The following is a 223,622-nucleotide window of genomic DNA, read 5'->3' as shown; positions in this document are numbered from 1 at the left end:
CGCCCATGCCCTCACCGAGCCAGGCGGTGCCGAGCACGACGTCCCGGACCGTGGCGTCCGGGGCGAGGGTGAGCTGCTGCGGTAGCCAGAGCACGCGCAGGTCGCGGCGGTGGGTGACCCGGCCGTCGTCGGGCTCCTCCTGCTTGGTGAGCAGGCGCAGCAGGGTGGACTTGCCGGCGCCGTTGAGGCCGACCACACCGATCCGGTCGGCGTCGTCCAGGCCGAGCGAGACGTCCGTGAGCAGCCGCCCGGCGGCGCCGTACCCCTTGGACACCCGGTCCAGATTGACGATGTTGGCCACGTTCCACCCTTCAAGATCAAGGCGTCCGGGTGCCGGCGGGCACCTCGGGACGCCTGCGTCAAGGGTACGCGGACACTCCGGACGCCCGCGCCGCGCGCCCGCGGGCCGGTGGAAACGAGTCGTCAGCCGACGCGGGCGCCGGCGACCGGGCCGTGCGCGACCCGGGCCTCCCGGCACACCCCGGCGTTGGTCAGCTCGGCGGCGATCCGCTCGGCGTCGGCCGCGTCGGCGGCGAGGAAGACGCAGGTCGGCCCGGAGCCGGAGACGATGCCGGTGAGCGCGCCGGCCGCCTCGCCGGCCTTCAGGGTGTCGGCAAGCGCGGGCCGCATCGCCAGCGCGGCGTCCTGAAGATCGTTGCCGAGCGTACGGGCGAGGACGCGGGGGTCACGTTGACGCAGCGCGCCCAGCAGCGCGTCGGTGCTGCCCAGCGGGGTGCCGGCGGCGCCGGAGCCGCGCAGCCGGTCCAGTTCGCGGTACGCGGCGGGGGTGGACAGGCCGCCGTCGGCGATCGCCACGACCCAGTGCCAGGAGGTGGCTCGGGCCAGCACGGGGCTGACCGCCTCGCCCCGGCCGGTGCCCAGCGCGGTGCCGCCGTAGATCAAAAACGGCACGTCGGAGCCCAGGTCGGCGGCGATCCCGGCCAGCTCGTCGCGGGACAACCCGGTGCCCCACAGCGCGTCACAGGCCACCAGCGCGGCGGCCGCGTCGGCGCTGCCGCCGGCCAGCCCACCGGCCAGCGGGATCTGCTTGCGCAGGTGCAGGCGGGCGTGCGGCAGCACCCCCGCGCAACCAGCCAGCGCGTGTGCGGCGCGGATCACCAGGTTGGAGTCGTCCAGCGCCAGTTCGCCGGTGCCCTCGCCCTCCATGGTCAACGCCAGTGTGTCGCCCCGCCGGGCGGTCAGCTCGTCGTAGATCGAGATGGCGTGATAGACGGTGTTCAGCTCGTGGTAGCCGTCGCGGCGCAGCGGGCCCACCCCGAGGTGCAGGTTGACCTTGGCGGGCACCCGGACCTTCACCGGCCCGAGGGCCCCACGTCGCTCGTCCTCGTCGTCCGGTCGCCAGGCCTCGGTCACGGGGTGATGTCCCGTACGCGCAGGCGGATGTCGAACGGCTTGGCCACGATCAGCTCCTCGGCAGAGTCGGCGGCCAGCTCGTACCGGCCGTCGACCAGGTCGTACGCGTACACGTGCACCGGATTCTGCTCGATCCGCCAGTAGTGCGGAATCCCGGCATCGGCGTAGTCCGCCGGCTTCTCCAACCGGTCCCGCCGTCGGGTGCCGGGCGAGACGACCTCGACGGCCAGCATGACCTGCTCAGCGTCGAAGTAGTGGCTTGTACCGACAAGAGGCCGGCGTAGTAGCACCACGTCCGGTTCAAGGGTGTTGCGGTGGTTGAGCGCCACTCCGACGGCGGTAGCGGGCGACAGATCCAGCGGCGCGTGCTGTCGCAGCCACATCCAGAGCAAGCTGCTGATGTTCTGGTGGTCATAGGTGGGGGAAGGGACCACGACGAGGACTCCGTCACGTAGCTCGACGCGGGGGGCGTCGCCGGGCAGGGCCAGCACGTCCTCGATGGTGTGGTTGGCCAGTCGCTGCCGGACGGGATCCGGGCCCCACATCCCCTGGGCGGCGGGCTCGATCGGCTGCGCGGTCACTCGTACACCTCCTCGGCGGGCACGGCGTCAGCCTACTTCGCGGTACGCGTACCGGCCGGGGCCGACGCGGCGATGGCGGCGAACTGCTCGACGGTCAGTGACTCACCCCGGGCGCCGGGGTCGACGCCCGCGGCAATCAGCGCGGCGGCCGCCCGGTCCGGGCCGCCGGCCCAGCCGGCCAGCGCGGCGCGCAGGGTCTTGCGGCGCTGCGCGAACGCCGCGTCCACCACGGCGAAGACCCTTTCCCGGGGTACGTCGGCGCGGGGCGGTTCGTGGCAGGTGAAGGCGACCAGACCGGAGTCGACGTTGGGCACCGGCCAGAACACGTTCGGCGGCACCTTGCCGGCGCCACGGGCGTGGGCGTACCAGGCGAGCTTGACCGACGGAATGCCGTACACCTTGGAGCCGGGACCGGCGACGAGCCGGTCGGCGACCTCCTTCTGCACCATCACCAGGCCGTGTCGCAGGCTGGGCAGCTCGGCGAGGAGGTGCAGCACCACAGGTACGGCGACGTTGTACGGCAGGTTCGCGACAAGGGCGGTCGGTGCGGGCTCGCCCAGTTCGGCGGCGCGGACGCGCAGCGCGTCGGCGCGGTGCACGGTGAGCCGGCCGGCGTCCGCCCCGGCGTGCCGGGCGACGGTCTCCGGGAGCGCGCCGGCGAGGGTCGGGTCGATCTCCACGGCGTGCACGTGCCCGGCGACCGGCAGCAGTCCGAGGGTGAGTGAGCCGAGCCCGGGGCCGACCTCCAGGGCCACGTCGTCGGGGGTCAGCCCGGCGGCGGTGACGATCCGGCGCACGGTGTTCGGGTCGTGCACGAAGTTCTGGCCGAGCTTCTTGGTGGGCGCGACGCCCAGCCGGGCGGCCAGCTCCCGGATCTCCGCCGGGCCGAGGAGACCGGTCATGCCTGGCAGCGTAGCGACGTGGTCGGGACCGGCCGCCGGGCCGGGCTCACCACGGCCCGAAAGCGCGGTCGCCGGCGGCGGAGATGGCCGCGCACAGCTCGTCCAGGTCGCTGCCGGTGGTCGCGGCGAGCGCGCGGACGGTCAGCGGGATCAGGTACGAGGCGTTCGGCCGGCCACGGTGCGGGGTCGGCGTGAGGTAGGGGGCGTCGGTCTCCACCAGGATCTGGGCCAGCGGGGTGAGCGCGGCGGCCTCGCGCAGGGCGGTGGCGCTGCCGAAGGTGACGGTGCCGGCGAAGCTGAGCAGGTAGCCCCGGCGCACGCACTCGCGGGCGAACTCGGCGTCACCGGAGAAGCAGTGCAGCACCACCGTGTCCGGTGCGCCCTCGTCGTCGAGGATCCGCAGCACGTCGGCGTGCGCGTCCCGGTCGTGGATGACAAGCGCCTTGCCGTACCGCTTGGCGATGGCGATGTGCGCTCGGAAACTCGCCTCCTGCGCGGCCCGCCCCTCGTCGCCGGTGCGGAAGAAGTCCATGCCGGTCTCGCCGATCCCCCGGACCCGGTCGCGGGCGGCGAGGGACTCGATCTCCCGCAGTGCCTCGTCGAGGTCGGCCAGCCGGGGCGCCTCGTTGGGGTGCAGCGCCACGGTGGCCAGCACGGCGGGATAGCGGTCGGCGATGTCCGCGCCCCACCGCGAGGAGGCCACGTCCACGCCCACCTGGACCAGCCGGTCCACGCCGACCCCGGTGGCCACCGTGATCGCCGTGGCGATCGGGTCGTCGGACGGCCCGCCACCGGGTACGCCGGCCTCGCTGACGGTGATGTCCAGGTGGGTGTGGCTGTCCAGCACCGGCCGGGGCAGCGGCTCGGGGGCGGGCGGGAACTCTCCGGCCCGCCGGGCGGCACGCTCGCGGCGGGTTTCAGTCGGCTCGCTCATCAGCGACAGCATCACACACCGGGGCCGTCCATCCGCCCGCCACCCGGCGTTCACCTCGACTACGCCGCGCGACTCTACCGTCGCCCGGTGAGCGAGCTCAGCAGTCCCGCCAGTGAGCGCACCGGGCTTCGCGTGGCGTTCGGCGGCGGCGTGTACCCGGCCGAGGAGATCGCCCGGGGCGCCGCGTACGAGCTGTTCAGCGCCGAGGAGGTGGCCGGCTTCGAGCGGGCGCCGCGCCCGGGCAGCGCCCTGCCGTGGCGTCGGTTCGTGCACGTCACCGAGGTGAGCGTGGTGCACGGGGCCGCCGAACCGGTGGAGGAGCCGGAGACACCGCTGATGATGCCGGCGCACCGGGAGCGCGGCTGGTCGCACGTACACCAGCTCAGCCAGCAGCCGTCCGCGGCGGGTGACCCGGTGTTGGCCGCGGTGCGCGCCTCCGCGGTGGTCCGGCGCGGCACCCGGATGGTGAAGGTCCTCTCGGCCCGGCAGCTCGCCGGGTACGTGCGGGGCTGGCTGCCGCACGGCTTCTGCTACCGGGAGCACGACGTGGCGCACCTGCGTACGCCGTCGGCGACCACGGTGCTGCGCACCGACGGCGACGTCGGGCGGGACGGCTCGGAAGTGGCGTACGCGCTGCGTTGGCGGGCCGCCGACCCGGGCGACTACGACGTGCCGGTGGGCGAGGAGCACCGGGGTCTGACGGCGCTGTCGTCCCGGGACCGGCTGGGCCCTCCGGTGCTGGGCACCGGTTTCGTGCCGAGCAACGGCCAACTCGTCCCGGAGTTCATCACCCGGGACTTCGCCGACCTGCCGATGCCGGCGAACGCGACCCTGCTCGCCTACACCGCCGAGGGGGTGGAGGTGGTGCTCTACAGCTACCAGGCCGAGCAGCGCGCGTGGCTGCGGATGGTGGGGCCGCAGTGGCGGCATCTGCTCGCCGCGGTGCCGGGCCTCTCCCCCGACCAGGAGTACGTGCCGACCGGCGACGCCCCGCGCTCCACCCAACTGGTAGGCCTCTACGGCGACACGGAGTACGAGGCCGTGGCCGACCTGCCCGGCGGGTTCCGGGTGCTGGCGATGACCCGGGCGGCCCGCTATCCGGTGGACGCGGTGGCCCGCCGGGTCCGGTTCGCGCAGTGGCGGGGCGTGTCGTGCCTGGTGCTGCGGGAGGAGGCCGGCTGGCTGCGGTTGCGGCTGCGCCACCCGGACCCGGACGCGGTGATCGCCACCGGCGCGCAGTGCCACGACCGGGGTGTCTACGAGACGTGGGCGCCGGGCACCGAGGTGAGCAACGACCAGGTCATGGACACCCGGTACGCGTTGTGACGTCCCCCGGCGGCCGGCTGCCCTGCCGCCGGGGGCGTCGTACGCTCAGTCGGCCAGTCGGGCGAGCTCCTCGTCGACGATCGACGGGTCGAGCTTGCGGAACACCGGCTTCGGCGCGGCCAGCGGCGTCCCGGCCTCCAGCGGCACCGACTCCCAGCGCGCGCCCACCGTGTAGTCACCGGTCAGCACCGGGTAGGACGGCCCGCCGTCCAGGTCGTCGACCTGCTCGATGACAGGCATCGGCGCGTGCACGCCGGTGCGGCCGAGCAGTTCGTGCACCTGCTGCGCGGAGTGCGGCAGGAACGGGGTGAGCAGCGTGTTGGCGTCGCTGATCACCTGGAGGGCGACGTGCAGGATGGTGCCCATGCGGGGCTTGTCGGCCTCGTCCTTGAGCTTCCACGGCGCCTGCTCGGACAGGTACTTGTTGGCCTCGGCGACCACCTTCATGGCCTCACCGATGGCCTGCTTCTGCCGGTGCCGGCCGATCAGGTCGCCCACCGTGTCGAACCCCGCGCGAGCCACCGCGAGCAGCGCCTCGTCGGCTTCGGTGAGCCCGGCCGGGTCGATCGACGGGATCGACCCGAAGTTCTTCGCGGCCATCGAGACGCACCTGTTGACCAGGTTTCCCCAGCCGGCGACCAGCTCGTCGTTGTTGCGGCGCAGGAACTCGGCCCAGGTGAAGTCGGTGTCGTTGCTCTCCGGGCCGGCGGCGGCGATGAAGTAGCGCAGCGCGTCGGCGTCGTAGCGCTCCAGGAAGTCGCGGACGTAGATGACCACCTTGCGGGACGAGGAGAACTTGCGCCCCTCCATGGTCAGGTATTCGCTGGAGACCACCTCGGTGGGCAGGTTGAGCTGGCCCAGCTCGCCCGGCTCGCCGTCGCGGGAGCCCTCGCCCGAATAGCCGGAGAGCAGCGCCGGCCAGATCACCGAGTGGAAGACGATGTTGTCCTTGCCCATGAAGTAGTACGACCGGGCGTCCTTGCCCTCCCCGTCGGCGGACCACCACCTGCGCCACGCCTCGGGGTCGCCGGAGCGGCGGGCCCACTCGATGGAGGCGGACAGGTAGCCGATCACCGCGTCGAACCAGACGTAGATCCGCTTGTCGGGGCGGTCCCGCCAGCCGTCCAGCGGGATCGGCACGCCCCACTCCAGGTCCCGGGTGATCGCCCGGGGCTGGAGGTCGTCGAGCAGGTTGCGGGAGAACCGCAGCACGTTGGGCCGCCACCCCTCCCGGGTGTCCAGCCACTGGCGGAGCACGTCGGCCAGGGCGGGCAGGTCCAGGAAGAAGTGCTCGGTCTCGACGAACTTCGGGGTCTCCCCGTTGATCCGCGACTTCGGGTCGATCAGGTCGATCGGGTCGAGCTGGTTGCCGCAGTTGTCGCACTGGTCGCCGCGCGCGCTGTCGTACCCGCAGATCGGGCAGGTGCCCTCGATGTACCTGTCGGGCAGGGTGCGCCCGGTGGACGGCGAGATCGCGCCCATGGTGGTCTTCGGCACGATGTAGCCGTTGCGGTACATCCCCTCGAACAACTCCTGCACCACCGCGTAGTGGTTGCGGGTGGTGGTGCGGGTGAACAGGTCGTAGGAGAGCCCGAGGCCGTGCAGGTCCTCGACGATCACCCTGTTGTACCTGTCGGCCAGCTCGCGCGGGGTCACCCCGTCGGCGTCGGCCTGCACCTGGATGGGGGTGCCGTGCTCGTCGGTGCCGGAGACCATGAGCACGTCGTGGCCGGCCATCCGCATGTACCGGGCGAAGACGTCGGAGGGAACGCCGAAACCGGAGACGTGGCCGATGTGGCGGGGGCCGTTGGCGTACGGCCAGGCCACTGCCGCGAGAACGTGACTCATGAGCAGCAAGCCTAGTGACCCGCCCGGGGCATCCGCGAACCAATGGGGGGTGCCGGGCCGCCGGACCGTACCGACCACCCCGCCCATTGGTCCGATTTGTCGTCGACACGCGGTTCACCTGCCCGATCAGCCCGCGCTACCGGTGTGCAATGAACGTCGTGACTGGCAGAGGAGCGGCCCGGGACCACGACGAGCGTCCCACCGGGCCGACGGGCGGCGACGAGTCAGGCCCGGCGTCCGACGCGCCCCGGGGTGCCGGGGTCGCGCCGCACCCCCGGCTGGTCCCCGCCGCCGCACCCGATCGGCCGGCCCACCAGCGGCCCACGCCGTCCGGGCGGGCGGCCGTGCCGCGAAGGGACGGGTCGCCGGAGGCCACCGCGACCCCGGCCCGGCCCACGCCGAAGGCGCCGGCCCCCGTCGAGGTGGAGCCGACCACCGGGGCGCCGGTGGACGCGGTGCCACGCCGGGTGCCGGTACGCCAGCAGGGCCGTCTGCGGGATGCCCACCGGGTCGACGGGGACCGACCACCGGACGACGAGGTCGCGTTCTGGGCGCCGATCGAGGAGGTGCACTGGGACGGCACCCCCGTCCAGGAGGACGTCGCCCCCAAGCGACGCGCCCTGGCGAGGGACCGCCGCGCGGCGTCGCGGACGACAGCGCTGCCGGACCCGCTGCCCGGGCTGACCGCGTTGGTGCTGCTGAGCCTGGTCGCGGCCTTCTTCGCCTGGGTCAGCGCCGGTCCGTTCTGGCTCGCGGTCGGGCACGCGCGCGACGGCACCGTGGTGATCGACCACTGCACCGGCGGCGGTCTCACCCAGCGGTGCCGGGGCATCTTCACTGCCGACGACGGGCGGTTCCTGGCCCACGGGGTGCGCGTCAGCGGCGTACCCACCGGGGGCGACGCGCCCGGGGCGGTGGTGCGGGCACGGATGACCGGCCCGGACGGCGGAACCGCGTACGCCGACACCGGCGCCGGCCGACACCTGCGCTGGCTGCCCGGCCTGCTGGCGGTGCTCGGCTGCACCGCCGGCATCGTCCGCTGGACGGGCTCGGCACGTCTGCCCGGCCGGCGACACCGCCGCTGGGCGGTGGCCGCGGCTCTCGCCGGCCCGGCGCTGATCACCCTCGGCTTCCTCGCCGCCGCCTGGTGACTGCGGCGGCTGTCAGCTGTGAACGATCGTGTAGACCTCGCGGCGGCGCAGCGCGTATTCGGTGGCGACGTCGGTGATGGCGTCCCGGCGGGACCTGCCGGCGGCCTCCCGCTCGGCGACGGCCGCGCGCAGGGCGTCGTCGTCGGGGCGTTCCGGGGCGGTCGCCGGTGAACCGGCCACCACCAGGGTGATCTCCCCGCGCGGATCGCCCTCGGCGGCCCACCGGGCCAACTCGCCGAGGGGACGGCGCAGCACCTCCTCGTAGGTCTTGGTCAGTTCCCGGCAGAGCGCGGCCGGCCGGTCCGCCCCGAACGTCTCGGCCAGGTCGGCGAGCGCCGCGCCGATCCGGTGCGGTGCCTCGAAGAAGACGAGGGTGCGCTCCTCGGCGGCGAGGGCGCGCAGCCGGGACCGGCGGGCACTTCCGCTGCGGGGCAGGAACCCCTCGAAGCAGAACCGGTCACAGGGCAGGCCGGAGACGGCGAGGGCGGTGGTCACCGCGCTGGGCCCGGGCGCGACGGTGACCGGCGCCCCGACGTCCAGCGCGGCCCGGACCAGCCGGTAGCCCGGGTCGGAGACGCTCGGCATGCCGCCGTCGGTCACCAGCGCCACCGCGTACCCGCCGAGGATGACCTCGACCAGTTCGGGCGTACGCCGTTCCTCGTTGCCCTCGAAGTAGGAGACGATCCGGCCTCCGACGGTGATGTCGAGGTCGCGGGCCAGGCGGGTGAGGCGGCGGGTGTCCTCGGCGGCCACCACATCGGCGCTGGCCAGCACTTCCCGGAACCGGGCCGAGGCGTCGGCGGGGTTGCCGAGCGGAGCACCGAGCAGGATCAGGCGCCCAGCTTCGGACATTTCACCCACGGGATCGTCTCCTTCATCGACAGCGAATACCGGTATCAGGGACGACGGGCGCCACACGACACCCTGGCAGCCTACGATCGCCGGGTGACGAGTGCGTCGACAGCGCAGAGCCCGAGCGCCGACCCGGCTGACACGGTCGAGGTGACCGGCGAGCCCAGCCCTGGCCAGGACCCGGCGGCACCACGTGCCGACGGCGGGGGGGTGTCCGCAGGTGTCCGCCGCCGGTTCGCCACCGTCGACGCCCGGATGGACCCGTTCTCGTGGCTCGCCACCGGCGTGGTGGTGGCGATCGCGGCGATCCTGCGCTTCGTGGGCCTGTCCAGCCCCAAGGGCAAGATCTTCGACGAGACGTACTACGCCAAGGACGCGTACGGGCTGATCAGCCGGGGCGTCGAGTGGAACTACAAGGACAACGTCCCGTCTTACGTGGTGCACCCCCCGCTGGGCAAGTGGCTGATCGGCGTGGGCGAGTGGGCCTTCGGCTATCAGGACGCGGAGTCGAAGGTCTCCGTCGGCGGGCACCTGTTCACCACCGCGCCGGAGTTCGGCTGGCGGTTCTCGGCGGCCGTGATCGGCACGCTGTCGGTCCTGCTGCTGGTCCGCATCGGCCGGCGGCTGTTCCGCTCGACGGTGCTCGGCTGCGCGGCCGGGCTGCTGCTCGCCCTGGACGGCTTCCACCTGGTGCTGTCGCGCGCGGCGCTGCTCGACATCTTCCTGCTGTTCTTCGTGCTGGCCGCCTTCGGCGCGCTGGTGCTCGACCGGGACTCCCGACGTCGGCGCTGGGCGCGCGCCCTGGACGACGGGCTCGACCCGAGCCTGCCGGGGCGCGCGGGCCGACCGCCGACCGGCTGGCGCACGTGGCCGTGGTGGCGCCTCGCCGCGGGAGTGCTGATCGGCTGCGCCTGCGCGGTCAAGTGGAGCGCGCTCTACTTCGTGCCGGTGTTCGCCCTGTTCGTGGTCCTCTGGGAGGTCGGGGTCCGCCGCTCGGCGGGCGTCCGCAGGCCCTGGCGGGACACTCTCCTCGACGAGGTGCCCTGGGTGGTGCTGGCCGGCGTGCTGATGATCGGCACCTACCTCGCCACCTGGTCCGGGTGGCTGCTCAGCGACGACGGCTACTACCGGCTGGCGTCGTCGGCGGCCTACCCGACCGGCTCGCTCAGCGACACCCCGGTGATCGGCCCGCTGGTCAACCTCTTCGAGTACCACCGCGCGGCGTACGGCTTCCACGCCCAGCTCGACGATCCGCACAAATACCAGTCCTGGCCGTGGCAGTGGCTGCTGCTCGGGCGGCCGGTGGCGTTCCACTGGTCCGGCGACGGCGCCTGCGGCGCACCGACCTGCGCGTCGGAGATCCTGCTGCTCGGCACCCCGCTGCTCTGGTGGTCGTTCCTGCCCGCCCTGGTGGCGCTGGTGTGGCTGGGCCTGGCCCGGCGGGACTGGCGGGCCGGCGCGATCCTGCTCACCGTGGCGGCCGGGCTGCTGCCCTGGTTCTGGTTCGCCCTCGACGGTCGGACGATGTTCTCGTTCTACGTCGCGCCGGCCCTGCCGTTCCTGGTGCTGGCCGTGGTGTACGTACTCGGCGCGCTGATCGCCCCGGCCGGGGCTGACGTGGGTGAGACGGCGGCCCTGGTGCCCGGCGACGCGGGCTACGAGCGCCGGCTGGTGGGCAGCGTGGCGGCCGGGGCGTACGTGCTGCTGGTGGCGCTGTGCTTCGCGTACTTCTATCCGATCTTCGTGGGCCGGCTGATCCCGTACTCGGACTGGCTGTCCCGAATGTGGCTCGACGGTCGCTGGATATAAGCACCGGCAGGCGACGCGCCGCACAGCGCGACGGAAATCGGGCCCGCACGCGTCTCGCGTGCGGGCCCGACCTCTGACACAAAGACGCGCGCCCCGATCGCCTGCCACGGGGGAAGCGGGCGATTGGGGCGCGCATGAAGAGCTTAACCACCGCGCACCACCGGCACAACGGGTCAACTTGGGTCAGATTTCCGACGGATATCGGCCGGGCCGATACTTGCCATCAGGCAGTTGACCGAGGGTGACCTGGCGTGGACCCAGCGCCCCGAATTGGCCGGCTCGACACCGACGAGGGCCGCCGAGAGGACTGCCGGCCACGCGCCCCGACGCACTAGGCTCGCTGTGGTCGCGTCGCGATCGTGACGGGAGGTGGGGTGCCGTGGAGCTGCTGAAACGGGTCCGGACGATCTGCCTCGCGCTGCCCGAGGTGACCGAGCGCCCCAGCCACGGGTCACCGACCTGGTTCGTCCGGGACAAGAGCGTGTTCGTGACCCTGCACGCCGACGGGCACCACCAGAACGACTTTCCCCACCTGTGGTGCGCCGCGCCGACCGGCGCCCAGGCGGAGCTGACCGCCGCCGACCCGGCCCGCTTCTTCCGCCCGCCCTACGTCGGTGGCCGGGGTTGGCTCGGCGTACGGCTCGACGGCGACGTCGACTGGGCCGAGATCGACGAGTTGTGCCGGGACGCGTACCGGGAGATCGCGCCGAAGCGGCTGGTCGCACTGCTCGACGCCCCCGCCTGACCCGGCCGGTTCCGCGCGTCCCTGACCATCCCGGGACGACCAACCACCCCAGTGATCATCCAAAGTGGATCTCACTACACTGCGGGCCGTGATCAACTTCAGACGATCGGCGGCTGTCCTCCTCGGACTGCTGGCGACCACCGCGCTGACCGGGCCGGCCCCGGCGGCGGCCGACGAGGAGCAGGTGGCCGAGCCGCCCCGGGTCGAGCTGGTGCTCGACGTCAGCGGTTCGATGCGGGCCGCCGACATCGACGGGCGCAGCCGGATCTCGGTGGCCCAGCAGGCGTTCAACGACGTGGTGGACGCGCTGCCGGAAGAGACCCAACTCGGCATCCGGGTGCTCGGCGCGACCTACAAGGGCAAGGACAAGAAGGTCGGCTGCCAGGACACTCAGCAGATCGTGCCGGTCGGGCCGGTCGACCGCACCCGGGCCAAGGCGGCGGTCGCGACGCTCCGACCGACCGGGTTCACGCCGGTCGGGCTCGCGCTCCGCTCCGCCGCGCAGGACCTGGGCACCGGCGCCACCACCCGACGGATCGTGCTGATCACCGACGGGGAGGACACCTGCGCGCCGCCGGATCCGTGCCAGGTGGCCCGGGAACTGGCCGCGCAGGGCACCAGCCTGGTCGTCGACACGCTCGGCCTCGCTCCCGACGAGAAGGTACGCCGCCAACTGCTCTGCATCGCCGGGGCCACCGGAGGCACCTACACCGCCGCGCAGAGCGCCGACGAGCTGACCGGCCGGATCAAACAGCTCGTCGAGCGGGCCGGTGACACCCACACCCGGGCCCCGACCGTCATCGGCGGCGCGAACGCCTGTGACTCCGCGCCGCTGCTCGCCCCCGGCGTGTACGCCGACCGGGAGGCGTTCTCCGAGCACCGCTACTACCGGGTGCCCGTACGCCCCGGGCAGGAGCTGCGCGCGTCGGTGAGCATGTCGCTGGACCGGCCGGTGAACCGGGACTACGGGGTGCTGCTGCGGGCCACCGCCGCGGATGGCCGCGAACTGGTGCGCGGCGCGGACGCCGGCAGCGGCCGGGCCGACGTGCTCTCCGCAGGTCTGCGCTGGTCGGCCACCGCCGACGACGAGGACGCCGACGACGAGAACGCGACCGCCGAGACCTCGACTCCCGTCGTCGAGCCCACCACCGTCTGCCTGGTGGTGAGCAACTCGTTCGCCGCACGCCCGGGCACCGCGGCGACGCCCGGCATGCCTGTGGAGCTGACCATCGACGTGGTCGCCGCCGCCGGGGCCCCGGACGGGCCCGACCTCGGCCGGGGCTGGGTGCTGCTCGCCCTGCTCACCGTGGCCGGCCTGCTCACCGGCCTGATCGCCGGCCTGCTCACCCGCTGGTGGGTCGCCACCTGGAGGGAGAACTGATGCGTACCGCACTGTTCCGGTCACTGGCGGCGCTGCTCGCCGCCGGTGGGGCCGCGCTGCTGCCCGGGGCTGCCGTGGCCGCTCCCACCCCGTCTCCGGGCGCCACGCCGGTGACCCGGGCCGGCACCTCCTTCCTCACCGCCACCCCGATCACGGCCGGCCAACCGGTGCGGGTGGACGCCTCGATCGGCGACCACCTCTACTGGTCGTTCCCGGCAACCGCCGGCCAGGTGCACGAGATCAGCGCCACCGTCACCTTCCCGAAGGCACGCGGCGGCGCCTCCACCTGGACCGTGGACGTGTTCGACGGGCTGCGCCGACGGCAGGCGTGCACCGCCGGGGCGCAGACCCCGACGGTGGACGGCAAGGCGTCGACCGTGACGTTGGGCTGCACACTGCGCGAGGTACGCCCCTGGGCGGAGCCGTGGTCGGCCGACCCGCTGCCCGGCACGTACGTCGTCCGGCTCTCCGTCACCGACCTGCCCGAGCCGGATCTGGGCGCGCCCGTCGACGTGGACCTGCTGGTCGGCGTCCTCGCGGACCGGGGCACCTCGGCCGACGACGGCGCGCTGGCCGCGCCACTGGTGCCGAACACCAAGGCGGGGACGGTGCTCAACGCCGTACCGACGCCCGACCCGGAGGCCGACGACGAGGGCGACTCGCCGGCGGACTGGCTGCCGGATCTCGGCTCGCGATGGATCTGGACCGGCATCGGCGGCGTGCTCGCCGCGGTGGCCGGGGTGGTCGGCTTCGCGCTGACCCGGCGGCCCCGCCGGGCCTGAGCCCGTCCGGCACCCGGTGGCCCCGCCCACGTCGGGCGGGGCCACGGTGGGCTCAGCGGCGTCGCGCGCCGCGGGGCAGCCAGCCGATGAACCGGTCCTGGAGCGACATCACCGGCGCCGCTCGCAGGTCCTCGGCGGCGGCGGCGAGACACGAGCCCAGGTAGACGCTGAGCATCGCCCGGTCACCCCCGTACTCCGCCAGCAGTCGGGTGCGCTTCGTCGCGCACGGCCACTCGTCGCCGCAGGAGCCGCAGCTCCAGCCCGGGGTCGTCGGTGCGTGGTCGTCGGCCCGACCCCTCGGCCGTTCGGCGCCATCGCTCATCGCAGGTCCTCTCCAGATGTCCACGGGACTGGCCAGCTATCGATGGTGGTCCCCCCGGAGCCATCCTGGAGGGCGCGACACGTCCCTCCGGTGTTACATCTTTGCGGTACCTTCTCCCGTCGTGGAAGTCGGAAATCTGACTGTCGAGCGAATGCCTCCGCGCTACCCGACGGTAGGCGGCGGACGTGCGTGACCTCCTGCCGCCGACGGTCGCCGTGGCCGTCGCCGAGACCCACGACTGGACCGGCGAACTCCTCGCCGCCGAACAGGCCTGTCTCGGCGAACGGGCGGTGGAGACCCGTCGCCGGGACTTCACCGCCGGCCGGGTCTGCGCCCGTCGGGCGATGGCCGACCTCGGCCTGCCGGCGGTGGCCGTGCCGGCCGCCGCCGACCGCGCGCCCATCTGGCCCGTGGGGGTGGTCGGCGCCATCACCCACACCACCGACTACTGCGCCGCCGCGGCGGCACGCACCACCGATCTGCGATCGGTAGGCATGGACGCCGAACGGCACCGCGAGATCAATGCGGGGGTACGCCGACTCGTGTTGCTGCCCGAGGAGGAGGAGAGCTGCGCGCGGCTACCCGCCGGGATCTTCTGGCCCGTCGTGCTGTTCAGCGCCAAGGAGACCGTCTACAAGGTCTGGCACCCGGTCGTGGGGAGCTGGCTGGACTTCCACGACGCCCACCTCACGCTGGACCCGGACGCCGGCACGTTCACGGCCCGGATCGCACCGGCGCGGGTGGACGCGGCCGAGGCCACCGATCCCCCGAGCACGATCACCGGCCGGTTCGTGGTCGCCGACGGCCTGGTCCGCACCGCCGCCGTCCTCACCCTGCGCTGACCCCCGCACCGTCCATGCTGGCCAGTACGCGGCTACTCCACGGGCACTGGGACATGAGCCGGCGCGGCGACCGGCCGTTCGGCGACGCACGGTAGCGTCGGCGGGTTCCCGACCACACGTACGAGGCGCCAAGGAGTACGGTGACCCACCCCCACCCCCAGCCCCCCGCCGAGCCGCAGGACCCCCAGCAGCCGAGTCCGGAGCCGCCGACGCAGCCGTTCCCAGCGACACCGCAGCCGCAGCAGTCCGCCGCCGACCCGACGGTTCCGCAGGCGCCGGTGCCACCCAACCCGTGGTCGGCGGCGGCGAACCCGCCGCAGCCGCCGTTCTCGGGCGGCGCGTACCCGCAGGCCGGTGGCGCGTACCCGCAGGCCGCTGGCGCGTACCCGCCACCCGGCGGCCCGGGCTACCCGCTCAAGGCGCCGCCGCCCGTGCCGACGAAGAACTCCAACAGGACAGTGGTGGCCATCGCGGTGACCGCGGCCGTGCTCACCCTGCTCTGCTGCGCGGGCGGCATCGTGGCGGTGGTCATCGGCGCGAACCACGTCGCGGACGAGGTGCCCGAGGCGCTGCCCACCCCGGCGGTGACCCGTGGTGTCGGGCAGCCGCCGGCCACCGCCGCGCCGTCGCCCCGCGCGTCGGCCGCCAGCGACACCCGGAACATGTCCGCCGGGGACACCCTCGTCATCGACGACAACGGCGGCACCGTCGAGATCACCGTGACGAAGTTCAGCACCGCCACCAAGCCCTGCACGTCGTACGGCCTCAAACCCGACGAGGGCATGTACGTGATCGCCGACGTGACGGTGACGGTCACCAAGGGCACCGGCTCGGCGAACCCGTTCTACTTTCAGTGGGTCGCCGCCGACGGCACCGAGACCAATGCGATAGCCGGCATCTTGTCCGGCTGCGGCAAACCGATGCCGGCCGCCAACGACCTGACCGTGGGCACCAAGCGAACCGGCAGCGTCGTGTTCGACGTGCCCGACGCCTCGGGCGTCCTGGAGTACCAGCACGAGTTCGCCACCGCCGGCTCCTGGAAGCCGTGACGTGCCGTCGAGCCGGCCACCACGACGCCCTTGGCGTTGACGTCCGTCATGGCGGGCAGCTCCTGGTCGCACCCCGTGAAGGAGCCGTCGCGGAGGTCCCACCGCACCGTGACCGGGCTGGTGCCGCCCAGGTCGGCCTGGCGTTGGCCGGAGCGCCTCTCTTGCCCGGGGCGTACGGTGGCCGGAGGATGGGGTTGGTGAGCACCGACCGGCCGCCCTCCGAGCCTTCGCTGGATTACCACCTGGTCCTGCCCGCACCTGGTAGTCCTGCGGTGGAAGGCATCCTCGTCGAGGAGTTCACCAGGCACGCCGACTTCACCACGACGGGCCTGCACAGCGCGGGTTGGATGCCGGGCACCGGTTGGTGCAGTGCCGCCTCGCTGAGTCGCGGCCTACGGACCGACCCGGACGTACTCGCCCGGGTTGTTCCCACCGCACGAGTCGACGCGGCGAGCGCCTACCGCCGCCTCGGGGGTGGGGATCTGCCCTCCGAGGCGGCCCTTCGGACGTACTTCCGTGATCATCAACCGATCGCGACCGCCCCGCCACTGCGGCTCGGTCCGACACAGCCCCCGGCGGGCTTCCAGGAACGACGCGTCTACCGCGTCCACTTCGCCAAGGACCTCCGCGCGGATCAGGTCGCGGCCCTCCGAACGACCTGGCGGGCGACTGACGACGGCACGGCCGGATCCGCCGCCGGTGGCCACCGGGACAGAGGCGGCGACCAGTTCACCTGGAACCTGCGACGAGTCGGCCACTCCCTCGGCTGGGGCCTCGACGTGACGGTCCTGCTGAGAACCGGCACCGCCGAGGCGGTGCGCCCGACGCTTACCGATCTGACGAACCTGCTGCGACAGCACGGGCTGATCGCCGTGACGACCGAGCGGTTCGCCTAGGGCCGGTGCACATCCGCGTCGCCGCGCTTGCCTTCAAGATCGGAAAGGCCGTCTCCGACTCGCGGAAACGGCCTTTGACCTGGGGTGGAGCTGAGGGGATTTGAACCCCTTACACCTTCTGCGGGCGGAGATCATCCCGAGTCGGGCACTTCGGCGGCGCGACCTGCGCAACTGTCGCCAAGCCCTTCCGACGGTTGACACAGCTTGCCGGTCGCGGTTGTGCCGGATCTGTGCCCGATGATCTCCGCCCACCCTGGCCGCGCCCTCTAGCCATCCCGTCGGCCTTCGTCCGCACACTGTGGAGTGGGTGGGGCCTGCCTGGTCAAGGTGGAGCACACCACCGTTTGAACGACCTTGACCAGGCAGGCCCTGCCCACTCGGCTTCGCCCGGACGAAGGTTGCCGGGATGGCGCCAACCATCCCAGAGTGCCCGAGCGCCCCGCCGGAGGTGTGCTTCTTCATTCGAGGATGGGTGCAGTCGTACGGCAAGGCATCCAAGCGTCTCCGCGCCGCCACGCTCTGTACAAGCGTTCGAATCATGGCCTACGCTTAATTGTGTCCCCGGCAACCCAGACGCGCACACGCCCGCCACCCTGGCCAGAGTCAACTGTGATCTATAGGCTACGGAACGTGTCGGGTGAACAGATGCACGCCAAGGGGGCTGACGGTGCGCGCCGAGCCAAGATCTACCTGGAGGCGACCACCCGCGCCAACGTCTACTGGGTCAATCCCGCCGACCGCGCGGTTCCGAAGCTGACCTTCCCCTGGTTGAGCGGGGGCAACTTTTCCTTCGACATGGGCGGCGTCTTGCTCGGGGGCGACCTCGAAGGTCAAGAGTTCTTGGCGGAATCAAAGAACTACGCCTCAGCGCAAGACCAGGGAACCCACTATCTCAAGTTCGTCGCCCAGTGCTACCGGGCCTTCACTCTCCGGCCCGAGCGGTGCGACAACTTCGTGTGGATCGCATGGTCTCCCTTCTTGGTGACTCGGTGGGACGAGCTGCAGACCCCAGCCTTCGTGCGAGAAGGCGTACTAGAGCATCGAGGCCGCGTGCTGGGCGAAGCAGACCCCGATCGCGCCCGCGAGCTCGTAGACGACGACACCACCAAGGCTGTCGCGGACAGGCTGCGGATGATGTTCTTAAGTAGCTGGCACGAGAAACTCACGCCGCTACGCCCCGACCTGTTCAACCTGTTGAACTTCGAGAGGGGGTTGTGATGGCTGACGGGAAATTCTCGGCGCGTATTGAAAACGCACTTGCTATCGAAGAGCCCTGGAATAGCGCGAGGGCCGTCAAGGAGATAGTGGCAGCGGAGTTTCACACCCTCGATCCGCGTGTCGAAATCAAGTTTACGGAATACTTCAACCATACTTTTGCACCTGACTTGGTACTGCGGTGGCCAGGGGCGAGTGGCAGCCATGAGCGCTATGTCTACCTCAAGTACAACAGTGAAATAGAGTTTCTGCTCGACGACCTGAGGATGGTCGAGAACAACCGCCCGATCCTGCTTGGGCTTGAAGCCCAGAATTGGCGCGACCCGGAGAGCGCTAAAGAACTTGCTCTCGCCTCCAAAGAGTCGGATACCCTCGTCACCGACCCCGCCGGCGTGGAAACGCTTGCCGAACAAAGTAACAACAAGTTTTTTAGGTTAGTAGGTTCAGCATTCGCACAAGGTGGGCGAGGGCTGGTAAATGAACGCATTGCTCGCTTGGCGACCATGTCGCTGCAGGCGGGGCTGCAGGGTGCGCGTGCAGTTGAGCAGCAGCCCACCGCAGTTGCAGCCATGCTTGTCCAAGAGTTACTACGAAGCGAGTACGCCGGGCGGATTGTGCGGTTGCTGCAGGCCATCTGGGTTGGTTCGGGCGGGCGTCTGGAGGAATTCCCGGGAGATCGTTCGCTAGACGAATACATCCCCGACGACGCCCTGCAGTTCCTGCTAGAGATGGAAGTCATCGACGACAAGTTCTTTTGGGATCGAGTAGGTCAGCGTGTCACCGTCGCTCAACTCAATCGCCTAAAACTGCCGGATGGCTCGCCCAACCTTGAACTCCTCATGCTTGTGAGTAGGCACCGGCTCTGGGCGCGGGCGTGTCGTGTTCGCTCTGAGCAACCTGTTCTCTCTGATGAGGTTCGAGACAAGCCGTACTGGGTGATCGACCGCCACTTGGCACTTAAGTGGCCGAGGTTCGTTGCTTATCTGGCTGCAACAGTCGACCAACTAGAAGATGTGCCCGAAAATCGACACGACGGTCTGCGGTTCCTCGAACTAACGCAGCGAGCTAGCGGCATGATAATCAGCGACTTGGAATGGAGTAGCGATGGCAGGATTCTTCGTTACTCGTCCGAGGACCACGAAGATGTCGCTCACGATCCAGCCGTTTGGGAGTTCGAGCGTGGACTGGGCGCCTACGCTCTAATTCGCAGAGCAGGAATAACCCTTCCTAGCCGTAAGCAACTTTATGCGGACTTCATGACAAACACAGTTGGCGGCAAGGGCGGCACCAAGCTCGTTCTGTCCGAACTACTGCCGCCTAGTTTACAGTTGTTGCGTGATCTGACGAATGAGGAAAATGAACAGCTAGTCGAGCAGTCGAGCGCGCCCGACTACGAGGCGGACGAGCAGCCGCCGACCTTGTTCGACTTGGACTAGCGCCATCTCGGCCCAGCCGTCCACGTATCGAAGCCCCGGCCCACCTATTACTTGCGGTCGGGGCTTCGTCGTGTGCCGCGTCGCCGCGGGCTGCAACCGACGCGCTGGCGGCCGAAGGCCAGAGGCGCGACGGCGGGCCGGTTGGCCCGGCCCAGGTTCGGCGACGCGAGCGGCCGGCAGCGCCGGCCGCCTTGATCTCGTACAGAAATTCATCACACTGGCATCGATCACCTACGTGTCCCGTCACGGCTGATGCTTGACACTCGCGTCCCACCTGATGCTTGCCAAGATCGAAGCCGGCGAGGTGGCAGGTAGCCTGCCGGTGTCGTCTCAATGGCTTGGCGTGAGGACCGGATGATCTCTGAGTACCAGCAACAGTTGCGGGAGCGGTTCGTGGCGGCCCCCCTGATGCCGGCACCTGCGCCGTGGCGACCGTTGCCTGGCCCGTACTCCTCCATCTCTGTAGGCGGGCTGTTTGGCGTCGGATTCGCCTCTCATCCGGTGAGCGGTGATGACCTCCTCATGGTCGTATCGAGCCAAGGCCGTGGTTTGCTCGATGCCTCCACCGGGGCAAAGATCGCCCGGGACCGCGATCCCGACCGGGAACTGTGTGAACCGTCCGGCGCCGATTTGTCCTGCCCGGGCCTGGGGCCACTGGCCGATGTGCAGGTACGCATCGCCGGCCTCTTCGGCGGTGGACTCCACAGCACCACCGAAGACGGCTGGACCCTCGACGTCGTCGCACCCGAGTGGCCGAACCATCGAGTGCTGCTGTCCACGGACGGCGGCCTGCACAGCGGTCCGCCCGGCGGGACCTGGTGGCACATCCTCCACTCGAACTACTCGGAACTGCGGGCCGTTGGCTTCTCCCCCTCGGGCCGCACGCTGGTCATCGCAACCAGCAGCGACGTCACCCTGATGACTCGTCCCGACCACGGCCAATAGCCGAGCCTGCCGACGCCGGGGCATCTCGCCGTCCCTGTCCTAATGTCTAGGCTGTCAAGCATCAGGTGGGACGGATCTGTCAAGCATGTGGTGGGACTAGACACATCGATCACCTACGGATCTTTGCCGCCGGGCTAGTGCCGAGGATGCTCCTCGCATGATGCCGCTAGATGCGCTGCCTTTGCTTTGCATACGCAGACGGCCCTTAACGGCTGAGGGAAACGGTGGGAGAATCTACGCATGTCCCGAGACCAAGCCGCAGCCATACACTCCCCGGTCACCACCCACCCCACTCCCCCTGGCGGAGGTGCAGAGTCACAACTCGTGAGGTCGGCTGCCGGGTGGATAAGGGAGGCGATGAACGCCTGGACGGCGGACGACTATGGAAAGGTAGCCGTTCTCGCACCACTCGCGGTCGAGCACCTAGGGAAGGCTGCCCTATGGCAGAAGAACCCTGTTCTTGTCGTGCCCCTAGCCCCCGAGCACGAAGCCTCCCTTCTCAGCCTCGCAACCCAGCCCGATCTCGCGTCTCCGAAGCTCCGAACGATTGGTCTGTCGATCGTCCTTCGCCGTCTAGACCAGCTACTTGGGGGCGGCCTCCCGGTCGAGGGCAAGCGGCGAACTCGCATGGTGGAGGTCCGGAATGGCGCGATGCATGTTGGCTTGCCAGCGGAATCCAGGAACGTCCTGACCGATTGTCTGACTGTCTGTGACGCTCTGCTTGGGTATTTGGGAGAGGACGCCAGCGCATTCTACGGTGACCATCGCGCTAACGTGCTCACGCTCCTCGACGAAAAGCGCACGGAGATAGGGCATCGAGTCGCAGCTAAGCTCGCTAGGGCACGTCGCCGTCTAACAGAACTTGAAGAGCGGCTTGGTGAAGAGATGTTCAAGGAGACCACGAGTCGCCTTGAAGGATTAGCAGCGGATGTGCTGGTAGGAGAAGATTTCGGTGATGGGCTGTGGGGGGTCGATGCGGTTTGCCCTGAGTGCGGCTCGGGAGGCAAGCTGTTTGGCCATGTCGATGGGGAGTACGAAGTCGACTATGACGTGGAGCCGCTAGGCAACGGCCAGTACGATTCCTTCATCGTCGGCGGGTGGGCGTTGCAACTCTCTCCGCAAACCTTCGCTTGCAACGTATGCAAGCTGACCCTCCATGGCCCTGAAGAGCTGGCCGAGGGAAAGTTGCCAGCGTCTAGACATGAAATCCATCTGAGCGATTTGAGTGACGACTTCGATCCGGAATACTTCGCGGAGTCGCAGTACGGAATTCAGGACTGACCGGGCGCAGATTTGCAGTGGGAGCCAGCTAGGCCCGAGTGATGGTCTCTAGGCTGCGGCTAGTTCGGCCCGGTCCCGTCGCGGCACCGCAGCGGCTCCAGCCTCAGCCGTCAGGACCATCGAGCGCCGCAGGAGTTGAGCCATGTGGCCTACCGCAGCTACCGGATGCCCCGAAGCCGGCAGGTTCGTGCGCCGTGAGCCATCGCTAAAGCCTGTCAGTAGGTGCCGCCCGAACCGCCACGCAGCGAGACCAACTGGTCACCGACTAGCCCGTGGAGCCCGATCCGTAATAGAATACGGGCGGCCGTACCAGAGTACGGCTATAGTTACGTACGCAAGCCGTAACTCTCGGTTGAGCAGGAAGGGTGGCTGAATGTTCGCATTGGTAGTGCGCTTCGATCTGAAAGACGACGAGAGCGCGAAAGCGTTTGACGCGCTTGTCGCAGAGACAGGGATTGAGATCCGCGCACGCGAACCAGGGACGCTGATTTATGCGACGCACTCTGTCGAGGGGGAACCTCTTGCCCGAGTCTTTTACGAGTGCTACGCGAACCGAGAAGCATTCGAGGCGCACGAAGTGCAACCTCACGTGATCCGATTCCACAAGGAGCGCGAACCGTACACGCAGGATGCGCGGGTTGAGTTTCTAACGGTCGGACCTAGCAAGGGCCTCGGTTCACTGAATGCCTGACAGCAACGAGCAAGGCCGACTTATAGCTACGCGACGGCAAAAGCGCGGACTCTCTCAGCGTGAGTTCGCCGAGATGATCGGCCGGTCTGAGGCTTGGCTTTCCCAGGTCGAGCGCGGGGTACGCTCGATCGATCGTGTTTCCATCTTGGAGCGGATTGCGGGTGCGCTCGGCATCCCAATGGCCGAACTAGCTCCGGGCACTGCGGATCCGGAGAGCGCCGAGGTTCCTTCGGCGGCTGCCGCCCTACGCTCGGTGCTAAGTACCAGCTACCTCATGGCAGCGATCCTGGGCAGGGACCGAGAGCTTCCCCTGCCGCAGACGGCCGAGCGAGCCGATCTGTGCTGGACATACGCGCATGCCGCCCGTTACGAGGACCTGGCCGAGCTGCTGCGGGGCCTCCTGCCGGATCTGGAGAGAGCAACACGATCCGCCAGAGGTGAGGCGCGAAAGACGTACCTCACCGAGCTAGCGTCCGCATACCACGCCATCTCAGCCGCACTGTCGAAGCTTGGCCAGCATGAAGCGGCCTGGGTCGCAACCGATCGGGCGTTGCTCGTTGCCGAGCAGGTCGGAGACCCGCTATTGGTCGCCGCTGGAACGTTCCGCCTCGCCTTGGTGTTTCAGGGCGGACGGCAATTCGAGCAGGTTATAAGCGCTGCATCGTCGTCTGCGGCAGCGCTTGAGTCCGAGGTATCGGCGGACAAGCCGGAGACCGTGTCGCTGTTTGGCGCGCTGAATCTGCAACTGGCTGTGGCCTCTGCGCGGCTGGGAGACGACCAAAGGGCTCACGAGTATCTTGGAGTAGCGCGAGAGGCAGCTCATCTCCTAGGGGGCGACCGCAACGATTACGAGACCGAGTTTGGCCCCACGAACGTCCAACTACACGAGGTCGCGGTGGCAGTCGAACTCGGCGACGCCGGGTCTGCGCTCCGGACGGCGGAGCGGATCGACCCGTCCGTCCTATCGTCTGAGCGGCAGGCTCGGCTCCTCATGTACGTGGCACAAGCCTGGACTCAGCGCCGCAGGGTCTCCGAGGCGGTCGATGCGCTTGAGCAGGCCGAGGCGCTAACCCCGGAGCAGGTCAAGGGACACCCGGTGGTCGAGACGATGGTTTCCGACCTTCTACGGATGGAGCCCACCCCTTCTGACCGACTGGCAACCTTGGCACGGCGCGTAGGAGTGGCCTAGCTACCGTCACACGTTCCGAGCTGCACCGAAGGGCGTCCCACAGCGGGGCGCCCTTCTTCATACCAAGATTCCGATCGATGATCCGTATTCAAGTACTAGACACGTACTTTTGTACGGGCTAGGCTGATCCCATCGAACACGGGCAATCGCTCAAGGTGAGCGGGCCCTAGTTGAAGGGAGTCAGTCATGGGACGTCTGCTGCTGGACACCTCGCGGGTGTCGTACGAGGTCGCGGTGAACCCGGTTCCGAAGCTGGACCAGACGGGTCAGCAGAAGTTCGACCGGGAGACGAAGCAGCCGATGTGGGCGGTGCAGCTCTACGCCCTGTCGGAGGGGAGCGCTGAGGTCATCAACGTGACGGTGGTCAGCCCGGTGATGCCGGCGGTGGCTGTTCGTCAGCCGGTGGTGCCGATGGACCTGGAGGCGCTGCCCTGGGTCAACGACCGGGACGGCAAGGTCCGCTCCGGTGTCGCGTTCCGGGCGTCGGCGCTAACCGCGATGGAGACCGCCGCCGTCTAGCGGCCGGGGTTCCTGTTCGGCTCCACAAGAGATGAAGAGGTGGACACGGGGTCGCCGTTGATTGGCGTCGTCTGCGACCCCGCGTCCTGTCCAACAAGGTCCCTAGGTAGGGAGGACTTGTCGTGTCCAAGTCTAGCCAGAGGTCCCCGTTCGGGTGGTCGAACCGTGGGGGCAACAACGTCACTGTCATCGAAGCGCCGGTTGCCCGCTCGTACCGTCGTCGGGCCACTATCGCGTTCTGGGTCACCCTCGGTGTGGTCGGCCTCCTGGCCGCCACGGTGGCCTCTGAGTACATGCACCCGATCCTGGGTGGACTGCTCGGCATCGTCCTCGGCGCGGTGCTCGGCGCGGTGGTGTTCGCGCTGATCGTGGCGTGGCCCGTGCTGCGCGTCTTCTGGCACTGGCTGCCGGAGATCCTGCTGGGCCTGGCCGGCGTCTACGGCTGGACCACGGTGATGCAGTCGACCCCGCTGTGGGGCTCGCTGCTCATCGTCGCCCTGGTCGTCGGCGTCCCCGCCGTGATCGCACCTGTGCGCCGTCGGGTGATGGCCTGGATCTGGTGCCTGATCGTGCGGCACCGGCTGCGGTTGTGCTTCGCGGCGTTCATCGCCACCAACCGGCACGGCTCGCTGCCGCTGATCCTGCTCGCCAAGCCGACCCCGGCCGGTGAACGGGTCTGGGTGTGGCTGCGCCCTGGCCTGTCGCTGCGGGATCTGGAGCAGGACGGGCAGGTGCAGAAGCTCGCAGTGGCGTGCTGGGCCAACGAGGTCCGCGTCATGCGCGCCGGCCGCAAGTACGCCGCGTTTATCCGGCTGGACATCACCCGCCGCGAACCCCTGGCGCACACCGTTGTGTCGCCGCTGCCGGACTACGTCCCCACGGACATCCCGGCCAACGCCCCCACCTCACCGGGCATGCCGCCCGTCGGCCTGGACCTGCCCGACGTGCCGGACCAGCCGGCCGCCGCATCAACCGATGCGCCCCGCCAGCGCAAGCCGCGCAACAACACCACCAACACCGCGAGCCCGAACGGGTTCGACCCCTCCGACTACGCGTGAAAGGACTCACCGTCATGGGTCTGGTTATCGGCCGCTCCGGCGGCGTCACCTCCGGAAACTCCCGCCTCTGGTGCCCTGCCTGCGGCAACGAGCACAACTGGCGCGACATCACCGACGACGGCCGCCGACTAACCGCGACCTGCGGAGACTGCGGCAACACCGTCCGCATCACTCACCGACGCTGATCAACCTGCCGATCGGGCCACCCACCCCCGGGTGACGCCATTAGCACCCCGAACGGCTGACGACATCTAGGGACGGCGCGGGAACGGACCCTCACGGGCCACACCACCCGCGCCCTTCCCTCCCCCACCCGCTTTGACACGTACGTGTCAACCGACCCCGGGAGCCCTGCCATGGACCTCACGGACACCATCGAACTGCCCCCGCAGCCAGACGCGCCGCAGACGGTGCCGGTCGGCGCGGGCCTGTCCATCTTCGACCCGGTCTTCCTCGGCATCGACGAGTTCGGCCACCCGGCCTACCTGCCGATGATCTACCGCAACATCCTCATCGGCGGTGAACCCGGCGCGGGCAAGTCCAGCCTGTTGAACACCATCGTCGGACACGCCGCTTTGTGCCCCGACGTCCGGTTGTGCCTGCTCGACGGCAAGCAGGTCGAGCTGGGTTTGTGGAAGGACGCCGCCGACGTGTTCGTCGGCCCCGACATGGACCACGCCATTCGCACCCTGCGCCGCGTCCAGACGGTCATGGACAACCGGTACTCGTTCCTGCTGGCCCGGCGTCGCCGGAAGATCGGCCCGAACGACCTGTTCGGTCAGATCCTCGTGGCCTGCGACGAGATCGCCTACTTCTCCGCCACCGCCGGAGACAAGAAGGACCAGGACCTGTTCGCCGCGCTGCTGCGCGACATCGTCGCCCGTGGCCGCGCCGTCGGCATCATCGTCGCCGCCGCGACTCAGCGCCCGTCCTCGGACATCATCCCGCCGTCACTGCGGGACCTGTTCGCCTGGCGGTTCGCCGGCCGCTGCACCAACGACGTGTCCTCGGACATCGTGCTCGGGCACGGCTGGTATGCCCGCGGCTTCTCGTCCAACAGCATCGACCCGAACAACCAGGGCGAGGGCTACCTCATCGCCGAAGGCGGCACCCCCAACCGCGTGAAGGCCGCCTACATGACCGACGCCGACATCATCCGCGTCGCCGACTACGCCACCTGGACCCGCCGCCGCAGCGGCCTTGCCGCCCCCGCCGACCTGCGGACAGCGGCATGAGCACCACGACCGCTGTCCCGACCCGCGTCTTGGACCTCGTGCTCATCGGCACCGGCGAGGACATCGCCGCACTGACCGCCATCGCCCGACACGCGGGCGCCCTCGTCTTCCGCTCCGCACCCGCTCTTGTCAGCGACGGCAGGCAACGGGTGATTCTCCGGCTCCACCTGCACCACCGATAGAAGCGGCCGACAGACCGGCCAAGGCCCTGGAAAAGCTGCCCGGTCTGCCGACCCAACCACCGCCCACGAAAGGACGTGGCCGCCATGAACCCTACCCAAAAACCGATCCACACCCCCGCCGCGCTGGCCGACCTGACCCCGGCCGACACCCTGCGCTGCGCCGCCCGCTACCTCGAAATCCGAGGCTGGACCCAGGGCACCTACTACGCCTCGACCGAGGACAACCCCTACCCGCCGGCCTGCGTGTCCGGCGCAATCGGCATGGCCGCACACGGCCACCGCGTGTCGATCCCTCACCACTGCATGACGCGCGGCGGAGCCCGCGACTACACCCACGCGATCGACGCCCTGGCCGCCTACCTCGACTTCAACCAGCCCCAGCCACGGCCCACCGAGGACGACGACGCCACCTGCCCACTGGCCTGGAACGACCGCCCCGGGCAGACCGCCGAGCAGGTCATCTCCACCCTGCGCGACGCGGCGGACGAGTGGGACTGGACCCACGCCACCGAGGACGACCTCGAAACCTACGCCGAGAACGAGTACAGCCAGGAACGGCTGCCGACCCGCGCCGGGTTCCTCGTCTGGCGGGCCACCCGATGAGCACCGTCGCTGCTCTGCCGATCGGCAACGTTCACGCGGTCCTCGACCGCGCCGGTCTCTACCTGGGCCGCTACGGCTGGACCCCCACCGGCCTTTACGACGCCCATGACGCCTGCCCCGCCACGTGCGCCTGTCACCGCACCGGCACCTACCCGGCGTCGATCCTCGGCGCGATTCGGGTCGCCGTGTTCGGCCGCCCCCGCTGGTACCTGACCGGCATCACCGACGCCGACCAGCACGCCTACAGCGCCGCCGTCGAGTGGTTCAACACCTACCTCATCGCCATCGGCCACGCCGGCCTTCACGCCCCGGTCTTCGACTGGGAAACCCTGCCCGGCCGCAAACCGGCCGACGTCATCGAGGCGCTGTGCGCCGCCGCCATCGCCTACCGCAAGCACACCATCCGGAGGGCCGCATGAGCACCGCCGCCCAGATCACCGACGTGACACGTACGTGTCAAAACGACATCTCCACCGCCGCACTCGTCGGCGCGCTTGAAGCCGCCTGGTCCGCGATCCGCGACCAGCACACCGAAGTTCCGGCCGCCGTTCTCGTGGTCGGCTCCGGTTCACCCACCAAGCCGAACCAGGGCATGAAGTGGGGCCACTTCGCCGCCCTGCGCTGGCAAGCCGGCGACACCCAACTCCCCGAAATCCTCATCTCCGGTGAGGGACTGTCCCGCGACCCGGAAGCCGTGTTCACCACGCTCCTGCACGAAGCAACCCACGCCCTCGCCGACGTGCGAGGCATCCAGGACACCTCCCGGCAGGGCCGCTGGCACAACAAGAAGTTCGCCACCCTCGCGGCCGAACTGGGCCTGGCAACGACCAAGGACGACAAGCTCGGCTACTCGCCCTGCACCCTGACCGACCTCACCCGCGCCCGCTACAAGGCCACCATCGCCGGCCTCTCCGTAGCGCTGCGCTTCTACCGCCACCCCGAACCCACGGGCGAGGGCAAGACCCGCACGAACAACAACAACGGCGTCTCGTGCGAATGCGAGTGCCCCCGCAAGCTGCGCATCTCCAAAGCCGCCTTCGACGAAGGCCCGATCGTCTGCGCCGTGTGCTCGGCCGCGTTCCTGCCCGAGGACATCGACCGCGACACCTACGAAAACCCCACCTTCGCCACCGGCAGTGCTCCTGCCGGCGACGACCACGACCAGGACCAGGACCAGGACGACGCCGACGACTCGGAGGACCCGATGGTGTTCTACGACCCGACCGGCGAGCGCTACGGCCTGCCGACCTACCCCTTCAAGTTCGCCCCCGACGGGCTCCTGACCCGCCGGCAACTGCGCACCCGCAACCTGCGCCCCGGCGGCCAAGACCCCGCCGCGCAAATCATGTGGCGTCGCGGCAAGCGCGTCGCCTACCTGTTCCGCCTCGAACTGGCGATGCCCAAGCGCACCGCCACCCCCGCCCAGTTGGCGGCCATCGACAAGGCGCTCACCGCGCGGCGCACCTGCCCCGACTGCGGCCAGGTGAAGCCCTACTACATCCCCCGCCGAACCGGCTCCTGCCTGGACTGCACCCCGGAGGTAACCCGATGAACCCCGCACTCGTCTTCGCGGTCATCACCGCCGTCCTGATCCCGGCGCACCAACTCGCCGACCACATCGTGCAAACCGACGCCGACGCCTCGCACAAAGCCGAGCCCGGCTGGGCTGGCTGGCGTCACCTTCTGATCCACGTGACCACCTACCACCTCACGGTCGCGGCCATGCTCGCCGTCACCGTCACCCTGCTCGACCTGCCGGTGTCCGCCCTCGGACTCACCGCCGGCCTGGCCTTCTCGGCCATCACCCACGCGCTCCTGGACCGCCGCTGGACGGTCCGCCTCATCCTGCACGCCACCGGCTCCGCCGCCTTCGCCGACCGACAGACCCCGGTCTGCGGCATGTACCTCGCCGACCAATCCCTGCACTACGCCTGCCTCTGGGTCTCCGCCCTCCTCATCGCCTGCCTCTGAAAGGGGACACCGTCATGTACCGCTACATGCTCACCTTCTCCCACACCGCCGCCAACGGCAGCACTGACTTCACCGCGCTGGAATACCCCACCGCCCGGCCGATCAGCTCGGTCGAGGACATCCAGCTCATCACCACTCACCTGCACGCCCAGGGCTACACCCAGCCCTTCGTCATGGCCTTCTCCCTGTTCACCCCCGCCCCCATCTCGCAGGCGGCATCATGATGACCTCCAAGAACGGCCGCGTCTACGCCTACATCGGCGCACTGTCCGGCGGCACTGTCTCCGTCGCCGCGAACATCGCTCACTCGTTCATCGCCCCGACCGACGCCCCGGCCGATTGGTCGCCGGAGCCCGGCGCGGTCATCTCCGCGATTGTCTGGCCACTGTTCCTGTTCATCGCCATCGAGATCCTTGCCCGCACGCTCTGGCCGACCGGCTGGGGATGGAACGTGCTGCGCTGGGTCGGGCTTCCGCCCGTCGCCCTGGTCGCCGCGTTCGTGTCCTACCGGCACCTGTCCGGACTACTCGATCACTACAACGAGGAAACTCTCGTCGTCTGGTTCGGTCCCCTCGCCGTGGATGGCCTGATGCTCATGGCCACCGCCGCGCTACTCGCCACCGGAAACCGCAAAACCCGGCCCACCGAAACTGTCCCGGCACCTGCGCCGGCCACCCTCGCCGAGGCGTCGTCACCTGACATCCCCGCCTCGCCGACGGTCCGCCCGGTCGCCGCGACCCCGGCCACCAACCCCGCACCCGAGAACACGCAACCTGTCCACGAACCCATCACCCTGCCTACCTCTGGCGAGGACATCGACACCCCGACGACTGTCGAGCCCACCCCGGACACCACCGACAAGGACCCGACCCCGGCACCCGCCGCGCCTGCGGTAGCCACCGCTGGCCCCGCGCCTGCATTGCTATCCGGAGCCCGGATCGTCGCCAGCGCCCACGAGAAGGCCCACGGTGAGCAGATCACCCCCGGCCAGCTTGCTGTGCGACTGCGCGTCCCCACCGCCACGGCCGCCGACATCCTGACAGCCCTCAACACCCAACCGAGCATCAACGACAAGGCACACAACGGCACCGCCGTGGGAGCCACCGCGTGACGTCCTCGACGTTGCCTCTCGCGCCCGAAACCACCACGGTTTCGGGCACGGGAGCCTCCGCTGAGTCCGCCGATTACTGGCCCTGGGCCGCACCCACCACCACCCGCCGACACGATGACGGCTGGGTACGCGGCCACGACCCCCGCACCGTCGCCTCCGGGCGTGCCCGCGCCCAGGACCCCGACTACCCCGAATGGCTCGGCCACGTTCGCGCCGCGTCGGCCTGTAAGCACCCGATCCGGCTCGCTGGGCAGATCCACGTCAACGACGCCGACGGCAACCGCATGGCCACCGTCGACACCGAGGACATGCCCGACGGCGCGATCTACACCCCCTGCGGCAACCGCCGCGCCGCCGTCTGCCCGTCCTGCGCCGAGCTGTACCGCCGCGACACCTACCACCTGATCAAAGCCGGCCTACAAGGCGACCGGTGGGGACTACCCCCGCTCAACGAGCACATCGCCATCTTCCTCACCGCGACCGCCCCATCCTTCGGGCCAGTGCACCACCGGGTCGTGAAGGTGCACTCCGCGGACTGCCGCAAGAAAGACGGCTGCACCTGCCGGCCCTCCGTGTGCCACCCGTTCGGCCGCACCTGCCGCCACGGTGTCGAGCTGCGCTGCGGCCAGCGACACAAGGCCACAGACACCCACCTCGGTCAGCCGCTGTGCCTGGACTGCTACGACCACACCGGCCAAGTCGTCTGGAACCACGAAGCACCCGAGCTGTGGCGCCGCACCATCCAACAAGCCGACCGGGAACTACGCCGCCTCGGCCGCACCCACGGTGTCGACCTGCGCCGCCGCTACATCAAGGTCTACGAATTCCAGGTACGCGGCGTCATCCACTACCACGCCCTCATCCGCCTCGACGGCTACAACCCCGACTGCCCTGAGGCGATCGTCCCGCCGCCGGCCGTCGTCACCCGGCAGATGTTCGCCGATGCCGTGGAAGCCGCCTTCCTCAAGACGGCCTACACCTCTGCGCCGCACCCCGCCAACGGTGGGCAGGGCTGGCACATCGCCTGGGGCGACAAGGGCCTGGACCTCAAGCACGTCAACGCCCCCGGCACTGACGTCAACCTCGCCCAGATCACCGGCTACATCGCCAAGTACGTCACCAAGAGCACCGAGGTGACCGGCTTGAGCCTGCGCCGCGTCGACGACCTCTCCGTTCAGATCCACGGCGACCAGGCAACGCACCTCGGCCGGCTCATCCGCGCGTGCTGGGACCTCGGCGAGCACCCCGACTACGCCCGGCTTCGCCGCTGGGCACACCAGTTCGGCTACGGCGGACACATCGCCACCAAGAGCCGAGCCTTCTCCGTCACCCTCGGCTTCCTGCGCATGCAGCGCACCATCTGGCGACGCACCGAAGGCCATCCGCACACCTGGGACGACGAACAGACCGAACGGGTCATCTACGAACTCGGATACCAGGCCACCGGCTGGATCACCACCGGAGACGCCCTGCTCGCCAACACCGCCGCCGCCATGGCCCGCGCCCAACACCTCGCCGGCATCGACGCCCTGGCCGACGAACAGGTCACCCATCACAGCACCGCCCAACCCCTGGCCGCTTGACACGTACGTGTCAACGCCTGTGAAGCCGTTCCTTGACAACTCCACAGCGCACGCAACACCCCAACCAACCGACCCCGGAAGGAGCGCCATGCCCACACGCCCCCGCCCCCTGGTCGCGGTCCGACTCATCGGCCCGACCACCACCGTCAAAGCCCACGCCGTCACCATCGCGGCCCAACTCACCGCCCACTACGGCCGCGAACGGGTCATCTGCCGCACCAGCACCCGACCCGCCGGCTACAGCGGCGAAAGCCGCACCTACATCACCATCACCCGGAAGGAGCCACGATGACCGCACCCACCCCCCTGCCGTTGCCGGACCTCTGGTCCATCAGCGACACAGCCGCCTTCCTGCGCATTCCCGTCGGCACCCTCTACCAATGGCGGCACCGCCGCACCGGCCCCCGCGCTTTCAAGGTCGGCCGCCACCTGCGCTACGACCCGGCCGACGTCCGGGCCTGGCTGGAAGACCAGGCGGCCTGACATGGCAATCGATGACCTCTGGTATCTGACCAAGCGTGGCCCCAACAAGGAGCGCTTGAAGTCGAAGCGCTACGGGCGCGGTAAACGGTGGCGCTGCCGGTACGTCGACCGCAACGGCGAAACCCGGGAACGTCTCTTCGACCGCAAGGCCGACGCGGAAGACTGGGACGCCAAGGCCCGAGCCGGGATCGCCGAGGAAACCAGGATCGACCAGGGAGAGCGCCGGCTGACATTCCAGGACTACGGCGAACGATGGCGACTGTCTCGCCAGATCAGTCAGGCCCTCGACTACCAGCGGCACACCGAATCCCGGCTCCGCCACCACCACTACCCGCACTTCGGCGACCGGGCCATCCGCGCGATCACGGTTACCGACGTCCTGGAGTGGGTCGCCACGCTGCTGCGGAACAACGTCGCCCAATCATCGGTGAAGACGTACTTCGACCTGTTGAACAACATCATGAACTCGGCCGTCGCCGACAAGGTGATCCCCGACAACCCCTGCAAGTCGATCCGGCTGCTCGCGATCCTGCGGGGCTTCTCCCGCGCACCGAAGTGGGTACCGACCGATGATGACGTGCTCGCCCTGGTCGACGTGGTGCCCGACGAGTATCAGGCGGCCATTTGGGCCGGTGCGGGTGAGGGACTGCGACTCGGGGAAGTCCTCGGCCTGGAGGACAGCACTCGGTGCATCGACCCGGAGCGTCAGGAACTGCACGTCGTTCAGCAACTGCGGTTTCACAAGGTCGCCTACGGTGGCTTCTACCTCGCCCCGCCGAAGGCAGGCTCAATCGGCGATGTCGACCTGGACGACCACGTAGCCGCCGTCTTCGCCCAGCACGTCCGCGCGTACCCGCCCGCTCTGGTCGAGCTGCCCGACATCACGGCCGGCACCCCCGACCCGGGTAGGGAGCCCAAGCGTCGGATGGTGCCGCTGCTGTTCACCGACGACCAGGGGCGGCCGATCCATGACCAACGGTGGTCGCAGATGTGGCGGACCTGGCGCGACGCGGCCGGCTGGCCCGATGAGGGCACCTTCCACTCCCTGCGGCACTACTTCGCCACCCGCCTGATCACCTCGGGTGCCGATCCCACCGACGTGCAGAACGCGCTTCGGCACTCCAGCCTGCGGATCACGCTGGAAACCTACGTCCACTGGTGGCCAAAGAAGGATCGCCGCCGCAACATCATCAGCGGCGCGCTGCGCGACGCGAGCGCCAAACGAAAACGGGGCCCGAAGGCCCCGAGTTCTCGCTGATTTGTGCCGGATCTATGCCCGCCGATCTTGGTCGGCGGGTTTCCCCAGGTAAACCGTCGTGCTGGTGGAGCTGAGGGGATTTGAACCCCTGACCCCCTCGATGCGAACGAGGTGCGCTACCAGTCTGCGCCACAGCCCCCCACCGGCGAACCGGCTTCGGTCCCACCCGGCTTACACCGGGCGGGCCGGCAGCAAGGCTAACAGGTCGCTGGCCTCCACCGCGAATCCGCCCCCGGTGCGGCGCCGGCGCCAGCACAAAGATCGACTCGACTTCCAGGAAACCGGGGCATCCCGGACGCCCCGACACCGCCATTTCCAGGAAGTCGAGTCGATCAAGCGGGCCGACGATCACGGCGGGTCGTCGATCACGGCGGGTCGTCCATCACGGTGGGTCGTCGATCACGGCGGGCCGACGGGTCAGGCGCCCCGGCCGGCCTCGTAGGGGCGGCCGCGCAGCCCTCCGGAGCGACGGTACGAGACCGAGCCGCCGTTGACGGCCGCCGGCAGGTCTCCGGGGCGGTCGAGGCCCATGGCCGCTCGGCGTACCCCCTCGCGTTGGGCCGCCAGGCGGCGCTGCGCCTCCCTGCGGGCCGCAGCGCGGCGGGCCTGTTCCCGACGGACCTCGGCCTGGCGGGCGGCCAGCCACGCCGCCTCCCGGGCGCGGGCGCGGCGCCGGCGGCGGCCGGCGAGGGCGCGCCCACGCAGGTGTACGACGTACAGGGCGAGCAGCAGGAAGGTGACCGAGAAGCCGATCCAGAAGCCGGGGCTGACGAACAGCACGCCGATCAGTTCGACGACGTTGAGCAGCAGCAGCGCGGCAAGCACCCGGCGTCGGCGGTACACGGCGGGGGTGTGCTGCCTGCGCGGCGGACGACGGCGGGATCGCTTCGGGGCCGGCGGTACGGCGCGCAGGCGGCCGGAGCGGCGGGTCGCCGGGGGCGCGGAGACCGGCGCGGCCAACTTCCCTGTAGTCGCGTCTTCACTCAGAGTGACAATGAGGGAACGCGGCGGGTGGACGGGCTGCCGTCCTGGCACAGTGCGGCGCCGTCGACGGCGGTGGAGCACCCGCGCCGTCGACTGCGCCCGCTCCGCCACCAGCCGCTCGGTGGCGTCGTACCGGCGAACCAACGCCGGGGCCAGGGCGAGCAGGCCGGCGGCGGCGAGGACGGCGAGGAGCACCGAGGTCGGCACCCTCACCCCTCCCGTCACCGAATTCGGAGCAAACGCTCCCCGACCGCAGGATCTTCCACCGATCGCGCCTGAGCACGTAGATCGTCCGGACGGTGAGCGCTTGCCGCAGCTTGCAGTTACTTGAGGTTACGACGCGCCGACCGTGATGCCGCCGCGCCGCGCCGATTCCGTCCGTGGGACGCCGCTACCGCGCGGCGGCGCGTACCCGGTGCCAGCGGGCCAGCAGACCGCCCTCGGCGGCGACCTCTTCGCTCGTCATCGCGTATCCAATGTGGTCCCGCCAGGCGCCGTCGATGTGCATGTAGCGCACGTGGTACGACTCCTCGCGGAAGCCCAGTTTCTCCACCACCCGCCGCGACGGTCGGTTCTCCGGCCTGATGTTGACCTCCACCCGGTGCAGTCCACCAGGGCCGAACGCGTGGTCCACGGCGAGCGCGAGCGCCGTCGGGATCACGCCCTGCCCGGCGACCCGGGCGTCGACCCAGTAGCCCACGTAGCCGGAGCAGAAAGCGCGGCGCACGATGCTGCCGACGTTCAGGTGCCCGACCAACCGGTCCCGGTCGGCCTCCCGCAGGCAGACCGCGAACGGCATCCCCTCGCCCTCGCGGGCCGAACGCCGCTGGTCACGGTGCACCCAGCGGAACGCAGCAGGCGAGTTCAGCTCGTCCCAACTGCCCGGCAGCGACGACTCCCACGGTGCCAACCAGGCCCGGTTGGCCCGCCGCACCTCCGACCACGCCGCCGCGTCGGAGCGCCGGTACGGCCGCAGCAGCACCGGGCCGTCCACCAGCACCACCGGCCAGCCGGGGGCCCGCTCGGGTCCGAAGAGGCTCACCCGCACAGTCTCCCGCGCGGGACCGGTTCCTGCGCAAGTTGACCCACCACGCGTACCGCGGGAGAGCAGACGGGCCCATTCACCGGCGCCGGTCGAGCAGCAGGACGTCCACGGTGGAGCCTGCGGCGGCGGTGGTGACGCGCTCGCCGAGCACCAGCAGCCCGTTCGCCTCGGCGAGGCCGGAGAGGGTGAACGGGCCACCGCGCAGCGGCTGCACGGTGTAACCGCCGCCGCGCCGCTCCGCGACGTGCGCGGGTCGGAACTCACGCAGCCCGCCGGGGGACGACACGGTCTCCAGGAGGTGCGCCCGGACGCTGGGCCGGAACACCGGCTCGGCCCCGGCGAGCAGTTGGATTGCCGGTCGGGCCAGCACCTCGAAGCCGATCAGCGCCGCGCCCGGGTCGCCGGGCAGGCAGACCACCGGCACCTCCTCGGCGCCGACCGTGCCGAACCCGAGCGCGGTGCCGGGATAGAGCGCCACGTCGGTGAAGGTGACCGGCCCGGCCCGGCTGCCCTCACGGCGGGACAGGATCCGGCGCACCATGTCACCGGGACCGGTGCCGGTCCCGCCGGTGGTGATGATCAGGTCGGCGCGCAGGGTCTGGTCCTCCAGCAGCCCGCGCAGTCCTTCCGGGTCGTCGTCGCAGATTCCGACCCGGTACGCCAGTGCGCCCACCTCCGCCGCGGCGGCGGTCAACGCGTGCGAGTTCGCGTCCACCACCTGGCCGGGCTGGCTGCCCCGGCCCACGTCGACCAACTCGTCGCCGGTGGCCACGATGACCACGCGAGGGCTGGGCCGGACCACCACGTGCCCGATGCCGGTGGCGGCGAAGACCGCGACAAGCGCCGGGGACACGTACGTGCCGGCGCGGGCGAGCAGGGTGCCGGCCGGCAACTCCTCACCGGCGCGGCGTACCCCGTACCCCCGTTTGGGGGTGCGGAAGATCTCGACGGCGGCCATGCCCTGGTCGGTCCACTCGACCGGGACCACGACGTCCGCGGCGACCGGCAGCGGCGCCCCGGCGGCCACCGAGAAGCACGAGCCCGGGGTGAGGCGCACCGGCCGCCAGCTCGCCGCGCCGAGGTCGCCGACCACGTTGAGCCGGATGGTCCGCCCGCCGGGCGTGCCGGAGGGGGCCGGGACGTAGCTCGGGCCCCGGCCCCCTCCGGAAATGTCCTCCCAGCGGGCCGCGTACCCGTCCACGGCCGCCTGGTCGAAGGCCGGGAAGGAGTGCGGCGCGACGACGTCCTCGGCGAGGACGTTGCCGTGCGCCTGGGTGAGGTCGAGGTCGAGTGGCGGCAGCGCTCGTAACCTGCGCAGCACGCTGCCCAGGTAGTCGGCGAGCGGCGTCAACTCGTTCGCGGCCGCCTCGGCGTCGGCCGTCGCGGTCATGTACCAGATCCGCCTGCCGCGTCGGCCTTGACAAAGTCGGCCAGCCAGGCACGGAACTCGCTGCCCAGGTCCTCGCGCTCGGCGGCGATCTGCACCACCGTCTGGAGGTAGCCCAGCGGCATGCCGGTGTCGTACCGGGTGCCCCGGTAGACGATCGCGTGCACCGGGACGCCCTCGGTACGCAGCAGCTCCATCGCGTCGGTCAGCTGGATCTCACCACCGCTGCCCGGCTTGGTCCGCCGGATCGCGTCGAAGATCCTGCCGGGCAGCACGTAGCGGCCGAGCACCGCCAGGTTGCTCGGCGCGTCCTCCGGCTGCGGCTTCTCCACCATGCCGGTGACCCTGACGACCTCGCCGATGTCGGTCAGCTCCGCCTCGGCCGGCTCGACGGACGCGATCCCGTAGCGCTTGGTCTCGGCCGGGTCGACCTCGAAGAAGGCGAGCACCACACCGCCGGTGCGGGCCTGCAACTCCAGCATCGCCGGCAGCAGCGGCTCGGACGGCTTGACGAACTCGTCGCCGAGCAGCACCGCGAAGGGCTTGTCGCCGACATGCGACTCGGCGTACCCGATGGCGTGGCCCAGCCCGAGCTGCTCCGGCTGCCGGACGGTGTAGATCTCGGCCAGCTCACTGGGCCGGCGCACGGCGGCCAACCGCTCGGTGTCGCCCTTCTCCTCCAGCCTGGTCTCCAGGTCGGGGCGTCGATCGAAGTGGTCCACCATCGACGTCTTACCCCGACCGGTGATCAGCAACACGTCGCCGATGCCGGCCTGGGTGGCCTCCTCGACGATGTACTGCAACACCGGCCGGTCCACCACCGGCAACAGTTCCTTCGGGACCGCCTTGGTGGCCGGCAGGAAGCGGGTGGCCAGTCCGGCGGCCGGGATGACGGCCTTGACCGCCAGGGGACGGCCGGTTGCGGCGACCGTCGATGAGGGGTTCGCTGAGTGCTCCGACATGCCGCGAGACTATCGGCCACGGCTCTGCCGCGGCGGGTGTGGCCCAGAAGACGCGCCGTCGCCCGGCCCGGGCCGGGCGACGTCGGGGCCGGCCCGCGCGGCGTCCGCGGCGGTGGCCGCCGGCTCGTCTGCCGGATCCGGCCGGGCGTGCGCGGGCCCCGACCGGTTCGATTCCGGTACGCCCGCAGCCGACTCCGACCGGGCGTGGCCGCCCGGCTCCCGCGGGACCTGCACGGGACGGCCGGCACGCGGCAGCCCGTCGGGTGGGCTGACGGCGCCGGCGGGCACCGGTATCTCCCGCGTCGGCACGTCGGGGCGGGCCTCCGCCACGCGGTAGGTGTCCCGGCCGGCCGCCTTGGCCGCGTAGAGGGCGTCGTCGGCGGCTTCCAGCACCTCCCGTCCGGTGCTCCCGTGGTCCGGGTAGACGGCGATGCCCACCGAAACGGTGACCACGATCGGCCCCGCGTACGCCTCGACGGCGATGGGTGTCTCGCGCACCGCCGCGCCCAGCCGCTCGGCGACGATCGCCGCTCCCCGGGCATCGGTCTCCGGTAGGAGCAGCACGAACTCCTCACCGCCCTGTCGGAAGGCCAGGTCGACCTCGCGGATCTCGCCGCGTACCCGCCGGGCGAACTCGGCCAGCACGGTGTCCCCCGCCGCGTGCCCGTACGTGTCGTTGACGTCCTTGAAGCGGTCCAGGTCGAGGGCGAGGACGCTGAGCATCCGGCCGAACCGGCTGGCCCGCTCCACCTCGCGCCGGATCGACTCGCGCAGGTAGCGGTAGTTCCACAGCCCGGTGAGAGGGTCGGTGAGGGAGAGCCGCTGCGCCTCCTCGTGCACACGGACGTTCTCCACCGCCACCGCCGCGTGCCCGGCGAAGGTGCGCAGGGTGTCCAGGTCGTCATCGTCGAACTCGTCCGCGCCCACCCGGTCGTAGAGGGCCAGCACACCGAGCGCCGCGGCCGGAGCGCCGGACTCGTCGAGACTCCTCTCACCGCCCGGGACGGTCGTGGTCGCCCCGCCGAGGGTGGCCGCACCGCCCGGGGTGGTCGTCCCGCCGGGTGTGGCGAAGGGAACCGCGACGTAGGTGCGGCAGCGCGGCTCGCCGGTCGGGACGTCGCTCGGTTCCATCCGGCCTCGCTGCGGCTCGCCGGTCGCGGCCACCGCGCCGACCACGCCGACGCCCACGGGCACCCGCAGGCCCTGCGATCCGTCCGGGTCCCCCGCCGGCCAGCGCCCGTCCAACCCCTCGCCGCACTGCGCGACGAGCACCCCACCGGCCTCCACCAGCAGCACCGCGCCGGCCCGCGCCCCGGTGGCGGCGATGGCGCTGTGCAGGATCACCCGCAGGATGCGTTGCAGATCGTGGGTGCTGGCCAGGGTGTCGCCGAGCACCGCGAGGTGCCCGCGGAGCTGGTCGCGGCTGCTGGTCAGCGCCGCCACGTACGACCCCGTCTCGCGGGTCATCCGGTTGAAGGCGGCGGCCAGCCGACCCAGCTCGTCGTGGCTGCGCACCGGCACCCGGGCGGTCAGGTCGCCGTGCGCCACCCGGTCGACCGCACCGGCCAGCTCCGCCAGGGGCCGGGTGGTCACCCGGGCCAGGCGCCAGGCGGTGAACACGGCGAGCAGCCCGGCCAGTACGACCACGCCGGCCAGCGTGACGTGCAGCATGGGCGGCCGCTCGCTCGGCACCGACAACACCAGCGGCAGCGGCTGGCCCGCCGACGGTCCGATCCGCCGCACGTACCGGCCCTTGGGGGTCTCGGTGACCCGCTCGTCGCTGGTGCCGCCGGCCGCGGCCAGCACCGCGTCGCGTACCTCGCGGGACTCGGTGGTGTGGGTGAACCGGGCGGCGCTCGCGCCGTCGTCGAGCAGGGTGACCGCGACCCCGGTCACCGCCGCCAAACGGGCCACGAAGGCCGGATCGACCAGGTGCGCCGCGGCCACCGTGCCCATGGGAGCGCCGGTCGGGTCGCGGCGGTCGACCCGGGCGGCCAGCGCGCGGACCGGGCCCGCCGAAGCGGTGGCCGGCTCGGAGCAGTCCCGCCAGGGGGTCGGCGGAGCGTCGGGCGAGGCGTACGTGACGCGCCCGTTCACGTCGGTGACCAGCACCGCCGCGGCCAGCCCACGGCCGACGAGCTGGCTGGCGGCGACGGCCGGGTCACCGGTGAGGGCGACCGCGTCGGCGGCGGCACGCAGCTGCTGGCAGAGCGCGTCGACCGAGGTACGCACCGTGGACGCTGCCACCGCGAGGCGCTCGGTGGACCGGCTGCGGTCGACGGCCGTGACGGTGGACGCGACGAAGAACGCCCCGAGCAGGACCGGGCCGAGCACCACCACGAGGAAGGCTGCAGTCAACCGCCCGCGTAGCGTCACTCGGTCCCCCCGGAAGTTCCGCCTCCGTTGCTTGCGATGCTGACACAGAGCAACCGTGGGAGTGGCGTTGCGTCAGGAGTGTTGCGTGCCGGAATTTTCTGATGAAGCGGAAGTGACCCGAGTGACGAAGCGGGACACCCGCGTCGACCTACTCGCCCGCCGCCGGGCCCTGCCCCCCACGGCGCGGGCCGAGGCGGCCGGGCGCGTCCAGGCCGAGCTGGTCGCCCTGGTACGCCGGCTGCGCCCGCGCCTGATGACGGCGTACGTCCCGGTCGGCTCGGAGCCGGGCGGTGCCGACCTGCCGGAGGTGCTGCGGTCGGCGCTGCCGCCCGACGCCCAGTTGCTGCTGCCGGTGCTCCGCCCCGATCTGGACCTGGACTGGGCCGCGTACTCCGGACCGGACGCTCTGGCGGCGGCCGGCCGGGGCATCCGGGAGCCGATCGGCCCCCGCCTCGGCGTGGCCGCGGTCACCGGCGCGGAGCTGGTGGTCGTGCCGGCGCTCGCCGTGGACCTTCGCGGACGACGGCTGGGCCGCGGCGGCGGCTCGTACGACCGGGCGCTGGCGCGGGTGCCCGGCGTGACCCTGACCGTGGTGCCGTTGCACGACGGCGAGCTGGTCGAGGCGCTGCCGGCGGAACCGCACGACCGTCCGGTCCGCGCGGTCGTCACCCCCGCCGACGGGATGCGTACGCTTGACAACGGCCCGGGTACGGCGCACAGTGTCGCGCCCCACACGTCCGCTGGACGAACCCGGGGCGAATGACGCACCATTGGCACTCGAATACGTCGAGTGCCAACTGGCCGAGCCCAGATACCGGAGGAGAACGTGCCCACGTACCAGTACGCCTGCACCGCGTGCGGTCACCAGCTCGAGGCGGTGCAGTCCTTCTCGGACGAGCCGCTGACCGAGTGCCCGGCGTGTGAGGGGCGGCTGCGCAAGGTCTTCAACTCGGTCGGCATCGTCTTCAAGGGCTCGGGCTTCTACCGCACCGACTCCCGCGCGTCCGGTTCTGAGACGACCGCCGGCGGCAAGCCGGCCAAGTCCGAGTCGTCCTCGTCGTCCTCGTCCTCGGGTGGGGATTCCGGGTCGTCGTCTTCGTCCTCGTCGTCCGGTGGGTCGTCGTCCGGGTCCTCCTCGTCCGGGTCCTCCTCGTCCGGATCGTCGTCCGGTGGATCGTCGTCCGGTGGATCGGGCGGCGGCAAGGCGCCGGCGGCCAGCTCCGCGTCCTGACCGCAGCCTTCCCGGTCCGCAGCGAGCAGCGCCGCCCGCCCGGGCGGCGCTGTTCGGCTCAGGCGGCGCTGCCCGGCCTTGCGGCGCTGCCCGGCGCTGCCCGGCGCTGCCCGGCCTTGATCCACTCGGGTTCCAGGAAGTCGGCCTAACCGCGCCGTGTTGATCGCCCGGTTTCCAGAAAGCCGAGTTGATCGAGAAGCGGGGCCTCCTCGATTGCCGCAGCGAGCCCGCTCTCCTGTAGCAGGTCCGGCCGGTCGGTGGGCGTTATCCACAGGCCGGCCGGTTGTCCACAGGCGGCGACGAGGGATCCGCAGTGCGCGCTGTTGCCGGCCTACCGTGCCGCTCTACGGGTGTCACCACGACGGCATCCGGGACGGAGGCGGCAGATGATCACCCGCAAGCTGGATTCCGCACAAGCGTTACGCCCGCTGCGCCGGCCGGTCCTGCCCGGTGGCCGCAGCCTGCTGCGGGCCGGCCTGATCGCCGCGCTGCTCTGCCTGGCCGCCGCGATCCTGCACGCTCCGACGGGCACGCACACTCCGACCGGCTGCCCGGCGACCAACGGCGCGCTCGGGGCGTCCCCCCGGCCTCCGACGCCGTCGGTGATCCACCCCGAAGACGCGGGCCGGGCCCCAGCCCAGCCGCCGCAAGCCCAGCCGTCGCCGTCGCTGCCGCCGCTGCCGTCGCCGCCGCTGCCGACGCCGATCCATCCCGAAGACGCGGACCGAGCCCAGCCGCCGACGGTGACCCGCCCCGAGGACGCGGTCGGGCCGTCAGTCCGAGCTGCCGTGCCGACGGTGGTCCGCTCCGGGGGTGCGGTGTCGAGGTCAGTCCCAGTGTGGGGGGCGTTGGGCGAGGAGCCAGTCGTCGTTGCTGCTGCTCGGCTCGCCCCAGCCGTGGTCGGTGTCGTCCGAGGTCTGCTCGGGCAGCACCACGAAGTCGTCGCTCAGGTCGACGGTGCGGTCATCATCGCCGCGCGCGCCCTGCGTGCCGGGGTCCTCGGTGCTCACGACCGGCAAGACTAGCGCAGGCGACAGCGGTGGGCCGCTCGCCGACCGTTGGCACACGGCTCAGAAGCGACCGGACCGCCGGCTTCGTTGGTAGCGTCGGACGGCGTGACAACCCCCAGCGGCGGCAGCTTCCCGGACGACGACTACTGGCGCCGGCCCGGGGCCGGCGACGGCGCGGCGGCGGACGAACCCGCACCCGCCACCGCACCCACGAGCGGCTACGCGGGTCCGCCCCCGAGCGTGCCGCCCCCGGCCGACTGGCGTCCCCCGGTGCACCTGGAGCCGGCTCCTCCCCGACAGCTTCCACCACAGGACATGGCCGGGCTGGATGCCGCCGAGCAGCGGTCCCAGCGGGTCACCTACGGCTTCGGCGCCGCAGCCGCTGTGGTGCTGGTGGCTCTGGTCTGTTTGCTCTGCTCGCGCATCATCTTCTGAGCGCCTCACCTTCTGAGCTCGCTGAACGATCGGCGCCCAACGAGCAGCGCTGAACGAGCAGCGCCCAACGAGCGGCGCTGAACGATCGGCGCTCGACGAGCAGCGCCGAACGAGCAGCGCCGACGGGTGTCCGCCGATCAGAGGGTGGTGCCCCAGACGGCCTCTGCGCCGGAGTGACCGGTCAGGTAGACGTAGATCAGGGCGGCGAGCGCCAGCGCGACGACCGCCACCGCGAGCACAGGCGTCACCAGCGCCGGCAGCCGCGGCACCCGAGGGTGCCCGCTGGTCGCCACGAGCAGCGCGATGGCCACGATCCCCAGGGGCACGACGATCCGGAACAGGATGTCGCCGTAGCGGGAGTGCTCGAAGATCTGATCGAGAATCTGGCCCTGGTAGCCGCGGGCGACCAGGGCGTCGGTGAAGGCCTCACCGGATTGGACGGCCACGAACGCGGTCACCGGGGCGACGACGGCGAGGATGCCCAGTGCCCAGTCCAGTCGGTGCCGCCAGCGCGGCAGCCCCACGTATCCGATGGCCAGCACCGCCAGCAGCGGGACGAAGACGACCACCGCGTGGACCACGAGGACGTGCACCGGTAGGCCCAGGATCTCCTCGAACATCGACACCTCCAGGTGGATCACGGTGCGGGGACCGCAGCGTACGGACCGCCGATCATCCCCGAGCTCTCGCCCGAAAGACACGCGCGCGACCGCGATCAGGTTCAGCACGGCGCTACCCCGCGCGCCGGTCCTGCGGGCTGTGTTCGTTGCCACCCGGGGCGGACGACGGTTGTCGCTGCTGGTCGTACGTGCTGTCATTGGCGCATGTCAGTTGGCGAGGAGCTGTTGCGGTCGAGGGGCCTACGCGTCACCCGGCCGCGCCTCGCGGTGCTCGACGTGCTCGCCGAGGGTGGTCATCTGGAGGTCGACGAGATCACCCGGCGGGTCCGGGAACGCCTCGACTCGGTCTCCACCCAGGCGGTCTACGACGTGCTGGGAGCGTTGAGCCGAGCCGGGTTGTCCCGTCGGATCGAGCCGGCCGGCAGTCCCGCCCGCTACGAGGCGCGCGCCGGCGACAACCACCACCACGTGGTCTGCCGGGGCTGCGGCGAAATCGCCGACGTCGACTGCGCGGTCGGCAATGCTCCCTGCCTGGAGCCGGGCGTCGCGCACGGCTTCGAGGTGGACGAGGCAGAGGTGACCTTCTGGGGTCTCTGCCCGAGCTGCCAGTCGCGCCGCGCCGCCGACAGCTGAGCCGGCCCACACCGGCGCCGACCAGCGAGCCGTGGCACGCTTGGTCGGTGGACTCCGATGACCTCGGCCTCTTCGGTCCGGGTTCGGTCACGTGGAAGGTGCACGAGGAGCCGATCCTGATCGTCGCCGGCCTGCGCTCGCTCTACCTTCAGGCGTTGCATCCCCGAGCCATGGCCGGGGTCGCGCAGAACAGCAACTACCGCACCGACGCGTGGGGACGACTGGTCCGAACCGCCACCTACGTGGCTACCACCGTCTACGGCACGACGGCCGAAGCGGAGCAGGCGGGGGCGCGACTGCGTCGCCTGCACGCGCGGCTGCGCGCCACCGATCCCGGCACTGGCGAGGAGTTCCGGATCGACGACCCGGCCCTACTGCGCTGGGTGCACGTCACCGAGGTGGAATCGTTCCTCAGCACGGCCCGGCGGGCGGGTCTGCCGCTCACCGACGACGAGGTGGACGGCTACTACACCGAGCAGCGCCGTTCGGCCGCCCTCGTCGGGCTGGACCCAGCCACGGTGCCGGGCACCGCTGCCGAGGTGGAGGCGTACTACCGTGCCGTACGGCCGGAGCTGCGGATGACCCGGGAGGCCGCCGAGACGGCGCTCTTCCTCACCGCTCCACCGCTGCCATGGAAGCTCAGCCTGCCGGCCCGGCTGGGCCTCACCCTCGGCCCGCCGCGCTGGGCGTACCTGGGGATCGCCGGCACCGCGCTCGCGCTGCTGCCCCCGTGGGCCCGACGGATGTACGGCGGGTTGGGGCTGCCCACCACCGAGTTGTCGGCGGACCTCACCCTGCGTGCCCTGCGCCTGGCGCTCGGGGCGGTGCCGCGCCGCTACTTCGAGGGGCCGCTGCTGCAGGCCGCCAAGGAGAGGGCCGAACGGCACGCCGCGACCCCACTGGCAGGCTGACCGATCCCGCCCGGCCGGGAATCACATGCGGGCCGGCGCCCGAGGGCAGGTGCGGGCGGGCCGCGTCAGCCCTCGACGGACCGGTCCACGGCCGCCCACGGCTCCTTGCCAGGTGTCTGTGCCCCGGTTGGGCAGTGCCGCCGGTAGTCGCACCAACCGCAGCGCGGGCCGGGCGACACGGGGAACGCCTCGTCGGCGTCGCCGCCGTCGGCGACCGCCCGCTCGGCGGTCATGATGTCGCGGGCCGTGTCCTCGGCTCGGGTCAACTGGCGGGCCAGCGACTCGACGGTGTGATCGTGGCCGGCGACCGTGCCGGTCGGCAGGTGGTGCAGCTCCACCCGGCGGCACGGTCGGCGGAACACCCGCTCGGCCGCGTACGCGTAGAGCGCCAGCGCCTGCGAGCCCCGGGCGTCGTCGGTGTCCAGCCCGGTGCGGCCCGTCTTGTAGTCGACGATGACCAGCTCCGGGCCCTCCGGCCCGGGCCGCGAGTCGATGCGGTCGGCGCGGCCGTTGAAGGCCAGCACCGCGGTTTTGACCGCCACCACGCGCTCGACACCGAGCGGGTCGGCCTCCGGTTCCAACGTCTCGACGTACGCCTCAAGCCAGCCCAGCGCTCGCCGATAGGCGGCCCGCTCCTGCTCGTCGTCGCGGTAGCCCTCACGGACCCAGGTGCCCTTGAGCAGGGTGGCCAGCGCCTCGGGGCGACGGCGGTCGGCGGGCAGCGCATACCAGTTCTTCAGGGCGGTGTGCACGCTGGCGCCGAGCGAGTTGTGCGCCCACGGCGGGCCCTTCGGCGGTGCCGGTCGGTCGACGTAGGAGTAGCGGTAACGGCGCGGACAGTCCGCGTACGCGCCGAGCTTGCTCGGGGTGCAGACGAACAACCGTTCCGGCATCCCCTCGAAGCCGAGCTGCTCGGCGGCACCGGGGCGCTGCTGAGGGGCCCGACCGCCCGCGGCGGATCGTCCGGCTGAAGAGGCTCGTCGCACGCCTGCGATCCTGCCATCCCCCGCCGACATTTCCGGTGTGCCGGTCAGGCCATGTTCACGTACTGCCTGACGAAGGCCGCCACCGCGTCGGCGATGAGCTGGACGGCGATCGCGGCCAGGAGCAGGCCGGCGATCCGGGTCAACACCTCGATGCCGCCGGGGCGGAGGATCTTCACGATGCCGCCGGAGAAGCGCAGCACGATCCAGACCGCGACCATGACGGCGAGGATGGCCACGGCGATGGCGGTGAAGTCGCCCAGCCCGTCGGCCTGCTGGACGAAGAGCATGGTCGCCACGATGGCACCCGGGCCGGCCAGCAACGGGGTGCCCAGCGGCACCAGCGCGATGTTCGAGGTGACCTGCTGGCTGGGATCGTCGGCCTTGCCGGTCAGCAGTTCCAGTGCGACGAGGACGAGCAGCAGCCCACCGGCGGCCTGCAGTGCGGGCAGGTCCACGTGCAGGTAGTCGAGCAGGGTCTGCCCGGCCACCGCGAAGATCACGATTACGCCGAGGGCCAGCGCGACGGCCTGCCAGGCCGCTCGGTTGCGGTCCCGTGCGGGCAGCGGCCCGGTCAGCGCCAGGAAGATCGGCATCATGCCCGGCGGGTCGGTGATCACCAGCAGGGTCACGAAAACCTCGCCGAACAGCTTCAGATCCACGTGATCAACCTAGTCGCGCCCCGGTGGGCGAAATACGCGGATCAGCCCGAAGCGACCTCGGTCACCCCGGCGGCGACGATCCGCTCGTACGCCTCGACGCCTGTGGTGAACGCGCCGAGCCGGACGCTCTTGTGGGTTCCGTGGAAGTCCGAGGAGCCGGTGACCAGCAGGCCCAGCTCGGCGGCGAGCGCGCGTACGTGCGCCTGCTCGGTCGGGCTGTGGTCCTCGTGGTCGGCCTCCAGGCCGGCCAGCCCGGCGGCGGCCAGCTCGGCGATCAGCTCGTCGGGCACCACCCGCCCGCGTCGGGTTGCGCGCGGATGGGCGAAGACCGGTACGCCCCCGGCGGCCCGGACCAGCCGGACCGCGCGAAAGACGTCGATGTCCTCCTTCGGCAGCCGGTACCGCTTACCCAGCCAGTCCGGGCCGAACGCCTCGCGGGTGTCGGCGACCAGTCCGGCACGGATCAGCGCCTGCGCGATGTGCGGGCGGCCCACCGTGCCGCCGCCTGCCCCGGACAGGATTTCCGGCCAGCTCACGTCGATGCCGTCGGCGCGCAGCAGCGCCACGATCCGCTCGCCGCGCTCCTCGCGGGCGGCCCGCACCCGGGCCAGCTCGGCGACCAGCTCCGGGTGGTCCGGGTCGAACAGGTACGCCAGCAGGTGCAGTGGCACCGCCGGCTGCGGGCCGGACCAGTGGCAGGACAGCTCGGCGCCCCGGATCAGGCGCAGACCCGGCGGCAGCGCCCGCACGGCCGGCGCCCAACCGGCGGTGGTGTCGTGGTCGGTGATGGCCAGCACGTCCAGACCCGCATCGGCGCCGGCGCGGACCAGTTCGGCCGGGCTCAGCGTGCCGTCGCTGGCGGTCGAGTGGGCGTGCAAGTCGATCCGCGGCGCGGGGCCGGTACGCGAGGTCACCTCCCGACGCTACCGAGCAGACCCGAAGCTGGCTCGCGTAGGTGCCGGCCAGCCGTAGGGGCGACCCCTGGAAGAGCTGCGGGCCTCACTCAGGGGCCGGTGACCAGGACCGGCCGGTCACCGGGCTGAAGGCCGGCGACGGGCACCGGCTCGGCCGGTTGCCCGGCACGCACCCGTTCGATGTCGACCTGGACCAGCTTGCCTGCGCTGTCGACGTAGGAGACGTCCGTTCCGGTCGTCCAGGCGACAGCGCCACTCAGCGTGGGGCCGGCCGGCACGGCGTTCAGCGTCGTCCCGAGCCGCTGCAGGTCGACCAGGAGAGCGCGGTCGCTCGCGCCGACCTTTCCGTTCACCAGGAGCCATCGCCCGTCGTCGGACACGCCGCCCGCGCCGTCCAGGCTCAACTGTGTGCCGCAGGCGGTGCGTACCGGTTTCAGAGCCCGCTTCGGGTCGAGTGCTGCCAGGCAGGTCCCGGCGGGCCCGCTCGCGGACACCTGACCGATCAGCCGCCCGTCGGGCAGCGCACCGTAGACGTTCAGGGTGCCCCGCTCGAACACCGGGACCAGCTCCCCCGCGCCGGGCCGCCACAGGGCGTGGGCCGGCCCGTTCCGGTCGAGCCGGATCAGCACGCTGTTCCCGACGAATCGGACGGGTTCCGCGCCGTCCGGGACCGGCGTACGCACCGTGCCGATGAGCTGGGTGCCGACCACTCCCGCCACGAGGAGGTCCTTGCCGTCCCGCCAGGCGACCTGGCTGGCGTCGGGCGCGAGGACGATCTGACCCGCACCGGCCAGCAGCACCTGCACCAGGCCGTCGTCCTGCGCCACCCAGAGGGAACGGCCGGCGGTGGTCGGAGCACCGACCACCAGCAGACCGGCGCCGCTGGGCAGGCTGTGGGCGCGTTCGGCGGGGCCGACGCTGGGCAGCGCCAACCGCTTGCCGTCGGGGTTGATCAGGGTGCCGTCGAGGAGCAGGCCGGCAGGTGTTCCGGGCGACGGCGGGGGTGGGGCAACGGTGGCCGAGAGGAGCGGCCGGACCGACAGGTCCGGATCGCCGATCACGACTGTGGGCGAGCCCTCCCGGCCGGTCTCGTCGGCGAGCTGCGTCATGCCGACGCCGATCAGCACGGTGGTGACCATTCCGAGCGCGACACCGACACTGGCACGCCGGCGCCGGATCCGACTGGCCCGGCGGATGGCCTGACCGGCCGGGTCGGCGGTCAATGGAGGGGTGACGGCAACCTGGTGCGAGAGAGTCTCCCGCACCGCACCTTCCAGCTGGTCACGTCGCACCTGGTTAGGACGCTGCGGACCGCCCGTCAGGTTGTCGGGCCGCCGCGGGAATGCGCTCACTGCTGGTCTCCGGCGCCAGTGCCGACGGGCACGGCCGCCGGAGCGGTAGGCAGCTCGACCGCCGGTGCGATCGGGCGGGGCGCGGATGGGCCGGGTGCGACCGCCCCCGGCTCGGCCCGAGCGGCCGCCGGACGCGGCGTCGCCGCGGAACGACCCCCCGGAACCCTCCCGGCAGAACCAGGTCGGGCAGCGTCGGTGCCCCCGCCGGCTCCGGCAGCGTCGCGACCCCGGCCGGAGAGAGCGGCGTCACGGGGCCGACCCGAGGAGGCGGCGTCACGGGCCCGACCCGAGAGGGCGGTGTCGGTGCCCCGATTCGCGCCGGGGGCGTCGATCAGGTCCGGGGTGGCGGTGCCCATTCGTCGGCGCAGCGTGGCCAGCGCCCGGAAGGCCTGGCTCTTCACCGTCCCCGGCGAGATGTCCAGCAGCGCGGCCGTCTGGGCTTCCGACATGTCCTCGTAATAGCGCAGGACGAGCACCGCCCGCTGCCTGCTGGGCAGCTCCCTGAGGTGCCGCCACAGCAGGTCGCGATCGAGCTGCTGCTCGATCTCGTCGACGCCGGGTCGTTCGGGTAGCACCTCGGTGGGGCGCTCACCGTGCCAGCGCCGACGCCACCAACTCGTCGAGGTGTTGACCATCACACGCCTGGCGTACGGCTCGACCGCCTCGATCCCACCGAGCCGCTTCCAGGCGAGGTAGGTCTTGGTCAGCGCCGTCTGGAGCAGGTCCTCGGCCGTCGCCCAGTCGCCGGCGAGGAGATAGGCGGTTCGGAGCAGGGCGGCGGAGCGAGCCGCGACGAACTCGCGAAACTCCTCCTCCAACGGGTCCCTGCTCGCCACCGCACACCTCCGCACCCATACCGTCCTGGCAGAGTGCCACGTCAGAGGCGTTCCGGTCCATGACGAAAGGTGTGCACTTGCTCCGATGTTCGGACGAAAACTTTCACGCCCCGTCGTCGGCCTTGGCCTCGTCGGCCTCCTTGCCCAACCGCGCCTCGACCGCCTGCGGCTCGTACATCTCTTCCACGACTCGCAGGTAGAGCTCGTTCGGGTTGGGCAGATTCTTGACCTCGCGCAGCGCCTGCTCCTGGCCGGCGGACTCCAGGACGAAGGTGCCGTAGTTGAGCGCGCGGCCGGTCGGGGTCTGCTCGTACTTCATGTCGGTGACTCGGACCAGCGGCATCATGGCCACCTTGCGGGTGACGATGCCGTTGACCACCATGACCCGTTTGTTGGTCAGGATGAACCGGTCATACCACCAGTCGGCGACCTTCCAGGCCACCCAGCCCATGACGGCGAACCAGAGCAGCACCGCGATGGTCGTCAGCGCCCCCACGTTGTTACCGGCGAGGAAGCCGGACAGGTAGCCGAGCACGAACGTCGCCGCGACGCCGATCAGGAGCGGGTTGGTGAGGTGGATCCAGTGCCGCTTCCACTCGCCCCGGTAGCGCTCGGTGGGGAAGAGGTAGCGGGCGACAAGCGAGCTGGGCTCGTCCTCCAGCGGAAGCACCCGCCGGGGAGTCGCCCCCGTCGCGTCGGCACGAAGCCCCGCCAGCTCGTCCTCGGAGATCTGCGGTGGCTGGTAGGCCGCCTCGGGATCACGGATCCAGCCCCGGCCGGACCGCCCTTCGCCGGCATAGCCGGGCCCGTCGCCGTAGCCGACGTCGTCCGAAAGGGACGGCCCGTCGGACAGGCCGGGACCGGCTCCGTAGCCCGGGCCGTCATCCGGCCCGATCCGCGGGATCGGCTCGGTGTCGCGCTCGCGACGTTCCCGGTCAGGATCGTCCGGGTCGAAGGGTGGACCGGAGGGGCTGCCCATCGCCGGTTAGGCGACGAGGCTTGTGAAGAAGTCGCCGAATCCCTGGGCGATGTCCATGATCCCGCCGCCCAGAGACTTGAACACATCAGCCGCAGAGTTTGGCCGATAGGCGACGAAGAAGATCAAGAATGCGATTCCGGCCCAGGTGAGGACCTTCTTGACCATGGCGGGCCATCCTCTCGCGCGGCGCCGGGTCCCATTACCGCAGCGGCACCCAGAGTATCAGTGTGGTGTCGTACAGTGAAGATCTGCGTCCGTTCTCCGTCAAACCGAAAGGTTGTCAAGCCCTCCCGGACAGGTACGGGGACGGTGCGCCGTACACGAGCTCGGGCGGAGTCCACTCGGTCAGGTCGTGCAACACGACCTCTTCCGCGAGGAGATGACCCGCGCTCGCCGGCCAGGCTATCGCATGTAGCCACATTCCCCGAGCCTCGCCGGCGTACGCGCTTCGATCCGTCGGAGAATTAACCAACCACAGTGGAGTCGGGTGCCCGCCGACCCGGATCCTGGCCTGCCCCACGTGCTCGGGGTGCCCCGGACCGGGGTCGGTCAGCGCGTCGACCAGTTCCGGCCCGGGATCGGGGCCGGCCAGACCGGCGAGTCGGGTGCCCAGACCGACGCCCGGCTCCTCGGCCACGAAGACCAGATCCGCCGGCCCGTCGTCGAGCGGCGCCGGCCCCGCGCAGGCCACGGCCGTCGCCCGCACCCCCGTGCGGTCGTCACCGGCGTACGCCACTCCGGTGAGGGTCCAACCGGGCGGTAGCGGCCATGGGCACCACAGCGGCGTCCCCGGTGGACCCTCGGCCGCGGTGATCCGCTCCACCACGCTCGCGATGATCTCCGCTCCGATGTGTTCGGGCACGTGCAACGGCGGCACGGGACCGCAGCGCAGGCACCTCGACTCGGTGTGCATCAGATCCGGCGCCCGTACCGGGCCCCCGCATCTCGGACAACTCACCGCGACACTCACAACTCCACCGTCACCCCGCAACGCCGACACGTCAAGCCGGAACGTCCGATTCGGCCGATGGGGCGAGGGTCAGTCCGGCGGCGGACCGGCGTGGGCACGGATCCACGCGTGCATGGCGATTCCGCTGGCCACACCCGCGTTGATGGACCGGGTCGAGCCGTACTGGGCGATCGAATAGAGCTGAGCGCAGGCGGCGCGGGCGGGCTCGGAGAGGCCGGGCCCCTCCTGGCCGAAGAGCAGCACGCAGTCCCTCGGCAGGGTGCCGGTCTCCAGCGGGCGGGAGCCGGGCAGGTTGTCGATGCCGAGCACGGGCAGGCGCCGCCCCGCCGCCCAGTCGACGAACTCCTCGATCGTCTCGTGGTGACGGACGTGCTGGTAGCGGTCGGTCACCATCGCGCCGCGCCGGTTCCACCGTCGCCGTCCGACGATGTGCACCTCGGCGGCGTTGAAGGCGTTGGCGTTGCGTACCACCGTGCCGATGTTGAAGTCGTGCTGCCAGTTCTCGATGGCGACGTGGAAGCCGTGTCGGCGCCGGTCCAGGTCGGCGACGATCGCCTCGTGCCGCCAGTAGCGGTAGCGGTCGACCACGTTGCGCCGGTCCCCCTCGGCCAGCAACTGCGTGTCGTAGCGCGGGTCCTCGGGCGGGTCCCCCGGCCAGGGGCCCACGCCCACCTCAAGCTGGTCGTCGGTCACGGTCATCAGAGGGTACGGACCGTCGCGGCGTCCGCTGCGGCGGCCCGCCGACCTCAGCCCAGGCCGAGCGCGTCACCCAGCCGGTCCAGGAAGCGTCGGTCGGCGGGGCTGGCCGGGCGTCCGTCGGGGCCGGGCACCGCCCGGCACACGCGGGCCGCGACCGACTGCACCCATTGGCGGTACGCGGCCGAGTCGGCGGGGTCGGCGCGCTGATGCAGGACCCGAACCGCCGCCCGGCACGCGACCAGCAGGTCCACCAGGTCGGTGAGCCGCTCGGCGGGTGCCGGGGCACCGTCGTGGCGGGCGTAGATCGCGGCGACGACGGCACGGACCAGATCGCTGTCGAACCCCCGGCCGGCGGCCACCGCGTCCAGGCCGGCCAGGCCCGCCAGCACACCCCGTTCCGGGCGGCCGGCACCGGGCGCGGCGGCGGCCACGAGCACCCGAGCGGGCAGGCTGGTGAGCAGGTCCCACTCGGCGGCGGAGTAGACGGCGGTGGTCAAGGGTGCGGCGCGGCGGCCGGCAGAGGGCGGCTCTCCAGCGACGGAGTGGCTCATCGGAACCTCCGGCGCCAGCATAAGCCCCGAAAGGGTGACCGACCCCCTCCCCCGCAGAACCTGCGGCGGGGAAGGGGAAGCCCTGTGGCGGGCGGCGGTGCCTGGCCGGCGAGGTCGGGTCGCTCAGCGCGGACCGGGCCACCTCAGCGCGCGTCGGGACCGTCCGCGCGGAGCGGGGAGCCTCAGCGCGGGTCGGGGAAGCTGGGCCGCTCCGGGTCCACTCCCTCGGCGACGGCGCTTGCCGCGTACTCCTTTTTGGGGACCATGACCTTGCGGCGGAAGACGCAGACCATGGTGCCGTCCTGGTTGTAGCCGCGGGTCTCCACCGAGACCACGCCCCGGTCGGGCTTGGAGCCGGACTCTCGCTTGTCCAGCACCGTCGTCTCGCCGTAGATCGTGTCGCCGTGGAAGGTGGGCGCCACGTGCCGCAGCGACTCGACCTCCAGGTTGGCGATGGCCTTGCCGCTGACGTCGGGCACCGACATGCCGAGCAGCAGGGAGTAGATGTAGTTGCCGACCACGACGTTGCGCTTGAACTGGCTGGCCGTCGCGGCGTAGTGCGCGTCCAGGTGCAGCGGGTGGTGGTTCATGGTGAGCAGGCAGAAGAGGTGGTCGTCGTACTCGGTGACGGTCTTGCCCGGCCAGTGCCGGTAGACCGCGCCGACCTCGAACTCCTCGTAGTAGCGGCCGAACTGCATCCTGGTCCCCTTCGACGGGCGGCGATGGAGTTCGGCACAGCATGCCTTACCGATGGTTAAGGCGACGGTCGGGGCGCGGCCCCGGCGGAAATGTCACACCGGTCACTCACCCGAGGGGAGACGCAATGAGCGGCGGGGCCCTCCCCGGCACCCGCCGCCCACGCTCTGATGTGAGGAATTCTGCCCTACGGTGGCGCGGGTTCAACAGAGATCGAGCTCACATTTATCTTTTTGTAACAATACTCTCCGTAACGATGGGCGGGTTGATCAGCGATCTCCGCAGGCCGGATACCCCCTCGTCAGGGCTCAAGTTACCGATTCGTAGCGCTTGACTGGGTGGATCTCCCTGGAACCGCTCCCATCACCGCAGGTCACGCAAGTGCGTCATGCACTTGCGTTCCGCAGGGACGTTGTGAACTGACACAGTTCGATGACCGCCGAGGGCCTCGGGCAGCCCGGCCCACGTTTCGCGCTGGACGACCCGGGAATTCGATACGGTCAGCCCTGGTTCTACGGGACGCAGACAAACCGCGGTGATCGGAGAGTGCAATGGCAACCGTTGAGCTGACCTCGGCGAACTTCGACGAGGTGACCGGCAACGACGGCATCGTCCTGGTCGATTTCTGGGCCGACTGGTGTGGTCCGTGCAAGCGGTTCGCCCCGGTCTACGAGCGCTCCTCGGAGAAGCACCAGAACATCGTCTTCGGCAAGGTCGACACCGAGGCCCAGCAGGAGCTGGGCGCGAAGTTCGACATCCGGTCGATCCCGACGATCATGGCGATCCGCGACGGCGTCATCGTCTTCGCCCAGCCGGGCGCGCTTCCCGAGTCCGCGCTGGAGAACCTGATCGAGCAGGTCGAGGCGCTGGACATGGAAGACGTCCGCAAGCAGCTGGCCGAGCACAACCACTGAGCCGTCCCCGCGACGGCGCGCGAGGGCCGGGCCCGGTTCGGGTCCGGCCCTTCGTCGTACCCGGGACCCCCGCGCGTGATCACCGACCTGGGCAGGCGGAACTGGCCGTCGGTGGGACCCGGCGCGGCCGGTACATCCCGTATCGTCACCACCCGATGGAGACCCTGACCACCCGCGGGCGTACGACCCGACTCGGCGCGACCGCACTCGGCCTCGTCCTGCTGCTGCTCGGCACCTTCTGGGGCAGCGACGACGACTTCCCGTTCGGCCCGTTCCGGATGTACGCCACCTCCAACCCGCCGAACGCACCCGCCCCGGACACGCGCGTGGAGGGGGTGAACAGCACCGGTGCCGTGGTCGACCTCGACCAGAACGCCACAGGCATCCGCCGCGCCGAGATCGAGGGCCAGCAGACCCGGTACGCCGCCGACCCGACGCTGCTCACCGAGGTCGCCGACGCGTACGCCGAGCGCCACCCGGACGCCCCGGCGCTGGTCGAGGTCCGCATCGTCATCCGCTGGCACAGCATTCGCGCCGGCCGGCCCACCGGGCAGCACACCGACGAGACAGTTGTCCGCTGGCAGGTGGCCCGATGAGCGGCTGGCTGACCGAGGCGGTGCCGCGCGGCCGGATCGCCGCCTTCCGCACCCTGATCTACCTCTTCGTCGCCGCCGACCTGGTGGTCTTCACCCCCTGGGTACGCACCAGGGCCAGCGTGCCCGGCGAGCTGTACCAGCCTCTGCTGATCGGCCGGCTGCTCCCACTGCCGACGCCGACCCCGACGGCCGTGGCGGTGATCTTCTGGGCGCTGCTGCTGCTCGCCCTGCTCGCCGCGACCGGCCGCGCGCCCCGACTGCTCGGCTGGTCGGTCTGCGCGCTCTACCTCGAGTGGATGATCATCGCGATGAGCTACGGAAAGGTCGACCACGACCGGTTCGGGCTGCTCGTCGCACTGGCCGTGCTGCCCACCGCCGGCCGAGCGCGCCACGGCGACACCACCCGCACCGAGGCCGGTGGCTGGGCACTGCGGGTCACCCAGATCGCGGTGATCTGCACGTACTTCCTGGCGGCCTGGGCCAAGCTGCGCTTCGGCGGCGTGGACTGGCTGACCGGCTCGGTGCTGGCACGGGCCATCATTCGACGCGGCACCGACCTGGCGGACCTGATCGCCCAGGTGCCGTACCTGCTGATCGTGGCCCAGTTCGGCATCGTGGCCTTCGAACTGTTCAGCCCCGTGGTGTTCCTGCTGCCGGCTCGCTGGCGACTGGCCATGGTCGGCTTCTTCTACTCGTTCCACGTGGTGACAATCGCGACCATCACGATCTCGTTCGCGCCGCACCTCGCCGCGATGTCGAGCTTCCTGCCGCTGGAGCGGGTCCGCCCGCTGGTCTGGGCCCGCCGACTCGCCGGCCGTGACACCTCAGGAGCAACCTCGGCGGACGTCGACACCGCGGCGCCGCCGCCTGATCAGGAGCGGGCAGGTGCCGGCGCGGGCCAGGCACAGCTCGACGATCAGGCCTCGGCGCTCGGACGGCCGGTCGGGCCGTAGAGCCGCTCCCGGGCCTCCTGCGGCAGGGAGCACGCCGCCGTTCCACCGGGAAGGCGGTGCCGGTTGCGCGCCACCCAGCGGTAAACGGGCCAGGCCAGAGCGCGCGCCGGCGGAAACCGCAGCCCCGCCCCGGCGACCCGCCAGAGCGGACCACTCGCCCCGAGTAGCTTCGCGATGGCGTCCGGCCCGGCGGCGCGCGAACCGTCCGCGCCGACCCACTGGACGGCCTCCTCGCACTGCGCGGTCGTCAGGCCGAGCGCGTCCAGATCGGCGAACTGCCAGGGCACCACCCGCGCGGCGGTGGGAATGCGGCGCTCGATGAACTCCGCGCAGCTCGTGCAGAACGCGCAGTCCCCGTCGTAGACGAAGGTCGACCTCTCCATGGTGTCCATCCTCCCCCGCCCAACCGCCCACCGCGCTCCGGTGTCCGGCGCGTCACTTGCGCTCACCTCGTACACGTGTTCGAATAATGGTCATGCGCTGGGACAACCTCACCGCTCCCCCGGCTGAGGGAGACCCCGAGCGGGCAGCGCCAGCGACGCCACCCCTGCCGCTGGCGCTGCCCGGCGCCGTCGTACGCACCTTCGACACCCCCGAGTTCGCCGGGATGACCTTCTACGAGGTGCAGGCCAAGTCCATCCTCAACCGGGTGCCCGGCCAGTCCCGCGTCCCGTTCGAGTGGACCATCAACCCGTATCGCGGCTGCTCCCATGCATGTGTTTATTGTTTCGCGAGAAATACTCACACCTATCTCGATCTCGATGCCGGCGCGGATTTCGACCGGCAGGTGATCGTCAAGGTCAACGCGGGTGAGCTGGTGCGGCGGGAGTTGGCCGCGCCGCGCTGGCGCGGCGCGCACGTGGCCATGGGCACCAACGTGGACTGCTACCAGCGAGCCGAGGGGCGTTACCGGCTGATGCCGCAGATCATCGCCGCGCTGCGCGACTTCGCCAACCCGTTCTCCATCCTGACCAAGGGCACGCTGATCCTGCGGGACCTGCCGCTGCTGCGTCAGGCCGCCGAGGTGACCAGGGTCGGCATCTCCTACTCGGTGGGCTTCGTCGACGAGCAGCTCTGGCGTGGCGTCGAGCCGGGCACGCCGCATCCGAGCCGCCGCCTGGACGCGGTCCGCCGGCTCACCGACGCCGGGTTCGAGGTCGGGGTGCTGATGGCACCGATCCTGCCCGGTCTGAGCGACGGCGACGAGTCGATCGACGCCACCGTCTCGGCGATCGCGGCCGCCGGGGCGACAAGCGTGACTCCACTGGCGCTGCACCTGCGCCCCGGCGCGCGGGAGTGGTACGCGCAGTGGCTCGCTCGGGACCATCCGCACCTCGCGCCCCGTTACCGCGAGCTCTACCGGGCCGGCGCGTACGCGCCGCAGGCGTACCAGCGGGAGCTGACCGCGCGGGTGCGGATCGCCGCCCGCCGGCACGGCCTGCACCGGGGCGAGCTGGGTGACAACCGTCGACTGCCCGAGCCGCCCCCACCGCCGGCCGCCGAGCAGCTGACCCTGCTCTGAGCGAACGGCGGCGTTACAGTCGGCGGGTGCGTACCGCTCAGCAGATCCTCGCCGACTCCGCAGTCATCGCCGTCGTGGGCGCGTCGCGCGACCCGCGCAAGGCCGCGCACGGTGTGCCGTTGCAGATGCAGCAGTACGGCTGGCGGATCATCCCGATCAACCCGACTGTGGACGAACTCTTTGGCGAGCGGGCGTACCCGACACTTGCCGACATCCCGCATCCGGTGGATCTGGTGGACGTGTTCCGGCCGGCGGCCGACGCCGTGCAGGTGGTCCGGGACGCGGTGGCGATCGGCGCCCCGGCCGTCTGGCTGCAACTGGGCATCGTCTCGGCCGAGGCGCGACGGATCGCCGAGGCGGCCGGGATGGACTACGTCGAGGACCGCTGCCTCATCGTCGAGCGCGCCGCCGCCGGCCTGACCCGACTGTCCTGACCTCCGGTCCGCGGGAGGTGAAGGTCAGAGCTTGTACTCCTTGAGCAGGCCGCGAGAGATGATTGTCTTCTGGATCTCCGAGGTGCCCTCCCCGATGAGCAGGAACGGGGCTTCGCGCATCAGCCGCTCGATCTCGTACTCCTTGGAGTAGCCGTAGCCGCCGTGGATGCGGAACGCCTCCTGGACGACCTCGGCGCAGTACTCGGAGGCGAGCAGCTTCGCCATCCCCGCCTCGACATCGTTGCGCTGACCGGCGTCCTTGAGGCGGGCGGCGTTGACCATGAGGGCGTGCGCGGCCTCGATCTTCGTGCCCATCTCGGCGAGCTTGAAGGCGATCGCCTGGTGCTTGGCGAGGGGCTGGCCGAAGGTCTTGCGCTGCTGGGCGTACGTGACGGCCAGCTCGAAGGCGCGGATGGAGATGCCGCAGGCGCGGGCGGCCACGTTGACGCGGCCCACCTCGATGCCGTCCATCATCTGGTAGAAGCCGCGGCCCACCCTGTCGGCGCCGCCGAGGACGGCCGAGTCGGGCACGGTCACCCCGTCGAGCACCATCTCGGTGGTCTCGACGCCCTTGTAGCCCATTTTCTCGATCTTGCCGGGGATGGTGAGGCCGGGCGCGGTCTCGCCGAAGCCCGGCTCCTTCTCCAGCAGGAAGGTGCTCATGTTGCCGTACACCGACTCGGCGCCGGTGTCGGTCTTGACCAGGGTGGCCACCACCGAGGAGTACGCCCCGTTGGTCAGCCACATCTTCTGCCCGTTGAGCACGTAGTTGTCGCCCTCCCGTACGGCGCGGGACCCGATCGCCGCGACGTCCGAACCGCAACCGGGTTCTGACATCGAGAACGCGCCACGCACCTCGCCGGTCGCCATCCTGGGCAGCAGGCGGGCCTTCTGCTCGGCGGAGCCGTGCTGGGAGATCAGGTACGCCACGATGAAGTGGGTGTTGACGATGCCGGAGATCGACATCCAGCCCCGGGACAGCTGCTCCACGACGAGGGCGTACGTGAGCAGCGACTCGCCGAGCCCGCCGTACTCCTCGTCGATGGTGAGGCCGAACAGCCCCATCTCGCGCATCCCGTCGAGGATGTCGGTGGGGTACTCGTCGGCGTGCTCCAGCCGCTGGGCGTGCGGGATGATCTCCTTGTCGGCGAACTCCCGGACGGTCTCCAGGATCGACAGCTGCACATCGGTCAGGCCGGGCGTCTGGGCGAGTCGGGCCATCTCAGCCTCCGGAGATCCGCGCACTACTCATGGGTAACTGAACGCTCGGTCAGTATCGGCCTCCCGACCGCCACGGCCAAGGTGACCAGTCCCCACAACAGCTGTGAAAAGGTTCACCGCTGCGGGTAGCGTCCGGCAAGAAGGACTTTTCCGGCACCGGCAGGAGGAGGACAGCAGTGAGCCACCCGCCACCGTCGGGCCCCCCGGGTGACGAGCCGCCACCGTCACCCTACGAGCCACCGCGAGACCAGTCGCCGTACGCGCCACCGCCGGCCGGCCAGTCGCCGTACCCGCCGCCGCCGGACCAGTCGTCGTTCGCGCCGCCGGAACGCTCTCCGTACGGGCCCCCTGCGGACGAGCCGTCGCCGTACGAGCAGCAGAGACCGCATCAGCCGGCGCACTGGGGGCAGCAGCCGCCGTACCCACCGCAGGGCCCCTACGGCCAGTACGGCCCGCCGCCGTCCGGTCCCGGCCGGGGCACCAACGTGCTGGCGATCCTGTCGCTGGTGTTCGCCTTCGTGTTTCCCCCGGCCGGCGCCGTCCTCGGCCACCTGGCCAAGCGACAGATCCGCACCAGCGGCGAGGACGGCGACCAGCTCGCCACCTGGGGGCTGATCCTCGGGTACGCCTTCACCGCGCTGACCCTGCTGGCCTGCTGCGGCTGGCTGGCGCTCGTCATTTTCAGCAACAACGGCGACAGCGGCGGCTACTGACCCGCCCGGCCGATCAGCGGAAGCGCGCCTCCCGGACGCTGTTGCCGCCGTCCACCACAAGCATCTGACCAGTGATGTACGAGGCGGCCGGCGAGCAGAGGAAACTGATGGCCGCCGCAACCTCGTCCGGAGTGCCCGGTCGACCGACAGGCGTGCCCAGACCCTGCTTGATCTCGGCCATGGTGGACGCCGCCGTGTAGATGGTGCCGGGCGCCACCGCGTTCACTGTCACCCCGTCGGCGATCATCTCCATGGCCAGCGCGCGGGTCAGCCCGACGACCCCGGCCTTGGCGGCGGCGTACGCGGCCTCGGTGGGCAGGGCGTTGACCGGCCCGGCGGTGGCCGCCAGGTTGACGATCCGCCCCCAGCCCCGCTCGGCCATGCCGCCGATGAACGCGCGACTGCACAGGAACGCGGTGGACAGGTTGCGGTCGATCTCGCCACGCCACTCGTCGTAGGTCAGCTGAGCGACGGGACGCAGCACCCCCTGACTGGCCCGGCTCGCCAGACCGGCGTTGTTGACAAGCACCTCGACGTCGCCCAACTGCTCGGCGACCGCGTCGGCCAGCGCGCCGACCTCGGACTCGTCGGTCAGGTCCGCGACGAACCCGGTCACCCCCAGCTCACCTGCCCGCTCATGGATGCGCCGGGTGGTGCTGACGATTGCCACACGCGCCCCCAGGTCGGCGAGCCGCCGGGCGGTCGCGTACCCGATGCCGTCCGCGCTGCCGGCCCCGGTCACCAGGGCGACCCGACCGTCGAGCCGCATGGTCACCGGGTCGGTGAGTGCGACCGGCTCGTCGTCGGGGCCGGTCGCGCCGGCCGCTGTGGCCGCCCGACCGCGGCGGCCCACACCCGGGCGGCTCACGTCCCGTCGGGGTCGGCTGCCGGAACGGTCCGCGGCGCGCGCGTCTATTGCCATGCCAGGGATCCTGCCCGTTACGAACGGCCCGGGCAACGCGGCACCCGGGAGCGGGGGCATCGGGTTTGGCCACCCCTGGCTACTCTGACGGCGCACCCGAGCCGACGGAGAGTTCGCATGACCAATCCCCCACCCCCCGGCGGTTGGACCGACCCCACCTGGTCGGCTCAGCCGTCGAGCGCGCCGCCGGACCCGACCCTGGTGGCCGGCCATCCGGTACCGACCCAACCCGGCCCCGGAAACCCGTACGCGCCGGCCGACCCGTACGCGGGTGGGCAGTTGCCGCCGGGGGCGTACGCGCCGCCCGGCTACCCGCCGCAGCTCGGTTACGGCTACCCGCCGCCGCCGAAGACCAACGGGCTCGCGATCGCGGCGCTCGTGCTGGCGCTGGCCGGCCTGACCACCTGCGGCATCACCGGGCCGATCGGGGCGATCCTCGGTCACGTGGCGCAGAAGCAGATCCGGGCCAGCGGCGAGGGCGGCGAGGGGATGGCGAAGGCCGGCATCATCGTCGGCTGGATCGTCACCGCGCTGATGGTGCTGGGGATCGCGTTCTACGTCGCCGCGGTCATCTTCGCGGTCACGACAGGCAACGACAGCGGCAGCTGACCGGCCGGCGGGTCCGCGTACCGCCGGCTGATGTGCCGGGTCGGCGGCCGGCGGCGGCCGTCCCGGCGTGACCGGTCACTGGGCCGGCGGGGTGAACGACGAGGTACGGCTCATCCCGGCGGCGCGGCCCTTGGCGGCGATCACCAACGCCATCTTGCGGGACGCTTCGTCGATCATCTCGTCGCCGAGCATCACCGCGCCGAGCTTGCCGCCGGCCTCCGAGGTGTAGTGCTCGTACGCGTCGAGGATCAGCTCGGCGTGGTCGTAGTCGGCCTGGGCCGGCTGGTAGACCTCGTTGGCGGCGTCGATCTGGCCCGGGTGCAGCACCCACTTGCCGTCGAAGCCCAGCGCCGCCGAGCGCTTGGCCACCTCGCGGAACGCGTCCACGTCCCGGATCTGCGGGAACGGGCCGTCGATCGCCTGCTTGTCGTGCATCCGCGCGGCCATCAGGATCCGCATCAGGATGTAGTGGTACGGGTCGCCCGGGTAGTCCGGGATCAGGCCGCCGACCACCAGCGACCTCATGTTGATCGACGCCATGAAGTCGGCCGGGCCGAAGATGATGGTCTCCACCCGGGGTGAGGCGGCCGCGATCGTGTCCACGTTGACCAGACCGGCCGCGTTCTCGATCTGGGCCTCGATGCCGATCCGGCCGACCTCGAGACCCAGCGTCTTCTCGATCTGGGTGAGCGTCAGGTCCAGCCACTGCACCTGGGCGGCGGTCTGCACCTTCGGCAGCATGATGCAGTCGAGGTTCGCCCCGGCGCCCTCGACCACCTCGATGACGTCCCGGTAGGTCCACGGGGTCGTCAGGTCGTTGACCCGGACCACCCGGGTCTTACCGGCCCAGTCACCGTCGTTGAGGGCGGCCACGATGTTCTTGCGCGCGTCCGGCTTGGCCAGCGGGGCGACGGCGTCCTCCAGATCGAGGAAGACCTGGTCGGCGGGGAGGCCCTGCGCCTTGCCGAGCATCTTGACGCTGGAACCCGGCACGGCGAGGCAGGACCGCCGGGGACGACCGACTGCGGCCATGGATGTGCTCCTTCCAGCGGCCGGCGGGCACGCCGACGCCACCTGGCTCCGAGGAAAACTTAACGATCCCAAAGGGTGTGGTGACGTCACGGTAACCTCGCGCCATGACCGGGGTGAATGGACCTGTGGAAGATCTCACTGAGCGTCGACTCGTGGTGGTGACCGGTGCCAGCTCCGGCATCGGGCTGGCCGCCGCGGTGAACTTCGCGTGCCGTGGTGACCAGGTGGTGCTGGTCGGACGGGACCCGGCCCGCCTCCAGGCCGCGGCGGAACGGGTACGGGAGACCTCCGGCACGAGTCCCGAGCTGTTCCGGGCCGACTTCGCGGTCCTCGACGACGTACGTCGGCTCGCCGAGCGGCTGCGCGACACGTACGACCGGATCGACGTACTGGCCAACAACGCGGGGGCCATCGCGCTCCAACCGCTCACCACCGTCGACGGCTTCGAACTGTCGATCCAGGCCAACCACCTGGCCCCAATCCTGCTGACCAACCTGCTCGCCGACCGGGTGGGCCGGATCGTGGTGACCGCCTCGGGCGCGCACCGCTTCGGAGCGCTCGACCCGGACGACCTCAACAAGCCGCTGCGCGGTTACCGCCCGATGGGCGCGTACGGCAGCAGCAAACAGGCGAACATCCTGTTCACCGCCGAGGCGGCCCGCCGCTGGCCGGGCATCCCCGCGTACAGCTTTCACCCGGGAGTGGTGCGGACGCGGTTCGCCAACGACAGCAGGCTTGTCGCCTTCGGCATGCGGGTGCTGCCGTTCCGCAGCCCGGAGAGAGCCGCCGAGACGCTTGTCTGGCTGGCCAACCAGGATGCGGCCCGGCTCATCGACGGGGCGTACTACTACAATCGCCGGCCGCGTCGGCCGTACCGCAAGGCCGCCGACCCGCGGCTCGCGGCCCGGCTCTGGGAAGCCAGCGCCGCGGCCGTCGGCGTCGATGGATAGCGTGGCCGCCATGCTGACTCTTGTCGCCGTCGTCGATTATCCGGCCGGGGCCGAGGCCGCCGGGCAGCGCTACGAGGACACCGTGCTGGCCCTGCTCGGCCGCCACGGCGGCCGTCTGGAACGACGGCTGCGCGGCACCGACGGGCGAGCCGAGGTACACGTGATCACCTTCGACGACCGGACCGGCTACGAGTCGTTCCTCGTCGACCCGGAGCGAGTCACCCTGCGCGCCGCCCTCGGCGAGGCAGCCCCGAACACCCGGGTGATCGAGGTCCACGAGCTCTGACCGCCCGGTCGCCGCCGACCCAGGCCGCGCTGCTTCTTTCTCCACTTCATCACGTGGTGACGGCGAGAACAAGACTTGATCTTGACGGGTGCGACGGTCAGGGTCGAGGCATGGAATTCGATGCGACAGCCACCGCGCGAAGGGCCCTCTGGATCGGCGGTGGGCAGTGGGCCGGCAAGTCCACAGTCGCCGTGAACCTGGCCCTGCGACACGGGCTGACCGCGTACCTCTATGACCGCCACGACGCCCGCGGCCACGACGATCGACGCATCGCCGACCGGGTCCGGCGGGGTGAGCCGCCAGCCGGGCCCGATCCGGAAACCACCTGGGTCCGCACGGACCCGGCACGGATGGCGGCCGACACGCTGGCCGCCTTCCCCCGCCGCTTCGCCTGGGTCCTGGACGACCTGAGTGCGCTGGTGCCCGGCCGCCGGGTCGTGGCCGAGGGATGGGGACTGCGCCCCGAACTGGTGGCACCGGTCGTCGAGTCGTTGCGACAGTTGGTGGTGCTGGTGCCCACCGCCGAGTTCCGCGCCCGCCAGATCGACCGACTACCACGGGCGCGCGTGGTCGCCACCGGGGTCAGCGATCCGGAGCGGGCACTGCGCAACCGGTGGGCACGGGACGAGCTGGTGGCGGCGGACGCGGTGGTGCAGGCCGAGCGACTGGGTGTACGGGTGATTCGGGTCGACGGCAGCCTCCACGGCGACCAGTTGACCACTCTGGTGGCGGAGCACTTCGCGGCGTACCTGTGAGAGCCGTCAGCCCTCCAGTGGGGCGGGGTCGGCCGGCAGAGCGGTTGGCGGCGTCGTACGGCGGCCGGCCCGGGCGGCACCCAGCACCACCACCACGACCCCGACAAGCAGCAACGCCATGCCCAGCAGCGCGTACGGGCGGGGCAGCTGACCCAGCCAGGCCCAGCCGAGCAGGGCCGCGCCGGGGGCCTCCAGCAGAATCAGCACGCTCACCGTGGTGGCGGGGATCTTCTGCAGGGCGTAGTTGAACATCGAGTGCCCGAGCAGTTGGGCGCCGGCCACCAGGGCCAGGATCGCCAGCCAGGTCCTCCCGTCGAAGCCTGTCATCCGTACCCCGCCGACCAGGCAGATCATCAGCAGGATCAGCGCGCAGATGCCGTAGCAGATGGTCGTGTAGGTGGTGGTGCTGATGCTGGCCCGGGCCCGTTCACCGAAGGCGGTGTAGACGGCGGCGAACATGCCGCCGGTCACCGCCAGCAGGTCACCGACGACGGCCCGGCCGGAGATGCCCACGTCGGCGCCGGTGGCGATCACCGCTCCGCCCACGGCCACAACGATGCCGATCCAGACCACCGGCGGCAGCCGACGGCCCTGGGCACGGGCGATCAGCCCCTGCCAGACCGGCTGGGTGGCGCCCAGCGCGGTGGCCGCGGCGACCGAGGTGAGCTTGGCGCTCGGCACCCAGGTCGCGAAGTGCCCGGCCAGCGCGACGCCGGAGAGGACGCAGAACAGGCCCTCCCGCCTACCCGCGCCGACTGTCAGCCTGCGGAACTCCGCCCGGCGCCGCGCCAGGGAGAACGGACTCAACACGGCGACCGCGAGCAGGTTGCGCCAGAACGCGATGGCCAGCGCGGGGGCGGCGGCGTACGCGATCAGCGGCGCGGACGACGACACGGCGACCACGGCCAGGCCGACCGCGCCGGTGGTCAACGGATCGAGGGGACGGCGGGATGTTCCAGGGGGCACGGGAAGCAATCCTCACACGATCACGGACAGCACCGACCGTCAGCACTCCGTTACGATCACGCGGGCCGCGTCGGCGACCCCCGACCGCCGGAGGCGCTTCGCCATGCCCAGCTACCAGGCGGTGCTGTTCGACTTCTTCGGCACGCTTACCCGTTCGGTGCAGCGCGGGGCCGCGCACCTCGGCACCGCCGAGTTACTGGGCTGCCCCACCGAAACACTTACCGAGGTGCTGAATCGCACCTACTACGAGCGGGCCAGCGGCCGGTTCGGCAACGCGGAGGCGACCCTGCGGTGGGTGTGTACCGAGGCCGGTGTACACCCAAGTGACCGTGCCCTGCGGGCGGCGGTGGCGTCCCGGCACCGCGCGGTCCGCGCGGACACGCGGCTGCGGGCCGACGCGGTGCCCGTGCTTGCGGCGCTGCGCCAGCGCGGCCTGCGCACCGGCGTGATCAGCGACTGTACGCACGAACTGCCGGCCTTCCTGCCGCAGCTCGCGGTCGCGCCGCTGCTCGACGTCCAGGTCTTCTCGGTGCAGGTGGGGCGGTGCAAGCCGGACGCGGCGCTGTACCTGACCGCGTGCCGTCGGCTCGGGCTGGCACCGGACGAGTGCCTGTACGTCGGCGACGGCGGCAGCCAGGAACTCACAGGCGCCGAGCGCGCCGGGCTGACCGCCGTCCGGCTGGCCGCGCCGGACCTGGCCGAGCACATGGTGTTCAACGCCGACCGGGAATGGCGCGGCTGCACGCTCGGCGACCTGCGCGAGGTGCTGGATCTCGTGGGCACCGACGAGACCGTCGGCGTGGGCACCCTCGGCGTCGGCACGGGCGTCGCCGGCCCAGCAAACTGACCGCGCCGCCCAAACGGGCCGGGGGGCCGGGGAGTCAGCGGCGGCGGACCCGGTGCAGGCGGAACGGCTTGCGGGTGGCGCGGACCGCCGGAGTCTCCCGGGGCTGCTCGGCCTGCGCGTCGGACGGCAGGCCGGCGCCGGTCCGCGGCTCGCCGGCCGGGGCGAGTCGGTTCACCGCGCAACCCTCGGCGGCCCAGCGGGCCACCAGATCGGCGGTCGGGCCGGGAGCGTTCAGGCGCTTGGCCGCCACCAGGGGCGCGGTGGTGTCCCACGCGTCGGTGCCCGGTGCCAGTCGGGTCACCAGGGCCGGCCAGGTGACGATCCGTCCTCCGTGGTCGCCGCGCAGGGTGACCTGTGCCTCGGTCGCGTCGGCCAGACCCGGCGCGGCCTGCTCGCCCGGCCCGCTCACCACGAAGAGCGCGCCCTCCAGCGGGGCGCACCAGAGCGCGAGCGCGGGCCCACCGGACACGCTGACCCAGGCCACCGCGGCCTTCTTCATCGCCTCGTCGACCAGCGGCGTGCCACCGGAGGCATCCTCGTCCGTCACACAGACATTCTCCCGCATCGGCGCCGTCAGTCAGCCCACGAACGGGGGCACGGCGATCTCGCCCCGGGCCACCGGCATCACCTGACCGGCGACTGTCGCGCCGACGGCCACACCGTTCGCCGCGGTCACCGTGCAGGCCAGCGCGGACGGACGGTTCATCTCGATGCCCTGGCGCACCGCGTAGTGGGCCTGCCCCTCGCCCGGCAACAGGCCTGTCGCCACCAGCCAGACCCCGAGCCCGAGCGCCGCCGAGCCGGTCGCCGGGTCCTCCGGGACGCCGAGGCCCGGCACGAAGACCCGGGCGTGCGCGGTTTGCGTGCCCGCGTCCCAGGAGAAGACGCTGAGGTGCGCCACCCCGTACCGCTCCGCTGCCGCCGGGTTCACCCGCGCCCGGGCCACCGCCTCCGGGCGGACCGGCAGGTACGGGAACTCCAGCCCGCAGCCGGCCACGCGAGGTGCGGGCCCGGCGTGGTCATGGTCGTCAGCGACCAGCCCGGCGATCTCCAGCAACGGTTCCGGGTCCAGCTCGGGGCCGAGGGTGGGGCTGCCTCCGGTGAGCGTCGCCCCGGACGCGGTCACCTCGATCGGCAGCACACCCGCCCCGCACTCCTGGGTGACCTGCCCCACACCGAACATCCCGCGTCGACTCGCGGTGACCGCCGCGCCGACGCTCGGGTGCCCGGCGAACGGCAACTCCTCGGCCGGCGTGAAGATGCGGGCCCGGTAGGTGGCCCCCACCTGGGTCGGAGGCAGCACGAACACCGTCTCGGAGAGGTTGAACTCCAGCGCGAGCGCCTGCATCTGCTCCGTGGCCAGCGCCTCCGCGCCGAACACCACGGCCAGCGGGTTGCCGGCGAACGGGCGGTCGGTGAAGACGTCCACGATCTCGTAGGCCAAGGTCGACATGTTGATAAACACTAGGCGCTTAGGCTGGTGCCCGTGAGCACGCCGACCCGGGTCTACATCGCCCGCCTCGCCGGAGTCGCCGTCTTCGATCCGAACGGCGACCAGGTGGGGCGGGTCCGCGACGCCGTGGGACGGCTGCGGGCTACCAAGCGTCCCCCCGAGGTGGTGGGTCTGGTCGCCGAGATGCCGATGCGCCGACGGATCTTCCTGTCCATCAACCGGATCACCTCGATCGACGCCGACGCGGTGGTCCTGGGCTCCGGCACCCTCAACCTGCGCCGCTTCGAGAAGCGCCCGAACGAGCTGCTGGTTCTCCAGGAGCTGCTGGACCGGCGCGTACAGCTCGAACCGGGCGGCCAGCCCGGCGCTGTGGTGGACGTCGCGATGGAGTGCACGCGCGGCGGTGAGTGGTCGCTCAGCCGGGTCGCGGTTCGCGAGCAGACCGGCCGGCTCAGCCGCCGCGGCCACCTCCACCAGGTCGAGTGGGACCGGGTGCGTGGGCTCAGCGGCATCGCCGACAACCGGGGTACGGCGAACCTGCTCGCCGTCCTGGAGGACATGCGCCCCGCAGACCTGGCCAACGCCCTGCAGGACCTGCCCGACGCGCGGCGCAACGAGGTCGCGGCGGCGTTGAACGACGAGCGGCTGGCCGACGTCCTCAGCGAGCTGCCGGAGCACGACCAGGTGGAGATCCTCGCCGCGCTGGACCGGGAACGGGCCGCGGACGTGCTGGAGGAGATGGACCCGGACGACGCGGCGGACCTGCTCAACGAGCTGCCCCCGCCGGAGCAGGACGTGCTGCTCGACCTGATGGAGCCGGACGAGGCCGACCCGGTACGGCAGCTGCTCAAGTACACCCCGGGTACGGCGGGCAGCGTGATGACGTCGGAGCCGGTCATCCTGCCGCCGGACGCCACAGTCGCCGAGGCGCTGGCCCGGATCCGGGAGCCGCAGCTCTCCCCCGCCATCGCCGCGCAGGTCTTCGTGACCCGGGCCCCGCAGAACACCCCGACCGGCCGCTACCTGGGCATGGTGCACTTCCAGGCATTGCTGCGGGAACCGCCCGCCGACCTGCTGGGCAAGGTGGTGGTCAACGACATCGACCCGCTGCGTCCCACCACCCCACTTCCGGAGATCACCCGCCGGATGGCCACCTACGACCTGGTCGCCATGCCGGTGATCGACCGGAGCAACCGGCTGGTCGGCGCCGTGACTGTCGACGACGTACTGGACCACTCGCTGCCCCGGGACTGGCGAGACCGGGACGCCCTGGGCACCCCGGGCACCTCCGACGCGGAACTGGACGGCGACGGTGGCTGAGCAGCGGCGTACGGAGCGGCTGGACCAGCCCCGCGAGCCCCGGGGGATCAAGCTCCCCCGGTTCGACGCGGAGGCGTTCGGTCGCTGGTCGGAGGGCATCGCCCGGGGCATGGGCACCGCGAACTTCATCGTCGTCATGACCGTGGTGATCGCGATCTGGTTCGGCTGGAACACCCTGGCCCCGGCCGAGCTGCGCTTCGACCCGTACACCTTCACGTTTCTCACGCTGGTGTTGTCGTTGCAGGCCAGCTACGCCGCGCCGCTGATCCTGCTGGCCCAGAACCGGCAGGCCGACCGGGACCGGCTGGCGCTGGAGGAGGACCGGCGGCGGGCAACCGCCCAGAAGGCGGACACCGAGTACCTGGCACGGGAGATCGCCGCGCTGCGGATCGCGCTCGGCGAGGTGGCCACCCGCGATTTCCTCCGTTCCGAGCTGACCCGGCTGGCCGAGGAGCTCGACGAGGCGGGGCAGCGCCGGCAACGCCTGGAGCGCCGGCAGCAGGAGAAGGACAGCCAGCAAGAGCGGCGCGCGCAGCGGGCGACCGACGGTCTGGGGTTGGACGAGCCGCGCGACGACCTGGACGGGGACTTCGCCCGCGACGCCCGACCCGACCGCTGATCGACGGGTCGGCTACCGGTCATCGTTTGGCTCACACCACTCGCGGCCAGCGGTCGGAGAGGATGCCCCGCGACGTAGCATTGCGGTCATGTCAGCACCCGTGAGCACCGTCGAGGACGCGATCCAGGCCGCCCTGGCCACCGTCAACGACCCGGAGATCCGCCGGCCCATCACCGAGCTGGGCATGGTCCGGTCCGCCACGATCGACGCCGATGGCGTCGTACGGGTCGAGCTGCTGCTCACCGTCGCCGGCTGCCCGCTCAAGGACAAGCTGCGCGGGGACATCACCGCTGCCGTGGCGGCGGTGCCCGGCGTGGCCGGCGTGGAGATCGACTTTGGTGTGATGAGCCCCGAGCAGCGGCAGTCGTTGCAGTCGCAGCTACGCGGGGGTGGCGCCAGCGAGGAGCCGGTCATCCCGTTCGCCCAGCCCGGCTCGCGCACCCGGGTGTACGCGGTGGCCAGCGGCAAGGGCGGTGTCGGCAAGTCCAGCGTGACGGTCAACCTGGCGGCGGCGCTCGCCGCCCGTGGGCTCTCCGTGGGCGTGGTCGACGCGGACATCTACGGCCACTCGGTGCCCCGGATGCTGGGCACGGAGGCCCGACCGACACGCGTCGAAGACATGATCATGCCGCCGCAGTCGCACGGCGTGAAGGTGATCTCGATCGGCATGTTCACCTCGGGCAACGCGGCCGTGGTGTGGCGCGGCCCGATGCTGCACCGGGCGTTGCAGCAGTTCCTGGCCGACGTCTACTGGGGCGACCTGGACGTGCTCCTGCTCGACCTGCCCCCGGGCACCGGCGACGTGGCCATCTCGCTGGCCCAGTTGCTGCCCAACTCGGAGATCCTGATCGTCACCACCCCGCAGACCGCCGCCGCCGAGGTGGCGGAACGGGCGGGCGCGATCGCCCTGCAGACCCACCAGCGGGTGGTCGGCGTCATCGAGAACATGTCCTGGCTGGAGCTGCCGGACGGCTCGCGGATGGAGATCTTCGGCGCCGGCGGCGGCACGGCCGTCGCCGAGTCGCTGAGCCGGACCATCGGCGCGCAGGTGCCGCTGCTCGGTCAGATCCCGCTGGACACCCGGGTCCGCGAGGCCGGCGACGCCGGCAACCCGATCGTGCTGGCCGACCCGGAGTCCCCGGCCGCGCAGGCGCTCGGCAAGGTCGCCGACCGGCTGGCGCTGCGTCGCGAGTCGCTGCTCGGCAAGCCGCTCGGCCTGAAGCCCGCCGGGCGCTGACCACCCCGAACACCGCCAGCCCGTCGGCCGTTCCTGGCCGGCGGGCTGAGTCGTGTAGGTAGGTGGCCCGGCCCGGCCGCCGCGGCACAGCCCGGCACAGCCCGGCACGGCCGGCACAGCCCCGCACGACCGGCACAGCCCCGCACGACCGGCACGGCACGCCGGGCACGCCGGGCACGCCGGGCACGGCATGGTCAACTCGGGTTTCTGGAAGTCGCGGCATCCGGGCCGATTGAAAGGCCGACTTCCTGGAAACCGAGTTGATCAAGGCAGACGGCAGTCCCGGACGAGCCCAGGGCCGCGGGCGCGAGTCCAGGGCCGCGCGGGCGCGAGCCGGAGCGAGCCAGGTCGCGCGGGGTCGGTCAGGTGGCGTCGTCGTAGCTGGCCCGGGGAGCCGGCGCCGGCGCGGAGCCGGTGGCCGTGCCGGGCCGGGCGCCGTTCGACCGCGGGTCCACGGCGTTGGCGACGTCCTTCAGCTCGTTGTGCACGCCGCTGACGTCGGCGCGCAGGTTGTCATAGACGCCCTGCATCGGCTTGCGGATCGCCGCCTCGTCCTCCTCGCTGAGGAGGTGCTTGCGGATGAAAGCCTTCGGGTGCAGATCCTCGAGCTGGATGTCGGTGCCCAGCTCGCGACTGAGGTCGCCGGTGGCGTTGCGGGCCATGTCGCGCAGATTGCGCACCATCCGCAGGCCGTCGTTGATCACGGCAGGCAGCCGATCACCAAAGATCAACAGCGCCAGGAGCAGCAGCGCCCCGACTTCCCACATGTTCAGGTTCTCGAACATCCCGCGGGCCTCCTCTCGGCGTCAGCAGCAAGACTACGCACGTCGGACGGCTTTCCGGCAGGGGGTGACGCGCTGTTCACTTGGCATCCGCGGCGAGGGTCACCGACGTGTTCTGTCGAGTGGACCCCCGCCGGAACTCGACGGTCACCACCGAACCCGGGGCGAACTTGCGGACCAGCGCGATCAGGTCGGTCGGCTCGGTCATCGGCCGGCCGTTGAGCTTCAGGATCACGTCGCCGACCTTCAGCCCGGCCCCGGCCGCCGGCCCGGAGGGCTCCACGGCGGCCAGCCGTACGCCCCCGTTGGCGCCCGCGCCCGGGCCACCCACCTGGGCGCCGATGACCGTACGACGGGCCTTGCCGGTGCCGATGATGTCCTGGGTGACGCGCTTGGCCTGGTTGATCGGGATGGCGAAGGCGAGCCCGATGTTGCCGGCCTCCTGCCCCTCGGCCACCAGCGACTTGATCGTGGAGTTGACCCCGACCACCCGTCCGGCGCCGTCGACAAGTGGGCCTCCCGAGTTGCCGTGGTTGACCGCGGCGTCGGTCTGGATGGCCGCGTAGTAGCGCACCGGGCCACCCGGCTCGCCGGCCTGCATCGTCCGGTCCAGGGCGCTCACGATGCCGGCGGTGACCGTGTTGGCAAGCGACAGGGGTGAGCCGACGGCGAGCACCGGGTCGCCGACGGCCAGCGCGTCGGAGTCGCCGAACTCCACAGGCCGCAGCCCCGTCCGGTTCACCTTGATCACCGCGATGTCGGACTCCGGGTCCTGGCCGACCACTGTCGCCGGAGCGGAGGTGCCGTCGTTGAAGATCACCGAGGCCTTGCCGCTGCTGCCGGCCACCACGTGGTCGTTGGTGATCACGTGACCGTCGGCGCTGGCGATGAAGCCGGAACCCTCGCTGGTCCCGCCGAGGCTGCTCACCCGGACGGTGACCACGCTGGGCAGGACACGTTCGGCGACTCCGGCCAGAGACTCCGGCTTGCGCTGGGCCAACGCCGGCGGGTCCGCGACAGGCGCACCGAGCACCGTGCCGGCGGCTGCGCCGCCGCGTACCGCGAAGGCGTAACCCAACGCGCCGCCGAGCGTGCCCGCCAGCAGCGCGGTGATCACCGAGATGAGCAGCAGATGGCGCAGCGTCGGTCGGCTCGGCGCGTCCGGGTCGGTGACCGGCTCGGGTTCGGTCCCGGCCACCACCACCCCGGGCACCACCACCGCCGCGGGTGCCGCCGGGTCGCGCCACGGATCGCCGAGCGCGTCGGACCACCAGGGCGACGCACCGGCCGCTGGCGCGGTGTCGCTCCCCGGCGTGGTCGGCGGCCCCACTGGCGGGACCCCTGCCCCGGGCGGGCGAGCCGAAGCCGGAGTCTCAGCGCCCCGCCGCCAATCCCAGCCGTCGGTCACGTCGGTGCCCTCCCAGTCCGTCCCCGGATTCCGCGCCGGCGTCGCCCGGCCACGGTTCGGCGCGGTCGAGGCTGACGGAATACCGCTTCCAGGATTGCACGGATGCGCGCGGTGGAGTCAGCGGTTGCCTCCGGCGATCGCGAGGGGGCGGAGGCGCGGCTGCGCCTCCCGCCGGTCGCCTCTACGCTCACAGTGCCAACCCGCCCCCGCACCACGCACCGCCCGGAGGTGCCCCATCGCCACGGTCGCCGGTTCCGGCGGTTCGACGACCCAGGCCCAGCAGTTCGCCGAGTCGTACGTGACCGAGGATCTCGTCCTACGCACCGCCCGCAGCCTGGCCCACGAGGTGGGCCTCGACGCGGTCACACCCGGAGCAGGGGCTGCGCTGCGGCTGTTGGCCGCGGCCGGCAACGCCCGCGCGGTGGTGGAGATCGGCACCGGCACGGGCGTGAGCGGTGTCTGGCTGCTGCGTGGCATGCGCGCCGACGGCGTGCTCACCACCATCGACGTGGAGGTGGAGCACCAGCGGATCGCCCGCCGGATCTTCAGCGAGGCCGGCTTCGCCGCCGGCCGCACTCGGATCATCACCGGTCGTGCGCTGGACGTGCTGCCGCGGCTCGCCGACGGGGCGTACGACCTGGTCTTCGTCGATGCCGAGGCGACCGGGTTCCACGCCTGCGTGGAGGCTGCGCTGCGGCTGCTGCGCCCGGGCGGCGTCCTCGCGCTCAACGGCATGCTGGCGCACGGTCGGATCGCCGACCCGGCGGCCCGGGACGCGGCGACGGTGACGGTCCGCGAGACGATCAAGGCGGTCCGGGAGTCGGAGCACTGGATTCCCGCGCTGCTCCCGGTCGGGCACGGGGTCCTCGCCGCCGTGAAGTGCTGACCGTCAGTCGAGGCCGGCGAGCCAGCGCAGCAGCGAGCGGACGCCCCAGCCCGTCGCGCCGCGGGTGAGTTCGGCCTGGTCGCCGTCCGCCCAGGACGGGGCGGACATGTCCAGGTGCAGCCAGCGGTCCCGGAGTTCGCCGGTGAACTCACGCAGGTAGAGCGCGGCCACCACCGACCCGGCGCCCTGGGTGGGCGCGCTGTAGAGGTCGGCGATCTCGCTGCCGAGGTATTCGACGTAGTCGGTGTGCAGCGGCATCCGCCAGGCCGCCTCGCCTGCCGCCGCGATCGCGGCCAGCAGGTCGGCGGCCAGGTCGTCGTTCTCGCTGTAGAGGGCTGCGGTGCGCTTGCCCAGCGCCACGGCGTTGGCGCCGGTGAGGGTGGCCAGGTCGATCAGCAGGTCGGGCTTGAGCTGCCGCACCGCGTACGCCAGCGCGTCGGCGAGGACCAGGCGGCCCTCGGCGTCGGAGTTGGTCGTCTCGCTCGTCGTCCCGCCGTAGTGCCGGATCACGTCGCCGGGTCGGAACGCCGAGCCGCTGACCATGTTCTCGGCGAGCGGGGCCAGCGTGGTGACGCGGACCGGCAGGCGCAGCGCCGCCGCGCCGAGGGTGGCGGCGACGACCGCTGCCGCGCCGGCCATGTCCTTGCGCATCAGCTTCATCGCCGGCACGGGTTTGATCGAGAGGCCGCCGGTGTCGAAGGTGATGCCCTTGCCGATCAGCACCACGTGGGTGCGCGCGTTCGCGGGATGCCAGTCCATCTCGACCAGCCGCGGGCCACTTGCCGAGCCGCCGCCCACGGCGAGGATCCCACCGAAGCCCTCGGCGGCCAGCTCGGCCGGGCCACGCACCGTCAGGCGGAGGTCCGGCAGGTCGGCGGAGGCGGAGGCCACCTGGTCGGCGAACCACTGGGGGGTCTTCACCGAGGAGGGGGTGTTGGTGAGGTCGCGGGCGAGGTGGGTCATCGTGGCGGTGGTCCGCGCCGTGGCGACGGTGCTCTCGTGGGCGGCCGGGTCGGCGACCAGCAGGTCGACGCCGTCGAGCGCGGGCGGGTCGTCGGCGTCGGTCATCCGGAACCGGTACGAGGCGAGCAGCAGCCCCTCGGTCAGTCCACGGACCGCGGCCGGAGTCACCTCGCCGGGCAGCGCGATAGTGATGTGCGTCTCATCTGCCGCGGCGCGGACCAGAGCCGCGCCGGCGTCCCGCCAGGACGACTCCCCGCCGTCGCCGATGCCGAGCAGCACCAGTCGGCCGGGACCGCGCCCGGGACGCAGATGGGTAAGGATCTCGCCGGGCCGGCCGCTCAGTCGGGCGACCGGTACCAGCGCGGCAGCCTCCTCGGCGGTGCCGTCCGGGAGCGCCACGGCGGTCGGCACGAGCTCGGCCGGGGCGTCGCCCTCCATCGCCGGCTCGGCGGGCCGGACCGGCAGGACGAGGACATCGAGCCGCTGGGACTCGGCGAGCGGACGGATGGCGAGCACGCGGAACCGCACCTCCAGGAAACGTCGCAGAGTGGGACCGGGGCATCGCCCGCCCACACCGATGAAGACCCTGAGCCACCGGCGATCCCGGTGGCTCAGGGTCCAGGAAACGCTCCGGGCGACGTACGCCGTCCGGGTCGTTCCTCACTCAGCCGGCGGCTGCCTTCAACGCGTCACCGAGCGCGTTGGCCTCGTCGGGAGTCATCTCGACGACGAGCCGGCCACCGCCCTCCAGCGGGACTCGCATGACGATGCCCCGACCCTCCTTGGTGACTTCCAGCGGACCGTCGCCCGTCCGCGGCTTCATCGCCGCCATGTTGTCTCCCCTCAGACCTACACCAGGGTCGGTGGGTTGCCCCACAGCCACTTCTTCACGACCACCCGCAACTGTCGCGGGGGTGTCGACAGACGATTTTCCCTGATGAACACCGCCGGACCCAAACCGGAGCAGCATTGATGTAACAGCATCTAGCTTATCTTGAGAAGGCCTGTCACAATGTGCGGTCATGCAGGCACGGTCGGCACTCTTCGACCTGTACGGCGACCACCTCCGACCGAGAGGCGGCCGCGCACCGGTCGCCGCCCTGGTCAAGCTACTGGCGCCGCTGGGAATCGCACCGCCAGCCGTTCGCACCGCCGTGTCCCGGATGGTGCGTCAAGGCTGGCTCGACCCGCTCCGGCTGGCCTCCGGACCGGGATATTCGATCACACCAAAAGCCGCCCGCCGACTGGACGAGGCGGCGGCCCGGATCTACCGGACCGGCCGGGTCACCTGGGACGGTCGGTTCGACCTGCTCGTGCTCGAGGCGCCGGGTTCCCGACGGGACCGGCAGCGACTCGCCGCCACCCTCAGCTTCCTCGGCTACGGCACCCTCGACGAGCAGACCTGGGTAGCCACCCGGCCCGCCGAGGATGTCGACCTACTGCTGGCCGAGGCCGGCATCCGGTTCGAACGGTTCACGGCCTCGCACTTCTCCGGCACCCCAGGCGCGATGGGCGTCGTCCGCCGAGCCTGGGACCTGGCCGAGATCGGCCGCGCGTACGAGCGGTTCGTCGCCGACCAGCGCCCGCTGCTCGGCGCGGTCACCGTCCGCAGCACCGACGAGGAGGCGTACGCGGCCCGGTTCCGGCTCGTGCACGCGTGGCGTACCTTCCTGTTCCGGGACCCGCAGCTGCCCCCGGCGCTGCTCCCCGAGCGCTGGCCCGGCACGGCCGCCGCCAGCTTCTTCGACCGGCACGCGGCCCGCCTGCGTCCGGCCGCCGACCGGTACGTCGAGCAGTGCCTCGACGCCGGCAACCGCATCGTTCGACAGAAGGGTCGTTAGACACGTGACCGAGCCGTTGCTCGTCGACCGGACCGACGCCGTCGTCACCCTCACCCTGAACCGGCCGCAGGCGATGAACGCGCTCGACCTGGCGCTCAAGGAGGCCCTGCGGGACACGCTGGCCGAGCTGGAGACCGACCGGTCCTGCCGGGCGGTCGTGCTGGCCGGGGCCGGTGGGGCGTTCAGCGCCGGGCAGGATCTGCGCGAGCACGTGGCCACCCTGGGCAACTCCTCCGGTCCGCCGCTGGACACCGTGCGGGCGCACTACAACCCGATCGCCGCCCGGTTGGCCAACCTGCCCAAACCGGTGGTGGCCGCGGTCCGCGGGATGGCCGCCGGGGCGGGGGCCTCCCTGGCCTTCCTCGCCGACATCCGGATCGGCGGCCCGAGCACCAGCTTCCTGATGGCCTTCGCCAAGGTCGGTCTGGCCGCCGACACCGGCGCATCCTGGACGCTGCCCCGGCTGGTCGGCCACGCCAAGGCCGTGGAGTTGCTGATGCTGGCCGAGCCGGTCCGCGCCGAGGAGGCCTGCCGGCTGGGGCTGATCACCCGGCTGACTGACGACGACGAGCAGGTGCTGCCTGTCGCGCAGGAGCTGGCCACTCGGCTCGCCGCGGGCCCCACCGTCGCGTACGGAGCCATCAAGCGGCAGCTCTCCATCGCCGACGCCGGCACCCTCGCCGACGCCCTCTCGGCCGAGGCGCAGGCCCAGGCGATCTGCGGCGCCACCGCCGACCACCGGGCTGCCACCCTCGCGTTCGTCGCCAAGCAGAAACCGGTCTTCGAGGGACACTGAACGCGATTCGCACCCCGCCCTTACCGTCCTCGTACGCGGGCCGCCTAGCGTCAGACCGCATGAGCGATCGTGAAGCGGTGGCGCACCTGCTGCGTCGGGCCACCTTCGGGCCGACCGCCGACGAGGTGGACGCGGCCGAGCGGGCCGGGCCGGCGGCGACCCTGGACAACCTGCTCGCCCCGGCTCGGGCCGACCGGGGCGCGGCGGCCACCCCACCGCCGGCCCTGCCCGCCGACCCGTACGCCGGCCTGACCAAGGAATCCACCCGCGAGCAGCGCCAGAAGGCCAACGCCCAGCGCAAGGAGCAGCTCCAGCAGGTGACCCTCTGGTGGCTGGACCGGATGGTCGCCGCCGAGGACGGGCTGACCGAGAAGTTGCTCTTCTTCTGGCACGGGCACTGGGCCACAAGCGCGCAGAAGGTCAAGTCGGCGCGGATGATGCTGGGCCAGTTGGACGCGCTGCGCCGCCACGGGCGCGGGCCGCTGACCCCGCTGGTCGCCGCGATGGTGCGCGACCCGGCTCTGATCGTCTGGCTGGACGGGCAGAAGAACACCCGCAAGGCGCCGAACGAGAACCTGGCGCGCGAGCTGATGGAGCTGTTCACCCTCGGCATCGGCGCCTACACGGAGGCCGACGTGAAGGCCGGCGCGCGGGCGTTGACCGGCTGGACTGTGGACCGGCGCTCCGGCGTCGCCCGCTTCGAGGCCAAGCGGCACGACCCCGGGGAGAAGACGATCCTGGGGCAGACCGGCCGCTTCGACGCCGAGGCGTACGCCGGACTGCTGGCCGCCCAACCGGCGGCGGCGACGTTCGTGGCCGGGCGGCTCTGGTTCCGCTACGCGGGCACCGACGTCCCGGCGCCGGACGGCCTGGCCGGCGCGGACACCGTGGCGACCCTGCGCACGCTGTTCTCGTCGCCGGCCTTCCCCCAGACCCGGGGAACCCTCGTGAAGCAGCCGGTGGAGTGGCTGGTCGGCGCGCTGCGACAGCTCGGCGTCCGGCCGTCCGCGCTGCCGGAGCAGCAGCGCAAGCAACTGCTCTCCGGCCTGAACGCGCTGGACCAGGTGCCGCTACGGCCGCCCAGCGTGGGCGGCTGGCCGGCCGGCGCCGCGTGGCTGACCACCTCCTCGTTGCAGGCCCGGCTCCGGATGGCCGGGATGCTCGCCGCCGCGGCCACCCCGGCGGTGCTGGCCCGGCTGAGCGCCGCGCCCGCCGCCGGCCGACCGGATGCCCTGGCCCGACTGCTTGTCGTCGACGGCTGGGGCGCCCGCACCCGGGCCGCCCTCGCACCGTTGGCCGGCGAGCCACGGAAGCTGCTGGCCGCCGGCCTGGTCAGCCCCGAGTACACAGTCAGCTGAGCGGAGGAGTCGAGAAATGGACGCCCTGACCCGACGCAGGTTCCTGCTCACCAGCGGGGTGGTCGGCGCGGGCGCGTTGGCCGCCGGCGCCGGCGCGTACGGCCTGCGGGACCTGTTGGACACCGCCGGAGACCGGGACCCGCAGTCGCGCACGCTGGTGCTGGTCACCCTGTACGGCGGCAACGACGGCCTGAACACAGTCATCCCGTACGGCGACCCGGCCTACCGGGCGGCCCGCCCCGAGCTGGCGTACCCCGACGGCGAGGTGCGGCGGCTGGACGACGACTTCGCCCTCAACCCGGCGCTGGCCGGACTGCACCAGCGCTGGTCGAGTGGCGGGCTGGCGATCGTGCGCGGGATCGGCTACCCGAAGCCGGATCGCAGCCACTTCCGGTCGATGGACATCTGGCACACCGCGCAACCGGACCGGCCGGGCAACACCGGCTGGCTCGGCCGCTGGCTGGACGGGGCGGGCGGCGACCCCCGGCTGGCGGTCTCGTTCGAGCCGGCGCTGCCGCCACTGCTGGCCGGGGCGCACAGCGCGGGCGCCGCCGTGCCGGTGACCGACCGCAAGGCCGCCAAGGGCCTGCCGGCGGAGACGCTCACCGCGTTCGCCGCCGCCGAGGCGGGCGAGTCGGCCGCCCGGGGACGCGCCGCCGCCTGCTTCGCCGACCTGCGGTCGGTGGACGAGATGATCCGCCAGGTACGCGACTCCGCAGCCACGGAGGCGGACGACCCGGACGGTGAGCAGGCCCCGGCGACGGCCACCGGCGGGGCGCGAACCCCGCTGGACGCGCAGCTGGACCTGGTCGCGCAGTGCGTGGAGGCGGAAGTGTCCACCCGGGTCTTCTCGGTATCGCTGGGCGGCTTCGACACGCATGCCGACGAGAAGCAGTTGCAGGCCGTTCTGCTGGGCCAGCTGGACCGGGCGTTGACCGGGTTCGCCGATCGGATGAGTCGCAGCGAGGCGGGCCGGAAGGTGGTGGTGGCGGTCTACTCCGAGTTCGGCCGCCGGGTCCGGGCCAATGCCTCGGACGGCACCGACCACGGCACCGCCTCCGACATGCTGCTGCTCGGCGCGGGGGTGCGCGGCGGCTGGCACGGGGACGCGCCCAGCCTCACCGACCTCGACGACGGCGACCTGAAATACACCACCGACTTCCGGGACGTCTACGCCACGCTGCTGGAGCGGGTGTTGGACACCGACCCGGGCCCGGTGCTGGCCGACTGGCGGGGACGACTCGACAAGCTGTTCTAGTCGTCCTCTTCCGGGTCCTGGTTGGCCGCCGCGCCCAGCACGAACGCCTGCATGGCCAGCTCGTCGCCGGCCGGTGAGACGAAGGCGGGCAGCTCGCGCGGCCCCAGCTCCTGCACGTACGACCAGAACAGGCGTACCGCCTCGGCGGGTGTGCCGGCCTCGATCGGCAGGTCGAGGCTCACCAGCCAGGTGCGCCGCGCCGGAGGCGGGCCGAGCTGGTCGGCCAGCGCCCGGAAGGCGGCCGGTTCCAGTGCGGTGACCGGCCCGTCGAGGGTGAGCAGGTCGGTAGGCACCGGTTCGTCGAAGGCCCGCCGGGTGTACGTCACGACGAGCGTCCCCGGCTCGACGTCGGACTGCGGATCGTCCGGGTCCTCGGAATGCCGCCGCGACGGCGCGGTGACCCGCCCGAGGGCCACCAGTCGCGGCGGCGCGTCGGCCAGCACCGCCACCCGGTCACCGTGGCCGGGGCGGCCGACGTCGGTCAGCCCGGTCAGCTCCAGGGTGTCGTGATGCACGAGCCGCTCGGCCTCGTAACGCTCGGCCGGCAGCAGCACCGCCCAGGTGCCCTGCCCGTCGGCGTGGCCGGCCGCACCGGCCCGGTACGCGGTCTCGGTCGTCATGCCTGCCATCCCATCACGACGCCGGTCAGCGGGTGACGTGACAGCCGACGATGTGATCGTCGACCATCCCGGTGGCCTGCATGAGGGCGTACGCGGTGGTCGGGCCGACGAATCGGAAGCCGCGCTTCTTGAGTGCCTTGGCCATGGCCGTCGACTCTCCGGTGATCGGCGCCAGCTCGGCGAACGAGGCGGGGCGGGCCGGCCGGCGCTCCGGCGCGAACGACCACAGCAGCGCGGACAGCCCGTCGGGCAGCTCCAGCGCGGCGCGGGCGTTGGCGATCGCCGCCTCGATCTTGGCCCGGTTGCGGACGATGCCGGCGTCGGCGAGCAGCCTGGTCACGTCGGCGTCGCCGTAGCCGGCCACGGTGGCGATGTGGAACTCGTCGAAGGCCAGCCGGAACGCCGGGCGTTTGCGCAGAATGGTCAGCCAGGACAGGCCGGACTGGAACGCCTCCAGGGTCATCCGCTCGTAGAGCGCGTCGTCGCCGCGCAGCGGCCGCCCCCACTCGGTGTCGTGGTAGACGGCGTAGTCGGGGGTGCTCGCCCCCCAGGCGCAGCGGGCCAGCCCGTCGGCACCGATCACCAGGTCACTCACGTCGCACACGCTAGGCCATCGCACCGACAGCCCCGCACGCTCGGGCCTACCCGGCGGTCGGCACGGTCAGGGCAGTCGGCCCTGCTCGACCAGACGGCCGAACCTCTTGAGCGCCTGGGTGAGGCCCAGCTTGGAGCCGGGCCAGAGCACCGGCCACGCCAGCCGACCGGCCCGGCCGCCCGGCAGGTGGAACCACTCGTGCCAGACGACCTGTGTGCGGGTCTCACCGAGTTGGGTGCAGCGCAGGACACCGGGGCCACGCAGCACCTGACCGTGGTGCACCACGCCGATCTCGTACGGCTCGTCGACCCGGACCACCCGCATCTCGTCGCGCAGTGTCGCCCGGCCGAGCGCGGTCACCGCCTCGATCCGGCTGCCCTCGCGCCCATCGCCCTCGACGACCCGGACCCGGGTGAACGGGATCCAGTCCGACTGCCGTTCCCAGGCGAGCAACGCGGCGAAGACCCGGGCCGCCGGGGCGTTCACAATGACCGTGGCGGTCACCTCACCGGCGCCGGGTTGGGCCGCCTCCCGAAGATCATCAGCGCCCTCCGGGCCGGTCACACCGACTCCGACCGGACCACCGTGCCGTGCTGTCCGGCACCGCCGGCCGGCTCGTCCTGTGCCGGCTCGTCGTCGGCCGGCGTGCGGTCGGTCGGCTCCTCAGCGGCCGGCGTGCGGGAGGCCGGCTCACCGGCGGTCGGCTCGTCGTCGGTCGGCTCACTGTCGGCCGGGGCCACGCCGTCCGAGTCGGCAGCCGAGGAGGTGGCGGTGGGCAGGGCGTCCGCCCCGGCCGCTGCCGTACCCGCGTCGACCGGCACCGCTGCCGCGGCCGGCTCCGCCGTGGTCGGGCCCGGCACCGCCCCGGCGGCCTGCTCCCGGGCCTGGCGCAGCACGTCCGCATCGTCGGTGCGACCCTCGCGCAACGCGACGACCTCCGCCTCCAACACGTTGATGAGCTCCGACTTGTAGCCGATGTCGTAGGCGGCACGACGCATCGCCTGGTCGACCTGCGCCATCCGGTACCCGCGCAACCCGGTGTCGAAACGGACCGCGCCCACATCGGATTCCCGCAGTGGCCGGGTGCCCGGAAGCGGGATGGCCTGCGAATCCGGTTCGGTCGGCGTGAGCCCGGGATCGCGGCCACTGACCAACACCGTCACGCCGAAAACCACCGCCGCGACAGTCAATGCCACGACCAGGAGGAGCAGAAGCTGACCCATGCACTGATCGTGGCACGACAGCCGGCTGGGAGCGACCCCACCACCCCGATCACCATCGACGCCCGCGCCCGACCAACGGACCGGCCGACCGACCGGCTAGCGTCGGTGGCGGCCGGAGCGGCGGCGACGGTGCGGACAGTCGGGAGGCGTCATGGCCGGGGCACTTCGGCTTGGTGGGCGGACGTTCGCCCCGGGTGAGCTGGTGGTGATGGCCATCGTCAACCGCACACCGGACTCGTTCTTCGACCGGGGCGCGACCTTCGCCGCCGACAGCGCGCTGCGCGCCGTCGAGCGGGCGGTCGACGAGGGCGCGGCGATCATCGACATCGGCGGGGTCAAGGCGGGGCCGGGCGTCGACGTGGACGTGGCAGAGGAGATCCGGCGGACGGTGGACACCATCGCCGCCGTACGGGCCGCGTTCCCGGAGGTGGTCATCTCCATCGACACCTGGCGCGCCGAGGTCGCGACGGAGGCCGTGGCGGCCGGCGCGGACCTGCTCAACGACACCTGGTCGGGCGTCGACCCGGCGCTCGCCCGGGTCGCGGCGAGCAGCGGCGCCGGCCTGGTCTGCTCGCACGCAGGCGGGCTGGTCCCCCGGACCAGGCCGCACCGGGCCGCCTTCGACGACGTGGTCACCGACGTGGTCGCGACGGTGACCGGGCTCGCCGAGCGCGCGGTGGCGGCGGGGGTACGCCCCGACGGGATCCTCATCGACCCGGCGCACGACTTCGGCAAGAACACCAGGCACTCCCTGGAGATCACTCGGCGGCTGGACGAGCTGACCGCTACCGGGTGGCCGGTGCTGGTGGCGCTCTCCAACAAGGACTTCGTCGGCGAGACGCTAGACCTGCCGGTGGCCGAGCGGCTGGAGGGCACCCTCGCCGCGACGGCGGTCTCCGCCTGGTTGGGCGCTCGGGTGTTCCGGGCCCACCAGGTGGGGCCCACCCGTCGGGTGCTGGACATGGTCGCCTCGATCCGCGGCGACCGCCCGCCGACGGCGACCCGACGAGGTCTGGCCTGAGTCGTCCGGTCGCGGTAACCGACGTGAACGGCAGGCAGAGCGGCACGAACGCCGGAGGTCGCGGCGCTCAGGTCCAGCGCAGGATGTTCCTACGCCAGGCGTAGAGGATGCCGAGGGCGAGCACCGCCACGAACACCGCCATCTCCACCACCGTGACCAGGCCGAAGCCCGGCCGATCGAAGACCACCGCCCACGGGAAGAGGAACACCGCCTCGACCGCGAACAGCACGTACAGGTAGGCGTAGACGTAGTAGCGGATCTGCATCTGCGCCCAGTCCGCGCCGACCGGGTCGAGCCCGCACTCGTAGCTGGTCCGCTTGCCGAACGGGTCGGCCGGACGGGCGGGACGTAACACCCGGTTGGCCGAGAACGCCGTCACAAAGAACAGGACACTGACGAGCAGCAAGAGCCCGAGCGTCGCGTACGAGCCCAGGTAACCGTCCACGTCGGGAGCCTACCGCCCGCCCGGACAGGCCGTCCCAAACACGTTACGGATTTGTTTCCGGGCGGGACTAGTGCTCCCAGGCAACTGTTAACGAACATTGGACTTCCACCCATGGCACCGGAGGACAGATGGCCCGCGTGAAGGTATCGCCCGATCGCCGGGCTGCGGGGCGGCGTCCCGCGCCCCTGCTGGCGACCTCGCTCACGCTCGGGCTGCTCGCGGCGCTCGTCGGCGCTCCGGCCCTCGCCAGTGCCGCGGTGCCGCGTACCCACCCGATCGCCGCCGTGACGGAGTCGGCGCCCGACCCCGATCCGGACCCGGAGACCTCCCCGGCGGAGGAGCCCACCCCGACCGAGGATCCGGGCGGCGATCCCGTGCCGACCCACCCGGCCCCGGAGACCACCGCGCCGCCACCGGAGACGACGCCGCCTCCGCAGACCACCCCGCCGAACGTGCCACCGGCGCCGACCACCACCGCTCCCGCTCCGGCCGGCAGCACCCGGCCGCCGACGCTGGGGCCGCCGGCTCCCCCGGTACGGCCGCCCGCGCCGGGTGGCACGCAGGCGCCGGCGCCCAGTCCGCTCGGCGTGCAGGTGACCACCGAGGACGTCACCCTGCCCGAGGCGTACTGGAACGCGGCCAGCACCACCACCACGCTGCGGGTCACCGTGGCGAACACGGGCACCGTCGCGCAGCGGGTGCGACTCTCGTACACCCTGCCGGCCGGGCTGAGTGACGCCGGGACGAAGGGGTGCGTCGCCGCGGGCGGTGGCGCGTACCGCTGCGGGGCCTGGACGGCCGAGGCGGGCGTCCGGTTCAGCAGCGTGGTACGGCTGCGGGTCGCGGGCGACGCCTGGGAGCGGATGCCGATCAGCGGCTCCGTGCAGGTCGTCGCGGACGCGCCGGGGATGCCCGGCGAGGCGGCCGACGACCAGGGCTTCGCGGTGCTGTTTCCGCCCGGCCCGCCGGTACCCGGGATCGCACTGGCCGCCGACGAGGTCGCGTTCGACATCAGCGGCGCGGCGAGCACCCTCGCGGTGCGGCTGGTCAACACCGGCACGGTGGACGCCGCCGGCCTGGTGGAGGTGATCCTGCCGGCCGGGGTGAGCGTGCCGACCCCACCGGTGGGTTGCGTCGTGGTCGAGGCGTCCCGCACCCGGTGCGACGCGGGCCTGCTGGCGGCCGGCGAGACCCGCGAGCTGCGGCTGCCGGTGGAGGCGACCGCCCAGGCCCAGCGGGAGGCGCCGCTGTCCGGGGCGGTGATCGGTCAGCTCGACCCGCGCAACGGCGCGACCCGGCGGGTGCAGATGAGCTTCCGCATCACCGCGGCGGCCGCGCTGGCGACACCCGTCGTCTCGCCGCCCGCGCCGACCGGCTCCCAGGGCGTACTCCCGGCGGGCGCCACCACCGACGACGACGGCGGCATGACCTCGGTGCAGCGCACCGCGGTCATCCTGATCGCGGTCTCCGCGCTGCTGGTGGTGCTTGCCCTCACGCTGGCGACCACCTCGCTGCGCCGCCGGTTCGGCGGGTCGGCGGCCGAGCCCGCGGCTCCGCCCGCCGACTGACCGATCGACGACCCTGGCCGTCACCGGTCGGGGTCGCGGGCCAGCCGGTGACGGTGATCTGAATTACGGCGGGCGGGGCGAAACCCCGCAATGCCGGGCAAATCTTACGTTGATCGGGTCTCAGTCGGCGGACCTCCGGGGAGGGTCGGGGGTCCGTTCGACGTAGGCTCTCACTGAGGAACGACAGCGGACCGGGCCAGCCTGGGGCGGTGCGGTGGAACGTTGCGTCAAGGAGGTCCCGTGGCCGGGCAGGGCGAGGTCCCGCAGTCGCGAACGAAGGTGGCACAGTGACCAAGCAGATCCGTCAACTCGACCGGGTGGTCATCCGGTTCGCCGGCGACTCCGGCGACGGCATGCAGTTGACAGGCGACCGGTTCACCTCGGAGACGGCGCAGCTCGGCAACGACATCTCCACGCTGCCGAACTTCCCCGCCGAGATCCGGGCTCCCGCCGGCACCCTGCCCGGCGTGTCGAGCTTCCAGGTGCACTTCGCCGACTACGACATCCTCACGCCGGGCGACGCGCCGAACGTGCTGGTGGCGATGAACCCGGCCGCGCTCAAGGCCAACCTTGCCGACCTGCCGCGCGGCGCGGACATCATCGTCAACACCGACGAGTTCACCAGGCGAAACCTGGCCAAGGTCGGCTACCAGACCAGTCCGCTCGACGACGACTCGCTGGCCGGCTACGTCGTGCACCCGGTGGCGCTGACCTCGATGACTGTCGGGGCGCTCGCCACGTACGAGGTGTCCAAGAAGGACGCCGAGCGGTCGAAGAACATGTTCGCCCTCGGCCTGCTCTCCTGGATGTACTCGCGACCGTACGAGTCGACCCTGCGCTTCCTGGAGCGCAAGTTCGCCGCCCGTCCCGAGCTGGTCGCCGCGAACGTGGCCGCCTTCAAGGCCGGCTGGAACTTCGGCGAGACCACCGAGGACTTCGCGGTCCGGTACGAGGTCAAGCCGGCCAAGATGCAGCCGGGCACCTACCGCAACATCACCGGCAACGCCGCGCTGTCGCTCGGCCTGGTCGCCGCCGGGGTCCGCTCCGGGCTGCCGGTCTTCCTCGGGGCTTACCCGATCACGCCGGCGTCGGACATCCTGCACGAGCTGAGCAAGCACAAGCGCTTCGGTGTGCTGACCATGCAGGCCGAGGACGAGATCGCCGCGGTCGGAGCCGCGCTGGGCGCGTCGTACGGCGGGGCTCTGGGCGTGACCACCACGTCCGGTCCGGGTGTGGCGCTCAAGAGCGAGACGATCTCCCTTGCGGTGGCGTTGGAGCTACCGCTGGTGATCGTGGACGTGCAGCGGGCCGGCCCGTCGACCGGTATGCCGACCAAGACCGAGCAGGCCGACCTCAACATGGCGCTCTACGGGCGGCACGGCGAGGCGCCGGTCGCGGTGATCGCGCCGAAGTCACCGTCGGACTGCTTCTTCGCGGCGTTGGAGGCGGCCCGGATCGCGCTTACCTACCGCACGCCGGTGATCCTGCTGTCGGACAACTACGTGGCGAACGGCTCCGAGCCGTGGCTGCTGCCCGACGTCGAGTCGCTGCCCGACCTGCGGGTGGAGTTCGCCACCGAGCCCAACGGCGACGACGGCACCACCTTCCTGCCCTACCTGCGCGATCCGGAGACCCTGGCCCGGCCGTGGGCGATCCCCGGCACGGCGGGGCTGGAGCACCGGATCGGCGGCCTGGAGAAGGCCGACAAGACCGGCGACATCTCGTACGACCCGGCGAACCATGACTTCATGGTGCGTACCCGGGCCGCCCGCATCGAGACGATTCCGGTGCCGGACATCGAGGTGGAGGACCCGGACGGCGACGCCCGGGTGCTGGTGCTGGGCTGGGGCTCGACGTACGGCCCGATCGGCGCGGCCTGCCGCGGAGTGCGCCAGCGTGGGCTGTCCATCGCCCAGGCGCACCTGCGGCACCTCGCCCCGATGCCGGCCAACCTCGGCGAGGTGCTGCGCTCCTACGACAAGGTGGTCATCCCGGAGATGAACCTGGGCCAGCTGGCCCACGTCATCCGGGCCCGCTACCTGGTCGACGCGATCAGCTACAACCAGGTCCGCGGTCTGCCGTTCACGGCCGCCGAGCTGGAGACGACGCTGGAAGAGGTCCTGAAGAATGTCTGAGCCTGTCGCCCTCAAGCTCACCGCCAAGGACTTCAAGTCCGACCAGGAGGTGCGCTGGTGCCCCGGGTGCGGTGACTACGCGATCCTGGCGGCCATCCAGCAGTTCATGCCGGAGTTGAACATCCCCCGCGAGCGGACGGTGTTCGTCTCCGGGATCGGCTGCTCGTCGCGTTTCCCGTACTACATGAACACGTACGGGATGCACTCGATCCACGGCCGCGCCCCGGCGATCGCCACCGGCCTGTCGGTGTCCCGGCCGGACCTGTCGGTCTGGGTGGTCACCGGTGACGGCGACGCGCTGTCCATCGGCGGCAACCACCTGATCCACGCGCTGCGGCGCAACGTCAACCTCAAGATCCTGCTGTTCAACAACCGGATCTACGGCCTGACCAAGGGTCAGTACTCGCCGACGTCCGAGGTCGGCAAGGTCACCAAGTCGACGCCGGCCGGCTCGGCCGACGCGCCGTTCAATCCGCTCTCGCTCGCTCTCGGCGCGGAGGCCAGCTTCGTCGGTCGCACCATCGACTCCGACCGCAAGCACCTGCAGTCCGTGCTGCGGGCCGCCGCGGAGCACGAGGGCTCGGCCTTCGTGGAGATCTACCAGAACTGCAACATCTTCAACGACGGGGCGTTCGAGCAGCTCAAGGACCCGTCCACCCGGGACGACTACCTGATCCGCCTGGAGCACGGGCAGCCGATCACCTTCGGCGCCGACGGGCAGTTCTGCGTGGTGCACCCGCCTGGCGCGTTCGGCCTGGAGGTTCGGGAGACCAGCTCGGTCCGCCCGGAGGAGATCGTCGTGCACGACGCGACGGTCACCGACCCGGCGTACGCGTTCGCGCTGTCCCGGCTGCCCGGCCTGGACCTGCGCAACACCCCGATCGGGGTGTTCCGGTCGGTGGACCGGCCGTCCTACGACAGCGTGGTCCAGGATCAGCTCGCGGCCGCCAGGGCGACGGTCACCGAGACCCCCGAGCAGCAGCTCGCCGGCCTGCTGGGCAGCGGCGACACCTGGACGATCCTCTGACCTGTCCGATCTGAACGACAGCGGCCGTCCCCGATACCCGGGGGCGGCCGCTCTCGTCGTACCGGTGCTGCTTCAGCGCTGGGCGGAGGCGGGGGTCCAGAGGTTGTCGATCTCCTTCTCGGTTGCCGCGAGGCTCGCCTCGTGCAGCGGGATCAACTCAGACATCGCCGGCACCGAGGGTGCCAGGGTCAGCTCGGTGCTGATGAAGCGCGGCTCAAGGCCGGTCATCGACAGGCCGTGCGGGAGCCACTGCTCGGCGTGGTCCCAGCCGTGGCGCGGGGTGCCCTCGCCGTAGCCGCCGCCCCGGGTGGCCAGCACCACGAACTCGCGGCCGCCGAGCAGACCCTCCTGCGTCGTCGGGTCGTAGGTGACACCGGCGACGACCAGGTGGTCGACCCAGGACTTGACGCTGCTGGGGGCGCCGTAGTTGTAGAGCGGCAGGCCGAGCAGCACCACGTCGGCCTGCTTCACCTCGTCGACGAGTCGCAGGCTGAGTTCCCAGGACTCGCGCTGGGCCGGGGTGTGCTGGTCCGGAGGCGTCATCCGCGCCAGCCCGCCGTGCGAGTCCAGGTGCGGCAGCGGCTCGGCGCCCAGATCACGGTAGGTCACCGTGCCGTCGGGGTGTGCCGCGCGCCAGGCGGCGGCGGCGCGGGCGGTGAGTTGCCGGCTGACCGACCAGTCGCCCCGGATGCTCGAATCGATATGCAACAGGTTCATGATTCCTCCTCCAAGGATCGTCTGTGTGGCGTCAACTATTTATAGCAGGCAGATGTTCCGACGCGTCGGTAGACTGGGTCACATGTCCGCCCTGCCGCTGGATCCCTCGGAGCACCGCTCCGGTGCCCTGCTGGATCACCTGGCCCGGCGGATGCGACTGCGGGCCGAGTCGGTGCTGGCACCGCTGGGCCTGCGGCCCCGGCATCTGGTCGCGCTCACGGTGCTGCGCGCGGGCGGGGGCACCAGTCAGCAGGCGCTCGCCAGCACCCTCGAGATGGACAGCACCAACATCGTCGGGCTGCTCAACGACCTCGAAGCGAAGGATCTGGTCGAGCGGCGGCGGTCACCCCAGGACCGTCGACGACATGTCGTCGAACTCACCGAAGATGGGGCGAAACGCCTCAAAGAGGCGGAATGCGCCCTCGCGGGTGCCGAGGACGAGGTGTTGGGGGCGTTGAAGCCCGCCGAGAGGGAGACGCTCTACGAGCTGCTCCGGCGCGCCGCCACCACGACACCGATCAGCTGCACCGAGGCGCTCATCGAGGAACCCGACGCCTGCTGACGCGCGAGCGTCAGGCCGTCGTCGCGGACTGCGGGCGGTCGTCGCGGACGTGCACCAGCATGTCGCCGGTCTCGATCACCGCACCGGCCCGGTCGGCCAGGGTGACCACCTTGCCCCGCCGGACCAGGGCGATCACCAGCGAGTCCAGCTCGCGCGGCGAGCGACCCACCTCGTCCCGCTCTGCGGAGCGCATCGCCAGCGCCATGCCCTGCCCCGGGGTGAGCAGGTCCTCCACCACGTCGATCAGCGGCGGCGCCGAGGTCGACAGGCCGAGCAGGCGGCCGGCGGTCGCCGACGAGACGATCACGTGGTGCGCGCCGCTCTGCTTGAGCAGCGGGGCGTTCTCCGCCTCCCGCGCCGCCGCGATGATCCGGACCTGCCCGGCGGTGAGCTGCCGTACGGTAAGCGCCACCAGCACCGACGCGTCGTCGCTGTCGGTCGCGATGATCACGGCCTTCGCGGTCTTGACATGCGCCTCGTTGAGCACCGACGACCGCGTCGCCGAACCCTCGATCGCCACCAGCCCGGCCGACGTGGCCTGCCGCAGCGCGACGCTGCTGCGCTCCACCACCACGATCCTCGACCGATCCAGGCCGTTCTCCATCAGGGCATTGACCGCGCTGCGGCCCTTCGTGCCGTAGCCGCAGATGATGACGTGGTCCTTCACGACTCTCCTCCACCGCGACAGGCGACGGCCGGTCCGGTACTGCTCGGTCAGGACTTCCAGGGTGGTGCCGACCAGGATGATCAGGAAGAGCACCCGGGCCGGGGTGACGAACAGGACGTTTACCAGCCGGGCCGACGGCGCGGCCGGGGTGATGTCCCCGTAGCCGGTGGTGGAGAGCGAGACGACCGCGTAGTAGAAGCAGTCGAGCAGGGTGAGGCCGTCCTCGTTGACGTCGCGGTAGCCGTCCCGGTCCAGGTAGACCGCCGCTACCACGGCGAAGACCAGGCCCAGGGCGGCAGCGAGCCGGAGGCTCAGCGCGCTCAGTGGGCCCCGGCGCTGCGCGGGAAAATGGATCACCGTCGAACCTGTTCCGCCGCCGTCGCCTGCACGACCACAACATAGCGGGTACGCCGCGGACTGCACGCCCGGGTCGCGCCGACGAACCACCGCCAACGGCCGACCCGACCCGCAGGGGTCGGTAGGCAGGGCCGACAACCGGCATGATGGGGGTGTTCCTCCGACGACGACCGCGAGAGTGAGGTCCGCATGTCGTTGCTGCGACGCGTGATCGGTGGGGTGCTGCGCCGGCTGCGCCAGAGTCAGGGCCGCACACTGCGCGAGGTGGCCGCGTCCGCAGGGGTCTCCGTGCCCTACCTGTCGGAGGTCGAGCGGGGCCGCAAGGAGGCCTCGTCGGAGGTGCTCGCGGCGATCTGCCGGGCACTCGGCATCCACCTGTCCGACCTTCTCGAAGAGGCCCGCGACGACCTGCGCCGGGTCGAACGGCGCGCCCCCGCCGCGCCCCGGGCGGCGCTGGCCCGGCTGGAGCGGGTGCCGTCGGCGCGCACCGAGACCGGTTCGAGCTTCCGGATCGGCTTCCAGCCGAGTGGGTCGACGCCACCCGTGGCCGCCGTCCCGGCCCCCGTCCGGCAGCCGGTCGGGCCGGTGCTGCGGCTGGGCGGGCAGATCCTGCATGTCGGCGGTCCGGCATCGCCGGTCGGGTCGACAGTCGGCGGGGCAGGGCTACGGGTCCGGCTGATCGCCTCCGCGCCGGCCGGGCGCCCCGGCCCGCGTACCTCCAAGATGCTGGCCTGCCGCCGGGCCCGGGCGGGCCGGCGGCGACTGACCCTGGTGTAGGCCGGCCGGGTTCTGCCCTGGGCGGATCTGCCGGCGGCAGAATCCCTGGCCAGCGGCCGGGCGTCGTCGCACGCTGGAGGGGCCGGTCCCCCGGGCGGTCCCCCGCCCGCCGGCGCGGTGGAGGGCGGCGACGGATGATCGGGTACGGCGTGCTGATGCGGGACGGCGGGCAGCCGACCTTCGGTGATCAGGTGTTCGAGCGGCTGCTGCGGGAGCGGATCGTCTTCCTCGGCACCGAGGTGACCGAGGAGTCGGCCAACCAGATCTGCGCGCAGATCCTGCTGCTCGCCGCCGAGGACGCCGACCGGGACATCTACCTCTACATCAACTCGCCGGGCGGCTCGGTGAGCGCCGGAATGGCCGTGTACGACACGATGCGCTACGTCCGCAACGACGTGGCGACGCTGGCGCTCGGGTTCGCCGGCTCGATGGGGCAGTTCCTGCTCTGCGCGGGCGCGGCCGGCAAGCGGTACGCGCTGCCGCACTCGCGGATCATGATGCACCAGCCGTCCGGCGGGATGGGCGGCACCGCCTCGGACATCACCATCCAGGCGGAGAACATGCTGCACGTGAAGCGGACCATGCAGGAGCTGATCGCCCAGCACAGCGGACGGACACTGGACGAGATCCAGCAGGACTGGGACCGGGACCGGTGGTTCACCGCCGAGCAGGCCCGGGAGTACGGCCTCATCGACCGGGTGCTCGCCCGAGCCGACCAACTGCCGGCGGACTGACCCGAGGTGGCCAGGCACCCCCGGGTGGTGCCCGTTGGTTAGGGTCACGTCTATGCGTCGACTGATCCCTACCCTTTCGATTGCCCTCGCCGCCGCCCTCGTGGCCGGTTGCGGCACCACCTCCGGCGACACCGGAGGGTCGGGCCCCTCCGCCGGACCCTCCGCCGCTCCGGCAACGTCCAAACTCGAACCGACCGCCGCCGTCCGGCAGGCCATGGAGCGCAGCCTCGCCGGCACGGTCACCATGGACGCCTCGGTCAAGGCCGGCAACCAGTCGATCACCCTCAGCGGCAAGATGGACCCCGCTGCCAAGACCATCCACGTCACCGGGAACGCCCCGGAGCCGATCGAGGCCCGGCTGATCGGCGACGCCGCCTACATCAAGTCGGACTCGCTCGACGGCAAGAAGCCCTGGATGAAGATCGACCTCAGCAAGCTCCGGCCGACCAGCTCGCTGCGCCAGTCGTTCGACCTCAAGGCGCAGACCGGCATCATCGGCGGCATCGTGACCACCCAGGAAGTGAGCCCCGGCCACTACAGCGGCACCGCCGACCTCAACAAGGCCGCAGAGGCCGCCGGCACCGACGGCGGAATGCGCGACGGCCTGGAGTCCACCGCCAAGCTGGCGAAGGATCCGAAGGCGATCCCCTTCGAGGCGACCGTCGACGGCGACGGTCGGCTCACGGCGCTGTCCTACACGATCGCCACGAAGAAGGTCGGCGATCTCGTCACCGACATGAAGATGAGCGGCTTCGGCGAGCAGGTCTCGGTTATCGCCCCGCCTGCCGGTGACACCGAGCCGGCCTCCGCGGAGATGTACAAGTTCCTCTGACCCCACGACGACGCGGTGCCCTCCGGACGATCCGGAGGGCACCGCTGTTTGCGGGGCTCTGCTGCGGACGGCGCGGTAACGTTTCGCCGCGCTGTCTCGTCCTTGGGGTGACAACCACAAGGAGGATCCATGTTCGCCGCTTACGTGACAGTCACCATCATCGCTTCGGTCTTCACCGCCATCGCCGCGGTCACCTACCTGATCGGCCACGACTATCCCAAGGCCCAGGCGGACATGAAGCGCGTGCCTCATTCGTGGCTGCCGGTGCTGGGCCTGCTGCTGGCGGCGGGCTCGGCGGGGCTGGTGGTCGGGTTCGCCGTGCCGCTGCTGGGCACACTCGCCGCCGTGGGTCTCGTGCTGTACTTCGTCGGCGCGCTGATCGCGCACCTGCGGGTGGGGTCCCGCAAGCTCGTGGGCTGGGCGGTCTTCTTCGTCACCGTGCTGGCCGCGCTGGCCGTGAACCTGGCCTACCGCTTCTAGATGGGCTTCTAGAAACCCTGCTCCGCTACGCGTACGAGCCGATCGGTGTGGCGTCGTCGCGGGTGGGGCCGACGGCGAGGCGGTCCCCGATGGTGCGCTGGAACTCCTGGAAGGCGGTCAGTTCGGTGAGGCCGTCGCCGTCGACCACGTGGACGAAGGTGACCCCGTCAGCCAGCCGGAAGGCGCTGTACCGCAGGCCGGGCGGTGCCGAGGCCGCCAGTTCGGCGAAGACGTCCTCGATCAGACGCTGGTTCTCGTCTGCCGCTTCGGGCTTGGTCTGGTAGCGGATCACTGTGGCGCTCATCGGGCCCCTCCCTGCTGGTTTCGCTGTCACTGGTACTGACCGCGCGTAACCCGGAAACTCATCGCCACGATTACTCCGGCCCTCCGCCGCTGTCAGTACCAGTGACAGCGACCTTCTGGGGGACCCTCGTGAGCAGCAAGGAACGGACGACCGTCGAGCAGCGCTGGGTACTGGGCCTGACCTCGATCGGCTCGTTGATGGTGGCGCTCGACGTCCTGGTGGTAGCGGCAGCACTGACCACCATCAGGCAGGATCTCGGCGCCTCGATCGAACAACTGGAATGGACGGTGAACGCGTACAGCCTCAGCTTCGCGGTGCTGTTGATGACCACGGCAGCCATCGGTGACCGGTGGGGCCGGCGTCGAACGTTCGCGGCCGGCCTCGCCCTCTTCTCCATCGCCTCGGTCGCCTGCGCGCTGGCGACATCGGTGCCGTGGCTGATCGTCGCCCGCACCTTCCAGGGCATGGGCGCCGCCGTCGTGATGCCGCTCGCGATGGGCCTGCTCGGCGCCGCCTTCCCACCCGAACGCCGCGGCTGGGCGATCGGCATCTTCAGCGGTCTCACCGGCCTGGCCGTGCTGGGCGGCCCGATGATCGGTGGCGCCGTGACCGAGGGCCTGGCCTGGCAGTGGATCTTCTGGATCAACCTGCCGGTAGGAGCGCTCGCCATCCCGCTCGTCCTCCGCAAGATCCCCGAGAGCTGGGGAGCGGCTCGCCGGGTGGACCTCCGCGGCGGCGTCCTGATCGCCCTGGCTGTCCTCGGCCTGGTCTGGGGCGTGGTCCGCGGCGAGGTGGCGGGCTGGGCCAGCATCGAGGTGACTGGCTCGTTCGTCCTCGGAGCCCTGCTGTTGTTGGCGTTCCTGGCCTGGGAGCGTCGCGCCCCGCAGCCGATGGTGCCGCTGTTCTACTTCCGCTCGAGGGCGTTCTCGGCCGGCAATGCGGCCGGTTTCTTCCTCACCGCGGCTCTCTACGGCGCGGTGTTCTTCCTCGCCCAGTTCATGCAGACCGCTTTCGACTCCGGCCCGCTGAAGGCCGGGCTGCAGCTTCTGCCCTGGACCGCCACGCTCTTCCTGGTAGCGCCGATCGCGGGCCGCTTGGTAGACAGGATCGGTGAACGCCCGCTCGTCGTGACGGGACTGGCCCTGCAGGCGGTCGGCATGTTCTGGATCAGCCAGGTCACCAAGGGCCCTATCGAGTACTCCGAGCTGGTGCTGCCTCTGATCGTGGCCGGTTGCGGCGTTTCCATGGCGATGCCTGCGACGCAGAGCGCCAGCGTCGGTGCACTGCCACGCGAAGCCGTCGGAATCGCCTCCGGCGTCTACACCATGATGCGGCAGCTCGGTGGCGTCGTCGGAGTCGCAGTCCTGGCCGCGGTGTTCGCCGCCGCCGGCGGCTACGAGTCCTTCACGACGGGATTCACCCGGGCCTTGGCCGTGTGCGGCGTGCTGTCATTGCTCGGAGCACTCTCCGGACTCGGCATCGTCGTACGACCGGATCCCGGTTCGAGGGCTCTGGTTGCCCGTCAGGAGCCGATCGAGGAGATGCTGTGAACCTGGAGGACGAGTTCGCGCAGTACCGGGGTGAGCTGGTCGCGCACTGCTACCGGATGCTCGGCTCACTGCACGACGCGGAGGACGCGGTGCAGGAGACGTACCTACGTGCGTGGCGGGGATTCGCAGACTTCGAGCAGCGCTCATCGGTGCGGACCTGGCTCTACCGGATCGCCACCCGGGTCTGCCTGAACGCGTTGCAGCACAGCAGCCGCCGGATGGTGCCGTCAGCGTTGGGTGCTCCTGGCACCGATCCCGACGACCTGGAGGCACAGGCGCTGGAGGCGACCTGGCTGGAGCCGTTCCCGGATCTCCTGCTGAACGCCGACCCGGCCCTGGTGGTGGGGACCCGGCAGAGCCTCAGGCTGGCGATGGTTGCCGCGTTGCAGCACCTGCCACCGCGGCAGCGCGCAGTACTGATCCTGCGGGAGGTCCTCGCATGGCAGGCGTCCGAGGTGGCGGATCTGCTCGAGACGACGACGGCAGCGGTGAACAGTTCACTCCAGCGAGCGCGGGCGGAACTGGCCAGGCTCGCACCGGCCGAGGACCAGTTCAGCGAACCAGACGAGCCCGCCCGCCGTGCGCTTCTCGACCAGTACGCCACGGCCTTCGAGAAGACCGATCTGGTCGCGTTGGAGGGCTTACTGACCCAGGACACCAGGTGGGAGATGCCGCCGATTCCCACCTGGTTCGACGGTCGCAAGGACGTACTGCGTCTGCTGACGGCGAAGCTGCTGCCGGGAGAGGGACGGCGCATCATGGTGGAGACGTCCGCGAACGGGCAGCCCGCGTTCGCCTGCTACACCCGCGGACGGGACGGCGCCTTCCACGCGCACACCTTGCAGGTGCTGACACTGACCAGGGCCGGCGTCTCCGCGGTGCTGTCGTTCCACCGGGCCGACCTGTTCCCCCTCTTCGGACTGCCGATCGACAGGCGTCCGCAGGAGTAAAGGCCCGCCCGGGGGTTGGGATGACACCGTAGGCACGGCGTGGTGGGATACCGCGCATGGCCGAATCGCATGCCCCGGTCCTGGAGATGTTGTGGGAGGCGCACGACCCCAGCGAGACGCTGAGTGGAAGGTTCGGCTTCAGCGACGGTGACTCGGCGAGCCGATGGATAGCCGACGCGCTCGACGAGCACTGGGGTGTTCGAGTCGATTCCTGCGAGCGGATCGTGATGAGCAGCGGCAACGCGCTCGCCTGGGTCGACACGCCGGCTGGCCGGATGCTCGCGAAATGGTCGGTGGTGCCCGACCGTTTCCCACGGCTGGCGGCGATCGCGCGCCTCACGAGCTGGCTGGACGGCCAGGGTCTCCCGGTCTCGGCGCCAATCCCGGCGCGGGACGGCAGCCTTCAGATCGAAGCCTGTCACGTCTCGGTGGGTCTGCAGCGGGTGATCACGGGCGAGCTCCTCGACACCGCCGACCCCGCCCAGGTGTGGGCGGCCGGCGCGCTCCTGGCCCGGCTGCAGGAGGCGCTGAAACCCTGCCCGCATCCCGACCCGGATCCCGCCTCCACCTACTCCGTACCCGCCGAGCCGCTGGCGGATCGGGTCATCGGCTGGCTCGACAGGCACACCGAGCAGGTGCCAACGACCGTCCGCGATGCCCTGCGTGGTCTGGTCGCCGCCGCCCCCGCCGACCCGTTGCCACGGCAGCTCCTGCACTCCGACTTCCGGGCGGCCAACATTCTGTGCGTCGGAACCGAGATCGTCGCGGTTCTGGACTTTGAGGAGGCCCAGCAGGACCACCCGGTCGTCGAGTTGGCTCGGTCGGCGGTCCTGCTCGGCACCCGCTACCACGACTGGGGGCCGGTGCCGGTCGCCGTGCACGCGCAGTTCCGCGCCGGCTACGAGTCCGTTCGCCGGCTCAGCCCGGCGGAGGCGGCTTGGTGGGACATCGTGGTGCTCTGGCAGACCCTGGCCTTCGTGCCGCCCGGCGACGACCCGACCGGTTGGAAGGCATCGGCGCTGAGCCAGCTGCACGAAGGTTGAGGACGAGGTGCGCTGCCGCCTCGTCGGAGCAGAGGCGGCAGCCGATGTCCGCGGTGCGTAGCGTGCCCGAAGACTTTCCCTGCCGGTTCGCGGTTGACCAAGCCCGGCTCGCACCCGCCCTCGGGGCATCCGTCCTTACTTGTCGCTGACGTACGTACCGCGTCCGGTGAACGTGACGACCAGCCCGCGCTCGCGGAGCAGGCGCACCGCCGATCGGACGGTCCCGCGAGCCACGCCGTACTCCTGTTGAAGCGTCGACTCACTCGGAAGGGGCTGACGCGGCTTGAGCTTGCCGCTCTCGATCTGCTTGGCGAGGGCATCCGCGAGCTGGATGTAGAACGGCACCGGGGACATCTCGTCAACCATGATCAGCAGCCTATGGACGGCCCAAACAGGATGAGCGTCAGGTACAGGCTGCCCGTTCTAGACGGGCTATACGGGATGTACAGGTTGGTCTACGGTGGGTTGCATAAGGCGACCGACCGTGGGAGGTCAGGTGCGAAGAGTCCGGTTTGACGATTACGTGCTGTCAGTGGCGATGACCCTCGCGCGCCGGCACCGGCCGGTCTGGTCGTGGATTCGGTGGCGGAACGTCTGCCGCTGCGGTGCCGAGCTTCCCTGCCGCTACCGTCACCGCATTCCGATCAACCGGGGGCACTGGCCGGGTGAGGGCCGATGACGCGGCACGGGCCGGTCCTGCCCATCTGGCTGTGCGAGACGTGCGACAGGCCGTGGCCCTGCGCCATCCGCCGCGAGGAGCTGTTGGATGAGTACGCCGACTCGTCGGTCACACTGGCCGTCTACCTGGGCACGCTTGTGGTGTCGGCTGAGCGGGACATGAGCTGGGCTCCGCCGGACACGCTTCGCCTCCGCTTCCTCGGCTGGCTGCCGTGAACGCGCTCAACCCCGGCGACCTGCTGCTGATCGGGCCGGCGTGCTCGCCGCAGTTCAGCGGGGACCGGGCGCTGCGGCTCCGGCTCGTGTCCGTCGGGGAGATCGACCCGTACAGCGGCTGGATGTGGTTGACGGGCTACGTCCTGGACTCGAGGGGCGACGCCACCGCCAAGCGGGAGCTGTACGTCCAGCGCGCCGGCATCGTGGTCGAGACGAGGGCGCCCGCTCCAACGCTCGTCGGCCGGAAGCCGCACGCCGAGCCGCGCCCGAGATCCGTCCGCGCACGGGTCGGCTAGCACCACGAGAGTGCGATCTCCGATCGTCCATCGTCGACTGCCCGCGTCCGCCCTGGTCGTCGCTCAGCTGGTGCCTGCGCTCGTCATCACCTGCTAGTCACCCGCCCGCACAGCGGGGAAGGCCTTGCTACACATGGCCTCGACATCGCGTAGCCCCTCGTCCTCCTCGTAGATGCAGGCCGCGCAAATGGAGAGGTTGCGGCCGTCCGGCCTCGGGTGCACCTGCTGCGCGTGCCCGCACCCGGGACAGGGCTCACCATCGTGACTGGTCATGCTGTGATCGTCGCAGGTGTGCACACTCAGCTTGGAAATCCCCGCCGCCATGCTGGGCCAACGCTGTCTCGCTGGAAGTGGCTGGGCAGCCATAAAGTCGGCTGATGGCGTCAGTGATCCAGGCTGTGGGCGTCGTCGGTGTTGCCGGGATCCTGGTCACCGTGGTGGTCCTCGCGCTGATCTCCTTCTGGAAATCACGGCATCGCCAAGCAGACGATGACGCTGGCGACTTCCCGCTCAGCCCCCCACTGGGTGGGGACAGCGGTGGTGACACAGGTGATGGCAGCTGCTAGGCGGTGTCTCCCAGATCTGGGCGAGTGGGACCCAAGGTGAGACTGAGCAGTTCCAGGCCGGTGACAGGCTGAAACCCGATGTCGGTGTAGAGCGTCAGAGCTGGGACGTTGTCGGTCTCGGTCTGGAGTGACACGCGATGCGCGCCAGCGTTACCGGCGTTGTGGATGACGTGCCGCAGGAGAGCGTTGGCGATACCGGTACGGCGATAGACCGGCGTCACGTAGAGGTCGCGGATCGACCATGCGGTGCCCAACATGAGCGAGGCCGGCATGATCGTGACCGTGATGAAACCTCAGACCTCCTCAGCACGGATGGCGGCCGCTGCGGTGAGCCTGTGCTGGGTGACCTGCTCGTGCAGCCAGGATCGGGTGTTCTCAGGGGTTGACGGCTGGCCGTAGTGCGCCCGGTAGTCGTCGAACAGTGCAGCGACCTGATCGAACGCCGGATGGGTGGAGGCTATTGGCTCGACTGTCGTCACACCGCGAGTGTGGCCGACGGTCGAGCCAGGGGCCTGCCCTCGGGTCAGCCACGGCGCGGAACTGCTTGAGTTTGTTGATACAGCGTTCGGCGATGTTGCGCTGCTTGTACCGCTCGGGGTCGAACTTCGGTGAACGGCCTCCCTTCGCGCCCTTCTTGCGCCGGTTGGCGCACTGGTCGGCGTTGATCGGATGGTCGCGCCGATCCCGCGCGGACCCGGCCCGGCCCTGTCATGTGCTGGCAGACAAGGCGTACTCGGCCAAGGCGATCCGCGGTCATCTGCGCCGCCACGGCCGTCCGACCCGCCGCCGAATCCGGATCCCCGCCTCCGCAGGCAAACGGCCGCCCACGCAAAACGCTCGACTGGGAAACCCCGGGCCTCTCCTTGCGGTCAATGCTGTGCCGCGAACATGTCTTCGATCGCCTTGATGACGAGGTCGGGGCGATCTGTCGGGATCTCGTGGGAAGTGCCCTTGGCGGTGACGAGCTTGCGGTTGGGGGCTTCCTTGACGAACGAGGCGGCGGCGTCGCGCCAGCGCTGGGCGTCCTCGGGAGACCCAGCAAAGGGGGTCTTCTCCGACACCATGACCGTGGCCGGCACGGAGGCGGGCCACTTCACCTTGTGGAAGGTCTGGTGAGCGGCGGCGAAGCCTTCCGCGGTGGAGATGAGCTGGCGGTTCGCAGGCTTCTCGGGATCCTTCTTCGCCACGTCGACGTCCGGCTGGCCCGCGGCCACGAGGCGGGGGATTTGCTCGTCGGTGAAGAACTGGGGGAGGTTGGCGTCGACGAGGACCGCGCCGGAGAGCATCTCCGGGTTGTCCTGGGCAAGGTTGTTCGCGATCTCGCCGGCCTGGGAGTGGGACACCAGGGTTACGTCCTTGGTGACGCCGAGCTGCTTGAGACCTGCCTTGAGGTCGCTGACTGCGCTCTCGACCTTCCACGCGCCGGGCACCACGTCGCTCTCGCCGAGGCCGGCCCGGTCGTAGGTGATGACGGTGGCGCCGGTGGCCGCGTGAATCTTGGGGGCGATGTTCGTCCACTGCGAGGAGTACTCGCCGCCGCCGGAGTCCAGAACGATTGTGGAACCGCTACCCTGCGTGACGTAGAAGGCCAGGCGATGTCCTCCGTTGTTGACCATGTGCAGCTTCGCTGCGGCCGCACGGCTGGTCGACGGCGAGGCGGACGATGTGGGGGGTTTCGAGGTCGAGGAGGTGGCGGAGGAACCGTCGTCGCCACACGCCGTGACCCCACCGGCAGCCAGGGCCAGCACGGCGAGAGACGACAGAAGGCGATATGTGGACCGGTGCTTGCGAGGGGTGCGGGACATGAAGATCCTTTAACGGAAGAAGGCGCTGCTGGACCTGTGCAAGCATTCGGGAGCCTGATCGCTTTCGCGATCAGGCTGCCATGTCTGTTGGTAATGAAGCTGACGCCACGAGCACCGTGGGGTTAGCCCCCGGGTCCGCTGATCGAAGCCGCCGCCACACCGCCCGGCGCTGTTTCGGCGCCGCCGCCGTCATGCCCGCCACCCGCGCCACCAGACAAGTCAGATCTTCCGAGATCAGAGCGCACTTCGTCTTTCTCGATCCACAATGCGGGCAGACCTTAACGAAGAGTCAAGGCTGGTGCTCCTGCGGCCCTGCGCCCCAGTGCCGCCAGGCACGACTCTCTCGACGGTGGCGGTCGGGATCACGCGGGCGCGAACGATTAGCCCGGCGGCGCCGGCCTGCCCTGTGTCGAACGCAATTTCTGTACAAATTCTCAGAAATTTACGAACGGCATGAATGTGCTTCCCATCGTTACCCGCATATCACGGCTAGGCTCAGTCGCCGGAACAAATCACGATTTGCCACCCAGCCCTACACGGCCCTGGATCGAGGCTCGGCACACCGAGCAGGCTCTATCAGACACGGAGTAGGAATTCCTCGGAAGTTCATCCGATCGGATTATCTCTCTGCGCCCCTAACACCGACGGCCGAAGTCGATCGTTTACCGGTTCGTGACTTCTCGGGGGATTGGTAAAGGATGATGGTCAAGTCGGTATTGTTAAGCAAGCGGGCGCAGTTGACGTTTCTGCCACTGGCGGGTCTCGCGGCACTGTTGGCCCTGACGTTGATGGTGGCCCAGCCTGGCGCGGCCGAGCCGAGGGCGGTGATCGACCCGGTTGCACCCACTCAGGGCTTCCTGGTGATGACGCAGGGAGATGCCAGGCTGCTCGGCAGCGAGAACGAGGGCACCGTCGCCATCGGCGGCAACCTGAGCTTCAGCAACTATCAGGTGGCGACAAACACCGCCGGCTCGTTCATCGTCCAAGGTGACACCAACCCGACCGCTCTTGTCGTGGGCGGCCAAGTTGACTTCGCCGGCAGCGTGCCCGGCACCCGCCTCCAGGTGCTGCAGAACGGATACGTGAAGGTCGGCGACCTGACCGGAGCCTTCGTCCGCAACGTGGACAACAACGGGGCGCTGGTGAACACTCGCGTGTTGCCGGCCAACGACTACGACGCGAGTCCACGTGTCGAGTTGGTCACCCGGCAACCCGTCGCCAGCGTCGGACCGGCTTCGCCGATCGACTTCGCCGCCGCGTTCGCCAGCTTCCGGCAGACCGCCGGAAGCCTCGCCGCCTGCCTGCAGAACGTGGTGCTCCGGACGCCGGAGGGGGCCGTGCTGCCACGCCCGATCCCACCGGGCAGCAACGCTGTGATCACGTTGATCCCAGGGGTGACCAACACGCTCAATCTGAGCGCGACCGACCTGGCCAACATCGGGACCTTCACCTTCGCCACCCAACCCACCGCCGACACACCGCTGCTCGTCAACGTGGACACCACGGGCGTGGCCGACGATTTCGTCTGGCAGGTCCCGACCTTCGCCGGGATCGGTGGCCCCCAGGCGCGCTTCATCTTCTTCAACTTCCCCACCGCCACGTCGATCACGCTGACGGACGCCAGCGCGACCCTCGAGGGCACGATCTACGCCCCTAACGCCGACCTGAACGCCCTCACCAACAGCAACATCGAGGGCAGCGTGATCAGTCGATCACTGGTCCACGACGGCGGAGAGATCCACGACTTCCCGTTCTCGACCGCCCTCAACTGCCAGCAGCCCACCCCGAGCCCGACCGTGACGCCGACTGGCAGTCCCACCACTACCCCGACTCAGACACCAACGCCGAGCCCGACGGTGAGCCCGACGGTGAGCCCGACGGTGAGCCCGACGGTGAGCCCGACGGTGAGCCCGACGGTGAGCCCGACGGCGCCTACCCCCAGCCCGACGCAACCGACGCCGACCTTCCCACCGCAACCAACGCCGACGCAGCCCCCGCTGCCGGTGACCGGTTCAGCAAGCCTGCCCCTGGCCGGCACTGGCGCAGTCCTGACGGGAGTGGGGATGACCCTGCTGCTGCTCGCAACTAAACGGCGTCGCGCCCGACGCTGATTCGGATGAACTGAAGTCACCCCGAGGCGGGATAACCGCCTCGGGGTGACGCCCTGCTCGACCGCACTCGCGAGGTTCCTCTGCCGCCCACGCCGCCGCCGACCGCGACCCACGTCAGGCCGGACAGGGCGCACGGGAACGGTGTCGATGCACCATGCCAATCCGATCGCCCCGCAGCGTTATTGGGGGTTTCCGGGGGGCGCCTCACGTATGCATAGATAGAGATCGAGGCCCTGGCTAGCTCTCCGCTGGTCAGGGCCTCGCATTGGTGCCCCCGGCAGGATTCGAACCTGCGACACACGGTTTAGGAAACCGATGCTCTATCCCCTGAGCTACGGGGGCGCGAGGGCCTAGTCTAGCGACCTGGGGGTTCACCTGGGGTGGCAGGGAGTGGCCCACGTTCACCCACGTTCCCGGGCCGCCGTTCTCCCAGCCCAGGACCACACACCGAGTCTCCATGTGACTCCGGTTGATCTTGGCGGGCAGGGTGGAGCGGCCGACGGGACTCGGTCGCGTCGGCGGAGAGCGGTCTGATTCAGGCTGCGGCGCGGATCGCTGGTGTCGGTCGGGTGAAGGTCTTGTGGTCGCGGATAAGTGCCCAGAGGACGTCGACGCGTCGTCGGGCGAGGGCGAGGATTGCTTGGCGGTGGTTCTTTCCTTCGGCGCGTTTCTTCTCGTAGTAGGCACGCGATGCAGGGCATTCCCTGGCGGCGGTGAACGCGGCCATCCACAAAATGTGACGCAGCCTGCGGTGATAGCGGCGGGGCTGCCGATGGTTCCCGGAAACCGTTCCGGAGTCCCGGGAAACGGGGACCAAGCCCGCGTGGGCGGCGAGTTTCGCGGGGCTGTCGTACTCGGTCATGCCGGCGGTGTGGACGAGCAGTTCGGCGGTGAGCAGGTTACCCATGCCGGGCAGGCTCCCGATGATCGGCGCGAGGGGGTGCTGGTCGAGTTGGTCGGCGATGAGGTCGTCGACGGCGGCGATGCGTTGTTCGAGGGCGAGGATCTCGGTGGCCATCTGCCCGACCACCACGGCGGCGGCACGTTGGCCGGGCAGGTTCACGGTCTGCTGCCGGGCGGCGGCCACCATCGCCTCGGCCACCTGGACGGCGTTCTTCACATGCCCGCGGCGGAGCAATGCGGTGATCCGGTCGACACCGGCGTGCCGAATCGCGGCCGGGGTCTGCCAGCAGGCCAGCACCATCATCGGGCCCTTGCGGTTGAGTTCCACAGCTCGCTCCAACGCCGGGCTGATCCCGGTGAGCAGTTCCTGCAACCGGAACAGGGTCGCGACGCGCTGGCCGACGAGGTCGGCGCGGTACCCGGTCAGCACGGTCAACTCGGCGAGGAGCCGGTCGGAGGGTTCCAGGATTGGGATGTCGGGACGCATGCGAATCGTCTGAGCGATGACCACCGCGTCGCGGGCGTCGGTCTTGTTCTCCCCGGCGAACGCAGCGGCCATGTGGAACGCGACGGTGCCGGAGACGTAGCGGACCTGCACCTGCCGGCGCCACAACAGGGTCAGCAGCAGCGCCGACAGGCCGGTGGTGACGTCTACCGCCCAGCAGACCGGACGGCCGTGCGTCGACACCTCGGCCATGACCGTCAGGAGGGCGGTCTCTTCGTTGGCGACCCGGCGGGAGTAGACCAGCCGACCGTCGCCATCAACAGCAGCGACGTGGTGGTGGGTCTTGCCGATGTCCACGCCGATCCACAACTTCGCCACCCTCGCACTCCTTCATCTGAACGGATCTCTGTCGGGCCCTCGTCTGCGGGTTCGGGTTTGCCGGCACCTTCTAACGATGCGAACGCACGTCGCGGATCTCCATCAGCGGTCTACCGAATCTCGCAGACGATGAAGCGGCGGGTGGCATCTCCTACCGTGAGCCAAGCGATCTGGGCGAAACACACGCAGCCATACCCACCGCCTCCGGGCATCAGGGTCTACGGCCACCAGGGCCGCGCCCGTTCAACCAGCCCGTCCGCAAGGCGAGAGCGGGCGGCACCTCGAAGTTAAGCCACGATCACGGCGGAACACACACAGCCATACCCGCTCCCGGCCCCTGCGGGCACGGCGACCCCAGCCTCCCGCCGTCGCCAGCCTGCGCCTCGGACACGATGTGCGAGACCTGCGAGCATCAGCGCTCCATCGAGCGCGGGGCAGGCGTACAGCATGGCTGCCCATGGTCGCCGGTCCACCGGCCGCCGTTCCCGCGACCAGGCTGATTCCCACGCCAGCCGTCGTTGCAGCGGCTTGAATAGCGGTGTGCAGATCAGCAAGGACGGGCGGGACTGGCGCATCGGGACCGCCGCCGACGTGGGTTGGATCGCTGGTCACACGACTGCCGGCGTGTCGATCACCACCGCCATCCCGCCGGTCTTCGACGCCTACGCCACCACGTACCAGGCCGACGACGTCACGGCCGCCGCCTACGAGCAGGCCCTGGTCGAGGACCTCAGCACGCACACCTCCGACCAGCCGTGGTGGCTGGGTTACCTCGACACCGGCGCCCACGACGTCGTCTTCCCCCACGCCCCGAGGGTGTCGCTCTACTGGAATTGGCCGTACGTGTTGGTCGAGGCCGGCCCCGAGCAGGCCCTCACCTGGCGCACCGGTCACATGCGCCATGGCTGCGGAGCGCTACCTGACCTGTTGTTTCCCGCCGACCGGTCATGGCTGGTCTCCGCACTCTGGGACGACACCTGGACCTGCCTCGGCGGCCCGGCACCACTGATCCACACTCTCCAACAAGATCCCCTGGCCAACGCCCGCCGGGTCCAACCCGACGAGGACGCACTGCCACCAGGGCTGATCCGCGAGTGAGACCCGACGCCCAGCCCGGCTGCGTCACCATCTCCGCCGTAGTCGTACCAGCCCTCTGCCGAAGCCGCGATGCACGCAAGAGGGCCGACGCGCCGACCCTCAGTCATATGCAAGTGGGTTGTATATAGAGATGGTCTATAGTTCTGGTCATGGCGATGCAGGAACCGACCTTCTTCATCCTGACCGCACTCGTGCGGGCCACCCCGCTGCACGGCTACGGGATCATTCAGGCCGTCGAGCAGTTGTCGGGCGGGCGGGTGAAGCTGAAGGCCGGGACGCTGTACGCGGCGCTGGATCGGCTGAGCGCGGAGGGTCTGATCGTCGTCGACCGGGAAGAGGCCGTGGGTGGCCGGCTGCGCCGCTACTACGTGCTGTCCGACGACGGCCGGGCGGCGCTCGAAGCCGCGGTGGCGCGGCTTGAGTCGAACGCCCAGGTGGCCACGTCCCGGCTGCGCGAGGCGTTCGGCTTCACCGGGGGCGTTCGGCATGCCTGACCTGGAGCGCTCCTACCGTCGTCTGCTCTGGGCGTACCCCGGCTTCTACCGACGCGAACGCGGCCTGGAAGTCCTCACCACCCTGCTCGACGCGGCCGAGCCGGGGCAGGTCCGGCCGTCGCGCGGTGAGGCGGCTCACCTGTTGGTGAGCGGTCTGCGGTACCGGTTCGTGCCGCCCACCTGGATCGGCCGGCTCGCGACCGGCCTCGTGGCGATCTGGGCGGCCGTGGTGCTCAGCGGGGCCGGCGCCCTGGCTGTCTGGGCGCTCGCCAACCCCGAAGAACCCGACCTTGCCGCCTTCAGCGACGAGTTGGTCGGACGCCCGGCCTCGTCCGCTTACGAACTCCCGGGCGGCAACCTCCTCGATATGGCCTACGCCTACCGCACGTACGGCGAGTTCCAGGATTTCGCGATGGAGGGCTGGGACGGCGGGCGACCAGCGCCGATGGGCCAGAGCCGGGTCTACGAGCAGGTCACCGACACACCGACCATCCTGGCCGACGCCCACCAGCACCTGACGAGCGCGGGCTGGCGCACCGGCGCCCTCAGCCAGGGCGGCGCCGACAGTCAGGCCGACGTGAACAGCGCGCACGGAGTCTTCTGGGCCTCCCGAGACGGGGTGCTGTTGCGCGTGTCCGGATACGACAACCAGACCGGTGTCACGGTCAGCGCCTACCCAGTCGAGCCCAGCGGCGTGCTCGCCGGCGCGATCACCGGGTTCGTCATCGGGCTGATCGTGGTGTGGCAGGCGATGACCTGGATGGCTCACCGGGCCGCCCGAACCCCACGGCCGGCACGGTGGCTGATCCTGCTGCTCGGCCTACCGACTCTCCTCGCCTGCGGGGTGAACACCCTGGACAACGTGCTGAGCATGCTCCCGGACACGGGCAGCGCCAACGTGCTGTTCGCCGCCGACTACATGTACCCGCTGGCCAACCAGATCGCCAACCCACTGGCGGCCACCGTCATCGCGCTCACGCTGACCGGCATCCTCAGCGTGATCGCTGCGGCAACCCGAATCGGCCAGCTTCGACCCCCGAGCCCAGCAGCGTCGACCGGTGAAGTCGCCGAAAGCTGAGCCGAACTTCCCGCTGGCCAACCGCCCGAACCCCCGGGTCAGGTTCGGCCAGGATCTGGCAGGCGACGAGTCGGTTGAGCTTGGCGCGTAGACCTTCGGTGTCCTCGGCGGTGATGCCGGCGCCGAGGGCCGTGACAAATGCACTTGGCGCGCATCCCGTCGATGAGGGCGTGAAAGACGGCGAGGACTTGCCGGTAGGCGGGGCTGGCGGCAATCTTGGTCACGCCCGGTGTCCTGGGTCTAACCAGGACCGCGCTGGTAGTGCCGGTCAACCGGCAGAACCGCAGCTACCGCCGTGCCCACGGATCCTCAGGCGGTCACAACCCGCAGCACGTCCCGGGTGAACCGTACGTACTCCGGGCCGCATGCCCCGTCAACGCCGGCGGCATCAGCACGCCGGCCGAGCTCGGCGAGGAAGTCATCGACCGAGGCGAACCCGGGCGGCGGCTTCAGCAGCCACAGCCGGCCCCGAGGCCGGCCGGTGATGCCCGCGTCAGCCAGGAGGGCATCGTTATCGTTCTCGACCTCGTTGCGGGACTCCCAGCTTGACCGCACGGTCTGCTCCCGCAGCACCTCGTACGTCTTCGGGTCCAGCTCAGTCCAGGTCTCGTAGCGGGTCGCCCGGTCCGGCACCCAGGTACGCAGCTGCGGAGGCCACACCGCGGGGAGGAAGACCAGCATCGGAGCGTCCGGGGCCAACTGCCAGCCCCGCGCGGTCAGTTCGCGTACCTCCGGCAACTGCTCCGGTGTCAGGCCATCCGCGTCCGTGTCGGCGACTTTGGCCGCAGCGGGATCAGGCGGCTGCTCGATGCCCCAGGCATACCCGGTGTCCATCTTCGCAGCGTACGGCCGCGCCTGCGCCACCACGGTCAACACCCGATCTGACCAGGCCCGCAACGGCGACGGGCCTGCGTTCGTACGGCGGCGGGAACCTCGGCGGTCGGGTCCTGGCGGCTCAGTCGCCGTGGTGGCGCAGGTGGGGTACACCATCAGCGTCTCGGACGGTAGCGGCGGCCAGCCGAGGCGCGGGCCCCGCCGTGCACGTATCCCGCCGCACCGACGGCGAAGATCGTGGCAGCGGTCAACCAGGATGTCGCCGTGGTGGAGGGCTGGATCGGCCAGGCCCAAGCCGCAACGACGGTGCCGGGCTGACGCGGAGCGGCGGCGTAGACGGCGCACACGTAGACGAAGGCGGGCAGCCACGCCAGCCGCGCGCCGAGCAGCACTGCGCCGCCAACGACCAATCCGATACAACCGAGAGCATTGCGCACCAGTGCATGGGCGCCAAATGTGTGGGACTCCCGTAGCCCGGCCAGGCTGAGCGCCATGGCGGTGACGAAAGCCGCGACGAGAAGGTGTCCGGCTCGCCAGGCGCGCCACGGCAGGGGTGTGCTGTGCTCGAGGTCCTCGTCGGCGCCGGCGAGGGTGGGCCCGAGCAGGAGTGCGGCCAGCAGCGGTGCGAGCGCGACCACGGGGACGCGGGCGGCGGGTCCGTCGAAGTAGGGCCTGCTGGCGAGCCAGGTTCCGGCGGCCCAGGCCAGGAGCGTGATGACGCCGACACCGACCACGAACATGGACGCGCCCCGGGAGCGCACGTGCAGCGTGAGCAGGCGGCCGGTCACTGCTGCTCGCCGAGGTGAATCAGCGCCGAGGTGTCGCATCGGTGGGCGGCGTCGAGGTAGGCGGCGAACCAGGAACGCTGCGCTGGCTCTGATAGTGCGCGGAGTCTGGTGAGGGGCATGTCGTCGGGGGTCGCTGCCTCGTTGAGCATCCAGTCGGTGGCCAGGGTGTCGGTGCGGTAGACCCGCTGGTCGATGCTGCGTGTCCCGAACGGGTCCTCACATCTGGCCCGGGTCACCTGCCGGAAGTCCGCCCGCAGGTTCTTCCGGCTGGCTAGGCCGCCCAGCGCGGTGGACTGGTAGTCGAGGTTGAGCCAGACCGTGCTGTCGTCCCGTTCGATGGACTGGCTGGCCGGCCTGGCGGCCTGGTCGGCGGCCCGCCGGGGCGCTCCGGGTATCCCGTCGAGACGGGTCAGGATCGGCTGCGCGACCTTGGTGACGTCGTCGAGCAGGAACGCGTTGATCCGGGACAGGCACACCTGTGGGCCGCTGCTCGTGCACACCAACGTCACGGCGGCCGGGTCGGCCGGGAGGCGGTGGGTGCCCGGTCCCGTCGTGATCGGCACGATGACGGCGACGGCGAGTCCCCCGGTCAGCAGGGCTGCTCGCCACTGCCGCGCGGCGGCGGCGAGGAGCAGGATCGTCAGGCCCACCAGCCAGGCTGCCTGCAACGCGGTGACCCGGTCGGGGACCAGTGAATACACCGCCCAGCCGCCGTAAACCGGTGAGAGCCACGCGGCGGTCGTGCCGTCCCAGTAGGTGACGATGGCTAGGCCCAGGTAGGTGGCGAGGCCGGCGATCGGAGCCGCCACCCGCAGCGGAACGAGCCGGCCCACGAGGACGCCGACCGCGGCGGCGGCGGCCAATGCGAGGACACCGACGGTCATCGTCCACCACCAGCCTCCGCCGGTGTACGTCGCGACCCGGGCGACCAGCACCCCGGCTCCGGCGAACGCGACCAGCAGTCCGGCGGCGCCGGCCACGGTCACGGCGAGCCAGGCCACCACCAGTGGTTGCCAGCCCGGGCGGGGGGTGGAGGCGATCAGCTCGTCGATGTCGCGCCGCCGTTCCCGGCCGGACTGCCACGCCCCGGCCGCGATCATGAGAGCGCATAGGATCAGCATCGACACCCGCAGGTAGTTGGCGAGGCCCGCCCACCGGCCGGCCCAGTCGTCCGGGTGCACGGCCAGCATCCACACTCCGGCGCCGAACATCGCGGCAGCGGCGAGGGGCGCCGTGCCGCGGCGTAGCTCCACCCTCAGCGCGCGCCTCACCGCGGTGCCGTCCGCGCGCCGCGCAGCACCGCCGTGTAGCCCCGTTCGATCGGGGAGTCGCCGCTGTCGCCGTCCCCACCGGCCGCGATCAGCTCGTCGGGCAGGCCGGTGAAGACCAGCCGCCCGCCGTCGACCAGGTTGACCCGGGTGCACGCCGCTACGACGTCTTCCACCAGGTGCGTGCTGACCAGGACCACGGCATCCAGGCCCAGCTCCCGCAGCAGAGCCCGGAACTGCACCCGCTGCTCCGGGTCCAGGCCGGCGGTCGGCTCGTCCAACAGCAGCAGCCGGGGGTCGTTCACGATGGCCTGGGCGATGCCGGCGCGGCGCAACATCCCGCCGGAGAGGTGCTTCATCCGATCGTCGGCGCGCTCCAGCAGGCCGACCCGCTCGATCGCCCGGTCCACCGCCAGCGCAATCCGCGCCGGCGGCATCTCCTTCAGCCAGGCGAAGTACTCGACGAACTCCCGAATGGTGAAGCGCGGGTAGAACCCGAACGTCTGAGGCAGGTAGCCCAACTGGCGGCGCGCCTGCCGCAACGCCGCGGGGTCGCCGATGTGGTGGTCCAGCAGCCGGATGTCACCCCGGTCGGGGCGCAGCACCGTGGCTAGGACCCGCATGAGGGTGGTCTTGCCGGCGCCGTTCGGGCCGAGTAGCCCGTGCACGCCCACCCCCAGCTCGAGGTCCAGGTCGTCGAAGACGACCCGCTTGCCGTAGCTGACCCGCAGGTCGTCGACGCTCACCGTCGTCATGCTGGCTGCCTTCCCACCCGTTCCCGACGCACGTACACCACCACCGCGGCCACCGCGGTGACGCCCAGCCATCCCGAACCGCTCGACACCAGGACCGCCACACCGCCGACCGGCGGCGCCAGCACCACCACCGCCCACGCCCCTGCCACCACGAGCGCGGCGTACGCGGGCTCGACCAACGAGCCGAGCGCCAACGTCAGCACGGTCAACGCGACACAGGGCGACAGCCACAGCCCCGGCGTACCGATGCCCGTCACCGCGCCGGCCAGGACCGCGACGGGCCCGGCGACCGCGAGGACCGCCAGCGTGCGCCACAGCACGATCCGCAGCCCGCCCTGCGGTGTCCCCGCGATCAGTTCGTGCAGTGGATCAGTGCGCGGCCCGTACGACAGGGCCGTACCGACAGCGGGCAGCGCCGGCGCGATCAGCAGGAGCAACCACGGCGGAACCACCGTCGGACTTACCGCCAACCCCGCGGTGAGCACCCCGGTGACGGCCACCGACAGCAACCACGCCGCACGCGCCGCGGGCCCCGCACCCACCAACACCCTGATTCGCCGCCACCCGGTCGCCTGCCGCACCCGCCCTTGCGTCGGCAACCGGCTGCCCAGCGATACCGCGACCGCCTCCACCACCAGAGCTGTGGACGCGTCCGATGCGATGCTCGTCCGGCAGTCCGCACAGCGGTCGAGGTGCGCCTCCACCGACCACGCGTCAACGTCAGCGAGGCCGCCTTCGGCGTACGCCGCCAGCACCCCGGCGTCGACGTGGAAACCGGTCACGACAGGGCCTCCCTCAACTCGCGGCGCGCCCGCATCGCCCGGGTCTTCACCGTGCCCTCCGGCACACCCAGCAACACCGCGGCCTCCCGCACCGTCAGGCCGTCCAGCACCGTCGCCTGCAACACCGCCCGCAACTCCGGAGCCAGCCGGTGCAGCGCCCGCTCCAACTCAGCGTCGTACGCGCCCGCCAAGACCTCGTCCTCCGCCGACGGAGACCACGCCAGCACGTCCTCACTCGGCGCCCCCACACTCTGCGGACGAACCAACGCACGCCGCCGCGCGTCGATCAACCGACCGGCGGCCACCGACCACAGCCAGGCCACCGCCGCACCGTCCCCGCGGTAGCTGGCCGCGGCCCGCCACACCGTCAGGAACGTTTCCTGCAACACCTCCCGGACCAATTCCGGATCCCGGCACCGGCGGCGCAGACGCAGCACCAACCACGGCGCGTTACGCGCATACAGCACGTCGAACGCCCTGCGGTCACCCTCACCGACGAGGCGCAACAACTCCTCGTCGTCCACGTCCATCACGCAAGGTTAGGACGCATCACTCGGCGAAACGGTTCTCTCCGCCGCGCCACGCGCATCGCGGACACCGATGACGGTCTCCGTTCTCTACGCTGCTCCCATGGTGGCGTGTCCCGAGCTGACCAGGCCGCTCCCCGCGTGGGGTCCGGTTACGGTCTCTCCGGGGTAACCCCGAGGACGCGACGTTCACCTCGGCACCACCTCGCCGGCGACGGCTGGCGCCGCGGCGATCTCGTCAACCAGGGTGCGCTCGCCCTCGGGGTCCGCCGGCGATGGCTGTGGCCGGTCGCCGACGCGGTCCTGGTCACCGACTTCGCCCAATACTTCATCGGACGAGTTACCTGGGTCGGTCATCACCACCCGGCACGCGCAGCCAAACTCGCCGCGCTGCTGGCCCACGCACTCGCGGCACCGTAAACTGACGCGGCGCGGCAACTTTGCCGGATCTTGGTGAGGACGCGTCGAACCGACCGAAGCACGGCCTGAGCAGGACTTACGCCTGTTCTGCTGATCTTTAGCAAGCGAGCACAGCAACGCGCGTGTGCGACCCGCCAACGTGAAAACAGAATAGGAACCCGCAGGTCATCAGCCTATGGGTACAGATAGAGCGTCGTCTTAGGAAACCGATGCTCTATCCCCTGAGCTACGGGGGCGCGAGTGGTCAGTGTAACGACCTGCGGGTCGACCCGCGTTGGCAGGGAGTGACCCGCGTTGGCCCGGTGAAACGCCCCTACCGACGAACACACGCGGATCACACCGGACGGGTCTGCGACCATGATCGTCAGCCCGGTAAACCTGGATTGGTACGGATTGACCCGAGATGACGTCTGCTGGAGACCACATGGCGACCACATCACCAAGATCAACCAGGGCCTACGGGCGGACCCTCGCCCCATGACTGGTTGGTGGCGACAGATAAGGGGTAGCGGCTAGCCGGCGTTGCGGGTGCGAGCCGCGATTCGGATCGTGGTGCCTGCGGGCCCGCTGGCGACGAAAAGGTAGTCGGCCAATTGCCCGACCATCCATAGGCCCATCCCTCCAATGCCGGACAGGGGCGGTCGCTCGACGCCCGGAACGTAGTGAGCGGTGTTGAAGCCCTGCCCCTGGTCGGCCACTTCGCACATGAGCTGATCGTCCAGGAGCAGGCGTACCGAACCTCCACCTCCCCCGTGTCGAATCGCGTTGATCAACAGTTCGTTGACTGCGGTCACCCAGTCCTCAATCTCGTCCTGGCCGAGGCCGCACCGGCGACTGACTACATCCACCTCGCTGCGAACGCGGGCGAGGTCCGTGAGGGCGAACGACGTCGAGAAAAGGGGCCTCCCTGCGGTCGGCGCATGCTGGTCGCGAGGTGGGACCCCCACTGCTTCCCCTCTCCGTCCGGACGCGGAGGCCAGCGGCATTGCGGTGGCGCGAACAGCGTGCGCTCTCCGAAACGGGCTCACGGACGATAAGGCATCAATCTGACAGGGGAAGGTACCCCACGTCGAAGACGCGACACTGTTGATCTCGATCCCGGCGCGCCATCGACGGCGTGCCGACGTCTACGCTGCCTGAGTGGCCGGTGCCGAGGTGGTGACGAATGAGGAGCGACTGCGTCGTATCGAGGCGATCACCGATGCCGCCCTGTCGGGCTTGGCCACCGCCGAGCTACTCGACGAGTTACTCGAACGGGTCCGAGACCTGCTCAAGGTCGATACCGCCACCATCCTGCTACTCGAAGGTCACACCGGCGAACTCGTCGCGACGGCGGCCAAGGGATTGGAGGAGGAGGTGCGCCGGGGCTTCCGCGTCCGGGTCGGACGCGGCTTCGCCGGCCGGGTGGCGGCCACACGGGCGCCGGTCACGATCTATGACGTCACGCCTGACGACGTGGTCAATCCCATCCTGCTCACCACGGGTGTACGTGCCCTGCTGGGCGTGCCCATGCTTGCCAACGGCGACCTCGTCGGCGTACTGCACGTCGGCTCCTTGACCCTGCGACGGTTCGGTCCCGACGATGTGCGGCTGCTTCAACTCGTCGCCGATCGCGCCAGCTCCGCAGGCCAGGCCCGAGCGCAGATCCTCGACCGGCAGGCAGCGCTCGCCCTGCAACGCAGCCTGCTACCCGCCCGACTACCCGACATTCCCGGCCTGGACCTGGCCGCCCGGTACGTACCCGGCCACGACCTCGGCATCGGCGGCGACTGGTACGACGTGTTCATGTTGCCCTCGGGCTGGCTGGGTGCCGTCATCGGCGACGTCTCCGGCCACGGCCTGCCATCGGCCGTCGTCATGGGACGCATCCGCAGCGCGCTGCGCGCCTACGCACTCGATTCCGACGACCCCGCCAAGGCGCTGACCTCCCTCGACCGCAAGATCTACCACTTCGAGGCCGGCACCCTCACCACCGCCGTCTACGCCCTCATCGCACCAGACCGCGCGACAGTCCACCTCTCCTGCGCAGGTCATCTGCCACCGCTGCTGGCTGTCCCCGGCCAACCCACCCAGCTCGTCACCCTGGCGGTGGACCGGCCACTCGGTGTGGGCCGACCGATGACCAATCGCCGCACCACAGTTGTCGACCTGCCGCCGGGCGCAACGCTCGTCTTCTACACCGACGGACTCATCGAACGCCGCAACGAACTGATCGACACCGGCATCGAGCGCCTCGCCGCCGCCGTGCGATCCGAGCCGGCCGAGGCATTGTGCGACCACATCATGGCCACCACCGCCGAGGACCAGCCCAACGACGACATCGCCCTGCTGGTCATCGGCCGCCAATCACCAGCGGACGATCGTTGACCTTCCGTACCCTGCCCGGCCGGCAACTTCACGGCCTCGGCACCGGCCTCGTGCTGTTCACCCGCCGCCGGCAGCCCGTCGGTCGAACCGACTGACCGATAGTCCCCGCCAGGCCGCGCGATCGGACCCGGGCCGGGACGTACGCAGACGACCTCCTCCTCGAAACCCCTGGCTGTCGCCTGCTGCAGCAGCTGGATGCGTAGTGTCAGCTTCATGAGTGAGTCGGGTGAAGGCCCTGCGACCACGGACTAGCGCCAGAGAACGTCGACGCGGCGCGGCGCCCCCCTAGTCGATGTCACCAGCGTCCTGGACCCCGACGGCACCACCCGGGCCTACTCCGTGCACAGCGAGCGACTGCTCCTAAGCCGCAGTCCTGTGGTCCGAGGTCAGCGGTCGCCGTCGGTGATCGTGCTGAGGCTGGGCGGGCGGCGGTGCGGGTCATGACCGTCATCAGCACGGCCGCGACCGCCACGTGCAGGGCGCCGAGGATGACCCGGGTCGCGACGTCCATGCCGGAGGCCGAGATCGGCGCGAAGGACGCCAGGAGGACCCCGAGCGCGGTGATCGTCCACACGAGCCGCGCGGACCGGGGCAGTACCCGCTCCAGGAATGCGAGCAGCGCCCAACCAGCCAGGGCGGCGGCCAGCGCGACGATCACGACCGGAGCAAGACCGATTTCCAGTCTTTCCCGCCCGGGTGGCCCACCGGCGACGGTGAGCCGGTGCCCCAGCAGCGGGACGGCGACCATCCAGAGGGCGGCGGCCACGCCAACGGCCCCGACCACACCCCAGATTCGGCGGCTGCGGTTCATGTGGCAGCCGACGAAGGATCGATCACGCCGTGCAGGAACACGTCGACCAGCGTCTCGACCGGAGTCTCCGCGGCCCCTCCTCGCCGGCCCACAAGAATGCCGAGGAAGATGACGGCAAGCTGTTCGACCGGCAGTCGCAGCGCGGCCCGGTCGGGTTCCAGCAGTCGAACCAGCGCCTGGTGAGTGCGCTCGCCCGCCGCTGCCCGACCGCCGGTCGCGCTGCTGTCGGCCGACCCGCGCCGCTCACTTCGGCGGCCACCGGAGTGCAGCGCCGCGATCACCGCGCCCATCCGATCCAGGTAGGCATGCAGGGTCGCCGCCGCCTCGGTCAGCCTGGCAGCCAGGGGTTGATCCAACGGCACCGCGTCGAGTTCGGCGAGAACATGGTCGTTACGCAGGGCAGCCGACAGACAAGCGGCCAACAGCTCGTCCTTGTCGGCGAAGGCCCGAAATACCGTCGCCTCACCGATCCCGGCCGCTTTGGCGATCTGCAGGGTGGTCACCGCGGAACCGTGCTCGACCAGCAGAGGCAGCGCCGCAGCCACAATCATCTCGCGTCGATCTTCCGCACTCATCCCCGGCGCTCTGCGCCGGCTGGGCGTCTCAGTCATGCTCATCAAACTACGGAGTGAGGACTCACTCCGTCAATGAGATTGCAGGAGATCGAACCCGAGCAACTGTTACCGGCACCTCGCCAGCCGGATCGCCCCGCTCCGACCGACCCGAGCGTCCCCGCGGAGCATGGCGAACGCACGGCTGGCGACGGCGTGTTTCATTGACGTAAACCGATGGTGAACTTACTATCGTCGAATCGATTCGAGCCTGCGGACCGGTGGCCTGTAGGCAGACCCGACCAGGCTGCGGCGGCTCCGGGGCACGACACTTCAGCCACCTTGTCGAGAGGGGCTTCCGATGACAGACCTGCCCGTGAGTCGTAGGCGCCTGCTCGTCACCACCGCGCTGACCGCCGGCTCGGCGGCCCTGATCCCGACCGTCGACGCCGGACGGGCCGCCGCCGTTGCGCCTCAGGTCACGTTGCCCGAGCGCGGGATCTACGACGCGACCCCTGCGACAACCTGGACGGACGGGTTCCTCACCGGCAACGGCGAGTACGGCGCCGTCCTGTACGGAACGCCGACCCTCGAGAAGGTGATCTTCAATCACCACCGCTTCGTGCTGCCCAACGGCAGCCGGGGCGTAACCCCGCCAGTAATCTCCGGGCGGCTGGCCGGCGTACGAGACAAGGCGCTGGCCGGAAATTACGCCGGAGCCAACACGGACTTCGCGGCCGGCTGGAGCCTGCGCTGGACCCAGACCTACCACCCCGGCTTCGAGTTGCAGATCAGCACGCCCGGCATGACCACCGCCAACGGGTACGTCCGCAGCACCGACTTCCGGACCGGGGAGGTCACCTCCACCTGGACCGACAGCAACGGCACCTGGACTCGTCGCGCCTTCGCCTCCCGAGCCGACAACGTCGTCGTACACGAACTGACCCCGGCATCCGGCCGATCGATCGACGCGACGCTGGGCGTCAACACCTCCCTCGCGGGCGTCCCCGGCTCGGTCCGTTTCACCACCCTGGCCAGCGTCAGCGACGGTTCCGGCTACCTGAACCTGCGCGGCACCTACCCGTCCGGGCAGGGCGCGTTCGGCTTCGAGGGCGTCACCCGGGTCGTCGCCACCGGTGGCACGGTAGCCGCGAACGGGTCGACAATCGTCGTCACCGCGGCAACCAGGCTCGTCCTGCTGACCAAACTCGACAGGTACGAGTCACCCACGGCCTGGGACAGCAAGCCGTTGCACGCGGCGCTGGCCGCCGTGCGCGCCGACTACGCCGAGCTGCGGACCCGGCACGTCGCCCTGCACTCGGCGATGTTCGACCGCTCCCGCCTGGACCTGAACGTCTCAGCCGCCGACCGGCAGCTGTCGACCACCGCGCTGATCGCCCGACAGAACGCCAATCGCAACACCATCGATCTGGCCCTGCTGGAGCGCCTCTACGACAGCGGCCGTTATCTGTTCATCAGCTCCAGCGGCGTACTGCCGCCGCGCTTGACCGGAATCTGGGCCGGCACCTGGAACGGCGCCTGGGCCGACGATTTCACCACCGATGCCAACATCAACCTCCAGGTCGCCGGCGGCAACATTCTCGACCTCACCGATGCCATGCAGGGCTACTTCAACCTGATCCTCGGCCAGCTCGCGCACTGGCGCACGAACGCTCGCAACCTGTACGGCGCCCGCGGCTTCCTGGCCCCGTCGCGAACCGACGGTGAGTACGGGTACATGCTGCACTTCGACCCCGGCTTCCCCGGCCAGTGCTGGACCGGTGGCGCGGACTGGTTGCTCTATCCGCTGCTGGAGTATTACCAGGTCACCGGAGACCGGACATTTCTGGCTGAGAAGTTGGGCCCCGCGCTGATGGAGTTGGCCCTGTTCTACGAGGACTTCCTGACCCGCACCGATTCGGCCGGCCGCGTGGTGTTCGTCCCGTCGTTCTCGATGGAGAACTCGCCGGCCAGCACGAATGTCCTGCTGGCGATCAACGCCACCGGCGACATCCAGGCCGGCAGACACGCCCTGCGGGCGGCCGTCGAGGCTGCCAACGCACTCGGTGTCGAACAGGGCGCCGGCCAAGGTGTCGCACGCTGGACGGCCCTGCTGGCGAAGCTCCCGCCCTACACGGTCAACGGCAGCGGCGCCCTCGCCGAATGGTCCTGGCCGGGCCTCACGGATCGCTACAACCATCGGCACGTCCATCACCTCTACGGCGCGTGGCCCCTGCACGAGATCAACCCCGAGGAGGCGCCCGGGCTGGTCGCCGCCGCGCTCAGGGCCCTGGCGCTGCGCGGTGACGAGAACACCTCGGCGCACGGCAGCCTGCATCGAGCCCTCGCCTCGGCTCGACTGAAGGACGCCGCCGGCGTCTACAGCAACCTCCGGAAGATCACCGGCAACAACATGATCTTCCGGTCGCTGATGACAGCACACAACCCGAACCTGGAGACCTACAACGCCGATGCGGCCAACACGCTGCCGGCCGTACTCAGCGAAGCGCTTGTGTACACCAGGCCCGGCGTCATCGAGCTGCTGCCCGCCGTGCCCAGCCAGCTCGCCAGGGGCACCATCACCGGGGTCCGCGGACGCAACCAGGTCCGCATCCACAGCCTCTCCTGGGATCTGCCTGGCCGCTCGGTAACCGTGGCACTCACCTCGACGATCACCCAGGCGATTACCCTGATCAGCCGGCGCGGGATGGCATCCATCACCACGCCCGCGACTGTCACCTCCTCGCCGCTCGGCCCGAATGCCCGGGTGATCTCGTTGACGGCCGGGCAACAGATACAGGTCGTCGTGGGTCTACCAGCTGCCGCCGGCGGCGTCGTTCGACTGGTCAACCGGCGCAGCGCAAAGGTGCTGGACGTCAACGGCGGCTCCACCACGGACGGGGCAGGCGTCATCCAGTGGCCGTGGACTGGCGCAACCAACCAGCAGTGGCGGCTGCTGCCCAACAGTGATGGCTCATTCCGACTGTCCGGTGTCAAGAGCGGCAAAGTCCTGGACAGTCCAGGCGGCTCGGGCCAGGGCGCGGCACTCGTTCAATGGGCCGACAACGGCGGACGTAACCAGTGGTGGAATCTCGTCCCGGCGACGACCAGCGGATACTACCGATTCGTCAACGTGAGCAATGGTCTGTGTGTCGGGGTCGAAGGCGCCTCCACCGCGGACGGCGCCAGAGCGGTCCAGCAACCGGTCAGCGGCGAGATCAGCCAGGAATGGCAGATCCTCGATGTCTGATACGAGAGGTCAGAGGCGCTGATCGCCGCGGTGTGGGGCCGGGGAGACGTGGTTGTCACGGGAGTGAGCCGCTCAGTGCGCAGCCCCGCCCAGAGGGCACATCCGACCTTTAGGGGAGTCCCCCGTTGGTCGGTCGCCTCTTACGCGCCGATCCGCAGGGCAATGACGCGAACACCGAGGTGACGCGCCGTACCTGGAAACTGTTGCCGGGCGAGTGAAGTGGCGCCTGTGGTCACGGGTAGCGCATTGACCAACTTTTATCTCCGTTGTTAACATGTTACGTCTGATGAATGTAGGACGCCGTAACACCCTCGACGGGCTCAGGCGACGTCCTCGTCAACGTGCCGCTTCTCCCGCCGTTCGATCGTCACCGACCGGGGCGGCTGGGGCCGCCGCTGCGTCGCTCGGCTGGATGAAGGAGACAAGATGTCTGAAGTGACACGGAGGAAACTTCTCGGAGCCGGGGCGGCCGGGGCTGGTGTCATGCTGCTGCCGGCGGGTTGGACCGCAGCCGCGCGGGCCGGGTCGACTGCACCCCCGCAGGTGCTGGCAGCCAACGACATGGCGTTGTGGTACGACGAGTCGGCGGGTACGGATTGGTTACGGGCTCTGCCGATCGGTAACGGACGGTTGGGCGCGATGGTGTTCGGAAACGTCGACACCGAACGGCTGCAGCTCAACGAGGACACCGTGTGGGCCGGCGGCCCGTATGACTCGGCCAACACCCGTGGTGCGGCCAACCTGGCGGAAATTCGACGGCGGGTCTTCGCCGATCAGTGGACGCAGGCGCAGGATCTGATCAACCAGACCATGCTGGGCAGTCCGGTCGGGCAGTTGGCGTACCAGCCGGTCGGCGACCTGCGGCTGGCATTTGGCAGTGCCAGCGGGGCGTCGCAGTACCAGCGGACCCTCGATCTGACCACGGCCACCACTACCACCAGCTATGTGCTCAACGGGGTGCGGTTTCAGCGTGAGGTGTTCGCCAGCGCACCGGACCAGGTGATCGTTATGCGGTTGACCGCTGACCGGGCAAACGCGATCACGTTCACCGCCACGTTCAGCAGCCCGCAACGGACGACCGTGTCCAGTCCGGACGCCGCCACGATCGGCCTCGATGGTGTTTCCGGCAGCATGGAGGGCATCACCGGTCAGGTCCGGTTCCTTGCTCTGGCCAATGCCTCCGTGAGCGGCGGCACGGTCAGCAGCTCCGGCGGCACGCTGCGGGTCTCCGGCGCGACAAGCGTCACCCTGTTGGTGTCGATCGGTTCCAGTTACGTCAACTACCGGACCGTCAACGGCGACTACCAGGGCATCGCGCGGCGGCACCTCGACGCGGCCCGTGCCGTCGGCTTCGACCAGTTGCGCAGCCGCCACGTGGCCGACTATCAGGCGCTGTTCAACCGGGTGTCGATCGATCTGGGACGCACGACGGCGGCCGACCAGACCACCGACGTGCGGATCGCGCAGCACGCGAGCGTCAACGATCCGCAGTTCTCCGCGCTGCTGTTCCAGTACGGTCGCTACCTGCTGATCTCCTCCTCACGGCCGGGCAGCCAGCCGGCGAACCTGCAGGGGATCTGGAATGACCAGATGGCCCCCTCCTGGGATTCGAAGTTCACCATCAACGCGAACCTGCCGATGAACTACTGGCCGGCCGACACCACCAACCTGGCCGAGTGCTACCTGCCGGTCTTCGACATGATCAAAGATCTGACGGTTACCGGCGCCCGCACTGCTCAGGTGCAGTACGGCGCAGGGGGTTGGGTCACCCACCACAACACCGACGCGTGGCGCGGCTCGTCGGTGGTCGACGAAGCCCTGTGGGGAATGTGGCAGACCGGCGGCGCCTGGCTGGCGACGATGATCTGGGACCACTACCAGTTCACCGGAGACGTCGAGTTCCTGCGCGCCAACTACCCGGCCATGAAAGGCGCTGCCCAGTTCTTCCTCGACACGCTGGTCAGCCACCCGACGCTCGGCTACCTCGTCACCAATCCGTCGAACTCGCCCGAGCTGCGTCATCACACGAACGCCAGCGTGTGCGCGGGGCCGACGATGGACAACCAGATCCTGCGTGACCTGTTCAACGGCGTCGCACGGGCCGCCGAAGTCCTCAACGTGGACGCCTCCTACCGCGCCCAGGTACTGACTGCCCGGGACCGGCTACCGCCGACGCGGGTCGGGTCCCGCGGCAACGTCCAGGAATGGCTCGCCGACTGGGTGGAGACCGAGCGGACTCACCGGCACGTCTCCCACCTGTACGGGCTGCACCCCAGCAACCAGATCACCAAACGCGGCACACCACAACTGCACCAGGCCGCACGACAGACCCTGGAACTGCGCGGCGACGACGGCACCGGCTGGTCACTCGCCTGGAAGATCAACTATTGGGCACGACTGGAAGACGCCACACGCGCCCACAAGCTCCTCGGCGACCTGGTACGCACCGACCGGCTCGCACCGAACATGTTCGACCTGCACCCGCCCTTCCAGATCGACGGCAACTTCGGCGCCACCTCCGGCATCGCCGAGATGCTGCTGCAAAGCCACGCCGGCGAACTACACCTCCTGCCCGCACTACCATCCGCCTGGCCGACCGGGCAGGTCACCGGGCTCCGCGGCCGCGGCGGATACACCGTCGGCGCCGCTTGGAGCAGCAGCCAGATCGAGCTCGTCGTCACTCCCGACCGCGCCGGACCCATCCGCGTTCGCAACCGGATCTTCGCCGGCACCTTCGAACTGCGCGACGAGACGAGCGGCAGCGCCGTCCAGCCGACGAGGATCGAGACCGACCTCGTGGAGTTCACCGGCCAGGCCGGCCACACCTACCGCGCGTCCGGGGTCAACTCGGGCCCGGTCGAGACTGGTGCGTACTACCGTCTCGTGGCCCAGCACAGCGGCAAGGCCGCCGACATCAACGGTGCGTCCACCGCCGCCGGCGGATTGCTGATCCAGTGGGCGAGCAGCAGCGGACAGAACCAGCAGTTCGAGTTTGTGCCGGCCGACGGTGGCTACTTCCGAATCAGGGCGCGGCACAGCGGCCTGTTCCTGCAGGCCGCCAGCAACAGCACTGGCGCCGACATCACCCAGCAACCCGGCACGTCCAACGCGGCCAGCCAGCAATGGCGGGTCGACGACCAGGGCGGCGGGGTGGTCAGACTCATCAACAGGCAAAGCAGTCTGGCAATGGACGTCTGGCAGGCTTCGACCGCCGACGGTGCCCGTATCTCCCAGTGGACACCCGGCACCGGCGCCAACCAGCGATTCAAACTCCAACGAATCTAGGGGCTTCGGGGCGGTTTCACGGCTACAGATCACGCAAGGTTTGACCTGCGTTCGGGTGAGGGCCAGCCGGCCCTCACCCGAACGGGATTCCGATGAGGTTGTAGGTGAAGGCCACCGTCAGGTAGCTGATGGCCGCGACAGTCGTGATCGTGTACGCCATTCGACCCTTCACGGTCCACCATCGCCTGGCCCATGCGGCGCCCGTGCCGGCGATCATCACTGCCGTTGTCGCCACCGCGAGTCCGTTCAGGGACAGCAGGGCCGTCAGCGCCACCGAGCCGAGGATGACCGTTTCGGTGAGGGCGTTCAGGTCCGAGGCCATCAAGGCGAACCAACCGATGAAGACCGTCGTGAGTCCGCCAGTGAGCCAAGCTACGACCCGCGCCGCCCGCGCCCAGCGCGAGTGCACCGGCTTGCCCTTCCGCCGTCGCACCAACGCCAGGATCGGGAACCAGAAGAACGCCAACAGCAAGACCACCACGCCGGCCCCGAGCATGATCTGGTGCAGGGTCGGCGACGCGTACCAGGCCAGTTTCGTGTAGGCGACTGTCGGGTCGTCCGTCGTGAACAGATTGCCCTTGCCGTCGAAGGCGATCTGCGCCTGGCCGCCTTGCTCCTGGAACAGTCCGGTACCGATCGGGTACCAGTGCTGGACGCCCGCGTTCGGATTCAACGACAGGCCGCTGGTGGTCAGCGAGCCGCCGGGGGCCTCGGCGACGGTGGCCGTCGAGAGCAGCGTCACCACCTTCGTCACCTGTGTGCGGCTGGTGCGGTCGACACGATAGCTTCCCGCGAGATCGGACGTGTCGATCCCGCTCACCGCCTTGGGTGCTGGACTCGTGTGCGGGACGTACCGGTCGACGATCTGGTGAATGAGGTCCTTGCCGTCCCAGCTCGCGACGCCGTTCGTCCCGTCGCCGTTGTAGACCACGTAGATCCCGATTTTCTGGTCGGGCAGCATCGCGAGGTTGGCGTGGAAGCCGGGGACGTCGCCGTCCTTGAACAGCAGCGCCTGTCCGTTGCGCGGCTCCTGCTGGAGCACCCAGCCCATCCCCGGCAGACGCGGGTCCATCGTGAAATGCTGCTGCCGCAGCGACTGGGCGACGCCCGCGCCGAGCCGTGGGTCGTCGGCCATCTGCGCGATCAGAAAGGTGCCCATATCGGTCGCGGTGGCTACGGTGCCCGCTCCGGTAGGTGACCACGCGCCGTACTGGCCGTCCTCGCGGACCTGACCGCGGCCTACGGGACGGTAGCCGTCCGCCACCTGCGCCTGGATCGCGGCCGGATGGGGCTGAAGGAATGTCGTGCCGTTCATGTGCAGCGGCCCGAAGACGTGGTCCTGGACGTACTGAGCGAACGGTTGGCCGGAGACGACCTGCACCAGATATCCCGCCAGGGCAACGCCGTAATTGTCATACTGCGCCAGGGTTCCCGGCGGGCGTACCCGGTCGGGTTGGTGGGCGGCGAGGTACTCGCCCAGGGCGGGCACGGCTGCCGGGTCGGCCACGGCGACACCCCGTGGGCCATCGTCGAAGCCGGCCGTGTGCGTCAGCAGATCCGCCATCGTGACCGGGTGCCCTGGATAGGTGTCGCGAATTTTGAAGGTCGTGAGGTAGGTGTTCACGTCGGCGCTCGGATCCAGCTTGCCTTGCCGGATCAGCTGCGCGGCCGCCGTCGCCGTGAAGACCTTGGCCACAGAGCCGGTGAAGAACGAGGTCGAGGACGCATCGACAGGCGTTCGGGCCGGGACGTTCGAGACGCCGTACCCCTTGGCGAAGACCTGCTTCCCGCCGGCCACGACGACCACAGCAGCACCAGGAATCCGGTCACGCGCCAACTGGGTCGAGACGACCTGGTCCACCATCTGCCCGACACCGGTGAGTTCGGCCGCCGGGGCCGGCGCCCCGGCACCTGCGCTGGCCAGGTCATCTCGGGTCGAGGATGCTGCGGAGGCCACCGCGGGAGAAGGAGCGAGGGCCAGAGCCCCAGCGGTAACGCCAGCCACCAGAAAGGACATCGGGCGAGCCATCTGCATGCCCCGAGCCTTCCGAAACGGCGGCGGGATACCCATCCTGCTGGCGCTCGTCTACCGGGTAGGGCCAACCCTACCGAGCCGCACCGTGGCCGATATTGCTCTTGAGGAACGAGAAACCGTAGGTCATCTTCCATGCCGCAGACGGGTCAGCTTGCCAGGGTCGAGGACCATGTCGATGGCGACGACGCGTTCGTCGTACACGGTGAAACCGACGACGGCGACGGGCCTGCCGCGCCGGTCGCGGGCGACGACCCCGGCGGCGCCATTGACCAACGCGGGAGCGCAGAGGCGCGCGAACCGTGGCCCGGCGTCGGCCGCGCGGGTGGCCACGGCACGGGCACCGGTGAGCAGGGCCGGTGCGAGCCGTGCCCGTCGTCCGTGGTCGGAGCGGAACACCACGTCGGGGTCCAGCAGGGTCAGCAGGGCGTCGAAGTCGCCGGCGCGTGCGGCCGCCAGAAACGCGTCGACGACACGTCGCTGGGCGGGCAGGCCGGCCCGGGGCTGCGGAGCGCCATCGCGCAGCCGCCGCCGGGCTCGGCTGGCAAGCTGCCTGGTGGCCGCCGGTGTACGTCCCACCACGGCGGCCACCTGCTCGAACGGCATGCCGAACATGTCGTGCAGCACGACCGCGAGCCGTTCGGCCGGCTCGAGGCTGTCCAGCACCACGAGCAACGCGATGCCTACCGCGTCGGTGTGCAGGCTGGCTTCCTCCGGATCCCCGTACTCACTTACCAGCGGCTCCCAGGTTGCGCTCAACTGCTCGCGACGCGCTTGTCGGGCCCGCAGCATGTCGATGCACACCCGCCCGACAAGCGTGGTCAGCCACGCCGCGGGGTTGGCGATCACGGTTGGGTCGGCGCGCGTCGTGCGCAGCCACGCCTCCTGCAGCGCGTCGTCGACCTCGGCCTGCGAGCCCAGCAGCCGATAGGCGACGGCCCGCAGCTGCGGGCGGTGCTGCGCCAACTGCTCGGCGAACCACTGCTGGTCGTCCATGTCCCTATTTTCCGAACGCTTCCCGCCGCAGCACCGCCAACAGCGTCGGGGTGCCCTCGGCGGTGGTGACGGCCACGGTCCGCCTGACCCAGGTGGTGTCGGTGGCCTGGGCCAGCAGACAGGCCGCCAGGTCGGCTCGGCTGGTGAAGATGCCGTCGGAGCGACTCTCGGAGAGCCGGTAACGGGTGACGCTGTCGCTGTCGAACAGCCCCGACGGGCGCACGATCGTCCAGTCGAGGTCGCTGTCCCGCACCATCTTCTCCATGGTGCGCATGTCGTCGTAGGTGGACTTGCCGATCGTGGCGGTGACCAACGGCTGGATGATGCGGTTGAGGAAAAACCCGCCCTCGGCATGAGGATGCGGCTCGGTGGCGCTGGAACTGACAACGACGAGCCGCCGCACACCCTCGCGGCGCATCGCGGCCAGGACCGTCGCGGTGCTGCGGCTGTAGAGCCGCACCGGTCGCCGAGTGAACGGCGTGCCGAGCGTCGACAGCACCACGGCGGCACCACTCACCGGGGCCTCCACGGTGGCATCGGCGGCCACCACCTCCAAGCCGGCGCCTCGCACCGGGAACGACCGCGGCTGCCGGGTCACCGCCCGTACGTCATGGCCGGCGTCCAGCGCCTGTTGTACCAGGCGGCGGCCCGTGCCCCCGTTCGCGCCGAGAACGACGATACGCATCCGGTGTGCTCCCTTCCGAGGTGGCTTCGAAAGGAACGTCGATCCGCGCAGTGGGTTTGTGACATGCGGGGCGCACACGAATCAGCGACGGAGCCTCGAAGGGCACCCCGCAGACGGCCGTCCGCAGCCGGAGACCTCCCGGGAAGGCGATCAGGACGTGCAGAACGACGCCCGTTCGGTCAGGCCGAGCTCTTTGCAGTCCCATCCGGCACCCTGGTCCTGGAGGCGCCAGCCCGTGCCGGCCGTGTAGTGGAACAGGTAGATGACGGCGCTGGCGTCCGGACGTTCGACGTCGACCGCGGCCCACGTCTCGACGCACTCCACCGGCCTGGAAGCGAAAGACCACCCCGCAGGCAGTTCGACCAGGGTCCCGAGGCTCTGGGTCGACGGACAGGTGGGATCTTGAGGGCCGCCACTGGTGGGGGTGGCCGCGGGTGGGAGCAACGGGTCGGGCCGATGGCTCATGGCGAAGGCGACCGTACCGCCGAGGGCGAACACCGCCGCCGCCGCGGCGCCGACCGCCCTCCGTCGTTGGACCTGCCGCGATCTGCGCAGGGTGCGCTCGTACATGTCGGCGGTGCCGCCGTGCTCGCTCAGATCGGACATGACCTGACGCAGCGGCCCGAGGTTGTCGGTCATCAGGCCTCCTCCATCACGGCCGAGAGCAGCTCCGGCGCTATCTGCCGCATGCGCGCCAGCGCCTTGCTGGTCTGACTCTTGATCGTGCCGACCGAGCACTGCAGCAGTTCCGCGGCCTCGGCCTCGCTGCGGTCCTCGAAGAACCGTGCCACCAGCACGGCCCGTTGCCGCTGCGTGAGTTGGGCGAGAGCCTGGTGCAAAGCAACCTTGAGATCGGTACGACGAGCGTGGTCGCTGCCGGGCTGAGCCACGTCGGCCAGTTCGCCGGGCAGGGACTCGGCTACCTTGCGGCGCCGCCACCAGCTCACATGCTGGTGGTACATGGCGGTGCGGGTGTACGCCTCGAAGTGCCCGGGATCATGCAGCCGCCGCCGGCCCCGATGGGTGCGGGCCAGCGCATCCTGCACCAGGTCCTCGGCGAGGTGCCGGTCACCGGTCAGCAGGAACGCCGTCCGCAGCAACGCCGGCGAGCGGGTCCGCACGAACTCACAGAAAAGATCGTCTATGGAGTCCGCCATGCTCCGCTCGTTCCCCCCACGTACCCCAGAGTCCTTCAGGCAGCGGCGGCGGCGATGCGGCCGGTTGACTGTGGCGCACACCATAGCCGGTGTGCGCCACAGCAAACGACAGCGGTCTACCCGATCAGGAGATGCAGAACGGCGCCTCCTTGAGGCCGAGGTCCACGCAGTCGTATCCGCTGCCATCGCCGTAGTACTTCCAGCCCGTACCGGCCACGAAGTGGAAGAGGTACCAGCCGTCACCGGCGGTCGGGCCCTGCGGATCGGCGCCCGCCCAGTCCTTGACGCACTCGACAGTGCCGAAGGTCCAGCCCTTCGGGAGCTCGACCAGGGCCTGGAGGGTCTTCGCTGAAGGGCACTTGGCACTGGTGGCCGTACCGCTCGACGGCTTCGGCTTTGGCTTCGGCGCCGTCTCCACCGGATCCGAGGAGCAGAACGGCGCCGGCTCGCTGAGACCGAGATCCTTGCAGTCCCAGTCGCTGCCCTGGTCGTAGTACTTCCAGCCCGTCCCGGCCACGAAGTGGAAAAGGTAGACGCCGTCACCCGCCGTCGGGCCCTGCGGATCGGCCGTGGCCCAGTCCTTGAAGCATTTCACTTCCCCGAAGGACCAGCCCTTCGGCAGCTCGACAAGCGTCTGCAGGGTCGTCCCGGAGGGGCAATCGGCTACTCCGGCCGCCGCGGGCGACGCACTGGGAGTGCCAGCGGCCGCAGCAGCCGACGTCGGAGCGGATGCGGCCGGGCTCGGACCGGCCGGCTCCCCGGAGTCGCAGGCAGACAGTCCAATGAGGACAGTGGCAACGGGCAGCAGCAGGAGGTGACGTGCAGACATTTGCGGACCCCTATGGATCGTGGCGATCGTCGCTTACAACGGGGTACATGCGATCCGTCGCCCGCAGGTTGCCGCCATCCAGAAATATTCTTCGAAATCTTTGGCGACCCTGCTCGTCGCGCAGCCGGAGACCCCTCTCGTCCTCGACTGCTCGCTGGACCTCGGAGCGGCCAGCCAGAAAATCTATGCTCAAACGACTAGACATCCTTGAGGCTGGGGGATACTGTTCCTCAGGTAGCGAGCAGAGAGATACAAAGACGCAGACGGACCGCCCGGCCGTGAGGTCACGACGGGCGTCGGAGCAGGACCCTGTTCCTGCTCCAGAACGGCAGTAAGCACGTCAGCCCCGGCATGATGCGCGACGGGGCACCGCAGGTGGGGCCAAGGAACTGTTCAGGGCTCCAGCTGATGTTCGCCGCACGTGTACGGGGCCGTGAAGTTGCGTGGGCTCCGACACCGGTGGACTGCACGTCAGCAAGATGAAGAGATGCAGAGGAAAGGGAGGGCCGTACACCGTTGGATCGCCCGCCGTCGGCCGTCATGTCAGGCCGGGCGGACACCGCAGTTTCCATCGAACGAGAGGTGGTCTCCGGTCACGCATATGCGATCCTCGCACCCGTTGCCGTCAGTGACGGCTGGTGTGGATACGAAGAGCCGACGTTCCTGTCGGCAGATGGTGTTCTGACCCGTAACCCTGGGCCCCGGCGCTTACGCGCCGGGGCCCTCGACGTGGAGGTGACATGGGGCGAAACCCCGAAGACATGTTCGGCGACGAGGACTACCCCGCCTACACCATCGGGCAGGCTGCGGAGATGCTCGGCACCACGCAGGATTTCCTGCGCCGGCTGGACGAGGCGAAACTGATCGACCCGCACCGCTCCGGCGGCGGGCACCGCCGCTACTCGCGCTACCAGCTGCGCCTGGCCGCCCGGGCCCGCGAGATGGTCGACGGCGGCACCGCCTTGGAGGCGGCCTGCCGGATCATCATCCTGGAAGACCAACTTGAGGAAGCCCTCCGACAGAACGAAAAGCCGCAGTGAGGGTCGCTGGCCGCACGATGTCGGGTGATGCCGTCGGCGTTCCGCACCCCTCGCGGGCCGGGACACCAGGTCCCGTGCCCGGCGCGCCCACCCACCTACCGCTTGCGGCCCCGCGTCGACGGCAACCCCCGCAGCGGACTCAGTCTCCCGGGCTTCAGCCGCCCGCCTTCGCCTGGAAGATCTCTCGCTCTTTGGCGTTGCGAGTCAGCGCGGCGGCTCGCGCGTACTCCTGCTGGGACTCGGCCGTCCGACCGAGCTTCGCCAGGAGGTCGGCGCGTACGGCGGGAAGCAGCGGGTACTGGTCCAGCGCCCCACTCGCCTGCACCCGGTCAGCAATGGCCAGTCCCTCGGCCGCTCCCTGGGCCATTCCGACCGCGACCGCCCGGTTCAACTCGGCGACCGGTGACGGCCACACGTGGGAGAGCACCAGGTAGAGCGCCGCGATTCGTGACCAGTCGGTCTCCTGCGTAGACCGGGCTCGGGCGTGACAGGCGGCGATCTCGGCCTGTAGCACGAACGGTCCGAGTATGCCGCCGATCTCCTGTGCCCGAGCCAGGGCGGCGAGGCCGCGCCGGATCAGCAGCAGGTCCCATCGGGTCCGGTCCTGATCGCCGAGCAGAATTGCCGCACCGGCTCCGTCGGTGCGCGCCCACGTCCGCGACGACTGGATTTCCATCAGCGCCACCAGCCCGTGCACCTCGGCCTGATCCGGCATCAGCCCGGCCAGCACCCGGCCCAGCCGCAACGCCTCCCGGCAGAGGTCGGGCCGCATCCAGTCCTGGCCGGCGGTCGCCGAGTATCCCTCGTTGAAGATCAGGTAGAGGACTTCCAGGACCGAGGTCAGCCGCTGGGCGAGCTGATCCGGCGGCGGGAGTTCGAACGGCACTCGTTTGGCGGCCAGGGTGCGCTTGGCCCGCACGATCCGTTGACCAACTGTCGATTCGGCGACGAGGAAGGCCCGGGCGATCTCTTCGGTGCTCAGTCCGCCGAGCACGCGCAGGGTGAGCGCGGTCCGCGCCTCTGTCGACAGCACCGGATGGCAGGAGATGAAGATCAGCCGCAGCAGGTCGTCGCCGACGTGGTCGTCCAACGCGTCGTCCACGGCGTCCTGCTCGTCGACCGGCGCGATTTCCAGGGCCCGGCCTATTTCGGCGAGCTTCTCGCCGTACCGGATCCGCCGCCGGACGAGGTCGATCGCCCGGTGCTTGGCGGTGGCCATCAGCCACGGCCCGGGATCCGTCGGCACGCCCTGCTTCGGCCACTGTTCAAGCGGATGACGAGGGTGTCCTGGGCGATCTCCTCGGCCAGGCCGACATCGCGCAGGATCCGGGTCAGCTTCGCGATGAGATGAGCTGCCTCGATCCGCCAGACCGCCTCGACAACGCGATAGGGATCGGTAGCCGTCATGGCTACCGATCCAACCACCATCGACGTGCTCGCCCGCTCATCCCTGTGGTGCGAAGTCCTCCGGCCCGAAGACCCGCGAGACCTCAGCCTCCCCCTCCCAGCCCTGCCACAGGTCACGGTGCAGCCGCATGAACCGGCCGGCCCATTCGACAGCTTCCTCCTTGGAGCGGACCTCGTACACCACGTAGCTGATCAGCTCCTTCGCCTCGGCGAAGGGACCGTCGACGACGCTGAGCCCACCGGCGTCGACCGCGATCCGGGCGCTGTTCGCGGTGGGAGCCAGCCCGCCCATGTCGAGCATCACGCCGGCGTTCGTGGCGTCCATACCGAGCTTCGCGATGGCCTCCATCAGCTCGGCAGGCGGCGGGCCGTCGGGCTGCGCTGCTTTGAGAATCACCAGATAACGCATTTCTTCTCCTCGCGGGTCTGTGCACTCCGGATTGGCTCGGAACAAGTGTGGTTCGACTGTGCTGACGATCAGTGCCGCGACACGCGTCGGTAGCGATCGATCGCGACGGCTGCCTGCCAGCCCGAAATCAGCAGTACGGCAGCGGTGAAGGCGAGGATGCTCCAGGCGGCGCCGGCACCCGCGGTCAGACCCAGGAAGCCGGCGCCGAACACCACGCCGACGCCCCGCGAGGACCTGGCCCAACCGGTCGCGCCCTCGGCGGCGAAGCGGCGGGCCAGCACGAAACACGCCGCGATCAGGCAACTGAACCCGACGGCCCCGGCAGCGAAATGACCGTAGCCGTGCCAGCTGATCGTCCCAGGGCCGTCCGGCGTACCGACCGGGAAACCCAACCCCGGATCCGCGCGCAGCAGACCGGCGGCCATCAGGCTCACGCCGTACGCGCCGATGAGCCTCGGTGCCCAGCGCGCCCCGGGCCCACCCTCCAGCGCCCGCCGCAGTCCGACCGCGAACACGAGGGTCAGCAGACCGCTCACCAGGAAGTTCGTGATGTGGATCCACCCTCGGTCACCGTTGCTGAGCATGCTCCAGGCGTGCCGTGTCGGGTCGAATCCGGACCGGGTGAACACCTCGACCAGCGACACCGCGACGTACAACGGGCCGGCGAGGACGCCGTACGCCAAGAGGGATTTCGTGACCCTGACCGCCGGGTCGCAGGTCAGCGCGGTCGACGCGGTGGTGGTCATCTGCTCGGTCATGGTCGTTGCCCTTCGCGGCGGGCCGGCTTGTCCGGCCCCTCACCCGGTCCCTCGAACGACCGGACGCGACTTCGACAACCCGTCCCAAGATTCTTTCCGAGGGCACGATGATCGCCCCTGCCGTGTTCGATGCAGGCTCGGTCTCGACGTGGGTGCGCTCCGGCGCGGGACAGCACACGCAGCCGTCGCCGACCGCCTACGAGTGGGATGCGCGGGCGGCGCGGCGACGCTCGGTGAGCCGTCGTGCCTTCACGGCGTTGCCGCAGTCGGCCATGCGGCACCAACGGCGGGAGCCACTGCGACTCTGGTCGAGGAACAGCCAGCCACAGCCACCCTCGGGCACCGGGCAGCGGCGCACCCGGGTCAGGTCGGCCGTCAGCATGACGTCGAGGGCGGCCTCGGCGATCCGGTCGGGCACCAGCATGGCCGGCACGGTGCCGTAGGCCAGGCGTACCCGCGGCGGGTCGAGCACGAGTCGTGCTCGGGCGGCCGCGCCGGACCAGCGCTGATGGAGTGCGACGAGCGCGGCGCCGGCCGCGACAGGGTCACCCGCCGAAGCACCGTGCGCGTCGGTGATCGCGGCGAGCAGCACGAGAAACAGCCCATCCCGGATGTCGCGCACGGCGGCCAGTCCGGCGTGCGCCGCCGCGGGCTCGTCGCGCCACGCCCGGTCAACCTGCTCGGCGGCCGCGTCGTTGAGCACGCCCACCCGGACCGACCAGCGCAGCAGAGCGGAGCTGTCGGACAGAAAGTCGTGCGGCGACGTGCCCCCTCGCTCGAGCGTGTTGACCAGGTCGAGCGCGGGATGCCCGCCGACCAACGGTAGCTGGCACACGTCGAGCGACATGGCGGCAACGCTACCACCAAAACCGTCGCTGGAGGTTGGCCGAAGGTGCCACTGCCTCGCCTGAAAGGACTGACAGCACGGACACGACAAGGGATTATTAGTTGTCTATGCTACCGTCAAAACGCGGTTAGCCGGAATCAGGTCTTGACGATCGAGGCTTACCGCCTGCGTGGCAGCTCTTGCTGCACCCTGCCCTGGATCTCGGAGGTAGCCGATGACGCACCAACGACGCGCGGTCTATGCCCTCGCCGCGTTGTCCGCCGCCACCTTCTGTTACGTCACCACCGAGGTGCTCCCGATCGGGCTGCTCACGCTCATCGCGCCGGACCTGGGGCGCTCGAGGTCCGAGGCCGGTCTGCTGGTGACCGGGTACGCGGTGGTGGTCATGATCGTGGCGCTCCCGCTGACCCGGGTGACTCGGCGAGTGCCCCGGCGTCCGCTGCTCGCCGGCACCCTCGGTGTGTTCGCCGCGGCGACGACGGTGTCGGCCTTCGCAACCTCCTACGAGATGTTGCTCGCCGCGCGGCTGGTGTCCGCCACCACCAACGGTGTCTTCTGGGCCGTGGTGTTCCCCGTGGCGATCTCGATGTTCCCCGCGAACATCCGAGGCCGCATCGTGGCTCGGCTGTCGATCGGCAACGCGCTCGGCCCGGTTCTCGGCGTGCCGCTGAGCACCTGGTTGGGCGGGCAGGCCGGGTGGCGGGCCGCCTTCGTCGCGATGGCCGTCCTCGGCTTCGTCATCTGCGCCGCAGTCGTCCTGCTCCTGCCGAGCGTCACACCGCAGGACAGTGCCGGCGACATCGGGTCGATGCCTGATCGACATCGCTTCGCCGTGCTCCTCGTCGCCACCGTCCTCGCGGTCACCGGCGCCATGGGCGCGTTCACCTACATGACCGTCTTCCTCCTCGACGTCAGTGGGTTCGCCGCCGCATCCCTCGGCGTGCTGCTCTTCGTCCAAGGTTCGTTCGGCGTCGTCGGCACCTGGGCTGCCGGTCGGGTCCTGGACCGGTTTCCGCTCGGTGTGGTGCTGGGTCTGCTCGGGCTCCTCACTGCCGCGATGCTCGGCCTCTACGGTGTCGGCACGCACAAGGCATTGACGATTCCGTTGCTCGCCGTGGCGGGAATGTCGTTCAGCTCGCTGATCGCGGGGCTCCAGCACCGCATCATGCAGGTGACTCCGTCGACCACCGACATGGCGTCGGCCAGCCTCAGCGTCGCGTTCAACCTCGGCCTCGCGGCCGGCTCGCTCATCGGTGCGGGCCTGTTGGCGACTGCCGGGGTGCGCGTCATCCCGTTGTTCGGAGGGCTGCTGACGGCCGGAGCGTTCGCGTTGCTCGCCTGCCACGAGCTGTCTCGCAGACGACGGAGAGAGCTCGGAACTGCCGGTCACGATTCCGAGCGACAGTTGGTCGGGCAACCCGCTGCTCACTCTTGAGTCCCGTGACCCGCCTTGTGCAGCAGGTCCCGTGGATGAGGTGACCCCGGACCGCGAGGTTTGCGGAGGGGCTCCGCGGAGACCTCACAGCGGTGTGTGCTCGAGGGACCGACGAACGACAGGGAGAACAGCATGCGTACGGTGAAGTTGGGTGAGCTTGAGGTTGCCCGCATCGGGCTGGGTGCGATGGGAATGTCGCACGGCTACAGCGGCGCCGGCAGCGACGATGCCGAGTCGATCCGCACCATTCATCGGGCTCTCGAACTGGGTGTCACCCTGATCGACACCGCGGAGATCTACGGCCCGTACACCAACGAGGAACTTGTCGGCCGCGCCCTGCGGGGCCGCCGCGACCAGGTCGTACTGGCCACCAAGTTCGGCCTCATCTCGCACGACGGCCGCGTCCCGGGCGGCCTGGACAGCAGCCCGGACAACATTCGCACTGCGGTCGAGGGCTCGCTCAAGCGCCTCGACACCGACCACATCGACCTGTACTACCAGCACCGCGTCGAGCAGAGCACCCCGATCGAGGACACCATGGGCGCGCTCGCGGCCCTGGTGCAGGAGGGCAAGATCCGCTACGTGGGCCTGTCCGAGGCGTGGGTCGACACCATCCGGCGTGCCCACGCCGTGCACCCGGTCACCGCTCTGCAGTCGGAGTACTCGCTGTGGACCCGTGACCAGGAACAGCTCCTTCCGGTGCTGCGCGAGCTGGGCATCGGGCTGGTGGCGTACTCCCCGCTCGGCCGCGGCTTCCTCACCGGCGCCCTGCGGTCCCCGGCGGACGTCGAGCGCCTCGACGACAGCGACTTCCGCAAGAACCACCCGCGCTTCACCGGGGAGAACTTCCAGCGCAACCTGCGCATCGCCGACCAGGTGCAGGCGGTCGCCGACCAGGCGGGTGCGACCTCGGGACAGGTCGCCCTGGCCTGGCTGCTGGCCCAGGGCGACGACATCGTCCCCATTCCCGGCACCAAGCGGGTGAGCCGTGTTGAGGAGAACGTCGCGGCGGACACCGTCACGCTGACGGCCGAACAGGTCGCCACCCTCACCGCGCTGCCCGTCGCCGAGGGTGGTCACCACACCGACGAGCAGATGCGGGTGATCGAGCGCTGACCAACTCCCGCTGAGCCCGGAAACAGCGATCCTGGCCTCCGAAGGATGGCGTTGGTTCTTCCGGTCCATACCGCAGGAGGCAGCGGGCCCGGCGCGGAGGGTGATCCTCCGCGCCGGGCCCGCCGCACTGTCGGGTGGGGTCAGGCGGACGCGCAGATGGCCGCGGCCGGCCCGGTGCCGGTGCCCTGGAAGCCGAAGTTTGTCGACTGCCCGGCGCCGACCTGTCCGTTGTAGCTCACGTTGGTGAACCGGACGGTTCCGCTGGCGCCGCTGGCCTGGGCGCTCCACACGCCGGTGATCGCGGCACCGCCGGGCAGCGTGATGGTCACGGTCCAGCCGTTGATGCTCGCGGAGCCGGCGCTGACCGTCACGCTCGCGGTGAATCCGCCGTTCCACTGGTTGACCGCCACCGAGGCGGAGCAGCCGTTACCGGTCGGCGGCGGCGTGGTGGGCGGCGCGGTCGTGGGCGGAGCCGTGGTCGGCGGCGCGGTGGTGGGCGGCGCCGTGGTCGGCGGCGCGGTCGTCGGCGGAGCCGTGGTCGGCGGCGCAGTCGTCGGCGGCGCAGTCGTCGGTGGGTTGGGGGCACCGTTGGCCAGGCTGAAGGCCAGGTCGGGCTGGAACGATCCGGCCGTGAAGCGGCACCCGTCGGCCTCACCCGGCGGCTTCACCCAGAGGTACGCGTCGATGTTGGCGTCGCCGGTGTTGGTGGTCGGGTACGGGCCGATGCGCCGGTCGGTGTTGTCGTCGCCGCACCAGTCCCCGCTGGCACCACCGTTGCGGCTGGTGTCGATGACCTGGCGCTTGCCCGAGAGGCCCATGCCGTTGAGGGAGGAGATGACGTTCCGGCCGAAGTTCGCCTCGTTGGAGGTGGAGTTGAAGTTCGACACGTTTGTGAAGAAGCCGTCGGCGTACTGCACGCCTGCGGCCCGGAGCCGGTTGGCCGTCTCACCCGCGCTGTTCCAGGTGGAGTGGCCGCCGTCGAGGTAGACCTTGGCGTTGGGGTTGCCCGACTTGATGGTCCGGGTGGCCGTCGAGATCGCCTGGTTACGGGCGTTGAGCTCGCCGCTGCTCAGGCACGTCGTGAGGGCCAGGGAGTCGGTCTCCAGGATGATGATGACGGTCTGGTTGCCCAGCCCCCGGGCGAAGTTGGACACCCACGTCTGGTACTGGTTGAGATCCGGCGCACCACCGGCGCTGGCGCCGCCGCAGTCCCGGTTGGTGATCTCGTAGACCGCGAGCACCGGGATCTGCTGCGCCGCGTTGGCGGCGCCGATGAACCCGGAGACCTCGGACTGCACAGTCGACGGGTTGAAGTTGGCGAACCAGCGGGCCTGCGGCTGGCTCGCGATCTTGTCGCGAATGACGGCGGCACGCGAATCGCCGGGGTTGGCGGCGACCCAGCGGATGACTGCCGAACTCGGGTCGCGGTAGAGCGACCCGGAGAGCGTGCCCGCGGAGGCGCTGCTCACGGCGAGGCAGACGCCGATGGCGGCGGCGCCCACGACGGCCGCAGCGCTGGTGACCGCCGATCTGCGACGGAGCGACGAGAGGATAGCCACGACGTGTTGCCTCCTGGTCACATAGACGTTTCCAATTTTGTGGGAGCGTTCCCATGGACGGTAGCGGAGGCACGCGCCGCTGCCAAGACGTACACGGTCGTCGATAGATTCGGAGTCGCCGATGTTCGCCCGCATCGGATGGCGACGCGAACGGTGGGACACGGGTGCCCCTGCCCGACTGCTTGACCAAGGGCACCCGCCGGATCGCCCCGGCAAGGCCCGATCGGCGATCCACCCGCTGCATGTCGGCTGCAACTCGCGTTCCGCCGTCACCACGGCAGCAGCCCCAGCCAGACACTGCGCACCTGACGCAGTGACGTGCCCAAGCCCTCGCCGACCGGGCCGCCAGGAAGCTCTCCGTGTCCTGATCCCTGCTCGCGCTGCGGCGGCCGGTCGAGCTTGACGCCGCCACCGCAGCGCGGTCAGGTGCCGGTCGGCGCGACAGTACGGCTGGCCGCCATCGCACGGGTCTCCGGGCCGCAACCTGCCGGACACGGCATTGACATATTTCACTGTGCGATCTAGCGTCGGGCCGAATCGATTCGACGCCGAGGCGTGTGCTCCGGCGCCGTCCGACGGTTGGTCGCGTGGTGTTCGGGCGCGCACGGTGTGGGCCACCAGCGATTCGACGACCACCTGGTCACGCCCGGGCAGCGAGACCAGTGGCGAGAGGCTCTGGCGATGAGCCGGCCGGGTGCCGTGGCCGCCTCGCCTTCCGGAGTTTCATCCACGGTGAGTGTGGCCGGCGGGGGCGACCAGGAGTGGCATGCCGTGGCGGTGTGGGAGTCGCCGTGGACCCCTGCACCTGAATCAGTTCGTGCCGAGTGGCGGGAGCCCCATCATGACAAGACGTAGACCCATCCTTGGTTCACTCGCGACGGCGGCGCTTCTCGTCGCGACAGTGGGCGTGACGGCACTGACCGGCGGTCTGAGCACCACCGCGTCGGCCGCGGACATGACACCGGCCGCGGCGACCGCCGGGTGCGGCAAGGCGCCCACGTTGACAAGCGGTCAACGGTCGATCCAGAGCAGCGGCCAGAACCGTAGCTTCATCCTGCGGATCCCCGACAACTACGACCGGAACCACCCGTACCGGTTGATCTTCGGGTTCCACTGGAACGGCGGCACCATGAACGACGTCGACGGCGGCGGGTCGGACGGGGCGGCCTGGTCCTACTACGGGCTGCGGCAGCAGGCGAACAACAGCACCATCTTCGTCGCCCCCCAGGGCAACGGCAACGGCTGGGCCAACCCCAACGGCCAGGACGTCACCTTCGTCGACAACATGATCAGCCTGATCGAGGCGGACCTGTGCGTCGACACGACGCAGCTCTTCGCGCTCGGCTTCAGCTACGGCGGAGGCATGAGCTATTCGCTTGCCTGCTCCCGGGCCGGCGTCTTCCGCGCCGTCGCGGTCTACTCCGGCGGGCAGCTCAGCGGATGCAGCGGCGGCACCCAGCCGATCGCGTACATGGGCATTCACGGCATCGGGGACCCGGTGCTCAACATCTCCGCCGGACGGTCCCTGCGGGACAGGTTCGTCCGCAACAACGGGTGCACCGCGCAGAACCCGCCCGAGCCGAGGGCGGGCAGCCTGACCCACATCACCACCACCTACTCCGGCTGCCGATCCGGCTACCCGGTGGTGTGGGCAGCCTTCGACGGCGGGCACGGCCCCGGCCCGGTGGACGGCGGCGGGGACAGCGGCGCCCGGACCTGGACCAAGGGTGAGGTGTGGAGGTTCTTCACCCAGTTCGGCAGCACCGATCCCACGCCGACCCCGACCGTGTCGCCGACGGCAAGCCCTACCACCACCCCGCCGCCGAGCGGCACGTCCGCCCTGCGCAACGGAAGCTCCGGGCGGTGCCTCGACGTCAACGGCGCCACGCAGACCAACGGCGCGGCGGCGATCATCTGGGACTGCCACGGTCAGAGCAACCAGAGCTGGACCTCGACCGCGGCCGGGGAGCTGCGCGTCTTCGGTGGCAAGTGCCTTGACGTCAACGGCGCCGGCACCGCGAACGGCAGCTCGGTGATCATTTGGGACTGCAACGGCCAGCCCAACCAGCGGTGGCGGTCCAACGCCGACGGCTCGATCACAGGTGTCGGTTCGGGCCGGTGTCTGGACGTGGTCGGCAACGGTACGGCCAACGGCACGCGCGTCCAGATCTGGGACTGCAACGGCGCGGCCAACCAACGATGGAGCCGCAGCTGAGCCCGGCCGGGCATCGGTAGGGATCTGCACGGGCACGAGCCGGCGGCCGAACCACTCGGGGCGGCCGCCGGCTCCGCCCGACCGAAATTCATCAGATCTATCGGCCGAAATCTCGGCGACCCCGTCGCCGGAGGTCACGGACCCGATCGGCGAAACGGCTGTTCAGAGGGCGTTGACCGACGATCGATCCGGTGCTTAACATATGACGTCTTTTCATTAAAGATCTTCGATAGGCGGCCTCCTGCGTGGTACGGCAGCTCGATGCGCCGTACGGCTCCGGGGCCGAGAAGCCTGGGGAGGCGAGCCAGATGTTCGACAGAGAGAATCATCGGCACAGCACTGACGACGACGGGCCACGCCGCCGGTCGTGGCGGAGCACGTGGCGTCCGCGTCGGTTGGCCGCATCGTTAGCGGGGGCGGTGGTGCTGGCGGCGGCCGTGCTGACCGGGTTCGCCTCCCCCGCCCAGGCGGCAACCGCCATCACGATCAACGGTGGGTCCGGTGGACGGGCACTCGACGGGATCGGCGCGGTCAGTGGCGGTGGCGGCAACAGCAGGTTGCTTATCGACTACCCGGAGCCCCAGCGCAGTGACATCCTGGACTACCTGTTCAAGCCGGGCCGCGGCGCTGCCATGCAGCTGCTGAAGACCGAGGTCGGCGGGGACACCAACTCCACCTCCGGCGCCGAGCCCAGCCACGAGCACACCCGCGGCAGCATCAACTGCAACCGGGGCTACGAGTGGTGGCTGATGGAGCAGGCGAGGTCGCGCAACGCCAACATCGCCCTGGCGGGCCTGGCCTGGGGAGCGCCGGGCTGGATCGGGAACCGCAACTTCTGGTCCCAGGACTCGATCGACTACCTGGTGGCCTGGCTGGACTGCGCGGCCACCCACGGGCTGACCATCAACTACCTCGGCGGGTGGAACGAGAAGGGCTACAACGCCAGCTGGTACAAGAACCTCCGCTCCGCCCTCAACTCCCACGGCTACAGCAGCGTGAAGATCGTCGCCTCGGACGACTTCGGCTGGGGCGCCGCCGACGAATCGCTGCGCGACCCGGCGTTCGCCAACGCCGTACAGGTCTTCGGCAGCCACTACGTCTGCGGCTACCGCAGCGCCCAGACCAGCTGCCCCAGCTCCGGCAACGCGGTCTCCACCGGCAAGCAGCTCTGGGCCAGTGAGAACGGCTCCGACGACTACAACGCCGGAGCGCAGGCCCTCGCCAGGGGCATCAACCGCGGCTACATCGACGGCAAGATGACTGGTTACATCAACTGGCCCGCCATCGCCGCCATCACCCCGAACATCCCCTGGGCGACCACGGGCGTGGCGGTGGCCCAGCAGCCCTGGTCCGGCGCGTACTCCATCGGCAAGAACACCTGGGTGATGGCGCAGACCACCCAGTTCACCGCCCCGGGCTGGCGCTACCTCGACTCCTCGAGCGGCTACCTCGGCGGCAACCGCAACAACGGCAGCTACGTCTCGCTGAAGTCCACGAACAACAGCGACTACAGCACCATCATCGAGACGATGGACGCCGGCTCCGCGCAGACCCTCGACTTCACAGTCACCGGCGGGTTGTCCACCGGCGCCGTGCACGTCTGGTCGACGAACGTCCGGTCGAACAACACCGCCGACCACTTCGTCCGGGGCAGCGACATCACGCCGAGCGGCGGGCGCTTCTCGCTCACCGTCCAGCCCGGCTACGTCTACAGCATCACCACCACCACCGGTCAGGGTAAGAGCACGGCGACCAGCCCGGCTTCGGGCAACCTGGCGCTGCCGTACAGCGACACCTTCGACAGCTACGCCGTCGGGCGCGAGGCGAAGTACCTGATGGACCAGCAGGGCTCGTTCGAGATCGCCGGCTGCGCCGCTGGTCGCGCAGGCCAGTGCGTACGCCAAATGTCGGAGCAGACGCCGATCTTCTGGACGTCCGGCCAGGCCGAGCCGTACACCCTGTTGGGTGACCTGTCGTGGCGCAACTACACGGTCTCCTCGGACGTGCTGCTGGAGAAGTCCGGATATGCACAGCTCATCGGACGCGCCAACACGTACAACCACCAGGGGCCGCAGAACCTCAACGGTTACTACTTCCGGGTGACCGACGGTGGCGCGTGGTCCATCCGGAGCAACAACACAAGCGGTAACTGGCGCACGCTGGCCAGCGGAAACACCTCGGCGCTGGGTACCGGCCGCTGGCACAAGCTGTCGCTGACGCTCAACGGGAGCACCCTCACCGCGGCCATCGACGGCAACACCGTCGGCACGGTCTCCGACTCGACCTGGGTCGCCGGCCAGATCGGGTACGGCACGGGTCAGGGAGTCACCGCCCAGTTCGACAACCTCACCATCACACCGGTCGGCAGCTCCGGGAATCCGGGTGCGACCACCGCGATCCGGGGCGCCGGCTCCAACCGGTGCTTGGACGTCAACGGCGCCAGCCAGGCCGACGGCTCGGTCGTGCAGATCTGGGACTGCAACAGCGGCGCCAACCAGCAGTGGACGCTTACCGCGAGCAACCAACTGACCGTCTACGGCAACAAGTGCCTCGACGTGGCGGGCACCGCAGCGGGAAGCCGCGCACGGATCATGACCTGCAACGGCGGTGGTGGCCAGCAGTGGCGCGTCAACGCCGACGGCACGATCACCGGGGTCGCGTCGGGGCTCTGCCTGGACGTCAACGCCGCGGGCACCGCCAACGGCACCGCCGTCCAGATCTGGACCTGCACCGGTGGCAGCAACCAGCAGTGGATCCGCGGCTGACGGGCTGACGTCCGCACGAGGACCCGTACGCGATTCGTGGCGGCCGGCCGCTCAGGTGAGCGGCCGGCCGTCGCCATGTCGCCACCGGCGCGCACCGCCGGGGCGGGGGTATCGTGACGGGCCTGTAGCTCACATCCGCCGGATCGGGTGTGGCGAATCGGCGTCACGCAACGGCGTTGGTCCCGAATCCGCCCCGGTGGGTCCGTGCAGCGGTCCGCCACGCGTGGGCCGCCATCCGCGCACTCATCCCCGGTCCGATTCTGGTGGCGGGCGCGCCGGCCCTGAGGACCTGGTGCCATGCCCCGTACGCCGATGGACCCCGCCGATGCCTTCGCCGAACTCGGTCGCATCCGGCTCGGGGAGATGAGGCTCGACGACGTCCTGCAACGCGTCGCGGAATTGGCGAAGCGGGTGCTGTCCCCTCCGGTGGAGGTGTCCGTCACCCTGGTCCGCAGCAGGACCGCGCACACCGCGGCGTTCACCGACGACCTGGCCCTCGACATGGACGAACGGCAGTACGCGCACCGGCGCGGCCCGTGCCTGGAGGCCGCCGCCAGCGGTGGCATCCTGTCGGTACCGAACCTTGCCGCCGAGGACCGGTGGCCGGAATGGGCCGACCTGGGACAGAAGTCGGGGCTGGGCAGTTCCGTGTCGATCGGCCTGCCGATCCAGGAGGCGGTCGTCGGCGCGCTGAACGTCTACGCCCACACCCCGCACGCCTTCGACGACGACACCATCACCGTGCTACAGACCTTCGCCGCGTACGCCGCGGTCGCCCTGGCCAACGCGCACCTCTACGACAGTACGGCCACCCTCGCCCGCCAGATGCAGGAGGCGATGGCCAGCCGCGCCGTCATCGAGCAGGCCAAGGGCATCATCATGGCCGAACGCCGCTGCACTGCTGAGGAGGCGTTCGCGGTCCTGTCGAAGGTGTCGCAGGGCTCCAACCGCAAGGTCCGCGACGTGGCCCGGGCCCTCGTCGACCGGGCCGCCCGGGACACCTGAGCGCTGGCCACCGGAGCGCTGCGGACACCCGCGCTCCGCTGGGGTTATCTGCCGCGGGCGTTGCGGGTGCTGGTGTTGTTGGCCTTGCGGATGGCCTCGACGAGATCGGACTTCCTCATTCGGGACCGGCCGCGGATGTCGAGCTTCTTCGCCACGCCCATCAGGTGCTCCTTGCTGGCGTTGGCGTCGACTCCACCGGCGGTCCTGCCGGAGGAACCACGGCCGCCAGCGGCCTTCTCGTCGCTCGGCCCCTTCTTGCTCTTCGGCTCCCAGTGGTCGCCCACCTTCTCGAAGGAGTGCTTGACCGCCGCGAACGCCGTGCGGTGGGCGCGCTCGCCCTCGCCGTACGAGTCGACCGCCGAGTCGTGCGCCTCCACGTAGGTGTCCTGTGCCTTCTTCGGGGATCGCTTCAGGGTGCTGGGCATGTCCTTCCGTGCCGGCATCGTCGCTCCTCTCCTCGACTGTCCTGGGTGACGTGCCCGCCCCAGCAGGGCACCAAACGCTCGCTTCGGCGGGAGATCCGAGAAGCTGCCGCTGGACAGGTCTCCGCCGCAGGAGCGGGGTTACCTCTTGCTCGGGACCGAGAAACGACAGCCGCCTCGGAACCGGGCGGCCTGCACGATGCCGTCCGTCACCGGCTCGTGCCCGGAACCGATCGCCCCGCAGCGGAAGGCTGCGGGGCGCGGCGGCTGCTGGCTTGTGGCGGTCACCCGTCGCGAGCGGCGCGGTCCCGGTCGGCCTCGGCGTCCGCTCTTCCGACCGGGGTGCCGTCACCGTCGCGGTTCGCACGGGACAGGTCCACGTCGGCACCGGCCCGGGCGGCGTCCGCCGCCGCGTCGTCCGCGCCGACGACCTCCCCGCCGGAGGTGGCGCCGTCGCCGTCGTCCTCGGTCAACCGCCCGGCGGCGGCCAACCCGATCGGTACGTACCTGGGCTCGGTCATCTTGTCCTCCTCAGGAATTCGCCGTCTCCCCTACCGCTACCCCGGCTCGCCCCTGGCACACCGCACCAGTCGGACCGGTTGGACCGGGCGGGCGTCCCCCACCTCCCCGTCGGCGGACTCCATGTCGGAGAGTCAGGGCGTATCGTGTGCTGGCCGCGCCGCGTCAGGCTGACCCTGGAGGCGGCCGGCAGCCGTCACACGGGGGAGGTCTGATGGCGCAGTTTCCCAGCGGTGACTTCGACGCGGCGACCGAGCGGTTCGTCGCCTCCTGGTCGGCGGGCATCTCCGAGCGGGCCGCCCGGGCGCAGGAGTTGTCCGACCGGGTGGCGGCGATGTCGGCGACAGCCGAGGGTGCGGACGGCGCGGTCCAGGTGACCGTCGCCGCGTCCGGGGCCATGACCGACCTCCGCCTCGACCATCGGGTGCTCAGCTGGCGGGCGGACGAGATCGCCGCCGAGGTGCTGGCGGTGATGCGCCGGGCGCAGGGCCGGCTGGCCCCGCAGGTGGCGGAGGCCGCGGCGGAGACCGTCGGCGCCGACTCCGAGACCGCCCGCGCCGTCGTCGGCAGCTACGAGTCGCGCTTCCCCGAGGTGACCGAGGAAGACGAGCCGGGGTACGCCGGGTGGGGTGACCGTGGGCGCTGAGGCAGCCGGGTTCGAGGTCACCACTGCGGCGGTGACCGCGCACGCCCGTTCCGTCGACCGGATCTCCGGGGGGATCGGCGCCGCACACGACGCGGCCGCGTACGTGCAGATGGGCGCGGACGCGTACGGGCACCTGCCTGTCTGCCAGGCGCTCCCCTTCCTGTTGGACTTCCTCCAGGGCCCGGCCGTGGACGCGCTCGCGGCGGCGCAGGAGGCGTTGCACAGCGCGGCCGGTGCGCTCGACGGGACTGTGGACGCCTACCACCACACGGACGGAACGATCTCGGCCTCCCTCGGGCGGATGCACCGATGAGCACCGACGTGGCGAACCCGCTGATCGCCGCCCGGCAGGACACCACCACCGCGTACAGCGGCGTCGGCCTCGTCGAGAGCCTGGTCGACCTGCGCAACGGCATCGAGAGCGGCTCCTGGGTCGACGTGACCATCGGCGGCGTCGGCACGTCGATGGAGGTGCTGGCGACCTGCGTCGACCCCATCGGGTCGGTCGTCTCGTGGGGGGTCGCCTGGCTCATCGAGCACGTCAAGCCGCTCTCCGACGCCCTCGACTGGCTGGCCGGCGACCCGGACCAGATCACCGCGTACGCGCAGACGTGGCACAACGTCTCCCGACACGTCAGCGATCAGGCCACCGCCCTGTCCGAGGCGGTCCGCACCGAGATCGCCACCTGGACGGGTCCCGCGTCCGAGGCGTACCGCCGCTACAGCGACCAGCACCTGCGCCACCTCGCCGGCCTGGCGGACGCCACCGATCTGATCGGCACCGTCGTGGAGGGCGCGGGCCTGCTCGTGGCCCTGGTCCGGGAGCTGGTCCGGGATCTGATCGCCGACTTCGTCTCGGTCCTCGCCGTCCGGCTGTGGGTGTGGCTCGCCGAGGCCGGCCTGACCCTGGGCGCGGCCACTCCGCTGGTCGCGGCGCAGGTCTCCTCGCTTGTCGCCAAGTGGGCCGCCAAGGTCGCCGGGCTCCTCACGGCGCTGGCCCGCAGCGTCAGCCGCCTGCGGCCGATCCTGTCCAAGCTCGGCGAACTGCTCGACACCCTCCGGACGGCGCTGAGCGGTCTCCGGCGTACCCCTGGCGGGTCGAGCTCCACCGACATGCCGGCCCCCGGCCCGGGTGCGCGCGGTTACACGGATCCGGCCGGCGGCGGGCAGCCGCCGCCGTGGGCACGGCAGGACGACTGGCCACCCGACTTCGACCGCGAGCCGGGGCCTGCCGGCGGCGGCCCGGCGCACGGCGGACCGGCCGGAGCACCGGCGGGCGGGCCAGGCCACGCCGGAGGACCACCGCACGGCGGCGGGCCAGCCCATGACGGCGGGTCAGGCCATGACGGCGGTCCGGCGCACGACGCCGACGATCCGCCGGACGCCGACGGGCCCGACACCGGGGAGCCCGGGTCCACAGCCGATCCGCTGATGCCCGATCATGCGAGCGAGGCAGAGTTGCGGCTGCTCGGCAGGGAGGTGCACAGCATGGTCGAACTCGACCCCGGCGGACACGTCAACGACGCGCACGAGGTCACGTTCACCGACGGTACGCGCGGCGTCTACAAGCCGAACGTGCCGGAGAACGAGTTCGTCCAGGTGCGTTCCAGCATTCCGGAGAACGAGCTGGCCCCGCGTGAGGTCGCCGCCTCGCGCCTGGACGAGGATCTGGGCTTCGGGCTGGTGCCGACGACGGCGCGCTGGGACGGGCCGCACGGGGCCGGGTCGATGCAGGAGTTCGTGGAGAACGTGACCCCGGGCCGCCCCGCCAACGCCTACTCGACCGCCGAGGGCGAGCGGATGGCGGTCCTCGACTACATCAGCGGCAACACCGACCGGCACATGCTTAACTACCTGACCGGGCCCGACGGCCGGCTGGTCGCCATCGACCACGGTTACTCGTTCCCCGAGTCGAACGCCGAGCCGTTGCGCTCGGACTTCGTGACACAGCAGATGAACCGGCCGCTGAGCCCGGAGACGATGGCCCGACTCCAGGACACCGACCCGGCGGTGCTGGCCGACCGGCTGCGCGGCACCGGCCTGAGTGAGCAGGCGCTGTCCGGTGCGATGGACCGTTTCAACGAGATCCGTGCCCGGGGCACGATCACGGGCGAGGCGTGGAACGCCTTCCGCCCGCCGAGCCCGTAGTGAGTGGGCCGTGGTGAACCAGGAGGCAGGCATGACCGAGCAGGCGGCGACCAGGGTGGCGCTGTACACGTTCGCCAAGCACACCAAACATCGGGTGGCCGAGTTCAATTGGCAGCCCGGCCAACCGGTGTCGCTGACCATTCTCGATCCGGAGTGGGGTGCGGTCGCACAGGACTTCTACGACAACGGCGTGCCGGCCGGCGCGCACCGGGTGTCGCCGGAGGCCGGCCCGGAGTTCATGCGCGCCCTGCTGCAACGATTCCGCGCGAGCTACTACAAGTTCGTGGACGAGAGCGACTGAGCCGCCACCGCACCGGTACGACTGCCGCTGCCTCACCATCGCCACGCCGCACGGCGGTCTCGCGGTCTTCCCCGTACTCTGGCGACCGTCAGCGGGCGACGAACCATGGGTCATCCGACGAAGCCGGACAGGAGAGGGGCGACCACGGCATGGCGGCGATATCGGGCCAGCGGTCGACTGCGGTGCGTACCGGGGAGGCGGCCGAGGAGGATCTGCGGGCGCTGTTCGGGCAGTCCATCGCGGTTTTCGCGTCGCTCGTGGGGCCCACGCATGTGGTGGAGACGGCCAATCCGGCGTTCTTCGTGACCATCGGTGAGGAGCGGGCGCGCACCGGGGTTCCGGTCATCGAGCTGATGCCCGAGTTGGCCGGTCAGGGCTTCGTCGATCTGCTGGACGAGGTCTACCGCACGGGTGAGCCCTACACGGGTCGGGACGCCCGGATCGTGCTGGGCACCGGCCCGCACGCGCGGGAGGCGTTCTTCGACTTCACCTACGAGCCGCGCCGCGACGCCGGCGGCACCGTGACCGGGATCCGCGTGATCGGTGTGGAGACCACGCAGGTCAAGCACGCCCAGCGGCTGATGGCCGAGCACCGCGCCATGCTGGAGCAGATCGCCCGCCAGGCGCCCCTGGCCGAGGTGCTCGACGGGATGGCACGCTGCATCGAGAACCTGGCACCGGACCAGGTGCTCGTCTCCGTGCTGCTCGCCGATCCGGACGGCCAGCACCTGCGCCACGGCGCCGCACCGAGCCTGCCCGAGTTCTACAACCAGGCCATCGACGGGATCGCCACCGGCGAGGGTGTCGGCTCGTGCGGCACCGCCGCGTACCGGCGGGAGCCGGTCATCGTCACCGATATCGGCACCGACCCGTTCTGGGACGACTTCCGCGCCCTGGCCGAGCGGGCCGGGCTCGCCGCCTGCTGGTCGATGCCGATCCTGGCCCGCGACGGCAGCCTGTTGGGCACCTTCGCCATGTACCACCGCACCCCGCGCGTCCCGCAGGACACCGATCTGGCTCTGGCCCGGGTCTTCGCCGACACCGCTGCCCTGGCCATCGAACGCCATCACGTCGAGCAGGCGAAGACAGCCGCCGAAGCGCGAGCCAAGGCCGCGAACGAGGAGCTGGCAAAGGCGGTCCGCGCCGAGCGGCAGCTGCGCGCCGAGGCCGAGCAGCGTGCGGCCGCCGCCGCGGAACTCGCCGACCGGATACGCGCCGCCGCGGCAGCGCAGGCAGCCCGACCGCATCCCGAGCACTGCCAGCTCGGCGGCGCACAGGGGTGCACCGCACCGGCGAAGATCAAGATCGCCGACTCGTGGGGTGACGCGGCGTGGGGCTGCGACGCCCACGTCGAGGAGGCGATCCTCAACGTACGGTCCGTGTTCATTGCCAGCGAGGAGCTCGGCGGCCTGGCCGCCTACCTCAACCGCTGACCACCCCGGCGCACCAGCCCCGACGGGCGGGTGCGCCCGGCCTCGGTGCGACGCCGGGGTCAGGCCGCGACGGCCGCCCGGACGTCGTCGTCGGCGGCGCGCAGCCGTGCCGCGGCCTCCTCGGCGGTGCAGTGAGCTAGCAGCAGCACGATGGCCGTCTTGGCGTGCCCGTGCGCCGCAGCGAGCGCCCGCGCGGCCGTGTCGAGGTCGGTGTCGGCGGCCTCGGCGACGATCCGGCGTGCCCGGTCGACGAGCTTCTCGTTGGTGGCGTTCATGTCCACCATGAGGTTGCGGTAGACCTTGCCGAGCCGGGCCATCGTGGCGGTCGAGAGCATGTTGCAGACGAGCTTCTCGGCGGTGCCGGCCTTGAGCCGGGTGGAGCCGGTGAGCACCTCGGGGCCGGTGGGCACCTCGATGGCGACGTCGGCGTGCCGGCTGATCACCGCGTCGGTGTTGCAGGCGACGGAGACGGTGGCCGCTCCTCGCGCGCGGGCGTGATCCAACCCGCCGACCACGTACGGGGTACGGCCGCTGGCGGCGAGCCCGACCACCGTGTCGCGGGCGGTCAGGCCGATCGCGTCGAGGTCGGCGACGGCGCGGGTCGGGTCGTCCTCCGCACCCTCGACGGCGACGCCGAAGGCTCGTGCCCCGCCGGCGAGCAGACCGATGACCCGGTCGGGCGTCGTACCGAAGGTGGGTGGGATCTCGACGGCGTCGAGCATGCCGATCCGGCCGCTGGTGCCCGCGCCGAGGTAGATCAGTCGTCCGCCCTGGCGGAGCGACGCCACGATGACGTCGACTGCGGCGGCGATGTCCGGTACGGCCCGACGGACGGCGTCCGCGACCGAGCGGTCCTCGTCGTTCATGGCGAGAAGCAACTCGGTGGGCGACATCCGGTCGAGGTCGCTGGTCTTGTCGTTGCGGGTCTCGGTGCCGAGGGTGCTGAGGTCCATCCGGTGTTCGTTCCTCTCGCTGGTGTTCAGCTGCCGAGTGCCACCGGGCGCGTCCTGCTGGGCCGACGCGCCCTCTATCAGCAGGCTGAAACCACAGCGTAACCAGCCCGGACGGGCAGTGGCAAAAAGTTTCGAGTTACTGTGGGCCAACGTCACTTATTGACAACCGCTGGGTGGGGAGTGAACCGTGCGTCAACTCGACCTTGTCGTGATCGTGCTGTATCTCGTGGTGATCGCCTTCGTCGGACTACGCCTGTCCGGGAAGCAGAAATCCGCCAAGGACTACTTCGTGGGCGAGGGTCGCCTGCCGTGGTGGACCGTCTCGTTCTCAGTGGTCGCCACCGAGACCAGCGTCCTGACCGTGATCAGCGTGCCCGGTGGGGCCTACAGCGGGCAGGGGTTCGGCAACGTCGAGCTGGCCCTGGGCTACGTCATCGGTCGCGTCGTGGTCGCCACGGTGCTCATCCCGCTCTACAAGCGCGGTGGGTTCGTCAGTGCCTACCAGTACCTCGGTGAGCGGTTTGGCCTGAAACTTCAGGGTCTGGCGTCGATCACGTTCGTCTTCACCCGCCTGCTCGCGGAGGGCGTACGCCTGTTCGCCTCGGCCATCCCCATCAAGCTGCTCCTGGACGAGTTCGGTCTGCACGTCGGCTACCAGGCCATCATCGTGGTCCTCACCCTGATCACGGTGGTCTACACCTACCTCGGTGGCATCAAGGCGGTCATCTGGACCGACGCCATCCAGATGGGGCTCTACCTCGGTGGGGCGATCCTGGCCATCGCGGTGCTCAGCCACGCCGTCGGCTTCGACGGCTACTCGCAGGCGCTGGACGCCGGCAAGTTCCAGCTCTTCGACACCAACTTCAACCTCGCGCACGTGCTCACCAGCCCGTTCGCCCTGCCGACCGCGATCATCGGTGGCGCGATCTTCGCGATGGCCAGCCACGGGTCGGACCAGCTGATCGTCCAGCGCATCCTGTCCACCCGCACGCTGCGCGACGGGCAGAAGGCGATGATCTCCTCGGGTGTCTTCGTGGTCATCCAGTTCGCCGCGTTCTCGCTGGTCGGCGCGCTGCTGTGGTCGTACAACAAGGGTCAGACCTTCAAGGAGCTCGGCCTGGCCAGCAGCGACAACCTCTACCCGAGCTTCATCCTGCACGCCCTGCCGGTGGGCATCTCGGGTCTGCTGGTGGCCGGCATCCTCGGCGCCGCGATGGGCTCGCTGTCCTCGGCGCTGAACTCGATGTCGAACTCCACGGTCGCCGACTTCATCCACAGCTTCTTCCGCAAGGTCCCGTCCGACGACGCGATGCTCCGGCTCGCCCGGGTGATGACCCTGGTCTGGGCGGTGCTGATGGCGATCTTCGCCTGCGCGTTCAGCTCCAGCACCGGAAACGTCTACCTGACCGGTCTGACCATCGCCGGCTACACCTACGGCGCGCTGCTCGGGGCCTTCCTGCTGGGCCGCCTCGTCAAGCGGGCCAACCAGGTCGACGCGTTCATCGCCTTCCTCGTCACCGTGGCGGTGATGACCTACATCGTCCGCTACGTCAAGATCGATGTGACGACGGCCGGTACCACCACCGCGACCGCCATCGCCGCGCAGTGGCTGGTGCCGATCGGCGTCCTGATCACCCTGTTCGTCGGCACCGTGGCTAGCCTGTTCCACCCGGCCCCGGAGAACCCGTACGACCACGGACGACGCGACGAGGTCGACGACGACGCCGCGGCAACGCCGGCCGGCCGGGCATGAAGGAGGACGTGATGCGCGTGATCGGTCTGATGTCCGGCACCTCCTACGACGGCATCGAAGCCGCCGCGGCCGAGTTCGACCTGAACGGCGACACCCTGCGGATGCGACCGCTGGGCCGGCTCAGCCACCCGTACCCGCAGGAGTTGCGCACCCGGATCGCCGCGGCCCTGCCACCCGCGGCGACCACCACCGAGGCCATCTGCGTGCTGGACACCGGCATCGGCCAGGCCTTCGCCGAGGCGGGCGTGCGGGCCGTCGCGGAACTGTGCGACGGCCGTGCCGACCTGGTCGTCTCGCACGGGCAGACCATGCACCACTGGGTCGAGGCGGGTACGGTCCGCGGCACCCTCCAGCTCGGTCAGCCGGCCTGGATCGCGGAGGCCACCGGCCTTCCGGTCGTGTCCGACCTGCGCAGCCGCGACGTCGCCGCCGGCGGCCAGGGCGCTCCCCTGGTCGCCCTGTTCGACGCGCTGCTGCTGCGGGGCCTGCCCGGCGTCCCGGCCGCCCTGAACCTGGGCGGGATCGCCAACATCACGGTCGTCGCGCCGGACGCGGATCCCCTCGCGTTCGACACCGGGCCGGCCAACGCGCTCCTCGACGCCGCCGTGCGCCACTTCACCGGCGGCGCCGAGGAGTACGACCGGGACGGGCGCGGCGCGGCGGCCGGGCAGGTGAACCCGGCCCTGCTACGGCGGCTGCTCGACGAGCCGTACTACCGGCTGCCCGGCCCGAAGAGCACCGGCAAGGAGCTGTTCCACCTGCCGTACCTGCTCACCGCCCTCGGCGACGCGCCCACCCCGGACAAGAACGACGTACTGGCCACGCTCACCCGACTGACGGCGGTGACGGTGGCCGACGCGTGTCGGGAGCAGGGCGTCACCCGGCTCGTCGTGTCCGGTGGCGGCGCGCACAACCCGACGCTGATGGGCATGCTCGTCGACGAGCTACCGGGCGTCGACCTGACCTCCAGCGACGAGGTGGGTGTCGCCTCGGACGCCAAGGAGGCGCTGGCCTTCGCGCTGCTGGGCTACCTGACCGTGCACGGGCTGCCGGGTGCCCTGCCCTCGGGCACCGGCGCGCGGCACGCCTCGGTGCTCGGCAGCATCACCCCCGGCCGCCAACCGCTGCGGCTGCCCGCGCCCGTCGACACCGCTCCGGACCGGCTGCTGATCACCGCCGACTGACCGCCCCTCTTCGGGAGGACCCGCCCATGAGCACCGTCGTACCCGCACCGAACGCGGCAGGCGTCCGCGCCCGCGAGGTCGCCGACCTGCTGCGCCCGCGCCTCGACGATCCGAATCGGGCCAGCGCCGAGCTGCCTCGGCGGCTGGCGGCGGCGCATGACGCCTCGCCGTACCTCTTCGAGCCGCAGGCGGTGGTGCGCGCCGCCTCGGCGGCCGAGGTGGGCGCGTTGATGGTCGGTGCCCGGGAGGCCGGCGTGCCGCTGACCCTGCGCGGTGGCGGCACCAGCCTCGCCGGGCAGGCCGGCGGCGCGGGGGTGCTTGTCGACGTCCGCACCGACTGGCGCAACGCCGAGGTCCTCGACGAGGGCCGCCGCATCCGGCTCCAACCGGGCCTGACGATCCGGCAGGCCAACGCCCGGCTGGCCCGCTACGGCCGCCGACTCGGCCCGGACCCGGCCAGCGAGGCCGCCTGCACTGTCGGCGGCATGGTGGCCAACAACTCCAGCGGGATGACCTGCGGCACCACCGACAACGCGTACCGCACCATGGAGTCGCTGCGCTTCGTCCTCCCGTCCGGCACCGTCGTCGACTCCGCCGCGCGCGACGCCGACGACCGGCTGCGCGCCACCGAGCCCGAGCTGCACGCCGGGCTGCTGCGGCTGCGCGACCGGGTGCGCTCGACACCGGGGTCGCGGGCCACCATCGAGCGGCTGTTCGCCATGAAGAACACCATGGGGTACGGGCTGAACTCGCTGCTCGACCACGACAGCCCGGTGGAGATGCTGGCCCACCTGATGATCGGCAGCGAGGGCACCCTCGGCTTCGTGGCCGAGGCCGTCTTCCGGACCGTCGAGATCCATCAGCACGCCGCCACCGGCCTGCTCATCCTGCCCGGTCTCAGCGCCGCCACCGACGCGCTGCCCGCCCTGCTCGCGGCCGGCGCGCGTACCGCCGAACTGCTCGACGCGGCCGCGCTGCGGGTCAGCCAGCGCGACCCCGACGCGAGCCCGGCCCTGCGCGGGCTGACTGTCGCCGGGCACGCCGCGCTGCTCGTGGAGTTCGCCGAGGACAGCGCGGAGCGGCTGGCCGCGACGCTCGCCGACGCCCAGCCGGTGCTCGACCGGCTGCCCGCCGTCACCGGCACCGAGCTGACCCGCGACCCGCGCGAACGGGCCAAGCTCTGGCACCTGCGCAAGGGCCTCTACACGGCTGTCGCCGGCGCCCGCCCGCCCGGCACCACGGCCCTGCTGGAGGATGTCGCGGTGCCGATGCCGCGCCTGACCGGCACCTGCGACGGGCTGATCCGCCTGTTCGAGAGGCACGGCTATCCCGACGCGGTGATCTTCGGGCACGCCCGCGACGGCAACCTGCACTTCATGCTTACCCAGTCCTTCGACACGTCGGCCGAGATCGACCGCTACGCCCGGTTCACCGACGACATGGTCGACCTCGTCCTGGCCGAGGGAGGAACGCTCAAGGCCGAGCACGGCACCGGCCGGGCCATGGCCCCCTTCGTCCGCCGGCAGTACGGCGACGAGCTGTACGACGTGATGCGCGAGCTGAAGGGGTTGTGCGACCCGAGCGGCCTGCTCAACCCCGGTGTGCTGCTCAACGACGACCCGACTGTGCACCTGCGGCAGCTCAAGGCCGTCCCGACGGTCGACCCCGAGCTGGACGCCTGCGTCGAGTGTGGCTACTGCGAGCCGGTCTGCCCGACGGCCGACGTCACCACCACGCCCCGGCAGCGCATCGTCCTGCAACGGCAGATCGCCCTCGCCACCGCCGCCGGCGACGAGGAGCGCCGCCGGGAGCTGACCACCGACTACGAGTACGCGGCGGTGGACAGCTGCGCCGCCGACAGCCTCTGTGTCACCGCCTGCCCGGTCGGCATCGACACCGGCGCGGCGATGAAGCGGTTGCGCGCCGAGCGGCACAGCCCACGCGCCCAGCGCACCGCCCGTGGCGTCGCCCGGCACTGGAAGGGCGCCGTGGCCGGCGTCCGGATCGGGCTGAACGCCGCCCACGCCGTGCCGACACCGCTGACCCGCGCCGCCACCGGGGTGATCCGTTCCCTCGGTGCGACCGAACTCGTACCGCAGTGGAGCGCCGACATGCCGCGCGCCGGTGTGCCCCGCCCCGAGCCGCGCAGCGCGCCCGACGCCCGGGCGGTGTTCTTCGCGGCGTGCATCGGCAGCGTCTTCGCGGCCGAGGACGGCGCGTCCGGCGGCTCGGCGGCGGCATTCCTGCGCCTGTGCGAGCTGGCGCGCGTGCCTGTCGTCGTGCCGGCCGAGACGGCGGGCCTGTGCTGCGGGACGCCCTGGCAGTCCAAGGGCTACCCGGCCGGCCACCGTGAGATGGCCGAGCGCACCCTTGCCGCGCTCTGGACGGCAAGCGATGAGGGCCGCCTGCCCATCGTGTGCGACGCGTCGTCCTGCACCCACGGGCTGACCCAGCTGACCGCCGCGCTTGCCGAGCCCGACCGCGCCCGGTACGCCGCGCTGCGCTTCGTGGACAGCGTGACCTTCACCGCCGAACACCTCCTGCCGGCGCTGCCCAAGCCCCGGCGGCTGGGCTCGCTGGCCCTGCACCCCACCTGCTCCACAGTGCACCTCGGCGGCATCGACGACCTGCACACGGTCGCCCGGGCGGTCGCCGACACCGTGACCGTGCCGGACAGCTGGGGGTGCTGCGCGTTCGCCGGGGACCGGGGGCTGTTGCACCCCGAGGTCACCGCCGGTGCCACCGCCGCGCAGGCCGCCGAGGTCAACCAGCGCGACCACGACGCGTACGCCTCCTGCAACCGCACCTGCGAGATGGGCATGAGCCGGGCCACCGGGCAGTCGTACCGGCACGTGCTCGAGGTGCTCGTCGAGGCGATCGAGCCGCCGGCCTAGGCCGCGCGGCGCAACAGCGCGGCCGCGAGCAGACCGCCGGTCAGCACCGCCGCGGCGCCCACCATCTGCCCGGTCTCCAGCGCGGAGGCGAACGCGCTGGTCACGGCCTGCCGCTGCGGCCCCTCGGCGGCGGCGAGGGCCGCGGGAAACGACTGCGCGCCGGCCAGCCCGGCGGGCAGCAGCGCCGCGAACCGGGCGTTCAACACGGCCCCGAGGACGGCGATGCCGAGGCTGCTGCCGACCTCGGTCATGGTCCCGTCCACACCCGCGCCGGCACCGGCCTTCTCGGCCGGGATCGCGCTCATCACCGCCTCCACGATCGCCGGGTTGGCCAGGGCGCAACCGACGCCCATGACGAGCAGGCCGCCGAGCAGCACCCCGTACCCGTCGGAGGGCACGAGGGTCACCACCGCGAGGCCGGCCGCGAGCAACGCCATGCCGACGGCGATGGCGGCGGCCAGGCCGAGACGGCGGATCACGGCGGCGGCGACGCCGCTGACGTTGAGCAACACGATGGACAGGGCGAAGGGCGCCATGCGCAGGCCCGCCTCCCAGGCCGGGTAGCCGCGGACGAACTGCAGGTGCTGGGTCAGCAGGAACAACGCCCCGGTGGCCCCGAAGGTGATCAGGACGACGCCGGAGATCGCGCCGACGAACCGGCGGTCCCGGAAGAAGTGCATGTCCAGCATGGGGTGGCTGATCCGCCGCTCCCAGCGGACGAACGACCCGAGCAGGAGTACGCCGACGACAGCCGCGCCGACCACCTCGGTCGACGCCCAGCCCCGCTCCGGCCCGGCGATGATCGAGAAGACGACGGCGGTGAGCCCGGCGGTGGAGAGCGTGGCGCCCCAGACGTCGAGCCGGCCGGCGGCCGGTCCTCGGGACTCCGGCACGAGTGCCCGGCCGACGAGCAGGCAGGCCAGCACGATGGGGACGTTCAGGAGGAAGATGGCGCCCCACGGCAGGTGGGCCAGGATGGTGCCGCCGATCGGCGGCCCGACCGCGAAGCCCAACGCGCTGGTGGCCGCCCAGATGCCTATCGCCCGGGACCGTTCGGGGCCGTCGAAGACCTGCATCGCCACCGCGAGCGTCGAGGTGACCAGCAGCGCCCCGCCGACGCCCATCCCCGCCCGGGCGGCGATCAGTTGACCGCTGGTGCTCGCGAGACCGGCCACCAGCGAGCCGAGTCCGAACAGGACGAGCCCGGCGAGCAGCATCCGCCGCCGGCCGTACCGGTCGGCCGCGGCGCCCGCCGTGAGCAGCAGTCCGGACAACACCAGGGCGTACGCGTTGATCATCCACTGCACGTCGGCGGTGCTGGCGCCCAGCTCGGTGGTGAGCACCGGCACCGCCACTGTCAGCACCGTGTTGTCCAGCACCACGACGAGCTGGGCGACGCAGAGGACGGCCAGGATGAGCCAGCGGTGCGGCAGTCGGGTCCCCGCCGTGGGAACGGCGACCGGCTGGACGAGTGTCACACCGCCGCCCGCACGCCGTCGGCCGACGGACGCTCGGTGGCCGGCTCGGTGGCCGGCTCGGTGTCCGGCTCCGGGGCGGCGTCGGGGGTGCGGGGGAACCGCCGCTGGTGCGCGAGACCGAGGACGACCCCCGCGGCCACCAGCACGATGGCGGCGACCGCGACCGGCGGGTAGCCGATCCGGTCGGCCGCCGCCAGGCCCACCGAGGCGGCCACGAACGAGCAGACCAGGCCGAACGACGACAGGACAGTGAAGTCCGTGCCGCCGGTGCCGGGTCGCGAGTAGTCCATGTTGACCGTGTAGAGCACGACGTTGGCGATCGTGTAGGCCACCATGAAGAAGCAGAGCGCGGCGATCGTGCCGCCGAGCGGCGCCCGGCCGTTCAACAGCGGCAGCAGCATCACCGTCGACACCGCGAGGGTCACGCCGCCGGCCACGAGCACCCGGCCGCGCCCGAACCGCCCGATGCCCACCCCGGCGACCAGGCCGGCCACGATGGCCGGCGCGCTGGTCACCACGCCGGTCACCACGCCGATCCGGCCCAGCGACCACCCGGCGTCCACCAGGGCGGGCGTGACCAGGGCGTACGCCATGCCCGCGCCGACGTAGACAAGCGGCACGACGCCGAAGGTCCACCACCGGCAGCCGGGCTGGCCGAACACCGACAGCAGCGCCCGGTACGCGGTGCCGACCCGGTCCACCCGATCGGTCCGGACGGGCTCGGCGAACCGCCACACCACCAGCAGCCCGACCGCTGTCAACGCGGCCAGCAGGCCGACCGCCGACGCCCAGCCGAACCGGTCGTAGACCAGCACGCAGGCGCCACCGCCGAGCAGGTTGCCGAGGTAGCTCGCCGCCACCTGGATGCCGTTGCCGGTCCCCCGGTCCGTCTCGCCGAGCATCCGCACGGCGACGGCGTCCACGGCGATGTCCTGCGTGGCGGAGAAGAAGACGTACGCGGCGCAGATGGCGATGACCGGGCCGAGCGCGTCGGCCGGGCGGGGAAACGGCAGCAGCGCCAGCAGGGCCAGCACCAGTGCGCTCTGCAGGACGAGGAGCCAGGACCGGTAGTGGCCGCGACGCTTCGAGCCGTACCTGTCGAGGATCGGTGCCCAGAGGAACTTGATGGGCCAGATCAGGCCGACGACCTGCAACAGCGCCAGAGTGTCCAGGGAGGTGCCGCCGTCGCGCAGGATGGCTGTCAACCCGACGGTGATGAAGCCGATGCCGAGGTACTGGGTGACGTACAGCGCGGTCAGGGTGCCGAGTCGGCCTCTCACGGGGCTCTCCAGTAGCCGAGCGAGGTCAGCCGGTCCTTGTCGACGCCGAGCGTCCGGCGGATGTGTCGGGTGATGCCGCGGGTGGTGGCGGCCTCGCAGGCCACCCAGTAGTGGGCGGCGTCGTTGGCGGGCAGGTCGGAGCGGACCCGTTCGACGAGGTGTCGGCCGTCCGTGTCCCGGGGAACCCAGGTGATGGCGTGGTGTGCCCGGGCACGCGGCGTGAGGGCCTTCTCGCCCTCGTGGGCGTACTCCAGCCAGACCGTCGCCGGGATGTCGGCGCCCGCGTCGAGCAGGCTGTTCACCGCCGGCAGGGACGCCGCGTCGCCGACGAGGTAGAGGTGCTCGGGTGCCGGGTCGGGCAGTTGGAACGCGCTGCCCTGGACGGTGGCGACGATGGTGTCGCCGACCTGCGCGGTGGTGGCCCAGCGGGCCGCACAGCCGTCGTGGATGGCGAATTCGAGGCTGAACCGGCCGTTCGCCGGGTCGGGGTCGACAAGCGTGTACGCCCGCTGGTGTGCCCGGCCGTCGTTGTCGAACCACAGCCGAACCCACATCGTGGGGTGCACCCCGCACGCCTCCAGGAGGCCGCCGTCGTCCAGGAGCAGCCGCTGGTAGTGCCCGTCCACCGACTCGCTTGCCCGCACCGTCAACTGAAAGTCCCGGCCTCCCATGGCCTTGAGGACCAGGGCTTCCCAGTTCCGTTTCACGCACCCCTCCAGGTAAGGCGAGCCTTTGTTAGGGGAGGGTAACCTAACTCCCGCCTCGGGCGGAACGCGTGTCCCCCTCACGTCATCCCGGGCGCGATCACCCCGACCAACAGAGGACCTCGCGACATGACATACCAGGAGAAGATCGCCGAACTCGGCGAGCTGACGTTGACACCCGTCGTGCCCGACCGGGACGCCGCGCTCCTGCACGGCTGGGTCACTCTCCCCCGCAACTCGTTCTGGGGCATGGGGTCACACACCATCGACCAGGTCCGCGAGATCTACACCTTCGTCGACGGCCTGCCCACCCACCACGCGTACCTGATCAAGGTCGACGGCGAGCCGGTCGGCCTGTTCCAGAGCTACCAACCCGAGGCGGACCCGGTCGGCGAGCGGTACGCCGTGCAGCCCGGGGACGTCGGGATGCACCTGCTGCTCTGCCCCGCCCGCCATCTCGCCCGCGGCCTGACCAACGCCGTCGGGCCCGCCCTGGCCCGATTCCTGTTCGGCGACCCGGCCGCCCAGCGGATCGTCGTCGAGCCGGACGTCCGCAACCATCTCGCGCTGCGCCGACTGGAGATCGAGGGCTTCACCTTCGACGCCGAGATCGACATGCCGGACAAGCGCGCGCAACTGGCGTTCCTCACCCGAGCACGGTTCGAGTCGGACCACCCGACGCCCGACTGAGGAGACCCGTACCGGATCAGTTGGCCGGCGGGGTTCCGGTCGCTCCGGGCTGACGTGCGAGAGCGTTCAGCTCGGCGGCCCGCACCTCCTGGATCCGGCCGGCGAGGATCTTCACCTCCGGGCTGCCCCCGGCGGTCTGCTCGCCCCGGCACAGCACGACGGTCTGCGCGAGGTGCGCCCGGAGCAGACCGACCGCCCGGGAGCGCACCTCGGCCTCGGGGGCGGCGCGTAGCTCGGCGAGAGCGGCGTCGGTGACCATGCCAGGCATCTGATGCCCCGCATGGATGTTCTGTTCCGGTCTGTTGCCGGCGGCCAGCAGCCTGCGCAGTTCCACCGACTCGGCCCGGTGCGCCGCCCGGATGTCACCGAGGACGGCACGCAGCGCCGGGTCGGCGGCCGACGGACGGGCGTCGAGGTCGTCGAGCAACGCGAGCGCGCCCTCGTTCATCGGGAGCAGCAGTTGGATGAAGGCGTCATCGGTGCCATTGAGCAGCACCGACGCGGGCGTGGGCGTCACCGACGCTGGCGCGGCGGCCGGGTCGACGTGGCTCGCGTCCCGGGTCAGACCCACGGCCAGCGCCGTCGCGGCCAGGGTCCCGACGACGCCGACGATGCGCCCGATGCGCCCGACCAGCCCGGCCCGCCTGCTCACCGCGCGGCCTGGAACGCGCGGCCGACCACTGTCACCCTGGTGCCGTCGCTGAACAACCCGGAGCGGTCCTTGTCGGTGGCGGGCAGACCGAACCAGGCGTAGCGCTGCACGTAGGACAGCTGGCCGAGCATGCCGGTGGCCGCGGTGAGGAAGGCCGCCTGCTGCTCCTGGCTGGGAAACTGTTGACGCCCACCGTCGTAGCGGATCAGCGCGAACTCGGTCAGCCAGATGGGCTTGTGGTACCGCTGGTAGACGGCCTGCAGGTACTGCCGTAGCTGGTTCACCGCCGCCGTCGTCGTGAAGTCGGCGCCGTACCAGTGCAGGGTGACGAAGTCCACGCGGTGACCCCGGGCCTTCGCGCCGGTCATGAACCGGTCCAGCCAACCCTGGGGGTCCGCGCCGCCCCAGGCGACCGCCGGGCTGCCCAGCCTGCTGCCCGTCGCCATCAGTTGCGGCCACAGGTCCAGTGCCCGCTCGACTGTCATGTTCGCCTGCTCGGGCAGGTCCGGCTCGTTGAAGGTGAGCAGGTGGGGCCCGGCGGCCCTGGCCCGCGCCAACTCCGCGGCGGTGACGTTCTCCGCGCTGCGGATCATCGGCACGAACGTCGCGCCGCGCGGAGTGCTGATCCCCGGGTGCTGGGTGCCCCAGGTGTAGTACCAGCCGGCCTTCGAGCTGGCCAGAGCCTGGCTCGCTCCGGCGAAGTTCCACACTCCGACGCCCTTGCGTACGGAGCTGACCGCCGGAGCGACAGGAGCCTTCGACGAGGGGCGCGCGCTCGGTGACTTTGCGCTGCTCGGGGAGGGAGAGGCGGAGGCGACGGCGGTGGGGGTCGCGGGCGGCGGACCGGCCCACGAGGGCGCGGCGACCGGATCGTCCGGCAGCGCCACCACCAACGTGGTGATCGCGAGGACCGCGGCGACCACTCCGGCGGCCAGGTACGGAACCAGACCGCGCGGCGCGTGCACGGCGAGCTCGGCGACGCCCGGAGGATGCGGTACGACTGCCGGCGCGGCCGCCGGGGGCACTGTCGCGCTCGATACGTGGGCGCTGAGGCCGGGCGGCAGCGGCAGCAGTGGCATGCCTGCGAGCAGTCGGTCGATCGGCAGGAACGCGGCGCCCAGGCGCCCGCAGAACGCGCAGTCACGGACGTGCCGGGCCAGCCGCTTGCGCCACAGCGGGCTGGGTGTGCCGTCCCACTCGGCCGTCACACCGCCCAGGTCCGGGCAGCCGGGACGGGCACGCAGGGCGCGGACGACGCCCCGAGCGCTCTGGATCTGCTCCTTCATCCGGTGGATCCGGACCGCGACGTGCCCCGGCGACAAACTCGCGGCCTCGGCGACCTCGGTGCGTGTCAGCTCGCCGGTCTCCTCCAGCCACCACAGCGAGAGCAGTTCCTGGTCGTCCGGGTCGAGCCAGCGGGTCGCCTCGGCTACCTCACGTCGTTGGTCGGTGAGGCCGAGCCGGAGGATCGTCATCCCGGCGAAGTCGGAGGCGGGGTCGGGCACGTTGTGGATCGCGTCCAGCCCGGCGTCCCGGTCGAGCGCGACGCGGCGACGATGGTCCCAGTCGCGCACCTGACGGATGGTGATCGCCACGAGCCAGGACCGGTACGCCGCCGGGTCGTTGAGCGCGGGCAGGTGCCGGATCACCCGTACCAGAGTCTCCTGGACCACGTCGTCGACGTCGGCGTGGCCGCGAAGCGCGCGCCCGACGATGTTGTAGACCAGCGGAAGCGAGGCCGCCACGACGTCGTCGAGAGCGCGCCGGTCGCCCTGTCGAGCCGCGACGACCAGCCCGGGATCGGGTGCTGCCCGACCGGCTGACGACATGGATCCCACTCCTCCTGCGCTCGGTCCGGGCAGCGCGCGTGCGCGCTGCCCGCCTCGTTATCGGAGACGAGCGGCAGCGGGGTCAGATTACGGTTTTCTCCTCCGAGCGGTCGGGCCGGTCGGCCGGGGCGCCGGCCTCGGCTTCCGCCGCGAAGGGGGTACGCAGGCGGGTCATGGACGCGGCACTGACGTCCGCGGTCGGACTGCGCTCGTCGTCGACGACCCTGCCCCCCTCGATGGTGAAGGGGTTCCGGGCGGACGTCATATCGGGCACGAGGTGCTCCAGGAGATGTGCACGGCAGCGCTCGACTCAGTCGTCGGCAGCTTAGAAGCCGTGGAGAGGCGGAGGGGCGGGCCCGGCGATGGGCCATCGGTGCCCGCACCCACAGCCTAGCCGCCGGGGGCAACCGGCGGGTACGGGACCAACGTCACCAGCCGAGCGCCTGCGGCTTCCGTCCCGACCGAGGTGGGGACGTGAGGTGTCCGACTCGCAGTGCCGGGTCGGTCAGGCACGGCTACGGTCGAGATTGCGGAAGCCGTCCCCCGACCCGGGGTCGGTTGGTGCGAACGGACAGGACAGACATGACGCTTCAGATCGACCTTGCCGGCAGGACCGCGCTGGTGACCGGCTCGACCCAGGGCATCGGCGCCGCCATCACGGTCGGGCTCGCCCGCGCGGGGGCCCGGGTGGCAGTGAACGGCCGTACCGCCGCCTCGGTCGAACGCGCGGCCACGGCGCTGCGCGGCGAGGTCCCCGGCGTCGAGGTCGTCGAGGTGGACGCCGACGTGTCGACCGACGACGGTACGGCTCGCGTGCTCGACCTCCTGCCCAGCGTCGACATCCTGGTCAACAATCTCGGCGTCTTCGGCCCCACTCCGGCCCTGGAGATCACCGACGACGAGTGGCGTCGCTACTTCGAGGTGAACGTGCTGGCCGGCGTCCGGCTGACCCGCGCCTATCTGCCCGGGATGATGGACCGCGGTTGGGGTCGGGTGCAGTACATCGCCAGTGACTCGGCTGTCGTCATCCCCGCCGAGATGATCCACTATGGCGTCTCGAAGACCGCCCTGCTCGGTGTCTCGCGCGGGTTCGCGAAGGCCGCCGCCGGCACCGGCGTGACAGTCAACTCGGTGCTCGCCGGGCCGACCCACACCGGGGGCGTGGAGGACTTCGTGGCCGAACTCGTCGGCGACAGCCTGCCGTGGGAGGAGGCGCAGCGGGAGTTCATGCGACAGCACCGGCCGCAGTCGCTGCTCCAGCGGCTCATCGAGCCCGAGGAGATCGCCAACATGGTCACGTACCTCGCCTCGCCGCTCGCCTCCGCGACGACGGGCGCGGCGGTCCGGGTCGACGGTGGCTACGTGGACGCGATCGTCCCGTAACGCCGGCTCAGAATTGGACGACGTGGCCCACCCGCGGCGGCGTACGACCGGCGAGGACGTCGAGCCATGCGTGTCGCAGGGCCTCGGGACCGTTGCCGACCCGCACGTCGACCCACCCGCTCGCCGCCGGGACGAACCGCTGCCAGGCGTCGGTGAACCGCCTGTCGAGCCCGTCGCGGCCCCAGTCCCGGCTGCGCTTGCGCATCTGCACCGGCGCGAAGAAGACCTCCCCGGCGGCGTCCGCGTTGGGCGTCTGATTGGTGAGCCCGACCGCGATGTCCCGGACGAGCCGGTCGCCGAGGTGACCGCGCAGCGCGGCCCGGGTCGCGGGCGCGCCGGACAGGTCGAGATAGACGGTCGGGAGCGCGTCGAGGGATTCGATGTCGTCGTACGCGACGACGTCGTCGTAGCAGCCGAGGGACCGCGTGAACGCGACGTTTCCGGGCGAGGTGAGCCCCACCAGGCGCGGGCCGCGACCGTGCAGTTCGGACGCGGCGGCGTACGCCGTCTTGCTCGACGCCGACGACAGCACTATCGACCGCGCGCCGTAGAAGTCGTTGTCGATCACCTGATCGGCCAGCATGAACGAGGTGAAGAACAGCGGCCGGAACAGGATGAGCAGATCCTCCTGCCCGGCCTCGTACACGGGGTCTGACGTGGTCGACCGGTAGGCGTTGTACGGCGAGGGCAGCTCAGCCCGGTGCGGGCTCGCGTCGCGGAACCCGGAGGCGTCCACCCGGTCCGGCCGGACCACCAAATGGCCGGCGGGAGGCAGGTAACCGTAGACCCGTTGGCCGACCTCGACCCCGGCAGCCGTCGAGGCGACCACGTCGGCGAAGCCCCAGAGCGGCGGAAGCCCCCACTGCGGCCCGAGCCCGCGCGGGCCGGGCGGAAAGAACTCCCAATAGCGCATCGCGTCGCCGAGCACCGCGTACGTCACGTTGTTTGCGGTGAGGCCGACGCGGTCGACGCGCAGCAGCGCCGCGCCGTCGGGCAGCGCCGGCGACTCGACGTCGGCGAGCGTGGTGTGGCGCAGGTCGGCACGGTCCACGGCGAAGGTCCACGAGTCAGCCATGGCCTGACGCTAGACAGCCTCGGATTCTCAAGACAAGTGCACTGGGAGTGCAAAATCCCACTCGACGGTCAGGCCTGGGACGCCGTGACGTGCCGCAGGTGCGCCAACGGCTGGTGCGGGGGCTGCCACTCGAGGAACAGGGCCGTGGCGTCGTCGTCGAGCTGCTCGTCCTGGTATTCGAGGACGGCGCGCACCAGGCGGCGCATCGTCTCCGGGCTGGGCAGTCCGTCGTTGAGGGCACGGTTGACGAAGTCGACGAGCCGGTCCAGCCCGAACCGCTCCCCGTCGTCGCTCTTCGCGTCGGTGATGCCGTCGGTGTAGGCGAGGATGCGGTCGCCCGGGTGCAGCTCCTCCTCGTACACCTGGGGTCGTGCCTCGGACAGGTGACCCAGGCCGAGCGGCAACGCGGTCGGCCCCGGCAGCTCCCGGATGGCCTTGCCGTCGCGCAGCAGCATGGCGCCGGGGTGGCCCGCGTTGATGATCCGAAGCCGACCGGTGCGCCGGTCCAGCTCGGCGAGCAGCGCGGTCGCGAAGTAGCTCGGGTGCTCGGAGCGCACCCACCTGTCGATGCTGATCGCGGTGTCGACGAGGTCGAGGCCGGACCGGCGGGCGTTGCGGTACGCGCTGACCACCAGCGAGGCCAGGGTGCTCGCCTTGATGCCGTGCCCGCAGGTGTCGAAGAGCCCGAGGCTGAGCACGTCGCCGTTCAGCGCGTAGTCGAAGATGTCGCCGCCGACGTCGTAGCACGGTTCGAGGATCGCGGTGATCACCAGGTCGTCGGTCGCGAAGGTCAGCGGCGGCAGCAGCCCCCACACGATCTCGGCGGCGACCTGCATCGGCAGGCGCCGCCGCATCCGCTCGACGACATCGCCGTAGAGCCTGCGGTTCACCAGAACCTGGGCGATGTTGACCGCCAATTCCCAGGCCGGCCCGTCCAACGCCTGGTCACCGGCGGCCGGCGACACGACCTCCAGCACGCCCAGCCGCTCGCAGCCGAGCAGCAGGGGCACCCAGAGCCGGTCCGGGTTGTCGGCGGCACGCTGCACGTCGAGGGTCGTGAACGCCCGGCCGGCCAGGGTCGTCTCGATCGTCAGCTCGTCCCGGGCGAGACCGGCGCCCAGCAGGGGTACGAGGCAGGACTGCGTGTAGTCGGCCAGATAGATAACGATCTCGGTGGCACCGACTGCCGGCGCGGCCCGGGTGACCAGGAGCGACAACTCGTCCGGCCCGCCCCGGGGTGCGTTGAGCTGCAGCCAACGCGCCGCGTCGCCGGCGTCGACCACGCTCCACCTCCCGTGTCCTGACCACCGTAGAAGCCCGGCGGCCAACTGGCCAACACGTGGGGGCCTGGCGAGACGAGGGACTCCCTGCCGTCGCTCACGTTCCTGCGCCGCCGAGCGGTGAACATGGGTTGTTTGAAGGGATGTTGACCGTTATGCAACTTTTACCAATTAGTTATGCAAAAGTCCGATTACGTCCATCTGCGGTCCGGGTCGGCCGCCCCACTGCCGACCCGATCGGTGTCCGGTGAGACGCATTCGTGAAAGGGCACATCGTGACAAGCACATTATTGCGCCGACCTCGCGCGGTCATGTCCGCGTTGACGGCCGTCGCCGCCGGCGGCGCGGTCGTCGCCGTACTCGTCTTCAGTGGCACCGGCGCGAGCGCAGCCGAGGCGCCGGTCAACCTCGGAACCGCCGCGAACTTCTCCGTGCTGGCCGGCGAGAGGGTCACCAACACGGGGGGGAGCTTCCTGGCGCAGAGCCTGGGCGTCAGCCCGGGCAGCGCCGCTACCGGCTTCCCACCAGGCGTCGTCGCCGGGGAGATCCACCTGGCCGACGCCGTGGCGCTGCAGGCCAAGAACGACCTGACCGCCGCGTACATCGACGCCGCCGGCCGGACGCCGTTCACCAACCTGCCCGCCGAACTGGGCGGCACCACGCTGACTCCGGGGGTCTACCGGCTCGGCGCCGCACAGCTGACCGGGACGTTGACGCTCGACAGCCAGACCGATCCGGCGGCCGTGTTCATCTTCCAGATCGACTCCACCCTCGTCACCGCCTCCGGCAGCAGCGTGGTGTTCATCAACGGCGCCTCGCCCTGCAACGTCTACTGGCAGGTGAGCAGCTCGGCCACGATCGGCACCGGCAGCCGCTTCATGGGCAACATCCTGGCCCAGACCTCGATCGCCATGAACACCGGCGCCACCCTCCAGGGCCGCGCCCTGGCACAGACCGGTGAGGTCACCCTCGACACCAACACCATCAACGCGCCCGCCTGTCTCCAGCCGACGGGAACCCCCACGTCGACCCCGACCGGCCAGCCGACCGGCACGCCCACCAGCACCCCGACGGGCACCCCGACCGGGACACCGACGGGCCAGCCCACCGGGACACCGACCGGACAGCCCACGGGCACCCCGACCGGCCAGCCGACGGGGACCCCCACCCGCACCGAGCTGCCCGTCACCGGCGGTAGGGGTGGCGGCGGCCTGCTGCCCGCCCTGAGCGCGGTCGGCAGCATCTTCGTCGCCAGCGGCGCAGCCCTGCTGCTGCTTGCGCGCCGACGCCGACAGCTCGACTCCTGACGAGGTGCCCCGGCGGCCGGGTGTCCGGCCGCCGGGGTGCCCCCGAGACCTCACCGCACAGCGCACCAAGCAGCCCAAGCTCATCCTTTCGGCTAGTAATAATTCAAACTTTCGGGTAACGTGCCCCCCATCACCTGAACGACATGACGCGGCGGCGAGGCCCGTGGTTGTGGTCCTGCCGACAGCGCATCGGATTCCTCCGGTCGCCCTGGTCGACGGGCATGCGCGGAGAGGACCAGCCCATGGTCACCACTGTCGAGTCCCCCACCGCCCTCAGTCGACGGAACACCGCCGGCACCGACGAGCTGATCGTCGAGCTGGCCAGCACCCCCGCCGACGACCCGCGCCGACCGGCGCTACGGGAGCGCGCCATCGAGGCGTGGTTGCCGCTCGCCCGCCATCTGGCCCGCCGCTACTCCGGGCGCGGCGCCCCGGACGAGGATCTGACGCAGACCGCAATGGTCGGCCTCATCAAGGCCGTCGACCACTTCGACGCCACGCGGGGTGTCGACTTCAGCGGGTACGCCATCCCGACCATCGTCGGCGAGATCAAGCGGTACTTCCGGGACCGCACCTGGGCGGTGCGGGTGCCGCGTCGTCTCCAGGAACTCCGGCTCTCGATCACCGCGGCCAACAGCACGCTGACGCACACCCTGGGCCGCTCGCCCACGGTGGCCGACATCGCGACCTACCTCGACGTCTCCGAGGAGACCGTGCTGGAGGGGCTGGAGGGTGCCCGCGCGTACCGGGCGACCTCACTGTCCACCCCGGTGGGCATCGACGGGGGCATGGAGCTGGGCGACACCCTCGGGGAGGACGACCACGAGTTCGACCGCGTCGACCTCCGCGTCGCCCTCGGCCCGGCGCTCGCCACGCTGCCGGAACGCGAACGACGGATCCTCAGCCTGCGGTTCCACGGCAACCTGACCCAGGCCCAGATCGCCGAACAGATCGGTGTCTCCCAGATGCACGTCTCCCGGCTGATCACCCGGGCGCTGGCCACACTGCGCGGGCACCTCGCCGCGGACTTCGCCTGATCCATCCGACCGCCGCGGCCTGTCGGACCGACCGCCGCATCGGCCGTCGGTCCGCCGGCGCTCAATCTCGCCGGGCGTCCACCATCGCGGCGAGCAGTGCGGCCACCGGCACGGTGGCGAAGCCGACCCGGGCGTCGCTGGCGCCGTACGGCAGCCACAGGTCACCGCCGTGGATGAGCCCGCCGCAGGAGTAGACGACGTTCGGCACGTAGCCGTCCCGGTCGGACCGTTCGGGCGGCAGAAGCACGCCGGGCAGGCGCGCGAGCACCCGAGCCGGTTGGTGCAGGTCGAGCAGGAGCGCACCGATCGCGTACCGACGCATCGGCCCGACACCGTGGGTGAGCACGAGCCAGCCGGCCTCGGTCTCGATGGGAGATCCGCAGTTGCCGACCTGGATCAGCTCCCAGCTGTCCAGAGGTGCGTGCAGCGGAATCGGTGGCTGCCAACGGTTGTCCGCGTCCAGCACGGTCAGGCCGATGGTCTCGCCGTCGGCGCGGCAGAGCGCCAAATGCCGCCCGCCGACGGTACGGGGAAACAGTGCGATCCCCTTGTTGCGGGCTCCCGGCCCCCGCATCGGTGTCATCTCGAAGTGGCGCAGATCGGGGCTGACCAGTGCCCGGGTAGCGATGTTCCGGCCGTCGTAGGCCGTGTAGGTGGCCCGGTAGACCGGATCGGACCCGTCGGTGCAGCGGACGAACCGGGCGTCCTCCATGCCGTTGCTCTCCGCCGGGGTGGCCGGCCAGAGCACGCGTTCGTGCAGAAGCGTGCCGGCGGGGAAGGCGGTGGCGTAGCTGCCGGCATTGGTACGGCGCAGGTGTTCCAGCGTGTCCAGCCCGGTGCTGCGGGAGAGCAGATCCGGCGGCAGAGCGCCGAGCACCCGCTCGAAGGTGGCCTCGTCGTACCTGTCGGGCAGCGCGTCCAGCACCGTGGCGGTGATCTCGTTGTCGCAGTCCTTCTCGGCCAGACCGGCCACGAGCAGATCCCGGCGGTGCCGCACTCCCGTCCGCTGTCCGACGACCAGGGGGCCGGACCGGTCGGTGACGGTGAGCTGGTGCCGCGGCCCGAGAACCGCGCTGGCGAACCCGATGGACGACAGGTGACCCTCGCCGATCTGGCGGACGCTGACCGCTACGCGCAACTGCCCGGCGCCCAACCGGCTCTGGTCCGGGTGGGCGACCATGGACGGGTTGCACAGGGCGGCCGCCTCGACCGCGTACTCGTGGCTGAAGTAGGCCCCGACCAGGAGCCGACTCGCGGGTGACAGGTCCGGGGCGCGGGCGGCGCGGTGCCGCACGAGGTCGTAGTGGTGCTGAAACGTCGCGGCGAGGTCGCGGTGCCGGGCGCCGAAGCGGTCGAGCGTGTCCCGCAGCAGCCGGTCGGTCTCCTCGTCGTCGAGGCCCGCGACACGCTCGATCAACGCCCGCGCGCGAGTGCGTACCACCGCCGCGTCCTCGCCCGGGACGAAGAGCTTGACGACGACCCGGCGCGGGTCGGGGGTGAGGGTGACGTCCTGGCGGATGGCCAGGGCGTCGGTCACGACCACCGCCGGGCGTGCTGAAGCGTGGAGATGAGCGCGAGAGTGGATTCGGCGCCCTGGTTGAGGTTGGGGCCGTGCGCGGTCAACCCGTCGTAACCGCCGCCGGTAACCGGATCCCACATCGGCGTACCGAGGTCGTTGTCACCGAGGAACCAACCGATCGCCTGCCGGATCCCGTCCTCCCAGGCCGGGTCACCGGTGACAGTGGCGGCCGTGGCGCAGGCGTCGGCGAGGGCCGCGACCTCGATCGGCTGCTGGTCGTGGTGGAGCCGTACGGCGCCGCGTCGCCACCCGGCGGCGGGTACGACGGACAGCCGCCCGTCGCGGAGTTGAACGTCCCGCAACCAGGTCAGCATCCGCAGGCCCTCGTCCAGGGGTGGGCCGCCGTGGCGCAGCTGACTGGCGACGATGACGACCTCGGCGAGGGCCGCGTTGGCGTAGGTCAACAGCTGCTGGGGCCAGGGCCACCGCGCGTCGGAGTCCGGTGCGCCGACGGCGCTGGCCGCGTCCGCCAGCAACGCCGCCGCGGTCACGTGGCCCGGATGGCGACGCAGCACCTCGGCCGCGCCGAGCCCGGCGAAGGCCATCGCGTGCGGCGCGGGGGATCGCCGCGTCGCCCCGCGACTGAAGGCGACAAGCGCCTCCTCCCGTATCCAGGCGGCGGGACTGCGGGCGACGGCCGTGCCCAGCCCCCACAGCGCTCGGCCCCACCAGTCGCCGAGACCGGGCTCGTCGGCCCAGCGCCGGTCGTGCCCGAGCCGGTTGTGGAAGGCGCCGCCGGCGTCCTGCGCGTGCGTCAGGAAAGCGAGGTATCGCTCCGCGAGCCGCAGGAGTTCCCCCGTCGGCTCGGGCTCGCGGCAGAGAACGACCAGGCCACGAGCCACGTCGTCGGTGCAGTAGCCGTGCTCCCGGCGGACGATGGCGTGACGGGCGTGCTCGAACAGGCCGGTGTCGTCGCTCAGCCGGGCCAGGTGCGCGAAGCTCGGCGCGGGCGCGGTCACCCACCGCCTGCGGGGGGTCGCCCGCGCACGGCCGGCGGTCGCGGTCACGCCGACGCCGCGCTGACCACGGGCGGACGTACGTCGGTGAGCCGTTCGGCGAGCATTCCGTAGCGGGCCGCCACCGCCGGCCAGCGCAGATCCGCGGCCAGTGGCCGGACCCGGCCGGCCAGCCGGGTCGCGAGGCCCGGCTCGGTCAGGACCCGCCGGATCGCCAGGGCCAGCGCCGCCGGGTTCTGATGGGGTACGACCAGACCGGGCCCGCCGGTGAGCAGCTCGACGGCGTGTGGGAACGCCGTGGCCACGACTGGCACTCCGGCGGTCACCGCCTCGATGAGCACGCCGGAGGTGACCTGTTCGCGCGAGTCGTACGGCAGCACGACCACGTCGGCGGAGCGGATCAGGCGGGCGAGGTCGTCCTGGTCGTGGTAGACGTCCTGGTAGTCCACGGCGTGCGCGATCCCCAGCTGGGCGCCGAGCTGGTGCAGCCCCGACCGGTACGTCTCGCCGTGGTGCTCGATCACCTTCGGGTGGGTCCGTCCAGCGACGGTGTACGTGGGGGTCGGTTCCAGGTCCTGCAACCGGGCGAGGGCGCGCAGTGACCACTCGATACCCTTCCCGGGGCCGATCAGTCCCCAGGTGAGCAGGTGCGGGCGGGTACGCCTGTCGACGGGCACACCTGTGAGTTCGGCGGCGCCGTGCGGGATGACAGTCACCTTCTCCACCGGCACGTCGTAGCCGATGAGCAGTCGGTCCCGGGCGGTGTCGGTCATCGTGACGACCGCCCCGGCGGTGGCGACGATCTGCTCGAGCAGGGACTTCTGCCGAGCGGAGGGCTCGCGCAGAACGGTGTGCAGGACCACGATGCTCGGGACGGTGAGCCGGCGCAGCAACGGCAGGACGTCCGCGCCGTCGGCGCCCGGGTAGATGCCGTACTCGTGCTGGACGATGGCCACGTCGAAGGTGTTCAGAGCGGAGGCGGCGTCCCGCCAGCCGGCCGGGGTCCGCGCCGACCAGGTGTGCACCACCCCGGGGGCGGGCCGCTGGTCGTCGCCGTGGTCGGTGACCCGGACGATCCCACCGCGCGTGCCGCCGGCGGTGAGCTGGGCGGCGAGGGCGGAGTTGAAGGTGGCCAGTCCACACCGCGTCGGCGGGTGGGTGCTGAGGAATCCGTAGCTGGGCATGAACGTCGGGCCTTCCGGTTGTCGGCCGCCACCGCGGTACGGGGGCACACCTCACGCGGTGACGGCGCACGTCGGTCAGCGTGTGTGACCGGCGGAACGTGTTCGGGGGGTGATCAGCTACGGGTGGGCCGTCAGACCACTGTCGCCTGGTCGGGAACGACCTGCCGCTCGACGGGTGCGGCGACGCGGCCGACGAGGTGGTCGTAGACGGCGAGGTAGTCGCTGACCATCCGGTCCGCGTCGAAGCGTTGCCGGGCCCGGTCCCGGCAGGCGGCCCGGTCGAGGCCGGCGGCCTGCGTCACCGCGTCGACGGCCTGCTCGACGGTGTGGACGAGGCACCCGGTGACGCCCTCGTCGACGACCTCCGGCATGGATCCCCGGGCGTACGCGACGACAGGCGTGCCGCAGACCATCGACTCCACCACCGACAGCCCGAACGGTTCGTCGAACGCGATCGGATGCAGCAGGGCGGTGCTGGCGCCCAGCACCTCGGCGCGTCGGCGCGGGCCGACCGAGCCGAGGAAGACGACGCGCTCCCCGTCGATGTGCGGCGCCACCTGCTCGATGAAGTACCGCTCGTCCTGCACGATGCCGCAGATGGTCAGGGGTCGGCCGGCGCGGCGGGCGATCTCGATAGCGGTGTGGGTGCCCTTGTCGGGGTGGATGCGGCCGAATGCGGCCAGTCCCGGACCGGCGTCGCCGGTGAAGGGCAGCCCGCCGACGTCGACGCCGTGGTGGACAGTGGCGACGTAGTCGAGCTCCGGCGCCCGGTCGGCGTCGGAGATCGACACGTACGACGAGCGGGCTCGGGCGTAGGCGGGCAGGATCCCGGCCCCGGAGAAGCCGTGCACTGTGGTGAGCAGTGGAGCGTGACAGTGCTCCGCGAACGCCAGCGGCAGCCAGTCGAGGTGGCTGTGCACCAGGTCGAACTCCGCCGAGCGGGCGAACGCGTGGGAGACGTGCATCGCCTCCCACACCCGGCCGTCCAGGATCGGGTCGTCCGCGTACCCCCGGGGGGCGACGCCGTCGAGCCGGGCGGAGGTGACCGAGTCAAGCGTCGCGAAGAGCGTCACGTCCACGCCGCGGCTGACCAGGCCTTCGGCGAGCAGGCCGGTCACCTGCTCCCAGGGACCGTAGTGGTGCGGGGGCGTACGCCAGGCGACCGGCCCGAGCAGCGCAATCCTCACGGAGACGGCGCGTCGGCGAGGTCGGCTGGGTCGAGGTGCAGGGTGGCGAGCAGCCCGGAGTGCTTGGCCGGGTCGACGCGATCCGGCAGCTCACGCTCGACCCAGTCGGCCCGGGCCTGCTGGCCTCGATCGCGTAGCGCGCTGACGATCCTGTGCTTGGCGATCCTCATCTGGTGCTCCCTGGTTGAGCCGTCCGGACCTGTGACGCGCCTGGACGGCGGTGTGAAAGCGCGGGTGGGATGCCTTCGCTGCCGTCATCGGGGACCCGAATGTGCGGTGACCGGTGAAATCCGACTGGCGGGCTGTGGTCGATAACGACCAGGACGATCAGCACGCCGCAGCGGTGGCGATGACGATCGATAACGCCCCTGACGGGCTGGTGGCGGCGACATCCGGCGGCCACCGGAGGCCCCGGGCGACATCCCCAGCCTACGCCCCGACCTGTACGGCTGCACACGCACCGGCCGCGCCACCAGTCGGCGGTCGCCTGAACGGTGGAGCCGGTCAGGGCGGCGTACGCTCGAAGTACTCGCCGCCGCACACCCATTCGACCCGGTCGCCGACTTCGCGTGGCACCGCTGGCCGGCCCCTTCCCCCGCACCGGCTCGCCGGGCCGCGACGGTCTGTCGACGGCCCGCCCTCAGCTCGCACGCTGGCAGTCAGCCGTGCCGGGCACCCATCGGAAGGCGGCGGCTCGTCATGACCGCACCCCCGAACAGACCCATCCAACCCTCCACCAACAACGGTCACGAGGGCCCCACCGATTCTCGCCCGGCCCCCGTCCGGCTCGCGGTTAAGCGATCGCGGGTCGGCGAACTGTGGATCGTCGCCGTGGTTTTCGCGGTCATGCTCCTCCTGCTTCTGATCTTCGTACTGCAGAACGGGCAGCAGACCGAGGTGTCCTTCCTCGGGACGCACTCGGCCCTGCCCACCGGCGTGGCGCTGCTGCTCGCGGCCGTGATCGGCGTCCTCCTCGTCGCCCTGCCCGGCACTGCCCGGATCCTCCAGCTCAGGCTGCGCAGTCGCCGTTCCTCGACGCCCCCACCTGGATGGCCCTCGTCCGGCTCTGTTCCCCTGTCGAGGACCGGCGTCGCCCCGGCGCCGCCGACGCCCCGCCAGGACGGCTGAGTCATGCCCGCCATCGCGCGACGGGCCGCCCCGAACTCCGTCCCGACCCCGACCGCCCCTCGGCTCGTCCTCGCCACCGTTCGAGGACGGACGGTGCTCGACGGCGCCTGGTGGCCACGATCGTGGGACGCGGCCGCCGAACTCCCCGGACTTGTCGGCGCCCTGGTCGAGCGGCATGGTCGGATCCGGCATCTCATGCTCAACATCCGCGCCTGGGACAGCCGGATCCATCGGTTGACCGTCGGACCGCACGTGGTGCACATCGGCTGGTTCGACACCCTCGACCCTGCCGTGCTGGTCGCCACCACGGGCAGGGACGACCAGATCGACCTGCTCGTGGTGCCGCCCGCCACCGAGCCGGAGGCAGCCGCGCGGGCGATGACCACCGCCGCGGACCCGGCCAACCGCAGGCGAGCGCCGGTCATCCTGGCCACCGCGCAGAGTCCGGGTCCATCGGCGACGACCGCCTGTCGGTACGCGGTCTGGGACAACGAGGGCGGTAGCACCGGCTCTCCTGCGCAGCGGCGTTGAGCCAGCCGCCCGATAGGGGCTGACCTGCGGCTTTGCCGGAACTGACAGTGATATCTCACTAGCATCAAGGTCCCGAAGCCACTGGACGGGCACCTGATGACGACCGACCGAGCGGTGGGCCTGACCCGCAGGGACGAGGGGCCCCAGCGGGCTACCCTGCTGGAACTCTTCCTCGATCTGGTCTTCGTCGCCGCGCTCGCCCTGGCCTCGCGCACTCTGGCGCAGCGTCTCGACTGGGTCGGGGTCGCGCAGACCGCGTTGGTGCTGATGGCGATCTGGTGGATCTGGTCGGCCACCGCGCTGGCAACCGAGCTCTCCCACGCGCAGAGACCTCCCGTCTTCCTCACGACGCTCTGGGTAATGCTCGGGACCATCCTGCTGGCTGGCTCACTGCCCGGCGCCTTCGCCGAGCACGCCCTCCTCTTCGCGGGCGCATACGTGGCCGTCCAGGTGGGACGTGGCGTCCTCCTCGTCGCCGCGCTGCGCGGTCGCGCGGCGCCCGCCAACCGGCTCATCTTCTGGTTCGCCGTGTCTGCCGCGCCCTGGCTGGCCGGCGGATTCGTGGCGGGCCCGGCGCGAGCCCTGCTGTGGGCTGCCGCGCTCGGTATCGACTACGGGGCGGCCTGGCTTCGATACCCGACGCCGCGACTCGGCCGGCTGCCCACGCTCCAGTACTCGGTGGCAGCCGATCATCTGGCAGAGCGCTATCAGCAGTTCTTCACCCTCGCCCTCGGTGATCTCGTCCTCGTCACCACGTTGACCTACGCCGACAACGGTGTGACGGCGACCCGTACGGTCGCGCTCGTTGTGGCCTTCGCCGCCACCGTGCTGTTGTGGCAGATCTACGTCCACCGCGCCGGGGCCCTTCTACAGGCCGCTATCGAGTCCTCCCGCGACCCCGGCGGATTCGTGCGGTCGGCCCCCAACACCCATCTGCTCATGGTGGCCGGAGTGGTTCCGACGGCGACCGGCTTCGAGGTCGTCATCGCCCACCCCACCGCGTCCACCACGCCCTGGCTGGCCGTTGTCCTCCTCGGCGGACCCGCGCTGTTCCTGGCCGGTCGCGCCCGATTCGAGTACGAGGTGTTCAGCCGGGTTTCACCGTCCCGGTCGGTCGCTCTGCTCGTGCTGGTGGTCGCGGGACCCGCTCTGGTGCGTACACCCGCGTTGGTGTCCGGTCTCGTCGCCGCCCTCGTCCTGGCCGGGGTAGCGGTCGCGGACGGCATCCGCGCGCGCGGCCACCCGCCGGAGGCCCCCGCGCCCTCGACATGAGGGACGGTCAGGGCTCCAGCACGACCTTGCCCGGCCGGGTGCGGGCCTCGGCGAAGGCCAGCGCGGCGGAGACCTCGGTGAGCGGGTAACGGGCGGCGATCTGCGGCACGATCACGCCCTGCCGCAGCAGATCGAGCACGGTGCCGAGGTCGGTACGCAGTCGACGCCAGAACGCCGTGGGGCGGATGCGGCGGCCGGACCAGAAGTTGTAGAACCCGACCCGGTGACCGTTCGGCAGGGCGTTCCAGGTGTAGAGGCGAGCGAGCAGCTTCACGAAAACCCAGGCGACCGACTGCCCGGTGCCCACGGCGGCGGCGTTGCCGTAGACGATTAGCTTTCCGCCGGGAGCGAGCAGGGCGTACGAGGTGCGTACGCCCGGGCCGGCGACCGGGTCGAAGACGGCGTCAACGCCACCCGGCGACAGCTCGCGGATGCGGGCGGCCATTTCCGGGTCGCGGTAGTCGAGCGGTTCGACGCCGAGTTCGCGCAGCCCGGCGTGGTGCCGTGCGGCGGCGGTGCCGATGACCCGCAGGCCGAGGTGACGGCCGAGTTGGACGAGTACGGTCCCGACGCCGCCGTTCGCGCCGTGCACGAGGATGGTCTGGCCGGCCTCCAGGTCGGCGTCCCGCAGCATCTGCCAGGCGGTCACCCCGTTGACGACGACGGTCTCGGCCGCCGCGGGGTCCAGACCCGCGGGTACGGGGGTCAGGGCGTCAATGTCGACAAGCGCGTAGGTGGCCCAGGCACCGGTCTTGGTGACCGCCGCGACCCGGGTGCCGATCAGCGCGTCGTCGCCGCCCGGTCCCACCGCCCGCACCGTGCCGACGAGGTCGTAGCCGGGCACGAACGGAAACTTCGGCTGGCCGGGGTAGAGAGCATGGTGCATCTGCTGCTCGGCGAACGAGATGCCGGTGGCCTCGACCTCGATGAGCGCCTGCCCCGCGGCGGGCACGGGCATGGCACGTCTGTTGACCTGGAGTCCGTCCGGCTCGACCACGCCGGGCAGTACCACTTCGGTGATCATCCGGTCGTTCGTCATCTCTGTTCTCCTCAGTTTGTAAGTGTGCACTCACACACATGGTCGCCGGAAAAAGTGGGCCGCCGGGAAGCGGCCCGATCGGTGCGAACGGGGGGTCAGGGGTGGCGGATGCCTGCGGTAAGCGCACGGGCCCACGGCTCGGGCACCTGCTCCAGGCCGGCGGTCACGATCAGGTGGCAGAGCTGGCCGTACGCGAAGAACTGCTGCACCTGCGCGTCGCTGGCGCCGGACCGACTCCGCACGAAGGTGGCGACCCGCTTGTAGCCGGCCCGCACCGCCTCGGCGACCTCGGGGACGTCCGTGACGGCCTGCGCCTGCACCTGGAACAGCAGGAGATCGCGGTCGGCGATCAGCTCGGCGTAGGCGTCGCCCATCGCCTCCAGGACCTCCTCCGGTCCGGCGTCGCCGGCACGCTCCGCCCCGGCTTCGAGCGCCACGACGATCCGCTCGAAGCACGCCCCGGCCGCCGCCACGAACAGCCCGAGCTTCCCGGCGAAGAGCCGGAAGACGTACGCCTCGGAGATGCCGGCGGCGGCCGCCACGGCGGTGACCGGGGTGGCGTGGAAGCCGGTTCGCGCGAACGCCGACACGGCGGCGTTCAGAACGGTGGCTCGGCGGGCCTCGGCGGTGGATCGCATGTTTGTAAGTGTGCACTCACAAACATCCTCCGTCAACCTCACGGGCCGCTCTCACTCCAGCGGATACAGGCGTGCGGGATCGCCGGCCCGGAGGCTGTCCGCGCCGGCGTCCGGCGTGCTGGCCGCGATCGAGCCGAGCAGCGCCAACGACCGTGCCGACTCCGTGCCGGGCTCGGCGTGGTAGATCACCAGGAGCTGCCCCTCGGCGCCGGCGACCGCGAGCTTGTCGCAGTACAGGTCGAGATCACCCACCTCGGGGTGGTGCAGCCGACTCACCACACCCTCGCGCCGCCGCACCTCGTGCCGGGCCCACAGCTGGCGGAAACAGTCGCTCTTGAGCGACAACTCACCCACCAGCGCCGTCAGTCGCGGGTCGTCGGCGTCCCCGGCCGAGTCGGCGCGCATCTGCCCCACCACGCTCTGCATCGCCTGCCGCCAGTCCCGGAACAACTCCCGTTCCGCCGCGTCCAGGAACACCGCGCGGAGCCGGTTGGCACCCGGAGCGAGGTTCGGCGACAGCGCCCTCGCCATTCGATTCGACGCCAGAATGTCGAGATAGCGGTTCTGCACGAAGGCCGGCATCGGGAGCTCGCGCACCAGGTGCAGGACACTGGCCGGCACCCGCTCGACGGCCGGCCGGACCGCCCGGCGCGACCGCGGACGTGTCAACCCGATCATGTACGCGGTGGCCTCCGGGTCCAGTTGGAGTACCCCGGCGAGCGCGTCGAGGACCTGCACCGACGGATGCCGCTCACGGCCCTGCTCCAACCGCAGGTAGTAGTCGGCGCTGATGCCGGCCAGCATCGCCACCTCCTCCCGGCGCAGGCCAGGAACCCGGCGCAGGCCGACGCCCGGGCCGAGACCGACGTCCTCGGGCCGGACCTGTTCCCGCCGCGCACGCAGAAAGTCGCCGAGCTGGTTGGTGGCGTCCATGCCTCTGACGGTAGATCGCCCCACCGCCCGGTGACTGGCCGTGTCACTACCAGGAACGCCTCGCCCTGCCGGTCCGACGGATGTCGACGGACAGTTGTCGCAGGCCGATCTTCGGACCGCCGCATATCCACGACGACAACGGATAGAGGAACGACATGAGCGACAACCTTCCTGGCGGCTCCCTGACCCCCGCCGACGGCCTCACCCTGAGCCGGATGGGCTACGGGGCGATGCAGCTCGCCGGCCCCGGCGTCTTCGGCCCGCCGCGCGATCGTGCGCAGGCCCTCGCCGTGCTGCGCGAGGCCGTCGACCGGGGCGTCCGACACATCGACACCAGCGACTTCTACGGCCCGGTGGTGGTGAACGAGCTGATCCGCGAGGCCCTGCACCCGTACCCCGAGGATCTGCACCTGGTCACCAAGGTCGGCGCGCGCCGCGGCGCCGACCGTTCCTGGATCCCGGCGTTGCAGCCGGACGAGCTGAAGGCCCAGGTCCGGGACAACCTGCAACACCTCGGCCTGGACGTCCTCGACGTGGTCAACCTGCGGGTCGGTGTGGCGGAGGGCACCGGCGACGATCCCCTGTCCGAGCAGTTCGGCGCCCTCGCCGAGTTGCGGCAGGAGGGACTGATCCGGCACCTCGGGCTCAGCAACGTCACGCTCGCCCAGCTCACCGAGGCCCAGGCCATCGCCCCGGTGGTCACCGTGCAGAACCTCTACAACCTCGCGAACCGGCAGGACGACGCCCTGGTGGACAGGTGCGCGGCGGAGAACATCGCGTTCGCCGCGTTCTTCCCGCTCGGCGGATTCACGCCGTTGCAGTCCGACATCCTCAACGACGTGGCCACCCGGGTGGGCGCCTCGCCACAGCAGGTCGCCCTGGCCTGGCTGCTGCAGCGCTCCCCCACGACCGCCCTGATCCCGGGCACCTCGACGCTGGCACACCTGCGGGAGAACCTCGCCGCGGCCGACCTGACGCTGCCGGCCGACGCGATCGCGGAGTTGGACGCCATCGGCGGCTGACCGCAGCCCACCGGCACCGGGGCCGGGCCGTGCGCGGCTGACCGCCGCCCACCGGCACCGGGGCCGGGCTGTGCGCGGCTGACCGCCGCCCACCGGCACCGGGGCCGGGCCGTGCGCGGCTGTCACCCCGTGCCGGCGCGGGCCGCGGATCCCGGTGCCGTCGCCGGCTCGGCCCTGGTCCCGCTGCTGGCGGGCCCGGGCCTTGGGGCCGGCGCCGGGGGCGGCCCTAGTGCTGGTGCGGGCGGTTGCGGATGAGGGTGAGCGCGAGCACGGCGGTGACCAGGAAGACGATGCCGCTGATCCGCAGGCCGGCCTGGACTCCGGAGGTCATGGCCTCGGCGAGCGCCGCCCGGACCGGATCGGGCAGCGGCTGATCGCCGGTCGCGCCGGCGGCCACCGCCGCCTGCACGGCGGTACGGGTGGGCTCGCCGACCTGGTGTGCGGCGAGACGGTCGGGCAGGTCGGCCAGCATCGTGGTGGTGAGCAGCGTGCCCAGCAGGGACGTTCCCAGCACCGAGCCGACCTGACGGGAGGCGTTGACCGCGCCGGCGGCCATGCCGGCCTGGGCGGGCGCCACGCTGGCCAACGCCGCGGCAGTCGCCGGGGCCACCACCAGCCCGCTGGCGGCGCCGAACAACGCGAACAACGCCCAGCGGTGCCCGAACGTCGTGGTCGGCCCCTGCGCCGCCAGCCCGAAGCTGGCCACCGCGCCGAGCACCAGGCCGACGCTGAGTGGCGCCTTGAACCCGGTGCGTCGGATGGTCCGGCCGGCGGCGAAGGCCACAAGCACATACGCACCGAAGAGCACAAGCATCCGCCAGCCGGTGTCCAGCGGGCTGAGCGCCTGGGCGCGCTCATGGAAGAGGACGAGCAGGATCGCCACGCCGGTGAAGCCGAACAGCGACACCGCGGCGACGACCATGACGGCGCTGAACGACGCCGAGCGGAACAGCCGTACGTCCAGCATCGGGTTGTTGCTCCGCAGCTCGACCAGGACGAACGTGACAAGCGCGACGGCCGAGACGACCCAGGCGGTCCCCACCACAGGGCTGGCATAGCCGTCGCGTCCGCCCTGAATCATGGCGTAGACGGCTGCGGCGATGGCGACGGTGCCGAGCAGCAGACCGGGCAGGTCGAGTCGTCCGGCGCTGGGCCGCGATTCGACCACCCCGATCGCGGCGACGACGAGGGTGACCACGCCCAGCACGATCACCGACAGGTAGACGCTGTGCCACGAATGGTGACGCAGCAGCATGCCGGCGATGAGTGGGCCGATCGCCAGGCCGATACCGGAGGCTGCCGACCAGGCGGTGATGACCTCGGTACGGCGGTGCGGGTCGGTGAACGTGGCACCGAGGATCGCCAGGCTGTTCGGCAGGATCAGGGCGCCGCCGAGGCCCGCGACCAGCTGACCGACGATCACCCAGGCCACAGTGGGTGCGCTGGCCACCACAGCGCCGCCGACGATCATCGCGACGACGCCGGCTCCGAACATGCGCCTGCGCCCGTAACGGTTTCCCAGGGTCGAGGCGGACAGCACCAGGCTCGCGACGACCAGGGTGTAGGCGCTGGGGATCCAGATCACGGTGGTCGGATCGACCCGAAGGTCGGCCTGGATGGTGGTCAGGGCGGAGACCGTCGCGGTGATCTGCAGGAAGGTGATCATCGCGCCGAGACACATGGCGATCAGAGTCACCGGCCGGGAGCCGCGAACGGACGTACGGGTGGTGACGGCCGGCCCGGTCGGGGTTGCGTTGGCTGGCCCGGTCGGGGTTGCGTTGGCTGGTCCGGTCGGGGTTGCGTTGGCTGGTCCGGTCGGGGTTGCGTTGGCTGGTCCGGTCGGGGCCGTGCTGTTGGTGGTCACAAGGCGTCCTCGGGTTGGAGTCTGCTGGCTTGCCTTTGCGAAAGTCAGCAGCGTCCCAGTGAATCACCTGGCTAGCCTCGGAGCAAGTCAGGTAGGCTGGTTGGCATGGAGGACCTACGGGACGACCGCGACTCCTGGTCGATGGAGAACTGCTCCGTCGCACGGGCGATGGACATCGTGGGCAGCCGTTCGACGATCCTGATCCTGCGCGAGGCGCTGCTCGGCACGCGCCGGTTCGACGACTTCGTCCAGCGGGTCGGGGTCGGCGAGCCCGCCATGGCGGCCCGCCTCAAGGACATGGTCGCCGCCGGCCTGCTCGAACGAATTCCCTACCGGGAGCCGGGACAGCGCACCCGCCACGAGTACCAACTCACCCGCAAGGGCCACGAACTGCTGCCGGTCATCACCGCACTGCGCAACTGGGGCGACACCTGGAGCGCCGACGAAGCCGGCCCCGGCATCCTCGCCACCCACCACGACTGTGGCGAACCGGTCCGTGCCGTACTCCGCTGCGCGGCCGGACACGACATCGAGAGCGGCGACATCGACATCACCGCCGGGCCAGGTCTGATCCGCCGCGACTGACACCCGGGTACCAGCCAACCGCCGACGGTGCGCCGCGCCCCGGCGGTCCGGATGATCCGGCAGCACCCGGCGGGCCGACGGCTCCCGACGGTCCAACGGCTCCTGACGGCCCTCAACGGCTCTCGACGGTCCGACGGCTGCAGGCGGCCAGGGCGCCGCTGCCGGGCCGGGCGCCGCTGCCGGGCCGGGCGCCGCTGCCGGGCCGGGCGCCGCGAGCAGACCGACAGCTCCGGAAGCCGGGCGCTGCCTGCGAGCCGGGCACCGCGCCGACAACTCCGGGCGCCGGGCGCTGCGGGCGGGCCAGGCGCTGCGAGCAGGCCGACAGATCCGGGCGGGCCGGGCACCGCGAGCAGGCCGGCCAGCGCTGAAGATCGATCGATCTTGGCGACTGGAAGTGTCGTACACCTGTTCTATTCTCGGGTCATGGTGGAGGAGTTGACGCAGGCGGAAGGTGCGGTCACAGCGTGCGCCGACACCGCCGCCTGGGCTCTCCCCGAGGACGAGCTCGTCGCCGCGCTCGACGCGGCTCACCGCCTGGAGCAACGCCTCGCCGCCGTCAAACTCTCGCTCATTCGCGAGCTGGACGGCCGAGGCATACCCACCGCGCAGGGCGCGTCCTCCACGGCGGTGTGGCTCCGTGAACGACTGCGCCTGACCGTTCCCACCGCCCGTCGCCTCGTCGACCTCGCCGCCGCGCTCGACACCGGCAACCCGGGAGTACGGCAGGCGCTGGCCGATGCCGACATCACGCTCGATCAGGCCCGGGTCATCACCGACACCGTCGACACCGTGCGGAGCACCGCCGGCGCGGCGGTCGCCGACAAGGCGGTGGGCGTACTCGTGGAATGGGCCGGGCAGTTCGACCCGACGCTGCTCCGCAAGCTGAGCCTGCGAATCCTCGACCATGTCGCACCGGAGGTCGCCGACGCCGCCGCGAAGACCGCGTTGGAGGCCGAGGCACGCCGAGCCGCCCGCGACCGCCACGTCACTCTGTCCACTCTCACCGACGGCCGCCTCCGACTCACAGGCATCCTCGACACCGAAACCGCCGGCCTGCTGCGCGCCGCCATCGACCCCCTGACCGCGCCGTCAGGTCCCGATGACCACCGTTCCCCCGGGCAACGCCGACACGATGCCTTCGCCGACCTCTGCCGGCTCACCCTGCGCACCGGCGAGCTGCCCGAACACGGCGGTGAGGTCGCCCAGCTCGTCGTCACCACCAGCTTCGACGGCCTCGTGGGACAGCTCGACGCGGGCACACTGGACACCGGCCTCGGGCTGACCCCGGCAACGGTCCGCCGGCTCGCCTGCGACGCCGCCGTCCTGCCCGCCGTCCTCGGCGGCGCCGGCCAGGTCCTCGACGTCGGCCGCCAACGTCGGCTCATCACCGGGGCACTCCGCCGGGCACTCGTTCTCCGCGACCGTGGCTGCGCCTTCCCCGGCTGCGACCGCCCACCACGCTGGTGCGACGCCCACCACATCCACCACTGGGCCGACGGCGGCGACACCAGCCTTGCGAACGCCGTCCTGCTCTGCGGCCATCACCACCGGCACATCCACCACAGCGATTGGACGGTGCGACTGGCCGGCGACGGCCGCCCCGAGTTCACCCCACCCGCCTGGCTCGACCCCGACCAACTCCCCCGCCGCAACCAATACCACCGCCGCACATAGCCCCGGTGCCCCGCCACCTTCCTGCTGCTCACGGCATTCCCGGTGCACACTGCCGAGGAATTCGCAAAGGCGCGACCGGACCACCGAGCGCAGCCGCGGGACCCATCAAGCGCAAACCCGGGACCCAGCGAGCGCATGCACCGAACCCCACCGAGCGCAGACCCGGGACCCACTGGGCCCTGACCGCAGACCACGTACCGGATGGACGTCTTGGGACCGACGTCGGAGCTGCCCGAGCGTGCGGCGGGGACGTGCCGGTCAGCAGACCCGCTGGGCCAGCACCTGCCCCGGCCAGGCTCCCGCTTGGAAGGTTTCGGTGGCCGTGAACCCGTGGCGCTCGTAGAAGGCCACCAACTCGCCACCGCCGCCCGCCCAGCAGTCGACCCGCAGCAACCGCACGCCGGCTCGCCGGGTCTCTTCCACGGCGTGTGCCAGCAGGGCCGACCCGAGGTGCCGACCGGCGAATCGTCGGTCGGAGACCAGCAGGCGGACGTACCGCTCGGGTTCTTCCGCAGGTGCGATCGGTGCCTGTGGAGCAGGCCCGGAGTCCAACACCAGGACGGCGGCGGGCGTGCCGTCCAGCTCCGCGATGTACGGAAGGTTCTCGGTCAGGTAGCGATCGACCATCTCGACCCCGCCGGGCTTCTCCGAGAACGGTGTCGTGCCCCACTGCTCGGTGTTGCCGCGAGCGTTCATCCAGAGCACCGCGGAGTCGAGCATGTTCAGGACGGCGGGTGCATCAGCCGGACCACCGCGTCTGATCCGTACGCCACGAATGGTGTCGTCCATGGCGAAACTCTAATCGTGGCCGTGGCCGTGGCCGTGGCCGTGGCCGAGGCCGGGACGACTTGGGGCCGATTGCGGGTGGCGGGCCGCCGGTCGGCCGCCCGCCACCCGCGGATCAGAGGACGATCTGGTGTACGCGGTCGTCCGCGCCACGCACGGCCAGCCAGGCGCTGCCGTTGGTGCCCGCGGCGGCCCCCGGAGCGCCCCGGAACGCGTCGGTGGCGAACTCGCCGCGACGGAACCAGCCGCCCCATGCCCCGTCGGTCAGGTTGCGCTGCCACAGCCGGTTGTCGGCGGCCAGCGCGAACAGGTAGACCCGCCCGGCGGTGGCGAGCAGCGTCGGGCTGCCGCTTGTGGTGCCGCCCAGATTGGTCCAGGCCGACCAGGTGGCGCCGGTCCGGCTGCGCCACCACACCTCGTCGGTGCGGCTGCGCACGGCCACGTGCAGCACACCGGCGTCGTCGACGACAGCGCTCGGCCGGCCGTAGATCGGTCGGTCGTCGGGAGCGCCGATGCCGCTCCAGCCGCCGGTCGGGGTACGCGACCAGAGCTTGCCGTCGGCACCTCGGACGACGAGCGTCCACTGCGTCGGGCTGGTCCACGCCACCGTCGGCCCGTCGGTAAGCGTGCCGCCGAGGCTCTGCCACGGCCCCCACGTACCGGCGACGTAACTGCGCTGCCAGGCGGCGTTGTCGGTGCCGCGGACGAACACGTCGATCCGCCCGTTCGCCGAGGCGTACGCGGCCGGCTGGCCGAGGATCCGACCGCCGACCGGGCCGCCGAGCGAGGTCCACCCGGTCCCCCACGTCGTACCGGATCGGGTGTTGACCGCCAGCGCGCCCTGCGCGTCGCGGACGAAGGCCGTGGCGTGCATGTCGTCCATCCGGACCAGCGCGGGGCTGGCGCTGGCGGTGCCGCCGAGACTGGCGCCGGCGACCTGGTCGGTGCCGGTGAGGCCGAGCATGGCCACGCCGTGCGCCGGGACCTCGACGGTGTACGAGCCGGTGAACGGCTGCACACCGGGCGTGCCCGGCTGGGCGTCCACGTCGGCGCGGGCCCACAGGTCACGAACGCGGACCGATCCGCCGAGCGCTACGTCGGCGAAGGTCACCGTGATCTGCTGGGCGGAGTCGTGCCTGTTGAGCAGCGCGACCGCCCGCTTGCCGGGCCCGGTGAGCACCTTGCTCCACACCTGCGCGTCGGTGCCGGTGTCGGCGACCTTGACGCCCTGTCGGACCAGCGGGTCCTGGTCCACCGCGACGATCTCCGGGTTGGTCAGCGCCGAGATCATCTCATTCGGCAGGCCGCGCGGGTCGGAGCCGATCACCAGCGGGGCGGCCATGATGGCCCACATGCCGAGCTGCGTCTTGGACTCCTCCAGGCTCAGCTCGTACCCGCCGTCGGGCAGCGGTCGCATCGGCAGCAGGTAGTCCGGGTCGTTGTAGTGCCCTGGCCCGGTGGCCGCCGGGTGGTAGGCGTTGACGTCCATGTTGCGCAGCACCCACGGGTACGCCCACTGCGGGCTCGGGTCGGTGAGGCCCACGTCGGTGTACGTTCGCCACGAGTCGGCGATGGTCGGCGCGTACGTGTAGCTCCACGTGGAGAGCTGCTCCGGGGTGTACGGGCCGCCACCCCAGTCCGAGCTGACCGGGTTGCAGATGTTGAGCAGCATCGGCCGAGGCGACTGGCGTACCGCCTGCGCCAGCTCGCGGAACGTGGCCTCCGGGTCGAGACCGGCGGCACGCCCGCACAGCCAGTCGGCCTTGAGGGCGTCGAAGCCCCAGCCGGCGAACTGCGCGATGTCGGCCTGGTAGTGGCCGTTGCTGCCGAGCCCACACTGCCCCGGCAGGTACGGGCCGGCGTCGGTGTAGATGCCGGCCTTCATCCCCATGCTGTGGATGTACGCGGCCAGCGCGGCCATCCCGCCCGGGAAGCGGGCCGGGTCGGCGACGAGCTGACCGGCCTCGTTGCGCGGGGTGGGCGCGGCCCAGTTGCCGTCGATCCAGACGTACGTGTAGCCGGCGTCGCGCAGGCCACTGCGGACCATGTGGTCGGTGACCGACCTGACTTCGGCCTCGGTGGGGTCGCCACCGAGGCCGAAGTAGGTGTTCCAGCCCTGGTAGGGCGTCGGGGCGAGCCCACTGTCGAAGAACGTGGGCGCGCCCTGGTCCTCGGCTCCGGCGCTGGCCGGCGTGTGGCCGGGGCGACCGGGACCGTGACCAGCCTGGGGTGGGCCGGCCTGCGGCGAACCGGCCTGGGGTGGGCCGGCCTGCGGGCCATCGTGGGGCGCGCCGGCCATGGCCGGCGCGGGGCTGGCCAGGCCCAGGCCGAGTACGGCCAGGGCAGCGGTCAGCGGTCGGTTCAGGCGCATGGAGGTACTCCTGTCCCTCGGGGGTGGGGGTGGTGGTGCTCCGGCCTCAGTCGCGGGTCAGCACGATGAGGTCGGCGTCGTGGGTCGCGCTCCACTGCACGGGCAGGCCGACGCCGCCGAGGTGGCTGCCGGAGTAGTGCCGCTCGCCGTCGGAGTAGCGGGCCGCCGGGTCGAGGCCGCGCAGTGGCAGCCGGACCGGGCGTGACGGAAGCAGGCCCGCGCCGTCGAGCCGGCCGGTGTGCCAGGCCAGCACGACCACCCGACGCTGGTCCGGAGCGGTGTACTGCACCGCGCAGCGGGCCTGGTCGGGGCCGCCGATCAGGTGCACCTCGCCGCGCGTGACGATCTCGCGGATCTCCTTGTAACGGGCGATCCAGCCGGCCGCCTCGGCCCGCTCGGCGGGAGTCCACGCCCGGATGTCCGCGCCGATGCCGAGCACGCCGGCCATCGCCAGCACGAAGCGGAACCCCAGCGTTCGCGGGCGGGGATCGAACAGGCCGGGCGCGTCGGTGACCCAGGAGCTGAGCAGGTGCGGGGCGTTGGCGTGCAGGAAGCCGTACTGGATGGCCAGCCGGTCCAGCGGGCCCGTGTTGTCGCTGGGCCAGAAGACGTCGGCGCGGGCGGCCATCGCCAGGTCGGTCCGTCCGCCGCCGCCGGCACACGCCTCGATCAGCACGTCGGGGTGGTCCCGGCGCAGCCGCTCGAAGATCCGGTGCAGGTTGGCGACGTGCGCGCCGTCCAGGTCGAGCGGGCCGACCCCGCCGGGGCGACCCGGCTCGGTACGCGGCCTGTTGAAGTCCCACTTCAGGTAGTCGATGTCGTACCGGCGCAGCAGCCCGTCCACCGTGGAGTGGACGAATTCGGCGACCTCGGGTCGGCCCAGGTCGAGCAGGTACTGGTTGCGGACCGGGGTGAGCGGTCGGCCGTCCACGGCGTACACCCAGTCCGGGTGTTCGGCGTACAGGGTCGACTTCGGGTTGACGCACTCCGGCTCCACCCAGAGCCCGAAGTTCAGCCCGAGCGCGCGGACCTCGGCGATGAACGTGTCGAACCCGGCGGGGAACTTGGCCGGGTCGGGCGTCCAGTCGCCCAGGCCGGCCGTGTCGTCGTTCCGGCCGACGAACCAGCCGTCGTCCACCACGAACGTCTCCACGCCCAGCTCGGCGGCGATCCGGGCGAGCGCCAACTGACTCTGCGCCTCGACGGCGAAGTAGGTGGCCTCCCACGAGTTGTAGAGCACCGGGCGGTCGGTGAGCCGGTCTCCGGCCAGCAGTCGCTGGTGGGTGTGCCAGACCCGGGCCAGACCGTCCAGGCCGTCCGGGCTGTACGCGCCGGTGACCACCGGCAGGCTCAGCCGCTCGCCAGCGGCCAGTTCCAGCGGACCGTCGACCAGTTGACGGCCGGCCCGTACCCGGGTCAGGCCGCCGGTGTCCCGCTCGGCGCGGATCTCCCACGAGCCGGTCCAGGCCAGCGCGATGCCCCAGGCCGGGCCGGCCGGCCCGGCGGTGTCGCGGACGGCCAGCCAGGGCACGTGCAGGTGCCCGGGTACGCCCTGGGAGCTGCCGATGCCGAACGTGCCGTGTCCCAGCTCGACGTGGGAGAGCTGGAACTCCTGCGACCACTGCCCCCACTGGTGGCTGAGCAGCGCGCCGTGCGGCGTCGGTACGCAGAACCCGCCCGAGCCGGCGCGGACCACCCGCAGCTCGTCGGTGCCGTCGTTGCTCAGCTCGACCCAGCGCTGCACCACATCGGTGCCCTCGGGCACGCGGTAGTGCACGGTGGCGCGCAGCCGGGTCACCGGGTCGACGAAGTCGACGGCCAGCTCCCGCTGGTAGGCGTCGATCCGCGCGTCGGTGTGCACGAAGCCGACCCGGCGCTTCCCGTCCACGGTCTCGATCACCAGGTCGGCGCCCGTGAACGGGCGGTCGGCGTCGGTGGCGTACTCGATGGGGGCAGCGTCCCCGGCGGTGAGGAACGGCACCGGGCCGTCGTAGGCGACAGGTGACGGCCCGTCGGAGACGCCGTGCGGCCCCCACGCGACCAGCTCCAGCCAGCGCCCGTGCGCGGGCACGGTGACTGTGTACTCGGTGTGCGCGCCGCGCAGCGTCCAGCGCTGCCCGGTAGCGGCGGTCACTTGACCGCTCCGAGCGCCAGACCGGAGACGAAGTGCCGCTGGAAGCGTAGGAACACCGCGACTGTGGGAACGGCCGCGATGACCGTGCCTGCGGCGATGACGTTCCAGGACGAGACGAACTGCCCCTGCAGGCCGAGCAGCGCCGGGGTGACAGGCATGTTGTCGTCGGTCCGCAGCACGGTGATCGCCCACAGCAGGTCGTTGAAGATCCACGTGAAGGAGAGCGCGCCGAGGGCGGCCAGCGCGGGACGGGTCAGCGGCAGCATCACCCTCGTGAAGATCTGGGCCGTGCCGGCGCCGTCGATGGTGGCCGCCTCCTGGATCTCGCCCGGCAGGTCCCGCATGAACCCGTGCAGGACGAACGTGTAGAAGCCGAGCCCGAAGCCGACCTGCACCGCGATCAGCGCCCAGAGCGTGTCGTACAGGCCGGTCAGCTCGCTGAACTTCGCCACCGGGATGAGCAGGATCTGCGGTGGCAGCAGGTTGCCGGCGAGCATCAACAGCAGGATCGTCCGCCGCCCGGGGATCCGGAACCGACTCAGCGCGAACGCCGCCATCGCCGCGAGCCCGAGGCTCAGCACCACCGACGGGACGGTCACCACCATGCTGTTGATCAGCGCCCGCAGCTCGCCGCCGTCGGTCCACGCCTGCCGGTACGTGTCCAGGGTGAACGACCGGGGCAGGCTGCCCACCCCGTGCGCGGCGATGTCGTCGAACGACCGGGTCGACATCACCACGACCCAGAGCACCGGACCCAGCCAGAGCAGCGACAGCAGGATCATGCCGGTGTGGAAGGCCCCGGTACGGAGCTTGTTCATCACGCTTCCTCCCGGAACGCGCGGACCAGGTAGCCGAGGATGACCGCCAGCGCGAGCACGAAGATCACGACGGCGATGGCGGAGGCATAGCCCAGCCGCAGGCTCTGGAACGCGGTCGAGTACATGTAGGTGCTCAGGAGCTCCGACGAGTGGTACGGGCCGCCCTTGGTGAGCGACCAGACGATGTCGAAGGAGCGCAGCGAGTCGATCACGATGACCGAGAGCACCACCGCGTTGACCCCCTTGAGCTGGGGAATGGTCACGTGCCGCAGCCGCTGCCAGGAGTTGGCGCCGTCCATTCGGGCGGCCTCGTGCAGCGCCGGGTCGATGGCCTTCAGGCCGGCCAGGAACAGCACCATGACGTACCCGATCTGCCGCCACAGGGCAGGCAGGATCACCGCGTACAGGGCGGTCTGCGGGTCGGCGAGCCAGGGCCGGATCAGGCTCTCCAGCCCGACGGCGCGCAGGATCGTGTCGGCGATGCCGTCGGGTTGGTAGAACACCCGCCAGACCAGCGCGGTCACCACCAGCGAGAACACGACCGGGGTGAACAGCGCGGCCCGGTAGAAGCCGACGCCGCGTCGCTCCTTCTGCAACACCAGCGCCATGCCGAAGCCACCCAGCACGGACAGACCGCCGAAGAGCACCAGCCAGATGACCGTGTTGATCAGCGCGCCGCGGAAGGTGGCGTCGCCGGCCAGCTCGACGTAGTTGTCGGTGCCGACGAAGGCCGGCGGCGACATCCCGTCCCAGCGGGTGAGCGAGAACCAGAAGCCCTGGAGCGCCGGCCAGAACACCCAGATGCTCTCGACCGCGAACGGCACCAGGACGAACGCCACCAGCAGCGGCGACAGTCGGGCCGACCGTCGCCGCCGTCGGGTGGGGGTGACCGAAGTCGTGGAGATCGTTGCTGTCACGTCAGCCCTTGAAGACCTTCTCGGCGCCGGCCTGCCACTCCCGCAGGATCGCGTCGATCTGGTCCGGCTTGTCGATGAACTTGGTAAGCGCGGTGTCCGCGGTCGGTTGGAGCGCGTCGCTGGAGTCGCGGTTGAAGAACTGGGTCAGCTCCTTGGCCTCGTCCAACATCGCCTTGCCCTTGGCCACCAGCGGCGAGTCGGACGCCTTGGCCTTCGGGTTGGCCGGCAGGACGATGCCGGAGCTGGCCTTGACGTACGCCTCCTGCGCCTCGGTCGAGGCCAGGTAGGTGAGCAGGGCCCGGGTGCCGGTCGGGTTGGCGGTCTTCGCGCTGGCGAAGAAGCCGTCCGTCGGCGCTTCCTCGGCCAGCGGTACCGCCGGGTCGATGATCGGGAACCGGAAGAAGTCGAGGTCGCCGAGGGCGTGCTTGGGGGCGGCGTCGGCGAAGAACGTGCCGATCAGGAACATCCCCGTCTTGCCGGCCAGCAGCGCGGTGGTCGCCTCCTGGAACGGGTACGCCTTGCCCTTGGGGTCGAAGTAGGGCAGGGCCTCCCGCCAGCGGGTGAACACCGCCTTGACCTTCGGGTCGTCGAAGCGCTGCTTGCCGGCGAGCAGCTCGCGGTGGAACTGCGCGCCGTTGATCCGGATGTTGAGGTAGTCGAACCAGGCCGAGGCCACCCACGGGGTGTCGCCGAGGCCGATGCCGATCGGGGGAACGCCCTTGCTCTTCAGCGTCTCGCAGAGGGCCAGGAACTCGGTCCAGGTCTTCGGCTCCTGCACGCCCCACTTGGCGAAGTTGGACTTGCGGTAGAAGAAGCCCCACCAGTAGTTGTTCATCGGCACGAAGATCTGCTTGCCGCTGGCGTCGGTGGAGAGGGTGCGCAACGACTGGGGGTAGTCGCCAAGCGACTTCCACACGTCGGAGACGTCCAGCAGCAGGTTCTTGCTGGCGTAGTCGTTGGCTACCGAGCCCGCGTACCAGGTGTAGAGGTCCGGCGGGTTCGCCGAGGTGAGGTACGTCGGGAGCTGGGTCCGGAAGGTCTCCGAGGCGATCGTGTTGAGGCTCGCCGTGCCCTTGCCCTGCTTGTTGAACGTCTCGATCAGCTTCTCCATCGCCGCCTTGGCCTGCGGCGAGGAGAGGTTGGACTGGATGGTGACCGCGCCCGAGCCGTTGCCCGCGGCCGGCCCGCTGGCGGAGCTGGCGCACGCGCTGAGGAACGAGCTCGCGCCGAGCGCACCCAGGCCCGCGAGCCCGAGGTGGCCAAGGAATCGCCGGCGACCGGGGTCGAAGTCGCTCACGGTGGTGTCCTTCCTCTACGACACGCAGCGTCACGACGCGATGTGTCGGCCATGTGAATGTGTGTGACCAGAAGGTTGCATCGGCCGTCGCCGGCTGTCAAGATATCTTCGTAATTAATGATTAGATGAGATCAAGGCGAGGTCAGGTGGATCAGCCTATGCGCCGGCTTGAAGGCAAGAACGCGCTGGTCACCGGCGCGATGGGTGGGATCGGCGCGGCCATCGCCCGGCGACTCGCTGCCGAAGGCGCGGCCGTCGCACTGCTCGACGTGGCCGACACGACACCGCTGGCCGAGGAACTGGCCGCTCGCGGTGACCGCGCACTGTCCGTAGTGGGCGATGTCAGCGAGGAGGCCGACTGGACGGCGGCCGTGACCGCCGTACGGGCCGGCCTCGGCCCGGTCGACATCCTCGTCAGCACCGCGTACGCCGTGCGGGTCGCCCCGGCCCACGAGACCAGCCGGCAGTCCTGGGACCACCAGCTCGGCGTCAGCCTCACCGGCTCGTTCCTCGGCGTCCGCGCCTGCCTGGACGACCTGCGGGCACGCGCGGGCGCGGTGGTGCTGATCTCCTCGGTACACGCGCTGGTCGGGCTGCCCGGCCGGCCCGCGTACGCCGCGGCCAAGGGCGGCCTGGTCGCGCTCGGCCGGCAACTCGCCGTCGAGTACGGGCCACAGGTGCGGGTCAACACCGTGCTGCCCGGTCCCATCCTCACCGCCGCCTGGGCCGACGTGTCCGAAGAGGACCGCCGGCGCAGCGTCGCCGAGACCGTGACGAAGCGCTTCGGCACCCCGGACGAGGTGGCCGCGACAGTCGCCTTCCTCGCCTCGCCGGACGCCGCCTACGTCACCGGCGCGAGCCTCGTGGTGGACGGTGGCTGGACAGCGGTGAAAGCCTCGGCCTGAGAGATCGATACCGACCAGCGAGAAGGCCAGGAGCATTGGCACAGTACGCACGCCGCGGCATTCACGGGCAGACCGTCGAAGCGATCGCCCGTCGCATCCTCACCGGTGAGATCCCTGCCGGCGCGACCCTGAACATCGTCGCGCTCCAGGAGGAGTTCGACGTCAGCCTGACGGCCCTGCGCGAGGCGCTGAAGGTCCTCTCCGCCAAGGGCATCGTCGACGCCCGGCAGAAGCGCGGCACCTTCGTCCGGCCCCGCGCCGACTGGAACCTGCTCGACGGCGACGTGATCCGCTGGCAGTTCGCCGAGGGCCCCGACGAGCGTCTGCTGGAAAAGCTGCACGAGGTGCGCGCCATCATCGAGCCGGCCGCCGCGCGGCTGGCCGCCACCCGCGCGACCGAGGACGACGTGGCCGCCCTCGACCGGGCACTCACCGAGATGGCCGAGGCCGACGGTGACCCTGCCGCCGCCGTCGCCGCCGACCTCGCCTTCCACCGCGCGCTGCTCGCCGCCACCCACAACGAGCTGCTGGAACGGATGGAGGTGGTGATGGAGACCGGGCTCGCCGAACGCGACCGCCTCGTGCACGGCGGCGCCGCGCACGACGACCCGGTGCCGAGCCACCGCGCGGTCGTCGACGCGCTGCGCGAGCGGGACGAGTCGGCGGCCGAGACCGCCATGCGTGAGTTGCTGGACAAGGCCGTCCGCGACGTCGAGAAGGCACGGGGACGAAGGGGCAGTCAGTGAAGATCGAGCGGATCGAGACGTTCCTGGTCGCGCCACGGTGGTTGTTCTGCCGGGTGGAGACCGACGACGGGCTCGTCGGATGGGGTGAACCGGTCGTCGAGGGCCGCGCCGAGGTGGTGCGCAGCGCCGTCGAGGTGCTCTCCGAATACCTGATCGGTCAGGATCCCCTGCGCATCGAGCAGCACTGGCAGGTGCTCACCAAGGGCGGCTTCTACCGGGGCGGCCCGATCCTCTCCAGCGCGGTCGCCGGCCTCGACCAGGCACTGTGGGACATCGCCGGGCGGGCGTACGCGGCACCGGTGCACGCCCTGCTCGGCGGACCCGTCCGCGAGAGGGTACGGATCTACTCCTGGATCGGCGGGGACGAGCCCGACGAGATCGCCGACGCCGCCGCCGCGCAGGTCGCCGCGGGCCTCACCGGGGTCAAGATGAACGCCTGCGGTCGGCTCTCCGCCATCCCCACCTCCGCCGAGGTGGACGCCGTCGTCAATCGGGTCGCCGCCGCCCGGGAGGTGCTCGGCCCGGATCGGGACATCGCGCTGGACTTCCACGGCCGTGCCGGGCTGGCCGCCGTACGCCGCATCCTGCCCGAGCTGACGCCGCTGCGCCCATTCTTCGTGGAGGAGCCGGTCCTGCCCGACCAGGCCCACCACCTGCGCGACATCGTCGCCGGCACTCCGATCCCGGTGGCCACCGGTGAACGCCTCTACGGCCGCTCCGAGTTCCTCACCCCGTTGCAGGCCGGTGTCGCCGTCGTCCAGCCGGACCTGTCGCACGCCGGTGGCATCTCCGAGGTCCGCCGGATCGCCGCGCTGGCCGAGACGTACGGCGCGCTGCTCGCCCCGCACTGTCCGCTCGGCCCGATCTCCCTGGCGGCCAGCCTCCAGGTGGCCTTCGCGACGCCGAACTTCCTGATCCAGGAGCAGAGCATCGGCATCCACTACAACGTCGGCTCGGAGCTGCTGGACTACGTGCTCGACCCGGAGCCGTTCCGTTTCGTGGACGGGCACATCGCCCGCTTCGACCGGCCGGGCCTGGGCATCACCGTGGACGAGGCGGCGGTCCGGAAGGCCGCGCAGACCCCACACACCTGGCGCAACCCGGTCTGGCAGCACGCCGACGGGTCGTTCGCCGAATGGTGACCGGCGCGACGCCGGTGCCGCTGCGGGTGGCGTACGACGCCGCGCACGGCGGCCGGTGGACCAGCCTCAACGGCGGAGGCCGGGAGTGGCTGTGGCGGGGCCCGGCGCACGGCCGGCACGACGTACGCCCCGACGACCCGTTTGTCGACGCCGGCCGCCTGGAGGAGTGCCTGCCCACCGTGCGCGGGCTACCCGACCACGGCGAGGTGTGGTCGCGGCCGTGGCGGAGCGCCGGCCCCGGCACCGTGGTGATCCAGCGGCCGACGTTCACGCTGAGCCGCCGGATCACCGATGACTGTGGCGTGGTGGTGGCCGACTACCGACTGGCCGCCGACCCCGGTCACCGGTTCGTCTGGGCCGCGCACGCCCTCCTCGACATCTCCCCCGCCGCCCGCCTCGACGCGCCCGCCGGCACCCTGACCCGGCTGCACCCGGAGGCCGCCGCGCTGCTCCCTCCGGGCGCCTGGCGCGACGGCGACCCGTGGCTCACCGGGTCGTGGCCCTCCCCCGCCGGTCTGCCGCTGGACACTCTCGGCCCCGACGACGGCACCGCCCTCGGCGCGGTGCTGCTCGACTGCCCCCGCGTCCAGGTGTGCGACGGCGACGACCGGCTGACCCTGGAGCTGGAGTGCGCCGACCAGCCCCGCAGCACGGCGCTCTGGCGCAACCTGGGTGGCTGGCCGACCGACAGTCCCTACCGCAGCGTCGGTGTCGAGCCGATGCTCGGCGCCGCCTTCGACCTGGCCGACGCCGGTCCCTCCGACGCGGCGATGGTCCCGCACACCGGTGAGGTCGCCTGGCGACTCACCATCTCCGCCCACCGCATCCACCGAGGACATTCGCGATGAACCTGCTCGACGAGTTGCGTACCCACCGGTTGCTGGCCATCGTGCGCGGCCCGGACCCGGCCGCGGCGCTGGCCGCCGTGCTCACCCTGGCCGAGAGCGGCGTCGCCCTGGTCGAGGTCTCGCTGACCAGCGCCGATGCGCTCGGCATCATCCGCCGTGCCCGGGCCGCCCTCGGGCCCGGGTACGCCCTGGGCGCCGGCACCGTGCTCAGCGCCGAGGACGCCCGGGCGGCCGCCGAGGCCGGGGCCGGCTTCCTCGTCACCCCGGCGCTGGCGCCGAGCGTCACCGAGGCCGCCCGGCTCGACCTGCCGGTGCTCGCCGGTGCGCTCACCCCCACCGAGGTGGTGCAGGCCAGCAGCGCGGGCGCCGCCGCCGTCAAACTCTTCCCCGCCTCGTTCGGTGGGCCCGACTACCTGGGCGCGCTGCGTGACCCGTTCCCAGGCACCGCGTTCGTGCCGGTCGGCGGGATCGACGCGGACGGCGCGCGACGCTACCTCGACCGGGGAGCGGTGGCGGTAGGCGTCGGCTCGCCACTGCTCGGCGACGCCGTCCGCGGCGGTGACCCGGCGGCGCTGCGCGAGCGCGCAGCCGCCTTCCTCGCGGCGGTACGGCAGTGACCGACCTGCTCACGCTCGGCGAGACGATGGCTGCCTTCCGCGCCACAGGCCCGCTGCGGCTGGGCGGCACGGCTGGGATCTCCGTCGCCGGGTCCGAGTCGACGGTGGCCATCGGGCTGGCCCGGCTCGGTCACCACGCCACCTGGCTCGGTGTCACAGGCGCGGACGAGCCCGGCGAGCTGGTCCGTCGTACGCTGCGCGCCGAGGGCGTCGACCTGACCTGGTCCCGGGTCGACCCGGCCGCTCCCACCGGGCTGATCCTCTTCGAGAACCGGGTCGCCGACATCAACCGGGTCACGTACCACCGCGCCGGCTCAGCCGGCTCCCGGCTGGGCCCGGCCGACGTCACACGCGTCTTCGACGCGCCCGGGCCGCCGCCCCGACTGCTGCACGTCACGGGCATCACCTGCGCGCTGGGCGCCGGGCCGTACCAGGCGGTGGTGGAGGCCGTACGCCGGGCGCGTGCGGCGGGCAGCACCGTCTGCCTGGACGTCAACCATCGCAGCCGGCTCTGGTCGGTCGCCGAGGCCGCGGCGGCGCTGCGACCGCTGCTGCCCTCGATCGACCTGGTGGTCGCCTCCGACGACGAGCTGGCCGTGCTGAGCGACGCGTCCGACCCGGTCGGCGCGCTGCTCGCGGCGGGCGTGACCGAGGTCGTCGTGAAGCACGGCGGCGACGGGGCCACCAGTCACCGCGCGACAGGCGCCACGCACCGGCCGGCCCGGACGGTGCCGGTGGTGGACACCGTGGGCGCGGGCGACGCCTTCGTGGCCGGCCTGCTCTCCGGTTGGCTGGACGGCGCCGACGTCTCGGCCCGGCTGGACCGGGCGGTCACCACCGGCGCGTTCGCGGTCGCCACCACTGGCGACTGGGAGGGCCTGCCCGACCGGGCGGAGCTGACGCTGCTGGACCACGGGCCCGGAGGTACGGTCCGCTGAACGCTGCGACGGCCGGCGGGGGCCGGCGCACCGACGACCGGCGCGGACCAGCCGCCGCCGACCGGAGATCCCTTGGAGGAGCACCATGGAGCTGACCGAGCCGACCGTCTGGAGCACCGACCGGCTGGAGCTGGGTGAGGGGCTGCGCTGGGTCGACGACCGGCTGGTCCTGGTCGACCTGCTGGCCGGGCGGCTGTTGGAGACCGACGGCGACGCCCCGAGCCCGCTGCGCGAGCTGCGCCGCCTCGACGTGCCGCTCGGCGCGGTCGCCCCGGTGGTCGACCGACCGGGCGAGTGGCTGGCCGCCGCCGGCACCGGCGTCACAGTGCTGCCCGCCACCGGCGATCCCCGGCCAGTGGCCGACCTCGTCGGTGACGCGTCCGAGCCGACCCGGATGAACGACGCGGTCGCCGACCCGCACGGCCGCTTCTGGGCCGGCAGCATGACGTACGCCGCGGTGCCCGGCGGGGGCACGTTGTTCCGCCTCACCCCGGGCGCCGAGCCGGTGCCCGCGGTGACCGGGCTGGCCATCCCGAACGGGCCGGCGTTCGACGCGGCCGGCACCACCATGTACCTGGCCGACACGCCACGCGGGGAGATCGACAGGTTCACCGTCGACCCCACCACCGGCGCCCTGCACGGGCGGGAGCCGTTCGTGCGACTGTCGCCGGCCGACGGCGGCCCGGACGGCATGACGCTCGACGCGGCCGGCCACCTCTGGATCGCGCTGTGGGGCGGCTCCGCGGTCCGCCGCTACCGGCCCGACGGCACCCTCGACCGGGAGGTCCGACTGCCGGCCAGGCAGCCGGCCGGCATCTGTCTGGGAGGCCCCGACCTGCGCCGCCTCTTCATCGGCACCGCCCGGGTAGGGCTGGACACGCCGGGCCCGCAGGACGGCGCGCTGCTCGCGGTGGACGTCCCGGTGCCCGGCCTGCCCGCCGCGCGAGCCGGTGCGCCAGTGAGCTGATCGGAGGTATATCGGACGCCAGGGCGGGAACAACCGCTTCCGAAGCGGTACCAGCCGACGCTAGGGAGCGAGTCGATGAGCACCGTGGAGTGGGCGTCATGAACGGGCCGGTCGGCGACGAGCCGCTCGGCGAGCTGGAGCTGGTGCACACGTTCACCGGGCCGATGCCTACCGGGGTGAGCGTCTCGCACCGGGGCCGGATCTTCGTCAACTTCCCGAAGTGGGGCGACGACGTGCCGGCCACAGTCGTCGAGCTGCGCGACGGACGGGAGGTGCCCTACCCCGACCAGGCGTGGAACACCCCGTCCGGCGACGACGACGCGGGCGCGTTCGTGTCGGTGCAGAGCATCGTGGTGGACCCGGCGGACCGGCTCTGGGTGGTGGACACCGGGAGCCCGATGTTCCAGCCCACCAAGCCGGGCGGGCCGAAGCTGGTCCGGATCGACCTGGACACCGACACCGTGGCCCAGGTGATCACCTTCCCGCAGGACGTGGCGCCGCCGACGACGTACCTCAACGACGTCCGCTTCGACCTGCGCCGGGGGGAGGCCGGGGTCGCGTACATCACCGACTCGACGGACTCCGGGCCGAACGGGATCATCGTGGTCGACCTGGCCAGTGGGGCCTCCTGGCGGCGGCTGCACGACCACCCCTCCACGAAGGCGGAGCCGCTGCAGAACTACCGCCCCTTCGTCGAGGGCCGGCCGCTCATGTCCCGCCCGAAGGACGGGCCGCCGAAGCCGATGAGCATGGGCTCCGACAGCATCGCCATCTCGGCCGACGGCAGCCGGCTGTACTACGCGCCGCTGATCTCCCGACGCCTGTACAGCGTGTCCGCCGAGGCGCTCGCCGACCCGTCGGTCACCCAGGAGGCGGTGGCGGCCACTGTCGTGGACGAGGGGGACAAGGCAACCGGGTCGGACGGGTTGGAGTCCGACGACGCCGGGCGGATCTACCTCACCTCGTACGAGCACAACGCGGTGCTGCGGCGGCACCCGGACGGCCAGTACGAGACGCTCGTCCACGACCCGCGACTGCTCTGGCCGGACACCATGTCGGTGGCCACCGACGGGCATCTCTACGTGACCGCCAACCAGTTGCACCGGCAGGCGCAGTACCAGCGGGGCCAGGACCTGCGACGCAAGCCGTACGCGCTGTTCCGCACCCGCATCGACGCCGGCCCGGTGCTGCTGCGCCGCGAGTAGGTATGGGTGCTCGGACGGCGGGTAGCCCGTCGGGTGGCCGACTGGCAAGAGGTGTTCGTCCCGGACACCCCGCTGTTGGAGATCGTGGTCCGGGGCAGCGTCATGTACCTCGCGCTGTTCACCCTCCGACCGCGACGAACGGGGCGGCCTCGGCTGAACAACGCCTGCGTCAGGTGGTGGGGAGGACGCGGTCGAGCAGGTCGAACAGGGCTGCCCAGTGGCGTTCGGTGGCCTGCTCGTCGTACGCCGGGGTGTCGGCCATCGTGTAGCCGTGGTGGGCGCCCGCGTACACCTCGGAGCGGTAGCGCACACCGGCGCTGTCCAGCGCCTTCTCCAGCGTGGCGATCTGCTCGGGCGTCATCGACTGGTCGGCGTCGGCGTGGCCGAAGTACACCTCGCCCGTGATCGAGTCGACGCCCAGGTGCGGGCTGTCCGGCGCGTCGGTGACGATCCGCCCACCGTGGAAGCTCGCCACCGCGGCGATCCGGTCCGGATGCGCCTCGATGGCCCGCAGCGCGTTGGTGCCGCCCATGCAGTAGCCGGTGATCACGACCGGCCCCGGCCGGACGTCGTCGCGGGCGGCCAAGAAGTCGAGGTAGGCGGCGCTGTCCCGGCTGATCACGTCGGGGGTCAACGCGCCGATCAGCGGCATGATCTTCTCGAAGATCGCGCCGCGCTTGTCGGCATCGCCGAGACCCGACAGGTCGAACAGCGGCGCCCGGCCGGCCCGGTAGAAGAGGTGGGGCGTCAGCACCAGGTAGCCGCGTTCCGCGATCCGCTCGGCCATCTCCACGAGGCGGGGGCGGGGCCCGAACGCGTCCATGAACAGCAGCACCGCCGGAAACGGGCCGTCCCCGTCCGGGCGGGTGAGGCTTGCGTCCGCGATCCCATCGCCGGTCGTAATGTCCACCGTCGTCTGCATCGAGCCTCCTCGTACGCCGATCTTGGTCCGTCTGGAACGTTACTCGCCGCGCCGACGTGCCCGGCAGCGGTCCGCCAGCCAGGGACCGCCGATCCCTGGACAAGGTCGCCCTGGGTACCGGGCGACGGTCGGCCCAGGGTTGTGCGTGACCGATGAAGGACATCGTCGACCTGGAGGTACGTCGTGCTCGACCTGACCGTTGGGGACCTGACCGGGAAGCTCGCCGTGGTGACCGGCGGCAGTGACGGGCTGGGCCTCGGCCTGGCCACCCGGCTGGCCCGAGCCGGTGCGGAGGTGGTACTGCCGGTCCGCAACGCGGCCAAGGGCGCCGCCGCGCTGGCCACCGTGCGGGCCGCCGCGCCGGGCGCCACCGTGTCGACCCGGGAGCTGGATCTCGCCTCGCTGGACTCGGTGGCGGCGCTAGCCGACGGGCTGCTGGGCGAGGGGCGGCCGATCCACCTTCTGATCAACAACGCCGGTGTCATGGCGCCGCCCACCCGACACACCACGGCGGACGGCTTCGAGCTGCAGTTCGGCACCAACCATCTCGGCCACTTCGCGTTGACCGGGCGGCTCCTGCCGCTGCTGCGAGCCGGCCGGGCCCGGGTCACCACCATGTCGAGCAGCGCCGCCCGCTCAGGTCGCCTGGACTGGGACGACCTGCAGAGCACCCACCGCTACGGTGCGGTCCGCTCGTACAACGCCTCCAAGCTCGCCACCCTGCACTTCGGGCTGGAGCTCGACGGCCGCAGCCGAGCCGGCGGCTGGGGCGTCGTCAGCAACGTCGCCCATCCCGGCACCACGATGACCAACCTGTACGCGTCCGGCCCCAACCTGGGCCGCAGCCGACCCTCGCCGCACCACGCGGTGATGAACCGCCTGGCCCGTTGGGGCCTCCTGGTGCACTCGGTGGACGCGGGGCTGCTGCCCGCCCTCTACGCGGCGACCAGCCCGCAGGCGCAGGGCGGCCGGTTCTACGGCCCGGACGGCCTGGGGCAGTTCACCGGGGCGCCGACCGAGTTGGCCGTCTACCGCTCGGCCCGCGACACCGACGACGCCGCCCGCCTCTGGACCGTCTCCGAGAACCTGGTGGGCGTCGAGTTCCCCGGCAACTGACCGTCACGCCCGCCCTCCGGGCTGCCGCTGGTCACCGGGGTCACGGCCGGTAGCGGTAGCCCATTCCCGGCTCGGTGATGAGGTGGCGGGGGCGGGCCGGGTCGTCCTCCAGCTTGCGTCGCAGCTGGGCCAGGTACTGCCGCAGGTAGTTCGTCTCGTTCTGGTACTCCGGCCCCCACACGTCCTGGAGGAGCTGGCGCTGGCTGACCAGCTTGCCGGGGTGCCGCAGCAGCTTCTCCAGCACGCTCCACTGGATGGGGGTCAGCTTGACCTCGGTGTCGTCGTCGCGCCACACCCGGTGGTCGGCCAGGTCGACCGTGTGCCGGCCGATCCGCAGCGCCGGCACGGCCTCGCTGGGCGCGGCGAGCCGCCTGGTGACCGCGCGGATGCGGGCCAGCAACTCCTCCACCCCGAACGGCTTGGTGACGTAGTCGTCCGCGCCCGCGTCGAGCGCCGCGACCTTGTCCTCGCTGCCGGCCCGGCCGGAGAGCACGATGATCGGCACGGCGGTCCAGCCGCGCAGGCCGCGGATCACCTCCACACCGTCGATGTCGGGCAGGCCGAGGTCGAGGACCACGAGGTCGGGCGGGTGGCTGGCGGCGGCCTTCAACGCGGCAGCGCCGGTGGCGGCGACGTCCACCTCGTACCGGCGGGCGCGCAGGTTGATCCGCAGGGCGCGCAGGATCTGCGGTTCGTCGTCGACGACCAGGATGCGCGTCATTCCTGCGGCTCCTCCGGGCTGGTCTGCGCGGCGGCGGGCAACCGCAGCACCATGGTGAGCCCACCGCCGGGCGTGGTCTCGGGGGTGATGCTGCCACCCATCGCCTCGGCCAACCCCCGGGACAGGGCGAGCCCGAGGCCCACGCCTGTCTGGTTGTCCCGGTCGCCGAGGCGTTGGAACGGCAGGAAGACGTGCTCCCACTGGTCCTCGGGGATGCCCGGCCCCCGATCGATGACCCGCAGCTCCACCTGGCCGGCGTGCGCGCTGGCGGTGACTGTGGGCGGTTGGTCGGGCGGGCTGTAGCGCAGCGCGTTGGCGATGACGTTCACCAGCACCCGTTCCAGCAGGCCCGGGTCGGCGGTCGCGGCCGGCAGGTCGGCCGGGATGTCCGTGCCGACAGTCGCGGCCGCCGGGCCAAGTTCGTCCAACGCCAGGGGTACGGCGTCCTCCAGGCCGATGGCCGTCGCGGAGATGCCCAGGACGCCGGCCTGGAGTCGGCTCATGTCCAGCAGGTTGCCGACCAGTCGGGCGAGCCGGTCCAGCGACTCTTCGGCGGTCTCCAGCAGCTCCTCGCGGTCGGCCTCGTCGAACTCGATGTCGTGGCTGCGCAGGCTCGTCACCGCCGCCTTCGCCGAGGCGAGCGGCGTACGCAGGTCGTGACTGACCGCGGCGAGCAGCGCGGTACGCATCCGGTCGGCGGCGGCGAGGGGCCGGGCGGTGGCGGCCTCCTCGGCGAGCCGTTCCTGGCGCAGGGCGACGGCGGCCTGGGCGGCGAACGCCTCGACGATCCGCCGGTCGGCGGCCTGCATCCGCCGGCCGCTGAGCACGACTGTGATCCGGTCGTCGACGGGTACCGCCGTCTCGCCGCCGTCGGGCGTGCACGCCGGCTGCTCGCCGACGCTTGCCACCACGCACCAGGCGTGCTCCTCGCGGGCGCGCTCGGGGCGGCCGCTGGCCTCCTCGGCCAACTCCAGCACGCTCACCGCGCGCAGCCCGAAGGTCTCCCGGAGCTGGTCGAGCAGGGCAGGCAGGGGGCGTTCGCCGCGCAGCACGCCACCGGCGACGGCCGCGAGGGTCTGCGCGTCGGCGGCGGCCCGCGCGGCCTCCCGGGTACGCCGGGCGGCCACGTCGACGATCCAGCTCACCGCCAGCGCCACCCCGACGAAGACGGCAAGGGCGAGCAGGTTGTCGGCCTCGGCGATGGTCAGCGTGCGGTACGGCGGGGTGAAGAACCAGTTGAGCAGCAGCGACCCGCCGAGCGCGGCGATCAGCGCCGGCCACACGCCGCCGACAAGCGCGACCCCGACGACCCCGGCGAGGAACAGCAGGATGTCGTTGGTGAGCGTCAGGTCGGGCAGGGCCTTCAGCAGCAGTGTGAGCAGCGGCATGCCCAGCACGGCCAGGCCGAAGCCGAGCAGCCGTCGACGGCGGGACAGCGCCGCCGGCACGGCCGCCGCCCGGCGTCCCTTGCCGGCCTGCCGGTGGCTGACGAGGTGCACGTCGATCGAGCCGGAGAGCGCTGTGGTGGTCACCCCGACGCCCCGGGCGAAGATCTGCGCGAGGCGACCCCGCCGGCTGGCCCCGAGCACCAACTGGGTGGCGTTCACGCCCTGCGCGAAGTCGAGCAGCGCGGCCGGCACGTCGGTGCCGAGCACCTGGTGGTACGTGCCGCCGAGGCTCTCGACGAGCACCCGCTGGCGGGCCAGTTGGGCCGGGTCCGCGCCGGCCAGGCCGTCGCTGCGCGCCACGTGCACGGCGAGCAGGTCGGCGCCCTTGCTGCGGGCGGCGACCCGGGCCGCCCGGCGGATCAGCGTCTCGCCCTCCGGGCCACCGGTCAACGCCACCACGACGCGTTCCCGGGCCTCCCAGGTGGCGGCGATGCCCTGCTGGCTGCGGTACCTGTCGAGCTGCTCGTCGACCTTGTCGGCAAGCCAGAGCAGCGCCAGTTCACGTAGCGCGGTGAGGTTGCCGAACCGGAAGTAGTTGCCCAGCGCGGCGTCGATCTTGTCGGGTCGGTAGATGTTGCCGTGCGCCATCCGGCGGCGCAGCGCCTCCGGGGTCATGTCGACAAGCTCGACCTGCTCGGCGGCGCGGACGATCTCGTCGGGCACGGTCTCCCGCTGCGTGGTGCCGGTGATCTGCGCGACGACGTCGTTCATCGACTCCAGGTGCTGCACGTTGACCGTGGACAGCACGTCGATCCCCGCGTCGAGCAGCTCCTGGACGTCCTGCCAGCGCTTGTCGTGGCGGGAGCCGGGCACGTTCGTGTGTGCCAGCTCGTCGATCACAGCGATCTCCGGCTGGCGGGCCAGCACCGCGTCCACGTCCATCTCGGTGAACTCGGCGCCCCGATAGGTCATCGCGCGCCGGGGCACCTGCTCCAGGTCGCCGAGCATCGCGGCGGTGTGCGGGCGACCGTGGGTCTCCACGAAGCCGATCACCACGTCGGCGCCGCGCGAGGCTCGCCGCTGGGCCTCCTCCAACATGGCGTACGTCTTGCCGACGCCGGGGGCGGCCCCGAGATAGATGCGCAGTTCTCCGCGTGGCACGGGGTTCATCCTCCCTGGTCAGATCGTCGGGCGGGGCCGCGCCCGGTCGGCACGGCCCCGCTCGCGAGTGCGCTCAGCGCGCCGCGAACTGCCTGTCGAGCGCGAGGTTGAGCTCCAACACGTTGACTCTCGGCTCACCCATGAACCCGAGCCCGCGCCCGTCGGTGTGCTCGTCGACCAGCTTGCGAACCGCCGCCGGGTCGGCCCCGCGCTCCCGCGCGACGCGGTTGACCTGCAACTCGGCGTACGCCGGGCTGATCTGCGGGTCGAGGCCGCTGCCGCTGGCGGTGACCGCGTCGGCGGGCACGGCTGGGTCGGCGGGCGCGTCGCCCCGGATCGGGGTGACCACCCCGCCGGCGGCCACGTAGTCCTCGCCCGGCTGGGCCAGCTCCACCGGCACCCCCTGGTACGAGGACACGAACGGGGTGGCCGGGGCGACCTGGTTGACGCTCACCACCCGGGTGACCCGGCCGGTCAGACCGTCGGCACGGAAGACCGCCAGCACGGCGCCCACCCCGTCGTCGGTGCAGTAGGGCCGCCGTCCGTCGACGCCGTCGAGCTCGCCGATGGCCTTGCTGCGCCCGCAGACCTGGGTCAGCAGGCTCTCACTGGCCTCCTCCGGGTCGGTGGCCAGGGTGTCGACGACGCTCTCCGGGCCAAGGTTGCTGGCCGAGGTGGACGTCGGGTCGTAGCCGTCGCCGGCGGCCGACGGGCGGGACTGGAAGTAGCGGGCGACGGGGTTGCCGTCCGCGTCGGTGAAGGACTGGCCGATCAGCGAGCTGCCGACCGTCGTCCCGCCCGACTCGATCAGTGAACCGTCGCTCTTGTGGTTGAGGCCGGGCAGCTTGCCGACTGCCACCAGGGCCAGCGGGTAGACCAGCCCGAGCAGCACCGTGAAGACGAGCAGGGCGCGCAGGGCGGCGAGGTGTTGGGCGATCCAGGTGGGTAGACGCATCACGAAATCCCCGGGATGAACTGGATGAGCAGGTCGATGAGCTTGATCCCGATGAACGGGACGATGATGCCGCCCAGTCCGTAGACCAGCAGGTTGCGGCTGAGCAGCTTCGACGCGGCGGCCGGCCGGTACCGCACACCCCGCAGGGCGAGCGGGATCAGCGCGATGATCACCAGGGCGTTGAAGATGACGGCGGACAGGATCGCCGACTCCGGGCTGGCCAGCCGCATGATGTTCAGCGCGTCCAGGCTCGGGTAGAGGCCGGCGAACATGGCCGGGATGATCGCGAAGTACTTCGCGATGTCGTTGGCGATGCTGAACGTGGTAAGCGCGCCACGGGTGATCAGCAACTGCTTGCCGATCTCCACGATCTCGATCAGTTTGGTCGGGTCGGAGTCGAGGTCGACCATGTTGCCGGCCTCCTTCGCGGCCGACGTGCCGGTGTTCATGGCCACCCCGACGTCGGCCTGCGCGAGCGCCGGCGCGTCGTTGGTGCCGTCACCTGTCATCGCGACCAGCCGGCCACCCTCCTGCTCCCGCTTGATCAGCGCGAGTTTGTCCTCCGGCGTCGCCTCGGCCAGGAAGTCGTCCACCCCGGCCTCGTCGGCGATGGCCTTCGCGGTACGCGGGTTGTCACCGGTGATCATCACGGTCCGGATGCCCATCCGGCGCATCTCGTCGAACCGCTCGCGCATCCCGGACTTGACGACGTCCTTGAGGTGGATGACGCCCAGGGCGCGGGCGGGCTCACCGTCGACGTGCTCGGCGACGACAAGCGGCGTGCCGCCGGTGCCGCTGATGGCGTCCACGATCTCGCCTACCTGCTCGGTCGGGTGGCCGCCGTTCTCGCGTACCCACTTCATCACCGCGGCGGCGGCGCCCTTGCGGACCCGGCGGGCCGTGCCCGCCGCGCCGGCGTCCACGCTGGCGTCCGGGGTCAGGTCGACGCCGCTCATCCGGGTCTGCGCGGTGAAGGGCACGAAGGTGGCGTGCGGCATCACGCCGGGCTCGCGCTCGCGCAGCCCGAACTCGTTCTTCGCCAGTACGACGACCGAGCGCCCCTCCGGGGTCTCGTCGGCCAGGCTGGACAGCTGCGCCGCGTCGGCCAGGGCCGCGGTGTCGATCCCCTCGACAGGTACGAACTCGGCGGCCTGCCGGTTGCCAAGCGTGATGGTGCCGGTCTTGTCCAGCAGCAGGGTGTTGACGTCGCCGGCCGCCTCGACGGCCCGGCCGCTCATGGCGAGCACGTTGCGCTGCACGAGCCGGTCCATTCCGGCGATGCCGATCGCGGAGAGCAGCGCGCCGATGGTGGTCGGGATCAGGCAGACCAGCAGCGAGACCAGCACGACACCCGTGACGCCGGAGCCGGTGATCGCCCCGCTGTCCGGGGCGGCCGCCTGGTACGCCTTGGAGAAGATCGCCAGCGGCTGGAGGGTGACCACGGCCAGCAGGAAGATGACCGTGAGCGCGGCGAGCAGGATGTTCAGCGCGATCTCGTTCGGTGTCTTCTGCCGGTTGGCGCCCTCGACCAGGGCGATCATCCGGTCGATGAAGCTCTCCCCCGGCTTCTGGGTGATCTTGACGATGATCCGGTCGGAGAGCACCTTCGTGCCGCCGGTGACCGCGCTGCGGTCCCCACCGGACTCCCGGATGACCGGGGCCGACTCGCCGGTGATTGCCGACTCGTCGACGCTGGCGATGCCCTCGACGATGTCACCGTCGCCGGGGATGATGCCGCCCGCCTCGACGAGCACCACGTCGCCCTGGCGCAGCTCCGGTGCGGGTACCGCCTCGTCGCGGTAGGTGTTGGCCCGCGCGCCCGGCTTCCAGTCGAGCAGCCGGGTCGCGATGGTGTCCCGTTTGGCCTGCCGCAGGGCGGCGGCCTGGGCCTTGCCCCGGCCCTCGGCGACCGCCTCGGCCAGGTTGGCGAAGATCACCGTCAGCCAGAGCCAGATGGTGATCGCCCAGGCGAACACCGACGGGTCGGTCACCGCGAGGACTGTGGTGAAGGCGGCGCCGATCTCCACGATCAGCATCACCGGGTTGCGCCACAGGGTGGTCGGGTTGAGCTTGCGTACGGCGTCCGGCAGGGATCGGACGAGCTGCTGGGGGTCGAGCAGGCCCCCGCCGACCCGGTTGCCCTGGGTCGCCGGAGTGCCGGGGAGCTGCTCTGTCGGGGCGGACGTGACGGACATGTCCTCGTTCCTCATGATGGTCAGAGCCCCTCTGCCAGCGGGCCGAGCGCGAGCGCGGGCAGGAAGGTCAGCGCGACGAGGACCACCGTGACGCCGACGACCATGCCGATGAACAGCGGTCGGTGGGTCGGCAGGGTGCCCTCGGACGCGGGGGTGGGTGCCTGGCGGGCCAGCGAGCCGGCCAACGCGAGCACGAAGATGAGCGGCAGGAACCGGCCCAGCAGCATGCACAGCCCGAGCGCCGTGTCCCACCAGGTGGTGTTGACGGTGATGCCGGCGAAGGCGGAGCCGTTGTTGTTGCTTGCCGAGGTGAAGGCGTACAGGACCTCGGAGAGGCCGTGCGGGCCGACGTTGAGCGCTGTGGAGTTGTTGCCGGTGGCGAACGCCGCCGCCGTACCGACAAGCACCAGGATCGGTGTGATCAGGAAGTACAGCGAGGCGAACTTGATCTCCCGTGACCCGATCTTCTTGCCCAGGTACTCAGGGGTGCGGCCGACCATGAGCCCGGCGATGAACACCGTGATCACCGCGAGGATCAGCAGACCGTAGAGGCCGGAACCGGTGCCGCCCGGCGCGACCTCGCCGAGCATCATGTTGACCATCGTCATCATGCCGCCGAGCGAGGTGAACGAGTCGTGGAACGAGTTGACCGCGCCGGTAGAGGTGAGCGTGGTGGCGGCGGCGAAGGTGGCCGAGTTCGACACGTCGAACCGCACCTCCTTGCCCTCCATCGCCGCGCCGACCGCCTGGGGCACCGTGCCGTGGCCGGCCAGCTCGAAGATGTTGGTGATGGCGACGCTGGCGAACGCGAGGATGCCCATCACCGCCGCGATGGCGTAGCCCTGCCGGTTCTGCCCGACCATCCGGCCGAAGACCCGGGGCAGGCTGAACGGGATCAGGAAGATCAGGAAGATCTCCAGCCAATTCGTCCAGGTCGTGGGGTTCTCGAACGGGTGCGCGCTGTTGACGTTGTAGAAGCCGCCACCGTTGGTGCCCAGCTCCTTGATCACTTCCTGGCTGGCAACCGGGCCGCCGGTGACGGTCTGGGCGCCGCCGGTCAGCGTGCTCACGTCGGTGCCGCCGGAGAGGTTCTGCACCACCCCGCCGACCATCAGCGCGATGGCGCCGAGCACCGCGATCGGCAGCAGAATGCGCAGCGTGATCCGGGTCAGGTCCACCCAGAAGTTGCCGAGCTGCCCGGTGCGGCTGCGAGCGAAGCCGCGTACCAGCGCCACCGCCACCGCGATGCCGACCGCCGCCGAGACGAAGTTCTGCACGGCCAGGCCGGCCATCTGCACCAGGTGACCCATCGTCGACTCACCCGAGTACGACTGCCAGTTGGTGTTGGTCACGAACGACACGGCCGTGTTCCACGCGCCGTGCGGCACCACCGGGTCGAAGCCCAGCGACAGCCACAGGTGGTTCTGCACCCGCTGGAACAGGTACAGGAACAGGATCGAGACCGCGGAGAACGCCAGCACGCTGCGGGCGTACACGCCCCAGGTCTGCTCGGCGGCCGGGTTGACCCCGACCAGTCGGTAGACCCCCCGCTCGGCCCGGGACTGCTTCGTTCCGGCGACCGCCCGGAACATGTAGTCACCGAACGGCTTGTAGACGGCGACGAGGGCCGCCACCAGCGTCACGATGAAGATGACGCCCGCTGTTGTCATGGTCATCAGAAGCGCTCCGGAAACAGCAGGGCGAACACCAGGAACGCGCCCAGGACGACCGCGAGCACCAGACCGACGGCGTTTACCGCGTTCACAGCTTCTCCACCGCCCGGACCACCAGGGCGAGCACTGCGAACAGCGCCACCGTGAGGACCACGAACACCACGTCAGACACGCTGACTCCTCTTACCGGAAAGGTTCGTCGCGACCGCCTTCCGGTCGCGCCGGGCAATCAAAGCCCCACCACCCGCCGGACGGCAGGGGTCATAACGCGACCATGACGGCAGCGAACCTTTTCTTGACGCGGTTTTCACACAGGCCCGCTGAACAGGTGAAATGCGGCACAGAACTCCGGCGCCCGCAGGGCTGATCGACTCGGGTTTCAGGAAACCGGGGCTTTAAGCGGCCCCGGACACCCCGAGTTCCGGGAAGTCGAGAGGATCGCCAGCCGGGCGGCCGGGCGCGCCGGCTGGCGCGGGGTGTGGCCGGGTCAGGCCGGGCGGCGGGCCACCAGCACGTCTCGCATGATCGACTGGTCCACCCGGTGCCGCAGCGCGCGGTAGGGCTCCTCGTCGACCACGGTCAGGCCGGCGTCGGCCAACGCCGCCGCCGCGTCCTCACGGCTGGCAACGTGGGTGTTCCACGAGATGCCGAGCGCCCCGCCGGGGCGCAGCAGCCGCGCCCAGACTGGCGCGGCCTCCGCGAGCAGCGCCAGCGGGTCACGCGCCAGGCCCTGATCGGCGGTACGACTGCCGTGCTGTACGCCGTACGGTGCGTCGGCGACCACCAGGTCGACCGTCTCCGGCCGGAAGAACTCCGCCGAACGGGTGGTGTCGGCGTTGACGACGTCCAGCAACTGAGTGCGGCCCGCCTTGTGCTCCTCGCGCGTCGGCGCCAACTCGATGCGTACCCGCCGGCCGACCACCTTGCGTTCCCGCCGCACCGGCCCCGACTCCAGCACACGGTGCTTGACCCGCTTCTGCTTCAGCCAGGTCGTGACGAACGCCCGGTACGCCTCGACGTCCTTCTGGTCGCGCTCGATCCCGGCGGCGTCGAACCCGTACATCAGCGCCTGGTTGAGAGTGGTGCCCCGACCGCAGAGCGGGTCGAGCACCCGGAACCGGCGGCTGGTCAGCTCGCCGGCCCAGTCCGACGCGAGCAGGGTGACGTTGAGCAGCAGCTTGGTGAACTGCTCGTTCGTCTTGCCGGGGTACTTCTGGATGGTGAGCAGATCGTCGTCGTAGCGGTCCAGCCGGCTCCACTCGACCGGGCGCAGCAGGTCGCCGACGATCTCGAACAGCGCGTACCCGGCGGAGAGGTTGCCCAGGACGGCCAGGTCCCGCTCGGTCAGCCCGTCACCGGCAAAGGTGACATAGGTGGCACCGCCGACGACCTCGGTGTCCAACTCACCGATCCGGCCGTCGAGCGCTGACCGGCCGAAGATCTCCAGCTCGGCCCGGGTGAGGTCGATGGCGGAGCGGGCGTACACCCGGTTGGTGGCAGGCAGGATCAGCAGGCCGTAGCGCGTCATGATCCGGCGAGTATTCCACAACGTGCCCGGATCGCCGGGAACCGGAGCGGCCTGCGGACCGACTACCCACACATGGGGTGTGAGCAGTGGCGGGAGGTCCTGTCCGCGCAGTTGGACGGGGAAGAGACCGCCGCCGAAGGGGCGGCGGCGCAGGGGCACCTGGACGAGTGCGCCCAGTGCCGGGCCTGGTTCGCGACGGCTGTCGCGGTGACGCGCCGGATTCGTACCCGATTGGTCACCGATGTGCCCGACCGGACCGACGCGATCCTGGCCGCCGTCGGGGCCGGCGCGGCTACCGGTGCCGGTGCCAACGCGGCTTCCGGTGCCGACGCCGATGACACGACGCCGGCCCGCCGGTCGCGTTGGCGGCTTCGCCTGCCCGGCCGCGCCGGCCTGGTCGTCGGGCTGCGCGCGGCGCTCGGGCTGCTCGGCGCGGTCCAGCTCGTGCTCGGCCTGGCCCAGGTGGGCCGGGGAGCGACAGGCGACCACGTGCACGCCGCCGGCCAGCACCTGTGGCACGAGTCGGCCGCCTGGAACGTGGCGGTCGGCGCCGGCTTCCTCTTCGTGGCGATACGCCGCAGCCCGCCGGCGGGTCTCCTGCCGATGCTCAGCGCGTTCGTCGGCACGCTGCTGCTGCTCTCGGTCAACGACCTCGCCACCGGCTCGGTGGGCGGGGAGCGCCTGGTCAGCCACGGGTTCCTGGTGGTCGGCTACCTGATCACCGTGCTGCTGTCCCGGCCCGGGCTGCGCCCCGGCGGTCCCGCGCCGCAACGGCAGCCGACGCCGTCGCGGTGGAGGTTCGGCGTGGACGAGACCGAACGGCCACTACGGGTCGTGCGCGCCGAGCCGTTCTCCGCGCAGGCCGCCGACCGGTACGCCGCCCCGGCGGCACGGACCGGCCAAGCGGCACAGACCGGCCAAGCGGCACGGACCGGCCAAGCCGCACGGACCGGCCAAGCCGCACGGACCGGCCAAGCCGCACGGACCGGCCAAGCCGCACGGACCGGTCAGGCCGGCGGCCGTCGGGCCGCCTGAGCGGCGGCGGACTGCGCGATCTGTTCAGTCCGCCTGCCGTTGGCGCGCTCGGTGGGCCCGCAGGTTGGCCGGAAGGCCGCAGATGCGGACGGAGTGCCAGACCCCGCTGTTGTTGCGGGAGCGGTCGTAGAACGCCACCTGGCACCGGGGGTTGCGGCAGGTCTTGATGCGCCGGCCGACGTCGGTGAGTTGCGCCGCGAACAACTCCGCCAGGACGAGGGAGACAAGCGACTCGGCCCCCGTCCCGGCGGGATCGAGGTGGACCGAGCCGTTCCCGTCGAGCCGCAGCGTGGCGCCTGTCGCACGAGGTGCCGGTGCCGGCTCGGGCGGCGCGGATCCCGGTGTGGCGTGGAGCCTGGCGTCGATCCCGTACCGCAGCTCGTCGCGGAAGGTCCGCAGCGCCCGCAGGCCTGTCGGGTCGAGCGTCACGTCGGGTGCCGGTCGCCCGGTGGCCGTCGACCACCGGACGGCGACATCGTCCGCCCACTGCGTGGCACTGTCGAGATCGTCGAGGAGATCCGGCTGGCGCGGGGCGCCGGCCGGGAGCGTGTTGAGCAGGTCCTGGACGAGCCCGAGGCCGCCCGGTGCGGGGTCGAGGCCGTATCTCGCGGTGGCGGGCCACGGCGGAGGGGACACCGACGGCATTGTCACATCACTTTCCGATCAGGCCGAGCGCCCCGTACCACAGCGGTCCCGGGTTGACCCAGTCCGGATAGAGCTCCATCATCGCGTCGAAGAACCCAAGGGCTGTCGACTCCTCAGCCAACAGCCGCTCCACGTTCAGCAGGTACCTCCGGGTCTCGTCGATGCTCGACGGGTCGTCGGGGCGGTTGCGGTTCTTGTGGCTGGCCACGACCGCCCGGGGCGCGAGGGCCTCGACGCGGTCGAGGGCCTTCAGCCACTCCCGCAGGCCACCGTTGACGGTCTCCAGCAGGTACTGGTGGACCCCGTTGTAGACGACGTCGCCGGCCACCACGAGGCCGATCGACGGCACGTGCAGGACTGTGGTCTGGTCGCCGTCGGTGTGCCCGGTCTCGACCGGCTCGGCGACGTTGCCTTCGAGCAGGATTCCGCCGGGCGGCACCGGAATGGCGTCGACAGGCGACTCCGGGATCAGCCCGGGGAAGACCTTGTCGAAGACCTCTTGGCGCCCGACGGTGGCCTGCTGGTGCATGACCTCGATGGTCCCGGGCGTCGCGTAGGTGACGGCGTCGGGGAAGCGCTTGACCAGCTCAGGGGCACCGAACCAGTGGTCGCCGTGCCCGTGGGTGGCGTAGATGGCAGTCAGCCGCTTGCCCGACCGCTCGATCCAGTCGCCCGCCGTCGCGATCTGCTCGTAGGTGAACGGCGGGTCCACCAGCAGCGCCTCCTCGGCCCCCGAGATCAGGGTGGTGGCTGTCGGATTGAAGTGGATGGGTGAGCCGTCCGGCATGCGCTGGTCTCCGGCCCGGACCGGGCCATCCAAGACCAAGACCTCGTAGGACAGGGCAGATGTGGGCATTTCTCCTCCTCGGTAACGCGGGCCGCGCGCGTTGGCGCACCTCGACGAAATAAGCGTAAGCCTTATGCTTATTTCAGCCCAGTGTTTGCCGAGTCTCCCGCGTCAACTCCTTCCCCGCGATGACCTGCGGGATGACCTGTTCCACGATCGTCAGCAGCGTGGCGGTGAGCAGCAGGTGCACCTGGGAGCGGGTCAGAGCGCCGCGCTGGAGCCATTCGCGCGCCGTGGACGTGGCCAGCCCGCCGTACGCCCGAACCATCCCGCGCAACTCCTCGCGGTGCTCCGCCTCGCCGGCCAGCCCGACGGCGACGAGCATCCGGTCCGCCGCGACCTCCTCGGCCTCGGCGAGCACCCGCTCCACGTCGGCGTCGCCACCCATCCCCCGTGCGGTGACGGCCGCCAACCAGGACGTGCTGTGCCGGGACACCACGTCCAGGAACCACGAGACGCTGGCCTCCACCCTGGTCCGCAGATCACCCCTGGGCAGCCGTTCCAGGGCAACCTCCGGAATGGTCACCATGACCCGGACGACCTCCAGGTAGAGGTCCTTCTTCGTGCCGAAGTAGTGGTTGACCAAGCCCCGGGCGACTCCCGCCTCCCGGGCGACGTCGGTGGTCGACACGTCCGCGTACGGCCGCTCGCCGAACAGCCGGACCGCGCAGGCGAGGATCTGCCCGCGCCGGGCGTCCGGCTCCAACCGGCGGCGACGAGGAGCCGTCTCGACACTCATCTGCCCGACCCTAGCGGCAGCCGCCCCCTCCCTTTGATCAAGTGATGAAAAGTAGGTCAGGAGCGGGCATAGAACCTACTTTTCATCACCTGATCAACGGACGGCCACGATCACTGGCCACGGCGGCGCCGGACCACGTTGGCTGCGCAAGAAGGTAGACGCAATTCGGCATTCCTGATCGCCCTACCGTCGACTGATGGGTGAGGTCCCGGGTCCACTTGTCGGTCCGCACGAGTTGCAGGAGTTGCTCGGCGGCGTGAGCCGGACCCGGATGCGTCAGCTCATCCGCTATCCGACCTTCCCCGCGCCGTTCCAGCGGCTGCACGGGACCACGGTCTGGCTGCGGGCCGATGTGGAGGCGTGGATCGCCGAGCATCGCCCACCTCGCCCCATCGACGGCGACGAGGCCGAGTAGTTCACGCGCCCTGGCTGCGCCAACCTGGTCAGCGGCTGAACTTCTCGATCGCGTCGGGGGTCACCGGGGTGAAGAAGTTGACCAGGTTGCCGTCGGGATCGCGGAAGAGCAGGGCTCGGTTACCCCAGGGCATGGTCGTGGGCTCGTTCACGAAGTCCTCCACCACGTTCTTCAGCTTCTCGTAGAGCGCGTCCACGTCTGCCACGAGGAACTCGATGATCACGGTGTGGTTGTCGGCCGGGCGGGCCGACCCTGGCGCGAACAGTGGGACCGTGCGGGTACTGCCGATCGCCAGCGTGCCGTGGGCGGTGCGCAACTCGGCGAAGTCCTCGTTGCCCCAGACCGCCTGCACGCCGGTGATCTTCTCGTAGAAGCCGACCAGGCGGTTGATGTCACCGGTGATGATGCGGATCGATACGAAATCCATGCCTTCTCCCTGCTCAGTACGGTCGGTACCGGTCTGCGTAGGCACGCTAGCCCGAATACTGGACAGATCTGGTCCAGTATTCGAGGTAGGTTCAGACCGTGGCACGGCCGACAGCCCAGGTGCTCGCACTGCTGGGGCTCTTGCAGTCCGGCGGCGTCCGGACGATGGCCGAGCTTGCCGAGCGCCTCGGCGTCGAACCGCGCACCGTGCGGCGCTACGTGAGTCACCTGGTCGACCTCGACGTGCCGGTGGAGTCGGTGCGCGGTCGCTACGGCGGGTATCGGCTCGCCGCCGGCTATCGTCTGCCGCCGCTGATGTTCAGCGACGACGAAGCCTTGGCCGTCCTACTCGGCCTGGTTGCCGGCCGCCGTGCCGGGTTGGCGACGGCTACGGGTACGGCGGGTGAGACTGCCGCCGCGAAAATCCGGCGCGTCCTGCCGTCGCGGATCGCGGACCGGCTGGACGCCGTACTCCAGTCTCTCGCCTTCACCACCGAACCCGGCGACTTTCCTGCGCCGCGGACGGACGTACTCCTCACCGTCGCCGAGGCGGTCCGCCAACACCAGCCGATCTCACTCCAGTACACCTCGCGCAACGGCAGGCGTAGCGTCCGCGCCCTGCATCCGTTCGGGCTGGTCAACCACGCGGGCCGGTGGTACGTCACAGGGGTCGATCCGGATATCGGTGAGGATCGAACCCTTCGGCTCGACCGCATCGCGGACGCGCGAACGCTGCCCGGCTCGTTCGAGCCGCCCGCCGGGGACGATCCCGCAGGGCGCCTCCTCAGGTCGATGGCACAGGCGTCGTACCAGCATGCGGTGTCGCTGCGGATACAGGGAACACGTGAGCAGATCCACAGGCAGCTACCGGCCAGCGTCGCCGAGGTGCGCGAGGGCGCGGACGAAGGCTGGCTGGACGTGGAGGTCCGGGCAGAGAGTCTCGACTGGTTACCCGCTGTGCTCGCCGCGCTCGATCTGCCGTTCGTCATCGAGCGACCGGACGAGCTCCGCGATCGCGTCGTCGCACTCGCTGAGCGGTTGGCAGCCTCCGGACGACGCGAGTCGACCCGCAGCTAGTCGCCCCGTTTCGACGACGTAGCGCCAGCACCGTGCGGCTCTTCATTGCTGATAAACCAATCGTCAAGAGTGCCGCTTTAGCGTGTGTAGCGCCCCATCCTGGCGTTGTGCCCGAAGGGCCCTGCCAGGGCACCACGGCCCAGGCTGACGGCCGGCATGCCGACTGACGCCTGGAGCATCAAGCAAAGGGAGCAGAATCGTGGTTTCTCGACGTCGAGTCCTCTCCGGCGCGGCCGGCGCGGCGGTGGGCCTGTCGGCCGCCGGCACGTTCGCCGAGTCCGCGGCGGCAGCGCCGTCCACCGCCAACGAAGTGACGTCGCCCCTGGCCGCCCCGCGCGGCCGCCTGCTGAGCAGGACAGTGGTGACCTCACCGGCCATCCCGCTGACCCACCTGTCCATCAGGCACGGCGGGCCCTCCGCGGCGGTGCGCCTCCGCACCGGCAGGGTGTGGAGTGACTGGCTGGAGCTGAACGCGTGCCAGAACGGCCGGGACGGAGGCCGGGCATCGGCCCGCTCCAACGTCGTGGTCGCCAACGGCGCCACGGCGTACGAGGTCCAGGTCGCCGACGGCTCCGATGCCACAGTGGCCGAACTGAACATGGTCGACGGGCCCCGGCGGAAGATCGCGAACCCGCGGACGAACAGCCTTCCGGTTCCGCGAGGTGGCCGGCCGCCGGCGTACCTGCCCCGATCCCGGTGGGGCGCTGACGAGTCGCTCCGCTTCGCCGACGACGGCAGCGAACTGTGGCCGGCCGAGTTCTTCCCGGTGCAGACGCTGACGGTCCACCACAGCGGGGTGTACGAGCACAACGAGGACCCGGATCCGGCCGCGACCGTCCGTGCCATCTACTACGACCAGTGCGTGCTTCAGGAGTTCGGCGACATCGGCTACCACCTGCTGATCGACGAGGCGGGGCGGATCTACGAGGGCCGCTACTCCGACCCGGGCTTCCTCCCGGTCTACGGTCCGGGCGTCGGCACCGACGGTCGGCCGCTCATGGTCAACGGGGCGCACGTGGGTGGCTACAACGCCGGCAACATCGGCATCTGCCTGCTGGGCCGGTTCACGTCTCGTCAGCCCAGCGCCGCGGCGCACCGGTCGTTGGTGTTCGTCCTGGCGGGCCTCGCCGCCGCGGGTCGACTCGCCCCCGGCGCGAAGACCAATTACGTCAACCCGGCCAGTGACGCGAGCGGCAGGGTCGACGTCATCTCCGGCCACCGGGACTGGGCGGCCATCGGGGCCGACCCGACCGAGTGCCCCGGCGACGCCTTCCACCCCTACCTCGGCGCTCTCCGCCAGGAGGTCGCGGTGATGCTGTCGCAGTTCCCGACTCCGCCGAAGCACCACCAGCGATAGTCGGCTTGGTTCACGCCAGATCGGCGATCTGGGATGGTTCCGATCGCCCGCATGCCGCCACATCGCCGATCTGGCGTGGACCACCCCTGAGGCACGCTTATTGACAGGTCGCCAACAGGGCGCGAGGGTGGTGCACATGCCGACCCCCGACGGTCCCCCCTCGCCCTGGCGCGAACCGGAGCACGACGACCTCGCCGACCTGGCCCGCACCTTCTTCACCAAGGAGGTGCTGCCGCACGCCGAGCGCCTGCTGGCGCAGGGTCACCCGGACCGCGAGCACTACCGGCGCGCCGGTGAGCTGGGGTTGCTCGGCCTGTCGGTCCCCGAGGAGTACGGCGGCGGGGGCGGCGGCTTCACCCACGAGGCCGTCCTTCTGCACGAGCAGGCGTACACCGGGGAGAGCAGCCTCGGGCTGGCCGTCCACAGTGGCATCGTCACCGGCTATCTCGTGGCGTACGGCAGCGAGGAGCAGAAGCGACGGTGGCTGCCCGGCCTGTGCAGCGGTGAGCTGGTCGGCGCGATCGCGATGACCGAGCCCGACGGCGGCTCGGACCTCCAGGCGATGCGGACGCGGGCGGTCCGCGACGGCGACGACTACCTGGTCACCGGCGCGAAGACGTTCATCACCAACGGCGGCCTGGCCGACCTGATTCTCATGGCCGTGAAGACCGACCCCGAGCAGCGGGCGGCAGGCGTCTCGCTGCTGGTGTGCGAGGTGGGCGGCGACCCGGAGGGCTTCCGCCGGGGCCGGCTGCTGTCCAAGATCGGGCTGCACGCCAACGACACCGCCGAGCTGTTCTTCGACGAGTTCCGGGTGCCGGCGGCCAACCTGCTCGGCGGTGCCGAGGGGTTGGGCTTCATCCAGCTCATGCAGCAGCTTCCGCAGGAACGGCTGGTCATCGGCGTGGGCGCGGTGGCCGCCATGGAGCGGGCCGTCGCGCTGACCGTCGCATACGCCAGGGAGCGCACCGCCTTCGGCAAGACCCTGATGGGGCACCAGAACACCCGGATGGTGCTCGCCGAGTGCGCCACCCGCACCCGGGTCAGCCGGGTCTTCCTGGACGACTGCATCGTCCGGCACACCCGTGGCGACCTGGACGTGGCTACGGCCGCGATGGCGAAGTCGTGGCTCACCGACGGGCAGTGCGAGGTCATCGACAGGTGCCTGCAACTCTTCGGCGGCTACGGCTACACGACCGAGTACCCGATCGCCCGGATGTACGCCGACGCCCGCGTCCAGAAGATCTACGGCGGCACCAACGAGATCATGAAGGAGCTGATCGCCCGTGCCCTCTGAGGCGTACGTCTATGACGCGGTCCGCACCCCGCGCGGACGCGGCCGGGACACCGGCGCGCTGCACGGGGTCAAGCCGATCTCGCTTGTGGTCGGCCTGATCGACGCGCTGCGCGAGCGCAACCCCGGCCTGGACGTGAGCCGGTTGGAGGACCTGGTGCTCGGCATCGTGACCCCGGTCGGCGAGCAGGGCGGTGACCTGGCGCGGGCCGCCGCGCTGCTGGCCGGGCTGCCCGACCAGGTGGGCGGGGTGCAGCTCAACAGGTTCTGCGCCTCCGGACTGGAGGCGGTCAACTCCGCCGCCGCGCGGATCCGCTCCGGCTGGGAGCACCTGCTGCTCGCCGGCGGGGTGGAGTCGATGTCCCGGGTGCCGATGGGTTCCGACGGCGCGGCCTGGGCCACCGACCCGCAGACCGCGTTGGCCACGTCGTTCGTGCCGCAGGGCGTCAGCGCCGACCTGATCGCCACCCTGGAGGGCTTCACCCGCGACGACGTGGACGGCTACGCGCTGCGGTCGCAGGAGCGGGCCGCCAAGGCACTGGCCGGTGGACACTTCGCCCGCTCGGTGGTGCCGGTGCGCGACGGCAACGGGCTGGACATCCTCACCGTCGACGAGCACCCTCGCCCGGAGACCACCAGGGAGGCGCTGGCCCGGCTCACCCCGTCCTTCGCCGCGATGGGCGAGGCGGCCGGGTTCGACGCGGTCGCGTTGCAGAAGTTCCACTGGCTGGAGGCCATCGAACACGTCCACCACGCGGGGAACTCGTCAGGCATCGTGGACGGCGCGGCGCTGGTGCTCATCGGGTCGGAGCAGGTCGGGCAGGCCCTCGGCCTCACCCCGCGCGCCCGGATCGTCGGCGCGGCCGTCACCGGCGCCGACCCGACGCTCATGTTGACCGGCCCGGTCCCGGCCACCCACAAGGCGCTCGCCGTCGCCGGGCTGACAGTCGACGACATCGACCTGTTCGAGATCAACGAGGCGTTCGCGGCAGTGGTGCTCAAGTACGTCCGCGACCTGGGCCTCGACCCGGACCGGGTGAACGTCAACGGTGGCGCGATCGCGCTCGGTCACCCGCTGGGCGCCACCGGAGCCATGTTGCTCGGCACGGCGTTGGACGAGTTGGAACGCCGCGACCTGCGCCGGGCCGTGGTGACCCTCTGCATCGGCGGCGGCATGGGCGTCGCCACCGTTCTCGAGCGCTGTTGACCCGGGGGAAGAGACACATGACCACCACCATCCGGTACGACCGCGGCGACGACGGCATCGTCACCCTCACCCTGGACGACCCCGACCAGTCCGCGAACACCATGAACCGGGCGTACGCGGCGTCGATGAGCGCCGTGCTGGACCGGCTGGAGGTCGAGCGCGATCTCGTCGGCGTCATCGTGACGAGCGCGAAGTCCACGTTCTTCGCCGGCGGTGACCTGCCCGAGATGATCCGGGCCACCCGCGCCGACGCGCCCGCCCTGGCGGAGCTGCTGGGCACCATCAAGCGGGACCTGCGCCGCCTGGAGACGCTGGGCAGACCTGTCGTCGCGGCGGTCAACGGCTCCGCGCTCGGCGGCGGCCTGGAGATCGCCCTCGCCTGCCACCACCGGATCGCGCTCGACGCGCCCGGCTCCCGGCTCGGGCTTCCCGAGGTGACGCTGGGCCTGCTGCCCGGGGCGGGCGGAGTCACCCGGACGGTACGGATGCTCGGCCTGGCCGGAGCGCTGACCACTGTGCTGCTCACCGGTCGACGGATGCGCCCGGCCGACGCCCTGGCCGCCGGCATCGTGGACGAGGTGGTCGCCACGCCCACCGAACTGCTGGATCACGCACGGGCCTGGATCGCCGCGAACCCGCAACCGACCCAGCCGTGGGACCGGCCGGACTACCGGATGCCCGGCGGCACTCCGGCCAGCCGCTCGCTGGCCGCCCAGTTGCCCGCCTTCCCCGCGACCCTGCGCAAGCAGCTCAAGGGTGCCCGGCTGCCCGCACCCGAGGCGATCCTGGCCGCCGCCGTTGAGGGCGCACAGGTCGACCTGGACACCGCGTTGACCGTGGAGACCAGGCACCTTATCGGCCTGCTCACCGGGCAGGTCGCCAAGAACATGATCGGCGCGTTCTTCTTCGACCTGAAGGCCGTCAACGGCGGTGCGGCCCGACCTTCCGTGGACGTCCCGCCGGTGCGGAAGGTAGCGGTGCTCGGCGCGGGCATGATGGGCGCGGGCATCGCGTACGCCTGCGCCAGCGCGGGCCTGGACGTGGTGGTGAAGGACGTGTCGCCGGAGGCCGCCGGGCGGGCCCGGGAGCACGCCGAACGGCTGCTGGCCCGCCGGGTCCGCAAGGGCCGGGCCACGGAGGCCGACGCCCGCGCGGTGCTGGACCGGATCACCACCACCGACCAGGTGGACGCCCTCGCCGGCTGCGACACGGTCATCGAGGCGGTCTTCGAGGACCCGGCCCTGAAGAAGGCGGTCTTCGCCGAGGTGCTGCCGGTGCTCGCGCCGGGCGCGCTGCTCGCCTCCAACACCTCCACCCTGCCGATCACCGCGCTGGCCACCGGCGTGGACCGACCGGCGGACTTCATCGGCATGCACTTCTTCTCGCCGGTGGATCGGATGCCGCTGCTGGAGATCGTGGTCGGCGAGCGGACCGGGAACGCGGCAGTGGCGCGCGCCTTCGACCTGGGCCGGCGGATCGGCAAGACCCCGATCGTGGTCAACGACGGCCGGGGCTTCTTCACCAGCCGGGTGATCGGCAGGTTCATCGACGAGGCGGTAGGCATGGTCGCCGAGGGCGTACCGGCCGCGTCTGTGGAGCAGGCCGCGTTGCAGGCCGGCTACCCGACCGGACCCCTCGCGCTGGCCGACGAGGTGAGCCTCACCCTGATCCAGCGGATCCGTCGCCAGTTCGAGGCGGCCAGCGAGGAGTACCTGCCGCTGCCCGCACACCGGCTCGTCGACGAACTTGTCGACGCGTACGACAGGCCGGGGCGTGCGGCCGGGCGCGGCTTCTACTCCTACGACGACGGCACCCGGGGCAGGCTGTGGAGCGGCCTCGCCGACCTGGTCAGCGACGCCGGCCGGGCGGTGCCGTTCACCGACCTTCAGGAGCGAATGCTCTTCGCCGAGGCGCTGGACGCGCTGCGCTGCCTGGACGAGGGGGTGCTGCGCACCGAGACCGACGCCAACATCGGCTCGATCTTCGGCATCGGCTTCCCCGCCTGGACGGGAGGCGTGATCCGCTACGTCCGGCAGTACGCGGGCGGCCCGGCCGGCTTCGCGGCGCGCGCCAGCGAGCTGGCCGGGGCGTACGGTGACCGGTTCACGCCACCCGCCGACCTGGCCGACCGGCTCGCCGCCGAGCCGCCGAGCGGCACCGAGCCGGCTGCCCGTCCAGCCGAACCGGCAGGCGTCGCGTGACGGCCGCGCGCGGCGGGCCGCTGGCCGGGGTGCGGGTCGTCGAGTTGGCAAGTCTCGCGCCGGCCCCGTTCGGCTGCATGGTGCTCGCCGACCTCGGGGCGGACGTGGTGCGCGTCGACCGGCCGGGTGGCCCGGGCGCCGGACGGCTGGCCGCGCCGACCGGTGGACCGTTGCAGCGCAGCCGGCGGGTCACCGCGCTGGACCTCAAGTCCCCGACCGGTGTGGCCGACCTGCTGCGCCTGGTCGAGCGGGCGGACGTGCTCGTCGAGGCGTACCGACCGGGGGTCGCCGAGCGGCTCGGCTTCGGCCCGGACGTCTGCCGGGGCCACAACCCCCGCCTGGTGTACGCGCGGATGACCGGCTGGGGTCAGGACGGCCCACTGGCCGGTCGGGCCGGCCACGACATCGACTACATCGCGGTCGCCGGCGCGCTGGAGCCCCTGGGCCGACCCGGCGCCCGCCCACACGCG

At 71.0% G+C, this 223,622-nt stretch carries 227 protein-coding genes, 2 tRNA genes and 4 pseudogenes (2 of these 233 running past the window's edge); 120 read left to right on the top strand and 113 right to left on the bottom strand.

What is annotated here, in order from left to right; all coding sequences use genetic code 11:
* From AB0K10_RS19560 to AB0K10_RS19540, 5 genes are all read right to left on the bottom strand, one after another.
* Window positions 1-301 carry the beginning of an ABC-F family ATP-binding cassette domain-containing protein gene (locus AB0K10_RS19560; RefSeq protein ID WP_363685269.1) on the bottom strand. Its footprint begins 1,505 nt before the window's first position, so only the first 301 of its 1,806 coding nucleotides appear in the window; the start codon lies at window positions 299-301; its stop codon lies beyond the left edge, outside the window.
* Between the two features lie 122 nt (window positions 302-423).
* On the bottom strand, window positions 424-1,374 hold the full coding sequence (locus AB0K10_RS19555; protein WP_363685267.1) for a 4-(cytidine 5'-diphospho)-2-C-methyl-D-erythritol kinase: 951 nt from the start codon (window positions 1,372-1,374) through the stop codon (window positions 424-426).
* Window positions 1,371-1,955: a Uma2 family endonuclease gene (locus AB0K10_RS19550; RefSeq protein ID WP_363685265.1), complete on the bottom strand. Its 585-nt coding sequence runs from the start codon at window positions 1,953-1,955 to the stop codon at window positions 1,371-1,373. The genes AB0K10_RS19555 and AB0K10_RS19550 overlap by 4 nt, the downstream gene beginning before the upstream one ends.
* A 32-nt stretch (window positions 1,956-1,987) precedes the next feature.
* Window positions 1,988-2,857 (bottom strand): 16S rRNA (adenine(1518)-N(6)/adenine(1519)-N(6))-dimethyltransferase RsmA, encoded by an 870-nt coding sequence (rsmA, locus tag AB0K10_RS19545; RefSeq protein ID WP_363685263.1) that lies wholly within the window; start codon window positions 2,855-2,857, stop codon window positions 1,988-1,990.
* Window positions 2,858-2,903: 46 nt separating this feature from the next.
* Window positions 2,904-3,803: a TatD family hydrolase gene (locus AB0K10_RS19540; protein WP_363685261.1), complete on the bottom strand. Its 900-nt coding sequence runs from the start codon at window positions 3,801-3,803 to the stop codon at window positions 2,904-2,906.
* Window positions 3,804-3,878: 75 nt separating this feature from the next.
* Here AB0K10_RS19540 and AB0K10_RS19535 point away from each other — a divergent pair, with 75 nt between their 5' ends.
* Window positions 3,879-5,117: a hypothetical protein gene (locus tag AB0K10_RS19535; RefSeq protein WP_363685259.1), complete on the top strand. Its 1,239-nt coding sequence runs from the start codon at window positions 3,879-3,881 to the stop codon at window positions 5,115-5,117.
* A 45-nt stretch (window positions 5,118-5,162) separates the two neighbouring features.
* Here the strand turns inward: AB0K10_RS19535 and metG are convergent, their stop codons facing one another.
* On the bottom strand, window positions 5,163-6,965 hold the full coding sequence (gene metG, locus AB0K10_RS19530) for a methionine--tRNA ligase (RefSeq protein WP_363685257.1): 1,803 nt from the start codon (window positions 6,963-6,965) through the stop codon (window positions 5,163-5,165).
* Window positions 6,966-7,114: 149 nt separating this feature from the next.
* On the opposite strand from metG, the gene AB0K10_RS19525 reads away from it, so the two are divergent.
* Window positions 7,115-8,116: a hypothetical protein gene (locus tag AB0K10_RS19525; RefSeq protein ID WP_363685255.1), complete on the top strand. Its 1,002-nt coding sequence runs from the start codon at window positions 7,115-7,117 to the stop codon at window positions 8,114-8,116.
* Window positions 8,117-8,128: 12 nt separating this feature from the next.
* Here the strand turns inward: AB0K10_RS19525 and rsmI are convergent, their stop codons facing one another.
* The gene (gene rsmI, locus AB0K10_RS19520) at window positions 8,129-8,977 is read right to left on the bottom strand and encodes a 16S rRNA (cytidine(1402)-2'-O)-methyltransferase (RefSeq protein ID WP_007455360.1); all 849 of its coding nucleotides are present in this window, start codon (window positions 8,975-8,977) and stop codon (window positions 8,129-8,131) included.
* Window positions 8,978-9,223: 246 nt separating this feature from the next.
* Here rsmI and AB0K10_RS19515 point away from each other — a divergent pair, with 246 nt between their 5' ends.
* From AB0K10_RS19515 to AB0K10_RS19500, 4 genes are all read left to right on the top strand, one after another.
* Entirely contained in the window at window positions 9,224-10,777 is a 1,554-nt protein-coding gene (locus AB0K10_RS19515) for a phospholipid carrier-dependent glycosyltransferase (protein ID WP_363685311.1), read from the top strand.
* A gap of 379 nt (window positions 10,778-11,156) precedes the next feature.
* Entirely contained in the window at window positions 11,157-11,522 is a 366-nt protein-coding gene (locus AB0K10_RS19510; protein WP_363685253.1) for an MmcQ/YjbR family DNA-binding protein, read from the top strand.
* A gap of 88 nt (window positions 11,523-11,610) precedes the next feature.
* The gene (locus AB0K10_RS19505) at window positions 11,611-12,903 is read left to right on the top strand and encodes a VWA domain-containing protein (protein WP_363685251.1); all 1,293 of its coding nucleotides are present in this window, start codon (window positions 11,611-11,613) and stop codon (window positions 12,901-12,903) included.
* Window positions 12,903-13,685: a peptidase gene (locus AB0K10_RS19500; protein ID WP_363685249.1), complete on the top strand. Its 783-nt coding sequence runs from the start codon at window positions 12,903-12,905 to the stop codon at window positions 13,683-13,685. The genes AB0K10_RS19505 and AB0K10_RS19500 overlap by 1 nt, the downstream gene beginning before the upstream one ends.
* 52 nt (window positions 13,686-13,737) lie before the next feature.
* On the opposite strand, the gene AB0K10_RS19495 is transcribed toward AB0K10_RS19500, so the two are convergent.
* Window positions 13,738-14,007, bottom strand: a complete 270-nt coding sequence (locus AB0K10_RS19495) for a hypothetical protein (RefSeq protein WP_007455349.1) — start codon at window positions 14,005-14,007, stop codon at window positions 13,738-13,740.
* A gap of 185 nt (window positions 14,008-14,192) precedes the next feature.
* On the opposite strand from AB0K10_RS19495, the gene AB0K10_RS19490 reads away from it, so the two are divergent.
* The 25 genes and pseudogenes from AB0K10_RS19490 (at window position 14,193) to AB0K10_RS19370 (ending at window position 33,554) form a co-directional block, all read left to right on the top strand.
* Complete coding sequence (locus AB0K10_RS19490) at window positions 14,193-14,849, top strand: 4'-phosphopantetheinyl transferase superfamily protein (protein WP_363685247.1); 657 nt, start codon at window positions 14,193-14,195, stop codon at window positions 14,847-14,849.
* 140 nt (window positions 14,850-14,989) lie between these two features.
* The gene (locus tag AB0K10_RS19485) at window positions 14,990-15,898 is read left to right on the top strand and encodes a hypothetical protein (protein ID WP_363685245.1); all 909 of its coding nucleotides are present in this window, start codon (window positions 14,990-14,992) and stop codon (window positions 15,896-15,898) included.
* 197 nt (window positions 15,899-16,095) lie between these two features.
* A complete protein-coding gene (locus AB0K10_RS19480) occupies window positions 16,096-16,794 on the top strand; it encodes a hypothetical protein (RefSeq protein WP_363685243.1) in 699 nt (232 codons plus the stop codon).
* 630 nt (window positions 16,795-17,424) lie between these two features.
* Complete coding sequence (locus AB0K10_RS19475) at window positions 17,425-18,012, top strand: hypothetical protein (RefSeq protein ID WP_363685241.1); 588 nt, start codon at window positions 17,425-17,427, stop codon at window positions 18,010-18,012.
* Window positions 18,012-19,445, top strand: coding sequence for a hypothetical protein (locus AB0K10_RS19470; RefSeq protein WP_363685239.1), 1,434 nt, complete (start codon window positions 18,012-18,014; stop codon window positions 19,443-19,445). Before AB0K10_RS19475 ends, AB0K10_RS19470 begins: the two co-directional genes overlap by 1 nt.
* Before the next feature lie 354 nt (window positions 19,446-19,799).
* On the top strand, window positions 19,800-20,390 hold the full coding sequence (locus AB0K10_RS19465) for a hypothetical protein (RefSeq protein WP_363685237.1): 591 nt from the start codon (window positions 19,800-19,802) through the stop codon (window positions 20,388-20,390).
* 324 nt (window positions 20,391-20,714) lie between these two features.
* The gene (locus tag AB0K10_RS19460) at window positions 20,715-21,671 is read left to right on the top strand and encodes a hypothetical protein (protein WP_363685235.1); all 957 of its coding nucleotides are present in this window, start codon (window positions 20,715-20,717) and stop codon (window positions 21,669-21,671) included.
* 373 nt (window positions 21,672-22,044) lie between these two features.
* Entirely contained in the window at window positions 22,045-22,362 is a 318-nt protein-coding gene (locus tag AB0K10_RS19455) for an antibiotic biosynthesis monooxygenase (RefSeq protein WP_363685233.1), read from the top strand.
* Window positions 22,355-22,543 (top strand): annotated as a pseudogene (locus AB0K10_RS19450) (helix-turn-helix transcriptional regulator); the annotation flags it as partial. The gene AB0K10_RS19455 and the pseudogene AB0K10_RS19450, both read left to right, overlap by 8 nt.
* A gap of 93 nt (window positions 22,544-22,636) precedes the next feature.
* On the top strand, window positions 22,637-23,551 hold the full coding sequence (locus tag AB0K10_RS19445; RefSeq protein ID WP_363685317.1) for a hypothetical protein: 915 nt from the start codon (window positions 22,637-22,639) through the stop codon (window positions 23,549-23,551).
* Between the two features lie 186 nt (window positions 23,552-23,737).
* On the top strand, window positions 23,738-24,070 hold the full coding sequence (locus tag AB0K10_RS19440; protein ID WP_130406273.1) for a hypothetical protein: 333 nt from the start codon (window positions 23,738-23,740) through the stop codon (window positions 24,068-24,070).
* Between the two features lie 122 nt (window positions 24,071-24,192).
* Entirely contained in the window at window positions 24,193-25,128 is a 936-nt protein-coding gene (locus AB0K10_RS19435) for a hypothetical protein (RefSeq protein WP_363685231.1), read from the top strand.
* Between the two features lie 14 nt (window positions 25,129-25,142).
* Complete coding sequence (locus tag AB0K10_RS19430; RefSeq protein WP_363685229.1) at window positions 25,143-25,313, top strand: hypothetical protein; 171 nt, start codon at window positions 25,143-25,145, stop codon at window positions 25,311-25,313.
* Between the two features lie 171 nt (window positions 25,314-25,484).
* Window positions 25,485-26,363: an FtsK/SpoIIIE domain-containing protein gene (locus tag AB0K10_RS19425; protein WP_363685227.1), complete on the top strand. Its 879-nt coding sequence runs from the start codon at window positions 25,485-25,487 to the stop codon at window positions 26,361-26,363.
* Window positions 26,360-26,545 (top strand): hypothetical protein, encoded by a 186-nt coding sequence (locus AB0K10_RS19420; protein ID WP_363685225.1) that lies wholly within the window; start codon window positions 26,360-26,362, stop codon window positions 26,543-26,545. The genes AB0K10_RS19425 and AB0K10_RS19420 overlap by 4 nt, the downstream gene beginning before the upstream one ends.
* 84 nt (window positions 26,546-26,629) lie before the next feature.
* Window positions 26,630-27,148 (top strand): hypothetical protein, encoded by a 519-nt coding sequence (locus AB0K10_RS19415; protein ID WP_363685223.1) that lies wholly within the window; start codon window positions 26,630-26,632, stop codon window positions 27,146-27,148.
* On the top strand, window positions 27,145-27,567 hold the full coding sequence (locus AB0K10_RS19410; RefSeq protein WP_363685221.1) for a hypothetical protein: 423 nt from the start codon (window positions 27,145-27,147) through the stop codon (window positions 27,565-27,567). The genes AB0K10_RS19415 and AB0K10_RS19410 overlap by 4 nt, the downstream gene beginning before the upstream one ends.
* Before the next feature lie 785 nt (window positions 27,568-28,352).
* Window positions 28,353-28,700, top strand: a complete 348-nt coding sequence (locus tag AB0K10_RS19405) for an RRQRL motif-containing zinc-binding protein (protein ID WP_363685309.1) — start codon at window positions 28,353-28,355, stop codon at window positions 28,698-28,700.
* Window positions 28,697-29,119: a DUF3307 domain-containing protein gene (locus tag AB0K10_RS19400; RefSeq protein WP_363685219.1), complete on the top strand. Its 423-nt coding sequence runs from the start codon at window positions 28,697-28,699 to the stop codon at window positions 29,117-29,119. Before AB0K10_RS19405 ends, AB0K10_RS19400 begins: the two co-directional genes overlap by 4 nt.
* 14 nt (window positions 29,120-29,133) lie before the next feature.
* A complete protein-coding gene (locus AB0K10_RS19395; RefSeq protein WP_363685217.1) occupies window positions 29,134-29,343 on the top strand; it encodes a hypothetical protein in 210 nt (69 codons plus the stop codon).
* Window positions 29,340-30,230, top strand: coding sequence for a DUF2637 domain-containing protein (locus AB0K10_RS19390; protein ID WP_363685215.1), 891 nt, complete (start codon window positions 29,340-29,342; stop codon window positions 30,228-30,230). The genes AB0K10_RS19395 and AB0K10_RS19390 overlap by 4 nt, the downstream gene beginning before the upstream one ends.
* A complete protein-coding gene (locus tag AB0K10_RS19385) occupies window positions 30,227-31,813 on the top strand; it encodes a replication initiator (protein WP_363685213.1) in 1,587 nt (528 codons plus the stop codon). Before AB0K10_RS19390 ends, AB0K10_RS19385 begins: the two co-directional genes overlap by 4 nt.
* Before the next feature lie 88 nt (window positions 31,814-31,901).
* Window positions 31,902-32,105: a hypothetical protein gene (locus AB0K10_RS19380; protein ID WP_363685211.1), complete on the top strand. Its 204-nt coding sequence runs from the start codon at window positions 31,902-31,904 to the stop codon at window positions 32,103-32,105.
* The gene (locus AB0K10_RS19375) at window positions 32,102-32,296 is read left to right on the top strand and encodes a helix-turn-helix domain-containing protein (protein WP_110564460.1); all 195 of its coding nucleotides are present in this window, start codon (window positions 32,102-32,104) and stop codon (window positions 32,294-32,296) included. The genes AB0K10_RS19380 and AB0K10_RS19375 overlap by 4 nt, the downstream gene beginning before the upstream one ends.
* A 1-nt stretch (window position 32,297) precedes the next feature.
* Window positions 32,298-33,554, top strand: a complete 1,257-nt coding sequence (locus AB0K10_RS19370; RefSeq protein ID WP_363685208.1) for a tyrosine-type recombinase/integrase — start codon at window positions 32,298-32,300, stop codon at window positions 33,552-33,554.
* 62 nt (window positions 33,555-33,616) lie between these two features.
* Here the strand turns inward: AB0K10_RS19370 and AB0K10_RS19365 are convergent.
* The 6 genes from AB0K10_RS19365 to AB0K10_RS19340 form a co-directional block, all read right to left on the bottom strand.
* Window positions 33,617-33,693, bottom strand: a tRNA-Ala gene (locus AB0K10_RS19365).
* Between the two features lie 278 nt (window positions 33,694-33,971).
* Window positions 33,972-34,751 (bottom strand): hypothetical protein, encoded by a 780-nt coding sequence (locus tag AB0K10_RS19360; protein WP_363685207.1) that lies wholly within the window; start codon window positions 34,749-34,751, stop codon window positions 33,972-33,974.
* A gap of 178 nt (window positions 34,752-34,929) precedes the next feature.
* Complete coding sequence (locus tag AB0K10_RS19355; RefSeq protein ID WP_363685205.1) at window positions 34,930-35,580, bottom strand: GNAT family protein; 651 nt, start codon at window positions 35,578-35,580, stop codon at window positions 34,930-34,932.
* 79 nt (window positions 35,581-35,659) lie between these two features.
* Window positions 35,660-36,973, bottom strand: coding sequence for a gephyrin-like molybdotransferase Glp (glp, locus tag AB0K10_RS19350; protein ID WP_363685203.1), 1,314 nt, complete (start codon window positions 36,971-36,973; stop codon window positions 35,660-35,662).
* The gene (locus AB0K10_RS19345) at window positions 36,970-37,932 is read right to left on the bottom strand and encodes a UTP--glucose-1-phosphate uridylyltransferase (RefSeq protein WP_363685201.1); all 963 of its coding nucleotides are present in this window, start codon (window positions 37,930-37,932) and stop codon (window positions 36,970-36,972) included. The genes glp and AB0K10_RS19345 overlap by 4 nt, the downstream gene beginning before the upstream one ends.
* 9 nt (window positions 37,933-37,941) lie before the next feature.
* Entirely contained in the window at window positions 37,942-40,308 is a 2,367-nt protein-coding gene (locus AB0K10_RS19340; protein WP_363685199.1) for a diguanylate cyclase, read from the bottom strand.
* Window positions 40,309-40,393: 85 nt separating this feature from the next.
* Here AB0K10_RS19340 and AB0K10_RS19335 point away from each other — a divergent pair, with 85 nt between their 5' ends.
* Both AB0K10_RS19335 and AB0K10_RS19330 read left to right on the top strand, forming a co-directional pair.
* On the top strand, window positions 40,394-41,071 hold the full coding sequence (locus AB0K10_RS19335) for a 5-formyltetrahydrofolate cyclo-ligase (RefSeq protein ID WP_363685197.1): 678 nt from the start codon (window positions 40,394-40,396) through the stop codon (window positions 41,069-41,071).
* A gap of 27 nt (window positions 41,072-41,098) precedes the next feature.
* Window positions 41,099-41,275, top strand: a pseudogene (locus tag AB0K10_RS19330) (FmdB family zinc ribbon protein); the annotation flags it as partial.
* Window positions 41,276-41,289: 14 nt separating this feature from the next.
* On the opposite strand, the gene AB0K10_RS19325 reads toward AB0K10_RS19330, so the two are convergent.
* Together AB0K10_RS19325 and AB0K10_RS19320 are read right to left on the bottom strand one after the other, a co-directional pair.
* Window positions 41,290-41,664, bottom strand: coding sequence for a hypothetical protein (locus AB0K10_RS19325; protein ID WP_363685315.1), 375 nt, complete (start codon window positions 41,662-41,664; stop codon window positions 41,290-41,292).
* A gap of 702 nt (window positions 41,665-42,366) precedes the next feature.
* Window positions 42,367-42,549: a hypothetical protein gene (locus AB0K10_RS19320; RefSeq protein ID WP_363685195.1), complete on the bottom strand. Its 183-nt coding sequence runs from the start codon at window positions 42,547-42,549 to the stop codon at window positions 42,367-42,369.
* 105 nt (window positions 42,550-42,654) lie between these two features.
* Here AB0K10_RS19320 and AB0K10_RS19315 point away from each other — a divergent pair, with 105 nt between their 5' ends.
* Window positions 42,655-42,984 (top strand): hypothetical protein, encoded by a 330-nt coding sequence (locus AB0K10_RS19315; protein ID WP_363685193.1) that lies wholly within the window; start codon window positions 42,655-42,657, stop codon window positions 42,982-42,984.
* Between the two features lie 137 nt (window positions 42,985-43,121).
* On the opposite strand, the gene AB0K10_RS19310 is transcribed toward AB0K10_RS19315, so the two are convergent.
* On the bottom strand, window positions 43,122-43,604 hold the full coding sequence (locus AB0K10_RS19310) for a DUF2231 domain-containing protein (RefSeq protein ID WP_363685307.1): 483 nt from the start codon (window positions 43,602-43,604) through the stop codon (window positions 43,122-43,124).
* 204 nt (window positions 43,605-43,808) lie between these two features.
* Between AB0K10_RS19310 and AB0K10_RS19305 the strand changes: the two genes are divergently transcribed.
* Together AB0K10_RS19305 and AB0K10_RS19300 are read left to right on the top strand one after the other, a co-directional pair.
* Window positions 43,809-44,237 (top strand): Fur family transcriptional regulator, encoded by a 429-nt coding sequence (locus AB0K10_RS19305; RefSeq protein ID WP_363685191.1) that lies wholly within the window; start codon window positions 43,809-43,811, stop codon window positions 44,235-44,237.
* 47 nt (window positions 44,238-44,284) lie between these two features.
* Window positions 44,285-45,148, top strand: a complete 864-nt coding sequence (locus tag AB0K10_RS19300; RefSeq protein WP_363685189.1) for an oxygenase MpaB family protein — start codon at window positions 44,285-44,287, stop codon at window positions 45,146-45,148.
* Between the two features lie 65 nt (window positions 45,149-45,213).
* On the opposite strand, the gene AB0K10_RS19295 is transcribed toward AB0K10_RS19300, so the two are convergent.
* From AB0K10_RS19295 to AB0K10_RS19245, 11 genes are all read right to left on the bottom strand, one after another.
* Entirely contained in the window at window positions 45,214-46,041 is an 828-nt protein-coding gene (locus tag AB0K10_RS19295; protein WP_363685305.1) for a PD-(D/E)XK nuclease family protein, read from the bottom strand.
* A gap of 137 nt (window positions 46,042-46,178) precedes the next feature.
* On the bottom strand, window positions 46,179-46,793 hold the full coding sequence (locus AB0K10_RS19290) for a MarC family protein (RefSeq protein ID WP_363685187.1): 615 nt from the start codon (window positions 46,791-46,793) through the stop codon (window positions 46,179-46,181).
* A 41-nt stretch (window positions 46,794-46,834) separates the two neighbouring features.
* A complete protein-coding gene (locus AB0K10_RS19285; RefSeq protein WP_363685185.1) occupies window positions 46,835-47,707 on the bottom strand; it encodes a PHP domain-containing protein in 873 nt (290 codons plus the stop codon).
* Window positions 47,708-47,796: 89 nt separating this feature from the next.
* Window positions 47,797-48,972 carry a hypothetical protein gene (locus AB0K10_RS19280; protein ID WP_363685183.1) on the bottom strand — a complete coding sequence of 392 codons (1,176 nt, stop codon included), beginning with the start codon at window positions 48,970-48,972 and terminating at the stop codon, window positions 47,797-47,799.
* Window positions 48,973-49,055: 83 nt separating this feature from the next.
* The gene (locus tag AB0K10_RS19275; protein ID WP_363685181.1) at window positions 49,056-49,895 is read right to left on the bottom strand and encodes a SigE family RNA polymerase sigma factor; all 840 of its coding nucleotides are present in this window, start codon (window positions 49,893-49,895) and stop codon (window positions 49,056-49,058) included.
* A gap of 103 nt (window positions 49,896-49,998) precedes the next feature.
* A complete protein-coding gene (locus AB0K10_RS19270; RefSeq protein WP_363685179.1) occupies window positions 49,999-50,874 on the bottom strand; it encodes a PH domain-containing protein in 876 nt (291 codons plus the stop codon).
* 6 nt (window positions 50,875-50,880) lie between these two features.
* The gene (locus tag AB0K10_RS19265; protein ID WP_007455302.1) at window positions 50,881-51,039 is read right to left on the bottom strand and encodes a hypothetical protein; all 159 of its coding nucleotides are present in this window, start codon (window positions 51,037-51,039) and stop codon (window positions 50,881-50,883) included.
* Window positions 51,040-51,154: 115 nt separating this feature from the next.
* A complete protein-coding gene (locus AB0K10_RS19260; RefSeq protein WP_363685177.1) occupies window positions 51,155-51,832 on the bottom strand; it encodes a DUF6758 family protein in 678 nt (225 codons plus the stop codon).
* An 81-nt stretch (window positions 51,833-51,913) separates the two neighbouring features.
* A complete protein-coding gene (locus AB0K10_RS19255; protein WP_363685303.1) occupies window positions 51,914-52,537 on the bottom strand; it encodes an RNA methyltransferase in 624 nt (207 codons plus the stop codon).
* A 53-nt stretch (window positions 52,538-52,590) separates the two neighbouring features.
* Window positions 52,591-53,115 carry a hypothetical protein gene (locus tag AB0K10_RS19250; RefSeq protein WP_363685175.1) on the bottom strand — a complete coding sequence of 175 codons (525 nt, stop codon included), beginning with the start codon at window positions 53,113-53,115 and terminating at the stop codon, window positions 52,591-52,593.
* A gap of 161 nt (window positions 53,116-53,276) precedes the next feature.
* Entirely contained in the window at window positions 53,277-53,792 is a 516-nt protein-coding gene (locus AB0K10_RS19245; RefSeq protein WP_363685173.1) for a MaoC family dehydratase, read from the bottom strand.
* Window positions 53,793-54,341: 549 nt separating this feature from the next.
* On the opposite strand from AB0K10_RS19245, the gene trxA reads away from it, so the two are divergent.
* The 3 genes from trxA to AB0K10_RS19230 all read left to right on the top strand — a co-directional run bounded on the left by trxA (window position 54,342) and on the right by AB0K10_RS19230 (window position 56,253).
* Window positions 54,342-54,704, top strand: coding sequence for a thioredoxin (trxA, locus tag AB0K10_RS19240; protein WP_363685171.1), 363 nt, complete (start codon window positions 54,342-54,344; stop codon window positions 54,702-54,704).
* Between the two features lie 155 nt (window positions 54,705-54,859).
* Window positions 54,860-55,300 (top strand): hypothetical protein, encoded by a 441-nt coding sequence (locus AB0K10_RS19235; protein ID WP_363685169.1) that lies wholly within the window; start codon window positions 54,860-54,862, stop codon window positions 55,298-55,300.
* Window positions 55,297-56,253, top strand: a complete 957-nt coding sequence (locus AB0K10_RS19230) for an HTTM domain-containing protein (RefSeq protein WP_363685167.1) — start codon at window positions 55,297-55,299, stop codon at window positions 56,251-56,253. Before AB0K10_RS19235 ends, AB0K10_RS19230 begins: the two co-directional genes overlap by 4 nt.
* On the opposite strand, the gene AB0K10_RS19225 is transcribed toward AB0K10_RS19230, so the two are convergent.
* On the bottom strand, window positions 56,217-56,636 hold the full coding sequence (locus tag AB0K10_RS19225) for a DUF393 domain-containing protein (protein ID WP_363685165.1): 420 nt from the start codon (window positions 56,634-56,636) through the stop codon (window positions 56,217-56,219). The two genes, AB0K10_RS19230 and AB0K10_RS19225, sit on opposite strands and share 37 nt — an antisense overlap.
* 92 nt (window positions 56,637-56,728) lie before the next feature.
* On the opposite strand from AB0K10_RS19225, the gene AB0K10_RS19220 reads away from it, so the two are divergent.
* Window positions 56,729-57,775 carry an Rv2578c family radical SAM protein gene (locus tag AB0K10_RS19220; RefSeq protein WP_363685163.1) on the top strand — a complete coding sequence of 349 codons (1,047 nt, stop codon included), beginning with the start codon at window positions 56,729-56,731 and terminating at the stop codon, window positions 57,773-57,775.
* A 26-nt stretch (window positions 57,776-57,801) separates the two neighbouring features.
* Complete coding sequence (locus tag AB0K10_RS19215; RefSeq protein ID WP_363685161.1) at window positions 57,802-58,209, top strand: CoA-binding protein; 408 nt, start codon at window positions 57,802-57,804, stop codon at window positions 58,207-58,209.
* A 24-nt stretch (window positions 58,210-58,233) separates the two neighbouring features.
* Here AB0K10_RS19215 and AB0K10_RS19210 read toward each other — a convergent pair whose 3' ends face one another.
* Window positions 58,234-59,430, bottom strand: coding sequence for an acyl-CoA dehydrogenase family protein (locus AB0K10_RS19210; RefSeq protein WP_363685301.1), 1,197 nt, complete (start codon window positions 59,428-59,430; stop codon window positions 58,234-58,236).
* Window positions 59,431-59,606: 176 nt separating this feature from the next.
* On the opposite strand from AB0K10_RS19210, the gene AB0K10_RS19205 reads away from it, so the two are divergent.
* Window positions 59,607-60,143: a DUF4190 domain-containing protein gene (locus AB0K10_RS19205; protein WP_363685159.1), complete on the top strand. Its 537-nt coding sequence runs from the start codon at window positions 59,607-59,609 to the stop codon at window positions 60,141-60,143.
* A 13-nt stretch (window positions 60,144-60,156) separates the two neighbouring features.
* Here AB0K10_RS19205 and AB0K10_RS19200 read toward each other — a convergent pair whose 3' ends face one another.
* Window positions 60,157-61,065 carry an SDR family NAD(P)-dependent oxidoreductase gene (locus AB0K10_RS19200; protein ID WP_363685157.1) on the bottom strand — a complete coding sequence of 303 codons (909 nt, stop codon included), beginning with the start codon at window positions 61,063-61,065 and terminating at the stop codon, window positions 60,157-60,159.
* Window positions 61,066-61,182: 117 nt separating this feature from the next.
* On the opposite strand from AB0K10_RS19200, the gene AB0K10_RS19195 reads away from it, so the two are divergent.
* A complete protein-coding gene (locus AB0K10_RS19195; RefSeq protein WP_363685155.1) occupies window positions 61,183-61,674 on the top strand; it encodes a DUF4190 domain-containing protein in 492 nt (163 codons plus the stop codon).
* A 75-nt stretch (window positions 61,675-61,749) separates the two neighbouring features.
* On the opposite strand, the gene AB0K10_RS19190 is transcribed toward AB0K10_RS19195, so the two are convergent.
* Window positions 61,750-62,706, bottom strand: coding sequence for a CoA ester lyase (locus AB0K10_RS19190; protein ID WP_363685153.1), 957 nt, complete (start codon window positions 62,704-62,706; stop codon window positions 61,750-61,752).
* A gap of 125 nt (window positions 62,707-62,831) precedes the next feature.
* On the opposite strand from AB0K10_RS19190, the gene AB0K10_RS19185 reads away from it, so the two are divergent.
* From AB0K10_RS19185 to AB0K10_RS19175, 3 genes are all read left to right on the top strand, one after another.
* Complete coding sequence (locus AB0K10_RS19185; RefSeq protein ID WP_363685299.1) at window positions 62,832-63,656, top strand: SDR family NAD(P)-dependent oxidoreductase; 825 nt, start codon at window positions 62,832-62,834, stop codon at window positions 63,654-63,656.
* Window positions 63,657-63,666: 10 nt separating this feature from the next.
* Window positions 63,667-63,942 carry a hypothetical protein gene (locus AB0K10_RS19180; protein WP_363685151.1) on the top strand — a complete coding sequence of 92 codons (276 nt, stop codon included), beginning with the start codon at window positions 63,667-63,669 and terminating at the stop codon, window positions 63,940-63,942.
* 110 nt (window positions 63,943-64,052) lie between these two features.
* On the top strand, window positions 64,053-64,697 hold the full coding sequence (locus AB0K10_RS19175; RefSeq protein ID WP_363685149.1) for a hypothetical protein: 645 nt from the start codon (window positions 64,053-64,055) through the stop codon (window positions 64,695-64,697).
* A 6-nt stretch (window positions 64,698-64,703) separates the two neighbouring features.
* Here AB0K10_RS19175 and AB0K10_RS19170 read toward each other — a convergent pair whose 3' ends face one another.
* On the bottom strand, window positions 64,704-65,663 hold the full coding sequence (locus tag AB0K10_RS19170) for a DMT family transporter (protein ID WP_363685147.1): 960 nt from the start codon (window positions 65,661-65,663) through the stop codon (window positions 64,704-64,706).
* Between the two features lie 103 nt (window positions 65,664-65,766).
* Here AB0K10_RS19170 and AB0K10_RS19165 point away from each other — a divergent pair, with 103 nt between their 5' ends.
* Window positions 65,767-66,510: an HAD family hydrolase gene (locus AB0K10_RS19165; protein ID WP_363685145.1), complete on the top strand. Its 744-nt coding sequence runs from the start codon at window positions 65,767-65,769 to the stop codon at window positions 66,508-66,510.
* 34 nt (window positions 66,511-66,544) lie between these two features.
* Here the strand turns inward: AB0K10_RS19165 and AB0K10_RS19160 are convergent, their stop codons facing one another.
* A complete protein-coding gene (locus tag AB0K10_RS19160; protein ID WP_363685143.1) occupies window positions 66,545-67,075 on the bottom strand; it encodes a hypothetical protein in 531 nt (176 codons plus the stop codon).
* Window positions 67,076-67,087: 12 nt separating this feature from the next.
* Window positions 67,088-67,963 carry a PhzF family phenazine biosynthesis protein gene (locus AB0K10_RS19155; RefSeq protein ID WP_363685141.1) on the bottom strand — a complete coding sequence of 292 codons (876 nt, stop codon included), beginning with the start codon at window positions 67,961-67,963 and terminating at the stop codon, window positions 67,088-67,090.
* A gap of 33 nt (window positions 67,964-67,996) precedes the next feature.
* Here AB0K10_RS19155 and AB0K10_RS19150 point away from each other — a divergent pair, with 33 nt between their 5' ends.
* The 3 genes from AB0K10_RS19150 to AB0K10_RS19140 all read left to right on the top strand — a co-directional run bounded on the left by AB0K10_RS19150 (window position 67,997) and on the right by AB0K10_RS19140 (window position 71,139).
* Window positions 67,997-69,283: a CBS domain-containing protein gene (locus AB0K10_RS19150; protein ID WP_363685139.1), complete on the top strand. Its 1,287-nt coding sequence runs from the start codon at window positions 67,997-67,999 to the stop codon at window positions 69,281-69,283.
* The gene (locus AB0K10_RS19145; RefSeq protein ID WP_234584336.1) at window positions 69,276-69,902 is read left to right on the top strand and encodes a DUF1003 domain-containing protein; all 627 of its coding nucleotides are present in this window, start codon (window positions 69,276-69,278) and stop codon (window positions 69,900-69,902) included. Before AB0K10_RS19150 ends, AB0K10_RS19145 begins: the two co-directional genes overlap by 8 nt.
* 88 nt (window positions 69,903-69,990) lie before the next feature.
* Entirely contained in the window at window positions 69,991-71,139 is a 1,149-nt protein-coding gene (locus tag AB0K10_RS19140; RefSeq protein WP_363685137.1) for an Mrp/NBP35 family ATP-binding protein, read from the top strand.
* Window positions 71,140-71,501: 362 nt separating this feature from the next.
* On the opposite strand, the gene AB0K10_RS19135 is transcribed toward AB0K10_RS19140, so the two are convergent.
* Entirely contained in the window at window positions 71,502-71,924 is a 423-nt protein-coding gene (locus AB0K10_RS19135; RefSeq protein ID WP_363685135.1) for a preprotein translocase subunit TatB, read from the bottom strand.
* 76 nt (window positions 71,925-72,000) lie between these two features.
* Window positions 72,001-73,251 carry a trypsin-like peptidase domain-containing protein gene (locus tag AB0K10_RS19130; protein WP_363685133.1) on the bottom strand — a complete coding sequence of 417 codons (1,251 nt, stop codon included), beginning with the start codon at window positions 73,249-73,251 and terminating at the stop codon, window positions 72,001-72,003.
* A gap of 376 nt (window positions 73,252-73,627) precedes the next feature.
* Here AB0K10_RS19130 and AB0K10_RS19125 point away from each other — a divergent pair, with 376 nt between their 5' ends.
* Window positions 73,628-74,215 (top strand): O-methyltransferase, encoded by a 588-nt coding sequence (locus AB0K10_RS19125; RefSeq protein WP_363685131.1) that lies wholly within the window; start codon window positions 73,628-73,630, stop codon window positions 74,213-74,215.
* 3 nt (window positions 74,216-74,218) lie between these two features.
* Here the strand turns inward: AB0K10_RS19125 and AB0K10_RS19120 are convergent, their stop codons facing one another.
* Window positions 74,219-75,694, bottom strand: coding sequence for a leucyl aminopeptidase family protein (locus tag AB0K10_RS19120; protein ID WP_363685129.1), 1,476 nt, complete (start codon window positions 75,692-75,694; stop codon window positions 74,219-74,221).
* A 148-nt stretch (window positions 75,695-75,842) separates the two neighbouring features.
* Window positions 75,843-76,010: a DUF3117 domain-containing protein gene (locus AB0K10_RS19115; RefSeq protein ID WP_007455245.1), complete on the bottom strand. Its 168-nt coding sequence runs from the start codon at window positions 76,008-76,010 to the stop codon at window positions 75,843-75,845.
* A gap of 190 nt (window positions 76,011-76,200) precedes the next feature.
* Between AB0K10_RS19115 and AB0K10_RS19110 the strand changes: the two genes are divergently transcribed.
* The 4 genes from AB0K10_RS19110 to AB0K10_RS19095 are packed head-to-tail and all read left to right on the top strand — an operon-like array spanning window position 76,201 to window position 80,431.
* Entirely contained in the window at window positions 76,201-77,019 is an 819-nt protein-coding gene (locus tag AB0K10_RS19110; RefSeq protein ID WP_363685127.1) for a PaaX family transcriptional regulator C-terminal domain-containing protein, read from the top strand.
* Window positions 77,020-77,023: 4 nt separating this feature from the next.
* The gene (locus AB0K10_RS19105; protein WP_363685125.1) at window positions 77,024-77,815 is read left to right on the top strand and encodes an enoyl-CoA hydratase-related protein; all 792 of its coding nucleotides are present in this window, start codon (window positions 77,024-77,026) and stop codon (window positions 77,813-77,815) included.
* 59 nt (window positions 77,816-77,874) lie between these two features.
* On the top strand, window positions 77,875-79,173 hold the full coding sequence (locus tag AB0K10_RS19100; RefSeq protein WP_363685123.1) for a DUF1800 domain-containing protein: 1,299 nt from the start codon (window positions 77,875-77,877) through the stop codon (window positions 79,171-79,173).
* 16 nt (window positions 79,174-79,189) lie between these two features.
* The gene (locus AB0K10_RS19095; RefSeq protein WP_363685121.1) at window positions 79,190-80,431 is read left to right on the top strand and encodes a DUF1501 domain-containing protein; all 1,242 of its coding nucleotides are present in this window, start codon (window positions 79,190-79,192) and stop codon (window positions 80,429-80,431) included.
* Here the strand turns inward: AB0K10_RS19095 and AB0K10_RS19090 are convergent.
* The 4 genes from AB0K10_RS19090 to AB0K10_RS19075 all read right to left on the bottom strand — a co-directional run bounded on the left by AB0K10_RS19090 (window position 80,428) and on the right by AB0K10_RS19075 (window position 82,869).
* Window positions 80,428-81,051 carry a hypothetical protein gene (locus AB0K10_RS19090; RefSeq protein WP_363685119.1) on the bottom strand — a complete coding sequence of 208 codons (624 nt, stop codon included), beginning with the start codon at window positions 81,049-81,051 and terminating at the stop codon, window positions 80,428-80,430. The genes AB0K10_RS19095 and AB0K10_RS19090 overlap by 4 nt on opposite strands.
* Before the next feature lie 25 nt (window positions 81,052-81,076).
* Window positions 81,077-81,646 carry a DNA-3-methyladenine glycosylase I gene (locus tag AB0K10_RS19085; protein WP_363685117.1) on the bottom strand — a complete coding sequence of 190 codons (570 nt, stop codon included), beginning with the start codon at window positions 81,644-81,646 and terminating at the stop codon, window positions 81,077-81,079.
* A 66-nt stretch (window positions 81,647-81,712) separates the two neighbouring features.
* Entirely contained in the window at window positions 81,713-82,210 is a 498-nt protein-coding gene (locus tag AB0K10_RS19080) for an SRPBCC family protein (protein ID WP_363685115.1), read from the bottom strand.
* Entirely contained in the window at window positions 82,207-82,869 is a 663-nt protein-coding gene (locus AB0K10_RS19075; RefSeq protein WP_363685113.1) for a DivIVA domain-containing protein, read from the bottom strand. The genes AB0K10_RS19080 and AB0K10_RS19075 overlap by 4 nt, the downstream gene beginning before the upstream one ends.
* A 151-nt stretch (window positions 82,870-83,020) precedes the next feature.
* Here AB0K10_RS19075 and folP point away from each other — a divergent pair, with 151 nt between their 5' ends.
* Complete coding sequence (gene folP / locus AB0K10_RS19070; protein WP_363685111.1) at window positions 83,021-83,890, top strand: dihydropteroate synthase; 870 nt, start codon at window positions 83,021-83,023, stop codon at window positions 83,888-83,890.
* A gap of 67 nt (window positions 83,891-83,957) precedes the next feature.
* Here the strand turns inward: folP and ndhC are convergent, their stop codons facing one another.
* Window positions 83,958-84,335 (bottom strand): NADH-quinone oxidoreductase subunit A, encoded by a 378-nt coding sequence (gene ndhC / locus AB0K10_RS19065; protein WP_363685109.1) that lies wholly within the window; start codon window positions 84,333-84,335, stop codon window positions 83,958-83,960.
* 128 nt (window positions 84,336-84,463) lie between these two features.
* Between ndhC and AB0K10_RS19060 the strand changes: the two genes are divergently transcribed.
* From AB0K10_RS19060 to AB0K10_RS19050, 3 genes are all read left to right on the top strand, one after another.
* The gene (locus AB0K10_RS19060) at window positions 84,464-85,903 is read left to right on the top strand and encodes a hypothetical protein (RefSeq protein ID WP_363685107.1); all 1,440 of its coding nucleotides are present in this window, start codon (window positions 84,464-84,466) and stop codon (window positions 85,901-85,903) included.
* Window positions 85,904-86,190: 287 nt separating this feature from the next.
* Window positions 86,191-88,038, top strand: a complete 1,848-nt coding sequence (locus AB0K10_RS19055; protein WP_363685105.1) for a 2-oxoacid:acceptor oxidoreductase subunit alpha — start codon at window positions 86,191-86,193, stop codon at window positions 88,036-88,038.
* Window positions 88,031-89,065: a 2-oxoacid:ferredoxin oxidoreductase subunit beta gene (locus AB0K10_RS19050; RefSeq protein ID WP_266248570.1), complete on the top strand. Its 1,035-nt coding sequence runs from the start codon at window positions 88,031-88,033 to the stop codon at window positions 89,063-89,065. The genes AB0K10_RS19055 and AB0K10_RS19050 overlap by 8 nt, the downstream gene beginning before the upstream one ends.
* Window positions 89,066-89,137: 72 nt before the next feature.
* Here the strand turns inward: AB0K10_RS19050 and AB0K10_RS19045 are convergent, their stop codons facing one another.
* Window positions 89,138-89,782: an NAD(P)H-dependent oxidoreductase gene (locus AB0K10_RS19045; protein ID WP_363685103.1), complete on the bottom strand. Its 645-nt coding sequence runs from the start codon at window positions 89,780-89,782 to the stop codon at window positions 89,138-89,140.
* Between the two features lie 82 nt (window positions 89,783-89,864).
* Between AB0K10_RS19045 and AB0K10_RS19040 the strand changes: the two genes are divergently transcribed.
* Window positions 89,865-90,344 carry a MarR family winged helix-turn-helix transcriptional regulator gene (locus AB0K10_RS19040; RefSeq protein WP_363685101.1) on the top strand — a complete coding sequence of 160 codons (480 nt, stop codon included), beginning with the start codon at window positions 89,865-89,867 and terminating at the stop codon, window positions 90,342-90,344.
* Between the two features lie 10 nt (window positions 90,345-90,354).
* Here AB0K10_RS19040 and AB0K10_RS19035 read toward each other — a convergent pair whose 3' ends face one another.
* Entirely contained in the window at window positions 90,355-91,368 is a 1,014-nt protein-coding gene (locus tag AB0K10_RS19035) for a potassium channel family protein (RefSeq protein ID WP_363685099.1), read from the bottom strand.
* A gap of 189 nt (window positions 91,369-91,557) precedes the next feature.
* On the opposite strand from AB0K10_RS19035, the gene AB0K10_RS19030 reads away from it, so the two are divergent.
* From AB0K10_RS19030 to AB0K10_RS19015, 4 genes are all read left to right on the top strand, one after another.
* The gene (locus AB0K10_RS19030; protein ID WP_363685098.1) at window positions 91,558-92,145 is read left to right on the top strand and encodes a helix-turn-helix transcriptional regulator; all 588 of its coding nucleotides are present in this window, start codon (window positions 91,558-91,560) and stop codon (window positions 92,143-92,145) included.
* A 134-nt stretch (window positions 92,146-92,279) separates the two neighbouring features.
* On the top strand, window positions 92,280-92,879 hold the full coding sequence (locus tag AB0K10_RS19025; protein ID WP_363685096.1) for an ATP-dependent Clp protease proteolytic subunit: 600 nt from the start codon (window positions 92,280-92,282) through the stop codon (window positions 92,877-92,879).
* Between the two features lie 52 nt (window positions 92,880-92,931).
* Window positions 92,932-93,711, top strand: coding sequence for a hypothetical protein (locus tag AB0K10_RS19020; protein ID WP_363685095.1), 780 nt, complete (start codon window positions 92,932-92,934; stop codon window positions 93,709-93,711).
* Window positions 93,712-93,840: 129 nt separating this feature from the next.
* Window positions 93,841-94,191, top strand: coding sequence for a DoxX family protein (locus tag AB0K10_RS19015; RefSeq protein ID WP_363685093.1), 351 nt, complete (start codon window positions 93,841-93,843; stop codon window positions 94,189-94,191).
* Between the two features lie 25 nt (window positions 94,192-94,216).
* Here AB0K10_RS19015 and AB0K10_RS19010 read toward each other — a convergent pair whose 3' ends face one another.
* Entirely contained in the window at window positions 94,217-94,495 is a 279-nt protein-coding gene (locus AB0K10_RS19010; RefSeq protein WP_363685091.1) for a hypothetical protein, read from the bottom strand.
* 128 nt (window positions 94,496-94,623) lie between these two features.
* On the opposite strand from AB0K10_RS19010, the gene AB0K10_RS19005 reads away from it, so the two are divergent.
* The 3 genes from AB0K10_RS19005 to AB0K10_RS18995 are packed head-to-tail and all read left to right on the top strand — an operon-like array spanning window position 94,624 to window position 98,038.
* Window positions 94,624-96,045 (top strand): MFS transporter, encoded by a 1,422-nt coding sequence (locus AB0K10_RS19005; protein WP_363685089.1) that lies wholly within the window; start codon window positions 94,624-94,626, stop codon window positions 96,043-96,045.
* Entirely contained in the window at window positions 96,042-96,995 is a 954-nt protein-coding gene (locus tag AB0K10_RS19000) for a sigma-70 family RNA polymerase sigma factor (RefSeq protein ID WP_363685087.1), read from the top strand. The genes AB0K10_RS19005 and AB0K10_RS19000 overlap by 4 nt, the downstream gene beginning before the upstream one ends.
* 56 nt (window positions 96,996-97,051) lie before the next feature.
* Entirely contained in the window at window positions 97,052-98,038 is a 987-nt protein-coding gene (locus tag AB0K10_RS18995; RefSeq protein WP_363685085.1) for a phosphotransferase, read from the top strand.
* 135 nt (window positions 98,039-98,173) lie between these two features.
* Here the strand turns inward: AB0K10_RS18995 and AB0K10_RS18990 are convergent, their stop codons facing one another.
* A complete protein-coding gene (locus AB0K10_RS18990) occupies window positions 98,174-98,404 on the bottom strand; it encodes a GntR family transcriptional regulator (protein WP_363685083.1) in 231 nt (76 codons plus the stop codon).
* 309 nt (window positions 98,405-98,713) lie between these two features.
* Between AB0K10_RS18990 and AB0K10_RS18985 the strand changes: the two genes are divergently transcribed.
* From AB0K10_RS18985 to AB0K10_RS18975, 3 genes are all read left to right on the top strand, one after another.
* The gene (locus AB0K10_RS18985; protein WP_363685081.1) at window positions 98,714-98,932 is read left to right on the top strand and encodes a hypothetical protein; all 219 of its coding nucleotides are present in this window, start codon (window positions 98,714-98,716) and stop codon (window positions 98,930-98,932) included.
* On the top strand, window positions 98,929-99,228 hold the full coding sequence (locus AB0K10_RS18980; RefSeq protein ID WP_363685079.1) for a hypothetical protein: 300 nt from the start codon (window positions 98,929-98,931) through the stop codon (window positions 99,226-99,228). Before AB0K10_RS18985 ends, AB0K10_RS18980 begins: the two co-directional genes overlap by 4 nt.
* 377 nt (window positions 99,229-99,605) lie before the next feature.
* Entirely contained in the window at window positions 99,606-99,794 is a 189-nt protein-coding gene (locus AB0K10_RS18975; RefSeq protein ID WP_363685077.1) for a hypothetical protein, read from the top strand.
* Here AB0K10_RS18975 and AB0K10_RS18970 read toward each other — a convergent pair.
* From AB0K10_RS18970 to AB0K10_RS18960, 3 genes are all read right to left on the bottom strand, one after another.
* The gene (locus AB0K10_RS18970; RefSeq protein ID WP_363685297.1) at window positions 99,791-100,081 is read right to left on the bottom strand and encodes a GNAT family N-acetyltransferase; all 291 of its coding nucleotides are present in this window, start codon (window positions 100,079-100,081) and stop codon (window positions 99,791-99,793) included. The genes AB0K10_RS18975 and AB0K10_RS18970 overlap by 4 nt on opposite strands.
* 6 nt (window positions 100,082-100,087) lie before the next feature.
* On the bottom strand, window positions 100,088-100,273 hold the full coding sequence (locus tag AB0K10_RS18965; RefSeq protein WP_363685075.1) for a hypothetical protein: 186 nt from the start codon (window positions 100,271-100,273) through the stop codon (window positions 100,088-100,090).
* A gap of 390 nt (window positions 100,274-100,663) precedes the next feature.
* Complete coding sequence (locus AB0K10_RS18960) at window positions 100,664-101,542, bottom strand: alpha/beta hydrolase (protein WP_363685073.1); 879 nt, start codon at window positions 101,540-101,542, stop codon at window positions 100,664-100,666.
* Window positions 101,543-102,297: 755 nt separating this feature from the next.
* Between AB0K10_RS18960 and AB0K10_RS18955 the strand changes: the two genes are divergently transcribed.
* Window positions 102,298-103,710, top strand: a complete 1,413-nt coding sequence (locus tag AB0K10_RS18955; protein ID WP_363685071.1) for a choice-of-anchor A family protein — start codon at window positions 102,298-102,300, stop codon at window positions 103,708-103,710.
* Between the two features lie 266 nt (window positions 103,711-103,976).
* On the opposite strand, the gene AB0K10_RS18950 is transcribed toward AB0K10_RS18955, so the two are convergent.
* A tRNA-Arg gene (locus tag AB0K10_RS18950) sits at window positions 103,977-104,052 on the bottom strand.
* Window positions 104,053-104,245: 193 nt separating this feature from the next.
* A complete protein-coding gene (locus AB0K10_RS18945; protein ID WP_363685069.1) occupies window positions 104,246-105,436 on the bottom strand; it encodes an IS110 family transposase in 1,191 nt (396 codons plus the stop codon).
* A 540-nt stretch (window positions 105,437-105,976) separates the two neighbouring features.
* Between AB0K10_RS18945 and AB0K10_RS18940 the strand changes: the two genes are divergently transcribed.
* From AB0K10_RS18940 to AB0K10_RS18930, 3 genes are all read left to right on the top strand, one after another.
* The gene (locus tag AB0K10_RS18940) at window positions 105,977-106,534 is read left to right on the top strand and encodes a hypothetical protein (protein ID WP_363685067.1); all 558 of its coding nucleotides are present in this window, start codon (window positions 105,977-105,979) and stop codon (window positions 106,532-106,534) included.
* A gap of 149 nt (window positions 106,535-106,683) precedes the next feature.
* Window positions 106,684-107,028, top strand: coding sequence for a PadR family transcriptional regulator (locus AB0K10_RS18935; protein ID WP_363685065.1), 345 nt, complete (start codon window positions 106,684-106,686; stop codon window positions 107,026-107,028).
* Window positions 107,021-108,106 carry a hypothetical protein gene (locus AB0K10_RS18930; RefSeq protein WP_363685063.1) on the top strand — a complete coding sequence of 362 codons (1,086 nt, stop codon included), beginning with the start codon at window positions 107,021-107,023 and terminating at the stop codon, window positions 108,104-108,106. Before AB0K10_RS18935 ends, AB0K10_RS18930 begins: the two co-directional genes overlap by 8 nt.
* A 309-nt stretch (window positions 108,107-108,415) precedes the next feature.
* Here the strand turns inward: AB0K10_RS18930 and AB0K10_RS18925 are convergent, their stop codons facing one another.
* From AB0K10_RS18925 to AB0K10_RS18890, 8 genes are all read right to left on the bottom strand, one after another.
* Entirely contained in the window at window positions 108,416-108,940 is a 525-nt protein-coding gene (locus tag AB0K10_RS18925; protein WP_363685061.1) for a DUF5956 family protein, read from the bottom strand.
* A gap of 155 nt (window positions 108,941-109,095) precedes the next feature.
* Window positions 109,096-109,728 carry a hypothetical protein gene (locus AB0K10_RS18920; protein WP_363685059.1) on the bottom strand — a complete coding sequence of 211 codons (633 nt, stop codon included), beginning with the start codon at window positions 109,726-109,728 and terminating at the stop codon, window positions 109,096-109,098.
* On the bottom strand, window positions 109,725-110,999 hold the full coding sequence (locus tag AB0K10_RS18915; protein WP_363685058.1) for a hypothetical protein: 1,275 nt from the start codon (window positions 110,997-110,999) through the stop codon (window positions 109,725-109,727). The genes AB0K10_RS18920 and AB0K10_RS18915 overlap by 4 nt, the downstream gene beginning before the upstream one ends.
* Window positions 110,996-111,751 (bottom strand): ABC transporter ATP-binding protein, encoded by a 756-nt coding sequence (locus tag AB0K10_RS18910; RefSeq protein WP_363685056.1) that lies wholly within the window; start codon window positions 111,749-111,751, stop codon window positions 110,996-110,998. Before AB0K10_RS18910 ends, AB0K10_RS18915 begins: the two co-directional genes overlap by 4 nt.
* The gene (locus tag AB0K10_RS18905) at window positions 111,748-112,533 is read right to left on the bottom strand and encodes a zf-HC2 domain-containing protein (RefSeq protein WP_363685054.1); all 786 of its coding nucleotides are present in this window, start codon (window positions 112,531-112,533) and stop codon (window positions 111,748-111,750) included. Before AB0K10_RS18905 ends, AB0K10_RS18910 begins: the two co-directional genes overlap by 4 nt.
* Window positions 112,530-113,066 (bottom strand): sigma-70 family RNA polymerase sigma factor, encoded by a 537-nt coding sequence (locus AB0K10_RS18900; protein ID WP_363685052.1) that lies wholly within the window; start codon window positions 113,064-113,066, stop codon window positions 112,530-112,532. The genes AB0K10_RS18905 and AB0K10_RS18900 overlap by 4 nt, the downstream gene beginning before the upstream one ends.
* A 183-nt stretch (window positions 113,067-113,249) precedes the next feature.
* Window positions 113,250-113,462, bottom strand: coding sequence for a hypothetical protein (locus AB0K10_RS18895; protein WP_363685050.1), 213 nt, complete (start codon window positions 113,460-113,462; stop codon window positions 113,250-113,252).
* Between the two features lie 530 nt (window positions 113,463-113,992).
* Window positions 113,993-114,466: an ATP-binding protein gene (locus tag AB0K10_RS18890; protein ID WP_363685048.1), complete on the bottom strand. Its 474-nt coding sequence runs from the start codon at window positions 114,464-114,466 to the stop codon at window positions 113,993-113,995.
* Window positions 114,467-114,620: 154 nt separating this feature from the next.
* On the opposite strand from AB0K10_RS18890, the gene AB0K10_RS18885 reads away from it, so the two are divergent.
* On the top strand, window positions 114,621-115,847 hold the full coding sequence (locus tag AB0K10_RS18885) for a GAF domain-containing SpoIIE family protein phosphatase (protein WP_363685046.1): 1,227 nt from the start codon (window positions 114,621-114,623) through the stop codon (window positions 115,845-115,847).
* Window positions 115,848-116,280: 433 nt separating this feature from the next.
* On the opposite strand, the pseudogene AB0K10_RS18880 reads toward AB0K10_RS18885, so the two are convergent.
* Together AB0K10_RS18880 and AB0K10_RS18875 are read right to left on the bottom strand one after the other, a co-directional pair.
* Window positions 116,281-116,658, bottom strand: a pseudogene (locus AB0K10_RS18880) (DUF6069 family protein); the annotation flags it as partial.
* On the bottom strand, window positions 116,655-117,269 hold the full coding sequence (locus AB0K10_RS18875) for a helix-turn-helix domain-containing protein (protein ID WP_363685044.1): 615 nt from the start codon (window positions 117,267-117,269) through the stop codon (window positions 116,655-116,657). The pseudogene AB0K10_RS18880 and the gene AB0K10_RS18875, both read right to left, overlap by 4 nt.
* Before the next feature lie 301 nt (window positions 117,270-117,570).
* Between AB0K10_RS18875 and AB0K10_RS18870 the strand changes: the two genes are divergently transcribed.
* Both AB0K10_RS18870 and AB0K10_RS18865 read left to right on the top strand, forming a co-directional pair.
* Entirely contained in the window at window positions 117,571-120,459 is a 2,889-nt protein-coding gene (locus AB0K10_RS18870) for a glycoside hydrolase N-terminal domain-containing protein (protein ID WP_363685042.1), read from the top strand.
* A gap of 426 nt (window positions 120,460-120,885) precedes the next feature.
* Window positions 120,886-123,744: a glycoside hydrolase N-terminal domain-containing protein gene (locus tag AB0K10_RS18865; RefSeq protein ID WP_363685040.1), complete on the top strand. Its 2,859-nt coding sequence runs from the start codon at window positions 120,886-120,888 to the stop codon at window positions 123,742-123,744.
* 73 nt (window positions 123,745-123,817) lie between these two features.
* On the opposite strand, the gene AB0K10_RS18860 is transcribed toward AB0K10_RS18865, so the two are convergent.
* The 6 genes from AB0K10_RS18860 to AB0K10_RS18835 form a co-directional block, all read right to left on the bottom strand.
* Entirely contained in the window at window positions 123,818-125,761 is a 1,944-nt protein-coding gene (locus AB0K10_RS18860) for a serine hydrolase domain-containing protein (RefSeq protein ID WP_363685295.1), read from the bottom strand.
* Window positions 125,762-125,902: 141 nt separating this feature from the next.
* Entirely contained in the window at window positions 125,903-126,772 is an 870-nt protein-coding gene (locus AB0K10_RS18855) for a sigma-70 family RNA polymerase sigma factor (protein ID WP_363685038.1), read from the bottom strand.
* A gap of 4 nt (window positions 126,773-126,776) precedes the next feature.
* Window positions 126,777-127,457 carry an NAD(P)H-binding protein gene (locus tag AB0K10_RS18850; RefSeq protein ID WP_363685036.1) on the bottom strand — a complete coding sequence of 227 codons (681 nt, stop codon included), beginning with the start codon at window positions 127,455-127,457 and terminating at the stop codon, window positions 126,777-126,779.
* Window positions 127,458-127,607: 150 nt separating this feature from the next.
* On the bottom strand, window positions 127,608-128,096 hold the full coding sequence (locus tag AB0K10_RS18845) for a hypothetical protein (protein ID WP_363685034.1): 489 nt from the start codon (window positions 128,094-128,096) through the stop codon (window positions 127,608-127,610).
* Window positions 128,096-128,614, bottom strand: coding sequence for a SigE family RNA polymerase sigma factor (locus AB0K10_RS18840; RefSeq protein WP_363685032.1), 519 nt, complete (start codon window positions 128,612-128,614; stop codon window positions 128,096-128,098). The genes AB0K10_RS18845 and AB0K10_RS18840 overlap by 1 nt, the downstream gene beginning before the upstream one ends.
* A gap of 124 nt (window positions 128,615-128,738) precedes the next feature.
* A complete protein-coding gene (locus tag AB0K10_RS18835; RefSeq protein ID WP_363685030.1) occupies window positions 128,739-129,443 on the bottom strand; it encodes a hypothetical protein in 705 nt (234 codons plus the stop codon).
* 19 nt (window positions 129,444-129,462) lie between these two features.
* Between AB0K10_RS18835 and AB0K10_RS18830 the strand changes: the two genes are divergently transcribed.
* A complete protein-coding gene (locus tag AB0K10_RS18830; protein ID WP_363685028.1) occupies window positions 129,463-129,654 on the top strand; it encodes a hypothetical protein in 192 nt (63 codons plus the stop codon).
* 529 nt (window positions 129,655-130,183) lie between these two features.
* Window positions 130,184-130,483 carry a helix-turn-helix domain-containing protein gene (locus AB0K10_RS18825; RefSeq protein ID WP_363685026.1) on the top strand — a complete coding sequence of 100 codons (300 nt, stop codon included), beginning with the start codon at window positions 130,184-130,186 and terminating at the stop codon, window positions 130,481-130,483.
* Between the two features lie 154 nt (window positions 130,484-130,637).
* Here AB0K10_RS18825 and AB0K10_RS18820 read toward each other — a convergent pair whose 3' ends face one another.
* The 5 genes from AB0K10_RS18820 to AB0K10_RS18800 all read right to left on the bottom strand — a co-directional run bounded on the left by AB0K10_RS18820 (window position 130,638) and on the right by AB0K10_RS18800 (window position 133,904).
* A complete protein-coding gene (locus tag AB0K10_RS18820; RefSeq protein WP_363685024.1) occupies window positions 130,638-131,729 on the bottom strand; it encodes a DUF6596 domain-containing protein in 1,092 nt (363 codons plus the stop codon).
* The gene (locus AB0K10_RS18815; RefSeq protein WP_363685023.1) at window positions 131,702-131,890 is read right to left on the bottom strand and encodes a hypothetical protein; all 189 of its coding nucleotides are present in this window, start codon (window positions 131,888-131,890) and stop codon (window positions 131,702-131,704) included. Before AB0K10_RS18815 ends, AB0K10_RS18820 begins: the two co-directional genes overlap by 28 nt.
* Before the next feature lie 37 nt (window positions 131,891-131,927).
* Window positions 131,928-132,299 (bottom strand): YciI family protein, encoded by a 372-nt coding sequence (locus tag AB0K10_RS18810; protein ID WP_363685021.1) that lies wholly within the window; start codon window positions 132,297-132,299, stop codon window positions 131,928-131,930.
* Between the two features lie 68 nt (window positions 132,300-132,367).
* Entirely contained in the window at window positions 132,368-133,057 is a 690-nt protein-coding gene (locus AB0K10_RS18805; protein WP_363685019.1) for a DUF998 domain-containing protein, read from the bottom strand.
* A gap of 196 nt (window positions 133,058-133,253) precedes the next feature.
* Window positions 133,254-133,904: a CGNR zinc finger domain-containing protein gene (locus AB0K10_RS18800; RefSeq protein WP_363685017.1), complete on the bottom strand. Its 651-nt coding sequence runs from the start codon at window positions 133,902-133,904 to the stop codon at window positions 133,254-133,256.
* Between the two features lie 214 nt (window positions 133,905-134,118).
* Between AB0K10_RS18800 and AB0K10_RS18795 the strand changes: the two genes are divergently transcribed.
* Window positions 134,119-135,339, top strand: a complete 1,221-nt coding sequence (locus AB0K10_RS18795; RefSeq protein WP_363685015.1) for an MFS transporter — start codon at window positions 134,119-134,121, stop codon at window positions 135,337-135,339.
* 132 nt (window positions 135,340-135,471) lie between these two features.
* Window positions 135,472-136,455, top strand: a complete 984-nt coding sequence (locus AB0K10_RS18790; protein WP_363685013.1) for an aldo/keto reductase — start codon at window positions 135,472-135,474, stop codon at window positions 136,453-136,455.
* A gap of 140 nt (window positions 136,456-136,595) precedes the next feature.
* On the opposite strand, the gene AB0K10_RS18785 is transcribed toward AB0K10_RS18790, so the two are convergent.
* Entirely contained in the window at window positions 136,596-138,014 is a 1,419-nt protein-coding gene (locus tag AB0K10_RS18785) for a glycoside hydrolase family 6 protein (protein ID WP_363685011.1), read from the bottom strand.
* Between the two features lie 841 nt (window positions 138,015-138,855).
* On the opposite strand from AB0K10_RS18785, the gene AB0K10_RS18780 reads away from it, so the two are divergent.
* From AB0K10_RS18780 to AB0K10_RS18770, 3 genes are all read left to right on the top strand, one after another.
* Window positions 138,856-140,229: a lectin gene (locus AB0K10_RS18780; protein ID WP_363685009.1), complete on the top strand. Its 1,374-nt coding sequence runs from the start codon at window positions 138,856-138,858 to the stop codon at window positions 140,227-140,229.
* 308 nt (window positions 140,230-140,537) lie between these two features.
* Complete coding sequence (locus tag AB0K10_RS18775) at window positions 140,538-142,994, top strand: ricin-type beta-trefoil lectin domain protein (protein WP_363685007.1); 2,457 nt, start codon at window positions 140,538-140,540, stop codon at window positions 142,992-142,994.
* A gap of 297 nt (window positions 142,995-143,291) precedes the next feature.
* Window positions 143,292-143,999, top strand: coding sequence for a GAF and ANTAR domain-containing protein (locus tag AB0K10_RS18770; RefSeq protein ID WP_363685005.1), 708 nt, complete (start codon window positions 143,292-143,294; stop codon window positions 143,997-143,999).
* A gap of 44 nt (window positions 144,000-144,043) precedes the next feature.
* On the opposite strand, the gene AB0K10_RS18765 is transcribed toward AB0K10_RS18770, so the two are convergent.
* Together AB0K10_RS18765 and AB0K10_RS18760 are read right to left on the bottom strand one after the other, a co-directional pair.
* Window positions 144,044-144,442, bottom strand: coding sequence for a ChaB family protein (locus AB0K10_RS18765; RefSeq protein WP_363685003.1), 399 nt, complete (start codon window positions 144,440-144,442; stop codon window positions 144,044-144,046).
* A gap of 263 nt (window positions 144,443-144,705) precedes the next feature.
* Complete coding sequence (locus AB0K10_RS18760) at window positions 144,706-144,942, bottom strand: hypothetical protein (protein WP_363685001.1); 237 nt, start codon at window positions 144,940-144,942, stop codon at window positions 144,706-144,708.
* Between the two features lie 212 nt (window positions 144,943-145,154).
* Between AB0K10_RS18760 and AB0K10_RS18755 the strand changes: the two genes are divergently transcribed.
* The 5 genes from AB0K10_RS18755 (at window position 145,155) to AB0K10_RS18735 (ending at window position 149,468) form a co-directional block, all read left to right on the top strand.
* On the top strand, window positions 145,155-145,586 hold the full coding sequence (locus tag AB0K10_RS18755) for a YbaB/EbfC family nucleoid-associated protein (protein WP_363684999.1): 432 nt from the start codon (window positions 145,155-145,157) through the stop codon (window positions 145,584-145,586).
* Window positions 145,576-145,899, top strand: a complete 324-nt coding sequence (locus AB0K10_RS18750; RefSeq protein ID WP_363684997.1) for an ESX-1 secretion-associated protein — start codon at window positions 145,576-145,578, stop codon at window positions 145,897-145,899. The genes AB0K10_RS18755 and AB0K10_RS18750 overlap by 11 nt, the downstream gene beginning before the upstream one ends.
* Window positions 145,896-147,734: a hypothetical protein gene (locus AB0K10_RS18745; RefSeq protein WP_363684995.1), complete on the top strand. Its 1,839-nt coding sequence runs from the start codon at window positions 145,896-145,898 to the stop codon at window positions 147,732-147,734. Before AB0K10_RS18750 ends, AB0K10_RS18745 begins: the two co-directional genes overlap by 4 nt.
* A 31-nt stretch (window positions 147,735-147,765) precedes the next feature.
* Window positions 147,766-148,035, top strand: coding sequence for a hypothetical protein (locus AB0K10_RS18740; RefSeq protein WP_357124207.1), 270 nt, complete (start codon window positions 147,766-147,768; stop codon window positions 148,033-148,035).
* Window positions 148,036-148,184: 149 nt separating this feature from the next.
* The gene (locus AB0K10_RS18735; RefSeq protein WP_363684993.1) at window positions 148,185-149,468 is read left to right on the top strand and encodes a GAF domain-containing protein; all 1,284 of its coding nucleotides are present in this window, start codon (window positions 148,185-148,187) and stop codon (window positions 149,466-149,468) included.
* Between the two features lie 59 nt (window positions 149,469-149,527).
* Here AB0K10_RS18735 and murQ read toward each other — a convergent pair whose 3' ends face one another.
* On the bottom strand, window positions 149,528-150,421 hold the full coding sequence (gene murQ, locus AB0K10_RS18730) for an N-acetylmuramic acid 6-phosphate etherase (protein ID WP_363684991.1): 894 nt from the start codon (window positions 150,419-150,421) through the stop codon (window positions 149,528-149,530).
* Between the two features lie 187 nt (window positions 150,422-150,608).
* Here murQ and AB0K10_RS18725 point away from each other — a divergent pair, with 187 nt between their 5' ends.
* The 3 genes from AB0K10_RS18725 to AB0K10_RS18715 are packed head-to-tail and all read left to right on the top strand — an operon-like array spanning window position 150,609 to window position 156,252.
* Window positions 150,609-152,174 carry a sodium:solute symporter gene (locus AB0K10_RS18725; protein WP_363684989.1) on the top strand — a complete coding sequence of 522 codons (1,566 nt, stop codon included), beginning with the start codon at window positions 150,609-150,611 and terminating at the stop codon, window positions 152,172-152,174.
* A gap of 11 nt (window positions 152,175-152,185) precedes the next feature.
* A complete protein-coding gene (locus AB0K10_RS18720; RefSeq protein WP_363684987.1) occupies window positions 152,186-153,358 on the top strand; it encodes an anhydro-N-acetylmuramic acid kinase in 1,173 nt (390 codons plus the stop codon).
* A gap of 26 nt (window positions 153,359-153,384) precedes the next feature.
* Complete coding sequence (locus tag AB0K10_RS18715) at window positions 153,385-156,252, top strand: FAD-binding and (Fe-S)-binding domain-containing protein (protein WP_363684985.1); 2,868 nt, start codon at window positions 153,385-153,387, stop codon at window positions 156,250-156,252.
* On the opposite strand, the gene AB0K10_RS18710 is transcribed toward AB0K10_RS18715, so the two are convergent.
* Genes AB0K10_RS18710 through AB0K10_RS18700 form a run of 3 tightly spaced genes read right to left on the bottom strand, consistent with a single transcriptional unit; the run spans window position 156,249 to window position 159,717 of the window.
* Window positions 156,249-157,730: an MFS transporter gene (locus tag AB0K10_RS18710; RefSeq protein ID WP_363684983.1), complete on the bottom strand. Its 1,482-nt coding sequence runs from the start codon at window positions 157,728-157,730 to the stop codon at window positions 156,249-156,251. The genes AB0K10_RS18715 and AB0K10_RS18710 overlap by 4 nt on opposite strands.
* Window positions 157,727-159,010 carry an MFS transporter gene (locus AB0K10_RS18705; protein WP_363684981.1) on the bottom strand — a complete coding sequence of 428 codons (1,284 nt, stop codon included), beginning with the start codon at window positions 159,008-159,010 and terminating at the stop codon, window positions 157,727-157,729. Before AB0K10_RS18705 ends, AB0K10_RS18710 begins: the two co-directional genes overlap by 4 nt.
* Window positions 159,007-159,717 (bottom strand): siderophore-interacting protein, encoded by a 711-nt coding sequence (locus AB0K10_RS18700; protein WP_363684979.1) that lies wholly within the window; start codon window positions 159,715-159,717, stop codon window positions 159,007-159,009. Before AB0K10_RS18700 ends, AB0K10_RS18705 begins: the two co-directional genes overlap by 4 nt.
* Window positions 159,718-159,843: 126 nt before the next feature.
* Between AB0K10_RS18700 and AB0K10_RS18695 the strand changes: the two genes are divergently transcribed.
* Window positions 159,844-160,404: a GNAT family N-acetyltransferase gene (locus tag AB0K10_RS18695; RefSeq protein WP_363684977.1), complete on the top strand. Its 561-nt coding sequence runs from the start codon at window positions 159,844-159,846 to the stop codon at window positions 160,402-160,404.
* Window positions 160,405-160,420: 16 nt separating this feature from the next.
* Here AB0K10_RS18695 and AB0K10_RS18690 read toward each other — a convergent pair whose 3' ends face one another.
* The 3 genes from AB0K10_RS18690 to AB0K10_RS18680 form a co-directional block, all read right to left on the bottom strand.
* Window positions 160,421-161,056 carry a DUF305 domain-containing protein gene (locus tag AB0K10_RS18690; RefSeq protein ID WP_363684975.1) on the bottom strand — a complete coding sequence of 212 codons (636 nt, stop codon included), beginning with the start codon at window positions 161,054-161,056 and terminating at the stop codon, window positions 160,421-160,423.
* Window positions 161,053-162,885 carry a sigma-70 family RNA polymerase sigma factor gene (locus AB0K10_RS18685; RefSeq protein ID WP_363684973.1) on the bottom strand — a complete coding sequence of 611 codons (1,833 nt, stop codon included), beginning with the start codon at window positions 162,883-162,885 and terminating at the stop codon, window positions 161,053-161,055. Before AB0K10_RS18685 ends, AB0K10_RS18690 begins: the two co-directional genes overlap by 4 nt.
* An 82-nt stretch (window positions 162,886-162,967) precedes the next feature.
* A complete protein-coding gene (locus tag AB0K10_RS18680) occupies window positions 162,968-163,150 on the bottom strand; it encodes a hypothetical protein (protein WP_363685293.1) in 183 nt (60 codons plus the stop codon).
* A gap of 317 nt (window positions 163,151-163,467) precedes the next feature.
* Here AB0K10_RS18680 and AB0K10_RS18675 point away from each other — a divergent pair, with 317 nt between their 5' ends.
* Complete coding sequence (locus tag AB0K10_RS18675) at window positions 163,468-164,268, top strand: SDR family oxidoreductase (RefSeq protein WP_363684971.1); 801 nt, start codon at window positions 163,468-163,470, stop codon at window positions 164,266-164,268.
* 7 nt (window positions 164,269-164,275) lie between these two features.
* On the opposite strand, the gene AB0K10_RS18670 is transcribed toward AB0K10_RS18675, so the two are convergent.
* Together AB0K10_RS18670 and AB0K10_RS18665 are read right to left on the bottom strand one after the other, a co-directional pair.
* The gene (locus AB0K10_RS18670; RefSeq protein WP_363684969.1) at window positions 164,276-165,343 is read right to left on the bottom strand and encodes a DUF2855 family protein; all 1,068 of its coding nucleotides are present in this window, start codon (window positions 165,341-165,343) and stop codon (window positions 164,276-164,278) included.
* A gap of 68 nt (window positions 165,344-165,411) precedes the next feature.
* A complete protein-coding gene (locus AB0K10_RS18665) occupies window positions 165,412-166,626 on the bottom strand; it encodes a PP2C family protein-serine/threonine phosphatase (RefSeq protein ID WP_363684967.1) in 1,215 nt (404 codons plus the stop codon).
* 272 nt (window positions 166,627-166,898) lie between these two features.
* Here AB0K10_RS18665 and AB0K10_RS18660 point away from each other — a divergent pair, with 272 nt between their 5' ends.
* Window positions 166,899-167,930 (top strand): ice-binding family protein, encoded by a 1,032-nt coding sequence (locus tag AB0K10_RS18660; protein WP_363684965.1) that lies wholly within the window; start codon window positions 166,899-166,901, stop codon window positions 167,928-167,930.
* Between the two features lie 242 nt (window positions 167,931-168,172).
* Window positions 168,173-168,967 carry an RNA polymerase sigma factor SigF gene (locus AB0K10_RS18655; protein ID WP_363685291.1) on the top strand — a complete coding sequence of 265 codons (795 nt, stop codon included), beginning with the start codon at window positions 168,173-168,175 and terminating at the stop codon, window positions 168,965-168,967.
* Between the two features lie 61 nt (window positions 168,968-169,028).
* Here AB0K10_RS18655 and AB0K10_RS18650 read toward each other — a convergent pair whose 3' ends face one another.
* The 5 genes from AB0K10_RS18650 to AB0K10_RS18630 form a co-directional block, all read right to left on the bottom strand.
* Entirely contained in the window at window positions 169,029-170,504 is a 1,476-nt protein-coding gene (locus tag AB0K10_RS18650; RefSeq protein ID WP_363684963.1) for a glycoside hydrolase family 130 protein, read from the bottom strand.
* Window positions 170,501-171,553: a glycosyltransferase gene (locus tag AB0K10_RS18645; RefSeq protein ID WP_363684961.1), complete on the bottom strand. Its 1,053-nt coding sequence runs from the start codon at window positions 171,551-171,553 to the stop codon at window positions 170,501-170,503. The genes AB0K10_RS18650 and AB0K10_RS18645 overlap by 4 nt, the downstream gene beginning before the upstream one ends.
* A complete protein-coding gene (locus AB0K10_RS18640) occupies window positions 171,550-172,686 on the bottom strand; it encodes a glycosyltransferase (RefSeq protein WP_363684959.1) in 1,137 nt (378 codons plus the stop codon). The genes AB0K10_RS18645 and AB0K10_RS18640 overlap by 4 nt, the downstream gene beginning before the upstream one ends.
* Window positions 172,687-172,817: 131 nt before the next feature.
* Complete coding sequence (locus AB0K10_RS18635; RefSeq protein ID WP_363684957.1) at window positions 172,818-173,873, bottom strand: glycosyltransferase family 4 protein; 1,056 nt, start codon at window positions 173,871-173,873, stop codon at window positions 172,818-172,820.
* Window positions 173,870-174,043: a hypothetical protein gene (locus tag AB0K10_RS18630; protein ID WP_363684955.1), complete on the bottom strand. Its 174-nt coding sequence runs from the start codon at window positions 174,041-174,043 to the stop codon at window positions 173,870-173,872. The genes AB0K10_RS18635 and AB0K10_RS18630 overlap by 4 nt, the downstream gene beginning before the upstream one ends.
* A 676-nt stretch (window positions 174,044-174,719) precedes the next feature.
* On the opposite strand from AB0K10_RS18630, the gene AB0K10_RS18625 reads away from it, so the two are divergent.
* From AB0K10_RS18625 to AB0K10_RS18615, 3 genes are all read left to right on the top strand, one after another.
* Window positions 174,720-175,001, top strand: a complete 282-nt coding sequence (locus AB0K10_RS18625) for a lipopolysaccharide assembly protein LapA domain-containing protein (RefSeq protein WP_363684953.1) — start codon at window positions 174,720-174,722, stop codon at window positions 174,999-175,001.
* Window positions 175,002-175,004: 3 nt separating this feature from the next.
* Complete coding sequence (locus tag AB0K10_RS18620; RefSeq protein WP_363684951.1) at window positions 175,005-175,532, top strand: DUF5994 family protein; 528 nt, start codon at window positions 175,005-175,007, stop codon at window positions 175,530-175,532.
* 96 nt (window positions 175,533-175,628) lie between these two features.
* Window positions 175,629-176,804, top strand: coding sequence for a low temperature requirement protein A (locus AB0K10_RS18615; RefSeq protein ID WP_363684949.1), 1,176 nt, complete (start codon window positions 175,629-175,631; stop codon window positions 176,802-176,804).
* Between the two features lie 7 nt (window positions 176,805-176,811).
* On the opposite strand, the gene AB0K10_RS18610 is transcribed toward AB0K10_RS18615, so the two are convergent.
* The 3 genes from AB0K10_RS18610 to AB0K10_RS18600 all read right to left on the bottom strand — a co-directional run bounded on the left by AB0K10_RS18610 (window position 176,812) and on the right by AB0K10_RS18600 (window position 179,414).
* On the bottom strand, window positions 176,812-177,843 hold the full coding sequence (locus tag AB0K10_RS18610; RefSeq protein WP_363684947.1) for a medium chain dehydrogenase/reductase family protein: 1,032 nt from the start codon (window positions 177,841-177,843) through the stop codon (window positions 176,812-176,814).
* Between the two features lie 95 nt (window positions 177,844-177,938).
* Complete coding sequence (locus tag AB0K10_RS18605; protein ID WP_363684945.1) at window positions 177,939-178,481, bottom strand: TetR/AcrR family transcriptional regulator; 543 nt, start codon at window positions 178,479-178,481, stop codon at window positions 177,939-177,941.
* Between the two features lie 51 nt (window positions 178,482-178,532).
* Window positions 178,533-179,414 carry a helix-turn-helix transcriptional regulator gene (locus tag AB0K10_RS18600; protein ID WP_363684943.1) on the bottom strand — a complete coding sequence of 294 codons (882 nt, stop codon included), beginning with the start codon at window positions 179,412-179,414 and terminating at the stop codon, window positions 178,533-178,535.
* Window positions 179,415-179,569: 155 nt separating this feature from the next.
* Between AB0K10_RS18600 and AB0K10_RS18595 the strand changes: the two genes are divergently transcribed.
* A complete protein-coding gene (locus tag AB0K10_RS18595; protein WP_363684941.1) occupies window positions 179,570-180,436 on the top strand; it encodes an oxidoreductase in 867 nt (288 codons plus the stop codon).
* 226 nt (window positions 180,437-180,662) lie between these two features.
* On the opposite strand, the gene AB0K10_RS18590 is transcribed toward AB0K10_RS18595, so the two are convergent.
* Window positions 180,663-182,132 (bottom strand): MFS transporter, encoded by a 1,470-nt coding sequence (locus AB0K10_RS18590; protein ID WP_363684939.1) that lies wholly within the window; start codon window positions 182,130-182,132, stop codon window positions 180,663-180,665.
* Between the two features lie 273 nt (window positions 182,133-182,405).
* On the opposite strand from AB0K10_RS18590, the gene AB0K10_RS18585 reads away from it, so the two are divergent.
* A complete protein-coding gene (locus AB0K10_RS18585) occupies window positions 182,406-182,885 on the top strand; it encodes a helix-turn-helix domain-containing protein (RefSeq protein ID WP_363684937.1) in 480 nt (159 codons plus the stop codon).
* 423 nt (window positions 182,886-183,308) lie between these two features.
* Window positions 183,309-184,559, top strand: coding sequence for a DUF222 domain-containing protein (locus tag AB0K10_RS18580; protein ID WP_363684935.1), 1,251 nt, complete (start codon window positions 183,309-183,311; stop codon window positions 184,557-184,559).
* A 258-nt stretch (window positions 184,560-184,817) separates the two neighbouring features.
* On the opposite strand, the gene AB0K10_RS18575 is transcribed toward AB0K10_RS18580, so the two are convergent.
* The 6 genes from AB0K10_RS18575 to AB0K10_RS18550 all read right to left on the bottom strand — a co-directional run bounded on the left by AB0K10_RS18575 (window position 184,818) and on the right by AB0K10_RS18550 (window position 192,882).
* The gene (locus AB0K10_RS18575) at window positions 184,818-185,348 is read right to left on the bottom strand and encodes a GNAT family N-acetyltransferase (protein ID WP_363684933.1); all 531 of its coding nucleotides are present in this window, start codon (window positions 185,346-185,348) and stop codon (window positions 184,818-184,820) included.
* A gap of 112 nt (window positions 185,349-185,460) precedes the next feature.
* Window positions 185,461-187,716: a glycoside hydrolase family 27 protein gene (locus AB0K10_RS18570; protein WP_363684931.1), complete on the bottom strand. Its 2,256-nt coding sequence runs from the start codon at window positions 187,714-187,716 to the stop codon at window positions 185,461-185,463.
* A gap of 46 nt (window positions 187,717-187,762) precedes the next feature.
* Entirely contained in the window at window positions 187,763-189,850 is a 2,088-nt protein-coding gene (locus tag AB0K10_RS18565; protein WP_363684929.1) for an alpha-galactosidase, read from the bottom strand.
* On the bottom strand, window positions 189,847-190,668 hold the full coding sequence (locus AB0K10_RS18560; protein WP_007455012.1) for a carbohydrate ABC transporter permease: 822 nt from the start codon (window positions 190,666-190,668) through the stop codon (window positions 189,847-189,849). The genes AB0K10_RS18565 and AB0K10_RS18560 overlap by 4 nt, the downstream gene beginning before the upstream one ends.
* Window positions 190,668-191,585, bottom strand: a complete 918-nt coding sequence (locus AB0K10_RS18555; RefSeq protein ID WP_363684927.1) for a sugar ABC transporter permease — start codon at window positions 191,583-191,585, stop codon at window positions 190,668-190,670. Before AB0K10_RS18555 ends, AB0K10_RS18560 begins: the two co-directional genes overlap by 1 nt.
* 1 nt (window position 191,586) lies before the next feature.
* Window positions 191,587-192,882 carry an extracellular solute-binding protein gene (locus AB0K10_RS18550; RefSeq protein ID WP_363684925.1) on the bottom strand — a complete coding sequence of 432 codons (1,296 nt, stop codon included), beginning with the start codon at window positions 192,880-192,882 and terminating at the stop codon, window positions 191,587-191,589.
* Window positions 192,883-193,040: 158 nt separating this feature from the next.
* Here AB0K10_RS18550 and AB0K10_RS18545 point away from each other — a divergent pair, with 158 nt between their 5' ends.
* The 9 genes and pseudogenes from AB0K10_RS18545 to AB0K10_RS18505 all read left to right on the top strand — a co-directional run.
* Window positions 193,041-193,787, top strand: a complete 747-nt coding sequence (locus AB0K10_RS18545) for an SDR family oxidoreductase (protein ID WP_363684923.1) — start codon at window positions 193,041-193,043, stop codon at window positions 193,785-193,787.
* 35 nt (window positions 193,788-193,822) lie between these two features.
* Complete coding sequence (locus tag AB0K10_RS18540; RefSeq protein ID WP_363684921.1) at window positions 193,823-194,533, top strand: FCD domain-containing protein; 711 nt, start codon at window positions 193,823-193,825, stop codon at window positions 194,531-194,533.
* Window positions 194,530-195,675 (top strand): galactonate dehydratase, encoded by a 1,146-nt coding sequence (gene dgoD / locus AB0K10_RS18535; RefSeq protein ID WP_363684919.1) that lies wholly within the window; start codon window positions 194,530-194,532, stop codon window positions 195,673-195,675. Before AB0K10_RS18540 ends, dgoD begins: the two co-directional genes overlap by 4 nt.
* Window positions 195,669-196,523 (top strand): hypothetical protein, encoded by an 855-nt coding sequence (locus tag AB0K10_RS18530; RefSeq protein WP_363684917.1) that lies wholly within the window; start codon window positions 195,669-195,671, stop codon window positions 196,521-196,523. The genes dgoD and AB0K10_RS18530 overlap by 7 nt, the downstream gene beginning before the upstream one ends.
* Window positions 196,520-197,140: a bifunctional 4-hydroxy-2-oxoglutarate aldolase/2-dehydro-3-deoxy-phosphogluconate aldolase gene (locus tag AB0K10_RS18525; protein WP_363684915.1), complete on the top strand. Its 621-nt coding sequence runs from the start codon at window positions 196,520-196,522 to the stop codon at window positions 197,138-197,140. The genes AB0K10_RS18530 and AB0K10_RS18525 overlap by 4 nt, the downstream gene beginning before the upstream one ends.
* The gene (locus tag AB0K10_RS18520; RefSeq protein ID WP_363684913.1) at window positions 197,137-198,078 is read left to right on the top strand and encodes a sugar kinase; all 942 of its coding nucleotides are present in this window, start codon (window positions 197,137-197,139) and stop codon (window positions 198,076-198,078) included. The genes AB0K10_RS18525 and AB0K10_RS18520 overlap by 4 nt, the downstream gene beginning before the upstream one ends.
* Window positions 198,079-198,163: 85 nt before the next feature.
* A complete protein-coding gene (locus AB0K10_RS18515; protein ID WP_363684911.1) occupies window positions 198,164-199,045 on the top strand; it encodes an SMP-30/gluconolactonase/LRE family protein in 882 nt (293 codons plus the stop codon).
* A gap of 98 nt (window positions 199,046-199,143) precedes the next feature.
* Window positions 199,144-200,250 carry an L-dopachrome tautomerase-related protein gene (locus AB0K10_RS18510; RefSeq protein WP_363684909.1) on the top strand — a complete coding sequence of 369 codons (1,107 nt, stop codon included), beginning with the start codon at window positions 199,144-199,146 and terminating at the stop codon, window positions 200,248-200,250.
* A 33-nt stretch (window positions 200,251-200,283) separates the two neighbouring features.
* Window positions 200,284-200,370: pseudogene (locus tag AB0K10_RS18505) on the top strand (DUF421 domain-containing protein); the annotation flags it as partial.
* 49 nt (window positions 200,371-200,419) lie between these two features.
* Here the strand turns inward: AB0K10_RS18505 and AB0K10_RS18500 are convergent.
* Window positions 200,420-201,172 carry a dienelactone hydrolase family protein gene (locus tag AB0K10_RS18500; protein ID WP_363684907.1) on the bottom strand — a complete coding sequence of 251 codons (753 nt, stop codon included), beginning with the start codon at window positions 201,170-201,172 and terminating at the stop codon, window positions 200,420-200,422.
* A 183-nt stretch (window positions 201,173-201,355) separates the two neighbouring features.
* Between AB0K10_RS18500 and AB0K10_RS18495 the strand changes: the two genes are divergently transcribed.
* Window positions 201,356-202,288 (top strand): SDR family oxidoreductase, encoded by a 933-nt coding sequence (locus AB0K10_RS18495; protein WP_363684905.1) that lies wholly within the window; start codon window positions 201,356-201,358, stop codon window positions 202,286-202,288.
* A 40-nt stretch (window positions 202,289-202,328) separates the two neighbouring features.
* Here AB0K10_RS18495 and AB0K10_RS18490 read toward each other — a convergent pair whose 3' ends face one another.
* The 7 genes from AB0K10_RS18490 to AB0K10_RS18460 all read right to left on the bottom strand — a co-directional run bounded on the left by AB0K10_RS18490 (window position 202,329) and on the right by AB0K10_RS18460 (window position 211,909).
* Entirely contained in the window at window positions 202,329-203,009 is a 681-nt protein-coding gene (locus AB0K10_RS18490; RefSeq protein WP_363684903.1) for a response regulator, read from the bottom strand.
* A complete protein-coding gene (locus AB0K10_RS18485; RefSeq protein WP_363684901.1) occupies window positions 203,006-205,558 on the bottom strand; it encodes a DUF4118 domain-containing protein in 2,553 nt (850 codons plus the stop codon). Before AB0K10_RS18485 ends, AB0K10_RS18490 begins: the two co-directional genes overlap by 4 nt.
* 73 nt (window positions 205,559-205,631) lie before the next feature.
* Window positions 205,632-206,513: a potassium-transporting ATPase subunit C gene (locus AB0K10_RS18480; RefSeq protein WP_363684899.1), complete on the bottom strand. Its 882-nt coding sequence runs from the start codon at window positions 206,511-206,513 to the stop codon at window positions 205,632-205,634.
* Window positions 206,513-208,708, bottom strand: coding sequence for a potassium-transporting ATPase subunit KdpB (gene kdpB, locus AB0K10_RS18475; RefSeq protein WP_363684897.1), 2,196 nt, complete (start codon window positions 208,706-208,708; stop codon window positions 206,513-206,515). Before kdpB ends, AB0K10_RS18480 begins: the two co-directional genes overlap by 1 nt.
* Window positions 208,709-208,728: 20 nt before the next feature.
* On the bottom strand, window positions 208,729-210,384 hold the full coding sequence (gene kdpA / locus AB0K10_RS18470) for a potassium-transporting ATPase subunit KdpA (RefSeq protein ID WP_363684895.1): 1,656 nt from the start codon (window positions 210,382-210,384) through the stop codon (window positions 208,729-208,731).
* A complete protein-coding gene (gene kdpF / locus AB0K10_RS18465) occupies window positions 210,384-210,473 on the bottom strand; it encodes a K(+)-transporting ATPase subunit F (RefSeq protein ID WP_036410889.1) in 90 nt (29 codons plus the stop codon). Before kdpF ends, kdpA begins: the two co-directional genes overlap by 1 nt.
* 395 nt (window positions 210,474-210,868) lie before the next feature.
* The gene (locus AB0K10_RS18460; protein ID WP_363684893.1) at window positions 210,869-211,909 is read right to left on the bottom strand and encodes an SAM-dependent methyltransferase; all 1,041 of its coding nucleotides are present in this window, start codon (window positions 211,907-211,909) and stop codon (window positions 210,869-210,871) included.
* 72 nt (window positions 211,910-211,981) lie between these two features.
* Between AB0K10_RS18460 and AB0K10_RS18455 the strand changes: the two genes are divergently transcribed.
* A complete protein-coding gene (locus AB0K10_RS18455; RefSeq protein ID WP_363684891.1) occupies window positions 211,982-212,944 on the top strand; it encodes a zf-HC2 domain-containing protein in 963 nt (320 codons plus the stop codon).
* A 24-nt stretch (window positions 212,945-212,968) separates the two neighbouring features.
* On the opposite strand, the gene AB0K10_RS18450 is transcribed toward AB0K10_RS18455, so the two are convergent.
* The 3 genes from AB0K10_RS18450 to AB0K10_RS18440 all read right to left on the bottom strand — a co-directional run bounded on the left by AB0K10_RS18450 (window position 212,969) and on the right by AB0K10_RS18440 (window position 215,175).
* The gene (locus AB0K10_RS18450) at window positions 212,969-213,589 is read right to left on the bottom strand and encodes a CGNR zinc finger domain-containing protein (RefSeq protein ID WP_363684889.1); all 621 of its coding nucleotides are present in this window, start codon (window positions 213,587-213,589) and stop codon (window positions 212,969-212,971) included.
* A gap of 7 nt (window positions 213,590-213,596) precedes the next feature.
* Window positions 213,597-214,445, bottom strand: a complete 849-nt coding sequence (locus AB0K10_RS18445) for an MBL fold metallo-hydrolase (protein WP_363684887.1) — start codon at window positions 214,443-214,445, stop codon at window positions 213,597-213,599.
* Window positions 214,446-214,518: 73 nt separating this feature from the next.
* Window positions 214,519-215,175 (bottom strand): TetR/AcrR family transcriptional regulator, encoded by a 657-nt coding sequence (locus AB0K10_RS18440; RefSeq protein ID WP_363684885.1) that lies wholly within the window; start codon window positions 215,173-215,175, stop codon window positions 214,519-214,521.
* A 196-nt stretch (window positions 215,176-215,371) separates the two neighbouring features.
* On the opposite strand from AB0K10_RS18440, the gene AB0K10_RS18435 reads away from it, so the two are divergent.
* Window positions 215,372-215,590 (top strand): hypothetical protein, encoded by a 219-nt coding sequence (locus tag AB0K10_RS18435; RefSeq protein ID WP_363684883.1) that lies wholly within the window; start codon window positions 215,372-215,374, stop codon window positions 215,588-215,590.
* A gap of 28 nt (window positions 215,591-215,618) precedes the next feature.
* Here AB0K10_RS18435 and AB0K10_RS18430 read toward each other — a convergent pair whose 3' ends face one another.
* Window positions 215,619-216,017, bottom strand: a complete 399-nt coding sequence (locus tag AB0K10_RS18430; RefSeq protein ID WP_363684881.1) for a VOC family protein — start codon at window positions 216,015-216,017, stop codon at window positions 215,619-215,621.
* Between the two features lie 98 nt (window positions 216,018-216,115).
* Between AB0K10_RS18430 and AB0K10_RS18425 the strand changes: the two genes are divergently transcribed.
* From AB0K10_RS18425 to AB0K10_RS18400, 6 genes are all read left to right on the top strand, one after another.
* Window positions 216,116-217,093 carry a YafY family protein gene (locus AB0K10_RS18425; RefSeq protein WP_363684879.1) on the top strand — a complete coding sequence of 326 codons (978 nt, stop codon included), beginning with the start codon at window positions 216,116-216,118 and terminating at the stop codon, window positions 217,091-217,093.
* 199 nt (window positions 217,094-217,292) lie between these two features.
* A complete protein-coding gene (locus AB0K10_RS18420; RefSeq protein WP_363684877.1) occupies window positions 217,293-218,450 on the top strand; it encodes a peptidoglycan recognition family protein in 1,158 nt (385 codons plus the stop codon).
* A 136-nt stretch (window positions 218,451-218,586) separates the two neighbouring features.
* Window positions 218,587-219,747, top strand: a complete 1,161-nt coding sequence (locus AB0K10_RS18415) for an acyl-CoA dehydrogenase family protein (protein ID WP_363684875.1) — start codon at window positions 218,587-218,589, stop codon at window positions 219,745-219,747.
* Entirely contained in the window at window positions 219,737-220,951 is a 1,215-nt protein-coding gene (locus tag AB0K10_RS18410; RefSeq protein WP_363684873.1) for an acetyl-CoA C-acetyltransferase, read from the top strand. The genes AB0K10_RS18415 and AB0K10_RS18410 overlap by 11 nt, the downstream gene beginning before the upstream one ends.
* Window positions 220,952-220,968: 17 nt before the next feature.
* Window positions 220,969-223,152 (top strand): 3-hydroxyacyl-CoA dehydrogenase NAD-binding domain-containing protein, encoded by a 2,184-nt coding sequence (locus AB0K10_RS18405; RefSeq protein ID WP_363684871.1) that lies wholly within the window; start codon window positions 220,969-220,971, stop codon window positions 223,150-223,152.
* Window positions 223,149-223,622 carry the 5' end (the start) of a CaiB/BaiF CoA-transferase family protein gene (locus AB0K10_RS18400; RefSeq protein ID WP_363684869.1) on the top strand. It continues 648 nt past the right edge of the window, so the window shows 474 of its 1,122 coding nt (coding positions 1-474); it begins with the start codon at window positions 223,149-223,151; its stop codon lies beyond the right edge, outside the window. The genes AB0K10_RS18405 and AB0K10_RS18400 overlap by 4 nt, the downstream gene beginning before the upstream one ends.

It is taken from the genome of Micromonospora sp. NPDC049274 (assembly GCF_040678875.1).
Lineage (GTDB): Bacteria > Actinomycetota > Actinomycetes > Mycobacteriales > Micromonosporaceae > Micromonospora.
This window is presented reverse-complemented; position numbering and strand designations above follow the sequence as displayed.

Excerpts from the sequence above, each read along its gene's own strand:
- rsmA (WP_363685263.1), bottom strand. The coding sequence starts at position 2,857 with ATGACCGGTCTCCTCGGCCCGGCGGAGATCCGGGAGCTGGCCGCCCGG.
- AB0K10_RS19540 (WP_363685261.1), bottom strand. The coding sequence starts at position 3,803 with ATGCTGTCGCTGATGAGCGAGCCGACTGAAACCCGCCGCGAGCGTGCC.
- metG (WP_363685257.1), bottom strand. The coding sequence starts at position 6,965 with ATGAGTCACGTTCTCGCGGCAGTGGCCTGGCCGTACGCCAACGGCCCC.
- AB0K10_RS19525 (WP_363685255.1), top strand. The coding sequence starts at position 7,115 with ATGAACGTCGTGACTGGCAGAGGAGCGGCCCGGGACCACGACGAGCGT.
- AB0K10_RS19515 (WP_363685311.1), top strand. The coding sequence starts at position 9,224 with ATGGACCCGTTCTCGTGGCTCGCCACCGGCGTGGTGGTGGCGATCGCG.
- AB0K10_RS19500 (WP_363685249.1), top strand. The coding sequence starts at position 12,903 with ATGCGTACCGCACTGTTCCGGTCACTGGCGGCGCTGCTCGCCGCCGGT.
- AB0K10_RS19495 (WP_007455349.1), bottom strand. The coding sequence starts at position 14,007 with ATGAGCGATGGCGCCGAACGGCCGAGGGGTCGGGCCGACGACCACGCA.
- AB0K10_RS19470 (WP_363685239.1), top strand. The coding sequence starts at position 18,012 with ATGGCTGACGGGAAATTCTCGGCGCGTATTGAAAACGCACTTGCTATC.
- AB0K10_RS19465 (WP_363685237.1), top strand. The coding sequence starts at position 19,800 with ATGATCTCTGAGTACCAGCAACAGTTGCGGGAGCGGTTCGTGGCGGCC.
- AB0K10_RS19455 (WP_363685233.1), top strand. The coding sequence starts at position 22,045 with ATGTTCGCATTGGTAGTGCGCTTCGATCTGAAAGACGACGAGAGCGCG.
- AB0K10_RS19445 (WP_363685317.1), top strand. The coding sequence starts at position 22,637 with ATGGCAGCGATCCTGGGCAGGGACCGAGAGCTTCCCCTGCCGCAGACG.
- AB0K10_RS19440 (WP_130406273.1), top strand. The coding sequence starts at position 23,738 with ATGGGACGTCTGCTGCTGGACACCTCGCGGGTGTCGTACGAGGTCGCG.
- AB0K10_RS19430 (WP_363685229.1), top strand. The coding sequence starts at position 25,143 with ATGGGTCTGGTTATCGGCCGCTCCGGCGGCGTCACCTCCGGAAACTCC.
- AB0K10_RS19425 (WP_363685227.1), top strand. The coding sequence starts at position 25,485 with ATGGACCTCACGGACACCATCGAACTGCCCCCGCAGCCAGACGCGCCG.
- AB0K10_RS19420 (WP_363685225.1), top strand. The coding sequence starts at position 26,360 with ATGAGCACCACGACCGCTGTCCCGACCCGCGTCTTGGACCTCGTGCTC.
- AB0K10_RS19415 (WP_363685223.1), top strand. The coding sequence starts at position 26,630 with ATGAACCCTACCCAAAAACCGATCCACACCCCCGCCGCGCTGGCCGAC.
- AB0K10_RS19410 (WP_363685221.1), top strand. The coding sequence starts at position 27,145 with ATGAGCACCGTCGCTGCTCTGCCGATCGGCAACGTTCACGCGGTCCTC.
- AB0K10_RS19405 (WP_363685309.1), top strand. The coding sequence starts at position 28,353 with ATGGTGTTCTACGACCCGACCGGCGAGCGCTACGGCCTGCCGACCTAC.
- AB0K10_RS19400 (WP_363685219.1), top strand. The coding sequence starts at position 28,697 with ATGAACCCCGCACTCGTCTTCGCGGTCATCACCGCCGTCCTGATCCCG.
- AB0K10_RS19395 (WP_363685217.1), top strand. The coding sequence starts at position 29,134 with ATGTACCGCTACATGCTCACCTTCTCCCACACCGCCGCCAACGGCAGC.
- AB0K10_RS19390 (WP_363685215.1), top strand. The coding sequence starts at position 29,340 with ATGATGACCTCCAAGAACGGCCGCGTCTACGCCTACATCGGCGCACTG.
- AB0K10_RS19380 (WP_363685211.1), top strand. The coding sequence starts at position 31,902 with ATGCCCACACGCCCCCGCCCCCTGGTCGCGGTCCGACTCATCGGCCCG.
- AB0K10_RS19375 (WP_110564460.1), top strand. The coding sequence starts at position 32,102 with ATGACCGCACCCACCCCCCTGCCGTTGCCGGACCTCTGGTCCATCAGC.
- AB0K10_RS19370 (WP_363685208.1), top strand. The coding sequence starts at position 32,298 with ATGGCAATCGATGACCTCTGGTATCTGACCAAGCGTGGCCCCAACAAG.
- glp (WP_363685203.1), bottom strand. The coding sequence starts at position 36,973 with ATGACCGCGACGGCCGACGCCGAGGCGGCCGCGAACGAGTTGACGCCG.
- AB0K10_RS19345 (WP_363685201.1), bottom strand. The coding sequence starts at position 37,932 with ATGTCGGAGCACTCAGCGAACCCCTCATCGACGGTCGCCGCAACCGGC.
- AB0K10_RS19310 (WP_363685307.1), bottom strand. The coding sequence starts at position 43,604 with ATGTTCGAGGAGATCCTGGGCCTACCGGTGCACGTCCTCGTGGTCCAC.
- AB0K10_RS19305 (WP_363685191.1), top strand. The coding sequence starts at position 43,809 with ATGTCAGTTGGCGAGGAGCTGTTGCGGTCGAGGGGCCTACGCGTCACC.
- AB0K10_RS19295 (WP_363685305.1), bottom strand. The coding sequence starts at position 46,041 with ATGCCGGAACGGTTGTTCGTCTGCACCCCGAGCAAGCTCGGCGCGTAC.
- AB0K10_RS19270 (WP_363685179.1), bottom strand. The coding sequence starts at position 50,874 with ATGGGCAGCCCCTCCGGTCCACCCTTCGACCCGGACGATCCTGACCGG.
- AB0K10_RS19265 (WP_007455302.1), bottom strand. The coding sequence starts at position 51,039 with ATGGTCAAGAAGGTCCTCACCTGGGCCGGAATCGCATTCTTGATCTTC.
- AB0K10_RS19250 (WP_363685175.1), bottom strand. The coding sequence starts at position 53,115 with ATGCTGGCGCCGGAGGTTCCGATGAGCCACTCCGTCGCTGGAGAGCCG.
- AB0K10_RS19245 (WP_363685173.1), bottom strand. The coding sequence starts at position 53,792 with ATGCAGTTCGGCCGCTACTACGAGGAGTTCGAGGTCGGCGCGGTCTAC.
- trxA (WP_363685171.1), top strand. The coding sequence starts at position 54,342 with ATGGCAACCGTTGAGCTGACCTCGGCGAACTTCGACGAGGTGACCGGC.
- AB0K10_RS19235 (WP_363685169.1), top strand. The coding sequence starts at position 54,860 with ATGGAGACCCTGACCACCCGCGGGCGTACGACCCGACTCGGCGCGACC.
- AB0K10_RS19230 (WP_363685167.1), top strand. The coding sequence starts at position 55,297 with ATGAGCGGCTGGCTGACCGAGGCGGTGCCGCGCGGCCGGATCGCCGCC.
- AB0K10_RS19225 (WP_363685165.1), bottom strand. The coding sequence starts at position 56,636 with ATGGAGAGGTCGACCTTCGTCTACGACGGGGACTGCGCGTTCTGCACG.
- AB0K10_RS19220 (WP_363685163.1), top strand. The coding sequence starts at position 56,729 with ATGCGCTGGGACAACCTCACCGCTCCCCCGGCTGAGGGAGACCCCGAG.
- AB0K10_RS19210 (WP_363685301.1), bottom strand. The coding sequence starts at position 59,430 with ATGGCCCGACTCGCCCAGACGCCCGGCCTGACCGATGTGCAGCTGTCG.
- AB0K10_RS19200 (WP_363685157.1), bottom strand. The coding sequence starts at position 61,065 with ATGGCAATAGACGCGCGCGCCGCGGACCGTTCCGGCAGCCGACCCCGA.
- AB0K10_RS19195 (WP_363685155.1), top strand. The coding sequence starts at position 61,183 with ATGACCAATCCCCCACCCCCCGGCGGTTGGACCGACCCCACCTGGTCG.
- AB0K10_RS19190 (WP_363685153.1), bottom strand. The coding sequence starts at position 62,706 with ATGGCCGCAGTCGGTCGTCCCCGGCGGTCCTGCCTCGCCGTGCCGGGT.
- AB0K10_RS19180 (WP_363685151.1), top strand. The coding sequence starts at position 63,667 with ATGCTGACTCTTGTCGCCGTCGTCGATTATCCGGCCGGGGCCGAGGCC.
- AB0K10_RS19175 (WP_363685149.1), top strand. The coding sequence starts at position 64,053 with ATGGAATTCGATGCGACAGCCACCGCGCGAAGGGCCCTCTGGATCGGC.
- AB0K10_RS19165 (WP_363685145.1), top strand. The coding sequence starts at position 65,767 with ATGCCCAGCTACCAGGCGGTGCTGTTCGACTTCTTCGGCACGCTTACC.
- AB0K10_RS19160 (WP_363685143.1), bottom strand. The coding sequence starts at position 67,075 with ATGCGGGAGAATGTCTGTGTGACGGACGAGGATGCCTCCGGTGGCACG.
- AB0K10_RS19155 (WP_363685141.1), bottom strand. The coding sequence starts at position 67,963 with ATGTCGACCTTGGCCTACGAGATCGTGGACGTCTTCACCGACCGCCCG.
- AB0K10_RS19140 (WP_363685137.1), top strand. The coding sequence starts at position 69,991 with ATGTCAGCACCCGTGAGCACCGTCGAGGACGCGATCCAGGCCGCCCTG.
- AB0K10_RS19135 (WP_363685135.1), bottom strand. The coding sequence starts at position 71,924 with ATGTTCGAGAACCTGAACATGTGGGAAGTCGGGGCGCTGCTGCTCCTG.
- AB0K10_RS19115 (WP_007455245.1), bottom strand. The coding sequence starts at position 76,010 with ATGGCGGCGATGAAGCCGCGGACGGGCGACGGTCCGCTGGAAGTCACC.
- AB0K10_RS19110 (WP_363685127.1), top strand. The coding sequence starts at position 76,201 with ATGCAGGCACGGTCGGCACTCTTCGACCTGTACGGCGACCACCTCCGA.
- AB0K10_RS19100 (WP_363685123.1), top strand. The coding sequence starts at position 77,875 with ATGAGCGATCGTGAAGCGGTGGCGCACCTGCTGCGTCGGGCCACCTTC.
- AB0K10_RS19095 (WP_363685121.1), top strand. The coding sequence starts at position 79,190 with ATGGACGCCCTGACCCGACGCAGGTTCCTGCTCACCAGCGGGGTGGTC.
- AB0K10_RS19090 (WP_363685119.1), bottom strand. The coding sequence starts at position 81,051 with ATGACGACCGAGACCGCGTACCGGGCCGGTGCGGCCGGCCACGCCGAC.
- AB0K10_RS19075 (WP_363685113.1), bottom strand. The coding sequence starts at position 82,869 with ATGGGTCAGCTTCTGCTCCTCCTGGTCGTGGCATTGACTGTCGCGGCG.
- folP (WP_363685111.1), top strand. The coding sequence starts at position 83,021 with ATGGCCGGGGCACTTCGGCTTGGTGGGCGGACGTTCGCCCCGGGTGAG.
- AB0K10_RS19060 (WP_363685107.1), top strand. The coding sequence starts at position 84,464 with ATGGCCCGCGTGAAGGTATCGCCCGATCGCCGGGCTGCGGGGCGGCGT.
- AB0K10_RS19050 (WP_266248570.1), top strand. The coding sequence starts at position 88,031 with ATGTCTGAGCCTGTCGCCCTCAAGCTCACCGCCAAGGACTTCAAGTCC.
- AB0K10_RS19045 (WP_363685103.1), bottom strand. The coding sequence starts at position 89,782 with ATGAACCTGTTGCATATCGATTCGAGCATCCGGGGCGACTGGTCGGTC.
- AB0K10_RS19040 (WP_363685101.1), top strand. The coding sequence starts at position 89,865 with ATGTCCGCCCTGCCGCTGGATCCCTCGGAGCACCGCTCCGGTGCCCTG.
- AB0K10_RS19030 (WP_363685098.1), top strand. The coding sequence starts at position 91,558 with ATGTCGTTGCTGCGACGCGTGATCGGTGGGGTGCTGCGCCGGCTGCGC.
- AB0K10_RS19025 (WP_363685096.1), top strand. The coding sequence starts at position 92,280 with ATGATCGGGTACGGCGTGCTGATGCGGGACGGCGGGCAGCCGACCTTC.
- AB0K10_RS19020 (WP_363685095.1), top strand. The coding sequence starts at position 92,932 with ATGCGTCGACTGATCCCTACCCTTTCGATTGCCCTCGCCGCCGCCCTC.
- AB0K10_RS19015 (WP_363685093.1), top strand. The coding sequence starts at position 93,841 with ATGTTCGCCGCTTACGTGACAGTCACCATCATCGCTTCGGTCTTCACC.
- AB0K10_RS19010 (WP_363685091.1), bottom strand. The coding sequence starts at position 94,495 with ATGAGCGCCACAGTGATCCGCTACCAGACCAAGCCCGAAGCGGCAGAC.
- AB0K10_RS18995 (WP_363685085.1), top strand. The coding sequence starts at position 97,052 with ATGGCCGAATCGCATGCCCCGGTCCTGGAGATGTTGTGGGAGGCGCAC.
- AB0K10_RS18990 (WP_363685083.1), bottom strand. The coding sequence starts at position 98,404 with ATGGTTGACGAGATGTCCCCGGTGCCGTTCTACATCCAGCTCGCGGAT.
- AB0K10_RS18985 (WP_363685081.1), top strand. The coding sequence starts at position 98,714 with ATGACGCGGCACGGGCCGGTCCTGCCCATCTGGCTGTGCGAGACGTGC.
- AB0K10_RS18975 (WP_363685077.1), top strand. The coding sequence starts at position 99,606 with ATGGCGTCAGTGATCCAGGCTGTGGGCGTCGTCGGTGTTGCCGGGATC.
- AB0K10_RS18955 (WP_363685071.1), top strand. The coding sequence starts at position 102,298 with ATGATGGTCAAGTCGGTATTGTTAAGCAAGCGGGCGCAGTTGACGTTT.
- AB0K10_RS18935 (WP_363685065.1), top strand. The coding sequence starts at position 106,684 with ATGGCGATGCAGGAACCGACCTTCTTCATCCTGACCGCACTCGTGCGG.
- AB0K10_RS18930 (WP_363685063.1), top strand. The coding sequence starts at position 107,021 with ATGCCTGACCTGGAGCGCTCCTACCGTCGTCTGCTCTGGGCGTACCCC.
- AB0K10_RS18925 (WP_363685061.1), bottom strand. The coding sequence starts at position 108,940 with ATGGACACCGGGTATGCCTGGGGCATCGAGCAGCCGCCTGATCCCGCT.
- AB0K10_RS18910 (WP_363685056.1), bottom strand. The coding sequence starts at position 111,751 with ATGACGACGGTGAGCGTCGACGACCTGCGGGTCAGCTACGGCAAGCGG.
- AB0K10_RS18890 (WP_363685048.1), bottom strand. The coding sequence starts at position 114,466 with ATGCCGCTGGCCTCCGCGTCCGGACGGAGAGGGGAAGCAGTGGGGGTC.
- AB0K10_RS18875 (WP_363685044.1), bottom strand. The coding sequence starts at position 117,269 with ATGACTGAGACGCCCAGCCGGCGCAGAGCGCCGGGGATGAGTGCGGAA.
- AB0K10_RS18870 (WP_363685042.1), top strand. The coding sequence starts at position 117,571 with ATGACAGACCTGCCCGTGAGTCGTAGGCGCCTGCTCGTCACCACCGCG.
- AB0K10_RS18865 (WP_363685040.1), top strand. The coding sequence starts at position 120,886 with ATGTCTGAAGTGACACGGAGGAAACTTCTCGGAGCCGGGGCGGCCGGG.
- AB0K10_RS18860 (WP_363685295.1), bottom strand. The coding sequence starts at position 125,761 with ATGTCCTTTCTGGTGGCTGGCGTTACCGCTGGGGCTCTGGCCCTCGCT.
- AB0K10_RS18855 (WP_363685038.1), bottom strand. The coding sequence starts at position 126,772 with ATGGACGACCAGCAGTGGTTCGCCGAGCAGTTGGCGCAGCACCGCCCG.
- AB0K10_RS18850 (WP_363685036.1), bottom strand. The coding sequence starts at position 127,457 with ATGCGTATCGTCGTTCTCGGCGCGAACGGGGGCACGGGCCGCCGCCTG.
- AB0K10_RS18845 (WP_363685034.1), bottom strand. The coding sequence starts at position 128,096 with ATGACCGACAACCTCGGGCCGCTGCGTCAGGTCATGTCCGATCTGAGC.
- AB0K10_RS18840 (WP_363685032.1), bottom strand. The coding sequence starts at position 128,614 with ATGGCGGACTCCATAGACGATCTTTTCTGTGAGTTCGTGCGGACCCGC.
- AB0K10_RS18835 (WP_363685030.1), bottom strand. The coding sequence starts at position 129,443 with ATGTCTGCACGTCACCTCCTGCTGCTGCCCGTTGCCACTGTCCTCATT.
- AB0K10_RS18825 (WP_363685026.1), top strand. The coding sequence starts at position 130,184 with ATGGGGCGAAACCCCGAAGACATGTTCGGCGACGAGGACTACCCCGCC.
- AB0K10_RS18815 (WP_363685023.1), bottom strand. The coding sequence starts at position 131,890 with ATGACGGCTACCGATCCCTATCGCGTTGTCGAGGCGGTCTGGCGGATC.
- AB0K10_RS18810 (WP_363685021.1), bottom strand. The coding sequence starts at position 132,299 with ATGCGTTATCTGGTGATTCTCAAAGCAGCGCAGCCCGACGGCCCGCCG.
- AB0K10_RS18805 (WP_363685019.1), bottom strand. The coding sequence starts at position 133,057 with ATGACCGAGCAGATGACCACCACCGCGTCGACCGCGCTGACCTGCGAC.
- AB0K10_RS18800 (WP_363685017.1), bottom strand. The coding sequence starts at position 133,904 with ATGTCGCTCGACGTGTGCCAGCTACCGTTGGTCGGCGGGCATCCCGCG.
- AB0K10_RS18795 (WP_363685015.1), top strand. The coding sequence starts at position 134,119 with ATGACGCACCAACGACGCGCGGTCTATGCCCTCGCCGCGTTGTCCGCC.
- AB0K10_RS18790 (WP_363685013.1), top strand. The coding sequence starts at position 135,472 with ATGCGTACGGTGAAGTTGGGTGAGCTTGAGGTTGCCCGCATCGGGCTG.
- AB0K10_RS18780 (WP_363685009.1), top strand. The coding sequence starts at position 138,856 with ATGACAAGACGTAGACCCATCCTTGGTTCACTCGCGACGGCGGCGCTT.
- AB0K10_RS18775 (WP_363685007.1), top strand. The coding sequence starts at position 140,538 with ATGTTCGACAGAGAGAATCATCGGCACAGCACTGACGACGACGGGCCA.
- AB0K10_RS18770 (WP_363685005.1), top strand. The coding sequence starts at position 143,292 with ATGCCCCGTACGCCGATGGACCCCGCCGATGCCTTCGCCGAACTCGGT.
- AB0K10_RS18765 (WP_363685003.1), bottom strand. The coding sequence starts at position 144,442 with ATGCCGGCACGGAAGGACATGCCCAGCACCCTGAAGCGATCCCCGAAG.
- AB0K10_RS18760 (WP_363685001.1), bottom strand. The coding sequence starts at position 144,942 with ATGACCGAGCCCAGGTACGTACCGATCGGGTTGGCCGCCGCCGGGCGG.
- AB0K10_RS18755 (WP_363684999.1), top strand. The coding sequence starts at position 145,155 with ATGGCGCAGTTTCCCAGCGGTGACTTCGACGCGGCGACCGAGCGGTTC.
- AB0K10_RS18745 (WP_363684995.1), top strand. The coding sequence starts at position 145,896 with ATGAGCACCGACGTGGCGAACCCGCTGATCGCCGCCCGGCAGGACACC.
- AB0K10_RS18740 (WP_357124207.1), top strand. The coding sequence starts at position 147,766 with ATGACCGAGCAGGCGGCGACCAGGGTGGCGCTGTACACGTTCGCCAAG.
- AB0K10_RS18735 (WP_363684993.1), top strand. The coding sequence starts at position 148,185 with ATGGCGGCGATATCGGGCCAGCGGTCGACTGCGGTGCGTACCGGGGAG.
- murQ (WP_363684991.1), bottom strand. The coding sequence starts at position 150,421 with ATGGACCTCAGCACCCTCGGCACCGAGACCCGCAACGACAAGACCAGC.
- AB0K10_RS18720 (WP_363684987.1), top strand. The coding sequence starts at position 152,186 with ATGCGCGTGATCGGTCTGATGTCCGGCACCTCCTACGACGGCATCGAA.
- AB0K10_RS18715 (WP_363684985.1), top strand. The coding sequence starts at position 153,385 with ATGAGCACCGTCGTACCCGCACCGAACGCGGCAGGCGTCCGCGCCCGC.
- AB0K10_RS18695 (WP_363684977.1), top strand. The coding sequence starts at position 159,844 with ATGACATACCAGGAGAAGATCGCCGAACTCGGCGAGCTGACGTTGACA.
- AB0K10_RS18685 (WP_363684973.1), bottom strand. The coding sequence starts at position 162,885 with ATGTCGTCAGCCGGTCGGGCAGCACCCGATCCCGGGCTGGTCGTCGCG.
- AB0K10_RS18680 (WP_363685293.1), bottom strand. The coding sequence starts at position 163,150 with ATGACGTCCGCCCGGAACCCCTTCACCATCGAGGGGGGCAGGGTCGTC.
- AB0K10_RS18675 (WP_363684971.1), top strand. The coding sequence starts at position 163,468 with ATGACGCTTCAGATCGACCTTGCCGGCAGGACCGCGCTGGTGACCGGC.
- AB0K10_RS18670 (WP_363684969.1), bottom strand. The coding sequence starts at position 165,343 with ATGGCTGACTCGTGGACCTTCGCCGTGGACCGTGCCGACCTGCGCCAC.
- AB0K10_RS18655 (WP_363685291.1), top strand. The coding sequence starts at position 168,173 with ATGGTCACCACTGTCGAGTCCCCCACCGCCCTCAGTCGACGGAACACC.
- AB0K10_RS18640 (WP_363684959.1), bottom strand. The coding sequence starts at position 172,686 with ATGCCCAGCTACGGATTCCTCAGCACCCACCCGCCGACGCGGTGTGGA.
- AB0K10_RS18630 (WP_363684955.1), bottom strand. The coding sequence starts at position 174,043 with ATGAGGATCGCCAAGCACAGGATCGTCAGCGCGCTACGCGATCGAGGC.
- AB0K10_RS18625 (WP_363684953.1), top strand. The coding sequence starts at position 174,720 with ATGCTCCTCCTGCTTCTGATCTTCGTACTGCAGAACGGGCAGCAGACC.
- AB0K10_RS18620 (WP_363684951.1), top strand. The coding sequence starts at position 175,005 with ATGCCCGCCATCGCGCGACGGGCCGCCCCGAACTCCGTCCCGACCCCG.
- AB0K10_RS18615 (WP_363684949.1), top strand. The coding sequence starts at position 175,629 with ATGACGACCGACCGAGCGGTGGGCCTGACCCGCAGGGACGAGGGGCCC.
- AB0K10_RS18610 (WP_363684947.1), bottom strand. The coding sequence starts at position 177,843 with ATGACGAACGACCGGATGATCACCGAAGTGGTACTGCCCGGCGTGGTC.
- AB0K10_RS18605 (WP_363684945.1), bottom strand. The coding sequence starts at position 178,481 with ATGCGATCCACCGCCGAGGCCCGCCGAGCCACCGTTCTGAACGCCGCC.
- AB0K10_RS18600 (WP_363684943.1), bottom strand. The coding sequence starts at position 179,414 with ATGGACGCCACCAACCAGCTCGGCGACTTTCTGCGTGCGCGGCGGGAA.
- AB0K10_RS18595 (WP_363684941.1), top strand. The coding sequence starts at position 179,570 with ATGAGCGACAACCTTCCTGGCGGCTCCCTGACCCCCGCCGACGGCCTC.
- AB0K10_RS18585 (WP_363684937.1), top strand. The coding sequence starts at position 182,406 with ATGGAGGACCTACGGGACGACCGCGACTCCTGGTCGATGGAGAACTGC.
- AB0K10_RS18580 (WP_363684935.1), top strand. The coding sequence starts at position 183,309 with ATGGTGGAGGAGTTGACGCAGGCGGAAGGTGCGGTCACAGCGTGCGCC.
- AB0K10_RS18575 (WP_363684933.1), bottom strand. The coding sequence starts at position 185,348 with ATGGACGACACCATTCGTGGCGTACGGATCAGACGCGGTGGTCCGGCT.
- AB0K10_RS18570 (WP_363684931.1), bottom strand. The coding sequence starts at position 187,716 with ATGCGCCTGAACCGACCGCTGACCGCTGCCCTGGCCGTACTCGGCCTG.
- AB0K10_RS18560 (WP_007455012.1), bottom strand. The coding sequence starts at position 190,668 with ATGAACAAGCTCCGTACCGGGGCCTTCCACACCGGCATGATCCTGCTG.
- AB0K10_RS18545 (WP_363684923.1), top strand. The coding sequence starts at position 193,041 with ATGCGCCGGCTTGAAGGCAAGAACGCGCTGGTCACCGGCGCGATGGGT.
- AB0K10_RS18530 (WP_363684917.1), top strand. The coding sequence starts at position 195,669 with ATGGTGACCGGCGCGACGCCGGTGCCGCTGCGGGTGGCGTACGACGCC.
- AB0K10_RS18525 (WP_363684915.1), top strand. The coding sequence starts at position 196,520 with ATGAACCTGCTCGACGAGTTGCGTACCCACCGGTTGCTGGCCATCGTG.
- AB0K10_RS18515 (WP_363684911.1), top strand. The coding sequence starts at position 198,164 with ATGGAGCTGACCGAGCCGACCGTCTGGAGCACCGACCGGCTGGAGCTG.
- AB0K10_RS18510 (WP_363684909.1), top strand. The coding sequence starts at position 199,144 with ATGAACGGGCCGGTCGGCGACGAGCCGCTCGGCGAGCTGGAGCTGGTG.
- AB0K10_RS18500 (WP_363684907.1), bottom strand. The coding sequence starts at position 201,172 with ATGCAGACGACGGTGGACATTACGACCGGCGATGGGATCGCGGACGCA.
- AB0K10_RS18490 (WP_363684903.1), bottom strand. The coding sequence starts at position 203,009 with ATGACGCGCATCCTGGTCGTCGACGACGAACCGCAGATCCTGCGCGCC.
- AB0K10_RS18480 (WP_363684899.1), bottom strand. The coding sequence starts at position 206,513 with ATGCGTCTACCCACCTGGATCGCCCAACACCTCGCCGCCCTGCGCGCC.
- kdpB (WP_363684897.1), bottom strand. The coding sequence starts at position 208,708 with ATGTCCGTCACGTCCGCCCCGACAGAGCAGCTCCCCGGCACTCCGGCG.
- kdpA (WP_363684895.1), bottom strand. The coding sequence starts at position 210,384 with ATGACCATGACAACAGCGGGCGTCATCTTCATCGTGACGCTGGTGGCG.
- AB0K10_RS18460 (WP_363684893.1), bottom strand. The coding sequence starts at position 211,909 with ATGACGCGCTACGGCCTGCTGATCCTGCCTGCCACCAACCGGGTGTAC.
- AB0K10_RS18455 (WP_363684891.1), top strand. The coding sequence starts at position 211,982 with ATGGGGTGTGAGCAGTGGCGGGAGGTCCTGTCCGCGCAGTTGGACGGG.
- AB0K10_RS18450 (WP_363684889.1), bottom strand. The coding sequence starts at position 213,589 with ATGCCGTCGGTGTCCCCTCCGCCGTGGCCCGCCACCGCGAGATACGGC.
- AB0K10_RS18445 (WP_363684887.1), bottom strand. The coding sequence starts at position 214,445 with ATGCCCACATCTGCCCTGTCCTACGAGGTCTTGGTCTTGGATGGCCCG.
- AB0K10_RS18440 (WP_363684885.1), bottom strand. The coding sequence starts at position 215,175 with ATGAGTGTCGAGACGGCTCCTCGTCGCCGCCGGTTGGAGCCGGACGCC.
- AB0K10_RS18435 (WP_363684883.1), top strand. The coding sequence starts at position 215,372 with ATGGGTGAGGTCCCGGGTCCACTTGTCGGTCCGCACGAGTTGCAGGAG.
- AB0K10_RS18430 (WP_363684881.1), bottom strand. The coding sequence starts at position 216,017 with ATGGATTTCGTATCGATCCGCATCATCACCGGTGACATCAACCGCCTG.
- AB0K10_RS18415 (WP_363684875.1), top strand. The coding sequence starts at position 218,587 with ATGCCGACCCCCGACGGTCCCCCCTCGCCCTGGCGCGAACCGGAGCAC.
- AB0K10_RS18405 (WP_363684871.1), top strand. The coding sequence starts at position 220,969 with ATGACCACCACCATCCGGTACGACCGCGGCGACGACGGCATCGTCACC.